At 62.6% G+C, this 230686-nt stretch carries 200 protein-coding genes and 1 other RNA gene (2 of these 201 cut by a window edge); 100 read left to right on the top strand and 101 right to left on the bottom strand.

Annotated elements, in window-relative coordinates; genetic code table 11:
- The 6 genes from ACSQ3G_RS11315 to ACSQ3G_RS11290 form a co-directional block, all read right to left on the bottom strand.
- Positions 1 to 103, bottom strand: partial view of a TRAP transporter small permease gene (locus ACSQ3G_RS11315; protein WP_105400653.1) — the beginning only. 419 nt of this gene lie to the left of the window's left edge; only the first 103 of its 522 coding nucleotides appear in the window; its start codon is at positions 101 to 103; its stop codon lies beyond the left edge, outside the window.
- 84 nt (positions 104 to 187) lie between these two features.
- A complete protein-coding gene (locus ACSQ3G_RS11310; RefSeq protein WP_105400654.1) occupies positions 188 to 1159 on the bottom strand; it encodes a TRAP transporter substrate-binding protein in 972 nt (323 codons plus the stop codon).
- Between the two features lie 82 nt (positions 1160 to 1241).
- Positions 1242 to 2108, bottom strand: a complete 867-nt coding sequence (locus ACSQ3G_RS11305) for an amidohydrolase family protein (RefSeq protein WP_436110101.1) — start codon at positions 2106 to 2108, stop codon at positions 1242 to 1244.
- Entirely contained in the window at positions 2108 to 3244 is a 1137-nt protein-coding gene (locus ACSQ3G_RS11300; RefSeq protein ID WP_436110100.1) for a mandelate racemase/muconate lactonizing enzyme family protein, read from the bottom strand. Before ACSQ3G_RS11300 ends, ACSQ3G_RS11305 begins: the two co-directional genes overlap by 1 nt.
- A 3-nt stretch (positions 3245 to 3247) precedes the next feature.
- Entirely contained in the window at positions 3248 to 4153 is a 906-nt protein-coding gene (gene kdgD, locus ACSQ3G_RS11295; protein WP_105434959.1) for a 5-dehydro-4-deoxyglucarate dehydratase, read from the bottom strand.
- 77 nt (positions 4154 to 4230) lie between these two features.
- On the bottom strand, positions 4231 to 4983 hold the full coding sequence (locus ACSQ3G_RS11290; protein WP_105400657.1) for a FadR/GntR family transcriptional regulator: 753 nt from the start codon (positions 4981 to 4983) through the stop codon (positions 4231 to 4233).
- A 204-nt stretch (positions 4984 to 5187) separates the two neighbouring features.
- Here ACSQ3G_RS11290 and ACSQ3G_RS11285 point away from each other — a divergent pair, with 204 nt between their 5' ends.
- Together ACSQ3G_RS11285 and ACSQ3G_RS11280 are read left to right on the top strand one after the other, a co-directional pair.
- Positions 5188 to 5982 carry an NAD-dependent epimerase/dehydratase family protein gene (locus tag ACSQ3G_RS11285; protein ID WP_436110099.1) on the top strand — a complete coding sequence of 265 codons (795 nt, stop codon included), beginning with the start codon at positions 5188 to 5190 and terminating at the stop codon, positions 5980 to 5982.
- A gap of 100 nt (positions 5983 to 6082) precedes the next feature.
- Positions 6083 to 7054 carry a S1C family serine protease gene (locus ACSQ3G_RS11280; RefSeq protein WP_436110098.1) on the top strand — a complete coding sequence of 324 codons (972 nt, stop codon included), beginning with the start codon at positions 6083 to 6085 and terminating at the stop codon, positions 7052 to 7054.
- Between the two features lie 37 nt (positions 7055 to 7091).
- Here ACSQ3G_RS11280 and ACSQ3G_RS11275 read toward each other — a convergent pair whose 3' ends face one another.
- The 7 genes from ACSQ3G_RS11275 to ACSQ3G_RS11245 form a co-directional block, all read right to left on the bottom strand.
- A complete protein-coding gene (locus ACSQ3G_RS11275; RefSeq protein ID WP_436110097.1) occupies positions 7092 to 7832 on the bottom strand; it encodes a tyrosine-protein phosphatase in 741 nt (246 codons plus the stop codon).
- Position 7833: 1 nt separating this feature from the next.
- A complete protein-coding gene (locus tag ACSQ3G_RS11270; RefSeq protein ID WP_436110096.1) occupies positions 7834 to 8697 on the bottom strand; it encodes a carbohydrate ABC transporter permease in 864 nt (287 codons plus the stop codon).
- Entirely contained in the window at positions 8687 to 9637 is a 951-nt protein-coding gene (locus ACSQ3G_RS11265) for a carbohydrate ABC transporter permease (protein WP_436110095.1), read from the bottom strand. Before ACSQ3G_RS11265 ends, ACSQ3G_RS11270 begins: the two co-directional genes overlap by 11 nt.
- An 81-nt stretch (positions 9638 to 9718) precedes the next feature.
- Entirely contained in the window at positions 9719 to 11026 is a 1308-nt protein-coding gene (locus ACSQ3G_RS11260) for an ABC transporter substrate-binding protein (RefSeq protein WP_436110094.1), read from the bottom strand.
- Positions 11027 to 11047: 21 nt separating this feature from the next.
- Positions 11048 to 11890, bottom strand: coding sequence for a metallophosphoesterase family protein (locus ACSQ3G_RS11255; RefSeq protein WP_436110093.1), 843 nt, complete (start codon positions 11888 to 11890; stop codon positions 11048 to 11050).
- Between the two features lie 95 nt (positions 11891 to 11985).
- Positions 11986 to 12585 carry a TetR family transcriptional regulator gene (locus tag ACSQ3G_RS11250; protein ID WP_436110092.1) on the bottom strand — a complete coding sequence of 200 codons (600 nt, stop codon included), beginning with the start codon at positions 12583 to 12585 and terminating at the stop codon, positions 11986 to 11988.
- A gap of 102 nt (positions 12586 to 12687) precedes the next feature.
- Positions 12688 to 13005 carry a hypothetical protein gene (locus tag ACSQ3G_RS11245; RefSeq protein WP_046633313.1) on the bottom strand — a complete coding sequence of 106 codons (318 nt, stop codon included), beginning with the start codon at positions 13003 to 13005 and terminating at the stop codon, positions 12688 to 12690.
- Between the two features lie 213 nt (positions 13006 to 13218).
- Between ACSQ3G_RS11245 and ACSQ3G_RS11240 the strand changes: the two genes are divergently transcribed.
- Positions 13219 to 13803 (top strand): DUF922 domain-containing Zn-dependent protease, encoded by a 585-nt coding sequence (locus ACSQ3G_RS11240; protein WP_436110091.1) that lies wholly within the window; start codon positions 13219 to 13221, stop codon positions 13801 to 13803.
- A gap of 51 nt (positions 13804 to 13854) precedes the next feature.
- On the opposite strand, the gene ACSQ3G_RS11235 is transcribed toward ACSQ3G_RS11240, so the two are convergent.
- Positions 13855 to 14760: a DMT family transporter gene (locus ACSQ3G_RS11235; RefSeq protein ID WP_436110090.1), complete on the bottom strand. Its 906-nt coding sequence runs from the start codon at positions 14758 to 14760 to the stop codon at positions 13855 to 13857.
- A gap of 102 nt (positions 14761 to 14862) precedes the next feature.
- Between ACSQ3G_RS11235 and ACSQ3G_RS11230 the strand changes: the two genes are divergently transcribed.
- Entirely contained in the window at positions 14863 to 15792 is a 930-nt protein-coding gene (locus ACSQ3G_RS11230; RefSeq protein WP_436110089.1) for a LysR substrate-binding domain-containing protein, read from the top strand.
- 69 nt (positions 15793 to 15861) lie between these two features.
- Here ACSQ3G_RS11230 and ACSQ3G_RS11225 read toward each other — a convergent pair whose 3' ends face one another.
- From ACSQ3G_RS11225 to ACSQ3G_RS11205, 5 genes are all read right to left on the bottom strand, one after another.
- Positions 15862 to 16746 carry a polysaccharide deacetylase family protein gene (locus ACSQ3G_RS11225; protein ID WP_436110088.1) on the bottom strand — a complete coding sequence of 295 codons (885 nt, stop codon included), beginning with the start codon at positions 16744 to 16746 and terminating at the stop codon, positions 15862 to 15864.
- 16 nt (positions 16747 to 16762) lie between these two features.
- Positions 16763 to 18478 (bottom strand): dipeptide ABC transporter ATP-binding protein, encoded by a 1716-nt coding sequence (locus ACSQ3G_RS11220; protein ID WP_436110087.1) that lies wholly within the window; start codon positions 18476 to 18478, stop codon positions 16763 to 16765.
- Positions 18475 to 19350: an ABC transporter permease gene (locus ACSQ3G_RS11215; RefSeq protein ID WP_105438390.1), complete on the bottom strand. Its 876-nt coding sequence runs from the start codon at positions 19348 to 19350 to the stop codon at positions 18475 to 18477. The genes ACSQ3G_RS11220 and ACSQ3G_RS11215 overlap by 4 nt, the downstream gene beginning before the upstream one ends.
- Positions 19350 to 20321 (bottom strand): ABC transporter permease, encoded by a 972-nt coding sequence (locus ACSQ3G_RS11210; protein WP_436110086.1) that lies wholly within the window; start codon positions 20319 to 20321, stop codon positions 19350 to 19352. The genes ACSQ3G_RS11215 and ACSQ3G_RS11210 overlap by 1 nt, the downstream gene beginning before the upstream one ends.
- Positions 20322 to 20397: 76 nt before the next feature.
- Positions 20398 to 21099, bottom strand: coding sequence for a creatininase family protein (locus ACSQ3G_RS11205; protein WP_436110085.1), 702 nt, complete (start codon positions 21097 to 21099; stop codon positions 20398 to 20400).
- A 211-nt stretch (positions 21100 to 21310) separates the two neighbouring features.
- Between ACSQ3G_RS11205 and ACSQ3G_RS11200 the strand changes: the two genes are divergently transcribed.
- The 3 genes from ACSQ3G_RS11200 (at position 21311) to ACSQ3G_RS11190 (ending at position 24489) form a co-directional block, all read left to right on the top strand.
- The gene (locus ACSQ3G_RS11200) at positions 21311 to 21865 is read left to right on the top strand and encodes a MarR family winged helix-turn-helix transcriptional regulator (protein WP_436110084.1); all 555 of its coding nucleotides are present in this window, start codon (positions 21311 to 21313) and stop codon (positions 21863 to 21865) included.
- The gene (locus ACSQ3G_RS11195) at positions 21862 to 23454 is read left to right on the top strand and encodes an ABC transporter substrate-binding protein (RefSeq protein WP_436110083.1); all 1593 of its coding nucleotides are present in this window, start codon (positions 21862 to 21864) and stop codon (positions 23452 to 23454) included. The genes ACSQ3G_RS11200 and ACSQ3G_RS11195 overlap by 4 nt, the downstream gene beginning before the upstream one ends.
- Positions 23455 to 23538: 84 nt before the next feature.
- Entirely contained in the window at positions 23539 to 24489 is a 951-nt protein-coding gene (locus tag ACSQ3G_RS11190; protein ID WP_436110082.1) for an isoaspartyl peptidase/L-asparaginase family protein, read from the top strand.
- A gap of 72 nt (positions 24490 to 24561) precedes the next feature.
- Here the strand turns inward: ACSQ3G_RS11190 and hppD are convergent, their stop codons facing one another.
- Positions 24562 to 25677 (bottom strand): 4-hydroxyphenylpyruvate dioxygenase, encoded by a 1116-nt coding sequence (gene hppD, locus ACSQ3G_RS11185; RefSeq protein WP_436110081.1) that lies wholly within the window; start codon positions 25675 to 25677, stop codon positions 24562 to 24564.
- A 124-nt stretch (positions 25678 to 25801) separates the two neighbouring features.
- On the opposite strand from hppD, the gene ACSQ3G_RS11180 reads away from it, so the two are divergent.
- Positions 25802 to 26281 carry an Lrp/AsnC family transcriptional regulator gene (locus ACSQ3G_RS11180; protein ID WP_436110080.1) on the top strand — a complete coding sequence of 160 codons (480 nt, stop codon included), beginning with the start codon at positions 25802 to 25804 and terminating at the stop codon, positions 26279 to 26281.
- Here the strand turns inward: ACSQ3G_RS11180 and ACSQ3G_RS11175 are convergent.
- Complete coding sequence (locus tag ACSQ3G_RS11175) at positions 26260 to 26754, bottom strand: MarR family winged helix-turn-helix transcriptional regulator (RefSeq protein ID WP_436110079.1); 495 nt, start codon at positions 26752 to 26754, stop codon at positions 26260 to 26262. The genes ACSQ3G_RS11180 and ACSQ3G_RS11175 overlap by 22 nt on opposite strands.
- A gap of 79 nt (positions 26755 to 26833) precedes the next feature.
- Between ACSQ3G_RS11175 and hmgA the strand changes: the two genes are divergently transcribed.
- The 3 genes from hmgA to maiA all read left to right on the top strand — a co-directional run bounded on the left by hmgA (position 26834) and on the right by maiA (position 29951).
- Positions 26834 to 28198, top strand: coding sequence for a homogentisate 1,2-dioxygenase (hmgA, locus tag ACSQ3G_RS11170; protein ID WP_436110078.1), 1365 nt, complete (start codon positions 26834 to 26836; stop codon positions 28196 to 28198).
- 86 nt (positions 28199 to 28284) lie between these two features.
- The gene (locus tag ACSQ3G_RS11165; protein WP_250810385.1) at positions 28285 to 29304 is read left to right on the top strand and encodes a fumarylacetoacetate hydrolase family protein; all 1020 of its coding nucleotides are present in this window, start codon (positions 28285 to 28287) and stop codon (positions 29302 to 29304) included.
- A complete protein-coding gene (maiA, locus tag ACSQ3G_RS11160) occupies positions 29301 to 29951 on the top strand; it encodes a maleylacetoacetate isomerase (RefSeq protein ID WP_436110077.1) in 651 nt (216 codons plus the stop codon). Before ACSQ3G_RS11165 ends, maiA begins: the two co-directional genes overlap by 4 nt.
- Here the strand turns inward: maiA and ACSQ3G_RS11155 are convergent.
- The gene (locus ACSQ3G_RS11155) at positions 29948 to 30586 is read right to left on the bottom strand and encodes a TetR/AcrR family transcriptional regulator (RefSeq protein ID WP_436110076.1); all 639 of its coding nucleotides are present in this window, start codon (positions 30584 to 30586) and stop codon (positions 29948 to 29950) included. The two genes, maiA and ACSQ3G_RS11155, sit on opposite strands and share 4 nt — an antisense overlap.
- Before the next feature lie 295 nt (positions 30587 to 30881).
- On the opposite strand from ACSQ3G_RS11155, the gene ACSQ3G_RS11150 reads away from it, so the two are divergent.
- From ACSQ3G_RS11150 to ACSQ3G_RS11130, 5 genes are all read left to right on the top strand, one after another.
- Positions 30882 to 31445 carry a TRAP transporter small permease gene (locus ACSQ3G_RS11150; protein WP_105415463.1) on the top strand — a complete coding sequence of 188 codons (564 nt, stop codon included), beginning with the start codon at positions 30882 to 30884 and terminating at the stop codon, positions 31443 to 31445.
- 10 nt (positions 31446 to 31455) lie between these two features.
- Positions 31456 to 32736: a TRAP transporter large permease gene (locus ACSQ3G_RS11145; RefSeq protein ID WP_436110075.1), complete on the top strand. Its 1281-nt coding sequence runs from the start codon at positions 31456 to 31458 to the stop codon at positions 32734 to 32736.
- A 74-nt stretch (positions 32737 to 32810) separates the two neighbouring features.
- Positions 32811 to 33824 carry a TRAP transporter substrate-binding protein gene (locus tag ACSQ3G_RS11140; protein WP_436110074.1) on the top strand — a complete coding sequence of 338 codons (1014 nt, stop codon included), beginning with the start codon at positions 32811 to 32813 and terminating at the stop codon, positions 33822 to 33824.
- A 62-nt stretch (positions 33825 to 33886) separates the two neighbouring features.
- Entirely contained in the window at positions 33887 to 34747 is an 861-nt protein-coding gene (locus ACSQ3G_RS11135) for a shikimate dehydrogenase (protein WP_436110073.1), read from the top strand.
- A 167-nt stretch (positions 34748 to 34914) separates the two neighbouring features.
- A complete protein-coding gene (locus ACSQ3G_RS11130) occupies positions 34915 to 36063 on the top strand; it encodes a M20 family metallopeptidase (protein WP_436110072.1) in 1149 nt (382 codons plus the stop codon).
- A gap of 6 nt (positions 36064 to 36069) precedes the next feature.
- On the opposite strand, the gene ACSQ3G_RS11125 is transcribed toward ACSQ3G_RS11130, so the two are convergent.
- The 5 genes from ACSQ3G_RS11125 to ytfQ all read right to left on the bottom strand — a co-directional run bounded on the left by ACSQ3G_RS11125 (position 36070) and on the right by ytfQ (position 41436).
- The gene (locus ACSQ3G_RS11125) at positions 36070 to 36813 is read right to left on the bottom strand and encodes a FadR/GntR family transcriptional regulator (protein ID WP_105400685.1); all 744 of its coding nucleotides are present in this window, start codon (positions 36811 to 36813) and stop codon (positions 36070 to 36072) included.
- On the bottom strand, positions 36814 to 37800 hold the full coding sequence (gene yjfF / locus ACSQ3G_RS11120; RefSeq protein ID WP_105400686.1) for a galactofuranose ABC transporter, permease protein YjfF: 987 nt from the start codon (positions 37798 to 37800) through the stop codon (positions 36814 to 36816).
- Positions 37797 to 38846 carry an ABC transporter permease gene (locus ACSQ3G_RS11115; protein WP_436110071.1) on the bottom strand — a complete coding sequence of 350 codons (1050 nt, stop codon included), beginning with the start codon at positions 38844 to 38846 and terminating at the stop codon, positions 37797 to 37799. Before ACSQ3G_RS11115 ends, yjfF begins: the two co-directional genes overlap by 4 nt.
- Positions 38843 to 40369 carry a sugar ABC transporter ATP-binding protein gene (locus ACSQ3G_RS11110; protein ID WP_436110070.1) on the bottom strand — a complete coding sequence of 509 codons (1527 nt, stop codon included), beginning with the start codon at positions 40367 to 40369 and terminating at the stop codon, positions 38843 to 38845. The genes ACSQ3G_RS11115 and ACSQ3G_RS11110 overlap by 4 nt, the downstream gene beginning before the upstream one ends.
- A gap of 107 nt (positions 40370 to 40476) precedes the next feature.
- The gene (gene ytfQ, locus ACSQ3G_RS11105; RefSeq protein ID WP_046667494.1) at positions 40477 to 41436 is read right to left on the bottom strand and encodes a galactofuranose ABC transporter, galactofuranose-binding protein YtfQ; all 960 of its coding nucleotides are present in this window, start codon (positions 41434 to 41436) and stop codon (positions 40477 to 40479) included.
- A 328-nt stretch (positions 41437 to 41764) separates the two neighbouring features.
- Between ytfQ and araD1 the strand changes: the two genes are divergently transcribed.
- The 6 genes from araD1 to mmsB all read left to right on the top strand — a co-directional run bounded on the left by araD1 (position 41765) and on the right by mmsB (position 49492).
- Positions 41765 to 42757 (top strand): AraD1 family protein, encoded by a 993-nt coding sequence (gene araD1 / locus ACSQ3G_RS11100; protein ID WP_436110069.1) that lies wholly within the window; start codon positions 41765 to 41767, stop codon positions 42755 to 42757.
- 7 nt (positions 42758 to 42764) lie between these two features.
- Positions 42765 to 43691 (top strand): Gfo/Idh/MocA family protein, encoded by a 927-nt coding sequence (locus ACSQ3G_RS11095; protein WP_436110068.1) that lies wholly within the window; start codon positions 42765 to 42767, stop codon positions 43689 to 43691.
- Between the two features lie 2 nt (positions 43692 to 43693).
- Positions 43694 to 45538 (top strand): IlvD/Edd family dehydratase, encoded by a 1845-nt coding sequence (locus ACSQ3G_RS11090; protein ID WP_105438526.1) that lies wholly within the window; start codon positions 43694 to 43696, stop codon positions 45536 to 45538.
- A gap of 117 nt (positions 45539 to 45655) precedes the next feature.
- Positions 45656 to 46687 (top strand): multiple monosaccharide ABC transporter substrate-binding protein, encoded by a 1032-nt coding sequence (chvE, locus tag ACSQ3G_RS11085; RefSeq protein ID WP_245282809.1) that lies wholly within the window; start codon positions 45656 to 45658, stop codon positions 46685 to 46687.
- Between the two features lie 55 nt (positions 46688 to 46742).
- Positions 46743 to 48302, top strand: a complete 1560-nt coding sequence (mmsA, locus tag ACSQ3G_RS11080) for a multiple monosaccharide ABC transporter ATP-binding protein (RefSeq protein ID WP_436110067.1) — start codon at positions 46743 to 46745, stop codon at positions 48300 to 48302.
- Positions 48302 to 49492 carry a multiple monosaccharide ABC transporter permease gene (mmsB, locus tag ACSQ3G_RS11075; protein WP_105400691.1) on the top strand — a complete coding sequence of 397 codons (1191 nt, stop codon included), beginning with the start codon at positions 48302 to 48304 and terminating at the stop codon, positions 49490 to 49492. The genes mmsA and mmsB overlap by 1 nt, the downstream gene beginning before the upstream one ends.
- Before the next feature lie 137 nt (positions 49493 to 49629).
- Here the strand turns inward: mmsB and ACSQ3G_RS11070 are convergent, their stop codons facing one another.
- Positions 49630 to 51528 (bottom strand): ABC transporter ATP-binding protein, encoded by a 1899-nt coding sequence (locus tag ACSQ3G_RS11070; protein ID WP_436110066.1) that lies wholly within the window; start codon positions 51526 to 51528, stop codon positions 49630 to 49632.
- A 10-nt stretch (positions 51529 to 51538) separates the two neighbouring features.
- Positions 51539 to 53392, bottom strand: coding sequence for an ABC transporter ATP-binding protein (locus ACSQ3G_RS11065; RefSeq protein ID WP_436110065.1), 1854 nt, complete (start codon positions 53390 to 53392; stop codon positions 51539 to 51541).
- Between the two features lie 342 nt (positions 53393 to 53734).
- Between ACSQ3G_RS11065 and ACSQ3G_RS11060 the strand changes: the two genes are divergently transcribed.
- A complete protein-coding gene (locus tag ACSQ3G_RS11060) occupies positions 53735 to 55291 on the top strand; it encodes a VOC family protein (RefSeq protein ID WP_436110064.1) in 1557 nt (518 codons plus the stop codon).
- Here the strand turns inward: ACSQ3G_RS11060 and ACSQ3G_RS11055 are convergent, their stop codons facing one another.
- The 7 genes from ACSQ3G_RS11055 to ACSQ3G_RS11025 form a co-directional block, all read right to left on the bottom strand.
- Positions 55292 to 56383: a pyridoxal-phosphate-dependent aminotransferase family protein gene (locus ACSQ3G_RS11055; protein WP_436110063.1), complete on the bottom strand. Its 1092-nt coding sequence runs from the start codon at positions 56381 to 56383 to the stop codon at positions 55292 to 55294.
- Positions 56373 to 57170, bottom strand: coding sequence for an ABC transporter ATP-binding protein (locus tag ACSQ3G_RS11050; RefSeq protein WP_436110062.1), 798 nt, complete (start codon positions 57168 to 57170; stop codon positions 56373 to 56375). The genes ACSQ3G_RS11055 and ACSQ3G_RS11050 overlap by 11 nt, the downstream gene beginning before the upstream one ends.
- Positions 57167 to 57949 (bottom strand): ABC transporter ATP-binding protein, encoded by a 783-nt coding sequence (locus ACSQ3G_RS11045; protein ID WP_436110061.1) that lies wholly within the window; start codon positions 57947 to 57949, stop codon positions 57167 to 57169. Before ACSQ3G_RS11045 ends, ACSQ3G_RS11050 begins: the two co-directional genes overlap by 4 nt.
- Positions 57946 to 58776 carry an ABC transporter permease gene (locus ACSQ3G_RS11040; RefSeq protein WP_436110060.1) on the bottom strand — a complete coding sequence of 277 codons (831 nt, stop codon included), beginning with the start codon at positions 58774 to 58776 and terminating at the stop codon, positions 57946 to 57948. The genes ACSQ3G_RS11045 and ACSQ3G_RS11040 overlap by 4 nt, the downstream gene beginning before the upstream one ends.
- Positions 58773 to 59762 carry an ABC transporter permease gene (locus tag ACSQ3G_RS11035; protein ID WP_436110059.1) on the bottom strand — a complete coding sequence of 330 codons (990 nt, stop codon included), beginning with the start codon at positions 59760 to 59762 and terminating at the stop codon, positions 58773 to 58775. Before ACSQ3G_RS11035 ends, ACSQ3G_RS11040 begins: the two co-directional genes overlap by 4 nt.
- Positions 59763 to 59802: 40 nt before the next feature.
- On the bottom strand, positions 59803 to 61407 hold the full coding sequence (locus ACSQ3G_RS11030; RefSeq protein ID WP_436110058.1) for an ABC transporter substrate-binding protein: 1605 nt from the start codon (positions 61405 to 61407) through the stop codon (positions 59803 to 59805).
- 147 nt (positions 61408 to 61554) lie between these two features.
- On the bottom strand, positions 61555 to 62127 hold the full coding sequence (locus ACSQ3G_RS11025) for a TetR/AcrR family transcriptional regulator (RefSeq protein WP_436110057.1): 573 nt from the start codon (positions 62125 to 62127) through the stop codon (positions 61555 to 61557).
- An 89-nt stretch (positions 62128 to 62216) separates the two neighbouring features.
- On the opposite strand from ACSQ3G_RS11025, the gene fabF reads away from it, so the two are divergent.
- Entirely contained in the window at positions 62217 to 63506 is a 1290-nt protein-coding gene (gene fabF, locus ACSQ3G_RS11020) for a beta-ketoacyl-ACP synthase II (protein WP_436110056.1), read from the top strand.
- An 11-nt stretch (positions 63507 to 63517) separates the two neighbouring features.
- A complete protein-coding gene (locus tag ACSQ3G_RS11015; RefSeq protein WP_436110055.1) occupies positions 63518 to 64696 on the top strand; it encodes a thiolase family protein in 1179 nt (392 codons plus the stop codon).
- Positions 64697 to 64780: 84 nt separating this feature from the next.
- Here the strand turns inward: ACSQ3G_RS11015 and ACSQ3G_RS11010 are convergent, their stop codons facing one another.
- The 7 genes from ACSQ3G_RS11010 to ACSQ3G_RS10980 all read right to left on the bottom strand — a co-directional run bounded on the left by ACSQ3G_RS11010 (position 64781) and on the right by ACSQ3G_RS10980 (position 71863).
- Entirely contained in the window at positions 64781 to 65800 is a 1020-nt protein-coding gene (locus tag ACSQ3G_RS11010) for an ABC transporter substrate-binding protein (protein WP_436110054.1), read from the bottom strand.
- A 35-nt stretch (positions 65801 to 65835) separates the two neighbouring features.
- Positions 65836 to 66249, bottom strand: a complete 414-nt coding sequence (locus tag ACSQ3G_RS11005) for a Rieske (2Fe-2S) protein (RefSeq protein WP_105424228.1) — start codon at positions 66247 to 66249, stop codon at positions 65836 to 65838.
- Between the two features lie 2 nt (positions 66250 to 66251).
- A complete protein-coding gene (locus ACSQ3G_RS11000; protein WP_436110053.1) occupies positions 66252 to 67358 on the bottom strand; it encodes an amidohydrolase family protein in 1107 nt (368 codons plus the stop codon).
- A complete protein-coding gene (locus ACSQ3G_RS10995) occupies positions 67355 to 68479 on the bottom strand; it encodes an amidohydrolase family protein (protein WP_436110052.1) in 1125 nt (374 codons plus the stop codon). Before ACSQ3G_RS10995 ends, ACSQ3G_RS11000 begins: the two co-directional genes overlap by 4 nt.
- A gap of 16 nt (positions 68480 to 68495) precedes the next feature.
- Positions 68496 to 69635 (bottom strand): amidohydrolase family protein, encoded by a 1140-nt coding sequence (locus tag ACSQ3G_RS10990; protein ID WP_436110051.1) that lies wholly within the window; start codon positions 69633 to 69635, stop codon positions 68496 to 68498.
- A gap of 3 nt (positions 69636 to 69638) precedes the next feature.
- On the bottom strand, positions 69639 to 70718 hold the full coding sequence (locus tag ACSQ3G_RS10985) for an amidohydrolase family protein (protein ID WP_436110050.1): 1080 nt from the start codon (positions 70716 to 70718) through the stop codon (positions 69639 to 69641).
- A 239-nt stretch (positions 70719 to 70957) separates the two neighbouring features.
- Positions 70958 to 71863, bottom strand: coding sequence for a LysR family transcriptional regulator (locus ACSQ3G_RS10980; RefSeq protein ID WP_046633401.1), 906 nt, complete (start codon positions 71861 to 71863; stop codon positions 70958 to 70960).
- 515 nt (positions 71864 to 72378) lie between these two features.
- Between ACSQ3G_RS10980 and ACSQ3G_RS10975 the strand changes: the two genes are divergently transcribed.
- The 6 genes from ACSQ3G_RS10975 to tnpA all read left to right on the top strand — a co-directional run bounded on the left by ACSQ3G_RS10975 (position 72379) and on the right by tnpA (position 79882).
- On the top strand, positions 72379 to 73458 hold the full coding sequence (locus ACSQ3G_RS10975) for an ABC transporter substrate-binding protein (RefSeq protein WP_436110049.1): 1080 nt from the start codon (positions 72379 to 72381) through the stop codon (positions 73456 to 73458).
- Between the two features lie 74 nt (positions 73459 to 73532).
- A complete protein-coding gene (locus tag ACSQ3G_RS10970; RefSeq protein ID WP_436110048.1) occupies positions 73533 to 75299 on the top strand; it encodes an ABC transporter permease in 1767 nt (588 codons plus the stop codon).
- Positions 75300 to 75386: 87 nt separating this feature from the next.
- Entirely contained in the window at positions 75387 to 76481 is a 1095-nt protein-coding gene (locus tag ACSQ3G_RS10965; protein WP_436110047.1) for an ABC transporter ATP-binding protein, read from the top strand.
- A gap of 159 nt (positions 76482 to 76640) precedes the next feature.
- Entirely contained in the window at positions 76641 to 77456 is an 816-nt protein-coding gene (locus ACSQ3G_RS10960) for a GntR family transcriptional regulator (RefSeq protein ID WP_105415526.1), read from the top strand.
- A 417-nt stretch (positions 77457 to 77873) separates the two neighbouring features.
- Positions 77874 to 79280 (top strand): vanillate/3-O-methylgallate O-demethylase, encoded by a 1407-nt coding sequence (ligM, locus tag ACSQ3G_RS10955; protein ID WP_038543673.1) that lies wholly within the window; start codon positions 77874 to 77876, stop codon positions 79278 to 79280.
- Positions 79281 to 79447: 167 nt separating this feature from the next.
- Positions 79448 to 79882, top strand: coding sequence for an IS200/IS605 family transposase (gene tnpA / locus ACSQ3G_RS10950; protein WP_436109907.1), 435 nt, complete (start codon positions 79448 to 79450; stop codon positions 79880 to 79882).
- Positions 79883 to 79988: 106 nt separating this feature from the next.
- On the opposite strand, the gene ACSQ3G_RS10945 is transcribed toward tnpA, so the two are convergent.
- Positions 79989 to 81377 (bottom strand): FAD-binding oxidoreductase, encoded by a 1389-nt coding sequence (locus ACSQ3G_RS10945; protein ID WP_436110046.1) that lies wholly within the window; start codon positions 81375 to 81377, stop codon positions 79989 to 79991.
- A 713-nt stretch (positions 81378 to 82090) separates the two neighbouring features.
- On the opposite strand from ACSQ3G_RS10945, the gene ACSQ3G_RS10940 reads away from it, so the two are divergent.
- From ACSQ3G_RS10940 to ACSQ3G_RS10925, 4 genes are all read left to right on the top strand, one after another.
- Entirely contained in the window at positions 82091 to 83110 is a 1020-nt protein-coding gene (locus ACSQ3G_RS10940) for a TRAP transporter substrate-binding protein (RefSeq protein WP_046625833.1), read from the top strand.
- 74 nt (positions 83111 to 83184) lie between these two features.
- A complete protein-coding gene (locus ACSQ3G_RS10935) occupies positions 83185 to 83685 on the top strand; it encodes a TRAP transporter small permease (protein ID WP_436110045.1) in 501 nt (166 codons plus the stop codon).
- On the top strand, positions 83682 to 84977 hold the full coding sequence (locus tag ACSQ3G_RS10930) for a TRAP transporter large permease (RefSeq protein WP_436110044.1): 1296 nt from the start codon (positions 83682 to 83684) through the stop codon (positions 84975 to 84977). The genes ACSQ3G_RS10935 and ACSQ3G_RS10930 overlap by 4 nt, the downstream gene beginning before the upstream one ends.
- Before the next feature lie 5 nt (positions 84978 to 84982).
- Positions 84983 to 85441: a DUF3237 domain-containing protein gene (locus tag ACSQ3G_RS10925; RefSeq protein WP_105415538.1), complete on the top strand. Its 459-nt coding sequence runs from the start codon at positions 84983 to 84985 to the stop codon at positions 85439 to 85441.
- Between the two features lie 74 nt (positions 85442 to 85515).
- Here the strand turns inward: ACSQ3G_RS10925 and mdlC are convergent, their stop codons facing one another.
- Entirely contained in the window at positions 85516 to 88599 is a 3084-nt protein-coding gene (gene mdlC / locus ACSQ3G_RS10920) for a benzoylformate decarboxylase (protein WP_436110043.1), read from the bottom strand.
- A gap of 137 nt (positions 88600 to 88736) precedes the next feature.
- Between mdlC and ACSQ3G_RS10915 the strand changes: the two genes are divergently transcribed.
- Complete coding sequence (locus tag ACSQ3G_RS10915) at positions 88737 to 89636, top strand: LysR family transcriptional regulator (RefSeq protein ID WP_436110042.1); 900 nt, start codon at positions 88737 to 88739, stop codon at positions 89634 to 89636.
- Between the two features lie 20 nt (positions 89637 to 89656).
- Here ACSQ3G_RS10915 and ACSQ3G_RS10910 read toward each other — a convergent pair whose 3' ends face one another.
- The 11 genes from ACSQ3G_RS10910 to ACSQ3G_RS10860 form a co-directional block, all read right to left on the bottom strand.
- Positions 89657 to 89842, bottom strand: coding sequence for a hypothetical protein (locus ACSQ3G_RS10910; protein ID WP_436110041.1), 186 nt, complete (start codon positions 89840 to 89842; stop codon positions 89657 to 89659).
- A 100-nt stretch (positions 89843 to 89942) separates the two neighbouring features.
- Positions 89943 to 91781: an allophanate hydrolase gene (atzF, locus tag ACSQ3G_RS10905; RefSeq protein WP_436110040.1), complete on the bottom strand. Its 1839-nt coding sequence runs from the start codon at positions 91779 to 91781 to the stop codon at positions 89943 to 89945.
- Positions 91778 to 92131, bottom strand: coding sequence for a cupin domain-containing protein (locus ACSQ3G_RS10900; protein WP_436110039.1), 354 nt, complete (start codon positions 92129 to 92131; stop codon positions 91778 to 91780). The genes atzF and ACSQ3G_RS10900 overlap by 4 nt, the downstream gene beginning before the upstream one ends.
- Entirely contained in the window at positions 92124 to 92807 is a 684-nt protein-coding gene (locus ACSQ3G_RS10895) for a cysteine hydrolase family protein (RefSeq protein ID WP_436111704.1), read from the bottom strand. Before ACSQ3G_RS10895 ends, ACSQ3G_RS10900 begins: the two co-directional genes overlap by 8 nt.
- A gap of 11 nt (positions 92808 to 92818) precedes the next feature.
- Positions 92819 to 94369, bottom strand: coding sequence for an ABC transporter ATP-binding protein (locus ACSQ3G_RS10890; RefSeq protein ID WP_436110038.1), 1551 nt, complete (start codon positions 94367 to 94369; stop codon positions 92819 to 92821).
- Position 94370: 1 nt separating this feature from the next.
- On the bottom strand, positions 94371 to 95426 hold the full coding sequence (gene atzD, locus ACSQ3G_RS10885; protein ID WP_436110037.1) for a cyanuric acid amidohydrolase: 1056 nt from the start codon (positions 95424 to 95426) through the stop codon (positions 94371 to 94373).
- A complete protein-coding gene (gene biuH / locus ACSQ3G_RS10880) occupies positions 95426 to 96127 on the bottom strand; it encodes a biuret amidohydrolase (protein ID WP_436111703.1) in 702 nt (233 codons plus the stop codon). The genes atzD and biuH overlap by 1 nt, the downstream gene beginning before the upstream one ends.
- An 11-nt stretch (positions 96128 to 96138) precedes the next feature.
- On the bottom strand, positions 96139 to 97155 hold the full coding sequence (locus tag ACSQ3G_RS10875) for a formamidase (RefSeq protein WP_436110036.1): 1017 nt from the start codon (positions 97153 to 97155) through the stop codon (positions 96139 to 96141).
- 12 nt (positions 97156 to 97167) lie between these two features.
- Positions 97168 to 98094, bottom strand: coding sequence for an ABC transporter permease (locus tag ACSQ3G_RS10870; protein ID WP_436110035.1), 927 nt, complete (start codon positions 98092 to 98094; stop codon positions 97168 to 97170).
- Positions 98094 to 99224 (bottom strand): ABC transporter permease, encoded by a 1131-nt coding sequence (locus tag ACSQ3G_RS10865; protein WP_436110034.1) that lies wholly within the window; start codon positions 99222 to 99224, stop codon positions 98094 to 98096. The genes ACSQ3G_RS10870 and ACSQ3G_RS10865 overlap by 1 nt, the downstream gene beginning before the upstream one ends.
- Positions 99225 to 99247: 23 nt before the next feature.
- The gene (locus tag ACSQ3G_RS10860; RefSeq protein ID WP_436110033.1) at positions 99248 to 100375 is read right to left on the bottom strand and encodes a BMP family ABC transporter substrate-binding protein; all 1128 of its coding nucleotides are present in this window, start codon (positions 100373 to 100375) and stop codon (positions 99248 to 99250) included.
- Positions 100376 to 100715: 340 nt separating this feature from the next.
- Here ACSQ3G_RS10860 and ACSQ3G_RS10855 point away from each other — a divergent pair, with 340 nt between their 5' ends.
- Complete coding sequence (locus ACSQ3G_RS10855) at positions 100716 to 101390, top strand: GntR family transcriptional regulator (protein ID WP_105400728.1); 675 nt, start codon at positions 100716 to 100718, stop codon at positions 101388 to 101390.
- Positions 101391 to 101960: 570 nt separating this feature from the next.
- On the opposite strand, the gene ACSQ3G_RS10850 is transcribed toward ACSQ3G_RS10855, so the two are convergent.
- Together ACSQ3G_RS10850 and ACSQ3G_RS10845 are read right to left on the bottom strand one after the other, a co-directional pair.
- A complete protein-coding gene (locus ACSQ3G_RS10850) occupies positions 101961 to 103397 on the bottom strand; it encodes a M81 family metallopeptidase (protein WP_436110032.1) in 1437 nt (478 codons plus the stop codon).
- A gap of 8 nt (positions 103398 to 103405) precedes the next feature.
- Positions 103406 to 104548, bottom strand: coding sequence for an ROK family protein (locus ACSQ3G_RS10845; protein WP_436110031.1), 1143 nt, complete (start codon positions 104546 to 104548; stop codon positions 103406 to 103408).
- 135 nt (positions 104549 to 104683) lie between these two features.
- Here ACSQ3G_RS10845 and ACSQ3G_RS10840 point away from each other — a divergent pair, with 135 nt between their 5' ends.
- The 5 genes from ACSQ3G_RS10840 (at position 104684) to ACSQ3G_RS10820 (ending at position 109893) form a co-directional block, all read left to right on the top strand.
- The gene (locus ACSQ3G_RS10840; protein ID WP_436110030.1) at positions 104684 to 106219 is read left to right on the top strand and encodes an ABC transporter substrate-binding protein; all 1536 of its coding nucleotides are present in this window, start codon (positions 104684 to 104686) and stop codon (positions 106217 to 106219) included.
- 89 nt (positions 106220 to 106308) lie between these two features.
- Complete coding sequence (locus tag ACSQ3G_RS10835; RefSeq protein ID WP_436110029.1) at positions 106309 to 107229, top strand: ABC transporter permease; 921 nt, start codon at positions 106309 to 106311, stop codon at positions 107227 to 107229.
- On the top strand, positions 107229 to 108095 hold the full coding sequence (locus ACSQ3G_RS10830; RefSeq protein WP_436110028.1) for an ABC transporter permease: 867 nt from the start codon (positions 107229 to 107231) through the stop codon (positions 108093 to 108095). The genes ACSQ3G_RS10835 and ACSQ3G_RS10830 overlap by 1 nt, the downstream gene beginning before the upstream one ends.
- The gene (locus ACSQ3G_RS10825) at positions 108092 to 109096 is read left to right on the top strand and encodes an ROK family protein (protein WP_436110027.1); all 1005 of its coding nucleotides are present in this window, start codon (positions 108092 to 108094) and stop codon (positions 109094 to 109096) included. The genes ACSQ3G_RS10830 and ACSQ3G_RS10825 overlap by 4 nt, the downstream gene beginning before the upstream one ends.
- Before the next feature lie 59 nt (positions 109097 to 109155).
- The gene (locus tag ACSQ3G_RS10820) at positions 109156 to 109893 is read left to right on the top strand and encodes a copper homeostasis protein CutC (RefSeq protein ID WP_436111702.1); all 738 of its coding nucleotides are present in this window, start codon (positions 109156 to 109158) and stop codon (positions 109891 to 109893) included.
- A gap of 173 nt (positions 109894 to 110066) precedes the next feature.
- On the opposite strand, the gene ACSQ3G_RS10815 is transcribed toward ACSQ3G_RS10820, so the two are convergent.
- The 5 genes from ACSQ3G_RS10815 to ACSQ3G_RS10795 form a co-directional block, all read right to left on the bottom strand.
- Complete coding sequence (locus tag ACSQ3G_RS10815; protein WP_436110026.1) at positions 110067 to 110717, bottom strand: helix-turn-helix domain-containing protein; 651 nt, start codon at positions 110715 to 110717, stop codon at positions 110067 to 110069.
- A 117-nt stretch (positions 110718 to 110834) separates the two neighbouring features.
- Positions 110835 to 111185 (bottom strand): response regulator transcription factor, encoded by a 351-nt coding sequence (locus ACSQ3G_RS10810; RefSeq protein ID WP_172723832.1) that lies wholly within the window; start codon positions 111183 to 111185, stop codon positions 110835 to 110837.
- A 115-nt stretch (positions 111186 to 111300) separates the two neighbouring features.
- Complete coding sequence (gene fixJ / locus ACSQ3G_RS10805) at positions 111301 to 111921, bottom strand: response regulator FixJ (protein ID WP_046667538.1); 621 nt, start codon at positions 111919 to 111921, stop codon at positions 111301 to 111303.
- The gene (locus tag ACSQ3G_RS10800) at positions 111908 to 113425 is read right to left on the bottom strand and encodes a PAS domain S-box protein (RefSeq protein ID WP_436110025.1); all 1518 of its coding nucleotides are present in this window, start codon (positions 113423 to 113425) and stop codon (positions 111908 to 111910) included. The genes fixJ and ACSQ3G_RS10800 overlap by 14 nt, the downstream gene beginning before the upstream one ends.
- Before the next feature lie 252 nt (positions 113426 to 113677).
- Positions 113678 to 114658, bottom strand: coding sequence for a Bug family tripartite tricarboxylate transporter substrate binding protein (locus tag ACSQ3G_RS10795; protein ID WP_436110024.1), 981 nt, complete (start codon positions 114656 to 114658; stop codon positions 113678 to 113680).
- Between the two features lie 157 nt (positions 114659 to 114815).
- Between ACSQ3G_RS10795 and ACSQ3G_RS10790 the strand changes: the two genes are divergently transcribed.
- From ACSQ3G_RS10790 to ACSQ3G_RS10780, 3 genes are all read left to right on the top strand, one after another.
- Positions 114816 to 116357, top strand: coding sequence for a UbiD family decarboxylase (locus ACSQ3G_RS10790; protein ID WP_436110023.1), 1542 nt, complete (start codon positions 114816 to 114818; stop codon positions 116355 to 116357).
- Positions 116358 to 116574: 217 nt separating this feature from the next.
- Positions 116575 to 118758, top strand: a complete 2184-nt coding sequence (locus tag ACSQ3G_RS10785; protein ID WP_436110022.1) for a putative bifunctional diguanylate cyclase/phosphodiesterase — start codon at positions 116575 to 116577, stop codon at positions 118756 to 118758.
- 174 nt (positions 118759 to 118932) lie between these two features.
- Entirely contained in the window at positions 118933 to 121890 is a 2958-nt protein-coding gene (locus ACSQ3G_RS10780) for a hybrid sensor histidine kinase/response regulator (RefSeq protein WP_436110021.1), read from the top strand.
- Between the two features lie 26 nt (positions 121891 to 121916).
- On the opposite strand, the gene ACSQ3G_RS10775 is transcribed toward ACSQ3G_RS10780, so the two are convergent.
- Complete coding sequence (locus ACSQ3G_RS10775; protein WP_436110020.1) at positions 121917 to 122402, bottom strand: MgtC/SapB family protein; 486 nt, start codon at positions 122400 to 122402, stop codon at positions 121917 to 121919.
- Between the two features lie 94 nt (positions 122403 to 122496).
- A complete protein-coding gene (locus ACSQ3G_RS10770) occupies positions 122497 to 123753 on the bottom strand; it encodes an AGE family epimerase/isomerase (protein ID WP_436110019.1) in 1257 nt (418 codons plus the stop codon).
- 169 nt (positions 123754 to 123922) lie between these two features.
- On the opposite strand from ACSQ3G_RS10770, the gene metH reads away from it, so the two are divergent.
- Positions 123923 to 127696 (top strand): methionine synthase, encoded by a 3774-nt coding sequence (gene metH / locus ACSQ3G_RS10765; protein WP_436110018.1) that lies wholly within the window; start codon positions 123923 to 123925, stop codon positions 127694 to 127696.
- 85 nt (positions 127697 to 127781) lie between these two features.
- Here metH and ACSQ3G_RS10760 read toward each other — a convergent pair whose 3' ends face one another.
- The 5 genes from ACSQ3G_RS10760 to ACSQ3G_RS10740 all read right to left on the bottom strand — a co-directional run bounded on the left by ACSQ3G_RS10760 (position 127782) and on the right by ACSQ3G_RS10740 (position 132726).
- Positions 127782 to 128843: an ABC transporter ATP-binding protein gene (locus ACSQ3G_RS10760; protein WP_046633449.1), complete on the bottom strand. Its 1062-nt coding sequence runs from the start codon at positions 128841 to 128843 to the stop codon at positions 127782 to 127784.
- Positions 128844 to 128852: 9 nt separating this feature from the next.
- Complete coding sequence (locus ACSQ3G_RS10755; protein WP_436110017.1) at positions 128853 to 129641, bottom strand: ABC transporter permease; 789 nt, start codon at positions 129639 to 129641, stop codon at positions 128853 to 128855.
- Positions 129638 to 130513, bottom strand: coding sequence for an ABC transporter permease (locus tag ACSQ3G_RS10750; protein ID WP_046608687.1), 876 nt, complete (start codon positions 130511 to 130513; stop codon positions 129638 to 129640). Before ACSQ3G_RS10750 ends, ACSQ3G_RS10755 begins: the two co-directional genes overlap by 4 nt.
- 72 nt (positions 130514 to 130585) lie before the next feature.
- Positions 130586 to 131692 carry an ABC transporter substrate-binding protein gene (locus ACSQ3G_RS10745; RefSeq protein WP_436110016.1) on the bottom strand — a complete coding sequence of 369 codons (1107 nt, stop codon included), beginning with the start codon at positions 131690 to 131692 and terminating at the stop codon, positions 130586 to 130588.
- A gap of 143 nt (positions 131693 to 131835) precedes the next feature.
- Positions 131836 to 132726: a MurR/RpiR family transcriptional regulator gene (locus ACSQ3G_RS10740; protein WP_436110015.1), complete on the bottom strand. Its 891-nt coding sequence runs from the start codon at positions 132724 to 132726 to the stop codon at positions 131836 to 131838.
- A 170-nt stretch (positions 132727 to 132896) separates the two neighbouring features.
- On the opposite strand from ACSQ3G_RS10740, the gene ACSQ3G_RS10735 reads away from it, so the two are divergent.
- The 8 genes from ACSQ3G_RS10735 to ACSQ3G_RS10700 all read left to right on the top strand — a co-directional run bounded on the left by ACSQ3G_RS10735 (position 132897) and on the right by ACSQ3G_RS10700 (position 141228).
- Positions 132897 to 133673: an N-formylglutamate amidohydrolase gene (locus tag ACSQ3G_RS10735; RefSeq protein WP_436110014.1), complete on the top strand. Its 777-nt coding sequence runs from the start codon at positions 132897 to 132899 to the stop codon at positions 133671 to 133673.
- A 101-nt stretch (positions 133674 to 133774) separates the two neighbouring features.
- The gene (locus ACSQ3G_RS10730; RefSeq protein WP_436110013.1) at positions 133775 to 135325 is read left to right on the top strand and encodes an amino acid permease; all 1551 of its coding nucleotides are present in this window, start codon (positions 133775 to 133777) and stop codon (positions 135323 to 135325) included.
- Positions 135326 to 135412: 87 nt separating this feature from the next.
- Positions 135413 to 136783: a glutamine synthetase family protein gene (locus ACSQ3G_RS10725; protein WP_436110012.1), complete on the top strand. Its 1371-nt coding sequence runs from the start codon at positions 135413 to 135415 to the stop codon at positions 136781 to 136783.
- Between the two features lie 82 nt (positions 136784 to 136865).
- Complete coding sequence (locus ACSQ3G_RS10720) at positions 136866 to 137336, top strand: helix-turn-helix domain-containing protein (protein WP_436110011.1); 471 nt, start codon at positions 136866 to 136868, stop codon at positions 137334 to 137336.
- Positions 137329 to 137745, top strand: a complete 417-nt coding sequence (locus ACSQ3G_RS10715; RefSeq protein ID WP_436110010.1) for a type II toxin-antitoxin system VapC family toxin — start codon at positions 137329 to 137331, stop codon at positions 137743 to 137745. The genes ACSQ3G_RS10720 and ACSQ3G_RS10715 overlap by 8 nt, the downstream gene beginning before the upstream one ends.
- Positions 137746 to 137764: 19 nt before the next feature.
- Positions 137765 to 139150 (top strand): aldehyde dehydrogenase family protein, encoded by a 1386-nt coding sequence (locus ACSQ3G_RS10710; protein WP_436110009.1) that lies wholly within the window; start codon positions 137765 to 137767, stop codon positions 139148 to 139150.
- Positions 139147 to 140292, top strand: coding sequence for an iron-containing alcohol dehydrogenase (locus ACSQ3G_RS10705; protein WP_436110008.1), 1146 nt, complete (start codon positions 139147 to 139149; stop codon positions 140290 to 140292). The genes ACSQ3G_RS10710 and ACSQ3G_RS10705 overlap by 4 nt, the downstream gene beginning before the upstream one ends.
- Before the next feature lie 219 nt (positions 140293 to 140511).
- Positions 140512 to 141228, top strand: coding sequence for an AAA family ATPase (locus ACSQ3G_RS10700; RefSeq protein WP_105424270.1), 717 nt, complete (start codon positions 140512 to 140514; stop codon positions 141226 to 141228).
- Between the two features lie 35 nt (positions 141229 to 141263).
- Here ACSQ3G_RS10700 and ACSQ3G_RS10695 read toward each other — a convergent pair whose 3' ends face one another.
- Positions 141264 to 141887: a ClpX C4-type zinc finger protein gene (locus ACSQ3G_RS10695; protein ID WP_436110007.1), complete on the bottom strand. Its 624-nt coding sequence runs from the start codon at positions 141885 to 141887 to the stop codon at positions 141264 to 141266.
- 105 nt (positions 141888 to 141992) lie between these two features.
- Complete coding sequence (locus ACSQ3G_RS10690) at positions 141993 to 143387, bottom strand: L,D-transpeptidase (RefSeq protein ID WP_436110006.1); 1395 nt, start codon at positions 143385 to 143387, stop codon at positions 141993 to 141995.
- 193 nt (positions 143388 to 143580) lie between these two features.
- Here ACSQ3G_RS10690 and ACSQ3G_RS10685 point away from each other — a divergent pair, with 193 nt between their 5' ends.
- The 3 genes from ACSQ3G_RS10685 (at position 143581) to ACSQ3G_RS10675 (ending at position 145261) form a co-directional block, all read left to right on the top strand.
- Entirely contained in the window at positions 143581 to 144420 is an 840-nt protein-coding gene (locus ACSQ3G_RS10685; protein ID WP_436110005.1) for a DUF4432 family protein, read from the top strand.
- An 89-nt stretch (positions 144421 to 144509) separates the two neighbouring features.
- Positions 144510 to 144848, top strand: a complete 339-nt coding sequence (locus ACSQ3G_RS10680; protein ID WP_046633474.1) for a protein tyrosine phosphatase family protein — start codon at positions 144510 to 144512, stop codon at positions 144846 to 144848.
- Between the two features lie 71 nt (positions 144849 to 144919).
- Positions 144920 to 145261 (top strand): RidA family protein, encoded by a 342-nt coding sequence (locus ACSQ3G_RS10675; RefSeq protein WP_436110004.1) that lies wholly within the window; start codon positions 144920 to 144922, stop codon positions 145259 to 145261.
- A gap of 61 nt (positions 145262 to 145322) precedes the next feature.
- Here the strand turns inward: ACSQ3G_RS10675 and ACSQ3G_RS10670 are convergent, their stop codons facing one another.
- The 4 genes from ACSQ3G_RS10670 to ACSQ3G_RS10655 all read right to left on the bottom strand — a co-directional run bounded on the left by ACSQ3G_RS10670 (position 145323) and on the right by ACSQ3G_RS10655 (position 150201).
- Complete coding sequence (locus tag ACSQ3G_RS10670) at positions 145323 to 146984, bottom strand: thiamine pyrophosphate-binding protein (RefSeq protein ID WP_436110003.1); 1662 nt, start codon at positions 146982 to 146984, stop codon at positions 145323 to 145325.
- The gene (gene caiB / locus ACSQ3G_RS10665; RefSeq protein ID WP_436110002.1) at positions 146981 to 148183 is read right to left on the bottom strand and encodes a succinate--glutarate CoA-transferase; all 1203 of its coding nucleotides are present in this window, start codon (positions 148181 to 148183) and stop codon (positions 146981 to 146983) included. Before caiB ends, ACSQ3G_RS10670 begins: the two co-directional genes overlap by 4 nt.
- A 1-nt stretch (position 148184) precedes the next feature.
- Positions 148185 to 149147: a DMT family transporter gene (locus ACSQ3G_RS10660; protein ID WP_436110001.1), complete on the bottom strand. Its 963-nt coding sequence runs from the start codon at positions 149145 to 149147 to the stop codon at positions 148185 to 148187.
- A gap of 115 nt (positions 149148 to 149262) precedes the next feature.
- Positions 149263 to 150201 carry an alpha/beta fold hydrolase gene (locus ACSQ3G_RS10655; RefSeq protein WP_436110000.1) on the bottom strand — a complete coding sequence of 313 codons (939 nt, stop codon included), beginning with the start codon at positions 150199 to 150201 and terminating at the stop codon, positions 149263 to 149265.
- Between the two features lie 91 nt (positions 150202 to 150292).
- On the opposite strand from ACSQ3G_RS10655, the gene ettA reads away from it, so the two are divergent.
- The 4 genes from ettA (at position 150293) to metF (ending at position 156513) form a co-directional block, all read left to right on the top strand.
- Positions 150293 to 151942, top strand: a complete 1650-nt coding sequence (ettA, locus tag ACSQ3G_RS10650; protein ID WP_105424279.1) for an energy-dependent translational throttle protein EttA — start codon at positions 150293 to 150295, stop codon at positions 151940 to 151942.
- 222 nt (positions 151943 to 152164) lie between these two features.
- Positions 152165 to 154462, top strand: a complete 2298-nt coding sequence (locus tag ACSQ3G_RS10645) for a methyl-accepting chemotaxis protein (protein ID WP_436111701.1) — start codon at positions 152165 to 152167, stop codon at positions 154460 to 154462.
- Between the two features lie 151 nt (positions 154463 to 154613).
- Entirely contained in the window at positions 154614 to 155612 is a 999-nt protein-coding gene (locus ACSQ3G_RS10640; RefSeq protein ID WP_105424280.1) for an ArsR/SmtB family transcription factor, read from the top strand.
- Positions 155613 to 155625: 13 nt separating this feature from the next.
- Positions 155626 to 156513: a methylenetetrahydrofolate reductase [NAD(P)H] gene (gene metF / locus ACSQ3G_RS10635; RefSeq protein WP_436109999.1), complete on the top strand. Its 888-nt coding sequence runs from the start codon at positions 155626 to 155628 to the stop codon at positions 156511 to 156513.
- Between the two features lie 417 nt (positions 156514 to 156930).
- Here the strand turns inward: metF and ACSQ3G_RS10630 are convergent, their stop codons facing one another.
- The 5 genes from ACSQ3G_RS10630 to ACSQ3G_RS10610 all read right to left on the bottom strand — a co-directional run bounded on the left by ACSQ3G_RS10630 (position 156931) and on the right by ACSQ3G_RS10610 (position 162138).
- Positions 156931 to 157860, bottom strand: a complete 930-nt coding sequence (locus tag ACSQ3G_RS10630; protein ID WP_436109998.1) for a DMT family transporter — start codon at positions 157858 to 157860, stop codon at positions 156931 to 156933.
- Between the two features lie 86 nt (positions 157861 to 157946).
- On the bottom strand, positions 157947 to 159149 hold the full coding sequence (locus tag ACSQ3G_RS10625) for a lytic murein transglycosylase (RefSeq protein WP_436109997.1): 1203 nt from the start codon (positions 159147 to 159149) through the stop codon (positions 157947 to 157949).
- 142 nt (positions 159150 to 159291) lie between these two features.
- Complete coding sequence (locus ACSQ3G_RS10620) at positions 159292 to 160077, bottom strand: glycoside hydrolase family 25 protein (protein ID WP_105438515.1); 786 nt, start codon at positions 160075 to 160077, stop codon at positions 159292 to 159294.
- Between the two features lie 145 nt (positions 160078 to 160222).
- Positions 160223 to 160879, bottom strand: a complete 657-nt coding sequence (locus ACSQ3G_RS10615) for a class I SAM-dependent methyltransferase (protein WP_436109996.1) — start codon at positions 160877 to 160879, stop codon at positions 160223 to 160225.
- A gap of 11 nt (positions 160880 to 160890) precedes the next feature.
- Positions 160891 to 162138, bottom strand: coding sequence for a BtaA family protein (locus ACSQ3G_RS10610; RefSeq protein WP_436109995.1), 1248 nt, complete (start codon positions 162136 to 162138; stop codon positions 160891 to 160893).
- Between the two features lie 166 nt (positions 162139 to 162304).
- Between ACSQ3G_RS10610 and ACSQ3G_RS10605 the strand changes: the two genes are divergently transcribed.
- Positions 162305 to 163657, top strand: a complete 1353-nt coding sequence (locus ACSQ3G_RS10605) for a serine hydrolase domain-containing protein (protein WP_436109994.1) — start codon at positions 162305 to 162307, stop codon at positions 163655 to 163657.
- A 41-nt stretch (positions 163658 to 163698) separates the two neighbouring features.
- Here the strand turns inward: ACSQ3G_RS10605 and ACSQ3G_RS10600 are convergent, their stop codons facing one another.
- The 3 genes from ACSQ3G_RS10600 to ACSQ3G_RS10590 form a co-directional block, all read right to left on the bottom strand.
- Complete coding sequence (locus tag ACSQ3G_RS10600) at positions 163699 to 164814, bottom strand: transglycosylase SLT domain-containing protein (RefSeq protein ID WP_436109993.1); 1116 nt, start codon at positions 164812 to 164814, stop codon at positions 163699 to 163701.
- 101 nt (positions 164815 to 164915) lie between these two features.
- On the bottom strand, positions 164916 to 165551 hold the full coding sequence (locus tag ACSQ3G_RS10595) for a LysE family translocator (RefSeq protein WP_436109992.1): 636 nt from the start codon (positions 165549 to 165551) through the stop codon (positions 164916 to 164918).
- A gap of 50 nt (positions 165552 to 165601) precedes the next feature.
- Positions 165602 to 166813, bottom strand: coding sequence for a pyrophosphate--fructose-6-phosphate 1-phosphotransferase (locus ACSQ3G_RS10590; protein ID WP_436109991.1), 1212 nt, complete (start codon positions 166811 to 166813; stop codon positions 165602 to 165604).
- A 327-nt stretch (positions 166814 to 167140) separates the two neighbouring features.
- Between ACSQ3G_RS10590 and ACSQ3G_RS10585 the strand changes: the two genes are divergently transcribed.
- The 25 genes from ACSQ3G_RS10585 (at position 167141) to recN (ending at position 195867) form a co-directional block, all read left to right on the top strand.
- The gene (locus tag ACSQ3G_RS10585; protein WP_436109990.1) at positions 167141 to 167890 is read left to right on the top strand and encodes a TerB family tellurite resistance protein; all 750 of its coding nucleotides are present in this window, start codon (positions 167141 to 167143) and stop codon (positions 167888 to 167890) included.
- Positions 167887 to 168648, top strand: a complete 762-nt coding sequence (locus ACSQ3G_RS10580) for an N-acetylmuramoyl-L-alanine amidase (RefSeq protein ID WP_436109989.1) — start codon at positions 167887 to 167889, stop codon at positions 168646 to 168648. Before ACSQ3G_RS10585 ends, ACSQ3G_RS10580 begins: the two co-directional genes overlap by 4 nt.
- A gap of 243 nt (positions 168649 to 168891) precedes the next feature.
- Positions 168892 to 169488 (top strand): lytic transglycosylase domain-containing protein, encoded by a 597-nt coding sequence (locus tag ACSQ3G_RS10575; RefSeq protein WP_436109988.1) that lies wholly within the window; start codon positions 168892 to 168894, stop codon positions 169486 to 169488.
- Positions 169489 to 169555: 67 nt separating this feature from the next.
- Positions 169556 to 170767 carry an NAD(P)/FAD-dependent oxidoreductase gene (locus tag ACSQ3G_RS10570; RefSeq protein WP_436109987.1) on the top strand — a complete coding sequence of 404 codons (1212 nt, stop codon included), beginning with the start codon at positions 169556 to 169558 and terminating at the stop codon, positions 170765 to 170767.
- A 50-nt stretch (positions 170768 to 170817) separates the two neighbouring features.
- An RNA gene (rnpB, locus tag ACSQ3G_RS10565) (RNase P RNA component class A) lies at positions 170818 to 171252 on the top strand.
- Between the two features lie 449 nt (positions 171253 to 171701).
- Positions 171702 to 172136 (top strand): division/cell wall cluster transcriptional repressor MraZ, encoded by a 435-nt coding sequence (gene mraZ, locus ACSQ3G_RS10560; protein ID WP_245440363.1) that lies wholly within the window; start codon positions 171702 to 171704, stop codon positions 172134 to 172136.
- 14 nt (positions 172137 to 172150) lie between these two features.
- Positions 172151 to 173176, top strand: coding sequence for a 16S rRNA (cytosine(1402)-N(4))-methyltransferase RsmH (rsmH, locus tag ACSQ3G_RS10555; RefSeq protein WP_436109986.1), 1026 nt, complete (start codon positions 172151 to 172153; stop codon positions 173174 to 173176).
- Between the two features lie 3 nt (positions 173177 to 173179).
- Positions 173180 to 173641, top strand: a complete 462-nt coding sequence (gene ftsL / locus ACSQ3G_RS10550) for a cell division protein FtsL (protein WP_105400772.1) — start codon at positions 173180 to 173182, stop codon at positions 173639 to 173641.
- On the top strand, positions 173641 to 175383 hold the full coding sequence (locus ACSQ3G_RS10545; RefSeq protein WP_436109985.1) for a peptidoglycan D,D-transpeptidase FtsI family protein: 1743 nt from the start codon (positions 173641 to 173643) through the stop codon (positions 175381 to 175383). The genes ftsL and ACSQ3G_RS10545 overlap by 1 nt, the downstream gene beginning before the upstream one ends.
- A gap of 59 nt (positions 175384 to 175442) precedes the next feature.
- Positions 175443 to 176903 carry a UDP-N-acetylmuramoyl-L-alanyl-D-glutamate--2,6-diaminopimelate ligase gene (locus tag ACSQ3G_RS10540; RefSeq protein WP_436109984.1) on the top strand — a complete coding sequence of 487 codons (1461 nt, stop codon included), beginning with the start codon at positions 175443 to 175445 and terminating at the stop codon, positions 176901 to 176903.
- A complete protein-coding gene (locus ACSQ3G_RS10535; protein WP_436109983.1) occupies positions 176900 to 178330 on the top strand; it encodes a UDP-N-acetylmuramoylalanyl-D-glutamyl-2,6-diaminopimelate--D-alanyl-D-alanine ligase in 1431 nt (476 codons plus the stop codon). Before ACSQ3G_RS10540 ends, ACSQ3G_RS10535 begins: the two co-directional genes overlap by 4 nt.
- A 30-nt stretch (positions 178331 to 178360) precedes the next feature.
- On the top strand, positions 178361 to 179464 hold the full coding sequence (mraY, locus tag ACSQ3G_RS10530) for a phospho-N-acetylmuramoyl-pentapeptide-transferase (RefSeq protein WP_046633517.1): 1104 nt from the start codon (positions 178361 to 178363) through the stop codon (positions 179462 to 179464).
- A gap of 7 nt (positions 179465 to 179471) precedes the next feature.
- Positions 179472 to 180869, top strand: a complete 1398-nt coding sequence (gene murD, locus ACSQ3G_RS10525; RefSeq protein WP_436109982.1) for a UDP-N-acetylmuramoyl-L-alanine--D-glutamate ligase — start codon at positions 179472 to 179474, stop codon at positions 180867 to 180869.
- A gap of 25 nt (positions 180870 to 180894) precedes the next feature.
- Positions 180895 to 182049 (top strand): putative lipid II flippase FtsW, encoded by a 1155-nt coding sequence (gene ftsW, locus ACSQ3G_RS10520; protein WP_436109981.1) that lies wholly within the window; start codon positions 180895 to 180897, stop codon positions 182047 to 182049.
- 7 nt (positions 182050 to 182056) lie between these two features.
- A complete protein-coding gene (murG, locus tag ACSQ3G_RS10515) occupies positions 182057 to 183181 on the top strand; it encodes an undecaprenyldiphospho-muramoylpentapeptide beta-N-acetylglucosaminyltransferase (protein WP_436109980.1) in 1125 nt (374 codons plus the stop codon).
- Positions 183178 to 184587, top strand: a complete 1410-nt coding sequence (murC, locus tag ACSQ3G_RS10510; protein ID WP_436109979.1) for a UDP-N-acetylmuramate--L-alanine ligase — start codon at positions 183178 to 183180, stop codon at positions 184585 to 184587. Before murG ends, murC begins: the two co-directional genes overlap by 4 nt.
- A 3-nt stretch (positions 184588 to 184590) precedes the next feature.
- Positions 184591 to 185565: a UDP-N-acetylmuramate dehydrogenase gene (gene murB / locus ACSQ3G_RS10505; protein WP_436109978.1), complete on the top strand. Its 975-nt coding sequence runs from the start codon at positions 184591 to 184593 to the stop codon at positions 185563 to 185565.
- 248 nt (positions 185566 to 185813) lie between these two features.
- Positions 185814 to 186515, top strand: coding sequence for an aquaporin Z (gene aqpZ, locus ACSQ3G_RS10500; protein WP_436109977.1), 702 nt, complete (start codon positions 185814 to 185816; stop codon positions 186513 to 186515).
- Positions 186516 to 186848: 333 nt separating this feature from the next.
- On the top strand, positions 186849 to 187775 hold the full coding sequence (locus ACSQ3G_RS10495; protein WP_436109976.1) for a D-alanine--D-alanine ligase: 927 nt from the start codon (positions 186849 to 186851) through the stop codon (positions 187773 to 187775).
- The gene (locus ACSQ3G_RS10490; protein WP_436109975.1) at positions 187763 to 188695 is read left to right on the top strand and encodes a cell division protein FtsQ/DivIB; all 933 of its coding nucleotides are present in this window, start codon (positions 187763 to 187765) and stop codon (positions 188693 to 188695) included. Before ACSQ3G_RS10495 ends, ACSQ3G_RS10490 begins: the two co-directional genes overlap by 13 nt.
- Entirely contained in the window at positions 188692 to 190023 is a 1332-nt protein-coding gene (gene ftsA / locus ACSQ3G_RS10485) for a cell division protein FtsA (RefSeq protein WP_046633535.1), read from the top strand. The genes ACSQ3G_RS10490 and ftsA overlap by 4 nt, the downstream gene beginning before the upstream one ends.
- Positions 190024 to 190110: 87 nt before the next feature.
- Entirely contained in the window at positions 190111 to 191886 is a 1776-nt protein-coding gene (ftsZ, locus tag ACSQ3G_RS10480) for a cell division protein FtsZ (protein ID WP_436109974.1), read from the top strand.
- Between the two features lie 255 nt (positions 191887 to 192141).
- Positions 192142 to 193098, top strand: a complete 957-nt coding sequence (lpxC, locus tag ACSQ3G_RS10475; protein ID WP_436109973.1) for a UDP-3-O-acyl-N-acetylglucosamine deacetylase — start codon at positions 192142 to 192144, stop codon at positions 193096 to 193098.
- 218 nt (positions 193099 to 193316) lie between these two features.
- Complete coding sequence (locus ACSQ3G_RS10470; RefSeq protein ID WP_037087402.1) at positions 193317 to 194183, top strand: outer membrane protein assembly factor BamD; 867 nt, start codon at positions 193317 to 193319, stop codon at positions 194181 to 194183.
- Between the two features lie 10 nt (positions 194184 to 194193).
- Positions 194194 to 195867, top strand: coding sequence for a DNA repair protein RecN (gene recN / locus ACSQ3G_RS10465; protein WP_436109972.1), 1674 nt, complete (start codon positions 194194 to 194196; stop codon positions 195865 to 195867).
- Between the two features lie 66 nt (positions 195868 to 195933).
- Here the strand turns inward: recN and ACSQ3G_RS10460 are convergent, their stop codons facing one another.
- The gene (locus ACSQ3G_RS10460) at positions 195934 to 196272 is read right to left on the bottom strand and encodes an HVO_A0114 family putative DNA-binding protein (protein ID WP_105424298.1); all 339 of its coding nucleotides are present in this window, start codon (positions 196270 to 196272) and stop codon (positions 195934 to 195936) included.
- Positions 196259 to 196597 carry a toxin-antitoxin system TumE family protein gene (locus ACSQ3G_RS10455; protein ID WP_436109971.1) on the bottom strand — a complete coding sequence of 113 codons (339 nt, stop codon included), beginning with the start codon at positions 196595 to 196597 and terminating at the stop codon, positions 196259 to 196261. The genes ACSQ3G_RS10460 and ACSQ3G_RS10455 overlap by 14 nt, the downstream gene beginning before the upstream one ends.
- Positions 196598 to 196702: 105 nt before the next feature.
- On the opposite strand from ACSQ3G_RS10455, the gene ligA reads away from it, so the two are divergent.
- Positions 196703 to 198859: an NAD-dependent DNA ligase LigA gene (gene ligA, locus ACSQ3G_RS10450; protein ID WP_436109970.1), complete on the top strand. Its 2157-nt coding sequence runs from the start codon at positions 196703 to 196705 to the stop codon at positions 198857 to 198859.
- Positions 198860 to 198882: 23 nt separating this feature from the next.
- On the opposite strand, the gene ACSQ3G_RS10445 is transcribed toward ligA, so the two are convergent.
- Positions 198883 to 199416 (bottom strand): GNAT family N-acetyltransferase, encoded by a 534-nt coding sequence (locus tag ACSQ3G_RS10445; RefSeq protein WP_436111700.1) that lies wholly within the window; start codon positions 199414 to 199416, stop codon positions 198883 to 198885.
- Between the two features lie 286 nt (positions 199417 to 199702).
- Between ACSQ3G_RS10445 and ACSQ3G_RS10440 the strand changes: the two genes are divergently transcribed.
- Complete coding sequence (locus ACSQ3G_RS10440; protein ID WP_105400787.1) at positions 199703 to 200293, top strand: 3'-5' exonuclease; 591 nt, start codon at positions 199703 to 199705, stop codon at positions 200291 to 200293.
- A 92-nt stretch (positions 200294 to 200385) separates the two neighbouring features.
- Positions 200386 to 200883 (top strand): CreA family protein, encoded by a 498-nt coding sequence (locus ACSQ3G_RS10435; RefSeq protein WP_436111699.1) that lies wholly within the window; start codon positions 200386 to 200388, stop codon positions 200881 to 200883.
- A 5-nt stretch (positions 200884 to 200888) separates the two neighbouring features.
- Here ACSQ3G_RS10435 and ACSQ3G_RS10430 read toward each other — a convergent pair whose 3' ends face one another.
- From ACSQ3G_RS10430 to ACSQ3G_RS10410, 5 genes are all read right to left on the bottom strand, one after another.
- Entirely contained in the window at positions 200889 to 202589 is a 1701-nt protein-coding gene (locus tag ACSQ3G_RS10430; RefSeq protein WP_436111698.1) for an FAD-binding dehydrogenase, read from the bottom strand.
- 106 nt (positions 202590 to 202695) lie between these two features.
- The gene (locus tag ACSQ3G_RS10425) at positions 202696 to 203025 is read right to left on the bottom strand and encodes a hypothetical protein (protein WP_436109969.1); all 330 of its coding nucleotides are present in this window, start codon (positions 203023 to 203025) and stop codon (positions 202696 to 202698) included.
- Between the two features lie 214 nt (positions 203026 to 203239).
- On the bottom strand, positions 203240 to 203563 hold the full coding sequence (locus ACSQ3G_RS10420) for a hypothetical protein (protein WP_436109968.1): 324 nt from the start codon (positions 203561 to 203563) through the stop codon (positions 203240 to 203242).
- A 203-nt stretch (positions 203564 to 203766) separates the two neighbouring features.
- Positions 203767 to 204234 (bottom strand): chemotaxis protein CheW, encoded by a 468-nt coding sequence (locus ACSQ3G_RS10415; RefSeq protein WP_046607492.1) that lies wholly within the window; start codon positions 204232 to 204234, stop codon positions 203767 to 203769.
- Between the two features lies 1 nt (position 204235).
- On the bottom strand, positions 204236 to 206200 hold the full coding sequence (locus ACSQ3G_RS10410) for a methyl-accepting chemotaxis protein (protein ID WP_436109967.1): 1965 nt from the start codon (positions 206198 to 206200) through the stop codon (positions 204236 to 204238).
- A gap of 281 nt (positions 206201 to 206481) precedes the next feature.
- On the opposite strand from ACSQ3G_RS10410, the gene ACSQ3G_RS10405 reads away from it, so the two are divergent.
- From ACSQ3G_RS10405 to ACSQ3G_RS10395, 3 genes are all read left to right on the top strand, one after another.
- Positions 206482 to 206637: a hypothetical protein gene (locus tag ACSQ3G_RS10405; RefSeq protein WP_172745754.1), complete on the top strand. Its 156-nt coding sequence runs from the start codon at positions 206482 to 206484 to the stop codon at positions 206635 to 206637.
- Positions 206638 to 206757: 120 nt separating this feature from the next.
- Complete coding sequence (locus ACSQ3G_RS10400) at positions 206758 to 207357, top strand: SCO family protein (protein WP_046667597.1); 600 nt, start codon at positions 206758 to 206760, stop codon at positions 207355 to 207357.
- Between the two features lie 77 nt (positions 207358 to 207434).
- Positions 207435 to 208313: a 50S ribosomal protein L11 methyltransferase gene (locus tag ACSQ3G_RS10395; RefSeq protein ID WP_436109966.1), complete on the top strand. Its 879-nt coding sequence runs from the start codon at positions 207435 to 207437 to the stop codon at positions 208311 to 208313.
- A gap of 210 nt (positions 208314 to 208523) precedes the next feature.
- Here the strand turns inward: ACSQ3G_RS10395 and ACSQ3G_RS10390 are convergent, their stop codons facing one another.
- Positions 208524 to 208697: a hypothetical protein gene (locus tag ACSQ3G_RS10390; protein WP_037087476.1), complete on the bottom strand. Its 174-nt coding sequence runs from the start codon at positions 208695 to 208697 to the stop codon at positions 208524 to 208526.
- Between the two features lie 253 nt (positions 208698 to 208950).
- Between ACSQ3G_RS10390 and ACSQ3G_RS10385 the strand changes: the two genes are divergently transcribed.
- Entirely contained in the window at positions 208951 to 210783 is a 1833-nt protein-coding gene (locus ACSQ3G_RS10385) for an aminopeptidase P family protein (RefSeq protein WP_436109965.1), read from the top strand.
- Positions 210784 to 210798: 15 nt separating this feature from the next.
- Here ACSQ3G_RS10385 and ACSQ3G_RS10380 read toward each other — a convergent pair whose 3' ends face one another.
- From ACSQ3G_RS10380 to pncA, 3 genes are all read right to left on the bottom strand, one after another.
- Positions 210799 to 211113, bottom strand: coding sequence for an AzlD family protein (locus ACSQ3G_RS10380; RefSeq protein ID WP_105400796.1), 315 nt, complete (start codon positions 211111 to 211113; stop codon positions 210799 to 210801).
- Between the two features lies 1 nt (position 211114).
- Positions 211115 to 211834 (bottom strand): AzlC family ABC transporter permease, encoded by a 720-nt coding sequence (locus ACSQ3G_RS10375; protein ID WP_105415681.1) that lies wholly within the window; start codon positions 211832 to 211834, stop codon positions 211115 to 211117.
- A gap of 119 nt (positions 211835 to 211953) precedes the next feature.
- On the bottom strand, positions 211954 to 212580 hold the full coding sequence (gene pncA, locus ACSQ3G_RS10370; protein WP_436109964.1) for a bifunctional nicotinamidase/pyrazinamidase: 627 nt from the start codon (positions 212578 to 212580) through the stop codon (positions 211954 to 211956).
- 764 nt (positions 212581 to 213344) lie between these two features.
- On the opposite strand from pncA, the gene ACSQ3G_RS10365 reads away from it, so the two are divergent.
- On the top strand, positions 213345 to 214718 hold the full coding sequence (locus ACSQ3G_RS10365; protein ID WP_436109963.1) for a DUF2778 domain-containing protein: 1374 nt from the start codon (positions 213345 to 213347) through the stop codon (positions 214716 to 214718).
- Between the two features lie 27 nt (positions 214719 to 214745).
- Here the strand turns inward: ACSQ3G_RS10365 and ACSQ3G_RS10360 are convergent, their stop codons facing one another.
- The 4 genes from ACSQ3G_RS10360 to ACSQ3G_RS10345 all read right to left on the bottom strand — a co-directional run bounded on the left by ACSQ3G_RS10360 (position 214746) and on the right by ACSQ3G_RS10345 (position 220271).
- Positions 214746 to 215891, bottom strand: a complete 1146-nt coding sequence (locus tag ACSQ3G_RS10360; RefSeq protein WP_436109962.1) for an amidohydrolase — start codon at positions 215889 to 215891, stop codon at positions 214746 to 214748.
- Between the two features lie 85 nt (positions 215892 to 215976).
- Entirely contained in the window at positions 215977 to 216978 is a 1002-nt protein-coding gene (locus ACSQ3G_RS10355) for a zinc-dependent alcohol dehydrogenase family protein (protein ID WP_436109961.1), read from the bottom strand.
- A gap of 216 nt (positions 216979 to 217194) precedes the next feature.
- Positions 217195 to 217794, bottom strand: coding sequence for an AAA family ATPase (locus tag ACSQ3G_RS10350; protein WP_436109960.1), 600 nt, complete (start codon positions 217792 to 217794; stop codon positions 217195 to 217197).
- The gene (locus ACSQ3G_RS10345) at positions 217791 to 220271 is read right to left on the bottom strand and encodes an ATP-dependent helicase (RefSeq protein WP_436109959.1); all 2481 of its coding nucleotides are present in this window, start codon (positions 220269 to 220271) and stop codon (positions 217791 to 217793) included. The genes ACSQ3G_RS10350 and ACSQ3G_RS10345 overlap by 4 nt, the downstream gene beginning before the upstream one ends.
- A gap of 277 nt (positions 220272 to 220548) precedes the next feature.
- Here ACSQ3G_RS10345 and ACSQ3G_RS10340 point away from each other — a divergent pair, with 277 nt between their 5' ends.
- Both ACSQ3G_RS10340 and ACSQ3G_RS10335 read left to right on the top strand, forming a co-directional pair.
- Positions 220549 to 221805 carry an efflux RND transporter periplasmic adaptor subunit gene (locus ACSQ3G_RS10340; protein WP_436109958.1) on the top strand — a complete coding sequence of 419 codons (1257 nt, stop codon included), beginning with the start codon at positions 220549 to 220551 and terminating at the stop codon, positions 221803 to 221805.
- The gene (locus ACSQ3G_RS10335) at positions 221802 to 225005 is read left to right on the top strand and encodes an efflux RND transporter permease subunit (protein WP_436109957.1); all 3204 of its coding nucleotides are present in this window, start codon (positions 221802 to 221804) and stop codon (positions 225003 to 225005) included. Before ACSQ3G_RS10340 ends, ACSQ3G_RS10335 begins: the two co-directional genes overlap by 4 nt.
- 89 nt (positions 225006 to 225094) lie before the next feature.
- Here the strand turns inward: ACSQ3G_RS10335 and ACSQ3G_RS10330 are convergent, their stop codons facing one another.
- On the bottom strand, positions 225095 to 225931 hold the full coding sequence (locus tag ACSQ3G_RS10330; protein ID WP_436109956.1) for an NAD(P)-dependent oxidoreductase: 837 nt from the start codon (positions 225929 to 225931) through the stop codon (positions 225095 to 225097).
- A 355-nt stretch (positions 225932 to 226286) separates the two neighbouring features.
- Between ACSQ3G_RS10330 and ACSQ3G_RS10325 the strand changes: the two genes are divergently transcribed.
- The 3 genes from ACSQ3G_RS10325 to ACSQ3G_RS10315 form a co-directional block, all read left to right on the top strand.
- Positions 226287 to 226490 (top strand): hypothetical protein, encoded by a 204-nt coding sequence (locus tag ACSQ3G_RS10325; protein WP_436109955.1) that lies wholly within the window; start codon positions 226287 to 226289, stop codon positions 226488 to 226490.
- Positions 226491 to 226670: 180 nt separating this feature from the next.
- On the top strand, positions 226671 to 228086 hold the full coding sequence (locus ACSQ3G_RS10320) for an FAD-binding oxidoreductase (protein ID WP_436109954.1): 1416 nt from the start codon (positions 226671 to 226673) through the stop codon (positions 228084 to 228086).
- Between the two features lie 76 nt (positions 228087 to 228162).
- Positions 228163 to 230686: the 5' portion of an AsmA family protein gene (locus tag ACSQ3G_RS10315; protein ID WP_436109953.1), read on the top strand. Its footprint extends 1178 nt past the window's final position; the window shows 2524 of its 3702 coding nt (coding positions 1-2524); it begins with the start codon at positions 228163 to 228165; its stop codon lies off the right edge, out of view.

Here is a 230686-nt window from a genome sequence, read left to right as displayed (position 1 = left end):
CGACGATGAGGGTCATGGCGATCATGCCGATGCCGGAGATATAAAGTGATATGCGGCTAAGCCCGCCCAGGTAGGGCTTTATGGCCAGCATGAAGTTTCTCATGATCCTGTCCTCTTCGCGGCAGCAAGGCTGCCGGATATGCAAGAAAAAACCGGCCCTCTTGGCGAGGGCCGGTCTCCGGTCGGCTTACTTGACGGCCTGAATCTGTTCCAGCAGGGCCTTCTGCTTCGGATCGGTGACGAACTTGTCGTAGACCGGCTTCATGACGGCCGAGAACTCATCCTTGTTGACCTTGATGACGTTGGATCCACCGGCACGAACCTTGGCTTCCGAGGACTTTTCGCGGGCGGTCCAGAGTTCGCGCATCTTGACGACCGAGTCCTTGGCGGCCTGGCGGAAGATCTTCTGGTCTTCCGGAGTCAGCTTGTCCCAGGAGATCTTCGACATGACCAGGATTTCCGGGTTCAGGGAATGTTCGGTCAGCGTGTAGTTCTTGGCGATCTCGTAGTGGCGGGCCGATTCATAGGAAGGCCAGTTGTTTTCCGCGCCGTCGACCACACCGGTTTCGAGCGAGGAGTAGACTTCGCCCATCGGCATCGGCGTCGGGTTGGCGCCGAAGGCCTGCATCATGGCGATCCAGAGGTCCGACTGCTGGACGCGGATCTTCATGCCCTTCAGGTCGGCAAGCTTGGTGATCGGCTTCTTGGTCGTGTAGAAGGAGCGTGCGCCGGAGTCGTAATAGGCAAGACCGACCAGGCCATGCGGTTCGAATGCCTTGAGGATTTCATCGCCGATCGGGCCGTCGACGACCTTGTGCATGTGCTCGGTCGAGCGGAACAGGAAGGGCAGGCCGAGAACGGTGGTCTGCGGCACGAGGTTGTTGAACGGCGCAGCATTGACGCGGTTCATATCGATGACGCCGAAACGGGTCTGCTCGATCGTGTCCTTTTCACCGCCAAGGACCGAGTTGTTCATCACCTGGATCTTGATGCGGCCGTTGGTGCGCTGGGAGACCAGCTCGCCCATGTATTTGACGGCATCGACGGTCGGATAACCGTCCGGATGGATGTCGGCGGAACGCAGGGTAACCTGTGCATTGGCGGCTGTCGCGCCGAGCGCGAGGCCGAAGGCAAGGCCGAGCAGTTTCGTGAGTTTCATGTTGTCCTCCTCTGTGTGAGCGCCGGAGCCTCCACGCCCCGGTCGTTGAATTTATCAGTCTTCCTCAGGCCTCCCGTGCCGTTTATCGGGCGGGCAGGCCGTAAAGTTCTTCGGGGTTTTTCACGAGTGCGAGCTCGCGTGCCGCATCGTCCGACAACCAGCCGAGCACGGTATCGGTCAACGCCGCGTCGTCCGGATAATCGGCTTGTTCGCGGGCGAGGTTATGCGGCCAGTTGGTGCCCCAGACGATGCGTTCCGGTGCATATCTGGCAATTTCCCGGGCGACCGCGGCGACATCGGCATAGTCCGGACCGCCGGCCTTCGAGGATTCGTAGACGCCGGCGAACTTGAACCAGCACTTGCCGCCGTCGATGAGGCGCTTGACGGCATCGACCTGCGGGCTATCGCGCGTGACGCCGGTGAAGAACTTGCCGTGGTGATCGAAGACCCAGCGGGACTTCAGGTTCTTCAGGCGCTCTTCGTGATCGAGAATGTTGCTGCCGTCGAACTGGACGGCGACCATCCAGTTGCGGGACGCAGCCTTGGCGTCGACGGCTTCGAGTTCCGACAGGTTCACCGCGCCGCCCGGCAGGTCCATGATGCGGGCGCCGACATTGCCGGCTGCTAGGAGGTTATCCAGTTCGGCTTCCGACGTGGTGCTATCGATCACGCAGACGCCACGGGCAACCGAACCGAATTCCGCAAGGCAGGCGTTGAGATTGGAATTGTCGCGCTGCTGGGCATTGCCCTGGGTGACGATGACCCGATCGATGCCGATCCAGCGCATGAACTGGAGATACTGGGCCGGTGTCGGCAAATCTCCAGCCGGAAGGCCCGGGCCGCCGGGCAGAGAGGGAAAACCCGGCAGATAAGCATGCATCTGGGTGTCGATCGCGCCCTTGGGCAGTTTGGTCTTGGGGGGCGTGCCGGAAAGGGTGCGGACGAGCATCAGATGTCTCCCATGCGGAATTCTTTGAGCGCATCGCGGTTGATCTCGATGCCGAGGCCTGGGCCGTTCGGGATCTGCACCACGCCGCGCTCGTGTTCGATCGGGGTTTTGATCACCGCCTGACGGAACGGGTTGTGGGTACGGTCGAATTCGAGGATCGGTTCGATCGGATTGACCCGAACCGGGCTCGGGATCATCGCCGCCATGAACTGCAGGGCGGCCGCAATATGCACGCCGGTGCCCCAGACATGCGGCACGAGGCGGATGCCGTGAAGGGCTGCCATGTCGGCAACGCGCTTGGCTTCGGTAAAGCCGCCGACGCCGGCAAGGTCGGGCTGCAGGATATCGACGGCGCGGGTTTCCACCGGCTCGCGCATGCCCCAGCGGCTGTGCCAGGTTTCGCCGCCGGCGACCGGGATCGGCTGACGGGCGCGGATTTCGCGATAGGCAGCGAGTTGTTCCGGTACGACCGGTTCCTCGAACCAGTCAATGTTGAGTTCAGCAGCCGCCTGGCCGAACTTGATCGCCTCGATAGCGTCGTAACCATGGTTGGCGTCGACCATCAGCCGCATGTCGGGGCCGACGGCGTCGCGCACCGCACGGACGACCCGCAGATCCTCCTCGACGCCGAAGCCGATCTTGATCTTGCTGGCGTGAAAACCCTGTTGCCAATAACCGGCGACGTCGGTCGCATTGTCCTCGACGCGATCGACGCCGTCGCGCTTGAAGCTGCCGGTCGCATAGGCCTTGACGCTTTCGCGAAAACGGCCGCCGAGCAGGATCGAGACCGGCACGCCGAAATGCTTGCCCTTGATATCCCAAAGCGCGATGTCGATGCCGGACAGTGCCGTGACGGCGAGGCCGCGCTGGCCCTGGTCGCGCAGGGCGTTATAGAGCCGCGCCCAGATCTTTTCGGTTTCGAGCGGATTTTCGCCGACCAGCCAGTTCGCGTAGGCAGCGACCACGGCTGCATTCGGCCGGGCCGGGCCGAGGCATTCGCCCCAGCCGATCGTGCCGTCGTCGCACTCGATCTCGACGAGCACATGGGCGCGGCGATCGAAGCGCATCGAGGCGCTTTCGAAGGCGACGTCGAGCCTGTGTTCGAGGAGATGGGTGCGGACGGAAGCGATCTTCATGGATTAGCGCTTCCAGGGGCCGATGAGCTTCAGGAGCATCTCTTCTTCTTGCGCCGTCAGGTCGTCGAGCGGCGGGCGCACCTTGCCGGCGTCGAAACCCTGCAGGCGCACACCGGCCTTGATGGCCGAGACGGCATAACCCTTGCGGCGATTGCGGATGGCCATGAAGGGATAGAAGAAGTCCTTGAGGATTTCCTCGCAGCGGGCACGGTTGCCTGCGCGCAGCGACTTGTAGAAGTCGACCGCAAGACCCGGCACGAAGTTGAAGACCGCCGACGAATAAGTGGTGAAGCCGGCGCCGAGATAGGCTTCGGCGAAAAGTTCGGCGGTCGGCATGCCACCGAGATACATCAGCCGGTCGCCCATGGTGGCGGTGATCTGCCGGACAAGCCCGATATCGCCGCTGCCGTCCTTGAAGCCGATCAGGTTCGGGCACTCGTCGCAGAGGCGCTGCAGAGTATCGACCGACAGGATCGAGTTGTCGCGGTTATAAACCATGACGCCGATGCCGACCGATTGGCAGATGCGCTTCACATGCTGATAAAGACCTTCCTGCGGCGCATCGATCATGTAATGCGGCAGCAGCAGGATGCCATCGGCGCCGGCCTTTTCGACCGCGCGGGCCATTTCTACGCCGACATGGGTGCCGAAACCGCAGCCGGAGACGATCGCCGTCTTGCCGGCGGCTTCCTTGGCGGCCGACACGATGCCGGGAACTTCATTGGGGGACAGCGAGAAGAATTCGCCCGTGCCGCCGGCGGCAAACAGGACCGGTGCGTCGAAGCCCGACAGCCATTCCACATGGCGGCGATAGCTTTCCGGCTGAAACTCGCCTTCCGCGTCGAAATGGGTGACGGGAAAGGACAGCAGGCCGGCACCAAGTGCAACCTTGATTTCTTCAGGCGTCATCATTCAGAAAATTCCTTTGTAAGCGTCTCCTCCAGACAAAAATTGTCGTACAGGTCGCCTCGACTTGTGTCAACAAGTCATCTTACAGATTCGCGCAACTCCCGGAGGAGGGTGCGATAGCGCAGCTGCGCGCCCCGCAGATGCCGGCGCATCGCGTCGCGGGCGCGTTCCTCGTCGCCGTCGGAAATCGCCACGACGATGGCGTTGTGCTCCTCGTCGAGCAGCTTGATATAGGCAGCCTGATCAGCCTCCGAATCGTCCGGGCGCAGGGCTGCGCGGGGGATCAGGCTGCGGCCGATCATGGTCAGGAATTCGCGGAAACGCGGATTGTTGGTGGCTTCGGCAATCGCCAGATGCAGCGCGAAATCCGCCTCGCTGGTTGGCTTTGCAGCCTCGAGACAGGCACGGACCGCATAATGGCGGTCGAGAATGACTTCTTCCTGTGCGGGGGAGCGGCGAAGTGCGGCAAGTCCCGCGGCCTCGACTTCCACCGCGGTTCTGAGCTCCAGGAGCTCGATCATCGAGGATACGCGGGCAAGATCGATATTCGAAAGGGACAGCATCACCGGCTGCACGTTGCGCGAAGGCTCCAGCACGAAGACGCCTGCGCCCTGACGCGCTTCCACCAACCGGTCGGCGCGCAGCGATGCGATCGCCTCGCGCACGACGGTGCGGCTGACGCCATGCGCCTCGGTCAGCTGCGCTTCGCTCGGCAGGCGTGAGCCCGGCGGAAACTGTCCTGCCGCAATCGCCTGGCGCAGCGTTTCTCCGAGGCGGGAAACAAGCGTCCTCGATCCCTTGCCGGTATCGAGTCTGGTTTCAACGCTCATTCGTTCCTCCCTGCGCAGCGGCGCATCACAATATCGCGTCAACCCATATGTCAAGTCGAGCGCCACTCCGAACCGCTCCAACTTATTGACCAGGTTTCGTCAACATGTATGATAAGTATCGACGCTTGTCACGAATAAGTTGGCCGACAGACCGGCCATCACTGGATTGCCGCGGCCAATGCGCCGCTTTCGGAGGATGATTTCTTGAAAAGACTTTTGATCACCGGTGCCGGCGGCGGCCTCGGACGCGCCATGCGCTCGCGTCTCGCCGGTTTTGCCGAAACGCTTCGCCTCTCCGATATCGTCGATCTCGGCCCCGCCGGCCCCAATGAGGAAACGGTCGTCTGCGACCTCGGAGATGCCGACGCGGTCATGAAGCTGGTCGAAGGCTGCGACGGTATCCTGCATCTCGGCGGGGTTTCGGTCGAGGACAAGTTTTCGAAGATACTCAACGCCAACCTGCTCGGCCTCTACAATCTCTATGAAGCCGCCCGCGCACATGGCCAGCCGCGCATCCTGTTCGCCAGCTCTAACCATGTCGTCGGTTTCTACCGCCAGGACGAGCATATCGACATCAAGGCTCCGATGAAGCCGGACGGTCTCTACGGCGTTTCGAAATGCTTCGGCGAGGCTCTGGCGCGCATGTATTTCGAGAAATTCGGCCAGGAAACGGCGCTCGTCAGGATCGGCAGCTGCTTCGAAAAGCCGATCAACCACCGCATGCTGTCCGGCTGGATGTCTTATGACGACTTCGTGTCGCTGATCGACTGCGTCTTCCGTGCGCCGATGCTCGGCTGCCCGATCATCTGGGGCATTTCCGACAACGACAGCAAGTGGTGGGACAATTCCCACGCGTCCTATCTCGGCTGGAAGCCCAAGGACAATGCCGAACGCTTCCGCGCCGAGCTCGATGCCAAGGGACGTCCGGAACCGGCATCCCCGGCCGCTGTTTACCAGGGCGGCATGTTCACCCAGGACCCGATCTTCGCGGAGGACTGAACCCGCACGGCGGGTTCTTGTTTCCGCCTTTTAGGCCCACCACATGAGCTTCTTCTACAACCTTCCCTTTTCCGTGAAGGTGTTTTCCGGAGTTCTTGTGATGGGATTTATCGATATCAATCCTCCCGTCCCCGAGGATGGCGTGCTTCTCGACGCCTATTCGGAGGCGGTCGCCGGCGCGGTCGACCGCGTCGGTCCCGCCGTCAGCCGCATCGAGCGGCTCGGCGGCGTTGCTGGCCAAGGCGGCCACGGATCGGGCTTTGCGATTTCGCCAGACGGCCTGATCATCACCAACCACCACGTCGTTTCCGACGCCAAGACCGTCCGTGTCCGCAGCGCCAACGGAGCGGTCAGGCAGGGCGTTGTTCTCGGCCGCGATGCCGACACGGATATCGCGCTGGTGCGTGCCGACATGGACGTGCAGGCCTGGGCACGGCTCGGCGATTCCCAGAAACTGCGGCGTGGCCATATCGCCATCGCGATCGGCAACCCGCTCGGTTTCGACTGGTCGGTGACATCAGGCGTCGTCTCGGCTTTGGGTCGCTCGATGCGGTCGTCGACAGGGCGGTTGATCGACGACGTCGTGCAGACCGATGCGGCGCTCAATCCGGGCAATTCCGGCGGCCCGCTGGTGTCGGCGTCGGGCGAGGTGGTCGGCGTCAATACGGCGGTCATCCGCGGCGCGCAGGGCATTGCCTTTGCGGTTGCCTCCAACACGGCCAATTTCGTGGTCTCTGAGATCCTGCGTTTCGGCCATGTGCGGCGTGCCTTCATCGGCATCGTCGTCGATACGACCGCGCTGCCGCGCCGCGTCGCGGTGAAGGCCGGCATGTTGCAGGAGACGACGGTGCGCATTCGCCGCATCGATCCCGGCAGCCCGGCCGACCGCGCTGGTTTGAAGGAAGGCGATTTCATCCTGGCCATCGACGGCCAGCCCGTCGGTGGCGCCGATGATCTGATCCGTCTGCTGGACGGGACCCGGATCGGCAAGGAGACGCCGATCTCCGTCTACGACCTCGACTCGCTGATCGTCGACCGCGTGCTGGTTCCAGCAGCACGGCCGCAGAGCTGAGCATGCTGTTTCTCTTCAGGTCCTCGTCCTCGAGGTCCTAAGCCAGCCGGTTGCGAAGTCTTTCCCGTGCGGTTTCATCGAGGCCGAGCGAAGAGAGATAAGCCCCGATACCGTCGTGGCGATAGCGGATATGGTCCAGCGCTTGCCGCATGCTGCGCGGCTCAGAGGCAAGAACGATGTCCACCAGCTCGGGCGCCGTGCCGCGGCCGAGGGCTCGGTCCCTGAGGCGCGCGATCAGCGGCCCGGAGATGGTCGCCGTCAGGGCGTAATCCTCGACAATGGTCGTCTCATCGACGCCGGCATTGGCAAGCAGCAGCGCCGAGATCACGCCGGTGCGGTCCTTGCCGGCGCTGCAATGGAAGAGCACCGCTCCGTCCGGCGCGTCGGCAATGATCTTCAGGACTTCGGCAATCGCCAGCCGGCAGTCGTCGATCGCCTGGCAATAACGGTCGCCCATGTCGAAGCTCACCACCGCATTGGCCATCATTTCGACCGGCGCGAGCGCCGAAAACAGCGGCGTGTTGTGGTAGCGCACCTTGGCATGGCCGGTGAAGGGATTGGCTTCGGCGGCGATCTCGTGGGCGTTGCGCAGGTCGATGACGGTACGCAGTCCGTTCTCCAGCAAGGTTTCGATGTCGGCCGCGCTCAGGCGACGCAATGCGTCGCCGCGCAGGATCGAGCGCCAACGGGTGAGACCGCCATGTGCGGTCTGATAGCCGCCGAGGTCGCGGACATTGTGGGCGCCTTCCAGCGCGATCAGGCGTTCGTAAGCTAACATCTCAGCGGATTCCGGATTTCATGAAGGATTCGATGACGTGGCGCTGCAGGACCAGGTAGATGATCAGGATCGGCAGGCTGGCGAGTGCGGCGGCCGCCATCAGCGGTCCCCAGAGATTGCCCTCCTGGGTCATGAACATCTGCAGGCCGATCTGGACGACCGAATTCTCCGGCTTGCGCGAGAGCAGCAGCGGCCAGAAATACTCGTTCCAGGCGGAGATGAAGGCGATGATCGACAGGGAGGCGATCGGCGCGCCCATGTTCGGCACCACGATCTGCCAGAGGATCTTCCAGCTTCCGGCTCCGTCGATGCGCGCCGCTTCGAGGATCTCGGTCGGGAAGGAGCGCATCGCGTTATAGAGGAGCAGGATCGCGAAGGCATGCGCCGCGTTCGGCACGATCAGACCGGTCAGCGTGTCCAGGAGGCCGAGCCGCGAGGCGAGCACGTAGTTCGGGATCATCGTGACCTGGAAAGGCACCAGCCAGGAGAGCGCGATAAGGCCGTGGATAACGCCGGAAAGGCGCATGCGCCAGCGCACCAGCGCATAGGCCGCAAACAGGCCGGTCACGACCTGCAGAAGGGCGGTCGCTGCGGATACGATCGTGGTGTTGACCAGCATGCCGATCATCGGAATGCGGGTCAGCACGAAGACATAGTTCTCGAGTGAGGGGTTGCTGGGCCACAGCGAGGTGGAGAAGATCTCGTTTTCCGGCCGAAGCGAGGTGACGATCATCCAGTAGATCGGAAAGATCGACAGGAAAGACAGGAGGATCATCACCGCATGCACCGCAAGCCGGCGGGCGCCACCGGACTTGGCACCCTTAGACGCGAGTGAGGCGAGATCGGGTGAAACGTCAGTTGTCATAGATCGCAAACCTCTTGGTCAGCCACATGCATCCCGCCGCGATGACCGCAAAACCGGCAAAGGCGATCATGCCGGCCGCCGAGCTCCAGCCCGCCGACATGGTCTGGAAACCGTATTCCCAGAGCAGGTAGAAGATGTTGGTGGTCGATTTCAGCGGGCCGCCATTGGTGAGCACGTTGATATAGGCAAAGCTCCACTGAGCCCCGAACAGGATCGTCATCATCGACAGAAGCAGGATGGTCGGCGAAAGCAGCGGCAGGCGGATATCGCGGATGATCCCCCAGCGGCTGGCGCCGTCGATACGCGCCGCCTCGATATAGGAGGGATTGATGCCGGCATTGGCGGCGGAAAACAGGAGGGTGGAAAAGCCGATCAGCTTCCAGCCGGTGATCCAGGTGAGCGTTGCCAGCGCGTATTTCGGATCGGTGAGGAAGCCGATGCGGCCGAGACCGATCGTCTCCAGGCCAAGCGTGATCAGCCCCTGGTCCTCGTTGAGCAGCCAGCGCCAGAGGATGGCGGCGACCACGGGCGCGACGATCATTGGCACGAAGATCAACGCACGATAGATCGTCCGGGCGCGGCCTTCGAGGTCCTGGGTCCAGATCGCCACGAAGAGCGGAATGATCACCGACATCGGGAAGAGGCCGAGAATGTAGAAAAGCGTGTTCCAGAGGGCGGCGCGCATCTCGGGCAGGGCGAACAGGCGCTGGTAGTTGGTGAGGCCGACATAGCGCTGCGGCGCGGTCGGCAGCATGTTCCACTGGTAGAAGGAGAGCTGGAAGGCCTCGACCAGCGGCACATAGGTCCACATCATCAGGAGGCATAGCGCCGGCGCGAGATAGAGCCAGGGCTGCACGGTGAATGTGCCGCGCTGGCGGGCAGCCGTGGGCGCGCGGGCAAGTATAAGCGGTCTTGCGAGATCGGCCTGGATATCGGTCATGGAGTTTTCCCCGAAAGGACCCCGAGGGGCAACGACGCCGGACGGGAAAGCGAGACCCGCCCGGCATCTCCTCGTGATCGGTTACGGCATCAGGTCCTGGCCCTGATCCTGGGCGGCCTTGAGGGTGGCGATCGGATCGCCCTTGCCGAACACGGCTTCCCGCACCGAGTCCATCATCATCTTCTCGACCTGGCGATAGTTCGGGCCGGGGAAGGCGACGTTGGCGGTGAGGCGGTTCAGCTGTTCCAGGTTGGCGCGGAACATCGGGTTTTCCTTGACCCACGGGCCGAGGTAGTTCGGGTCGTCGACGATATCGAGACGCAGCGGCAGGTAGCCGATCTTGCTGGTGATGATCGTGTAGGCTTCCTTGCTCGTCAGGTATTTGAGGAGCTCGTAGGCCGCACGCTGCTTGGCTGGATCCTTGCTGAAGACGAAGAGGGCGCTGCCGGAATTGGTCGGGGCTGTCGGCTTTTCGCCGAAGGACGGCATCGGGGCGATGCGCAGGTCGAACTTGCCCTGGGCGGCCTTCTTATATGAGCCAAGCACCGCAGTCGTATAGACGAACATGCCGAGATTGCCCGCTGCAAAAGTGTCGGAACCGCTGGCCGGATCGATCCTGGCATGAGCCCCGCTATCGACCATGTCGCGCAGCATCTTGACGGCCTCGGCGGCATTCTTGTCCGCGTAAGTGAGCTTGTTGCCGTCGCGCACCTTGCCGCCGTTCGACATGACGATCGCCTGGTAGACGAAGGTGCCGTCGCTCGGGCCGTAGGCGCCGGGGAAGAAGCCGTTCTTGCCGGTCTTTTCCTTGATCGCCTTGCCGGCGATGTTGACGTCGGCCCAGGTCTTCGGCGGGTTGTTCGGGTCCAGACCTGCCTGCTTGAAGAGGTCGCCGTTGTAATAGAGGACAGGCGTCGAGAAGGTGTAGGCGAGACCGTAGGTCTTGCCGTCGACCTTGCCGAGTTCGAGACCCTTGGGGATCATGCCGGCGAGATGCTCTTTCAGTTCCGCCGGCTTCACCATGTCCTCGAGCGCATTGCCGCCGAGGTCGCTGGCGACGAAGATCAGGTCGCGGAAGGTCAGCTGGGCGACGTCCGGCTGCTTGCCGGCGACGATATCGGCCTGGACGCGGTTGATGATCTCGTTCGACGGAACGGCGATCGTCTCGACCTTCACGTTCGGGAATTTCTTCTCGAAACCAGCGATTAACTCTTTGGTGGCCTCGGAGCCTATGCCTGCGGAGGCTAGGTTGTAGTTGTAGAAGCTGATCGTGACCGGCTTATCGACCGTGGCGGGCATTTCGGCGAAGGCGCCGACCGGGAGGCCAAGAGGAAACATCGAGGCGGCGGTGAGTGTTGCCATCAGCTTGAGCGTGGTTCTGCGCAGCATTTGCGTGTCTCCGGGTGAGGGTTATTCAGCAGCGACGGGCATTGCCCGGGCCATCAGAAGTTCCAGCGGATAGGTATTGAGTTCGGCGCGGTCGGACGGCAGCGGAACGAAGGCCATGGTGAGGCCGGACGGGCGGATGGTGCCGATCCCGAAGGAGGCGCCGCGCACCATGCGCAGGATGTCCGTGCGCAGGATATCGGTCGCGGCGTGCTGGCCGGTGCCGACGACGACCGGGATGCCATGCCAGACCGAGACGCGGTCGTGATGGATATGGCCGCTGATGATGCCGATGATGTTGCGGCCCTTCAGCAGTTCGCGGAAACGCTCCGACTGCGGGAAGTGGATCGTCCGCCAATGGGCGGCATCCGCTTCCTCGCCGAGCGCCGGCGGGTGGTGGACGACGATCAGCTTCGGCAGGTCGGGATGGCTGTCGAGCGTCGAGGCGAGCCAATCGAACTGTTCGGGATCGATCGTGCCGCCGATCAGGCCGGGTGTCGTCGAGTCGATGGTGACGATGTGGATGCCGTCGATGATCGTGTCGTGGTCGTAGGGTGCATCCGGATCATGCGCCTCGATGCCCATGCCCTCGTAGAAGCCGGGGCGGGTGTCGTGATTGCCGAGCGCGTAGATGATCGGAACATCGACCCTGGCGTCGATGATCTCCTTCAGCCGGCGAAAACTTTCCGCATCGCCGCGATTGGTGAGATCGCCGCTGGCGATGACGAATTGCGGCTTCGGCGTCACGGTCGCGACGAGATCGAGTACCTGATGCAGCGTCTCGGTCGTGTCGCTGTGCAGATGGCTGTCGTCGGCGGTGCCGATGTGCAGATCGGTCAGATGGATGAATGTCGTTTCGCGTCGCACCGGATGCCTCCATGGATGACGGTTTCGTCAGGAGGACCGTTAGAAGGGGTTTGTTTCCTGCTCGTGACGGATTTCGAATGCCGTTCGAAACCGTTTCAGCGGCGGAACATCGGCGCGATCACCTCGACCATGCGGGCGATGACGATGTCCGGATCATCGAGGTCGATGCCGTAATTGGTCAGCACTTCGGTGCGCGACCGGGAGCGGGTGACCTGCGAGCGGATGCCGAGCGCGCAATTGAGCCGCCAGCCGATACCGACCTCGTCGAGCCAGGGCGCGATCCGCTTCAGATGCGGGACGAAAGCCCGGTGATGTTCGACATCGTCGATGATGCGGCGGTAGTGCGGCGCGCGCTCCCGGTGGGTCTTCGCCATCGAAGTGAAATGCGACAGGACCGGATAGCTGGAGGTCGGGTCGAGGCTCCAGCGGATCGAGGGACCGACCAAAGCTGCGATGACTTCATCGAGATCGGGCGGATCGGGCGCCCGTCGGTCGACGGCTTTGCGGAGCAGGCTCAACCGTTCCGCATTGAGCCGCCGATAGACACGCTCTGCGACCGCTGCCACAAGTTCTTCCTGGGAGCCGAAATGGTAGCTGATGGCGGAAGGGGTCGCATGCGCCTCGATGGCGATCCGCCGGGCGGTCAGATCCTCGAAAGCCTCGGCTTCGCAAAGCAGATGCTCGCATGCATCCATGAGCCTCATGGCTGTGAGATTGGCGCGGCCGTGCATGAACTCACCCTCGACAACCGCAGTCTAGGCAGATTTTGTGTAGGGCGGATGACAGCAGGCGGCCGACTAGGCCAGGTCCGCGCGGGCCGTTTCCTTGTCGAGCGGCCGGGCGAAAGGCACGGGCCAGCTGTCCCTTTCGTCATCTCCATCCTCGCCATCCCGGAACTCGTCCATGCGGTGCTTGATGGCCAGCGCATAGATCGTATCCAGAATGTTCCGGTCACGCAGGTGCGGGTCGCTCAACCCGAGCAGGGCTGCCCTGACGATCTTCTTGCTCGACGTCTTCGGGCAACGTTTGGTGACAAATTTAAACAATGCCTCGTCGGTCAGACCTTCCATGGCGCCGTCGACCAGCGCCTCGTAGACCTTTCGCTTTTCTCCCATTGAACTCTCCAGCACCAAATCAGAACGTCTTGTCACGCAACTGTCATCATTCATTTCGAGGGAAATATGGCAAGGGGCTGGAACCAAAGTTGTAATGTATAGCGTTCACTGAAACATATCTGGCCAGTTGAAACTGCGGCGTCGTCTCCCTAGTTTCGCGGCGATCGAAGCGGGAGGGAACGGGTGAGGATAGGTGCAGGAATTCTCCGGGCGATGATTTGTCTCGTCCTGGTGCCGATAAATGTATCGGCGCAGAGCCAATGGCAGCCGGTGGAGCAGATCCAGACCTATCCCGTCACCGGCGATTCCGGCGTCGATCTCTACGCGTCCATCGGACAGCGCGGCCCCAAGATCGGCAAGGAAGTGCGCGCCATCGCCCACACCAATTTCAAGCTGACCTGGACCCGCGATTACCGGCCGCAGCCTGATGGTGCCTGCACGCTCGTTTCGGCGCGGCCGAAGCTGATCATCACCTACACGTTGCCCAAGCCTGCATCGGCGCTTGCTCCCGACCTGAAGAAGAAATGGGATGTCTTCATCGCCGGCGTCTACAAGCACGAACTGGTCCACGGGGTGATCATCACCGACATGGTGAAGGAGATCGAGCGGGCGAGCGTGGGTCTCAGCGTCGCCAACGACCCGAAATGCACGAAAATCAGGACGGAACTGACGGCCAAGCTCGGCGAGATTTCGAAGGCGCAGCAGAAGCGCAGCAACGATTATGACCGGATGGAGATGAGCGAGGGCGGCAATGTCCACCAGCTCATTCTCCAATTCGTGAACGGCGCCGGTAAATAGGGCGCCACTCGCATTGCTTCATCCGCAGTCTACCGGATCGCGGCGGCTCACCTATCTCCTGCGCATGACGTTGACGACGAGCACGCCGACGATCGCCATGATGCCGCCGATCGCGCCGATCAGCGTGGGCACTTCGCCGAGCCAGAGGAAACCGATCAGGGTTGCGGTCGGAGGAACGCCGTAAAGGAAATTGGAGGCTCGGGCTGCCGACAGGCGCTTCAGGGCTATCGCCCAGGTGACGTAACCGATCGCAGTCGGGAAGAGCACCAGATAGGCGATGCCCCAGTTCACCTCGGCAGGGGCGGCGGCGAGCGCCTGCAGGGTTGGCGGGACAGCTGGCAGCAGCGGAATGGAGCCGATCAGCATCAGCCAGGCCGTGACGGCCAATGCGGGCATACGGCCGAGGATAGGCTTCTGCAGCACGCTGGCAATCGCGGAGCAGAGGGCGGCGCCGAGGATGAGGATCGCATTCGGATCGAGATCGAAGCCATCCTCGCCGGAGGCTGCGATCAGGGCCACGCCGGCAAAGGAGATCGCCGTTCCGACCCATCCCCAGCGGCCGAACCGCTCGCCGAGCGCGAAGATGGCGATGAGTGCGGTGAAGACCGGCATGGTGTTGATGATGAAGCTCGCCGGGCCTGCCGCGACCGTCCGTTCGCCCATGTTGAGGAGAACGGCATAGGCGGCGATGAAGAGCACTGCCGCGACGACGAGGCGGAGGATATCGCCCTTGGCCGGAAGAGCCGGCCGGGCAATTGCGAGATAGACGACCGCGATCAAGGCGGCCGGAACATATCGTGCCGTGGCGAGCTCGATCGGCGTCAGCGGCCCGAGCGCGATACGGATCACGGCGAAGGACGAGGCCCAGAAAACGATAGTCACCAGGATCGCCAGGAAGGCGATCACATCGAATCCCTGTTTTTCATCCGTTCCCGTGCTCATGGCGACCGTGCTCATCTCTTTCTCCCTCAAACTTGAAGTCTGGCAAAACTTGAAGTCAGGATTTAGCGCCTCTCATCCATGCTTGAAAAGCAACGCAATCGATGATCATATGTGCGTATGGTTCACAGCTCACAGACTTTGCCGCCACTTGATACGCTCGAGACCTTCGCGCGGGCCGCGCGTCTCGGATCGTTTTCCGCAGCGGCGGAAGAGGGCGGCGTCACCCATGGTGCCGTCTCCCGGCAGATATCCCGGCTGGAGCGCTGGATGGGCGTGCGGCTTTTCTCCCGCGAGGCCCGCGGCGTAACGCTGACACCGGAAGGCACACGGTTTTTCGCCCGCGCGGAGGAAGCGTTGGCCCTGCTCGGGGATACGGACGAGCGGTGGCTGCCCCGCCGAAACAAGGAGGTCGTCCGGCTTTCGGTGACGCCATCGGTCGCCTCGCTCTGGCTGTTTTCGCGCATGCCGAAGCTGGAGGCCAGCGATATCCACCTGGAAGTGATACTGGAACATCGGCTGGCGGACTTCAGCGAGGGCATCGACCTGGCGATCCGTTGCGGCAAGGGGCCATGGGCCGGCGTGCGCAGCCTGCCGCTCTGGCAGGAGAAACTCGTGCCGATCGCCGCTCCGGCGGTGGCCGAACGTCTCGGCGGCCGCACCGATGCAAAATCACTGCTCGAATTGCCGATCCTGCACGATTCCAATGTCGAGGCCTGGCGGCGCTGGCTGGCCGTCGAGAGTGTCGATTACGTGCCGCGCGGGCAGGACCGGCGGTTCGAGGATTATAACCTGGTGATCGACGCCTGCGCGCATGGCCTCGGCATCGCGCTCGCCCGGCCCCCGCTTGCGGACGCGTCGCTTGCCTCCGGCCGGGTCGTCGCCGTGTCCGACAGGAGCATCGATCACCATGTCGCCTTCCACCTGATCCGCCCGAACGACGCGATGAAAGCTTCTGCCGCCGAGTTTGCCCGGCGCTTCCTGCAGGAGGCCGGGTTCGACGAGACGCCGATCGCAGCCTTCATCGCGCCGGGACGGGGAAAGGGATAAACCTAGGCACCTACCGCATGCACTGAATACCGCCGATATCGGTAACCAGCTCAGCCTGGGCTGGAGGGCTCACACCCCGCCATTTTCCCTGGCGAAGCGGGCGATATCGGCATGGGTGGCGAACCAGACGCCCTCGTGGCCCTGGATGTGCCTGATCAGATCTTCCAGCACGAAGATGCGCGAGCGGTAACCGGACACATGCGGGTGCATGGTCAGTAGGAACAGCCCGCCTTCGATATAGGCGCGGTCGAATTCGCGCTTGAAGATATCGAGCACGGAGGTCGGCGGCGTGTAGGGGCGGAGCGCGGTAAAGCGGTTCATGTTGAAATAGACCGCATCGTCGCGGATCCATTCGACGGGCAGTTCGACCATGCCCGTCGGCTCGCCGTCCTCGACCAGTTCATAAGGGTCGTCATCGGCCATCAGCGAGGAATCGTAGATGAGCCCGAGTTCGCGCTCGATCTTCAGGGTCTCGTAGGAGAAATCCCAGGAGGGCGTGCGCATGCCGACCGGCCGGATACCGGTGACCTTTTCGAGCGTGTCGGCGGCGCGGAAATGCAGTTCCCGTTCCTTGTCGGCCGGAACCTTGGTGTTCACCTCGTGGATCCAGCCGTGCAGGCCGATTTCGTGGCCTTCGGCGATGACGCGGCGCTGTTCGTCCGGATAAAGGAGGGCTGCGACCGCGGGCACGAAAAAGGTCGCCGGAACGGCAGCATTCTTCAGCGCTTCGAGGATGCGCGGCACCCCCATGCGGTTGCCGTATTGCCCCTGAGACATGCGGCCGATCGATTCACCGCCGTCGCGCAGCTCGTTTGTCTCGTGGTCGCTGTCGAAGGAGAGGGCGACTGCACAGCGCGCGCCATCCTTCCAGGCTTTCGGCTTCAGCGAGCGGCCGGCGCGCACCTTGTTGACCTTGCCGCGCCAGGTTGCCTCGTCCCACTCCCAGGGTTCCATATCCCGTTCTCCCTTTTTATTCGGCCGCCTCCGGCAGGACCGGCACGGCCGCAAGCAGCCGCTTGGTATAGTCGTGCTGCGGATCGGCATAGATCGTCGAGGCCACGCCTTCCTCGACGATTTTGCCGCGATACATGATCGCGACGCGGTCGCAGAGATGCCGGACCACCGACAGATCGTGGCTGATGAAGAGCAGCGAAAGGTCGAGTTCGGCGCGCAGGCGGATCAACAGGTTGATGATCTGCGCCTGGATCGACACGTCGAGCGAGGCGACCGGCTCGTCGCAGACGACCACATCCGGCTGCATGGCGAGCGCGCGGGCGATCGCGATGCGCTGGCGCTGACCTCCGGAGAACTGGTGCGGGAAACGGTTGGCGAAGGTGGGATCAAGCCCGACGGCCGCCAGCCATTCCTTGACATAGACGGGGGCTTCGGCTCGGGTCACCAGCTTGTGGGCCAGCGGACCTTCGGCGATGATGTCGCCGATCCGCATGCGGCCGTTCAGCGAGGCGAATGGATCCTGGAAAATCGTCTGGATGCGAGTGGTGATTTTTCGCGCATTGCGGCCGTCGCTCATGACCGGTTTGCCGTTGAGGCGGATCGTTCCGGAGGTTGGAATCGTGATGCCTGCCGCCATGCGGCCGAGCGTCGATTTTCCGGAACCGGATTCACCGACAAGGCCGAGCACTTCGCCGCGCTTCAGCGTGATCGACACGCCGTCGACCGCCTGGACGACCGGCATCGGCTGGGAAATGCCGGACTTGATCGCCAGGTTCCTGAACAGGCCCGCCGGTTTTTCGAAGCGCTTCATTGCGTTGTCGATGACCAGATAAGGGCTGCCGAGCGGCGGCAGGTTCAATGTCGCCGACTTGCGCGGCGGCGGTGCCGCATCCGCGATGCCGCTGCCGCGCAGCAGCAGTTGGCCAGGCTTGGCGCGTGAGGGCAACGCATCGAGCAGCGCCTTGGTATAGTCGTGCTGCGGGCGGGTGAGCACGCCGAGCGCCGGGCCGATCTCGACGATCTTGCCGTATCTCATCACCGCGACGCGGTCCGCGATCGACGAGACGATCGCCAGATCATGGCTGATCCAGATCAGCGCGGTGCCGAGTTCGGCTACCAGTTCCTTCATCTCGGCGAGGATTTCCGCCTGGATCGAGACGTCGAGCGCCGTCGTCGGTTCGTCGCAGATGATCAGTTTCGGCCGGTGCAGCAGGGCGATGGCGATCGCCACGCGCTGGCGCATGCCACCGGAAAACTGATGCGGGAAGAAATCCACCTTGCGTTCCGGCTCGCTGATGCGGACTTGGGCGAGCGCCTTGATCGCTCTTTCCCGTGCGTCCGATGCGCTGATTTTTTCATGGGCTTCGAGCGCGAGCCTGATCTGGGTGCCAATACTCAGGACTGGGTTCAAGGTCATCATCGGGTCCTGGAAGACCATCGAAATGGTCTTGCCGCGGATGGCGCGCAGTTCATGCGCGGGCAAGCCGATCAGCTCGTGGCCTTCGAGCCTGATCGAACCCTCGACGATGCGGCCGGGTTCGTCGATCAGGCCTATGATTGAGAAGCCGGTGATCGACTTGCCGGAGCCGGATTCTCCGACCAGGCCGAGCACCTCGCCGGGCGCCAGCGAAAACGAGACCCCGTCGACCGCCTTGATCTCGCCGCGTCCGCTCGGGAACCAGGTCCTGAGGTTGGTGACTTCGAGAAGCGGAGCACTCGTCGTTTCGGTCATCGGCGGAGCCTCGGATTGAGCTGGTCGCGGATTTGGTCGCCGACGAGGTTGAGCGAGACGATGAACAGGATCAGCGCGACGCCCGGATAGATCGAGATCCAGTAGCGGCCCGAGAGCAGGTACTGGAAACCGTTGGCGATCAGCATGCCGAGCGACGGTTCGGTCGGCGGCAGGCCGACGCCCAGGAAGGAGAGGGTGGCTTCGAGCGAAATGGCGCTTGCCACCTGCACCGTCGCGACGACGATCAGCGGCGGCAGCGAGTTTGGCAGGATGTGCTTGACGACGACGCGCCAGGGCGACAGTGGGATGGAGAGCGCCGCCTCGACATAATCCTTCTGCCTTTCGGCCGATGCCGCGCCGTGGGCGGTGCGAGCGAAATAGGCGTACTGGGCGAAGATCAGCGCCATGATCAGCTGATAACGCCCCTGGCCGAGAAGGGCCGCGATGACGAAGGCGAGCAGGATTGCCGGGAAGGAAAGCTGCAGGTCGACGATACGCATCGCAAGGCTCTCAAAACGGCCGCCGATATAGGCGGCCGAGCAGCCGACGACCGCGCCGATGACGAAGGCGACGCCGCCAGCGATCACGCCCATCTGCAGGGAGATGCGAAGCCCGTAGATGATTGCCGACAGGAGGTCGCGGCCTTGCGAGTCCGTGCCGAGCCAATGGGTGTAACCGCCGGTGCCGACATAACCGGGCGCGCGGCGCGCATCGCGCAGTACCAGGCTGGTCAGGTCATAGGGGTCCTGTGGGGTGACCAGCGGCGCCACGATCGCGGTCAGGACGATCAGCAGGACGACGATCGCGGCGCCCGTCGCGACCTTGTTGCGGAAGAATTCCTCGAGGAAACGGCCAAGCAGAGTATCGCGCATCAGGCACGGCCCTTTCGCAGGCGCGGATCAAGCAGCGCATAGGTCAGATCGACGATCAGGTTGATGACGATGAACAGAAAGGCGACGAGCATCAGGTAAGCGACCATGACCGGCCGGTCGAGCGAGGTGATGCTGTCGATGATCAGCTTGCCGAGGCCGGGCCAGGAAAAGATGGTTTCGGTGACGACCGCAAAGGCGAGGGTCGAGCCGAGCTCCAGACCGAAGACGGTGACGAGCGGAATGGAGATCAGGCGAAGCACGTGCCGGCTCAGCACCGTGAATTCAGAGAGGCCGGCGGCACGGGCGAATTTCACCGTGTCGCTCAGCATCAGTTCGCGGGTGCCGGCGCGGGCGAGGCGGATCATCAAGGAGAACTTGAAGAGTGCCAGGTTCAGTGCTGGCAGTACCAGATGCGAGAGGCCGTCGCCGGTGAGGAAGCTGAAATCGACGCCGAAGAGGCTCACCGTCTCGCCGCGTCCGCCGGCCGGCATGCAGCCGCATTGCACGGCGAACACCATGATCAGCATCAGGCCGAACCAGAAGGTCGGCACGGAGAAGCCGAGGATCGAGATCGCCATGATGGCACGGGAAATCAGGCTATGCGGCCGGTAGCCGGCATACATACCGATCGGGATGCCGACGAGGCTGGCAAAAAGAACGGCCGCCAGCGTCAGTTCCAGCGTCGCCGGCAGGCGGGTGAGGATCAGTTCGCTCACCGGCATGCTGTAGACCAGCGAGCGGCCGAAATCGCCTTCGATCAGCCGGCCGAGAAAAGCGAAATATTGCCGCCACAGTGGCTGGTCCAGCCCATACTGGGCGATCACCGCAGCGCGAATGTCCTGCGTCGCATCCGGCGAGATCAGCACGTCGATGGGATTGCCGACGGCATAGACGCCGCAGAAGACGAGCGCCGACATCGCGATGACCACGATCGCCGCCTGCCACAGGCGTTGCAAGACGAAACCTAACATATGTTCCCCTGTTCTTGTCCCCCAGTCCCGTCTTCTGCGGGTTTCGTAGGGTGAGGCTCCGAAGGATGCCTCGCCGTCAGTGCCAGTCGTTTTCGAGAAGGTCGCGAGTTTCGGCGACCGCCACATCCCAGATTGCCAGCATGTCCTCATCGGGGCGCTGGTAGAGGCCGTGATAGTTTCCGTCCCCGAGGAGTTTCCGCTTGCGGCCCGCATCGACCTGGGCAAGGCCGGCGAAATCCACTTTCGGCTTGGCGGTTGTCGGCTGGCGCTGGTCTTTCGTACGGGTCCAGGGGAAGTTTTCCATCCAGGAGGCGTGCGAGGCGGCTGGATCGATCTCCTGAACCTTCGCCCAGGTTTTTGGCGCTCGCCACCAGTCGTGAAACTTTACCGAACTGTCCGGATGGGCATTCAGCCATTCGGAGATGACGGCTGTCGCCGGCGTATTGCCGCCGTGGCCGTTGACGATCAGGATGCGGCGGAAGCCGGAACGGTGGATGCTATCCATCAAGTCGCGGATCACGCCGATATAGGTGGAGAGCGTCAACGTCAGCGTGCCGGGAAAGGTCGCAAACGACGAGGCGAGGCCATAGGGCACGACAGGGAAAACCGGGATGCCGAGCGGCTCGGCCGCGTCGAGCGAGATCTTTTCGGCAAGGATCATGTCGGTCGCGAGGCTCAGATAGGCGTGCTGCTCGACGCTGCCGATCGGGAGCACGCAACGGTCGTCTTCGGCCGCCCGTTCCTCCACCTGCATCCAGTTCATATCCGCGATCTTCATGAAATCTCCATGCGATGCGCGTGACGCGCAAAAACTAATCAGAATCTCGCACAAAAGCACAAAAATTGTGCCTTGACAGGCGCTGGGCCGATCAAATGCAAAGTTCCATACGGAACTAAAAAAAGAGATTGACAGCCAAATAAGCTACCGTCAAGTTCCATACGGAACAAAATCCGGGCCCGGATTTCTGCGGGAGCTGACGCCATTGCAAATGGAAATCTCATCCTTCGATGCGCTCCTCAGGCAGGGTGGCAAGGCCGCGGCCGGCAGTCATGGCGTCGATGATCTGGTTTCCGTGAAGCTGTGGCAGAACCCCTGCTGGCTTTCGTTCCGCATCAATTTCCTGGCGTTGCAGTTCAACGAGCCGATCTATCGCTGGATCGAAAAAGAGTATGGGCTGGCCCGGCCGGAATTCGTTGTTCTCTATTCGCTCGGCCTTTCGAACGGCCTGACGGCGAGCGCCATCAGCAGCTCCTCGGGTTTCCCGAAGAATACGATGAGCCGGGCGATCCAGAAGCTGATCGACAAGAACATCATCCGGCGCGAGGTCGACGCGGCGGATCTTCGAAGCTTCGTCCTGTTCATCACGAACGAAGGAAAACGCATCGTCGACCAAGCCATGCAGCCGATGGTGGAGCGCGAAAAGGTCATGCTGTCGGGGCTGACGCCTGCCGAAAAGCTGATGCTCTCCGAGCTGCTGGCGAAAGTCGTCGTGGACTCACCCAACTGGCCCCCAATGATAAATATAGAGGAGAACGAAGAATGACTATTCTCAAGACATTCCGCACAGCGGCTCTCGCCGCCGTACTGCTCGGCAGCGTTTCGGGTGCTGCACTTGCCGCCGACCTGATGATCGGCGTGCGCGCCGGCCCGTTATCGGTCGATCCGCATTTCACCGCCGCCGGCACCCACGCCGAAGCGGTCAAGCATATCTACGACTCGCTGGTGAAATCCGGCAACAACCTCGAACTCGAGCCTGGGCTTGCGACCAGCTGGACCGCCATCGATAATACGACCTGGGAGTTCAAGCTCCGCCCGGGCGTCAAATTCCACGACGGCTCCGACTTCACCGCCGAGGACGTGAAGTTCTCGATCGAGCGCATCCCGGCAGTCACCGGCCCGAACCCGACCACCATTTATGTGCGCCGCGTCCGAGGCGTCGAGATCGTCGATCCGTTGACGATCCGCATCAAGACCGATGGTGCCGCGCCGAACCTGCCCAACGACTTCATCCGCCTGTTCGTCGTGTCGCATACGGCTGCCAAGGACTTTTCCGCCAATGCCGACAAGGCTTCGGAGGGTTTCAATTCCGGCAAGGCGGCGATCGGCACAGGTCCCTACAAGTTCGTCTCCTGGACGCCGAAGGAACAGCTCGTGTTGCAGAAGTTCGACGGCTACTGGGGCACAAAGGAGCCTTGGGACAAGGTGACCCGCAAGGAGATCCCCAACGATGCGGCCCGCGTCGCACAGCTGAAGGCCGGCCAGGTCGACCTGATCTCGCGTATCCCGGCCTCCGACGTGCCGACGCTGGAGAAGGATACCAAGCTCACTGTCGTGCGCCAGAATAGCGTCTACCTCTTCAATATCGCCTTCGACTTCCGTGAGAAGCCGCCGCAGGTGAGCGCCAAGGACGGCTCGCCGCTGCCGAAGAACCCCTTCCAGGATCCCAAGGTGCGCGAAGCCTTCGATCTGGCGATCGACCGCGAAACGATCACCGAGATCGCCATGGAGGGCATGGGCACCGTCCAGTCGCAGCTCGTGACGCCGAATATCTTCGGCTGGAACCCGGCCGTCAAATCCACGAAGGCCGATCCGGCAAAGGCCAAGAAGCTGCTTGCCGAAGCCGGATATCCGAATGGCTTCAAGGTGACCTTCTCCTTCACCAACGACCGCCTGCCGGGCGATAAGGATGTGGGCACGACGATCGCACAGATGCTGACCGCAGTCGGCATCCAGGTGGAAGCGAACTCTCAGCCGGGCGCCGTGTTCTTCCCGGCCAACACGCGCGGAGACTACTCGATGACCATGTCGGGCTGGGGCACGCTGACGGGTGAATCGAACTACACGCTGTCGTCGCTTGCCCACAGCAACGACCCGGCGACCAAGCTTGGCGCCTTCAACCTGCGCGGTTATGTCAACAAGACGATGGACAAGCTGATCGAAGATGCCGCCGTCGAGATGGACCCCAAGAAGCGTGAAAAGTTCCTGATGGATGCCAATGCCCTGGTTTCGACCGATCGGCCCTATCTGGCGATCGCCTCGACCGTCTCGGCCTGGGGCATGAAGAAGGGCATCACCATCGTTCCCCGTTCCGACGAGGACACGCTGGCAATGAACATCCGCCCGGCGAAATAAGCCATCCCACCCTGTGAGCTACCGGCCGGGCATCTCGCCCGGCCGTTTTTCCGAAAACTTCAAGTTCGGACGGGAGAAGGACCGATGGGAAAGATTGCGCTGGCGATCCACGGCGGCTGCGGCGTCATGGCAAAGCTCGACCTGAGCGACGAGGAGTGGGCGGCTGCGCGTGTCGATCTCGGACGGGCGCTGAAAGCCGGCTGGGAAGTCCTGACGGCAGGCGGTGCAGCACTCGACGCGGTGCAGGCGGCCGTGGTTGTCATGGAGGATTCTCCGCATTTCAACGCCGGTTACGGCGCGGCCCTCAACACCAACGGCAAACACGAGCTCGACGCTTCGATCATGGACGGGCGCACGCTCGAAGCCGGCGCGGTGACGCTGGTTCGGCGTATCCGCAATCCGATCAAGGCGGCCCGCAAGATCATGGAAGACGGCGATGCGATCCTGCTTGGCGGCGATGCGGCAGACGATTTCGCCCGCAAGGCGGGGCTCGATATGGTCGAGCCGGACTATTTCACCACCGAACGCCGCATCAAGGCACTGGCGGCGATGAAGGCGCATGCGGCGGCGGGCACAGCGGCGAAAGCCAGCGAGTCTGAAAAGCACGGCACGGTCGGTGCCGTGGCGCTTGACGGCGCCGGGCATCTGGCGGCGGCGACCTCGACCGGCGGCTACAACAACAAGCCGGAAGGTCGCATCGGGGACACGCCGATCATCGGGGCCGGAACCTATGCACGGGACGGGGCCTGCGCCGTTTCCGGCACCGGCAAGGGCGAATATTTCATGCGTTATGCCGTCGGCCATGAAGTGGCGGCCCGCGTCTCCTATCTCGGCGAGAGCCTTGAGAAGGCCGCCGCAAAGGTCATCCAGGAGGACCTGAAGCAGCATGATATCGGCGCTGGGCTGGTGGCGGTCGGCGCCGACGGCTCGATCACCGCGCCTTACAACACGGACGGCATGTTCCGCGGCTGGGTGACGCCGGAAGGCAAATTCCACGTCGCCACCCATGGCGAGGTTTTCCCGATCAATCCTTGAACCGGCAGAGCTTCCGGCACGAAAAGCCCGGCGGAATGACCGCCGGACCTCGCGCCCTCCGGAGCCGCTCTTTTATTCGGCGGCTTGCTGCGGTTTCAGGACGCCGCGGCGGATCTGGTCTTCCTCGATGGACTCGAAGAGGGCGCGGAAATTGCCTTCGCCAAATCCTTCGTCGCCCTTGCGCTGGATGAACTCGAAAAAGATCGGGCCGATCACCGTTTTCGAGAAGATCTGCAGCAGGATCTTGGTCGTGCCGCCATCGACCACGCCTTCGCCATCGATGAGGATGCCGTGTTTCTTCATGCGGTCGATCGGTTCGTTGTGGTCGTGCACGCGGGCGCCGGACTTTTCATAATAGGTGTCCGGCGGGCCGGGCATGAATTTGAGCCCGTTTTCGGCGAGCTTGTCGGTCGCTTCGTAAATGCCGTCTGTGCCGACCGCGATGTGCTGGATGCCTTCGCCCTTGTACTTCTTCAGGAATTCCTCGATCTGGCTGGTCTCGTCCTTGGACTCGTTCAGCGGGATGCGGATCTTGCCGCAGGGCGAGGTGATCGCCCGGCTCACCAGGCCGGTGATGCGGCCGTCGATGTTGAAGAAGTGGATCTGCTTGAAATTGAAGAGCTCGCGGTAGAAGTCCCACCACTTGTCCATGTTGCCGCGATAGACATTGTGGGTCAGGTGGTCGAGGTAATAGAAACCGACGCCTTCGGGCCTGGGGTTGCGCTCGCCCAGCCACTCGAATTCGGCCTCATAGGCCGACCCCTTCTCGCCGTAGGTCTCGATGAAATAGAGAAGCGAACCGCCGATGCCGACGATGGCCGGCACGTCGAGCGTCTTGTCCTTGCCCTCATAAGGCGTCGCACCCTTGGCGACCGCGTGGTCAAAGGCGTGTTTGGCATCGACGACGCGCCAGGCCATGGCCGGCGCACACGGGCCGTGCTCGTCGACGAAGCGCATGGCATGGCTGCCCGGCTCGGCATTGACGATGTAATTGATGTCGCCCTGGCGCCAGACGGTGATGTTCTTCGTCCTGTGCTTCGCCACCGGCCTGTAGCCCATGCTGGTGAACAGCTCTTCGAGCTTCTGCGGCTCCGGATGGGCGAATTCGACGAATTCGAAACCGTCGGTGCCGGCCGGGTTGTCAGTGGTGATCTCAGAAACCGGTGCGTCGTGCGGGAAAGGACCCATGGCAAACTCCTCCTGTCATTCGATCATCATGATGATGCAGGAGAGGCGCATTGTGCTTGCAATATTGGCGAGGTTCTGCTCGATTTGTGCATGAAACGTGCGGATTTGAGGAGTTGCATGCACGATGGACGCGCTGGACGGATATGACCTGAAGATCTTGAACCATCTGCAGACCGACGGGCGGCTGACCAATAACGAATTGTCGGAACTCGTCGCGCTCTCCCCGTCACAATGTTCGCGCCGCCGGGCGCGGCTCGAGGGCGAGGGGTTCATTCAGACCTATCGGGCACATCTCAACCGCCAGAAACTCGGCCTCGACCTCCTGGTCGTGATCGCCGTGACGCTCGCTACCCATAACCGCGACAACGCCAAGCGGTTCGCACGTCTTGTCGAGGACCTGCCGGAAGTGCTGGAGTGTTTCTCGCTGACCGGCGAGATGGACTATCACCTGAAGGTGGTGACACGCGATCTCGCGGGCCTATCCCATTTCGTCAACGACATACTGTTGCCGCATGAGAGCGTGCAGCATGTCAAAACATCGATTGTTCTCAGCGTGTTGAAGGATTTTGGTGGGATTCCGATTCAAAAGCCTGCCAAGGCTTGAATATCGTCCGGCTCCGGCAGGGTTCCTTTGCCCGAGCGGCGGATGACCTGCTCGATTGCCGCTAGACCGGTCGACAAAGCCTCGATGCCGCTCCCGCCGACTTCCGCCTCCAGTTCAGTCTGATAGCGGCGGGCGAGCTCGATCAACTCCCGATAGGCTTGCTGCCCGGCGGGGGTCAGTTCCAGGTGTTCGAGACGCCGGTCCGCTTCGTCCTGACTGCGCTTCAGCCAGCGGCGTTGTTCGAGCGCGAAGACGGCACGGCTGACCTTGGTCTTGTGCATGGAGGAATGCCCGCCGACGGCTTTCGAGGTCATGCGGCCCGAACTGCCGAGTGCCGCAAGCGTGCGCCATTCCGGCCGGGTCAGTCCGTATTTCGCCTTGTAATGCGCGGCGAAGCGCAGGCCGACGAATTCGGCGGCGCGGTTGAGCCTGTAGGGGAGGAACTGTTCGAGTTCGAAACTATCGGTCGTCATGGCGTTGATCGGGCGTTGATGGTTACAAAAATAATGGTTACGTTTGCAACCATATCGTCATCATGGGAGGAAACAAGCCATGCTGGACAAGATCGATCCGAACGCCACGCAGTTTACCGGGGCGAATGCCGAAACGCTCGGCTATATGCCGGGTTTCGGCAACGATTTCGAAACCGAGAGCCTACCCGGCGCATTGCCGCAGGGGCAGAACAGCCCGCAGAGATGCAATTACGGGCTTTATGCGGAACAGCTCTCCGGTTCGCCTTTCACCGCGCCGCGCGGCACCAACGAGCGTTCCTGGCTCTATCGCATCCGACCGAGCGTGCGCCACACCGGCCGGTTCAGGAAGATCGACTATCCACTGTGGAAGACCGCGCCCCACGTTGCCCAACATTCGCTGGCGCTCGGCCAGCTTCGCTGGAGCCCTGTGCCGGCGCCGACGGAACAGCTGAACTTCCTCGAAGGCATCCGCACTATGACGACTGCGGGCGACGCGCTCTCCCAGTCGGGCATGGCGGCGCATGTCTATGTCTTCAACACCGACATGGTGGACGATTATTTCTTCAATGCCGACGGCGAAATGATGATCGTGCCGGAGACGGGGTCGATCCGGGTTTTCACCGAACTTGGCAAGATGGATCTGGAGCCTTCGGAGATCTGCATCATCCCGCGCGGAACCATGTTCAAGGTGACCCGGCTCGGCGAGGAAAAAGTCTGGCGCGGGTATATCTGCGAGAACTACGGCGCCAAGTTCACCCTGCCGGATCGCGGGCCGATCGGCGCCAACTGCCTTGCCAATCCGCGCGATTTCAAGACGCCGGTGGCGGCCTACGAGGACAAGGAGACGCCCTGCCGGGTGCAGGTGAAATGGTGCGGCTCGTTCCATGTCACCGAGATCGGCCATTCGCCGCTCGACGTGGTTGCCTGGCACGGCAATTACGCGCCGTACAAATACGACCTGCGCACCTTTTCGCCGGTCGGCGCCATTCTTTTCGACCACCCCGATCCGTCGATCTTCACGGTTCTGACCGCACCCTCGGGAGAGGAGGGAACGGCCAATGTCGATTTCGTGATTTTCCCGCCGCGCTGGCTGGTGGCGGAGCATACGTTCCGTCCGCCCTGGTATCACCGCAACATCATGAGCGAGTTCATGGGCCTGATCTACGGCCGCTACGATGCCAAGGAGGAGGGCTTCGTGCCAGGCGGCATGAGCCTGCACAACATGATGCTGCCGCACGGGCCGGATTTCACCGGCTTCGAGAAGGCCTCGAACGGCGAGCTGAAACCCGTCAAGCTCGAAAACACCATGGCCTTCATGTTCGAAACCCGTTTCCCGCAGCAGCTCACCAAATTCGCGGCGGATCTGGAGACGTTGCAGGACAATTACGTGGATTGCTGGTCAGGCCTCGAGCGAAAGTTCGACGGTACGCCGGGGATCAAGTGAGGCGGCGCGACATAACGGTTGCCTTCTTGCGCGATCTCCACACATTCTGGGAGCAATACCAACGATAAAACGGGAAACACTCATTCATGAAGCTCGCGACACTGAAGGATTCCACCCGCGACGGCCGCCTGGTCGTCGTCTCGAAAGACCTGACCAAGTGCTCGGAGGTCGGCCATATCGCCCGCACCCTCCAGGCCGCGCTCGACGACTGGGCCTATGTCGGTCCGCGGCTTGAACGGGTCGCGGAGGGTATCGAGACCGGTGCGCAGCCGACCATCCGTTTCCACGAACATGACGCCGCATCGCCGCTGCCGCGTGCCTACCAGTGGGCGGACGGATCGGCTTACGTCAATCACGTCGAGCTGGTGCGCCGGGCGCGCGATGCGGACATGCCGGAGAGCTTCTGGACCGACCCACTGATCTACCAGGGCGGGTCCGACAGTTTCCTCGGGCCTCGCGATCCGATCCTGCTCGAAAACGAAGCCTGGGGCGCCGATATGGAGGGCGAGGTAGCGGTGATACTAGGCGACGTGCCCATGGGGGCGTCCGTGGATGAGGCGCGGGAGGCGATCCGCCTCGTGCTTCTCGTCAACGACGTATCCTTGCGCGGGCTGATCCCATCCGAACTCGCAAAGGGTTTCGGCTTCTTCCAGTCGAAACCGTCCTCCGCTTTTTCTCCGGTCGCGGTCACGCCCGATGAGCTGGGTTCGGCCTGGGATGGCGGCAAGCTTTCCCTGCCGCTCAAGGTCGATCTGAACGGCAAGCCGTTCGGCCGGGCCAATGCCGGCGTCGACATGACCTTCGATTTCCCGCAGCTGATCGCCCATGCGGCAAAGACGCGGCCGCTGATTGCCGGCACGATCATCGGTTCGGGCACGGTCTCCAACAAGCTCGACGGAGGTCCCGGCAAGCCGGTGGCCGATGGCGGAGCCGGTTATTCCTGCATTGCGGAAATCCGCACCATCGAGACGATCAACTTCGGCGTTCCGAAGACGCCTTTCCTGCACTTTGGAGATACGGTGCGGATCGAAATGAAGGACGACAAGGGTCATTCGATCTTCGGTGCGATCGAGCAGACCGTGACGAGATACGAGAAGGCAGGATGAGCGATACGGTCCTCTACGACTACTGGCGGTCCTCGGCGAGTTATCGGCTGAGGATCGCCCTCAACATGGCGGCCGAAACATTCCGCATGGTTCCGGTCGACATCCTCGCCAAGGAGCACAGTTCGCAGGAACATCTCGCCCGCAACCCGCAGGGGCTGGTGCCGGTGGTGGAAATCGACGGCCACAGTTTCACCCAATCGCTGGCGGTGATCGAATATCTCGACGAGACGCGCGGCGGCGCCTTCCTGCCGGGCGATTCCGTCGGGCGGCAGCGGGTGAGGGCGCTTTCCTACGTCATCGCCATGGAAATCCATCCGGTCTGCAACACGCACGTTGTCGGCCATGTTTTATCGCTGACCGGCGGTGGCGACGACGCCCGGCTGGCCTGGATGCAGAAGTTCATCGGGGAAGGGCTTGCTGCCTTCGAGATACTGCTTAATTCCCCTTCGACCGGCACATTCTGTCACGGCGACCGGCCGGGGATGGCGGATATCTGCCTCGTGCCGCAGGTCTACAATGCACGGCGGTGGAGCGTCGATCTTTCGGCCTGCCCGAAACTTGTCGAGATCGCCGACCGCTGCGCCGAACTGAAACCGTTTGCCAACGCCCATCCCGACAGAGCCCTTCCCGACAAGGCGGCTCGCTAAGTCTTCAGGTAGCTGATCACCGCGTCAGCGATCATGTCCTTGTGGCGCTCCATGGTCGCCGGTTCTGAAAGGTCGCGGCGGAAGATCGTTCCGAACGTATAACGGTTGGAGACGCGGAAGAAGCAGAAGGCACTGATCAGCATGTGAATGTCGATCGGATCGGCTTTCCGGGCAAATACACCGGCCGCGACGCCGCGATCAAGGATCGCCGCAATGGTCTCGATGACCGAGACGTTCAGGTCGCGGATCGCCTCGGACCGCAGCATATGTGCGGCGTGGTGGATGTTCTCGATGCTGACCAGCCGGACGAATTCCGGATTGGCCTCGTCATGTTCGAAGGTTGTCGAGATCAGCACCCGCAGCGCCTGTTCCGGAGGCAGGTTGGAAAGCTGCAGGTCCTCTTCCAGCGTGCGGATCTTGCGATAGGCCCGCTCGAGAACGGCGAGATAGAGCCCCTCTTTGCTGCCGAAATAATAATAGATCATCCGCTTCGAGGTGCGGGTCTTCTCCGCGATCGCATCGACGCGGCCGCCGGCAAGGCCATGGGTCGTGAATTCCTCCGTCGCCACATCCAGAATGTCTTCCTGGGTGCGCTGCGGATCGTTTTTCCTGCCGTTTTCGCGTTTCGCCGCCATCCCCGAATCCGCCTTCACCGTTTCGTCCGCCATGCTCACAGAAACAGGCCTTGTGGACAACCGATTGTCCACATCGAATTTTCGCATTTGTTCCAAAGTCATAATGGGCCTGTGTGAGGCTTTCAATAGATGGTGCTTGACATACGCACTAGTTCGTACATTTTATCCGGATTGCCGGTCGATCCCTGAGGAGGCGGTCCCGGCGGAGGTTATCTTGTCAAAGGACCGAGTGGACAGCCGTATCAGCGGTGGCCCTTGTCGACATCCGGTGACGGAAGCCTTGGGAGGACCGGAAGTGACACGAATAATCGATTTCTATTTCTTCGCGCTGAAGGTCGTCATCGCCCTGCTTCTGGCAGGCATGGTGGTGCTTGTCTTCGGCAATGTCGTGCTGCGTTATGCCTTCAACCAAGGGATCACCGTCTCGGAAGAGCTGTCGCGGGTCTTCTTCATCTGGCTGACGTTTCTCGGTGGCGTCGTTGCGATGCGCGAACACGGCCACCTCGGTGTCGATTCGCTTCTGAAGCGGCTGCCGCCGACAAGTGCCAGGATCGCCGTGCTAATGGGGCAGGGGCTGATGCTCGTCGCCACATGGCTGTTGATCAGCGGAAGCTGGACGCAGACGCTGATCAACCTGCCCGCCACCATGCCGGCAACCGGCATTTCGATGGGCTGGTTCTACGGGGCCGGCCTTGCCTTCGGGGTTCCGACCTTCCTCATCATCCTCTGGGACGCCTTCCAGGTGGCCACCGGCCGCATCGATATCGCGACTGCCCAACTGGTGCGCGACAGCGAGGAGGAAGTGGCTCTCGACCATCATCCGGAAGCCGCGGTTGCCGCCGGCGTCACCAAGGTCTGAGGAGAAACCGATGACGCTCACTATTTTCCTCGGCGCCCTTCTCGGCCCCATGGCACTCGGCGTGCCGATCGCCTTTGCGCTCATCCTCAGCGGCGTGGCGCTGATGATGTACATGGACATTTTCGACGCCCAGATCGTCGCACAGAACGTGCTGAACGGCGCCGACAGCTTTCCGCTGATGGCGGTTCCCTTCTTCCTGCTGGCCGGCGAGGTGATGAATACCGGCGGCCTGTCGAAGCGCATCGTCAATCTCGCCATGGCCCTGGTCGGCCACGTGCGCGGCGGTCTCGGCTTCGTGGCGATCTTCGCCGCCTGCGTGTTGTCGAGCCTTTCGGGTTCGGCGGTGGCGGACGCCGCCGCGCTCGGCGCGCTTCTTTATCCGATGATGATCAAATCGGGCCATGATCCGGCGCGGACCGGCGGACTGCTGGCATCGGCTTCGGTCATCGGGCCGATCATCCCGCCTTCGATCGGCTTCATCCTCTATGGCGTCATCGGCGGCGTCTCGATCACCAAGCTCTTCCTCGCCGGCATCGTTCCCGGCCTGCTGATCGCGCTGGCGCTCTGCATCACCTGGCTGATCGTCGCCCGCAAGGAGCAGTTCGAACTGCCTCCGAGACAGAGCCGCGAGGTGCGCGTCAAGGCGCTCGTCGACAGCATCTGGGCGCTGATGCTGCCGGTCATCATCATCGTCGGACTGAAGTTCGGCGTGTTCACGCCGACCGAAGCCGGCGTCGTCGCCGCCGTCTATTCGCTGTTCGTCTCGATGGTCGTTTATCGCGAGCTTGCGCCGTCCGACCTCTTCAACGTCTTCGTGGCGGCAGCGAAGATTACCGCCGTCGTGATGTTCCTGGTCGCCTGTGCTGCGGTTTCGGCCTGGCTGATCACGGTTGCCGACGTGCCGGGCGATCTCGTCGCTCTGCTGGAGCCGCTGATGGACAACCAGACGCTGCTGCTGCTTGCGATCATGGTGCTGATCGTCCTGGTCGGTACCGCGATGGACATGACGCCGACCATTCTGGTGATGACGCCGGTGCTGATGCCGATCATCAAGCAGGCGGGCATCGATCCGGTCTATTTCGGCGTGCTCTTTATCATCAACAACTCGATCGGCCTGATCACGCCACCGGTGGGCACTGTGCTCAACGTCATCTGCGGCGTCTCCAAGCTGTCGATGGAAGACCTGATGAAGGGCGTGATGCCCTTCCTGATCGCCGAACTGATCGTTCTCTTCCTTCTCGTCCTCTTCCCGCAACTGGTGACCGTGCCGGTCGCCTGGTTCGGGCGCTGAGGCCGGGAAGCTTCTGCCAACCTAGTGCATATCAACCGGCCGTGGGGGACCCCGGCCACCAGTGGGAGGAAAGCATGTTCAACAAGATGATGAAACTGGCGCTCGGGATCGCCTTGCCGGTGATGCTGTTTGCCGGCACGGCATCCGCCGAAGTCCGCGCGCATACGCTGAAGTTCGCGGCTGCCAACAACAAGGGCCATCCGCAGGTCACGGGCATGGAAAAATTCGCCGAGATAGTCAAGGCGAAGAGCGGCGGCAAGATCGACGTCAAGCTGTTTCCGGGCGGCGTGCTCGGCGGCGACGTGCAGACCGTCTCCGCGCTGCAGGGCGGCGTGGTCGAGATGCTGGTGCTGAATGCCGGCATCCTGTCGAGCAACGTCAAGGCGTTCGGCGCCGTCGACCTGCCGTTCCTGTTCAACAGCGGGGAAGAAGCGGACAAGGTGATGGACGGCGCCTTCGGCAAGAGCCTTTCCGAAAAGCTGCCGGCGACCGGCCTCGTCGGTCTCGCCTATTGGGAACTCGGCTTCCGTAACCTCACCAATAATCGCCGCGCGGTCACCAAGCTCGAAGATATCAAGGGCCTGAAGATCCGCACGCTGCAGTCGCCGATCCCGATCGAGCTGTTCAACAGCCTCGGCGCCAACGCGGTGCCGCTCCCTTATACGGAACTCTACACCGCGCTTGAAACCGGAACGGTCGACGGCCAGGAAAATCCGTTTGCCAACATCATCAACGCCAAGTTCTACGAAGTGCAGAAGTACCTGACGGTCACCCGTCACCAGTACAATCCGCAGATCGTGCTGGTCAGCAAGAAGTTCTGGGACGGCCTCAACGACGAGGAGAAGGGCATTCTCCAGTCGGCCGCGACCGAAGCCCGCGACTTCCAGCGCAAGGTTTCCCGCGAAGCGGACGCCAAGGCGCTCGACGAGATCAAGAAGACCGGCATGCAGGTCACCGAACTCAACGCCGCCGAAACCCAGAAGATCCGCGATGCCGTGAAGCCGCTGATCGACAAGTTCAGCGCCGATGTGGGGGCCGATACTGTTTCGCTGCTCTTCAAGGAACTGGACGCCGTCCGCAAGAAGTAACATCCGCGCCGGCCCGTCTTCCCGGCGGGCCGGCTCTTCCACCGAAACGAGGCGCGATACCCATGGCCGAGACATTGCTGAAACCCTTGAAGGCCGGGCTGATCGGCGCCGGCATCCAGGCGTCGCTGACGCCGGCCATGCATATGAAGGAAGGCGCAGCCCAAGGCTTTCGCTACGAATATGAGCTGATCGATCTTAATCTGCTCGGCCTGACGCCCAGCAGCCTGCCTGATCTCCTCGATGACGCGGAAGCACGCGGGCTGATTGGCCTCAACATCACGCACCCCTGCAAGCAACTGGTCATTCCCTATCTCGACGACCTCTCCGATGAGGCGAGGGCGCTCGGCGCCGTCAACACGGTGGTGCTGAAGGATGGCAAGCGTTTTGGCCACAATACCGACTGGTGGGGTTTCGCCGAAAGTTTCCGGCGCGGTCTGCCGGGCGCCGATCTGAGCGCGGCGGTTCAGATCGGCGCCGGTGGCGCAGGCGTTGCGACGGCCTACGCGATCCTGTCCCTCGGTCTCAAGACACTCACGGTGTTCGATCGCGAGCCTGATCGGGCCGAGCAGCTTGCCCAAACGATGTCGGTGCTCTTTCCAGACGTCTCGATACAAGCATCATCGGATATCGTTTCGGCGATGCAGGACGTCTCGGGCATCATCCATGCAACGCCGACCGGCATGGCGAAATACCCGGGCCTGCCGCTGCCGCCGGAACTTCTCCAGCCGCATCACTGGGTCGCGGAGATCGTCTATTTCCCGCTAGAGACCGAGCTGCTGAGCGTTGCCAGGCAACGCGGCTGCCAGGTGCTGAACGGCGGCGGCATGGCCGTCTTCCAGGCAGTCGGCGCCTTTCAGCTGTTCACCGGCCGGGAGCCGGATGCCGCCCGCATGCTCCAGCATTTCGAGGCACTGACAGTCTGACGGAAAATCTTCCGGCCCTGCTCGTCACATAGTGCCCATCTGCGGCGCCTGCGATTTTTGCCGGTCATCTCGGCAGTGGGTCTGGCGATCCTGGCTTGGCCGACTATAGTGGCCGGGCCGCACTTCTGCGGCATCATCCCCGCCGAAGAACGCCCAGGGTTATTGCCATGACGCTTGCCATTTCCGCCAAAGACATCGACGACAAGGCTCTTATCGACGAGTTGAAGCAGTGGGTCGAGATCGAGACGCCGACGCCGAATGCTGCGGCTGTCAACATATTGGCGGATCGGGTCGAGGCGATCGGCAAGGCGGCCGATCTGGAGACGGAGCGGGTGCCGGGCACGCTCGGTTTCGGTGACATCCTGGCGATCCGCTCGCCGCGCCCGGCCGGCAGTAACGAAAAGACCGTTTTGATACTGGCGCATCTCGATACCGTGCATGCGGTGGGCGTGATCGACAACCAGTTGCCGCTGCGTCAGGAGGGGGACAAACTCTATGGCCCGGGCATCTACGACATGAAGTCCGGCGCGCTGATGGCGCTCGAGGCGATGAAGCTCGCCGTCAGGCACGGCAGCAGGATGCCGATCGACCTGATTTTCGTGCCCGACGAGGAGATGGGAAGCCTGTCGTCCCGCGCCTTCATGGAAGAGGCGGCGAAGAATGCAGGTTATGCGCTGGTGGTGGAACCCGCCCGCGACGGCGGCAAGATCGTCGTCGCCCGCAAAGGGGTCGCAATGTACGATGTCACTGTGCGGGGGCATGCCTCGCACGCCGGTACAAGGCCACAGGATGGTCGCAGTGCCATTCGCGCCGCCGCCCGGCTGGTTCTGGAGCTTGAGGCGCTCAACGATACCGAACGTGGCGTTACCGTCACGGTCGGCACGATCCAGGGTGGGACGGGCCGCAACACTGTACCGGCGGAATGCCGTCTGCAGGTTGACGTTCGTGTTCCCGACGATGTGATCGCCAGGGAGATCACCGGCAAGATCGAGGCGATGAAGCCTGTCGATCCGGATATCGCCTTTGAAATCGACGGCCAGATGAACCGTCCACCCTTTGCGCAGTCGGATGAAGGCAGGCGCCTTTTCGATGTTGCCGCAGAGATCGCCGACGGTCTTGGCATCGCGCTGGAAGGAATGACGACGGGCGGCGGCTCGGACGGCAATTTCACGGCAGCGCTCGGCGTGCCGACGCTCGACGGGCTCGGTGCAGACGGGGCCGGCGCCCATACGTTCAACGAGCATATCTTCGTCAGCAGCGTTGCGCCGCGCACCGCCCTGCTCGCCAACCTGATGATCTCGCTCGAAGCGAGATAACCTGTCTCAGGCCGGCAGGGTCACTTCGAACGAGTTGGCGATGCGGACCTTGCCGACCTCAATGACGTGCCGCATGGCGGAGATCGCCCTGTCAGGATCACGCGAGGCGACCGCATGGGCGATCCTCAGATGGTTGGTGGCGACCTCGTCGATCTTTTCCGGCGAGGCGGCCGGCGAGGAGAGCTGGAAGGAAATGGCAAGCGCCGCCTCGATGAGTGCGCTCGCCGAGCGCATGAACGGATTGCCCGACATGCGGGCGATGGCGAGGTGGAATTCGAGGTCCACCTTGGCGATGGTTTCCGGGGTATGGGAGAGATCGTCGAATTTCGCGGCGATCGCGTAGAGCGCAACGATGTCGTCGCTGGAGGCGCGCAGCGCTGCTGCTGCTGCCGCTGCCGGTTCCAGCGCCATGCGCATTTCGGCGAGATGCTCGATGAATTCGAAATCCAGCCCGGATTCGAAACGCCAGCCGAGCACGTCCGAGTCGAAGAAGTTCCAGCTGGCCTTGTCGAGCACGCGCGTGCCGACCTTGGCCTTGGCTTCGACCAGCCTTTTGGCGGCGAGCGTCTTCATGGATTCGCGCAACACCGTGCGGGACACGCCGAAACGGGCCGAAAGCTCGGTGTCGCCGGGCAGCAGGGAGCCTTCCGGGATCTTGCCGGAAACGATCCCCCGGCCGAGCTCCGCCACCACATGCGCGTGGTTGCTGCGGCGCTTTCGCCCACTGATCGTCGTTTCCAGAAGTCCCACTCAGATCTCCTTCAGCCGGCTCTCGGCCAGTCGCCGGTTTGAATACCAGATGATTCCGCGCTGCAATACAATGAAGACGAAGAGCAGGATGCCAATGACGATTTTCGTCCACCACGACGACAGCGTGCCGTCGAAGACGATGTAGGTCTGGATCAAGCCCTGGATCAGAATACCGATGAACGTTCCCGCGACCAGGCCGACGCCGCCGGTCAGCAACGTGCCGCCGATGACGACGGCCGCGATCGCGTCGAGTTCGACGCCGACCGTCGCCAGCGAATAACCTGACGAGGTATAGAGTGTGTAGGCAATGCCGGCGAGGCCCGAGAGGAAGCCGGACAGCGCATAGATGCCGACCGTCGTGGAGCCGACCGGGACACCCATCAGCTCGGCCGACTGCTCGCTTCCGCCGATCGCATAGACATTGGCGCCAAAGCGGGTGCGAGCCGCGACGAAGGCGCCGACGACGAACACCAGCAGCATCAGCATGGCAAGCATGGTCAGACGGCCGCCGCCCGGGAAGCGGAAGTAGAAGCCCTGGATCGTGTCGATCATCTCGTGGCTGATCGGCACGGATTCCGTCGAGATCAGGTAGGCAGCACCGCGGGCCAGAAACATGCCCGCGAGAGTGACGACGAAGGGCGGAATGCCGAGATAGCGGATCATCGCTCCCATCAGGCTGCCGAAAAGGGTCGAGATGACCAGGACGGCCGCAAAGGCGATCAGCGGGTGAACGCCGAGGGAGCCGACCAGGACGGCGACGAAAACGCTGGTAAAGGCGATCACCGAGCCGATCGACAGATCGATGCCGCCCGACAGGATGACGAAGGTCATGCCGACCGCGGCGATGCCGAGAAAGGCGTTGTCGGTCAGAAGGTTGCCGATGACGCGCATCGACAGCATGTTCGGAAACTGCAGTACGCAGAGGGCATAGGCGATCACGAAGATGCCGAGCGTGGTGACGAAGGGCAGGTTGCGGGTATGGATCATCGAACCGTTCCTTCCGCCTTGTGGGATGTCTCTCGGGATGCGGTCTCGCCCTTGCGCCGCGAAGCCTTGACGAAGCCGAACAGCGCCATGATCGCCGGCGACTGCAGGGTCAGGACGACGATGATGATGCCGGCCTTGATGATCAGGTTGAATTCCGGTGGGAAACCCGAGACCAGGATGCCCGTGTTGATCGACTGGATGATCAGCGCGCCGATCAGCGATGCGGTGATGGAGAAACGCCCGCCGTTCAGAGACGTGCCGCCTATGACCACGGCGAGAATGGCGTCGAGCTCAAGCCAGAGACCGGCATTGTTTGCATCGGCGCCGCGGATATCTGCGGTGACGATCAGGCCGGCGATGGCGGCGCAGATGCCGGAGATCGCATAGACGAAGAACAGCAGGAAACGGGCGCGCACGCCGGCAAGCGTCGCGGCGCGGCGGTTTATGCCGGTCGCCTCGATCAGGAAGCCGAGTGCGGAGCGGCGCACCAGCAGGCCGATGATCAATGCGGCGCAGACCCAGATAAGGATCGGGATCGGAATGCCGCCGAGCGAACCGGAGCCGAGCGCTGCGAAGCTGTCATTGTTGAAGGTGAGGATGACGCCTTCGGTGATCAGCTGGGCGATGCCGCGGCCGGCCACCATCAGGATCAGCGTGGCGATGATCGGCTGGATGTCGAGCAGGGCGACCAGCACGCCGTTCCACAGGCCGCAGAGGAGGCCGACGCCGAGCGAGATCAGGATCACGACCGGCAGCGGATAATCGTGTGCGATCAGCGTCGCGGCCACCGCGCCGCAGATGGCGATCACGGCGCCGATCGATAGATCGATGCCGCGAGTGGCGATGACCAGCGTCATGCCGATGGTCAGCAGCGCGACGGGGGCGGCGCGCACCAGGATGTCGATCAGGCTGCCGTAGAGCCGGCCGTTCTGGAACGAAACGTTGAGGAAGCCGGGTGCGACTGCCGTGATAAGGGCAAGGATGACCGCAAGCGCGATGATCTGGGGTGCCAGCCGTTTCAGCCGGCGGGTGAAGCGGTCCATCATGCGGCCTCCGTGTGAGCCGGCGCTGCGATCGCCTGCATGATGTTGTCGGCCGTCACTTGGTCGCCCTTGAGCTCGGCGATATGCTTGCGGTCGGAAAGCACGACGACACGGTGGGCGATGGCGGTCAGTTCCTCCAGTTCCGAGGAGATGACCACCAGCGACATGCCATCGGCGCAGAGTTTTTCGATCATTTTCAGGATTTCCGCATGCGCGCCGATATCGATGCCGCGGGTCGGTTCGTCGAGGATCAGCAGACGGGGTCCGGTCGCCAGCCAGCGGGCGAGGATCGCCTTCTGCTGGTTGCCGCCGGAGAGGAATTTCATCTGCCTGTTGGCATCGGCCGGCCGGATATCCAGCGATTTGATGAAGCTTTCGGCAAGGGCTGCCTTCTCCCGCGAGGAGATCGGTTTTGCCCAGCCCTGGCGGGCCTGCACCGCAAGCGCGATATTATCCGCGACGGAAAAATCGCCGATAATTCCGTCCGTCTTGCGTTCTTCCGGGCAGAAGCCGAAGCCGTTGGCAATCGCTGCTTCCGGAGAGGAGAGGGCGACTTGCTGGTTGTCGACGGTCGCAGTGCCGCTGTCGGCACGGTCGATGCCGAACAGCAGGAAGGCGGTCTCGGTGCGGCCGGAACCGAGCAGACCCGCAACGCCGACCACTTCGCCGGGCCGGATATCCAGATCGAAAGGCGCGACGCTGCCGCGCTTGCCGTAGCCTGAGAAGCGGATCGGTGCTTCGGCCGTCGAGGCTATGGTTTCTTCCTGGGCCTGATGCTCGCGGGTGATGTGCTGCAACTCGCGGCCGAGCATCATCGAGATCAGCTCCAGCCGCGGCAGTTCGGCGAGCTTGCGGGTGCCGACGAGCCGGCCGTTGCGCAAGACCGTGACACGGTCGGCGACCGCATAAACCTGGTTGAGGAAATGAGTGATGATGATGATGCCGAGGCCTTCCTCGCGCAGCCGGCGCAGGACGACAAACAACATCTCTACCTCGTGAGCGTCGAGGCTGGCGGTCGGCTCGTCGAGCACCAGGACCTTGCCGGACAAATCGACGGCGCGGGCGATGGCGACAAGCTGGCGGACGGCAACGGAATAGGACGAGAGCAGGGCGTCGACATCGATATCGAGGCCGTAGCGTTCGAGCAATGCTTTGGACCGGCGGCGCATTTCGCGGCGGTCGATCAGGCCGAAACGGCGCGGCTGGCGGCCGAGGAAGAGGTTTTCAGCGACTGTCAGGTTTTCGAGGAGATTGACCTCCTGGTAGACGGTGCCGATGCCGAGGCCTTGCGCCTCCGCGACGCTGGCCGGCGTCACTTCCGCGCCGTCGAGGCGCATGGTGCCGTGATCGCGGCTGTAGACCCCGGTCAGGATCTTGATCAGGGTCGATTTACCGGCGCCGTTTTCGCCGAGCAGCGCATGGATTTCGCCGCGCTCGAGCGTGAAGTCGACGGCGTCGAGCGCTGTGATGCCGAGGAAGGCCTTGCCGATGCCCCGGGCTTCCAAAAGTGAGTTTGTATCCGACATGCCTAAAGTCCCGCGTCTATCGAAGAACCGGAGCGGCGAGATGCACCGCTCCGGTTGCTGAGTTGCCCGGCTCTAAGGGGTATGAGGTGGAGCCGGGCGGCGGGAGGTCAGTAACCGAGACCCTTCTTGGCTTCGTAGACCTTCATCGGGTCATCTTTGGCGGTGTAGAGCTTCGATTCCGTCTGGATCCACTTCGGCGGAGCCTTCTTGTCCTTGAGATAGGCATTGAGGGCTTCGAAGGCGGGGCCGGCCATGTTCGGCGTCAGCTCGACCGTCGCATTGGCTTCGCCCTTGGCCATCGCCTGGAAGATATCCGGCACGGCGTCGATCGAGACGACCTTGATGTCGGTACCGGGCTTCAAGCCGGCTTCCTTGATCGCCTGGATGGCGCCGACGGCCATGTCGTCGTTATGGGCATAGACCGCGCAGATATCCTTGCCGCCGCCTTCAGCCTTGATGAAGCTTTCCATGACTTCCTTGCCCTTGGTGCGGGTGAAGTCGCCGGTCTGCGAGCGGGCAATCTTGATGTTGGAATGGCCCGCGAGCGCCTGTTCGAAACCCTTCTTGCGGTTAATGGCCGGCGAAGAACCGGTGGTGCCCTGAAGTTCCACGACCTTGCAGGTCTTGGAGCCGATTTCCTTGACCAGCCAGTCGCCGGCGACCTTGCCTTCGAACACCTGGTCGGACGTAACGGCCGTCAGGTAGAGGTCCTTCGGTGCGTCGATGTCGCGGTCGAGCAGGATGACCGGGATTTTCTCTTCCTTGGCTTCCTTGAGAACCGCATCCCAGCCGGTGGCGACCACCGGTGCGATGAAGATCGCGTCGACCTTTTGGGCGATGAAGCCACGGATCGCCTTGATCTGGTTTTCCTGCTTCTGCTGCGCATCGGCGAACTTCAGGGTAACGCCGCGTTTTTCGGCTTCCTGCTTGGTGACCGTGGTTTCGGCGGCGCGCCAGCCGGATTCGGATCCGATCTGCGAGAAACCGACTGTAAGGGACGCGGCGGAAACGCCGGATGCCAACGATAGGGTAAGAGCGGCTACAGCTGCCGCGAGAGCTCTTTTCATCCTAAATCCTCCCAGAGATGATAAAGCGAACTGACGGCCCAAGGATTGGCATATAATATTACTTTTTCAAGCGCTATTTTTGAAAAAATTTCAAGAAAGGCGGCATCCTGCCACTTTCGAGGGCAACAATCGATTGAATCCCTGGGATAAATGGCATTCTTAAAAAGATCTGGATTGCCGGAAGCGGTTTTCCTCCTCCTTGACAAGCCCGATGCCAATCCAATAGTCGTATTAATGACTACATCGGGCCTGATGGTTCTGATGGGAGGAGTGGCATGGCGACAGGAGACGTCATGTTGGTATTGGAAGCATTTGGGTGATTAAATCGATGTTGCGGGTTCTTCAGGTCTTGGATGGCGCTGGTGCGTCTATTGTTGTCGCGTGGGATGGCGAAGGTGCTGCCAGGGCGGTGAACGGCGTTTCGTCAACCTATGACCTCGCCCGCCAAGCGATTGCCGCCGGCCAGACATTGGCTCAGCGGATCGAAGCGGCTGGTCTCGGCGATATCGTCGATCTTGAAAAGGCCACGGGCGAGGGGCGCCTTGGCCTGCCGATCACCCATCCGGACCCGGCACATTTCATCGTCGCCGGCACCGGTTTGACGCATCTCGGCTCGGCCGACGGTCGCGACAAGATGCACAAGGCGGCACAGGCGGCGGAAAAGCCGACCGATTCGATGCGCATGTTCCTGATGGGCGTCGAAGGCGGCAAGCCGAAACCCGGCGAGGCCGGCGTGCAGCCGGAATGGTTCTACAAGGGCAACGGCTCGCAGCTTCGCGCCACCGGCAGCGATCTGGTGTCGCCGGCCTTCGCGCTCGATGGCGGCGAGGAACCGGAACTGGCGGGCATCTATCTCATCGGTCCGGACGGTACGCCCTTCCGGCTGGGCTTCTGTCTCGCCAACGAATTTTCCGACCACGTAACCGAGAAGGGCAACTATCTCTGGCTCGCCCATTCCAAGCTGCGCCAAGCGGCACTCGGCGCGGAACTTCTGGTCGGCGACCTGCCGGATCACGTGGAAGGCACGTCACTCGTGCGGCGCGGCGACGAGGTGATCTTCGAAAAGCCGTTCCTCTCGGGCGAGGCGAACATGTCGCACACGATCGCCAACCTCGAACATCATAATTTCAAATACGATATCTTCCGCCAGCCGGGCGATCTGCATGTCCATTTCTTCGGAACGGCGACGCTGTCGTTTTCCGAGGGGATCAAGACGGAGCCGGGCGACGTTTTCGAGATTTCTGCGGCTCCTTTCAAACTGCCGCTCGTCAACCGGCTGACTGTCGCGGCGGATGCGCCCGTGACGATCAAGAAGCTCTGAGGCGGCCATGGCTCCCATCCGCGTCGCCATCGTCGGGCTTGGAAAGATCGCAAGGGATCAGCATCTCGGCGCGATCGAAGCAACCGACGGCATCGAACTCGTGGCCGTCGCCAGCCGTCACGCCAAGCTCGACGACATCGCCTGTTTCCATGAGATCGGCGATCTGCTCGCTTCGGACGTCAAGTTCGACGCTGTTTCTCTCTGTACGCCGCCCGTCGGGCGCTTCGAGCAGGCAAAGGCGGCACTCGATGCCGGCAAGCATGTGATGCTCGAAAAGCCGCCGGGTGCGACGCTTTCGGAAGTCTACGCGCTGGAAAAGCTCGCCAAGGAAAAAGGCGTCTCGCTGTTTTCGACTTGGCATTCGCGCGCCGCTGCGGCTGTCGAGCCGGCGCGGGCGCTGCTTGCCAAACGCAGGATTCGCAGCGTTGCGGTGGAGTGGAAGGAAGATGTCCGCCATTGGCATCCCGGTCAGGCCTGGATCTGGGAGCCGGGTGGCCTCGGCGTCTTCGATCCCGGCATCAACGCGCTGTCGATCGTCACGCGCATCCTGCCGGAAAGCTTTCACCTCACCCGTTCCGAACTGACCTTCCCGGGCAACCGGGCGGCCCCGATCGCGGCAAGCCTTTCTTTCGAGACCGATGGCGGAGTTCCGGTCTCGGCCGAGTTCGACTGGCGCCAGACCGGGCCACAGACCTGGGATATCCGCGTCGAGACCGACGAGGGGCCGATCGTTCTGACCCATGGCGGCAGCCGCCTTTTCGTCGATGGCAAAAGCGCGATCGTCGAGGAAGACAAGGAATACCGCAATCTCTATCGTGATTTCGTGACGCTGGTGGCAGAAAGCCGCAGCGATACCGATTTCTCGCCGCTGGTGCATGTCGCCGATGCCTTTATGCTGGGCCGGCGCATTCAAACAGACGTATTTGAGGACTGATGATGACCAATTCGGAAAACGTAACTTCGAACGAGATCGCTGAAACCGACAAGGGGCGCCAGGCGGCCAGAAAGCTCCGCTCTCGCGCGTGGTTCGACAACCCGTCGAATGTGGACATGACGGCGCTCTATCTCGAGCGCTACATGAATTTCGGTCTCAGCCAGGCTGAACTGCAGTCCGACCGGCCGATCATCGGCATCGCCCAGACGGGCTCCGATCTTTCGCCTTGCAATCGGCATCATCTGGAATTGGCGCATCGTCTGCGCGAGGGTATCCGCGAGGCAGGCGGCATCGCCATCGAGTTCCCGGTCCATCCCATCCAGGAAACGGGCAAGCGCCCGACCGCCGGCCTTGACCGCAACCTTGCCTATCTCGGCCTTGTGGAAGTGCTTTACGGTTATCCGCTCGATGGCGTCGTGCTGACGATCGGCTGCGACAAGACCACGCCGGCCTGTCTGATGGCGGCGGCCACCGTCAACATTCCGGCGATCGCGCTGTCGGTCGGTCCGATGCTGAACGGCTGGTTCCGTGGCGAGCGCACCGGCTCCGGCACCATCGTCTGGAAGGCTCGCGAGCTGCTGGCCAAGGGCGAGATCGACTATGCGGGCTTCGTAAAGCTCGTCGCCTCCTCGGCGCCGTCCACCGGTTATTGCAACACGATGGGCACGGCGACGACGATGAATTCGCTCGCGGAAGCGCTCGGCATGCAGCTTCCGGGCTCTGCCGCGATCCCGGCGCCCTATCGCGACCGGCAGGAGGTCTCCTATCTGACCGGCCTTCGCATCGTCGAAATGGTCAAGGAAGACCTGAAGCCTTCCGAGATCCTGACCAAGGAAGCCTTCATCAACGCCATCCGCGTCAATTCGGCGATCGGCGGTTCGACCAACGCGCCGATCCATCTGAACGCGCTTGCCCGTCATATCGGCGTGGAGCTCACCGTCGACGACTGGCAGACCTACGGCGAGGAAGTGCCGCTGCTCGTCAACCTGCAGCCGGCCGGCGAATATCTCGGTGAGGACTATTATCATGCAGGCGGCGTGCCTGCAGTCGTCAACCAGCTGATGACCCAGGGCCTCATCCATGAGGACGCCATGACGGTCAACGGCAAGACGATCGGCGAGAACTGCCGTGGCGCCATCATCGAAGACGAGAAGGTCATCCGCCGCTACGACGAGCCTTTGAAGGCCCATGCCGGCTTCCGGGTGCTGCGCGGCAACCTCTTCTCTTCGGCGATCATGAAGACCAGCGTCATCTCGCCGGAATTCCGTCAGCGTTATCTCTCCAACCCGAACGATCCGGAAGCCTTCGAAGGCAGGGCGGTCGTGTTCGACGGGCCGGAAGATTATCATCACCGGATCGACGATCCGTCGCTCGAAATCGACGCGCATACGGTCCTGTTCATGCGCGGCGCCGGCCCGATCGGGTATCCGGGCGCTGCCGAAGTCGTCAACATGCGCGCGCCGGACTATCTCCTGAAGCAGGGCATCTCGTCGCTCGCCTGCATCGGCGACGGCCGCCAGTCGGGAACGTCGGGCAGCCCGTCGATCCTCAATGCCTCGCCGGAAGCAGCAGCCGGTGGTGGTCTCGCCATCCTGCGGACCGGCGACCGTGTGCGCATCGATGTTGGTCGCGGCACCGCGGACATCCTGATTTCCGACGAGGAGATGGCGGAGCGCCGCAAGGCACTCGAAGCGGCGGGGGGCTACCAGTACCCGAAGCATCAGACGCCCTGGCAGGAAATCCAGCGCAACTATGTCGGACAGCTCGAAACCGGCGCAGTGCTGGAGCCGGCCGTCAAATACCAGCGGATTGCCCAGACCAACGGCATCCCGCGCGACAATCACTGACCGTTTCGGTCCCCAGGGTGGCGGGGACCGCCCTTAGACAAGATTGGCGGCTCGAAGGGAGCCGCTCCAAAGGAGGAGTAATCCATGCGAATGTTCAAATATCTCGCGACCGCGGCCATGTTGGCCGGTCTGGTCGTCGCGGCTCCGGCCAGCGCACAGGAAAAGGGTCTCGTCGGCGTCGCCATGCCGACCAAGTCTTCCGCCCGCTGGATCGCGGACGGCGACAACATGGTCAAGGTCCTGAAAGAGCGCGGTTACAAGACCGACCTTCAGTACGCTGAAGACGATATCCCGAACCAGCTCGCGCAGATCGAAAACATGATCACCAAGGGCGCCAAGGTTCTCGTCATCGCCTCGATCGACGGCACGACGCTTTCCGACGTGCTGCAGCAGGCCGCCGACCAGAAGATCAAGGTCATCGCCTATGACCGCCTGATCCGCGATACCCCGAACGTCAGCTACTACGCCACCTTCGACAATTTCCAGGTCGGCGTTCAGCAGGCTACTTCGCTGGTGAAGGGCCTCAAGGCCGACACTGAAAAGGGCCCGTTCAACATCGAACTCTTCGGCGGTTCGCCGGACGACAATAACGCCTTCTTCTTCTACAACGGCGCAATGAGCGTGCTTCAGCCGCTGATCGACAAGGGCGTGCTGAAGGTCGGCAGCGGCCAGGTCGGCATGGACAAGGTCGCGACGCTGCGCTGGGACCCGGCAACCGCCCAGTCCCGCATGGACGCAATCCTTTCGTCGACCTATTCCGGCAAGAAGCTGGACGGCGTTCTGTCTCCCTATGACGGCATCTCGATCGGTATCCTGTCGTCGCTGAAGGGCGTCGGTTACGGTTCCGGCGGTCAGGCGATGCCGATCGTTACCGGCCAGGACGCAGAAGTCCCGTCCGTCAAGTCGATCATTGCCGGCGAGCAGTCTTCGACGATCTTCAAGGACACGCGCGATCTTGCCAAGGTCACCGTCGACATGGTCGATGCTGCGATGAGCGGCAAGGAGCCTGTTGTCAACGACACCAAGACCTATGACAACGGCAAGAAGGTCGTTCCGTCATACCTCCTGAAGCCGGTCGTGGTTGACAAGACCAACTGGAAGCAGGTTCTGGTGGATGGCGGTTACTACAAAGAATCGCAGCTTAAGTAAGCCTTTTAATCCGCGCGGTGGTATTCTGCCGCGCGGACCTTTTTTCGGAGTGATCATGCTCGATCCCGTTCAGCTTGCCGACAAGCCACCCATCCTCGAGATGCGGGCGATTTCGAAGAGCTTTGGCGCCGTAAAGGCGCTTTCCGATGTCAGCTTCGCCGTTCAGGAGGGTGAGATCCATGCCCTCGTCGGTGAAAACGGCGCTGGCAAATCAACCCTCATGAAAGTGCTTTCCGGCGTTTATCCGCACGGTTCCTACGAGGGTTCCATCTTTTTCGGGGGTGAGGAGCGGCATTTCCGCGACATCAACGATTCCGAAAAGCTCGGCATCATCATCATCCATCAGGAACTGGCACTCATTCCGTTGATGTCGATCGCGGAAAACATCTTCCTGACCAATCCGCCGGCGAGCCGCGGGGTGATCGACCGGAGCGAACGGCACAAGCGCACCCAGGCACTGCTTGCGAAGGTGGGGCTTACAGAACAGCCGGACACGCTGATCACCAATATCGGCGTCGGCAAGCAGCAGCTGGTCGAAATCGCCAAAGCGCTGTCCAAGGACGTGCGGCTGCTGATCCTCGACGAGCCGACCGCGTCGCTCAACGAGACCGACAGTGCCGCGCTTTTGGAACTGCTCAAGGAATTCCGTCGCAACGGCATTACCTCGATCATGATCTCGCACAAGCTCAACGAGATTTCCGAGGTCGCCGACCGCATCACGGTGCTGCGCGACGGCCGCACCGTCGGCACGCTGGACTGCCATGCCGGTCCCGTCGACGAAGACGAGATCGTGCGACGCATGGTCGACCGCGACCTGGAAAGCCGCTATCCGAAGCGCGAACCAAAGATCGGCGACGTTATCTTCGAAGTCGAGAACTGGTCCGCCTATCATCCGATGCACTCGGACCGGCAGGTGGTGAAGAACGTCTCGCTGAAGGTGCGGTCAGGCGAGGTCGTGGGCATTTCCGGCCTGATGGGCGCCGGGCGCACCGAATTCGCCATGAGCCTGTTTGGCCGGTCCTGGGGGCGCCACGTCACCGGCACCGCCAAGCTGCACGGCAAGGAACTCGACCTTTCCGACGTCCACAAGGCGATCAAGGCCGGCCTTGCCTATGTGACCGAGGACCGCAAGCAGCTCGGGCTGGTTCTCTCGGAGGATATCCGCAAGAACGTCTCGCTCGCCAATCTCGGCGGCGTTTCTTCCCGCGGCGTCATCGACGACATCGCAGAGATGAAAGTGGCGCAGGAATTCCGTGGCCGGATGCGCATCCGCAGCCACAACGTCTATCAGGAGACCGGCAAGCTATCCGGCGGCAACCAGCAGAAGGTGGTATTGTCGAAATGGCTGTTCACCGGTCCCGACGTGCTCATTCTCGATGAGCCGACGCGCGGTATCGATGTCGGCGCGAAATATGAAATCTACACAATCATCAACGAACTCGCCGATGCGGGCAAGGCGGTGATCGTCATCTCGTCGGAAATGCCTGAGCTGATCGGCATCTGCGACCGTATCGTGGTGATGCACGAAGGTGCGTTTGTCGGCGAAGTGGCCGGCGAGGAAGCCACGCAGGAAAATATCATGCGCGCCATCATGCGGCGCAAAGGGAGAGAATAATGAGTACTCCGCAGGAAACGATATCGGCGCCTCAGAGCGTGGGCGGTTTTCTGAAGGACAATCTGCGCGATTTCGGCATGCTGATCTCGCTGGTCGTGATCGTCATCTTCTTCCAGATCGCCACGGACGGCGTGCTCCTGAGGCCGCTCAACGTCACCAACATCGTGTTGCAGAACTCCTATATCGTCATCATGGCACTTGGCATGCTGATGGTGATCGTCACCGGCCATATCGACCTGTCGGTCGGTTCGGTCGCGGGCTTCATCGGCGGTTTTGCCGGGTTGCTGATGGTTCAGTGGGGCCTGAATTTCGCCGTCGTCATCGTCATCAGCCTTGCCGTCGGCGGCTTGATCGGGGCGACTCAGGGCTATTTCGTCGCCTATTTCAAGATACCGTCCTTCATCGTCACACTGGCAGGCATGCTGGTCTTCCGCGGACTGATGATCGCCATCCTCGGGAGCCAGGCAATCGGTCCTTTCCCGCCGATTTTCCAGAAGCTTTCGTCCGGTTACGTCGTCGAGCTGATCTCGTCGACCGGCGGCCTCTACATCACCTCGTTCCTGCTCGGGCTGGTGCTTGCGGTCATCCTCATCGTGCAGAATTTCGCAAGCCGCAAGCGGCGCGTTTCGCATGGCGTCGAGACGGAGCCGTTCGGCTTCTTCGTGGCCAAGAACCTGCTGATTCTGGCGGGCGTCGGTTACATCGCCTTCCTGATCTCGTCGCATCGCGGCATGCCGAACGTGCTGATCATCATGGCGGTGCTGATCGCAGCCTATAGCTTCCTCACCACCCGCACGGTGATCGGCAGGCAGATCTATGCGGTCGGCGGCAACGCCCGCGCAGCCGAGCTTTCCGGCATCAAGACGACGCGGCTGGTGTTCCTCACCTTCGTGAACATGGGCGTGCTTGCGGCTCTCGGTGGCCTCGTCGTCGCCGCACGACTGAACAGCGCTACGCCGAAGGCCGGTACCGGCTTCGAACTGGACGTCATCGCGGCCTGCTTCATTGGTGGCGCATCCGCCTATGGCGGCGTCGGCAAGGTGACGGGCGCTGTCATCGGCGCCTTCCTGATGGGCGTGATGAACAACGGCATGTCGATCCTCGGCATCGGTATCGACTACCAGCAGGTGATCAAGGGCCTGGTTCTGCTCGGCGCCGTCTGCGTCGACGTCTACAACCAGCGCCGCTGAGGCTTAGACCTTACTTCAAGATTGCCAGAAGAAACTAGAAAGCCCGGATGCGTCAGACGCCTCCGGGCTTTTTTGCGGTTGGCCCTGTAAACCGCGACGGCTTTCAGGGGCGATGAGTGGAGCGGTCCAGACCGGCTTCAGGTCGCCTGCTCGGTCACGGCCTCTTCGATGACATCCTCCGGGATATCGTCGAAGGACGAGTAGTTGAGGTTGTAGAGCTTCGAATAGAGCTTCTTGTTCTTCATCAGCTCGCGGTGATTGCCGCTCTCGATCAGCTCGCCGTTCTGCAGCACGATGATACGGTCCGCCTCTCGGATGGTCGCAAGGCGATGGGCGATGACGAGCCCGGTGCGGCCTTCGAGCAGCTTTACGAGCGCCTTCTGGATCAGCATTTCGGTATAGCTGTCGATATTGGCGGTCGCCTCGTCGAGCACCAGAATTTTCGCGTCCGCCACAAGCGCGCGGGCAAAGCTCAGAAGCTGGCGCTGGCCGAGCGAGAGATTGCCGCCGCGTTGGCCAAGGATGCTTTCGTAACCCTCCGGCATGCGCATGATGAAGTCGTGGGCGCCGACCGCCTTGGCCGCCTCTATCACCTGTTCGCTGGTCGCGTCCGTCTTGTGGTAGCGGATGTTCTCGAACACCGTGCCGGTGAACAGGAACGGCTCCTGCAGCACCATGGCGATCTGCCGCCCGAGCGATTCCTGCGTCAGGTCGCGTACGTCGTGACCGCCGACCAGGACCTGGCCCTGCTGCACGTCATAGAAACGATGGATCAACGACATGCAGCTCGACTTGCCCGAGCCCGTCGGGCCGACCAGCGCGACCGTTTCGCCCGGGTTCACCTTGAAGCTCACCTGTTTCAGGACAGGGTGCTTGGGATTGTAGCCGAAGACCACGTCCTTGAATTCGACCGAGCCGTCCATGTCCGCTGTGAGGACCTTGGCGTTCGGCGCATCCCGGACGTCGACCGGCACGTCCAGCACTTCGGTCAGGCGCTGGCCCGATGCCATGGCGCGCTGCATCACCGAATATTGCAGCGTCAGCGAGCGGATCGGGTCGAAGAAGCGCTGGATGTAGAACAGGAAGGCGACCATGACGCCGACGTCGAGCGCCTGGTTGAGCACGCGGGCACCGCCGACCACGACGACCAGCGCCATCGCAAGGCCAGTCAGCGAGTCGACGATCGGCACCATCACCTGGGCGTATTTCGCCGCGTTCAGATGCGTGTTGAGGTTGGCGCGGGCCTTGTCGTCATAGAGCATGAAGTTGACGCTCTGGCGGTCCATGCTCTGGACGGCGCGCACGCCGTGGATGGCTTCGGCAAGCGCACCGTTGGCGATCGAGTTGGTTTCGTGCGCGGCCATGAACGATTTTCGCGCCCGTGGCAGCCAGAACAGGCGCACGACGAAGAGGACGGGCAGGGCGCAGAGCGTCAGCAGGCCGAGCTTGAAATCGAGCGTCAGCATCACGAAGACGATGCCGAACAGCAGAGTGATATCGCCGACCGAGAGAACCGAGGTTTCGAGGAATTCCTGCATGGAATTGACGTCGCCCTGCAGGCGCGACATCAGGCGGCCGACTTCCGTCTTGTCCATCCAGGAGAGCGAGACGCGCTGCAGATGGGTGAACATTGCCCGGCGGATATCGAAGAGCACGTCTTCGGCCACACCCCCGACCAGCGTTTCCTGCGCATAGCTGGCACCGAAATTGATAATGATCGCCACCAGGAAGGCAACGATCGACCAGATCAATATCGATTGGCTGTCTGCGCCCGCCTGCATGCCGTGGTCGATCGCGTAACGGATGATCAGCGGGATCAGGAGCTGCATGGCCGTGAACGTCAGCACCGCAAGCACGGCCCAATAGATCTTGGTGCGGTAGGGCCGCACGAAACCCCAGATGCGCCTGACGATGTTGCTGTCGAAGACCTTGCCGAAGATTTCCTCTTCGATGCGGTGCGAGCCGACTACCGCGCGGGGCGGGCGCCTGCCGTCGTCACGAACGTCGGAGCGTTCGGTTTCCAGTTCCTCGGCCATATATCCTCCCTCAGGCGCTGAGCGCGTCGTCGCCCGGACGTACCTGCAGATCGTAAAGCGCCTTATAGCGGCCGCCGAGCGCCAGCAGCTCGTCATGCGTTCCGCTTTCGACAATGCGGCCTTCTTCCATGAACAGGATCCGGTCGGCATGCATCAGCGAGCTCAGGCGATGGGCGACGATGATCGTCACCCGGTCGGCTGCATATCTGCGCATCGCGGTGCGGATGCGCTGTTCGGTGCCGGCATCGATTGCCGCCGTCGAGTCATCGAACACCATCACGGCCGGGCGCAGCATAAGCGCACGGGCGATCGACAGGCGCTGCCGCTGGCCGCCGGAGAGCGATACGCCGCGTTCGCCGACGACCGTGCCGTAACCGGTCGGCAGGCCGAGCACGTAATTGTGGAGCTGGGCGCTTTCGCTGGCGCGCTCGATGCGGCCTTCCTTGGCCCAAGGGTCGCCATAGGCGATGTTGTTCTCGATCGTCGTCGTGAACAGAAAACTGTCTTGCTGGACCACGGCCACCGACCGGCGCAGCGACTGCAGCGTGGCGCGGCGGATGTCCTGGCCGTCGATGGTGATCCTGCCGCCCGTCGCATCGTAGAAACGCGGGATCAGGTGAGCCATGGTCGATTTGCCGCTGCCGGGCGGGCCGACGATGCCGATCGTCTCGCCGCGCTTCGCCTCGAAGGACACGCCGGTCAGGACCTGATGTTTCTCGGCGCCCGGATAGGCGAAATCGACATTCTCGAACCGCAGCGTGCCGTCGGTGACCTTCAGCTCCTTGGCGTCATTCTCGTCCTTGATGGCGATATCGAGGTCGAGCAGTTCGAACAGGCGTGCACCGCAGGTGGAGGCGCGGGCAAAGGCGTTGACCATCAGGCCGAGCTGGCGCACCGGCATCTGCAGGATGGTCATGAAGGTGAGGAAGGAGGTGAGTGTGCCGACGGTCATCTCGCCGGCCATTACCTTGGTGCCGCCGACCCAGAGAACGAGGCCCATGGAGGCGAAGAAGGAGAGCGTCATGGCGCTGGTATTGGCGACGCGGATGCCGACGCGCTGATGCGCCAGCGACACCGCGCTCTTCGATGCCGTGTCGAACTTTTCGAGCTCGTGGTCCTGTGCGGCGAAGGCACGCACGACGCGGATGCCGCCGAGGTTTTCCTCCATCACGCGGGTCAGAACCGAAAGCCGTTCCTGGAGGTCGAGCCAGGTGGCGCGCAGCCGGAGCTGCGTCACCGACGACCGCCAGCCGACGAACGGCACGAAGCTCAGGGCCAGCAGTCCGAGCACCACGTCGGTCGACAGCAGAAGATAGGCGCCGATGCCGATCAGCACGGTCAGCAGGACCATGCGCACCAGCGCGGTCGAAAAATACATGCGCACGCCTTCGAGGTCGAGCAGCCCGACGGTGATCAGGTCGCCCGAATGCATGCTGTCGTGGAAGCTGAAGGAGAGCCGCTGGATCTTCTCGTAACAGGCAAGCCGGAGGCGATAGCCCATATGGTGGCCGACCGCCTCGCTGTAGTAGTTCTGGAACAGGGTGAAAACGCCGCGGAGCACGCTGGCGCCGAGCAGCAGCAGGGCGGTCGTCAGCAGCGCATCCTGGGCCGCCTGGCCGGCATCGCCCCCGGTCAGCGCCACCTGCGTGTGGTCCACCGCCTGGCCAAGCAGCCGCGGGATCATCAGCTGGAAGGCGCAGGCGATCAGGGTTGCGCCGATCGCGAAGCTCGATTGCCACGGATGACGGAAGGCCATGACGGTAATGCGGGTCAGTATCGAGAAGCCTTTGCCCCAACCTGCCGCATTCACCAGCGCCAACGAAGCCGACGGCTTCGCGGCGCGAACTGTTGCATCGCTGCTCACGGGTTTATTCCAAAATGAACTACAGAGCCGGAAAAATATCCGGAAAGACGGCCATTATGAGATGAAGATTCGGGACCTCGATCTAGCCTGCATAATGGTGCTGAATCAGTCAACCGATTTGGACCAAAAACCGAGCCCGCTGTGGTGAATTTTTGACCTGTGTGGCGCCTGAATTTTCAGCAACGAGCCTGCCGGTATTCCAATGCCTGAGCATGCGGATGAGGGAGGGAAATGCCCATCAGGATGTTGACCGCGGTTTCTTTTGTCGCCGTGCATATCGCAAGGTCGGTTCCGGGCTGATATCGTCGCGCCGTAACTCACGAGAAAAGGTTCGGCTTTCGCATGACCAGCGGCCTGCATCACATCACCGCCATCACCCGCAAGATCCAGGCGAATGTCGATTTCTACACGGGCTTTCTCGGCCTGCGGCTCGTCAAGAGGACGGCAGGCTTCGAGGATGCCCGCCAGCTTCACCTGTTCTACGGCGATGGTGCGGCGACACCCGGTTCGCTGGTGACCTTCCTCGCCTGGGAGGATGGCTCGCTTGGACGCGTCGGGCATGGTGCGCCGAGCGAGATCAGTTTTGCAATTGCGCCCGAGGCAATCGGTTTCTGGCTGACGCGCGCGCTGCAGTTCAACGTCAAGCTTTCCGGCCCGGCCCAGGAGTTTGGAGAACCGGTGCTGCGGCTGACCGACCCCGACGGCATCATCGTCAAGCTCGTCGGCGTGGAGGAGACGACGCCCTGGGTCTGGTGGAGCGGTGGCGGCATAAGCGAGGTGGATGCGATCCGCAAGCTCCATGGCGCGACGATCCTTTCCGAAAAGCCGGAGCAGACCGCTACGTTTCTGACGCGGCACATGGGGCTTCGGCTCGGGCCGAAAGAGGGCAATATCCAGCGGCTGGTGTCGGATGCGCGAGATATCGTCGATGTCCGCGATGCGGGCGGTTTCTGGACTGCCGCGCCCGGCACCGGCACGATCGACCATATCGCGTTTCGCGCCGTCGATCTGCCTCAGGTCGAGGCGGTGCATGCGAAATTGCTGGTGGAGGACGCCGGCGAGATGAACATGCATGACCGGCATTATTTCCACTCGCTCTACGTCCGCGAGCCGTCCGGCACGCTGATCGAACTGGCGACGGACGGGCCGGGTTTCATGGCGGACGAGCCGATTGAAACGCTGGGGTCCGAGTTGTTTATCCCGACGCATTTCAAGGAAGACCACGATGTCCTGCGGGTCATGCTGCCGCAGTTCGGCCTGCCGGGGGAGGAGCGCATCATTTATCGCGACCTGCCTTTCGTGCACCGCATCCACATGCCGGAGAGCTGGGATGGTTCGACGCTGGTGCTGCTGCACGGCAGCGGCGGCAATGAGACGACCATGCTGCCCTTCGGACGTAAGGCGGCTCCGAACGCCATGCTGATCGGGGTGCGCGGGCGATCGACGGACGAGGGGCATCCGCGATATTTTCGTCGTTTCACGGAGACGACGTTCGATCAGAAGGAGATCGTCTCGGAAGCGGAGGCCTTCGTCGCCTTCGTGGAGGAACTGGGCCCAGCCTATGGCGTCGATCCGGCGCGGACGGCCTTTGCCGGCTGGTCCAACGGCGGCAACATGATCGGCGCGGTGATGCAGCTTCATCCGGAGTTGATCCGCAAAGCTGTCCTGCTGCGGTCGATGAACTGCCTGGAAGATCGGCCGGCAGTCGATCTTTCCGGCACGCATGTCCTGTCGCTCAGCGCGACCGACGATTTTTACGGTTCGCTGGCCCGGGAACTCGAAGAGCGGCTTCTCGCTGACGGAGCGGAACTTACCGCCAGGACGCTCGATGCCAACCACGGGATCGGCACCGAGGACGAGATGATCGCCCACGACTGGCTGGTGGAAAAAGGCTTCTGATCAATCGCCGTAATGCAGGGCGATGGCGTCGACGGCGGCGGATATGTCTGCTTTGAACCCCCGCCGCCGAAGCGCCATGCCATAGGCCGTCAGGTTGCCAAGCACGATATCGAAACGGGCGCGCTGGCCGGTGTGGTTGAGCCGGATCAGCCGTTCGGCGCCGGGGCCGACGCCGGCGGAAAGCTCGATGCCGCGCGGGGCGACGGAGAGCACGGCGGCTGGATCGGCTGCGGCCGGAAGCCTGGCCGCCGTCACCAGGTTCGAACCATGCAAGGCATCGACCCAGAGTTCGCCGCCCATGGCAGCGAGTGCCGCACGGGTCGCGCGAGCTGCGCGGACATGCCGGGCGACGATCGCATCGATGCCCTCCGCCTCGGCGCGATCGAGGGCGGCTTCGAGCGCGAAAAATTCCAGCGGGGCGGTGGTGCCTGATAACGCGCCGCGGCCGGTTTCGAGCCAGGCTTTCTGGTCGATAAGCGAGAGAATGGAATCCCTTGGCGCCCCTTGTTTAGAAATCAGTTTCCAGGCGGCCGGGCTGACGGAGAGCGCCGAAACCCCGGCTGGTCCCGCCAGCGCCTTCTGCGGACCGATGACGGCGACGTCGATGCCGAGCTCGTCGATGCTAAGCGCATGACCGCCGATCGAAGCGACCGCATCCACCACCGTGACGATGCCGCGCGAGCGGGCGAGCGCGACGATCTCCTCCAGCGGGTTGCGGATGCCGCTTGCCGATTCCGCATGGACGAGGGCCAGAACCTTGATGTCCGGATGTGCATTCAGCGCCGCCTCGACCGCTTCCAGCCTGATCGGACGGGCGGGCTCTGCGGCGAGATCGACGACCTCGGCGCCGCCGCGCCGGAGCCAGGTGCCGAACCATCCGCCATACATGCTGGTGACGATGTTGATCGCCTTCAGGCCGGGTCGGGCGAGGCTGAGGGCGGCCGCTTCCAGCGCGACGACGGCCTCCGCCTGGATCAGCAGGACGTCGTTTCGGGTCTTCAGGATTTTGGCGATCCGGTCGGCGATAGCAGCGTAACGCGCGGTGGGGAAAGAGGGGGCGTCGTTCAGCGGGTTCCAGCGGTCAAACGTCATGGGATGGTCCTTCCGTTGGTTCCGTCAAAAGGCGCGGCACGGCGTTGATCAGCGCCTTAGCTGCAGGCGATTGCGGATTTTCGATCACCTGCCGCATCGGTCCGGTCTCGACCAGTCGCCCCGCATCCATGACGGCGATCCGGTGCGAGACGGCGCGCAGGACGGCGAGATCGTGCGAGACGAAAAGATAGCTGATGCCGCGCTCTTCTTGTAGCTCGACCAGCAGTTCGAGGATCTTGCCGCGGATCGAGACGTCCAGCGCCGATACCGCCTCGTCGAGCACGATCAGCGATGGTTTTGTGGCGATGGCACGGGCAATGGCGATACGCTGTCGCTGGCCGCCGGAAATGTCGCGGATCGATCGCTCGGCATAACTTGCCGGCAGGCCGACGCGGTCGAGAAGCGCTGCGATTTCTTGTCCGCGCTCGGCTTTCGGCACGATGGCGTGGATGCGCAATGGATCATCCAGGACCGAGGCGACGGTCGCGCGCGGATTGAAGGCGCCGAGCACATCCTGAAACACCATCTGCATCCTGGCGCGGCGATGGCGGAGATTGGCGCCGGACAGCGAGAGCCAGTCGTCGCCCTCAAATCGGATGGCGCCGGCATCGGCCGGCAGCAGTCGCATCAGGATGCGGGCGAGGGTGGATTTTCCGCTGCCCGAGGCGCCGACGAGGCCCAGCGTCTCACCGGGTCCCAGCGTCAACGAGACATCGCTGACCGCCGCAACCTCGCGGCCGCCGGAGGAGAAACGCTTCGAGAGATTTTCAATCGCGAGCAGCGTCACAGCGCGGCCTCCCGAATGAGCGGAGGTGTCGCGAGATCGCGATGGCTGGCGATCAGGGTTTTCGTGTAGGCTTCTCTGGGGGACGAGAGAACAAGTCCGGTCAGGCCCGATTCCACCAGCCTCCCGTCCTTGAAGATTGCCACCCGGTTCGCAAACCCAGAAGCCAGCGCGATGTCATGGGTGATGAAGATCAGCGTCATGCCGGCCTCGCGAACCAGTTCGTCGAGGAGCGAGACGATCTCGGCCTGCACGACCATGTCGAGCGCACTGGTCGCCTCGTCGGCGATCAGGATGCCGGGCTTGGCGGAAAGGGCGGCGGCAATCGCGACGCGCTGGCGCTGGCCGCCGGAAAGCTGGTGCGGAAAGGCTTTCATCGCCTTGTCCGGCTCCGGAATGCGGACTCGCTCCAGCATTTTTAGCGCATGGGCATAGGCCTCTGTCCAGGACAGGCGGAGATGTCGGCGGGCGCTTTCGGCCACCTGTTCACCGACGCTGAGTACCGGGTTGAGGCTGGAGGATGGGTCCTGGAAAACGAAGCCGAGATCGCGGCCGGGCAAAGGCGGCTCGCCAGAAGACCATCGGATTTCGCCTGCCGGTTTCGCACCCGGCGGCAACAGCCCCGCCAGGGCTCGCGCGAGCGTGCTTTTACCGGAACCGCTTTCGCCGATGATCGCCAGCCGCTCGCCGGCGACGATGTCGAGGTCGAGCTGATCCAGCGCCGGCAGCGTCTGGCTGCGATAGGTGACCGAGAGGTTGCTGATTTCGCAAAGCGTGCTCATGGCTCCAGCCTCCGGCCGCCAAGCGCCTTGGTCAGGCCTTCGCTGAAGAGGTAGACGCCGACGACGGTCACCACCAGCGCGATGCCCGGGAAGATCGATAGCGACGGCGAGGAGCGCAGGATATTGCGGCCTTCGGCGATCATCGAGCCCCAGGTGACGACGTTCGGATCGCCGAGGCCGAGGAAGGAAAGGGCGGCTTCGGTGAGGATCGCCGCCGCGACGATGATCGCTGACAGAGCCAGCACCGGCGGCAGGGCGTTCGGTAATATCTCCCGGAAGGCGATTTCGGCCGGATGCATGCCGATCACCCGAGCGGAGGCAACATAATCCCTCTCGCGGATGGAAAGCACCTGCGCCCGCGTCAGCCGCGCCGGATCGGCCCAGGCGCCGAGCGCGATCGCCAGAACCACGACCGGCACCGAGGCGCCGATGACGCTGACGAAGGCGAGCGCCAGCAGGAAGCTCGGGACGATCTGGAAGGCATCGACGACGCGCATCAGCCCTTCGTCGACCAGGCCGCCGGCGAAGCCGGCCGTCAACCCGACGCAGAGGCCGATGGCAATCGCCGCCAGCGCCGCGGCAAGGCCGACCGCCAGCGACGTGCGGGTTCCGTGGATTATGCCGGCCAGCACGTCGCGGCCGAGCCGGTCGGTGCCGAGCGGAAAGGCGGGGTCAGTAAAGGGCGGCAGCAGCGCTCGGCCGGCGATGCGCAGCGGATCACCCGGCGACAGCGCCGGCGCAAACAGGGCCACGAGCACCAGAGCCACAAGGATGCCGAGCCCGATCGCGCCTTCCGGCGTCCGGATGAGATCGCGAAGGAGCCTCATGAATTGGGCTCCGAGGCACCGACGCGAGGGTCTAGAGCTGCATAAACGAGATCGACGAGGAGATTGACGCAGATGACCAGCACGGCGCTGACAACGATGATGCCCATCAGCAGCGGCGCATCGCGGCCGCTGACGGCCTCCTGCGCCAGCCGGCCGAAACCAGGTATGGCAAAGATGCTCTCGATGACGACGCTGCCGCCGAGCATGGCGGCCGATTGCAGGCCGAGCATGGTGACGAGCGGCAGCATCGCATTGCGCGCTACATGGCGCAGCACGATGCGGCTGCGGGACAGCCCCTTGGAGCGGGCGAAAAGCACGAAATCCAGCGTCCATGCCTCCGCCATGCCGGAGCGCATCACCCGCAGGAACAGCGCCATGTAGATCAGCGCCAGCGCGCCGACCGGCAGGATGAGATGCCTGGCGATATCTGCGGCGCGGGCAAGGCCCACCTTGCCGGAGGCGATGGTCTCGATGCCCGAGGTCGGCAGCCAGCGGAGCTGCACCGCAAAGACGATGCTGAGCACCAGTCCGAGCCAGAAGCTCGGGATCGCGTAAAGAATGAGGGAACAGGTGGAAAGCACTCTGTCCATTGCACTTTCAGGCTTTGCGCCGGCGATGATGCCGAACGCGGAACCGAGCCCGAAGGAAAGCGCCGTGGCGCTGCCCATCAGCAGCAGCGTGTTTGGCAGGCGCTCAAGAATGAGGTCGAGAACCGGCCGCCCGAAGGCGACCGACCAGCCGAGATCGAGCCTTACAAGCGAGGAGAAATAGAGCCAGAGCCGGGCGAGCATCGACTGGTCGAGGCCGTAGGCCCGGCGCAACGACTGGGCGACCGTCGCGTCGCCGCCGCCGATCGACAGGAGATAGGCATCCACCGCATCGCCGGAGGCGGATTCGAGCAGGAGGAAGGTCAGGACGACGACGATCAGCAGCACCGGAATGCTGCTGATCGCGCGACGTCGGATCAATCGAAGGGCTCGGTTCACGCCGGAAAGCGCCTCTTTATCGGATAGTTCGTCAAGCCTATCACGATTTCAGCGCGGTATCCGACCAGTTGGACACGGCCCAGCGGGGATTGTTGGAGACGTTCTGCACCGTGTCGCGCGCCACCGTGATGAAGCCCCATTCGGCGACGTTGATCAGCGGCAGGTCGGTGGCGACAATCTTCTGGAACTGCTTGTAGAGTTCCGTGCGGGCTGCGGTATCGACCGTTTCCGCCGCCTTGGCAATGATGCCGTCGAGCTCCTTGTTCTCGTAGCCGCCCTGGTTGGAGAAGGGCACGCCGGCCGGGATGCCGGACCGGACGAGGATGGTCGTCGAGATCGCCGGGTCACCGCGGAAGACCGGCGGGCCGATGGCGAGATCGAAATCGTGATCCGTGTAGACCGCCTTCTGGTGGGCCGCCGAATCCGCATTGATGAGCTGTGCATCGATGCCGACTGCCGCGAGCGCCTGGCGCAGGTAGTCGCCGAACTGCTTGGTCTCGTTGAAATAGGGCGCCGGGCGCAGTTTCAGCGAGAAGCGGGTGCCATTGGCGCCCTTCTTGTAACCGGCTTCGTCGAGCAGAGCGTTCGCCTTGGCGGTGTCGAAAGCGTAGGTCGGCACGCTGGCATCATAGAATTCCGGCGCATTCTTCGGCACCGGGCCGGTGGAGGCAGCGGCGTAACCGAGGAAGATCGTGTCGACGACGAATTTCTTGTCGATCGCATGGGCGATCGCCTGGCGCACCTTGACGTCACCGAGCTCCTTGCGGCGATGGTTGATCTCGACCACGAGCTGGTAGGTTAGCGCCTCATAGCCCTTGGAGATGACCTTGATGCCCGGCACCTTGGAGATGCGGGCGAGATCGGTGAGCGGCACGGCCGAGAACGCTGCAAGCTGGATTTCCTCCGCTTCCAGTGCGGCACCTGCGCCGGCGCGATCCGGCAGGACTCGGAAGATGATCTCGTCGAGCTTCGGCTCGCCCTTGCCCCAGTAGTCAGCGTTCCTGGTCAGGCGGTAATATTCGCCCGGCTTGTATTCCGTAAGCTTGAACGGGCCGGTGCCGACCAGCTTCACATTGGCCGGGTTGGTGGCGATGTCGGTGCCTTCATAGAGATGTTTCGGCACGACGCTGCTGACCACGGGCAAGGCGTTGCGGATGAGCTGCAGCGGTGTCGGTTTGGAGAACTTGAAGACCGCGGTTGTCGCGTCCGGTGTCTCGACCGCTTCGAGATTGGCGAAGACGAGGCGGCCTAGGTTCTGCAGCGGCTTCCAGATGCTGAGCGCCGAATAGGCGACGTCGGCGGAGGTGAACGGCTTGCCGTCATGCCATTCGACGCCCTCGCGCAGCTTGAAGGTGACCGACTTGCCATCGGCCGAGCCTTCCCAGGACGTGGCGAGGCGCGGCGCCAAGCCGTCCTTGCCGTCGAAGGAGGCTTCGGCGAGCGGCTCGACCACCTTGCTCGCGATGAAGAACACGCCGTTCGAGGCGACGATCGCCGGGTTGAGGTTTTTAGGTTCGGAATCAGCGGCGACGACCAGCCGGCTGCCGGTGCCTTGCGCAAGGGCGAAAGTCGGCAAAGCCGTCGAGGCGAGCAGTGTGCCGCCTGCCTGCAAAAGGGTCCGTCGGGATAGGGTGGCGATCGTCATTGCTCTCTCCTGCATCCAGCCATTTTTCAGCATATTGCCAGCGAAATGTGTGGTCGCACAGGCAGGAAATTCCTCTCTCGGGCATTCGGGAACAAATTCTTGGGCGCGGAGGGGTGGAAGGTGAATTTTCCATTGCGCCATAAAGGCTTAGTGCCGGGTCTCCAGCTTGTCGCGAAGGGTGGCGAGGATCTCTTCCGCGAGCGGCGCATCGCCGACCGCGCGAGCGAGCGTCATCCCGCCGACCATCTGAGACAGGATGACGATCGACTTGCGGCGCCGATCCTCGTCGCCATCGCCATCAACGATCTCCTCCAGCAGCTGGAGGTGGTTTTCGATGCCTTCGGCGAACACGGATTGCACCGCTTCGCCCTGCCGAGAGGCGTCGGCGCAGAGAGAGGCGAGAGTGCAGCCCTTGGCTTTGAAGATCAGGTTCGGCCGGGACAGATACATGCTTGCGATCGCCTTGAGGGCCTTTTCGCGGGTATGTCCGATGGTCTCCCGCCAGGCGGCTGCGTTGAGCGCAAGCGCCTGGCGCGTCGCCTCGGCTGCCAGATCCACCTTGGATTTGAACTGGCCGTAAAATCCCCCATGCGTCAGGCCCGCCGCCTTCATCAGGTCGGCGATGCCGATGCCGTCAAAGCCGTATTCGCGGAACAGTTCGCCCGCTTTCAACACCACGCGGGCGCGGTTTTCCTCGGCTTCCTGGCGGCTCACCTTCATCGTCTTCTCCTTCGAATACCTTGACTCTTATATTTGGATCGTCATTTAAAGGAGATAAATGATGATCAAAATTTAAATCGAGGTGAAACATGCCGGCAAGACCGAGCGACAGAATAGTGATCACCGGCATGGGCATGGTCTCGCCGCTTGCCAGCGGCGTGGAAGCTACCTGGAAACGCCTGATCGAGGGCCGTTCCGGCCTGCGCAGGCTGTCCGACGAGGTGGTGCCGGATATCGACGCCAAGGTCGGCGGCGTGGTGCCCGGCATCGAGGAGGACGAGTTCGGTTTCAATATCGACCTTGCGGTGCCGCACAAGGAGCGCAAGAAGATGGACCGCTTCATCGCATTTGCGCTCGAAGCCTCGCGGCAGGCGCTGGACCAGTCCGGCTGGGTCGCCGATACCGACGACAAGCAGGACCGCACCGCGACGATTATCGCCTCCGGCATCGGCGGGTTCCATTCGATCGCCGAGGCGGTGCGCACGGTGGACGCCCGCGGCGCCGGCCGGCTTTCGCCCTTCACTGTCCCGTCCTTCCTCGTCAATCTTGCGGCCGGCCATGTCTCCATTCGTTACGGTTTCAAGGGGCCGATCGGCGCGCCGGTGACGGCCTGCGCAGCAAGCGTCCAGGCGATCGGCGACGGCGTGCGGATGATCAGGAGCGGCGAAGTCGATGTTGCGCTCTGCGGCGGCACCGAAGCCTGCATCAACCGCGTGGCACTTGGCGGATTTGCGGCGGCACGTGGTCTCTCCACAGCCTTCAACGATACGCCTGAAAAGGCGTCGCGGCCGTTCGATGCCGCACGCGACGGTTTCGTCATGGGCGAGGGGGCCGGCATCGTCGTCGTCGAAACGCTCGAACACGCGCTTGCGCGCGGCGCGACCCCGCTTGTCGAAGTGGTCGGTTACGGCACCAGTGCCGATGCCTATCACCTGACCGCCGGTCCGGCCGATGGTTCCGGGGCGAAAAGGGCGGTCCAGCGAGCACTGCAGATGGCAGGCCTTCAACCCGATGCGATCGGTTATCTCAACGCGCATGCCACATCGACACCGGTGGGTGACGCGGGCGAGCTCGCGGCCATCAAATCGGTTTTCGGCACCAGCAACGGCCCGGCGATCTCCTCGACCAAGTCGGCGACCGGCCATCTGCTCGGTGCGGCCGGCGGGCTTGAGGCAATCATCACCGCACTGGCGCTGCGAGACGGCATCTTGCCGCCAACGCTCAATCTCGAAGATCCCGATCCGCTCGCCGAAGGGCTCGATCTCATCGGCCCGCAGGCCCGTCACGCCGAGGTTGAATATGCGCTGTCCAACGGTTTCGGCTTCGGCGGCGTCAATGCCAGCGTCATCCTGCGCCGCTTCGACGAAAACGCAATCTAGGGAGAACCGCCATGACCGAAGTTGTCATCGTCCAGCCGGTGCGTACCGCGATCGGCAAATATAACGGCTCACTCGCCGGCATACCGGCCGTCGATCTTGGTGCTGCGGTGATCCGCGAGACGATCGCGCGCTCCGGCCTTGACGCTTCCAAGGTGGCCTCGGTCACCATGGGTAACGTCGTCCAGGCCGGCAACAAAATGAACCCGGCGCGGCAGGCGGCGATCCATGGCGGCCTGCCGGTCTCGGTGCCGGCAGTCACGGTCAACCGCGTCTGCGGTTCGGGTGCCGAGGCGATCGCCAGTGCTGCCAAGGACATCTGGCTCGGCCATGCCAGGGCAGCCATTGCCGGCGGCATGGAGAACATGGACCGCGCGCCCTACCTGATGAGCGGCGGCCGCTGGGGTTATCGCATGGGCCATGCGGAAATTTTCGACAGCATGCTGCTCGACGGCCTTCACGATGCGTTTTCGGACCGACATTCCGGCTGGCATACCGAAGACATGATCACATCGCAGCAGATCAGCCGTGCGGACCAGGATCGCTGGGCGGCGCGTTCGCAACAGCGGTTCAGCGCCGCGCAGGCGGAAGGCAGGTTTGCAGCCGAGATCGTTGGCATCGACCTTCCGGTGAAGGGCGGCGTGAAAAGTTTTGCCGCCGACGAAACGCCGAGGCCGGATACCACGATAGAGGCGCTTGCCAAGCTCAAGCCGGCCTTCCGCGACGAGGGCACGATCACCGCCGGCAATGCGCCGGGCCTCAACAGCGGCGCGGCGGCGATGATCGTCGCCGACCGGGCGTTTGCCGAAGGTAGGGGCCTGCGCCCGATGGCGCGGCTGGTGTCCTATGGCGTTGCCGCCGTCGAACCCGGCATGTTCGCGCTCGCGCCGATCCCGGCCGTCAATGAGGCGCTGGAGCGTGCCGGCTGGGCGGTCGGCGATATCGAGCGGATCGAGATCAACGAGGCCTATGCGGCGGTGCCGCTCGCGGTCCTTAAAGGGCTCGGCCTGCCGGAGGATATCGCCAATGTCGAAGGCGGGGCGGTGGCGCACGGCCATCCGATCGGCGCGACCGGCGCGATCCTGACGACGCGGCTTCTCCATTCGATGCAGCGCGACGGCCTGAAGCGCGGTGTGGTGACGCTCTGCATCGGCGGCGGCCAGGGCATCGCGCTGGCGCTCGAAATGCTGTGATAGGAGCAGCAAAAAGCGCGGCGAGAGGGATTGCCGCGCTTTCCGTCTATCCAGGCAGAGAGGACCTTAGGGTCTTGGAGACCCTTACGGATAGATTTTCTTGGCCAGATCCATCATCGGGCCGTATTCGTTCATCTCGCGGGTGCCGAGCAGCTTGGCGCCGGCGAAGCGCTTGGATTCCGGGTCGAGCTGGTCTTCGACACCCTTGGCAACCGGCAGCATCCAGGCCTTGGCGTAGGTGACCTGCGATTCCATGTCGAGGAAGTGGTTGATGAACAGTTTTGACGCGTTCGGATGCGGTGCGTTCTTCATCATCGCGAAATGGATCGACACGTAGGGCACCCCTTCCGGCGGCACGATCACCTTGATCGGCAGGCCCTTCAGGTCGTTGGCGAATGCGAACATCTGCGGAATGTAGACCGGATATTCGCCCCGGGCGACACGCTTGGCGTCATTGCGCAGGTCGCGGCTGAAGACCGGCTTGTTCCCGGCGAGCTTCTCGTTGAATGCTTGGCCGAGGGCCTTGTGGAAGACGACGAACATCGTGCCGCCGGAACCGAGCGGGCGCATGTCGTCGGAGAGGATCTTGCCCTTCCATTTCGGGTCGGCAAGGTCCTTCCAGCTCTTCGGTTCGTCTTCCGGCTTGACCAGGCTGGTGTTGACCAGGATGCCGTAGGCCTGCAGGAAACCCGGCACGTGGGTGTCGGTGATCTCCTTCCTCATGTCCTCGCGGATATTGGCGACGTTGGGGATGGTGCCGAGCGGCTGTACGAGGGTGCCCTGGGTGACGCCGGTCTCGATCGAGTTCGCCGAATGCATCTGGATATCGGCGATGAAACGGCCGGCGGCCTGTTCGGCGCGCAGGCGCTCGGTCAGTTCGCTGGCGCGCAGATCGAGCGACTCGACCTTGATGCCGTATTTCTTCTGAAAGCTTTCGACGACGGCGAGAAAGTTCGGGGCGCCGAGCTGCGAATTGTAGACGGTGACGGTGCCTTCCTTCTTGGCGGCTTCCACCACCTTGTTCCAGTCGGCATCCTGCGCAAGCGCTGGGCTACAGAGCATCGCGCCGAGCATGAGCGCGGCCAATTTGGTGATGAGCGACATTTTTCCTCCCGAGATATTCGCTTGTGAAAAGGTTTTCAGATCTCGACGATCACGTAGTCCTCGTCGATGGAGACCGGAAAGGTTTCGGCCTGGTAGGGACCTTCGCTAAGCGCCCCGCCCTTGGCGACGGACACGTCGAAGCTCTTGACGCGGGTGCGCGCCGGATCGCACCAGGACTTGCCGGTGCGGATGTCGAATTCCCAGCCGTGCCAGGGGCAGCGGACGAGTTCGCCATGGCGCGTCATGCGGTATTTGCCGGGCTCGTCCGACTCGGCGAGGCCTACGACCTGGCCGCGGCAGAGATCGGCGCCCTCGTGCGGGCAGCGATTGGCAATGGCGAAAAACTCGCCCTTGACGTTGAAGAGGGCGATGTCGCGGCCGGCGACCTTCACCAGCTTGGACTTGCCGACTTCGAGTTCATCGACCTTGGCGATTACGTGACGGGCCATGCTCAGTTCAATCCATAGAAGTTGATAGCGTTTCCGGCGAAGATCGCCGCTTTTTCGGCCGCCGACAGCGGCACCTTGAAGGCGTAGCGGGGATCGTCGAAATCCCAGTGCGGATAATCGGTCGAGAACATCAGCCGGTCGGTGCCGATCCAATTCAGCGTGTCCGTGAGGTTCTTGGCGGGGTTCGGCTCTTCCATCGGCTGGGTGGTGAACCAGATGTTGTTCTTCAGATATTCCGAGGGCGGCCGCTTCACATGCGGGACCTCGTCGCGCATCGCATCCCAGGCCTTGTCCATGCGCCAGCCGAAGGCAGGCACCCAGGAGAAGCCGCCTTCGACGAAGGAAATCTTCAGGTCCGGAAAATGCTCGAAGACGCCCTCGAAGATCAGGCTAGATATCACCGACTGCATGGTCTGCACCTGGCTGTGGTGCTCCTCGATGTAATAGGAAGGCCAGCCGGCGCCGGTCGCCTGATGCCCGCCGACGCCGCCGACATGCAGGGAGATCGGCAGACGGTGACTGACCGCCGCTTCGAAGATCGGCCAGTGGCGGCGTTTTCCGAGCGGCTCGATCGAGCGCGGCGGCAGCAGGACCTGCACGAAGCGCTTATCGGAGGCGCGGCGGTTGATCTCGGCGACGGCGCTTTGCGGGTCCTCCTGGGTGGCGATGATCGAGCCGCGCAGGCGCGGTTCCGGCTCCAGGAATTTGCCGACCTGCCAGTCGTTGATGGCGGTGGCGATGGCGGTGGCGAAATCCGGATGGCGCTGGCCGCTGGCGTTGAAGCGCAGCGGCACGAGCACGCCGATATCGATGCCGAGCCCGTCGAGATGCTGCTCGCGCAGGAAGGGGAGGTCGGAACCCGGGGGACCACCTGCCGGCGGCCAGCTGTCTACGCGCGAGACTTCCGGTACCATGCGCGGATGGGACAGGGCTTCGGACAGTCCCTGGCGGGTATGGCCGCCATAAGTTGCCAGGTGATCCCGCCAGCGCTGCGATAGGTAGGGATGGATCTCCGCCGGCGTCTTCATCGACGGATGGATGTCGCAGTCGATCAGATTGTACTTGGTCTTTGCCTCGACCGGGCGTTCCAGCGTTTGGGTTTCGGTCATCGTGCGGCCTCCTTCTCAAAATCCGCAGCGATCCGCGGATAGGTGGCGAGCGGGTTGTCGATCAGGATTTTTTTCGCCAGCGTTTCGCCGAACCTGGCCGAGAGCGCATTGACGCCTTCGAACTGCGCATGCGGATAGTCGGTCGAAAACAGCAGAAGATCGTCGCAGTCGATGTGTTCGAGCGTACGGGCCAGCGCATCCGTTTCCAGCGGCGCTTCGACCGGCTGCATCGTGAAGCGGACATGCCGCTTGACGATGTCGCTCGGCTGTTCGGTGACCCAGGGCGTCTCGGCGCGCACGCCGCGCCAGGTCTTGTCGGCCCGCCAGAAGAACGACGGCAGCCAGGTGAAGCCGCTTTCGGCAAACACCACCTTGAGGTCCGGCACCTTGTGGAAGACGCCTTCGGCGATGAGGCTTAGGAGCTGGCTTTCGAAGATCGAGCCTTGAGCCACATAGGCCTCGACGAAGAAACTCGGCCAGCCGGTGGCGGTCGGCGCGTGACGGTTGCTGCCGCCGGCATGAATACAGAGCGGCAGCCTGTTGCTGGCGGCGGCCTCATAGATCGGCCAGTAACGGCGCCGCCCGAGCGGCTCGTCGTTCTGGGCAAGGATTATCACCTGCACGAAACGCGGGTCCGCCGCGCGTTTCTCGATCTCGGCGACCGCGAGGTCTGCGTTCTGGGCCGAGACGATGATCGAACCGCGCAGGCGCGGCTCCTTGTCGAGCCATTCCCGCGCCAACCACTCGTTGATGGCGCCACAGAGTGCTGCGGCCATGTCGTCGGAATGCATGATCATCGAGCCGTGCAGCACGTTGCAGATCGCCAGCCGCGTTCCGAACGGGTCGAGCGCCTGGGCGCGGACGGCCTCCAGCGTATCGCCGGCAAAGCCGGTTGCCGCCTTCCAGTCAGGACGGACATTGATCGGCGCTCGCGGCGGCGATGCGGTCATTGCCAGGCTCATCCGGTCGACGCCGCGCATGACAAAGGTCTCGCGCCAGTAGTCGTCGAGATAGGGCAGCAGCGTCGCGGTCGCCGGCGAGGCCGGATGCAGGTCGCAGTCGATGCCGCCGATGGTCGACAATCCAGGTTCGTTGCCCAGCGATCTCACCATTTCATTCATGTGAGTACTCCCATGTTCAGGGCAGGCGGTAGACGCGCTTTGCGTTGTCGCGAAAGATCTGAGCGCGCTCCGTCGGCGACAGCGGCACTTTGAAGGCGTAGCGCGGATCGTCGAAATCCCAATGCGGATAATCGGTCGAGAACATCAGCTTGTCGGTGCCGACCCAGCGCAGCGTGTCGAGCAGGTGGCGGTTGTTTTCCGGCTCCTCGATCGGCTGGGTGGTGAACCAGACGTTCTCGCGGATATATTCGGACGGCGGCCGTTTCACATGCGGCACCTCGGAACGCATCCGTTCCCACTGCTTGTCGAGCCGCCACATCAGCGGTGCCGCCCAGGCGAAGCCGCCTTCGACGACGATCAGCTTCAGCTTGGGGAACCGTTCGAAGACGCCCTCGAAGACCATGCTGGTAACGACGCTCTGCAGGCTGTGCGAAAAGGCGTAGTGCTCCTCGATATAGAAATTCAGCCAGCCGGCGCCGCTATTCGCATGTTGGCCATAGGCTGCCGAATGCATGCCGATCGGCATGTCGTAATGTTCGGCAGCCTCGTAGATCGGCCAGTAGCGGCGACGTCCCGCCGGCTCGATGGTACGCGGCGGAATGGCGATCTGGGCGAAACTCCGGTCGCCGATACGCGCCTCGATTTCGGCAAGCGCCGCCGGCACGTCTTCCTGGGTGACGGAGATCGAGGCTTTCAGGCGCGGGTCCGGGCCTGTCCATTTGTCGAGCTGCCAGTCGTTGACGGCAGCGCACATCGCAGCGCCGAGCTCCTGGTTCAGCGTCGAGGAACCGGCCGCCAAGGGTTGCAGGATGCCGTATTCGATGCCGAGCGGGTCGAGCAACTGCTCCTGCAGATAGGCAAGGTCGGAGGCCGGCGGTCCGCCGTTCGGCGGCCAGGCGTCGCGGCGCATGCCGTTGCCGGGCGTCATGCGCGGGTAAGGCAGGGTGCCGACCACCGGATTGGCACTGCGCTGGCCATAGTCGGCCAGATGGTCGCGCCAGCGGACGGGCAGGAATTTCGCGAGTTCGGCGGGCGAACCGAAGGCGGGGTGGATGTCGCAATCGACGATCCCGAGCTTGGTTTCGGCCCCCTTGTCTTTTTCCAGAGTGGGGTCCTTTTCCAGAGTGGTGTCCTTGTCCAGAACGGCCTGGTTCATGGCTTAGTCCTCCAGTCGCGAATAGGTGGCGAGCGCGTTCTCCCGAACCAGCCGGTCGATCAGCCGTTCCGGAAAACCGGGGGGAATCGCAGCCTCGCCTTCGAATTGCGCATGCGGATAGTCGGTCGAGAACAGCAGCATGTCGTCGCAATCGAGATGCTCGATGATGCGTTCCAGCTCGGCCGGGTCGCGCGGCGCATCGAAGGGCTGGGTGGTCATGCGGATCTGGCGGCGCACGAGGGCCGACGGCGGTTCCTTGACCCAGGGAATCTCGATGCGGGCGCCGCGCCAGTCCTTGCTCATCCGCCACATCTGGCCGGGCAACCAGGAGACGCCGGACTCGATCAGCACGATCTTCATGTCGGGGAACTTGCCGAGCACGCCTTCGGAAACGAAACTGCCGACCTGGGCTGCAAAACCCTGGACCTGATGGGCGTAATCCTCGGCGAGATAGGAGAGGAAACCACTCTGGCTCGGCGCGTGGCGGTAGGCGCTGCCGGCATGCACGCCGAGCGCAAAACCATGGCGCTGGGCGGCCTCGTAGACCGGCCAGTAGATGCGGCGGCCGAGCGGCATCTCGCCCATGCAGAGCGTCAGCACCTGCACGAAACGCTTGTCATCGGCGAAGCGCTCGATCTCCTCGACAGCGGCTTCCGGGTTCTGCATCGGCAGGACGAGGGAGGCGCGCAGGCGCGGGTCGCGATCCAGCCATTCCGTCTTCAGCCAGTCGTTGGTGGCGCGGCAGACGGCGGTGGCGAGATAGGGGTCGTAGATCGCATGCACGGCGGTGACGCAGTTGAGGATCGCGTATTTGAGACCGTAGGGATCGAGCAGGTTTTTCCGCAGCTTTTCAACGCCCTTGCCCTCCGTCGCCTTCCAGTCCTCCCGGAAGAACGGCTTGGTGCGGGTCGGGAAATTGGTGAGCTCGAGACGGTCGACATCGCGCGTCGTGACGATCTCGCGCCAGTAATCGTCGAAATAGGGAAGAAGATCCTCTCGCCCCGGCGCGTCCGGATGAACGTCACAATCGATCGCGCCCAATTGCGAAAGCACAGGGCGCTGCTGGGTCACAGCAGTATCCACCGCTTAAAGCCTCCCTTGTCTGTCGGTCCGGCCGCTCGTTTCGCGGCGGACCTGAACCTCACTCCCGGGCGGCGCGTCGACAGGCGACGGCCAACCTCGCATCAGCGATGCGTTTCCTCGATTTGGGAGGGTAAGCGGCACGGGGAGCCAAGAGAATATGCTTTTTCATCGTAGCGGCTTTCTCGATTCGAGAAAGCCAATCGGCTTTCAGTTTTTCTCCTGGAGCAAAGGCGTGGCGCTCAAGCTGCTCGATCACCCGGAACGAGAGCCGCGTGCATATGAATGCGCAGCCATTCCATCAGCGCCCGCACGGTCGGTTTGCGCGCCTGGGTCTGGGGGATGAGCGCCTTCAGCCAGAGTTCCGCCACGGGATAGTCCGGCAGGAGCTCGATCAGCTTGCCGGTCCGGATCGATTCTTCCGCCACGTAATTCGCCACCATGGCGACGCCACGGCCTCGCAGCGCCAGGTCGTGCAGGATCTGGGTATCGTTGGCGCTGAAGGAGGAGCGCACCTCGACATCGATCGGTCCGCCGGGGCTGCGGAAGGACCAGGTCGAACCCGTCGCGTGGAACGTCAGGCAGATGTGATTGACCAGATCGCGCGGGTGTTTCGGCAGGCCGCGGTTTTCGAGATAGTCCGGAGCTGCGCAGAGTTTTCGCGGATAGGGGCAGAGCGGTTCGTCGACGACGTTGGAATAGGAGGCGGGCAGGGCGCCGAGCGCGATGTCGTACCCTTCTTCCGCCGGATTGACGGAGCGGTCGACCAGCGCAAGATCCATGGTGACGTTCGGGTTCTCCTGCTGGAAGTCGCTCAGGATGCGGGCGAGGAAGGCGATCGTCACCGTCGTCGGCGCCTTTATCCTCAAATGTCCCTCGATCCGCTGGGCGACGGCCGCCGCTCCGCTGATCGCATCGTCGATCTCCTTGACCAGGGATTGGTAGCGGGGCAGGTAGCGCTCACCGATCTCCGTCAGGATGATCTGGCGGGTCGAGCGGACGAAGAGTTTCACCCGCATCTGGTCTTCCAGCCGGCTGATGCGTTTGGTCACGACCGAGGGTGCGACGCCGAGATGACGGCCCGCCGCCGAAAAGCTGCCGGACCGGGCAACCGCCAGAAACGTGCGGATATTGATAAGCGTATCCAATGTCTTAGGTCTCCCATGCCGCCTTGTCGGGCAGCCCTCCGCATAAACGGTAACACACTTCATCTTTCTATTTTCGAGAAAAGTGAATGTAAAAAAATGGTGCTTTTCCCCTGCACGGGAAAAGGTCAATCTAACAGAAGAGGGAATTCCGGTGCCGGGTGGGCATCGCCGCGACCGGCAGGGAGAGCCGGCGCAGATCGGAGTTCAGATAAAGGGAGTTTGCAGTTGGCCAAGGCCAATCCTGTCCGAACCGAAGGCTTGAATGCTCCGCATCATGCGGTGCTTATCAGGGACCTTGTCAATTGCAGGATGCGCGCCAGATCGTTTCTGGAACGCCGCTGAGCGGTCGGGATTGAGCCGGGGTTTTGGGCCTGGTTGCAGCTGTTCGGGAAAACGCCACCGCTTGCGGTGAAAAGGGAGATCGCGGCCGGTGGCCGCAGAAATTTTGAGCGTCGAGTGCCGGGATCGGGTCCCGGGCGCGATGCCCGATCGTCGGTTCCAGGGAGGAGAGACACGTGACGACAAACACATCCATGACTTCGATCATTCAGAAGGCTTCGGCCATTCAAAAATGGTCGCGCCGGTTTTTCATGGCGGCTGCGGGCAGCCTTGCCATCTCGGCGGCGGCCGGCCTGCCTGCCTTCGCGCAGGACGCCGAGTGGCAGAAGGTGATCGACGCGGGCAAGAAGGAGGGCTCGCTCGTCCTCTATACCGCGCTTGTCGGCCAGCCGAGCACCAAGCAGATCGCCGAGGCCTTCACCAAGCAATACGGGATTTCCGTCGAAGTGCTGGAAGCGCGCGCCTCCGAGATTCGCGAGCGCGTCCGGGTCGAGCAGGCCGCGGGCCGCTTTGCCGCCGACGTGATGTTCACCAGCGAAGGGCAGACCATGCTCTACGACAAGGAGGACAAGTCCGTCGATCCGCTGCCGGCGACCCCGAATTCGCAAAAGATCGGCGACAAGTTCAAGCTCAAGGTGCCGATGGCCTCGGTCATGACCATTCCCTACGGGATCATGATCAATACAGGCCTCGTGAAACCAGCCGACGAGCCGAAGAGCTGGAAAGACGTTGCCGATCCCAAGTGGCAGGGCAAGATCCTGTCCGACGATCCGCGCGCGATCGGTGCCGGATACCTCTGGTTCTTCTCGACCTATGACAAGATCGGCGAAGACTATGTGAAGAAGGTCGCGAGCCAGAAGCTCGTCTTCACCCGCGACCAGCGCGAGTCGCAGCGCCGCACCGCACGTGGCGAATATTCGATCTACATGCCGGTCATCATGACCGATTTCTCGGATTTGAAGGGGCTGCCGGTCAAGTTCATCATTCCGGAGGAGGGCGTTCCTTACGTTCTTTACGGCACCGTCATGCTCAAGAAGGCTCCGCACCCGAACGCCGCCAAGCTCTATCTCGATTTCATGCAGGGCCCGGTCGTGCAGAAAATCTATGCGAGCCTCGGCTACGGTCCAGTCCTTCCCGGCATGACCGAAGGCCTGCCGGCGGACGTCAAGGCGATTTCCGAAGCCAAGCTTTACGGCACCACGGACACGACCCGCCAGAACGAGATGCTGGCCAAGTCCAAGGACATCTTCAAGTAAGCCTCCCAGGCCGCTGCCGGTCCGATGTTCGGGCCGGCGGTGCCGTTTTTCATACCCGGAGCCGCGAGGATCCCATGACGATTATCCACAATCGCCCCCTAGACGACATCGCCGAAACTGCGCCGACGATTGCCGGCAATGCTTTCACGCGCGCCTTTTCGGGCGGATCGCTGTGGCGTCTGATCGGCATGCTGGTGCTGATCCTGATCCTCGGCTTCCTGACGATCTATCCGCTCGCCATGCTGCTTTATGGCAGCCTGCATTCCACACCGCCCGGCATGGCCGGCGAGTTCAATCTGAACGGCTATCGTTCGATCATGACCACCCAGAACCTCATCGTTCTGGCCAACACGATCGGCATATCGCTTGCGAAAACCATACCGTCGCTGACGATCGCGGTGTTTCTCGCTTGGATCGTCGCGCGCACCGACACGCCCTTCCGGGGCACGCTGGAAGTGCTGATCACGCTGCCGTTCTTCATTCCTCCGATCCTGACCGCCATGGCCTGGGGCATGCTCGCCAACCCGCAGGTGGGCGTCATCAACATGGTCTGGCGCTGGCTGACCGGTGGTACCGATCCGCTCGTCAACATCTATTCCTATGGCGGCGTCATCTGGCACATGTGCCAATATTCGATCCCGTTCCTCTTCCTGTTCATGGTCGACGCCTTCCGGGCGATGGATCCGTCGCTCGAGGAATCGAGCCGCATGTGCGGCGCCTCGCGCTGGACGACTTTTCGCAAGATCACCCTGCTCCTGATGCTGCCGGTGCTGACGAGCTCCTTCATGCTGAGCTTCATCAAGGGCATCGAGACCTTCGAGTCGGCGCTGTTCTTCGGTCTGCCCGCAGGCATCAAGGTGATCACCACCGACATCTACGAGTCGATCAACCACCGCGCGACGCCCGACTACCAGTACGCGACGTCGCTTTCCTTCGCGATCATGGGGCTGATGTTCCTGCTCGTCATCTGGCAGTGGTGGATGCTGCGCGGCAAGAGTTTCCAGACCGTCACCGGCAAGGGGTTTCGCCCGAGCGTCATGGAACTCGGCCCCTGGCGCTGGGTGACCTTCGCCTTCTGCGTGCTGTTCTTCTTCGTCACGGTGGTGTTGCCGATCGGGCAGCTGATGCTCGGCTCGTTCTTCCGTTTCTTCGGCTTCTACACCTATGACATGCTGACCCTGGAGCATTACAGATCCGTCTTCGCCAACAGCGAATTCTGGCGGGCGGTCCGCAATACGATGATGCTCGGCCTGCTCGGCGCCACCGCGACCATGGCGCTCGGCGCGATCGTTGCCTACATCTCGGTGCGCACCCGCTGGCGCGGCCGCAACCTGATCGACGGCATGGCCTGGCTTCCCTGGATGATGCCGGGCATGGTTCTCGGCGTCGGTTTCCTCTGGGCGTTCGCGATGCTGCCGGGGCCGATCCCGATCTACGGCACCGTCTGGGCGCTGCTGCTTGCCTATATCGCGCTCGGCACCCCGGTTTCCGTGCGGGTGATGACCGGCGCCTATCACCAGCTTTCCTATGACCTGGAGGAATGCTCGCGCGTTCACGGCGCAAGCTGGTTCCAGACCATGTGGCGGATCATGGTGGCGCTTGCCTGGCCGGCCTTCGCCGTCGGCTGGGTGCTGACCTTCTTCGGCATCATGCGCGAGCTGTCGGCGTCGATCCTTCTCTATTCGGTCGGATCGGAAACGCTGGCGGTCGTGCTGATGAAACTCTGGGCTAACGGCAATGCCGAGCAGGTGAGCGTCATCGGCCTGATGATGATGCTTCTGGTCATCGTATTCCGCTGGGTCCAGCTCAGCTTCATCAAGGCCCGCATCAGCAAGCTTTAGGCTTCAGGCCCGGCGGCTGCGGCCGCCGGCCGATTTTTGGTTGTCGTTTAAGCGGATCCTGGCATCCGCTCCGAAAGGAAGAGAAATATGGCTTCGGTGACGCTCGAAAACGTGAGCCGCATGTATGGCGCGATAACTGCCGTGGACAACGTGAACCTGAAGATCAAGAGCGGCGAATTCGTCACGCTGCTCGGGCCGTCGGGCTGCGGCAAGACGACGACGCTGCGCATGGTGGCGGGTCTCGAGAAGAATACCGGTGGCCGCATCGCGATCGGCGACAATGTCGTGTCGGATTCGGAGAAGGGCTATTTCGTGCCCTCCGAACGCCGCCGCCTCGGCATGGTCTTCCAGTCCTATGCGATCTGGCCGCATATGACGGTGTTCGACAACGTCGCCTATCCGTTGCGCATCCGCCGTCGGCCGGAGAAGGAAATCAACGATCGCGTCATGAACGCACTGCGTCTCGTCGAGATGGAGCAATATGCCGAGCGTCCGTCGCCGGCGCTCTCCGGCGGCCAGCAGCAACGCGTGGCGATCGCCCGTGCGCTCGTGTTCGAGCCGGAAGTGCTGCTGCTCGACGAGCCGCTTTCCAACCTCGACGCGCGCCTGCGCACCCAGATGGGCGACGATTTCCGCGCCCTGCAGCAGCGCCTGAAGATCACCGCGCTTTACGTCACCCACGACCAGGCGGAAGCCATGGCGCTGTCCGACCGCGTCGTCGTCATGCATGGCGGCAAGATTCTGCAGGTCGGCGCGCCGGAGGAAATCTACCGCCGGCCGGAAAACCGCCAGGTCGCCGCCTTCTTCGGAACGCCGAACCTGCTGAACGCGACGGTCAAGGACTGCCGCCCGAATGGCGGGCAATATTACAAGCTCTCGGTCGAAGGCCAGGGCTGGTCCGGCGACTGTCATGCGGCAACCGAAATGCCGAAGGGTGCGGATGTTACGGTGATGGTTCGGCCGGAAAACCTGCATGTCCGCGACGCGGGCCAGGTGAACGGTGATCTTTCGTGGTCAGGCGAGGTTTCGCAAGCGATCTTCCGCGGCTCGCACCGCTCGATCATGGTGAAAACCCCGGCGCAGACGCTGCATGTCGAGGCCTCGTCGCTTTCCAATGTCGATATAGGCCGTCCGGTCACGGTCGCCGCACCCGTGGAGGCTGCCTGGGCGGTGCGGAACTGATTGTTCTGGGCTCCCCGGGCCATCCGGCTCGGGTTCGGGCCACAGATATGGAAAACTTGCGTTTTGTCGCAGATATTCAATATTGAAGCGATGTTCCGGGCCGCCCTTCTCTGGCCCGGCGCAATCAGCATTTCGATATGGCGCAGGTGAGGCCCAAGCATGACCACAGGCACCCGAACTCAGAATCCTCCCGGGCCTGAGAAGCAGGAGACCCGCCAGCAGCACGTGATCGACAAGCTGAGGACCTGGGCGAGCGACGGCACGATCGATCCCCGCAAGAAACTCTCCGAATCCGGGCTTGCCGAGGCGCTTGGAGTGTCGCGTACGCCGATCCGGCACGCGTTGGCCGTGCTCGTCGAAGAAGGCGTGCTGCAGCGGGTCGGCGCCCGCGGCTATCGTGTCCGAGCCTACAAGGTTGCCGACGTGATCGAGGCGATCGAACTGCGCTCGATGATCGAAGGTTATGCCGCCAAGAAGATCGCCAGCGAAGGCCCGTCGCCGACGCTCTTGGCCGAACTCAAGGATTGCCTGCGGGAAGGTGACGATATCTTCGAGAACGGCGGCATCGACGATCCGGTCAACGAGGAACGTTATGCAGCGATGAACCTGCGTTTCCACACGTTGATCATCGAGGCCGGCGGGGGAAACCTGCTGCACCAGCTCACCAGCCTGTTCGACCGCGTGCCCTTCGGCGCACCGGATTCGATCCGCTTCGACAACATCACCCGCAAGGAGCGGGCGCAGCATCTTCACTACGCCCACTGGCAGCACCATCACATGGTATCGGCGCTGATCGCCCGCGACGGCGCCCGCGCCGAAAGCCTCTTCCGCGAGCATGGGGAAGGGGTGAAGATCAGCCTCGGCATCAGCAAGGGGCTTTTCGCGATCGACGGCTCGCGCATCCTGCCGATCTTCGACCTCGACAGCCCGGCCGGTCATATCAATGGCCCGATGCAGGACGAAAACGAAGACTAGGGGCGTTGGCAGGTGCTAGGGCGAGATCCATTTTGGGATCCCAAAACGCCAATTTTGTTCGCGGATAGCGGCAATCCGGATCCCGTTGGTTTTTCTGCACTGCATCAATTATCACCATATATTATGCAAACAGCGCAATTCTAATGGGCCGTTGTGGCACTTTTGGTGGCGATGCCAAAATCTGGTATTGTATCCCAAAAATGATTGCTCTATGAATTGCTTCGACCGGGAGGAGGCCTCGATTTCCGCCGAGCCGTCGAGGCGAGGTTCGAGAACCGGGCTGTTGGGAGGAGATGGCGGGAGGAGACCGCTGACCCTCAATTGCATGAGACATCTTGAGACGATGCATATCGTATCCCGAACCGGCTTTGCCGGCGGGGCGGCGTGCAGGAGAGCAACCGAGGGAAGGTTAAGAAAATGCCGAAGAATCTGACCCAGATCCTGAAAGAAAAGGGCAATACTGTCGAGATGCTGCGCAATTCGCGCATCGGCATGTATATCTATCCGGTCGTCGCACCGGAGTTTTCGAACTGGCGCACCGAGCAGATGGCCTGGCGCCATTCGGCGGTCCTGTTCGACCAGTCCCACCACATGGACGAACTGATCGTCGAAGGCCCGGACGCGTCCAGGTTCCTGGAAAGCCTGGCGATCAACAGCTTTGCCAATTTCGGCGTCGACCGCGCCAAGCATTACGTTCCGGTAACACCTGCTGGACACGTCATCGGCGACATGATCATCTTCCGCGAGCGTGACGACAAGTTCGTGCTCGTCGGCCGCGCGCCGACCGCCAACTGGCTGCGCTACAACGCTTCGCTGGGCAAGCATGACGTCAAGCTCACCCACGACCCGCGTTCGCCTTCGCGCCCGGACGGCAAGGAAGTCAATCGCGTTCACTACCGCTTCCAGATCCAGGGTCCGGACGCTCCGAAGATCTTTGAAAAGATGAATGGCGGCCCGATCCCCGACATCAAGTTCTTCCATGTCGACTGGATCAATATCGGCTCCAAGAAGGTCCAGGCCCTGCGCCACGGCATGGCCGGCGCTCCCGGGCTCGAAGTCTGGGGACCTTATGCCGAAAAGGACGAAGTCCGCGAGATCATCGTCAAGGCCGCCAAGGATGCCGGCGTCGATCTCTACCTCGTCGGTGCGCGCGCCTATTCCACCAACACGCTGGAATCCGGCTGGATTCCGTCGCCGCTGCCGGGCATCTACACCGGCGCAGAACTGCAGGGTTATCGCGACTGGCTGACGGAAGACAGCTATGAGGCGACCGGCTCGATCGGCGGCAGCCTCGTCTCCGACAATATCGAAGACTATTACGTCAATCCCTACGAGCTCGGTTACGGCATCTACATCAAGTTCGACCACGACTTCGTCGGCCGCGAGGCGCTGGAAAAGATGAAGGGTCAGCCGCAGCGCAAGAAGGTCACCTTCGAGTGGAACGCGGAAGACGTGATGAAGGTCATCGCCTCGAACTTCGTGCCCGGCGGCGAAGCCTACAAATGGATCGACCTGCCGCAGCCCAACTATGCGTCTTCGAGCGCCGACAGGATCATGCATGGCGACAAGGTCGTCGGCATGTCGATGTTCAACGGCTACAGCTACAACGAACGCTGCATGCTGTCGCTCGGCGTCGTCGACGCGGATGTCCAGGAAGGCGACGTCCTGACGCTGATCTGGGGCGAACCGAATGGCGGAACCGGCAAGACCTCGATCGAAAAGGGCCACAAGCAGGCCGAAATCCGCGTCCGCGTCTCGCCAACCCCCTATGCCGCCGAAGCCCGCGAAAACTATGCCGAAAGCTGGCGCACCAAGAAGGTCTGATTGTCCTCCCAGGATGTTGCATGAGAACGGCGCTTTCGGGCGCCGTTTTTCGTTGTAAGCAAGATAAACCTCCACCTTCGGTGGAGGACTGGACGAGTTCTACATAGTGATTGAGAGACCTCCGTGCTTGGACCGCTAGGCTGGCCGAGACACAGAACGGAGGTTCTATGGAAGAACGATCGCAATCACACGCGACATGGGACTGCAAATACCATGTGGTCTTCGCGAGTAAGTACCGAACGAAACGACTTTACGGGGACTTGCGCCGTGAGTTGGGTGACCTTTTGCACAGGCTTGCTCAGCAGAAGGAATGCCGGATCGAGGAAGGGCACCTGATGCCCGACCATGTACATATGCTGATATCGATCCCGCCGAAATATTCGGTCTCGCACATCGTCGGCTTCTTGAAGGGCAAGACGGCTCTTTACGTTGCCAACAAGTATGCCCGCAAGCGGCGCTACAAAGGCTATCACTTTTGGGCGCGAGGGTACTTCGTCTCGACCACTGGCTATGATGAGCAGGTCGTCAGACGGTATATCCGTAACCAGGAAAAGGTCGACAAAGCTTCCGACTTTGCCGACCTCTTTAACCGTAGCTACTAACCTATAGCAAAACCACTTCTAGTGGTTCAAGCGCAGCGTTTCAAACCTCCACCTCTGGTGGAGGTCATGACTTTTGGGGCGACGGGAGGGACAGTTGCCCCTGTTTTTAGCCTGCATCCCCCATCTTGCCCGGGTTCATGATCCCCAGGGGATCGAGTGCTGCCTTGATCTTCTTCATCACGTCCACCGCCTTGCCGTGTTCGCGGCGCATGAATTTGAGCTTGGCGATGCCGATGCCGTGTTCGCCGCTGGCCGTGCCGCCGACGGCGAGCGCCCGTTCGACGACGCGGTCGGCCATCTCGTCGGCTTCCTTAAGATGCTCCGGATTGTTCGGATCGATCAGGTAGGCGGTGTGGAAATTGCCGTCGCCGACATGGCCGATGATCTGGCCCGTCAGCGCGGAGGCGTCGATGTCGGCGCGCGCTGCGACGATGCTCTCTGCCAGCCTGGAGATCGGCACGCAGATATCGCCGGTATAGAGATCGAAGCCCGGAATGATCGCCTTGGTCGCCCAGAAAAGGTCGTGGCGGGCCTGCCAGAGTTTTGCCCGCTCGTCGGCATCGGCCGTCCAGCGGAAGGAGATCGCATTGTGGCCCCTGGTGATCTCTTCGACGAGCTTCGCTTGTTCCTCGACCCAGGCGGACGTGCCGTGGAATTCGAAAAACAGCGTCGGGGCGACCGGCATGTCCAGCTTGGAATAGTTATTGACGCTGGCGATCGCCACTTCGTCCAGAAACTCCACGCGAGCGACCGGAATGCCATATTGCACTGCCTCGATCACCGCTTCGACGGCATTGGCGACAGTCGGGAAAGGACAGAAGGCAACCGACACGGCTTCCGGAATGGGATGCAGGCGGACGGTGAGTTCGGTAATCACGCCGAGCGTGCCTTCGGAGCCGACGAAGAGATGCGTCAGGTCGTAGCCCGACGAGGATTTTCTGGCCCGCGAGCCGGTCTGGATCGCCTCGCCGTCTGGTGTCACCACCCGGAGAGCCAGCACGTTTTCGCGCATCGTGCCGTAGCGGACCGAAGTGGTGCCGCTGCCGCGCGTCGACGCCATGCCGCCGATCGAGGCGTCGGCACCCGGATCGACAGAGAACATTAGGCCGGTTTCGCGCAGGTCCACGTTGAGCTGCTTGCGGGTGACGCCGGGCTGGACAACGGCCAGCAGGTCCTCGGGCCGGATTTCGAGGATCCTGTTCATCTCGCGGGTATCGAGCGAGATGCCGCCGCGGATCGGGATCGTATGGCCTTCCATCGAGGACCCCGCACCGAAGGGCACGACCGGTACGCCATGCGCAGCACAGGCAGAAACGATCGCCCGGACCTCTTCTTCGGTGCGCGGAAAGGCGACGGCATCGGGCAGGTGAGGGGTGAGCCGCGACGTGTCATGGCTATGATGCTCCCGGACGGAAGCCGAGGTCACCAGCCTGTCGCCGAGAATGCCTTTGAGTTTCGCAATCGTCTGACCGACCGGCGTGACGAGATCATCCATTTTTTCTTCCTCCCTGATGCCGCAATGATGACTTGAATAATCGTGCCCCTCGATCCGGTACGGATCCAAAGCAACCAGGGCCGAAAATCCTGGCGCGTCCCGGCGTTTCCGCGAACGGTTTTGGACGCCGATACCGTATCCCAACCGATCGGCCGGCAGCTTCTACCGGCCGAACATTCCCTCCTTCAGATCAGGGTCTCCCAGCCCCGCCTTGTTACCCCATTCTTCCTGCCGTGTATGCATGAAGTGCTGTCGCGACATTCTAGACGGTTTGAACCGCGGTTGAAGTGCCTATCGGAAAAATCTCAGGAGCCCTGACTTTTTGTATCCCAAAGCGAAATGGAAGCTTGTCGTTTCAGCCTGGATGTGTTGAAATTCGAACGTTCGGGTAGGCGATGTCGGGAGGACGGCGTCACCTTGGGAGACCGGGCATGGGAGGAAATCGATGTATACACAGATGGCCGGGACAGTTGCATCTGCCACAGACATGGCAGGTTCGGTTTCGGCTGCCGAGATGACGAGGGGCCGCGCCGCTGCCGACCTTTCGCCGGCCGTTTTTATGGGCGCCGCAATTGCGGCTCGTCACGGAATTTCCAACGACTTTGTCGATCCAGCCGGGGCTTGAACTTTCCTGGTGGGTTGACCGCGATATTCGCTGGCCGGAGCGGGGAGGGAGCCCCGCCGGTCTCTGATCTCAAAGGGAGGAGAAACACATGAAACTGAAGGCATTGCTCGCTTCGGCCTGCCTCGCGGCGCTGACTGCACCCGCTCACGCCGCCGATGTGGAACTGACGTTGTCGCACTGGGTACCCGCCACCCATGCGCTGCAGCCGGGCGGGATGGAGCCTTGGGCGAAATCGATCAAGGAAGCGTCCGGCGGGCGCATCAACATCACCATATACCCCGCCTCTCAGCTCGGCGCCGCACCCGATCATTACGACATGGCGCGCGACGGTATCGTCGATATCGGCTTCATCAATCCGGGTTATCAGCCGGGGCGTTTCCCGATCATCGCGGCGGGCGAAATTCCCTTCCTGATCGCCAATGCCAAGGGCGGGTCGCGGGCGCTCGACGAATGGTATGGGCAGTACGCCCAGAAGGAAATGAAGGACGTCTACGTCTGCATGGTGCATCTGCATGACCCGGGAACGTTGCACGGCGTCAAGGGACCGATCCAGGTTCCTGCCGACCTGAAGGGCAAGAACATCCGCCCGGCGCACGCGACCATGGCCCGCATGGTGAGCTCGCTCGGCGCCGCATCGGTGCAGGTGCCGGCGGGCGAAATGCGCGAACTGATCTCCAAGGGAGGTGCCGACATGACCGCCTCGCCCTGGAACTCGATCTATACGTTCGGTCTGCAGGACGTGACCAAGCATCATCTCGACCTGCCGTTCTATGCCACGACCTTTGCCTTCGTGATGAACAAGGCCAAGATCGACGGGCTTTCCGCCGCCGACCGCAAGGTGATCGATGATCACTGCACGCCCGAATGGGCCGAGAAGATGGCCAGCAAATGGGCCGATGCGGAAGCGGCCGGGCGCCAGAAGATGATCGATGCGGGCGGCCACACCCTCTACAAGCCGACCCCGGACGAGGTGGGCCTCTGGAAAAAGGCGACAGGTTCGCTGCAGGGCGAATGGGAGACTGCAGCCACCAAAGCCGGCATAGACGCGAAGGCAGCCTGGGCGAGCCTGCAGGAGACGCTCAAGAAATACGGCGCCGACGTGAAATAGCGCGTGCGGGACCATTCGCAGGCGGGTGCTGTCGCGGCGCCCGCCCTTTTTCATCCGTTCATCGAGTGCTGTCCATGAACCGCTATCTGGAACGCTTCAGCGACGTGGTCGATCTTGTGGCAGGCATCCTGCTGGGGCTGTGTACCATCCTGATCGTCGCTTCCACCGTTGGCCGCTATGTCCTGGCCTGGCCGATCCCCGACTCCTTCGATATTTCGCGCTATCTGATCGGCGCCTGCATCATGTGGGGCCTGGCGTCGCTCGGTTATCGCGGCGGGCACATCGCGGTCGACCTGCTCTACGAGCCGATGGGGACCCGGGGGCGCCGCGTTCTCAATTTCATCGCCTGGGCGCTGCTCCTCGTCTTCACGGCCATGCTCGCCTACATGATGTTCTTCCGCCTCGCCAGCGCCTATCGGAGCAATGAAGCGACGTTCGATCTGCGCATCCCGGTCTGGCCATTGATCGGACTGATCTGGCTCGGCTGCGCATCGGCCGTCGTCACCACCGCGATCTCGCCTTTCGTTCGGCGCGAACCTGAAGGTATCGATCCGCTTGAGGGCCATGGCGTATGAATACCGCTGATCTCGTCGCTGTCGGCGGCTTTGTCGCCATGTTCGTGCTCATGGGCCTGCGCGTTCCGCTCGGCGTTTCGATGGGGCTGGTCGGCATATTCGGCTTTGCCGCCATGCGCGGCATGTCGCCGGCGCTCAACCTGCTGACGACATCGCCGATCCGCGTCATTACCGACTTCAACCTGACGCTCGTGCCGTTCTTCATCCTGATGGGGGCCTTTGCCACCAATTCCGGCATGTCGCGGGAACTGTTCAGGACGGGCAATGCCTGGCTCGGACAGTTCCGGGGAGGGCTCGCCCTCTCCACGATCGGCGCCTGCGCCGGATTTGCGGCGATCTGCGGCAGTTCGATTGCGACCGCCGCGACAATGACCCGGATCGCGCTGCCCGAGATGCGCAAGGCGAAATACGCCGATGCCACCTCGACCGGCGTTATCGCCGCGGGCGGCACGCTTGGCATTCTGATCCCGCCTTCGGTGATCATGGTCGTCTACGCCTTTCTGACGGAGACGGATGTCGCGCAGCTGCTGATGGCCGGCATAATCCCCGGCATCATGGCGACCTTCATGTACATGGCGACCGTGCTGATCGCCCATGGCAAGCGGTTGCCGCCTGGAAAGCCGTTCGAACTAAGGGAAGCTCTCGCATCGCTTCGGGACGTCTGGGCCGTCATGCTTCTTTTCATTTCCGTCATCGGGGTCATCTATCTCGGCATCGCCACCGCAACGGAAGCGGCGGCGGTCGGGGCCCTGATGACCATGGTCATCGGCTTGTTGCGCGGCCGGCTAAACTACCGGTCCATCATGGCGAGCCTCGTGGAGTCGCTCCGGACGTCGGTTTCGCTGTTCAGCGTGCTGATCGGCGCCATCCTGTTCGGCTATTTCCTGGCGATCACCCAGTCGCCGCAGAAGCTGACAGCACTGCTGGTCGGAATGGATCTCGGGCCCTATGGGACGCTGACGCTGATCCTGGTCATTTTCCTCATTGCCGGGGCTTTGATGGACGAGATGGCGATGATCATCCTGCTCGTGCCGATCGTGTTCCCGGTCATCAGCCATCTCGGCTTCGACCCCGTCTGGTTCGGCATCATCATCGTCGTCGCCTGCCAGCTCGGCATGATCATGCCGCCCGTCGGCATCAATGTCTTCGTCATCAACTCGATTGCCAAGGACGTGAAGATCACCACGATCTACGGCGGCGTCATGCCGTTCATTCTCAACGATATCATCCGGCTTTTCCTGCTGGTGGCGTTCCCTGTGATTTCGCTCTGGCTGCCGCAAACGATGAGATAACGCACATGATGGCACCAAGCCTCAGACAGCTTTGCGAAATCCGCGCCGAACTCGGCACGCCGATCGAGAAGGGCGGCGGCCCGGGCGGCCGCTGGCGGATCATCCCGATCATCGGCGGCGTGGTCGAAGGGGAGCGCCTTTCCGGGCGTGTCCTCAATCTCGGCGCGGACTGGCAGAGCGTCTACGATGCCGGTTACGCGGAACTCGACACCCGTTACGTGATCGAGACCCATGACGGGGCGATGATCGACATCCGCAATTTCGGTTTCCGGCACGGGCCGCCGGACGTGCTGGCAAGGCTGGCGGCGGGCGAGACGGTCGATCCGGCGCTCTATTATATGCGCACGAGCCCGCGCCTGCAGACCGGTGATCCGAGATACACCTGGCTCAACCACACCATGTTCATCGGCACCGGCGAGCGTTTGGCAAATGCCGTCAGGATCGGCGTTTTCGAAGTGCTCTGATCCACCAGACATTTCGAAACAAGAAGGCCGCCGGATCATGAACCCGGCGGCCTTTCTGTTTGGACTCTATGGTCTCAGGCCATGTGGATCGTCTTGACCTCGAAGTAGTTTTCGAGGCCTTCGGGACCACCCTCGCGGCCGATGCCGGACTGCTTGAACCCGCCGAACGGGTGGTGGATGTCGACGATCATGCCGTTGACCGTCACGCTGCCGGTCCGCATGCGGCGGGCAAAGGCATAACCACGCTCCGGATCGGAGCTGAAGACCGCGCCGGACAGGCCGTATGTCGTGTCATTGGCGATCTTTGCCGCTTCGTCATCGTCCTTGTAGCTGATGATGGAGACGACCGGGCCGAAGATTTCTTCCTGAGCGATCTTCATGTCCATCGTCACGTCGGTGAAGACGGTCGGTTCGATGAAGTAACCGCGGTCGAGGCCCTTCGGGCGCCCGCCGCCGCAGGCAACCGTCGCACCGCCTGCACGGCCGGCAGCAATGTAACCTTCGACGCGGGCAAGCTGGCGGGCCATGGTGAGCGGCCCCATCTGGGTGGTCGGATCGGCCGGGTCGCCGACCTTGATGTTCTTCACCGCGCCGACATAGAGGTCGATGAATTCCTGTTTGCGGGATTCCGGCACCAGGATGCGGGTCAGCGAGAAGCAGACCTGGCCGGTGATCGGCATGGAATAGACCATCAGCGCCGGCAGGGCCTTGGTGAAGTCGGCGTCGTCGAGAAGCACGGCGGCGGACTTGCCGCCGAGTTCGAGGCTGACGCGTGCGAGGCGGTCGGCGCAGGCGGCGGCGATGGTCTTGCCGGCAATGGTCGAGCCGGTGAACGACACCTTGTCGATGCCCGTGTGGCGGACGAGGTAGTCGCCGCCTTCGCGGCCGGCCGGAACGAGGTTGAAAACGCCTTTGGGCAGCCCGGCCTTTTCGATGCATTCGGCCAGAAGATAGGCGTCCAGCGGGGTTTCCGGCGAGGGCTTGGCGACAATCGTGCAGCCGGCGGCAAGCGCTGCCGAGACCTTGTAGTTCAGCAGTACCATCGGCGCATTCCACGGGGTGATCGCGGCGCAGACGCCAACCGGCTCGCGCACGACACGGACTTCGCCGCCATCGGCGCGCTTGCGCTGATCGACGAACTCGTCGTTCTCGATCAGGCCTGCATAATAGTTGTAGAGGCCGGGGTTCTGGCCGACGAGCTTCTTGGTCAGGAAGATCGGCGCACCGACCTGGGTGGTCCAGGCATTGGCGATCTCGTCGAGGCGGGCGGTCAGTAGGTCGGCGACCTTGCGCAGGTAACCGGCGCGTTCCTTGAATGTCATGCGCGGCCAGGGGCCATTGTCGAAGGCGTCGCGGGCGGCGGCAACGGCCTTGTCGATATCGGCGTTGCTGGCTTCGGGATAGCTCATCAGCACTTCTTCGGTCACTGGCGAGATGACGTCGAGCTTGTTGGTGCCGAGCGGGGCAACCCATTCACCGCCGATGAAGAACTTTTCGGGGGTTTTCAGGACCTGTTCGTTTCTGACCGCGACATTCATTTCAGTCTCCTCCTCGGATAGAATGATTTCCAAAAGCCGCGGCCCCTTCATCTTGAGAAGGTCCCGCAGGCATGACGACAGTTCGTCGCCCTTTTCGCAGCGAACGGCCTTGCAGCCCTGCGCCTCGGCGATTTGCACGAAATCCATGTGGCCGATATCGACGCCGTCGATGCCGCCGGAGCCGCTCCGCTCGGCAATCGCCTTCAGCACCTTGTAGCCGCCGTTGTTGAGGATGACGATCATCAGATCGGCATCGTATTCGACGGCAGACCAGATCGACTGGATGGAATAGAGGCTCGATCCGTCGCCGATGACGGCGATGACCGGCTGTTCCGGCCTGGTCAGGGCGGCGCCGACCGAGCCGGGCAGGGCATACCCGAGCCCGCCGCTGGCTGTCGCGAAAAAGCCGCCGGGCCGTTCGATGGGCAAGAAGTCGTGCAGCGCGTCACGGCCGCTTGGGGCTTCCTCGAAGACGATGCTATCAGGCGAGCGGACGTCGGCGAGCGTCTGGTAGAAGAATTCCTGGGTGATGCCCTTCGGCGTTTTCAGGCGCGGAATTGTCCTAGCCGGGCCGCCGGTACGCGGCGCACGGCAGCGCAGGCGGTAGACGAGGCTTTCGGTGGCAGCGCGCAGGTTGGAGACCATGGCGTTGCCGACGATGGCGCTCGCCGCCTGAGCTGGATCGTCGGTGATCAGCCAGAGTTCGGCGCCCGCCGGGATATCCGGGCCGGAGCCGGCGAAATGGTAGGTGAAGGCCGGCGCGCCGAGCACCAGAACGAGGTCTGCGCCATGCAGGCAGTTCGCGAGCTTCGGCTGGAAGGCCGGCAGGAAACCGGCAAACAGCGGATGGCGTTCCGGAAAACTGCAGCGGGACGAAAGCGGGCTCACCCAGACTTTTGCCTGCAGGATTTCCGCCAGCCGCACCGTGGCATCCCAGGCGTTGTCGAGGTCGACACCGGGGCCAACGACCAGCACCGGCTCGCGGGCGTCGTTCAGCCGGTGGGCGAGATCGTCGATTGCCGAGGCGGGGGCGCTGATCACCGTTTCCACGTCGCGGATGGCGATCGGGGCCGCCTGCACCTGCCAGTCGCTCAACGGAACCGACACCATGACCGGGCCGCGTGGCGCCTGCATCGCCATATAGTAGGCGCGGGCGATCGCTGCCGGCACGTCTTCGGCGCGGGCCGGTTCGCAGGCCCATTTCACATAGGGCTTCGGAAACTCGGTCGGGCTTTCGGCGAACAGGAACGGGTCGTGGGGCAGCAGTTCGCGGCTCTGCTGGCCGGTGGTGATGATCAGCGGCGCGCGGTTTCGGTAGGCCGTGTAGATATTGCCGAGCGCGTGGCCGAGGCCGGCGGCCGAATGCAGGTTGACGAAGGCCGGCTTGCGGGTCGTCTGCGCATAGGCGTCTGCCATGGCGACGACGATCGATTCCTGCAGGCCGAGCACATAGGAAAAATCGTCCGGCACGTTGACGAACATCGGCAGTTCGGTCGAGCCCGGATTGCCGAAGATGCGGTCGATGCCCTTCTGCCTCAGAAAGTCGAAAACCGCTTCGCTTACCGTCTGTCCACGCAGCTTCGTGCTGCCGGACAGGAAATCCAGCGACATCTTGTTCATAGCTTCGAGGCCTCCTCCCGGCCTTCAGGGTTCCCACCCTGAGCGCATATCTTGTCGTGGGAAGTGTCGCAGATAGCGCCCTCTCTTGGAATTGAAGAATTTCCAATAATCCATTACATCAAGGCATGACTTTGGATGTGCGATCGGCCCAAATCGTTCTGGAATGCGCGCGGCGCGGCAGCCTCGGCGCGGCGGCGACCGCTTTGAACATGACGCAGCCCGCGATCACCCGCATGCTGAAGCGGCTGGAGGACAGCTACGGCGTTCCCCTCTTCGAGCGCACCACTCGCGGTGTGGTGCCGACGGTGTTCGGCGATGCGCTGCTTCCCTATGCCAAGCTGGTCGTTTCCGAGATCGGCAACGCGAGCGACGTGATCCAGCAAATGCGGGGTGCCAGCCGCGGTGTGGTTCGGATCGGCGGGGTCGCCAGCGTCGTCGGCGGCTTCATCATCGCCGTGATCGGCGAGATGCGCAAACAGCATCCGGAAGTGCAGTACCAGGTCATCGAGGATCTGGAGGACCGGGTGCTGGAAGGGCTGAAGGGCGGAACGATCGATATCGCGATTTCGCCGGAGCCCTATCTGGACGACGATATCATCATGGCGACGCCTGATATCATGCACGACACGGTGTCGGTTTTTGCAAGGTCCGATCATCCGATCATCAGCCGAGAGCATGTAGCGCTTGCCGAGGCGGCGGGCTTCGACTGGGCCATGCCTCCACCAGGCACACCGACCGTCAGGGAGTGGCAGCGGCGGTTCCATGACAATGCGCTGGAGCCGAACGCGCCGTCGATCGTCTCCCGCTCGGTGCCGGTTCTGAAAGCCGCTGTTCTCTCGGAAGCGATGTTCTGCTGGATGCCGCTGCCCCTGGTGCGCGAGGAGGTGGAACGGGGCGACATGGCACGCGTCAACGTGCCCGAGCTCGACTGGCAGCGGACGTTCCGCGTCTACCGCCGCAAGAAGGGCCTGATGACGCCGCCGACGGTCAATCTGCTGCAATGCATCCGCCGCATCAGCGAGACCTGGTCGATGTAAAGGGCAGGGCGGTTTGCGCTCTACTTCTGCTTGGTACCGGCGCTCTTGCCGTCCGAGCTCTTCGACCTTTCCTCGAAACGGTCGGCGCCCTTGGCGAGGTCCGATCCCTTCTGAGCTTCGACCTTCTTTTCTTCCTTGCGGGTGCTCTGCTTCAGACCGCGTGCGGATTCCCGACCCTTTTCGGTCGGAGCCTGTTCGATACCCATGATTTCTCCTCCAGCGCCTGATTGGCGCAGCAGTCGAACGGGCGGCGCGTGAAGGCGTTCCCGCACATGCGCATCTTTTCCGGATCTGCGTCCCGTGTGATCAGCCGACGTTGCCGACCCGCGGCAGCGACGCGAACTCCTTGAGGTAGGCCCGCCAGCCGCCATAGGCGGTGATGTCGAGCGCGCCCTGAAGCGCGAACGGTTCGGCCAGAAACCCCTTGGCCGAAGTGCCGTCCGACAACGTGACGGTGCCGATGCCGAGCGGGGGAGGGATCGCGGCGACGAACAGGCCGAAGCCCGCCGGCGTCAGTTTCCAGACCTCGACCTCGATCTCGCCGCCTTCGCCTTCGGCGACGCGGACCATGCCGGGTTTCGGCGGCACCGTGCCGGCCAGCGCATAAAGCCTGTAGGCGGCGGAGGTTTTCGCGACCCGGGAGAAGGTGCCGTCGAGATCGGTAAGCTGATGGTTGAGCGGCATGCCGGATAGGTGCGCACCGACCACGATGACGTCGATCAGGTCGTCGCTGGCGATTGCGACAAACGTTTCGGATGGCGCCGGAAGCGGCCAGCCGGTGGCGCCGAGCGAAAGGCCGCTCGCCTGGTGAAGGTCGCGGGCGACGGACGCGGTGAGACCGTCGCGGCCGAAAGGGGCAAGCAGCGTGACACTTGCCGGCAGGCCGTCGGCACGGGTGCCGGTCGGCACGGCGATGCCGCACATGTCGAGCAGATTGACGAAATTCGTATAGGTGCCGAGCCGCGAGTTTTCCCGGATCGGCTCGGCATCCAGGTCGGCACGGGTGTAGTGGGTCGGCGCGGTCGGCACGCAGAAGAGATCGACGGATGCGATCAGAGGCGCCAGCGTCTTCTTCAGGGCCTGCAGTGCATATAGACCCTTGAAGGCGTCGGCCGCGGAGAGCGATTTGGCGCCGCCGTAGATTTTTCGCGTCACCGGGTGGAAACTCTCTTCCTTCGTGTCGAAGAACGGCTTTACCGCGGCATAACGCTCGGCCACCCAGGCGCCTTCGTAGAGCAGATTGGCGACCCTGTAGAAATCGCCGAACGGCACCTCGATGATGCGATGTCCGAGCCTTGCGAGCATCGATACGGCATCGCCATAAGCCGCCTCCATGACCGTATCGCCGAAGAATTGCAGGTCTGCCCTGGCGGGCACGCCAATCGTCAGCACCGGCGCTGCCGAGCCGAAGCCGGTTGCCGGAACCACTTTCGAATAGGCGTCCGTTTCATCGTATTTCGCGGCGACGGAGAAGACCTTCCAAGCGTCGTCCGCGGTCAGCGCGAAGATCGAGACGCAGTCGAGCGTGCGGCAGGCGGGAATGACGCCTGTAGTCGACAGCGCGCCGACGCTCGGCTTCAGCCCGACAATGTTATTCAGCCCGGCCGGGATGCGGCCGGAACCGGCGGTATCGGTTCCGAGCGCGAAGCTGACAATGCCTTGTGCGGTCGCGACCGCCGACCCGGAAGATGAGCCGCCCGGCACGAGCCTCGCGTCGATGGCATTTTTGGGGATCGGGTAGGGCGAACGGACACCGACCAGACCGGTCGCGAACTGGTCGAGATTGGTCTTGCCGATGACGATCGCCCCGGCTGCCTTGAGCAGGCCGACCACGGTCGCGTCCTTCTCGGGCATGTAGGCATAGTCCGGGCAGGCGGCGGTGGTCGGCATGCCGGCGACGTCGATATTGTCCTTCACCGCGAAGGGAATGCCGAAGAGCGGTTTCGCCGGATCAAAGGCGCCAAGGTTTGCGGCTTCCGCCAGCACCGTCTCCCTGTCGGCCAGGTGAATGAAGATGCCGGGATCATCGACCTCGGCGATCCGCGCGAAAACCGCTTCGACGATCTGCGCGACACTGCCGCCATCCTGGTAGAATGCGTGAAGCGAGGCGATGTCGAAGGCGGGCGTCTGTTCCGGCAAGCTCATGCCATTTCCTCTTCCAGTATTGTCACCGGCCGGTCCCACTGGATCAGCACGACGCAGCCGGTATCGCTCCAGACGGAGTGTTCGGTGCCGGGCGCATTGACGATATAGCTGCCGCGGCCGTAGTCGCCGGCCTCGTCGGATTGCACGCCCTCGAGCACCAGGATGGTTTCGAGGCCTTCATGGCGATGGCGGGGAACCCCGGCGCCGGCCTCGTATTTCAACAGCGCCACGCCCGGCTGGTCGCCATCAAAGGGGCGGATCCAGTGGATCGTGACCTCGTCGCGGAAGGGCTCGAATTCCAAGTCTTTCCATCCACCTAGCGTCAGAAGTTCGCGGGTTGATTCAGGCATTGGTCATCCCCTTTGGCGCGATCCCGTCCAAAATGTCGTCCACATGAGCGGTCCAGCCGACGATCGCGCCCTGGGCGCGGATCATGGCGATGGCGGCGGCCTTGAACTCGGGAAAATAGCTCTCGGTCGCCTCTTCGGCGAGCAGGCATTCGTAGCCGCGGTCGTTCGCCTCGCGCATCGTCGTCTGGACGCAGACTTCCGTCGTCACACCGGCAAAGACGAGCTGGCTGATGCCTTTCGCCTTCAGCACGTCGCCAAGCTCGGTGGCGTAGAAGGCGCCCTTGCCGGGCTTTTCGATCACCAACTCGCCATCGATCGGCGCAAGTTCGGAAATGATCGCCGTGCCCGGTTCGCCTGAAATCAGAACCCGACCCATCGGGCCGAGATCGCCGATCCGGAGCGTTGGATTGCCGCGGTCGCGCTTGGCGGGCGGCAGGTCGGAAAGGTCCGGCTTGTGGCATTCCATCGTGTGAATGACCGGCAGGCCGGCATCGCGAAACCCCTGGATGAGGCGTTTGACGTCCGGCACGATTTTGGTGATGCGGCCGACATCGTTGCCGAGGCTGGCGCCAAAACCGCCAGGCTCGGCGAAGTCGCGCTGCATGTCGATGACGATAAGCGCCAGCGTTTCCGGTTTCGCCGGGAAGGCGAAGGGTTCTGCCTTGATCTCGATTATCCCCTCGGCCATCAGTGATGCCCCGCCATATGGGCGCCGATGACGCCGATATCGGCGGCGCGGATCGGGGTTTCGTAGACCAGCTTGCCTTCCGAAATGACCATGATGCGGTCGGACATTTCCAGCAGTTCGTCGAGGTCTTCCGAGAGCAGCAGCACGGCGGTGCCTGAGTTGCGGGCCCGCATGATGCGGGCGCGGATTTCGGCGACTGCTGAGAAATCCAGGCCGAAGCATGGGTTGGAGACGATCAGCAGATCGACGTCGCCGGTCAGTTCGCGGGCCAGCACCGCGCGCTGCACGTTGCCGCCGGACAGGGCGGCGATCGGTGACGACGAGGAGGCGGTCTTCACCTTGAAATCCGAGATCAGCGCGGAGGCGCGCTTCTTCATCTCGCCCTTGTTCAGCCAGATCGCATCCTTGCCGTCACCCTTCAGGTCGAAGGTGCGGAAGGCAAGGTTTTCGCTGACCGTCATTTTTGGCGCGCAGGCGTTCTGGAGGGGTTCTTCCGGGATGAAGCGGACATTGTTCCTGCGGGTTTCTGGGCGGGTCGCGCCATAGGCCTCGCCGTTGACGGTCACCGTGCCTCGGTCGGTCGGGCGCTGGCCGGCGAGGATTTCGGTCAGCTCCTTCTGGCCGTTACCGGAAATGCCGGCAATGCCGACGATCTCGCCGGAACGGACAAAAAGATTGTCGATCTCGATAGTCTTCAGCCCGGAACGGTCCGGCGCCTTGACCTGTTCGACCTTCAGCACCGATTTCGCGGCTTCCGGCACTGGCAGGCGGCTGTCGAGTTCGGCGAGCTTGACGTCGCCGATCATCATGCCCGCCATATCGGAGGTGGAGAGTTCACTCACCTTGCCGGTGCCGACCAGCTTGCCGCGGCGCAGGATCGACACCGCATCGGCAAACTTCGTCACCTCGTGGAACTTGTGGCTGATCATCAGCACGGTCAGTTCGCCGCGCTCGGTCATGCCGCGCACGATGCCGAGCATTTCGTCGGCTTCGGCCGGCGTCAGCACCGAAGTCGGTTCGTCGAGCACGAGGAAGGAACGGCCGAGATAGAGCTGCTTGACGATTTCCAGCTTCTGCTTCTCGCCGGCCGCCAGTTCGCTCACCGGCCGTTCGAGCGGAATCTGGAAGGGCATGCGCTCCATGAAGGCGGCAAGGTCCTTGCGTTCCTTCGCCCAGTTGATCACCGAGGGCACGGAGGTGCGGCTGATCACCAGGTTTTCGGCGCCGGTCAGCGAGGGGACGAGCGTGAAATGCTGGTAGACCATGCCGAGCCCGTAGGTCGCGGCATCCTTGGGCGAGGCGACCGAGACTTCACGGCTGTCGACCGAGAGCGAGCCCGCAGTCGCGTGGTAGAAGCCCATGATGCATTTGACGAGCGTCGACTTGCCGGCGCCGTTTTCGCCGAGCAGAGCATGGAACGAACCGGCGGGCACGCTGATCGAGACGTTGTCGAGCGCGGTGAAGGAACCGAAGCGCATGGTCATGCCGAGCGTTTCGATGCCGACCGCCTTGCCGGCCTGCGGGAGTGGGGTATCGCGAACGATGCTCACTTCAAGTCTCCTTTTCGACGATAATAGCGACGGGGCCGCCGCCGGGTGGTCCCTGATGCTCGGCGCCGCCCGAGACGTAGAGGTCGGTCATGCCGAAAACGCCCGCGAGAACGCCGCCGACGAAAGCGCGGGCGTGGCGCGTGCCGGAAATGTCGGAATCGTCCAGCATCGTATGGCGCTTGCCGCCGATCTTGCCGGAAGGGTCCGGCTCGGCCTTGGCGAGAACCGCTGCAAGGCGGCTGTTTTCCGGCAAGCGTTCACGCGCCCGGCGGACTGAACGTGCGTCGATCGCGTTTTCCATGACCGCATGATCGATCGCGAACGGGCCGGACCACCGGGAGCTCATGCCGAGGACAATGATCTCGTGGTCGATCAGTTCGACACCGGCCGATGTCGAGGCACAATTCGAGAAGAGGGCAAAACGGATACCGATATCGGCATCGGCGATTTCCGCTTCGTCGACCTCGCCGAGCGCCACCGCGACGCCGAGCGCGGAGGCGCCGCGCGACAGGCCCATCGACTTCAGCGTGTCGCGGGTCGCGACGGTGGCGCCCGCGGCCTCCGCCTCGGAGATCCGGCGCGACGTCAGCAGCGGGCATTTGATCTGGACGAAATGCACATCCGTCGGGTCGTCGATACCGGCATCCCGCATTGCCGCCCTGACCCCGTCGGCGACGAGCAGAACCTGTTGCCGGCGTCCGAGATGATGGGTGGGCAGAACGGGCGTGCGGGAGGCACCGATTGCGAGCGCTCGTTCGCCGGGCGCTTCCACAGTCTCGCGGGTGAAGATCGTCCAGTGCGGCGAAAGCGCGCCTTCGGTTCCACCCGACATGACGGTCAAAACCCCATCGACACCATGCCTGTGGAACAGGTCCTCGAAGCTGCGGGTCGCATATCCACGGCTGAAATCGTTGACGCAGCCGTTGCCTTCGGTCTTGCCGAGCACCGCCACGACGTTCTTCGCCGCAAGGCCGCCCGCAAACAGCGCCTCGACGCCGGCGACATCGTCCGGGCCGTCGGCGGGTATGCGATAGACGTGGGCACGCAGCGAAGGCATCAGGGCAGGGCCTTCACGAGTGCTTCGGAATTGGAGACGGCACCGAAGACGCCACCCTGCATCTTGACCATCTTGATGGCAGCGAGGTGATTTCCGTAGTCGGTGGCGCCGCAGCAATCCTCGAGCATCAGGCATTCGAAGCCGCGGTCGTTCGCCTCGCGCATCGTCGTCGAGACGCAGACATCGGTGGTGATGCCGGTCAGCACGATGTTTTCGATGCGCTTCTGGTTGAGGATGAGTTCCAGGTCGGTGGCGCAGAAGGAGCCCTTGCCCGGCTTGTCGATGATGACTTCGCCTTCGATCGGATAGAGTTCCGGGATGATGTCCCAGCCGGGTTCGCCGCGGGTGAGGATGCGCCCGCAGGGACCTGGATCGCCAATGCCCGCGCCGATGCGCTGCGAGCGCCAGCGTTTGTTGGCCGGCAGGTCGGCGAGGTCCGGGCGATGGCCTTCGCGGGTATGGATGATGTGGTAGCCTTTTGCGCGCATGGCGGCGAGGACGCGTTTGATCGGTTCGATCGGCGCCTGCACCAGGGCTAAATCGTAACCCATGTGGTCGACATAGCCGCCCTTGCCGCAGAAATCGGTCTGCATGTCGATGATGATGAGGGCGGTGTTCTGAGGTCTCAGGTCGCCGTTATAGGGCCAGGCATAGGGATCGGCGTCGATATAATGCCCTTTGGTTTCAACCATCGCGTCCATCATTGTCTCTCCTATTCGCCAGCCAGCTTGAACGTCTCGCCATAAGACCGCACGGGTTTGTCGAAGCCGCAGGACGTGCCGTCGGTGACCTTCACCGCGTCCTCCCAGGGCAGCCTGTATTTTCCGGCGATCAGATCGTGCATGTAGGTGTAGGGCGCATCGCCGGCTCCGCCTGCGACCGCGACGTAACCGCGATGGCCGAACTGGTAGATGTTGTTCTCGACGCCCCAGCCGAGCCGCGCCTCGCGCACCAGATCGGGGCGCACTTCGGCGGTGATGATCTCGTTGACGCGGCCGGACATGCCGTGGGCGATGATCGTGCCGTCGAAATTGCAGACCATGCCTTCGCCCATCGAATCGAACGTGCCGTCAGAGCCGCACATGCAGACGCTCGCCGTCACCATCAGGTTGCAGAAGGCGTTCGACTGGTTGGTGAATTTCCAGCTTTCGCGGATCGGCGCGGTGTAACCGGCGGTGCGGATCATGATCTCGGCACCCTTGTAGGCGCATTCGCGGGCCATTTCCGGGAACATGCCGTCATGGCAGATAATCAGCGCGAGTTTTGCGCCCTTCGGCCCGTCGATGACCGGAATGCCGAAATCGCCAGGCTCCCAGGGCTCGACCGGCACCCAGGGGTGCATCTTGCGGTAATAGAGCTTCAGGTCGCCGTTATCGTCGATGACGATGCCGGAATTGTAGGGCATGCCGCCGGGGTTGAGCTCCATGATCGAGAAGCAGCCCCAGATGCTGTTTTCCTTGCAGGCCTTCCGGAACGCTGCAACTTCCGGGCCGTCCAGCGTGCACATGATCTCCGGATTGATGTCCATCGAAAGGCCGTGCAGCGCGTATTCGGGAAAGACGACGAGATCCATGCCAGGCTGGTTGCGCCGGGCCTTGGCGACGAGATCGACGATCACCTGTGTCTGCCGGGCGAGATCCGCCCTGGTGACAGTCACCGGAAGCTGGAGCTGGACGAGGCCGATACCGACGCCGTGCTCCGATTTGTTGAGGCCGCCCAATCCATTCATGACCGATCTCCCTTATTTCGTCAGCGACAACGCGCCTGGCGCACCGGCAAGCGAGCGGGTGGGCGACGAGGTCGCGATCAGGATGATGAGGGTGAGCACGTAGGGTGCCGCGTAGAACAGGTAATAGCCCTGCGTGACGCCGACCGACTGCAGGGCGGGGCCAAGAGCGCCGGCGCCGCCGAAGAGCAGCGCGGCGAGGAAGCAGCCGATAGGGTTCCAGCGGGCGAAGATCACCAGCGCCACCGCCATCAGGCCCTGGCCGGAGGAAATGCCTTCGTTCCAGGAGCCTGGATAAAAGAGCGACAGGTAGGCGCCGCCGATCGCTGCGAGCGATCCGCCGGCGGCAGTCGCCAGAAGCCGCACCCGGTCTGGGCTGATGCCCATGGCGCGGGCCGCATCGGTGCTGTCGCCGACGACGCGTAAGGTGAGGCCGATGCGGGTGTTCTTGAACGCCCACCACAGGAACAGCGCGAGTGCGGCGCCGATGAAGAACAGCACGTTGATGTTGAGCGCTGCCTGAACCTGCGGCACCGCCGACCAGCTGCCGAGCGGGATGGAGGGCAGTTTCGGCGCCACCGGCTGGATGAAGGATTTTCCGAGGAAGAAGGCGAGGCCCAGGCCGAACTGCATCATCGCAATGCCGATGGCGATATCGTTGACCTTGGGCCATTTGCAGATCCAGCCGTGGATCGTGCCGAACATGGCGCCGGTCGCCATCGCCGCCAGCACGCCCAAGGTCGGCGAACCGGTCATCACAGCCACCGCATAGGCGGTCATAGCGCCGAAAACGAGCGTGCCTTCGAGCCCGAGATTGATGCGGCCGGAACGCTCGGTGATCGTCTCCCCGAGCGAGACGAAGATGAAGGGGGTGGAGACGCGGATGGCGCCTGCGAAGATCGCCAGCGGCACGCCCCAGAGGCCGATACCTGTGTCGTCCATCAGAGGCTCCTTTTCCAGAGGTCGGGATTGAAGATCTTGAAGCGGCCGTAAAAGGTCTCGCAGAAGAGGATGACGATGAACAGCGTGCCCTGGAGCACGAGCACGGTCGCATCGGGCAAGCCCATCCGCCGCTGGATCAGGCCGCCCGACGCGGCGATGCCGCCGAGCAGGATGGCGACCGGGATGATCGCCAGCGGATTGTGGCGTGCCAGGAAGGCGACGAGGATGCCGGTATAACCGTAACCGGCGGCGAGCGAGGCGTTGGCGCTGCCCTGAACCGCCGCGACCTCGATCATGCCCGCCAGACCCGCGAAACCGCCGGCAATCGCGGTGAAGCCGACGATCAGCTTGCCGACAGGCAGGCCTTGGATCTGCGCGGCGCGGACGTTGCCGCCGGCGATGCGGGCGGCGAAGCCGAAGCTGGTGATCTCGATCAGTACCCAGGAGAGGATGCAGGCGACAACGCCGATGACGAGGCCCCAATGGACGTCCATGCCGGGGATCTGGCCGAGCATGTATTCCTTTGGCAGGGGTTTGGTGGAGGGCTTGTTCAGACTGGCCGGGTCACGCAGCAGCCCTTCGACGAACTGGTTCATCAGGGCAATCGCGATATAGGCCAGAAGCAGCGAGGAGATCGTCTCGTTGACGCCGCGATAGTGGCGCAGGAAACCGGCAAAGCCGATCCAGATGCCGCCGACGACCATGGCGGCAAAGCCCATGAAGACGAAGAGCACGATCGGCGGCACGATGCCGACGAAGGGCATGGCGCTGGCCGCCGCCGCGACGCCGCCGAGGACGACCGCGCCCTCCGCGCCGATGATGACTAGGCCGAGCCGCGCCGGCAGTGCGACGCAGAGTGCGGTCAGCAGAAGAGGAGCGGCGCGGGACAGGCTGTTCTGGATCGAGAACCAGCTTCCGAAACCGCCCGTGTACATGAGCTGGAAGAGGGTGATCGGCGACTTGCCGATCGCCAGGATGAAGAGGGAGAAAAGCGCCAGGCCGATCAGGATCGCCACGAGCCCGATCGCCACGGGTTCCGCCCGTCGTGCCAGCCATTCGAGGAGGGGGCGCAGCGAAGCTCCGCTCCCCGTTGCTATCGATAGTCCCGGATCGTTCGCTTCGACGGTCATCGCGCTTCTCCTCCACCTCGAGATCAGGACGTGGACCCGACGACGCCCTCGACCAGGTAACCCATGCTCTCGAGTTCGATCGCATCCTCGGCAAACGACTTGCCGGCGGTGACGACAACATTGCCCTTGTTGTCCTTGATCGGGCCCTTGAAGACCGAGAACTTGCCGGTCATGATTTCGGCAAGCGTCGCCTCGAACTTCTTGCGACCCTCGGCGGAAACGGCGGGTCCGAGCGGGCTCATCTTGACGAAGCCGTCCTTCAGGCCGCCGCGGACGAAATTGCCGAGCTTGCCGCCGCTCTGGGCCGCCTTGATGAAGTTGGTATAGACATTGCCCCAGGCCCATTCGGCACCAGTCAGGTATTTGTCCTTGGCGAGCGCGCTCTGGTCGGCATGGTAACCGCAGACGAAGGCGCCGCGGCGGGCGGCGGTCTCGACGACAACCTTCGGGCTGTCCACATGGCAGGTGATGACGTCGGCGCCCTGGTCGACCAGCGCGTTGGTGGCCTCGGCTTCCTTGACGGCGAGCGACCATTCGCCGGTGAAGATCACCTGGCAGGTGATCGTCGGATCAACCGAACGGGCGCCGAGCAGGAAGGAATTGATGTTCTGGACCACCTGCGGAATGGGCTTGGCGGCGACGAAGCCGATCTTCTTGCTCTTCGACGCATAACCGGCGGCAATGCCGTTCAGATACTGGCCCTGGCCGATATAGCCGAAATAGGAGCCGGTATTCATCGGGTTCTTGCCCTCGGTCCAGAGGCCGCCGCAATGGCGGAATTGCACTTTTGGGTATTTCGCGGCCATCGCCAGCATATGGGGGTCGAAATAACCGAAGGAGGTCGGGAACAGCAGGGTGGCGCCGTCGAGGTTGATCATCGACTCCATGGTCTTCTGGACATCGACGGTTTCCGGAACGTTTTCCTCTTCGACCAGCGTGATGCCCGGCATCTTCTTGATGACGGCCGCGCCCTCGGCGTGCGCCTGGTTGTAGCCATAGTCGTCCTTCGGGCCGACATAGATGAAGCCGACGGTCAGCGCCGTCTGCGCCATGACCTGCGAGCCGATCAGGCCGGGGACGGCACCAGCAGCCAGGCCGGCGGCGGAAGCCTGGAGGAAATTGCGGCGGTTCATGGGAAGGAGTTTGGTCATCGGCATGCTCCTTGCGGCTCTGGGCCGGTTTCGAACGGGTACAGTAAAGTGCATGCAATGTGCGTGCCAGAACTCAAGCCATTGTTACTAAACAGAAATTTTACACACCGAAAACTCTACAATGAAAAGTGCATACAGATTCATCGCATTTTCGCTTAAGAAATAATCAATAGTCATTATTTGTTCAGCAATCCGCCGGAAGGGCAATACGGCAATCGCCGGTGATGCCTTTTCGACATCGGAAAGCTGAAAGTTACCGTGACGTTGGCGCCGTTATTTGACTTATGGAGTCCAGAACGGCATCTGTATGCAAATTGTGAGGTTTAAACAGAATCGTCCCGTGAAGCAGGCCAGGCGCAGAGAAGTCATCCGTACCGGAACCACCGTCGAACAGATGGTGCGGGCGATTGCCGACATGATCGTCACGGGCGCTCTCCTGCCGGGCGAGAAGCTCGACGAGATCTCGCTCGCGTCGCGTTTCGAGGTTTCCCGCACGCCGGTGCGCGAGGCCCTGCGCGAACTCGGCGCCATGGGGCTTGTGGGCCGCGAGCCGAACCGCAGCGCCGTCGTCACCAACGTCACCGAGACCCATCTTCACTCGATGTTCGAGGCGATGGCCGAGCTCGAAGGTATTTGCGCGCGGCTCTCGGCGGAACGGATGACGGTGGACGAACGGCGGGCGCTGGAGCTCGACCACCGCGGCTCGATGCGGCTGGTGCATTCAGGCGCGGAAGAGGAATACGCGGCGCACAATACCGAATTCCATACAAGGCTTTATCGCGGCGCCCATAACGACCACGTCTTCGAAATGGTGACCCAGACGCGGGCGCGGCTCGCACCTTTCCGTCGGGCGCAGTTCCGCCTGCCGGGACGCCTTGCGAAATCCTACGAGGAGCACGACCAGATCGTCATGGCGATCATGCGCGCCGACGCAGTCGCGGCGGGGCAGGCCGCCTATTCGCATGTGGCGATCGTCAGCGACGCCAGCGCGGTGTTTGCGACCGCCGGGGAGTAGACGGCCGTCGACGTCACCACCTCTTTTCCAGACAGCACTTTTGGCCGCGCGGATGAAAATCCGGCGGTTGCGTTCTGCGGGAGTGGGGCAGGCGGGGTATTTCGGAGTATTGGGTATTCAGGCTTTCCGCCTGCCCCGGCCGTTTTGCGGTTCCGGGGATTGTCAGGCCCCTTAAGCCGCTTCCTCGACCGTCACCGGAAACCGGACCTTGCGAGCCGGATGATGCGGCCGGTTCGCGAACCCGGTTTCCCATCCGATGACGGCAGGATTATGCGGGTCGTTGCGGGACGCGGGGACGGACGGGGAAGGGAAAGCGGGTAAGTGTCTGAACGACGGTGAGAAATTTTTCGGGGATGCTGAAAGCGTCCCCGTCCGATTCAAACTGCCCCTCATCCGCCTGCCGGCACCTTCTCCCCGCAGGCGGGGCGAAGGAGATATGCCGTGGCCTCTCCGTTCCTCTCTAGCGGTGTCGTGGGGCATGTCCCCTCTCCCCGCGCGCGGGGAGAGGGTTAGGGTGAGGGGCTAACGCGCCGGCATACGCCTCACGCAACGGGAGACATCACGCCAAATTCACTTCGACCGCGCCGAAACAAACACCTGCGGTTCGTAGGCAAAATCCTTGTCGAAAGGATAGGTCGGCCTGAGCTTGTGATGGCGTTCCAGGCGTTCGACGAACTGGTCGACGACGCCGGGTGACAGGGCCATCAGGTTCGGATTGGCGATCGGCGCCAGTTCCGGGGAGAGATAGCCCGACTTCACGACGATGATCTTGGCGCCGTTCGGATCGAGGCCGAGGCGGGTGAAATCGGCGATGTAGTGGTAGGGGCGGCGCTTGGCGGAGAGGACCAGTTCTATGCCGCCGATCGCCACGACCGCCTGCCGGTCGGCAAGGTCTGTGGTCTCGTGGAGGAACTGCACCTTCACTTTTGCCTGGACCGGCTTGCTGCCGATCGTATCCAGCGAGGCGCCGATCGTAAGGTCGAGCTCGGCGCCGACGCCAGCGGCATAGCAGGCCTCGGTTGCCGCCTTGTCGGCAATGCCGGCGAAGACAACGCCGGTCGCCTTCTTGTCGATCAGGTCGGCCAGCACCTCGGCGCGATCACCGACGCCGCCGCCGGTCGGGTTGTCGCCGGATTCGGCAAGCACCACCGGAGCCGTCTTCGATGAGATGGCCTTGTCGACGCATTCCTGGATCGAACTGGTCTCGCAGCCGAACACGAATTTTTCGCGCGCATCCCAATACGCTTTTGCGACACGCTTGGCCTCGCGCTCGAGGACCGCGCGGTTGGTGCCGGTCATGATCGCGGCGGCGGTGGCGCGCGGTTCGTCGGCCCAGACGTAACCGACCATCAGCGAGGCATCCCAGACGCCGTCGATCGCATCGATTTCCGGCATCATCTCGTAGAGGCTTTTCGCGGGCTCATCGACCGTCGAGGTGCGCTCGCCGGGCAATACGACCGGGATCGGTGCCCAGAGAAGGACCGGCTTGACGCCGGTCTTCAGACTTTCCACCAGCATCTTTACCGAGCGGCGCATGGTTTCTTCCACATCGATATGCGGCGCGGTGCGGTAGGTGGAATACATGTCGAGCGCATCGATGATCCGCTGGCTGACATTGCCATGCAGGTCGTAGCTGGCGGAAACCGTGCAGTCCGGGCCGACCAAGTCGCGGGCGGCGGTGATCCAGTCGCCCTCGGCATCCTCCATGCCTTGAACATACATGGCGCCGTGCATGGCCAGATAGAGACCGTCCAGCGGCAGCAACGGCTTCAGGCGATCGAGGAATTCGGCCTTGAAGCGCTCGTAGGTGGAGCGGGAGACCGGGCCGCCGGCAATGGCGCGGCAATGGATGGTCGGCAGAAATTCGGCGTCGTAATCCTTGAGGAAGGCGAAATAGGGCGCTGCCGTCAGCTCCTCGCCGCGCACGACGCGAAAATCCTTTTCCTCGTTGAGAACCGGATTGTAGGTGCTGCATTCGATATGGATGCCGCCGACAGCGATACGCATGGGAAACCTCAGTTGGAGTTGGGGCCGATCAGGAAATTATGGGCTGCGATGCTGGCGGCACCGCGCGCCCAGACATCGCCATCGACACGCTTGATGCGGATCGGCGTCTGGCCGGCGTAACGCGGCAGCACGTTGGTTTCGATGGCCTGGTTGACCACCGTGCCGAACAGGCCGTCGAACGAGCCTTCGACATGGGTGATCAGGATCAGGCCTGGGTCGTTGATCTGGATGAGGTTGGCGATCGCCAGCCCCAGGGCGGAGCCGGCGCGGTGCAGGATGCGGATCGCGGCGGCATTGCCGGTCGAGGCCTCGTTCTCGATGTCGGAAAGCGAGACGCATTCGAGCCCCTCGGCGCGCGACATTTCCTTGATCGCCTTCATGGAGGAGACGGTGTCGAGGCAGCCGCGCTTGCCGCAGCGACAGGGGGAACCGCCGGGCTCGATGGTGCAATGGGCGATTTCGCCGGCGCCGCCGTGATTGCCGCGATAGAGTTTGCCGTCGATGAAATGGGCACAGCCGATGCCATCGCCGAGCGAGACGACGCTGAAACTCTGGATTTCGCGGGCGCTGCCGAACAGCTTTTCGCTGACGGCGACCGCCTTTGCGTCGTTCTCGATGAAGGTTTCGACGCCGGAGCGTTCGCGGATGATCTTTGCGAGTGGCACGTCCTGCCAGCCAAGCAGGGTGGACTGCACGCAATTGGCCTGGGATTCATCGACGAAGCCCGACAGCGCGACGCCGATGCCCGAGAGTTTTTCCCGGGCGTCCGGATGGGCTTCGAGAAGGCTCGGCAGGCCCTCGGTGATCGCTTCGGCGATGACATGCGGATCGCGCGACAACGGCATCGACTGGCGGGCGATGATCTTGCCGTTGAGATCGCTGAGGATCATCGGCGCCGGGTCTTCGAGCAGCGAGATGCCGACGAAGAAGGCGCATTCCGGATGCAGGTCGAGCCGCACCGACGGGCGGCCCTGGCCGTAGACCGTCTCCGTCTCGTGCAGCACGCCGAGGTCGATCAGGTCGCGGGCAATGCCGCTCATTGCCGCTTTGCTGAGGCCTAGCAGGTTCGCCATCTCGGTCCGGCTGAGCGGGCCGGACTCGCTGATGACGCGCACAAGCTGGCGCTGGGAGGAGGTAAGCAGAGCGTTCAAGGCAGCTGTTTTCTGTTTGTGAAGGTGGGTTGACACTAAGTTCAGAAAATGAACAAATCAACGCCAATAAATTATAAAAATGATCTAAGGCGGCAACGACCGCCCTCGTGTCAACAAAACCAAGGGTGAACGACCATGACCATGTTCCTGAAAAGTCGCCATTTCACGCTCGCCTGCGCGGTTGCGGGCAGCCTCGTGTTTCCTGTCGCGGCGAGTGCCGCGACGCTCAACGTGATGCAGACAGAAGCCCCGCGCTCCATGGATCCGGGCGACCAGACCGCGACCTATACCGCAGCCCTGCTCGACCCGATGTACGAAGGTCTCGTCAAGCGCGATCCCGATCTGTCGCTGAAGCCCGCGCTCGCCACCGAATGGTCGGCCGACGCGTCCGGTCTCGTCTGGACCTTCAAGCTGCGTCCGGGCGTAAAATTCCATGACGGCACTGCCTTCGATGCCGACGCCGTGGTCAAGAATTTTGCCCGCCACCTCGATACCAAGCGCGGCCTTGCCGCCAGCGGCCGGTTGCGCACCTTTCTCGAAGGCGTCACCGCCGTCGATCCGACGACCGTTCAGTTCAAGCTGAAGACGCAGTATCCGGCCTTCCTCGCGCTCCTCACGACCGGTCCCTGCCTGATGGTCAGCCCGACCGCGGATGCCGCCGGCACGGTCGGTTCCAAGGCGGTCGGCACCGGTCCCTACAAGTTGCAGGAATACAAGTCCGGCGAATACGTGCTGCAGGCCAAGAACACCGACTGGTGGGGCGGCACGCCGAAGGGCGAGGACCAGATCAAGTGGAGCTGGACCGGCGAGCCTTCCGTCATGAACATGGCCCTGCAGACCGGCGATGCCGACGTCATCAACCCATTCCCGGCCGCGTTTGCCGCACAGGTCAAGGCAAACCCCGAGATGAAGCTCTCGACGACCGACGGGTCGGCTGTGTTCTGGGTCTCGCTCAACACCAAGCTGAAGCCGCTCGACGACGTCCGCGTCCGCCAGGCGCTGAACTATGCGACCGACCGGGAAGGCCTCGTCAAGGCGTTCATGAACGGCTATGCGACGCCGGCCAACTCGCCGCTCGCCCCGGTCACCCCCGGTTACGACAAGTCGCTGAACCCATATCCGTACAATATCGAGAAGGCCAAGCAACTCCTGAAGGAAGCCGGTTACCCGGATGGCTTTGCCATGTCGACCATCGTGCAGGAGCAGGAATCGCGCATCGGCGAACTGCTGCAGGCGATGTGGGCTAAGGCCGGCGTCAAGCTGGACGTGCGCAAGATGGAGGGCGGCGTCTGGTCGAAGGCGGCCTTCCAGGATCCGGCCGGCAAGGAGAAGGACAATATCGGTTCGTCGATCGCCTCCTGGTCCTCCGGCGTCAACGGCGCCGATCTGCAGTTCCGTCCGCTCTACTACTCGAAGAGCGCGTCGCCGGCCGGCGCGAACCTCGGCTTCTTTTCTGACGCCAAGCTCGACGAGTTGATCGACAAGGCCGCCTCGACGCTCGACGAAAAGGCGCGCAACGCCATCTATGTCGACGCCCAGAGACAAGTGAACGAGCAGGCTCCGCATGTTCTGCTCTATACCAAGCAGGACCTGTTTGCGACGCGCGCCAGCGTCAAGGGCACGTGGGTCATTCCGGGCGGCCTGATCGTCGTCAAAGACGCCAAGAAGTAATATGCATAATGCGGGGCGGATGGAGAAATCCGTCCGCCGTTTCCTTTTATGAAACATGGGGCCGAAATAACGGGCTCCAGGGCAGGCGGATGAAAGCCTATATCCTCAAGAAATTGCTGGCTCTGCCGTTGATCCTGGTCGGCGTTTCGCTGCTGGTCTTCGTGGCGATCCGCGCGCTGCCGGGCGATCCGGCCCGGCTGATGGCCGGACCGGAAGCGACGCAGGAGGCGGTCGACAACATGACCGTCCGGCTCGGCCTCGACCGCAGCCTGCCGGCGCAATACGCCTCGTTTGCCTATGGGGCGGTGAGGGGTGATCTCGGTACGTCTATCAAGTCCAAACTGCCGGTCGTCGCTGAAATCGGTGAACGCCTGCCGTTCACGATCGGGCTGGCGATCACCGCCTATCTGATCGCGATCGGCATCGGCGTGCCGGCCGGGATGATCGCGGCAATCTACCGGCATGGCTGGCCGGACCAGTTCGTGATGATTCTTGCGATTGCCGGCGCCTCGATCGCCAATTTCTGGCTGGCGCTGATGGCGATGAATACGTTTTCCGTGCAGCTCGGCTGGCTGCCGCTCTTGGGCGCCAGTTCGTGGAAAAGCTTCATCCTGCCGTCGATCACGCTTGCGGTACTGCCGACGGCCGTCATCGCCCGCATGACGCGCTCCAGCATGATCGAGGTGATGAGCCAGGATTATATCCGCACGGCTTATGCCAAGGGCGTGGCGCCCAGCAAGATCTACTGGAGCCATGCGCTGCGCAACGCGCTGCTGCCGATCATCACCATTGTCGGCCTGAATTTCGGCAGCCTGATGGGCGGTGCGGTGGTCACCGAATCCGTCTTCAACTGGCCGGGTATCGGACGGTTTCTGGTCGATGCGGTGCGCTACCGGGATTATCCGGTCATCCAGGGCGTGACGCTGGTGGCGGTCACCGGCGTGGTGATGATGAACTTTCTCGCCGAGCTGCTGATCGCCGTCCTCAACCCGAAGATAAGGTTCGACTGATGGCGTCCGTTGACACCGATATCGCGTCGCGGCGCCCGGCCGTTCTCCGGGGACTGCGCTGGATGGCGACCCATCGCAGCATCACGCTGGGTAGCCTGTTGATCGGCATCATCGTGCTCGCCGCGATCTTCGCGCCGTTGATTGCACCCGCCGACCCTTACATGCAGGATCTGCTGGCGACCATGGAGCCGCCGTCGCTGGCGCATCCATTCGGCACCGATGACAACGGTCGCGACATCTTCGCCCGGGTCATCTTCGGGGCGCGCATCTCGTTGCTTGAAGTGGTCCTGGCCGTAGGGCTGGCGGTGCTGGTCGGCGTGCCGCTCGGCATCCTGTCGGGCATGAGCGGCCGTTATGTCGACCAGGCGATCATGTGGACGATGGACATCCTGTTTGCCTTTCCGGGCATCGTGCTCGCCATCCTGATCGTCAGCGTGCTCGGCACCAGCCTGATCAACCTTTTGATCGCCATTGCCATTTTCTCCGTGCCGGTCTACGCCCGGCTCAGCCGAAACCTGACGCTGGGCCTGAAGCGCATGGATTATGTCGAAGCCGCCGTCTCGCTCGGCATCTCGCGCCGCCGGATCATGAGCCATTACATCCTGCGCAACGCGATCGGGCCGATCATCGTGCAGTCGACGCTGACCGCCGGCACGGTCATCCTGTCGGCCGCAAGCCTGTCGTTCCTCGGCCTCGGCGCCCAGCCGCCGCTTCCCGAGTGGGGCGCTATGATGAGCGACGGCCGCAACTATCTTGGCCTCAACATCTGGATGTCGCTGTTTCCGGGGCTGGCGATCATGATCACCGTGCTCGGCTTCAACATTCTCGGCGACGGTCTTCGCGACCTTCTGGATCCGCGCAAATGAGCATCGCCGCCACACCCCGCACGACGGGCCGGATCGGGCCGGGCAGACCGGTCTTCTGCGTCGATATCGGCGGGTCGTTCATGAAATTTGCGGTCTCGCCGGCGCCGGGTGCGCTTGTTCCGCTGGAGAAGGTGGCGACGCCTGCCGCCAATTGGGACGATCTTGCGGCCTCCCTCGCGACGCTTATCGAGCGCAATTCGCAGGCGGGCGATCCGGCTTCGCCGCTGGCGCTGTCGATTGCCGGCCTCATCGATCCTCGGACCGGGGTTGCCACCTCAGCCAATATTCCCTGCATTACCGGCAGACGGATCGGCGACGAACTCTCACTCATCCTCGGACGGCCGGTGCTGGCCGCAAACGATGCGGACTGCCTGACGCTCGCCGAGGCCAACGAGGGGGTAGGGCGAGGCCATGCGGTCGTCTTCTGCGCCATCATGGGCACCGGCATCGGCGGGGGGCTCGCGATCGACGGGCGGCTGGTTCGCGGGGCCGGCGGGGTCACCGGGGAGTGGGGTCACGGCCCGATCCTCAACACTACGGTCGAGATCGATGGCGAGACGCTGCATATCCCGCGCTTTTCCTGCGGCTGCGGCCAGTCCGGCTGCGTCGACACGATCGGCGGGGCGCGCGGCATCGAGCGGCTGCATCATTTCCTGCATGGCTGCGAGGAGACGAGTTATCGAATCCTCGAGGATTGGCAGGCGGACGAGGCGAAGGCGGCAAGGACCGTCGCCGTCTATCTCGAACTGATCGCCGATCCGCTGGCGCTGTCGGTCAATGTCACCGGCGCCTCGATCGTGCCGGTCGGCGGCGGGCTTGCCTCGGTCACGCCGCTCATCGATGCGCTGGACCGGGCGGTGCGCAAGCGTATCCTCAATCGCTTCAATCACCCGCTGGTGACACCAGCGCTCCGTCAGGAGGATGGCGGGCTGGTCGGTGCCGCCGTGCTCGGCCATCAAAGCGCCGGCTACGGTCGCGAGAGTGCCGTTCAAGGTCATTAAAGCGCTTTTCAGCGGCGCCTGCTATTACACGAGAGTGCCGGTCATCAAGGAGACTGATCCTGTCCATCCTGCTTGAAGTCTGCGTCGATAGTCCCGAAGGTCTGGCGGCCGCCATCGCCGGCGGCGCAAACCGCATCGAACTCTGCGCGGCACTCGATGTCGGCGGGCTGACGCCGCCGCCGGGCATGATCGCGCTTGCCGCCAAGGCGCCGATCCCGGTCTATGCGATCATCCGGCCCCGCGCCGGCAGCTTCGTCTACGATGCCGACAACGAGGCAGCGATGATGGCCGATATCGATGCGGTTCGGGCGGGGGGCCTTGCCGGCGTCGTGATCGGCGCGAGCCGGCCGGACATGACCCTCGACATGGGCTTGCTCAAGCGGCTGATGGCGCATTCACAAGGCCTCGGGGTGACACTTCACCGCGCTTTCGATCTGGTGCCGGATCCGTTCGAGGCCTTGGAACAGGCGGTCGCGCTCGGCGTCGAACGCATCCTGACCTCCGGCCTCAAGGTCAGAGGGCTGGACGGGACCGAGATGTTGAAGATGCTGGTGGAGCGGGCGGGGGACCGAATGTCGATCATGCCCGGCGGCGGCATCAATCTCGCGACCGTCGAACGGGTGGTGCGCGAAACCGGCGTGCACGAGGTCCACAGCTCCTGCCGCCGGCCCGTCGGAAGCACGGACGAACGCGCCGTTGCCTTCGGGTTCCAGGCGCCTGTTTCCTATGAGACGAGCAGCGAGATCGTCCGGCAGATGCGCAGTTTGCTCGACGAATTGGAAGTGGCGCGGGACTGATTCTCAATCGTCTTCTGATCGGCAGGCACGACTTTGCGGCAGGTCGCCGGGGGACGATGACCTGCCGCTTAGCAGTGAGGAGGATGTTACGAAATTGAGGAGATATGCACTTCCATGGTCAGCGGACGGCCGCCACCGTCCGCTCATGCACTGCTATGCACTTTCGTTCACTGTCATGCGCAGAGGCTGCGGAGTGCTTCGTGCTTTTTGATCTCGATGCAACGAATGCTCCGCAGTTTGATAAGGCCGGCCGTCCGGAGTTTTGCGAAAACGCGCGACACCGTTTCGATCGTCAGGCCTAAATAGTCGGCTATATCAAGCCGGGTCATGGGTATGTCGAAATATTCGAGCCCGCCCTGGCGTTCCGCCATGTCGACGAGGAAGCCGGCGATCCGTTCCACCGCCGTCTGGCGGCTGATCATCATGATATGTTCCTGGGCGCGCAGCATGCCGCGCAGCGCCAGAGAAAGCAGTTCCGGCAAGGCCTGGTCGTTGGCGGCCCGGTTGATGGCGCGCAAGCCCGTCGGGGCGATGGCTTCGGCGAAGAAACTATGGGTCCGGTCGGCCTCGAACCCGAAGGTTTCCCCAGCCAGATGGAAGGCGATGACCTGCCTTCTTCCGTCCGACAACAGGCGGTGGATCCGCACGGCACCGAATTCGACGTGATAGAATGTTCCTGCCTTGTCGCCGGGGGCGTAGATTTCGGCGCCGGCATTGAAGGTCGTCACAGAATTGGCCCGGAAGAGACCCGCGGTCTGGGGTGCGATCACGATCTGGCTCTTGGTGAGCTCCAACTTCGTGGCATGAGCGGCTGCGGTGTGCATGTTCACGTCTCCCCTTGCTGTAGTCTCAAGATGACAGAAGACGTGCAGGGGAAAAATTGGGTTGTATCACTAGGGGGATTTACGTAGGGGCGGGCGGCAGGACAGCTTCGATCCGGCTCAGGCCGTGAGCGCAAGGTTCTTGACGAGACCCAGAAGATCGGCGCCGTTGAACGGCTTGGCGAGGCTCAGGACCGGGCCGATCTCGCCTTCGATGGGTGGAGACATGCCGTCGGTGAGCAGGATCACCGCCTGGCCCGACTGGAGCAGGCGCTGCAGGATATCGCTCGAGGAGCGCAGCACCTGGTCGTCGATGATCATGCAAAGCGTTGGGCCGAGGATGGCGGCGCTCTTGCGCCAGGATTCATGGGCCTCGACCCGGTAGCCCTCTACCTCGAGTGCGAATGTCAACGACTGCCTGAGACCGAGATCGGGCGCGATGACGACTATGCTTCTCGCTTGTGATAACACCAAACTTCCCGCGCGGGTGGGGGCAGCCGGAGAGCCGCTCAAATCAGATATCTAGGGCCTGCCTGGGGAGTGGCGCTTTGCGATAGATCAAGAAATTCCAATATTTTTCCGCCGTTCAATTGGGGCCGAAGCCGGCGGCGATCGCCATGCGAACGAGTTGCGGCAGGCTTTTCGCCTTCATCTTGGCCATCACGTTGGCGCGGTGCACCTCGACGGTGCGGGGGCTTATGTCGAGATCATAGGCGATCGACTTGTTCGGCAGGCCGGCAACCACGGCCGCCAGCACCTGCCTCTCCCGGTCGCTCAGGCTTTCAAGCCGCGTCTGAACCTCGGCCAGGTCGTCCGTATCGAGCATTTTATCCGACAGCAGCTCGGCCGCCCGCTGGATCGCCTCGATGATGACCGTGTCGCCGAACGGTTTTTCGATGAAGTCGACGGCGCCTGCCTTCATCGCCTCCACTGCCATCGGCACGTCGCCGTGGCCGGTGATGACGATCGAAGGAATGCCGGTCCGGCTGGTTGTCAGCTTGCGGATCAGCTCGACGCCGGTCATGTCCGGCATCCTGAGGTCGGTGACCAGAACGCCGTTTCGCACGCTCGGCGCGAACTGCAGGAAGGACGAGGCGGTTTCATGCATGCGCACGGCAAAGCCGTTCATGGTCAGCATGAAGGCAAGGGACTTTCTGACCGGCTCCTCGTCGTCGACGATATGGATCGTGTAGTCACCCGTCTGCATTCTCGCGTTCCTCCTTGTCGATCGGGAGTGTGAAACGGAACGTCGCTCCTCCGGCCTCATTGCGCGTCACCGTCATCTCGCCGCCATGCGCTTCGACGATGCGCTTGGAAATCGAAAGCCCTATCCCCATGCCGCCGGCCTTGGTGGTGACGAAGGGTTTGAAAAGCTGCCCGGCGATCTCTTCGGGAATGCCGGGGCCGGTATCCTGGACGATCACCTGGATCATGTCTTCGTCCTCCTGCAGGGTGCGGATGACCAGTTCCCGCCGCGGGCTGTCGCGCATCGCCTCGATGGCGTTGCGCATCAGGTTGGTGAGCACCTGCTGGACCTGAATGCGATCGACGGTGACCATTTCCGGTCCTTGCGCGAATTCGAAAATCGCCCGGACACCTTTTTCACGCGAGCCGACCAGCGCCAGGGCTCCGGCTTCTTCTACCAGGCGCCGGATGTTCTCCGGTGCCTTTTCAGTTTCGCCCTTGGTCACGAATTCCCGGAGGTGCTTGATGATCCGGCCTGCCCTGAGCGACTGATGCGCCGTTTCTTCCAGAGCTTCGCGCATGCGCACCGCCACGGCTTCGTCCATGTCGCGCAGAAGGCGTGCGCAACCGTGCACATAGTTGGCGATCGCCGAGAGCGGCTGGTTCAGTTCGTGGGCGAGGGTGGATGCCATTTCACCCATTTCATTGAGGCGGGCGAGCCGTGCGAGCTCTCCCTGGATCTCCTGCAGGCGTGCGGCCGATTCCTCGCGTTCGGTCAGGTCGCGCACGAAGCCGGTGAAGAAGGTTTCCCCGCCGGTATGGGTCTCGCCGACAGCAAGCTTCATCGGGAAGGTCGAGCCGTCCTTGCGGCGCCCGACGACCACGCGGTCCATGCCGATGATCCGCTTCTCGCCGGTCCTCAGATACCTTTCCATGTAACCGTCGTGTTCGCGGCGGTAGGGTTCCGGCATCAGCATGCGCAGGTTCTGGCCGACCACCTCTTCTTCGCTGTAGCCGAACTGGCGGATTGCAGCGGCGTTGAAGGAGACGATCGTCCCGTCCCTTGTGCTGACGATGCTGGCATCGAGAACGGTGTCGAGGACGGAGCGAAGATGGGCTTCGCGGGAATCAGCCCTGGCCTGGGCTTTTCCGATCGCCTTTCGGGCGGAGTGAAGGATTTCGCCGAGCAGCGCGATCACCACGCCAATGGCGCTCAGCATGGCCATTTCCGAAAAAACAGCTCCTCGCGGCGTCAACTCCTTGATGATGTAGCCTGCCAGAACGGAAAGGGCCACCGCGAAAAGCGAGGCCCGCAGGCCACCGATAAGGGCGGCGACCAGGATCGGCGGAATGAAGAACGTGAAAGGCGCCCTTTCGTCGAGGACGCCATGCAGCGAAATGCGCAGCCCGAACGCGATCAGCACGCCGACGGTCGCAATGACATAAACCTCGGCGGGGGAAAACCGACGGCTCAAGAAAGACTGAATATAGTCATCCTTCTTTTCGGCGAACGTCTTGGAAGCCATGATGCCTACCCGAAGCCGATCGTCTGCAGGAGGAACCCCATTCCTGTGTGCATCTGAAACCTGACAGCCTATCCTCGAATTCGTTCTAGCATGCGCGCGGATGCGGCGTCCAACGGCCGAAGCGGTTGTAGCTTAAAAAGCATATACTTTTGCGCGTTTATTTGTGCCGACGTGCGGGCGGGTGCCTGCACGAATGAAAGCAGCGACGGTGCGCCGCTTCCGCCTATGCAACGAACCGCGAGGCCGAAGGGTTCACTGCTGCGGGATATTGGCAACCTTGACATAGCCGGCCCAGGCCGCGACCTCCTTCTTGAGGTACTCCTGACCCTCTTCCGGCGTCGAGACGAACACGTCGCCGCCCTGGTCGGTCACGAACTTCCTGACCTCTTCCTGGCCGAGGACCTGCCTGGTCCAGCCATTGATCCTGTTGACGATATCCTTCGGGGTCGCCGAGGGAACCATCATCGCGAACCAGCCGACCTGGTCCATCGGATAACCGGCTTCGGTCATGGTCGGAACGTCGGGAGCGCCCGGAATGCGTTTCGCGGAGCTGACGGCCAGCAGGCGGTAGCGGCCTTCGCGGAGCTGCGACAGGGAGAAGACCGGATCCTGGGCGGCAAAGGCCATGGCACCGCTCATGATGTCGTTCACGGAATCGGCGCTGCTCTTATAGGCGACCTCGACCGTTTCGAGGCCGGCTTCCTGTTTGTAGATGGCTGCCAGCACCTTGCCCGACGTGTTGTTGACGGCATAGCTCGCGTTCGAGCCTTCCTTCTTCAGGTATTCGGTCAGTTCCTTCATGGCCCTGATCGGGCTCGATACCGGAACGGCGATCATGTGCGGCTGCTTGTTGACGGTGGCCGCGACCTGCAGGTCCTTCACCACGTCGAAGGGCGGCGTCTTGAACATGTGCATGTTGCCGGCAACGGCGCTGCCGGTGTGGAAGAAGATCGTGTAGCCGTCCGGCTTGGAGCGCGTGACGTACTGTCCGGCAATGTTGCCGCCGGCGCCGGGTTTGTTTTCGACGATGATGGTGGCGCCCGAGACCTTGGCGATCTTCTCGGCGAAAAAGCGGACGATAACGTCGGCGCCGCTGCCGGCCGGGAACGCGCAGATCATGCTGATGGTCTGATTTGGATAATCCGTCTGGGCCGCGGCCGGCGAAAGACCGAGGGCGCTACCGGCAACGGCGACCGATGCGGCAAGCATGAAACGACGAGTGACAGTCTGCATGAATTCCTCCCATGGATGACCAGGTCTCGCAGTCGACGCCGGTCGGCCACACCTCCCCGATGCGACCTGATACAACATTGTATAATTATATTTGATTTAATCAACTGTTCTGGCTAAAAACCGTCCTACGCAGAAACGCGTTTTCGGGAGAGGAAGAATGACCGCCAATACGACAACTCAATCCGCCGCCGCGCTTGATCTCGACCGTTTCCGGTTGAAAAATTTCGTCGAGGGCCTGAGCGCCGACGAGCTCGAGATCCGCGAGGAGAAGGTCGATCTGGCCGATGTCGCGGCGATCCTTCAGAACAACCCGAAGGCCGTCTGGTTCAAAAATGCAGGTCCCGAAGGCCAGCAGCTGATCGGCAACGTGGTCGGCAGCCGTTCGCGTCTTGCCAAGGCTTTCGGCGTGCCCGCCGGCGACGTGGCGCTCGAGATGCGCCGCCGCCTGTCGCTGAAGCCGGAACTGGTGAAGCTTTCCGGTGACGAAGCGCCCGTGCAGCAGGTCGTGCTGTCCGGCACTGACGCCGACCTCCTCAAGCTGCCGGTCCACGTGCAGCACGCGCTCGATGGCGCGCCCTACATTTCCGCGACGATCGACTATACGATCGACCCGAAGGACGGCCGCTACAATTGCGGCATGCGCCGGCTGATGCTGCGCGGCCCGCAGGAAGCGGGTGTCGACCTGATTGCGCCGAGCGACCTGCGCGTCATGTACATGGCCGCTTCCGAGCGGGGCGAGCGGCTGAACGTTGCCTATGTGGTCGGCTGCCATCCGATCGACATGGTGTCCGCCACCATGAAGGAGCCGGTCGACGAACTGGAACTGATCTCCTCCCTGCGCGGGGCGCCGCTGCCGGTCGTCAAATGCGTCACCAGCGACATCATGGTCCCGGCCGACGCGGAAATGGTCATCGAAGGCTATTTCGACGAGCGCGGTTACGTGGAGAAGGAAGGGCCCTACGGCGAATATCTCGGCTATTACGGCGTCGTGAAAACCAATCCGGTCTTCCATGTCACCGCCATCACTCACCGCAGGGACGCGCTGTTCCAGACCGCGACCATCAGCGGCAATCGCATGGACTTCACCGATACCTCCAACCTTGAAGCGCTGCGTATGGAGATGAACGTCTGGAAGACGCTCCGCGACGTCGTGCGCCAGCCGGTCGCCGTCTATGCGCCGGTCGCCGCCGGCGGCTCGATGAGCATGCGCTTCTCCATCCGCCAGACCTATCCGGGCGAGGCCCGTTCGGCACTCTATGCGGTTCTCGGCGCCGTCGGCGTCAAGAACGTCTTCGTCGTCGATCCGGATATCGACATCTTCGACGACAGCCAGATGGAATGGGCGTTCGGTACCCGCTTCCAGGCCGACCGGGATCTGGTGATCGCCACCGGCGTTCGGCTGTCGCCGCTCGATCCGTCGCTTCACGGCTCCCGCTCCGGCGCCAAGGCCGGCTACGACCTGACCTGGCCGATGCAGCATGCCCAGAGCTGGGAGCTCGTCACGCCGCAGGCTCCGTCCTATCCGGGCAGGCGTTTTCCGTCGCTCGAAGCGGCTTTGAAGGATGGCGCCAAGCATTTCGAGGAGTTGATGGCCGCCGTCGGCAGCCGCGATGGCCGCGAGGTCGTCCGCGAACTCGACACCTTCCGCTCCAAGGGACTGGAGCGCGACGAGCGCGGCCGTTACTATCTTCTCCGATAGGATGATCCATTTCGGGACATTGTGCCTTACCGAAGCAGCCTTCCGGATGTAAATCCGGGAGGTTTTTCATTTTAAGTCGAGAAAGCTCTCTTACATCGGGCCGAACGGGGGAGGACCCCGTCAAACACCATTCATTTCTTGGGGGCGCCCCGTTATGCTTTCTCTAATGGATGGATTTCTATGGTAGTCCTACTACCCGCCCTCCTCTGGAGCAGAGATGTCTTACGCCGACAGCATCGATATTGCGGAGCGCAGACGGCTCGACGCTCTGGCGAACTATCGCATCGCGGGCTCCGGGCCTGAAAACCGTTTCGACCGAATCTGCCGTTTTGCCTCCGAGCTTTTTTCCACGCGCATGGCTTTCGTGACGCTGATCGAAGAGGATCGGCAATGGTTCAAGGCCTGTTCGGGTCTCGATATCGAGGAGACCCACCGATCCGAAACCTTTTGTGATCACACGATCCGCACGGACGATGTCCTTGTCGTCTCCGATGCGCGACTGGATGCGCGATTCTCCGGCCTGCCGATCGTCTCCGGCGAACCATTCATCCGGTTTTATGCCGGTGCGCCGCTGATCTCGCCGGACGGTTTCCGGCTCGGAGCGCTGTGCATTGCCGATACGCATGTGCGAGAAAGTTTCTCCGAGCGGGAAAGGCGAACGCTCGCCGGCCTTGCCGCCATGGTCATGGAGCACATGGAATTGCGTCGCGAGGGCATACCGCAGGCGACGGCTGCCAACTTTGCGGATGCCACCGATCTCTCGCTGATTACCGTCGATCCCACCGGCCGCGTCGAGTTCGTCAACCAGGCGGCGCTCGATATGTTCGGCTTCAGCCGGGAGGAGATGGTCGGCGGCTCGCTCGACCTGATCGTGCCCGAACGTTTCCGCGCCGCTCACAACGCCGGTCTCGCGCGCGTGGCCGCGGGCGGCAGTTCCATGCTCAAGGGCAAGACCGTCGAGATTTCGGCATGCCGCAAGGATGGCACGGAGTTTCCGATCGAGATGGCGCTTTCGATCTGGCACGATCAGCGCGGCGTCGGCGTGGGCGCCATCATCAAGGACATATCCGAACGCCGCGACCGCGACGTCCGGCTCCTGAGGCTGGCAAGCCAGGATACGCTCACCGGCTTGTGCAACCGGCCTCGTTTCGAGGATCTTCTGCGCGAGGAACTGGCGCGCAACCGGCCGCTCGCCGTGCTGCTCTTCGACCTCGACGGGTTCAAGGACGTCAACGATCGGCTGGGGCACGGCGTCGGCGATTCCCTGCTGCAGGCGATCGGTGTCAGATTGCCGGCCGTCCTCGACCGCAACGTCACGGTCTCCCGGTTCGGCGGCGACGAGTTTGCCATTCTCATTCCCGGAACCGGGGATCCCCTCGTCGCCCAGAAAACTGCAAATGCGGTCATCGAGGCTTTCAAGATACCGTTCGAGGTTGCCGGGCACACGTTCCGCGTCGGGGCGAGCGTCGGCTTTTCGCTTGCGCCGAACCATGGTTCCGATTGCGAGGAGCTCATCGCCAGTGCCGACTTCGCGCTCTACCGGGCCAAGCAGGCCGGCGGCCGGGTTGTGCGCATGTTCGAACAGTCGATGCGCAACGAGACCCTGGCAAAGCGAATGCTGCGGGACGAACTGCTGCGGGCGCTGAACAAGAACGAGTTGGTGCTGCACTACCAACCGCAGGTGACGCTCGACACCGGCGAGGTATTCGGCGTCGAGGCGCTCATCCGCTGGCAGCATCCGGAGCGCGGGCTCCTGTCGCCGGCGGCCTTTCTCCCGGCTCTGGAGCAGAGTTCGATCGCGCTCGACGTGGGCTTCTGGGTGCTGGACGAGGCGGGCCGCCAGATGGCTGCCTGGGATGCGGCCGGGTATCCGCCGATCAAGATGGGCGTCAATCTGTTTCCCGCGCAGGTCCGGGCCGGCGATCTGGCGCGCAGCGTCATCGACCTGATTGCGCGCTATGCCCTCGATCCGAGGCTCCTGGAGATCGAGATCACCGAAACGGTCACGCTCAACGACGACGATCAGTCGCTCGAGTCTATTCAGGCGCTGAGCGAACTCGGCGTCGGCATTGCTTTCGACGATTTCGGCACCGGCTATGCTTCGCTCGGTTCGCTGCAGCGCTATCCGCTGACGACGCTCAAGATCGACATGGGGTTCGTGCGCGATCTCCTGACCAAACCGCGCGATGCCGCCATTACCCGGGCGCTGATCGCGCTCAGCAGGGAACTGGGGTTGAAGACGATTGCCGAAGGCATCGAGACCGAGGAGCAGGAGGCCGCACTTCGCCTGATGGGCTGTGAGGCGGGGCAGGGCTATCGTTACGGCAAGGCGATGCCGGCCGACGAGGTCGCCCGGCTTTTCGTCCAACCGGTGGAAAGGCAGCGGATCCGGATCAAGTAATCCGCCTTGATCCCGCACAGGGCGGTGCCGGAACCGCGAGCAAAATCGGGGCTTTAGACGTCTTTTAGCGTATCGCGATAATCCCGCGGGAGATTTCCTGAACCCTCCTGATTTCAATTGTCAATATTAGCGGAAGCCTTATAACCTGTGATGCATTGGCATCAGGGACGGCGCATGTTCAGACTGACGGAGCTTTCCGAAATCGATCTGAATCAGTTGTTTAATCTCTCACCCAATCCCTATGTCATACTCGACCGGGAATTGCGGCTTGTCGGAATGAACGACGCTTATCTGGCGGTGACGGGGCGCAGCCGTGAAGAGCTTGTCGACCGTACCATGTTCGATGCGTTTCCAAGCGAACCGGATTCTGTCCCGGGCCGGCTGCTGCGCCAGTCCTTCGCCAAGGTCCTCTCCACCGCCGAGGTGGATCACCTGCCGCTCATCCCCTATCCGATCCCAGGTCCCGATGGAGAGCTCGAGGATCGTTACTGGAGCGCAACCCATACGCCGATCAAGGACGAGGCGGGGCGGCTGATCTTTATCCTGCAGCATACGGTGGACGTGACCGAACTTCACCTGCTGCGCAGCCGATCCGCGGGCGATGGCGTCCTCAAGGTCCATATGGATCTGATGCGCCGGGCCGATGCGGTCCAGGGGCAGAATGCCGCGCTCGGCGAGGAGCGGGAATATCTGCGCATGCTGTTCGAGCAGGCGCCCGGCTTCATGGCCGTGCTGCGCGGCCCGGAGCATGTTTTCTCGATCGTCAACAGGTCGTACCGGACGATCGTCGGCCGCGAGGACCTGATCGGCAAGACGGTGCGCGAGGCTCTGCCGGATGTCGCCAGCCAGGGTGTCTACGAGCTTCTCGACGAGGTCTACCGGACCGGCACGCCCTATAGCGCCTATGGCGCGCGCGTCGTTTTCCAGTCCCCCGAAAGCGCTGAGCCGGAAGAGCGCTTTCTCGATTTCGTCTATCAGCCGATCCGCGATCACGACGGGATGGTCAGCGGCATTTTCGTGCAGGGCCAGGACGTTACGGAGCTTCGCCGTGCCCAGGAGGCGGCCCGCGAAAACGAGGACCGTTTCAGGACGCTTGCCCAGTCCTTGCCGACACATGTGTGGACGGCAACGCCGGATGGCCGGATGCAATGGTGCAACGACCAGATCTTCACCTATAGCGGCCTGGAGTCCTTCTATTTCGACAGGGAACGGCGCTCCGAGATGCTCCATCCGGACGATTCGCCCCGGATTGCCGCCGCCTGGGGCGAGGCCTTGCGCACCGGAAGCCGGCTGGAGACGGAAATCCGCCTTCTCCGCCACGACGGCGTCTATCGCTGGTTCATCAGCCGCGCGGTGCCGATCAAGAATGCCGAGGGCGAGATCACCCTCTGGGTTGCCACCAATACCGATATCGATGAGCAGAAGAAGACAGAATCGGAGCTTTCCAGCCTCGCCGAAACCCTCGGCCACCGCGTCGAGGAAAGAACTATCGAGCTCGAGCAGACGCAGGAGGTGCTTCGCCAAAGCCAGAAGATGGAGGCGATCGGCAATCTCGCCGGCGGCATCGCCCACGACTTCAACAATCTCCTGCAGGTGATCACCGGCAATCTTCAGCTTCTCGGCCGGGAATTTGCGGGCAACGAAGTGGCCGAAAGGCGGTTGAACAGCGCGCTTGCAGGGGCTTCGCGCGGCGCCCGGCTTGCCTCGCAGCTTCTCGCCTTCGGCCGCCGCCAGCCGCTTTCGCCGAAGGTGATCAATCTGAGCCGCCTGATCCGCGAGATGGACCATCTCCTGAGGCGCAGCCTCGGCGAAGCGATCGAGATCGACACGATCGTCGGCGGCGGGCTGTGGAACACGCTTGTCGATCCGAGCAATGTCGAGAATGCGCTCCTCAACCTCGCGATCAACGCGCGCGATGCGATGAACGGGCAGGGCAAGCTGACGATCGAACTCGGCAATGCCTACCTCGACGACGAATATGCGAGCCACACGTTCGACATCGAGGCCGGCCAATACGTGATGCTCGCGGTCACCGATACCGGTACGGGCATGACGGCCGACATTCTCGGCAAGGTCTTCGACCCCTTCTTCACCACCAAGCCGGAGGGCAAGGGGACAGGTCTCGGACTGTCGATGGTCTACGGTTTCGTCAAACAGTCCGGCGGCCATATCCGGATCTACAGCGAGCCGGGAAACGGCACCACCGTGCGGATATATCTTCCGCGATCGATGGAGGACGAGGATGTGGTCGCCGAAAATACCGGTGGCGCTGCCCTCGGCGGAAACGAGACGATCCTGGTCGTCGAGGACGATGAAGCGGTGCGGGAAATCACCGTCAGCCTGCTTGCCGAACTGGGGTACCGGGTCCTGCGGGCCAAGGATGCCGACAGCGGGCTTGCGATCATCGAAAGCGGCGTGCCGATCGACTGCCTGTTCACGGACGTGGTGATGCCGGGGCGGCTGAAGAGCAGCGATCTCGCCAAAAGGGCTAAGGAGCGGCTGCCGCATCTCGGCGTCCTGTTCACCTCGGGCTACACCGAAAATTCGATCGTCCATGGCGGGCGGCTCGACCCAGGCGTCAATCTCTTGAGCAAGCCCTATACGCGGGAGGCGCTCGCCCGAAAAATCCGCCAGGTGATCGAGCAGAATCGGCAGACTCCACGGCCGCGCTTACCGGAAAGTCCTTCCGAGGCAAGTTTGGCCGATGCAAGTTCGGCCGAGGCAGCTTCGGCCAAACCTGCCGTCGAACAAACGTCGGCGCCGGATCTGCCGATCTCCGTTCTGCTGGTGGAAGACGAGGCGCTGATCCGCATCTCGACCGCCGATTTCCTGCAGGATGCAGGCATGACCGTAATCGAGGCCGGATCGGCTTCCGAAGCGCTTGCCGCGGCGGGCAGCGATCCGATCGACATTCTCGTCACCGACGTCCATCTGCCGGAAATGAGCGGCTTGCAGCTCGCCTTGAAATTGCGCGAAACGCTGGCCGATCTGCCGGTGATCTTCGCCACCGGCGACCGCAACGTGCCGGGATCGGAGACGCTCGGCAATACCGCGTTGATTACCAAGCCCTATGACTACGAGCTGTTGACGACCCGCATCCGGGCAATGGTGACGCCGCGCTCGAGCGGGTGATCCGCATTATCTCCGATGCCTTGCCGCTATTCATCTTTCAAGCCCGCGGCCACTTCGGTCTTGCGCAGCAGCCAGAGGACGATGATGCCGGCGCCGGTCGCCGTCACTGCGACGATCCACATGCCGAGGCCAACGCAAAGGCCGATCGCGCCCGACAGCCACATGCTGGCGCCGGTCGTCAGGCCTTTTACATCGCCACGCATCTGGAAGATGACGCCGGCGGCGAGGAAGGCGATCCCGGCGGTAACGGCCTCGATAAGACGGATCGGGTCGATCTGGACCGTATCGGGGTGGTTTCCGAATTCATGCATGATCTGCAGGCCGGCGAGGGTGAACACGGCGGATGCGAGGCCGATCAGCATGTTGGTGCGCAGGCCGGCGGAATTGTTGCGGAACTCGCGTTCCAGGCCGATCAGGCCGCAGAGGAGTGTTGCGCCGACCAGCCTCACCAGAAGCACTTCGATCGCAACGGGCGCCTCGTGCGAAAACTCTTCCGCGAGAACGTTGAGCATGGTTCACGATATCCCGATGTTACAACTCGGTGACACGGGAAACTGACGCAGGCATGGATAGTTCCGTCACCACGGGGTGACGTGACGGCATGCCTCAGATACGCCCCTCGGCCTCGGCGATGACCTTCGTCAGGCTGCCGTTTGCCGGAAAGAGCGGAATGAGGCAGGCCTGCAGGGCGTGATAGATATCGCCCTTGCCGGGGAAGAGGGTGTGGGCCGGGACGAGATCCTCGGTCAGTTCCTCGTGCCAGCCGCCGTTCTTGTGATCTATGAAACGATTGGCGATCGTGCCCCAGATCCGCCGGTAGCTGTCCTCGTAGAAATCGTCGGCCGACAGGTGCTCATTGAGGAAATGCGCGGCACCGGCTGCCTCGCACATCGGCCACCAGAGCTTGTTGGTCTTGGCGGGCTTGTCGTTCCAGTCGAGCGTGTAGAAGAAGCCGCCCTTCTCTTTGTCCCAGCCGAGTGACATGGACTGGATAAACAGCGATTTCGCCGCATCCGGCATCCAGCCGTGCTTTTTGTCCCCGAGCGTCCAGAGCTGCAGCAGGAGGCGCGACCATTCCAGCCAGTGGCCGGGCGTGGTGCCGGCGGGGCGGAACATCTCGTCGGGATGGTAATAGTCCTTGTCGATCGTCCATTCCGGATCGAAATGTTCGGCGACCCGGAAACCGACGCTGCCGGCGGAGCGGCGGATGACGAGGTCGGCGATGCTTTCCGCCTTGTCGAGATAGGCCTTCTCGCCGGTCGCTTCGAAAGCGGCCATCAGCGCTTCGGTGAGGTGCATGTTGGAATTCTGGCCGCGATAGCTGCCGCCGTCGATCGGCGACCAGTCGCGGGCGAATTCCTCCGCGATCGCGCCGTGGCGCGGTTCCCAGAACCTAGTTTCCAGGACCTCGCTTATGTCGGCGAGCATCTGGTCGGCGAGAGGATGGCCGGCGACCTTTGCCGAGGAGGCGGCGAGCAGCACGAAGGCGTGGCCGTAACCCTGCTTGGCGGAATCGGCAGCGCCGTCATCGTTGACCTGCCAGAAATAACCGCCATATTCGCTATCGCGATGGCGCTCCCAGAGAGTGCGCATGCCGTGGTCGATGATATCGCCGGAGCCTGGCCGGCCGAGCAGGTAGCCGATCGAGAAACAATGGACCATACGCGCCGAGGCATGGATGCCCCGCGTCGGATTGGCGCCGCCGAGGGCCAAGCCCTGGTCGTCGAGATCGAAGAAGCCGCCCTTTGGGTTCATCGCCCGGTACTGGAAAAAATCGAAGAGCCCGTCGGCCTCGTTCAGGAGCCAGCGACGATGATAGGGAAGGCTCGCCCACTTGGCTTCTGTCTGACCGGTGTCGCTCATGAAAACCTCGGAATCGCTATGGCGGGGCATTAGGATCAGAACGCCTATAACGCCCGGCCGGTTTCATGTCATCGACTATTCTATATCGCACGACACACCGGTTATATATTGACATAAACATATCTTTATGCGGTTATTGCGGTATCCGGAAATGATGAAGGGCAGTGCCATGTTCGACGAACTCTTTGGTCCCGAAGCCGCCGCGCGCGATGGCGCGGAGATTCTCTCGGCACTCAAGGCCGCGGCTCGTGAGCGCATCCTCATCCTCGACGGTGCGATGGGCACCGAAATCCAGGGCCTGGGTTTTGACGAAGGCCATTTCCGCGGCGAGCGATTTGCCGGATGCGCCTGCCACCAGCAGGGCAACAACGACCTTCTGATTCTCTCGCAGCCGCAGGCGGTCGAGGAAATCCATTATCGCTACGCCAAGGCCGGCGCCGATATCATCGAGACCAATACGTTCTCCTCGACCCGCATCGCCCAGGCCGACTATCAGATGGAGAACGCCGTCTACGACCTGAACCGTGACGGCGCGCGGCTGGCCCGGCGGGCGGCGTTGAGGGCACAGAAGGAAGACGGCCGCCGCCGTTTTGTTGCCGGCGCCATCGGCCCAACCAACCGTACGGCCTCGATCTCGCCCGACGTCAACAATCCCGGTTACCGGGCGGTGACATTCGACGATCTCAGGCTTGCCTATGGCGAACAGCTCGACGGGCTGATCGACGGCGGCGCGGATATCATCCTGATCGAGACGATCTTCGATACGCTCAACGCCAAGGCCGCGATCTTCGCCTGCGCTGAGCGTTTCGAGGCGAAGGGCATCCGCCTGCCGGTGATGATCTCCGGCACGATCACCGACCTTTCCGGCCGCACGCTGTCCGGCCAGACGCCGTCGGCCTTCTGGTCCTCCATCCGTCATTCGAAGCCTTTCACGGTCGGCCTCAACTGCGCGCTCGGCGCCGATGCGATGCGGCCGCACCTGCAGGAACTCTCGGGCGTCGCCGACACCTTCATCTCCGCCTATCCGAATGCCGGCCTGCCGAATTCGTTCGGCGGTTATGACGAATCGCCTGATGACATGGCCCGCCAGATCGAAGGGTTTGCGGCGGAAGGCCTGGTCAACGTCGTCGGCGGCTGCTGCGGATCGACGCCGGAGCATATCCGCGCGATTGCCGAGGCGGTCGCGCCTCACAAGCCGCGCGAAGTGCCGGAACACCGGCCGTTCATGTCGCTTGCGGGCCTCGAACCCTTCGAGTTCACCAAGGACGTGCCGTTCGTCAATGTCGGCGAGCGCACTAATGTCACCGGCTCGGCCAAATTCCGCAAGCTGATCACCGCCGGGGATTTTACCGCGGCGCTGGCGATTGCCCGCGACCAGGTGGAAAACGGCGCCTCGGTCATCGACATCAACATGGACGAAGGCCTGATCGATTCGCAGCGGGCGATGGTCGAGTTCGTCAACCTGATCGCTGCCGAGCCGGATATCGCCCGGGTGCCGATCATGCTCGACTCGTCGAAGTTCGAGATCATGGAAGCCGGCCTGAAATGCGTGCAGGGCAAGCCGGTCGTCAATTCGATCTCGATGAAGGAGGGCGAGGAGAAGTTCATCGCCCAGGCCAAGCTGCTGCGCAACTATGGCGCGGCCGTCGTGGTCATGGCCTTCGACGAACAGGGCCAGGCCGATACCTACGAGCGCAAGGTGGCGATCTGCGAACGCGCCTATAAGCTTTTGACCGAAGAGGCGGATTTCCCGCCGGAAGACATCATCTTCGACCCGAACATCTTTGCGGTCGCGACGGGTATCGAGGAGCATAACAGCTACGGTCTCGCCTTCATCCAGGCGACGAAGACCATCCGCGAGCGCATGCCGCTCGTGCATATTTCAGGCGGCGTCTCCAACCTGTCCTTCTCGTTCCGCGGCAACGAGCCGGTGCGGGAGGCGATGCATGCCGTGTTCCTCTACCACGCCATCCAGGCGGGCATGGACATGGGCATCGTCAATGCCGGCCAGCTGGCGATCTACGAGAACATCGATCCGGACCTGCGAGAGGCCTGCGAGGACGTCGTCCTCAACCGCCGCGACGACGCGACCGAACGGATGCTCGATATCGCCGAACGTTACCGTGGGACCGGGGCCAAGGAAGCCAAGGAGAGAGATCTCGCCTGGCGCGAATGGCCGGTGGAGAAGCGCCTTTCGCATGCGCTGGTCAACGGCATCAACGAGTTCATCGAGGGCGATACCGAGGAGGCGCGCCAGAATGCGGAGCGGCCTCTGCATGTGATCGAGGGCCCGCTGATGGCCGGCATGAACGTGGTCGGCGACCTGTTCGGCTCGGGCAAGATGTTCCTGCCGCAGGTGGTGAAATCCGCCCGCGTCATGAAGCAGGCCGTCGCCGTGCTTCTGCCCTATATGGAAGAGGAAAAGCGCCTCAATGGCGGCGACCAGAAAAAATCGGCCGGCAAGGTGCTGATGGCGACCGTCAAGGGCGACGTCCACGACATCGGCAAGAACATCGTCGGGGTCGTGCTCGCCTGCAACAATTACGAGATCATCGATCTCGGCGTGATGGTGCCGGCGACCAAGATCCTGGAAACGGCGATTGCCGAGAAGGTCGATATCATCGGGCTTTCCGGCCTGATCACTCCGTCGCTCGACGAGATGGCGCATGTGGCTTCGGAAATGGAGCGCCAGGGTTTCGACATTCCGCTTCTTATCGGCGGCGCGACGACCAGCCGCGTGCATACCGCGGTCAAGATCCACCCGCGCTACAATCGCGGCCAGGCGATCTACGTGACGGATGCCAGCCGCGCGGTCGGCGTCGTGTCCGCGCTTCTGTCCGAGGACGGAAAATCGAACTATATCAGCACGGTACAGGCGGAATATGCCAAGGTTGCCGCCGCACATGCTCGCTCGGAGGCGGAAAAGACACGTCTCCCGATCGCGCGTGCGCGGGCCAATGCCGAAAAGATCGATTGGTCTTCCTATCAGCCCAAGAAGCCGCAGTTCACCGGCACGAAGGTGTTCGAGACCTACGATCTGGCGGAACTGGCGAAATACATCGACTGGACCCCGTTCTTCCAGACATGGGAACTGAAGGGCCGTTTCCCGGCGATCCTCGAAGACGAGAAGCAGGGCGAGGCGGCACGCCAGCTTTATACGGACGCCCAGGCGATGCTCGACAAGATCATTACGGAAAAATGGTTCCGGCCGCGGGCGGTGATCGGCTTCTGGCCGGCCAATACGGTGGGAGACGATATTCGCGTCTACACGGATGAAAGCCGCAACGAGGAACTCGCGACCTTCTTCACGCTGCGACAGCAGCTTTCAAAGCGGGATGGCCGCCCGAACGTGGCGTTGTCGGACTTCGTCGCACCCGTCGCGACCGGCCTGGAAGACTATGTCGGCGGTTTCGTCGTCACGGCCGGCATCGAGGAAGTGGCGATCGCCGAGCGGTTCGAACGGGCGAACGACGATTATTCCTCGATCCTCGTCAAGGCGCTTGCCGACCGCTTCGCGGAAGCCTTCGCCGAATGCATGCACGAGCAGGTCCGCAAGGAATTCTGGGGTTATGCGGCCGACGAGACGTTCTCGGCGGAAGAGCTGATCACCGAGGCCTATCACGGCATCCGCCCGGCGCCTGGTTATCCGGCCCAGCCCGACCATACGGAAAAGGCGACGCTGTTCCGGCTGCTCGACGCGGAAGAGGCGACCGGCGTCGTCTTGACGGAAAGCTACGCGATGTGGCCCGGCTCGTCGGTCTCCGGCCTCTATATCGGCCATCCGGCATCCTATTATTTCGGCGTCGCCAAGATCGAGCGCGACCAGGTCGAGGACTATGCCAAGCGCAAGGGAATGTCGGTCGAGGAAGTGGAGCGCTGGCTCGGGCCGGTCCTCAACTACGTGCCGACGTCCGGCCAGGATGCGGTCGACGACGCGGCCTGAGGAGGCCGCCGCCAGATACGGCTCAAATGCAAAACGGCATCCGCGAGGATGCCGTTTTCGTCTGCGGCCCGTCCGTCCTCCGCGATCAGTCTCGGATGATCAGGAAGTCGTGGGCGTTGAAGCGCAGCGTCAGGGTTTCGCCCGACTGCGGCAGGACCGCATCCGGCGAATTGAACATGTCGAAGGAAATCTGGTTTCCGCCGACATCGAGCTTGGTGCGGATGACCGAGCCCAGGAAATGCGAGGAGAGGACCTGGCCGGTGAGCGACGTGTCGCCCTTGGCATTTTCCAGGAGCGAACCAGCTTCCGGGCGCAGCGCGATCGACAGCTTCTCGCCGCCCTTCAGCGCGCCGATCGATTCCCTCAGCCTGATGGTGTTTTCGCCGACCTTGACGGTGTTGGCCGCCGGATCGACGACGGTCGCCTCGATGATGTTGAGCGTGCCGACGAAGGAGGCGACGAAACGGGTGGTCGGACGATTGTAGATTTCCGACGGCGTGCCGATCTGGTCGGCGCGACCGGCATTCATGACGACGACGCGGTCGGAGATCGACAGGGCCTCTTCCTGGTCGTGCGTCACGAAGACGGTGGTGATGCCGAGCTGGCGCTGGATTTCACGGATCTCCTCGCGCAATGAAACACGGATCTTGGCGTCGAGCGCCGACAACGGCTCGTCGAGCAGCAGCACCTGCGGCTTTGGCGCAAGCGCGCGGGCGAGCGCCACGCGCTGCTGCTGGCCGCCGGACATCTGGTAGGGATAACGGTCGGCCAGATGGTCGAGGCTGATCAGCTTCAGCATCTCCTTGACGCGTGTTTCGATCTCCGTCTTGGACTTGCCGGCGACCTTCAAACCGAAGGCGACGTTGTCGAATACGTTCATGTTCGGAAACAGCGCATAGGCCTGGAATACCATGCCGATATTGCGCTGGTTGGTCTTCAGCGCGTTCTGGTTCCGGCCGTTGATCGAGATCGCACCGTCGCTCGGGCTTTCGAACCCGGCGATCATCCGCAACACGGTCGTCTTGCCGCAGCCCGAGGGTCCGAGAAAGGAGACGAACTCGCCCTTCTCGATGGACATGTTGAAGTCCTTGACGACCTGCGTCGGGCCGAAACTCTTCTTGATACTTTCGAGAACGAGGAACGACATCAAAATTCCTTAAGGCCTGGCCGGCGACAATTTGCCGAAGCGGGAAACGAGCTGGATCAGACCCATCGAGAGCCAGGTGATCGCAAACGCAATGACCGCCAGCGCCGAAGGCTCGTAAGCCTTGTTCGCGCCGACGAGCTGGAGATAGGGACCGAAGGCCGGACGGTTGAGAAGGGCCGCCATGGTGAATTCGCCCATGACGATCGCAAACGTGATGAAGGCGCCCGAGAGCACGCCCGACATGACGTTCGGGAAAATGCAACGGAACATGATCGTCGGCCATTTGGCGCCGAGAATTTCCGCCGCCTCCGTCAGCGTCCGCACGTCGATGGTCCGCATCGCGGTATCGACCGATCGGTACATGTAGGGAAGTGCCAGGGTTACGTAGGAGAAGGTCAGCAGGATGTTGGTGCCCTGCGTCGAGCCGGTGAACGGGATCCAGGACGAGGAATTGTAGAGACGCAGGTAACCGAACACGATGACGATCGCCGGAATGACGAGCGGCAGGAGCGTGATGAATTCGACGACCGGCCGCATCTGCGGCAGGCGCAGCCGGACCCAATAGGCGGTCGGCACGATGAGGAACATGCCGACGACGATCGTCACCAGCGCCATCAGCATCGAGAAGCCGAAGGTGGCGCGGAATTGAGCGTCCGTAAACACCGACTGGTAGGCATCGAAAGAATAGGCGCCGCGCCGCATGCGCAGCGAGAACTCGAACGTGCCGATCAGCGGCACGAAGAAATAGATGGCGCCGATGGCAATCGCGATCCAGGCGAAGATTTTGTGCGCCTTCATTTCTGCCACCGTTCGGCGCGGCTGCGCAGCCAGATATAGAGGATGTTGGAAATACCGGTGATGACGATCATGCCGAGGGCCAGGGCATAACCCAGATTGGGATTATGCAGCACGTCGCCACGGATCTGGGCATAGAGCAGGATCGGCACGATGTTGAGCGAGGCACCGGTCAGCGCAAAGGCGGTCGCAATCGCACCGAAGGCGTTGGCGAAAAGGAGGAGCGTGGCGCCCATCAGGCTCGGCCAGAGGATCGGCAGCACGACCATGCGCCAGTATTGCCACGTGGATGCGCCAAGGATTTCGGACGCCTCGCGCCACTCCTTCTTCAATCCGTCCAGCGCCGGCGTCAGGATCAGTACCATCAGCGGGATCTGGAAGAACATGTAGGTGATCGTCAGGCCGAAGAAGGAGAGGAGGTTGAACCCCGTCGAATAGAGATTGAAGCCGAACCAGTCCCGCATGAAGATCGTGACCAACCCGGTCCGGCCAAGCGTCGCCAGGAAGGCGAAGGCGAGCGGCACGCCGGCGAAGTTCGAGGCGACGCCTGAAAAGGTCAGCAGGCTGGAGCGGATCCAGGACGGCACGCCGCCGAGCACGACTGCCCAGGCGAGGAAAAAGCCGATCAACGCGCCACCCAGCGCCGAGGCGACGGAGACCCGGATGCTGATCCAGTAGGCGCTCAGGATGGAAGGCGAAAAGAGATCGACAATGTTCTGAAACGTGAATTCGCCGGCCGGATTGAAGAAGGCGCCGACGATCAAATAGAGCGTCGGAACAATCAGGAAGGCGAGTGCGAATACCATGAACGGCACGATGCCGAGCCAGTCGATGACTGTCCGGCGATCGATGAATGACGTGGAAGCGGTGGTCATGAATGCTGGCCATCCAGGGAGAACGGGAAAGCTCCCGCGCCGGGGCGGCGCGGGAGCTCAGTCTTGTTCCGATTACTTTGCGACGTTGGCGCCGACTACGCTATCCCATTTCTTGGTAATGGTTTCCTTGGCGGCAGCCTGCTGGCCGAGCGTCGGGAATACGGCCTTCTCATAGGCCGCTGCCGGGGGCAGGGCGTCGAGCAGGTTCTTCGGAATCTTGTTGTTCTTGGCAAGATCGTTGAAGCGGATCGGGTGGCAATATCCCTTCAGCCAGCCGAGCTGACCTTCGTCGGAATAGAGGTATTCCATCCACAGCTTCGCAGCGTTCGGATGCGGAGCGAAGGCGGAGATCGCCTGGACATAGACGCCTGCAACGACGCCGCTTGCCGGAACCACGACTTCGAAGGGCGGGTTGCCCTTCAGGCTCTGGCCCCAGGACAGGGCATTATAGTCCCAGGCGATGATGATCGGCGTGGTGCCCTGCGCGAACGGCGCGGCCTTGCCGGTCACCGGAACGAAGTTGCCCTTCTTGTTGAGTTCGGCGAAGAACTTCAGGCCTTCGTCGCCGGCCTTGGCGGAGTCGCCCTTGGCGCCGGAAAGGCCGGCAGCGAAAACGCCCTGGACGGCCTGGTTGGCGCTGCGCGGGTCGCCGGCGAGCGCGACGGCATTGGCGTAGTCGGACTTCAGGAGATCAGGCCAGTCCTTCGGCGACGTCTTGACGAGGTCCTTGTTCACCAGGAAGGCCAGGACGCCGTAATAGTCGCCGTACCAGTAGCCGTCTGCATCCTTGGCGTCGGCCGGGATCGAATCCCAGGTGGAGACCTTGTAGGGCTGGATCAGGCCTTCAGTCTTGGCGGACGGGCCGAACGACAGGCCGACGTCGATGACGTCGGGAGCTTGCGGGCCCTTGTTGCCCTTGTTGGCCTTGATCGCTTCGATTTCGTCACCCGAACCGGCATCCGGGTTGAGTTCGTTGACTTCGAGGCCGTACTTCGCCTTGAAGCCCGCGATGACGTCGCCGTAACCGCACCAGCTATGGGGCAGGGCGATCGTGGTCAGCGTGCCTTCCTTCTTGGCGGCTGCGATCAGCTCGGCGCTCGGCTCGGCGGCTGCGATGGCGGTGGAGGCGATGACGATGGCGGTCGTCAGGGAAAGAAGACGTTGGGTCTTGTTGAGCAAGGTATCCTCCTAGGGGTTCAGGTAGTCCGGATCGTTTCGGCGCGACTCGTAGAGCCAGTTCATGTATCGTATGTGACAGCCCGGAGGATGAGTATTTGCTCATAAACCCCCGGATTGCCGGCATATTTCTTTGAGCCCGACAATCAGTCGGGACGGCTCTGGCGGCCCGGCCGGCGGAACAGCATCGTCCGCTCGAAAAGACCTTCCAGAGAGTTCATGCGTTCGCGGGTCTCCTCCCAGGTCGCGCTCTGGACCGCCTCGATCAGCGCCTCGACCACGAAGAGAGTAATGACGGAGCTGTCCCAGGCCGACGGTGCCTCGATCCGCACCTTGAAGGTATGCTGCGCATGTTTGGCAACGGGCGAGGCCCAGACGTCGGTCAGCAAGATGATGACGACGCCGTTGGCTCGTGCGGCCTCCGCCAGCGTCGCCATCTCCTGCTCGTAGCGGCGGATGTCGAAGATCACCAACACGTCTCCGGCGCTCATGTTGAGAACATGCTGCGGCCAGGAACTGGAATTGGTGGAGATCAAGGTCGTCCTGGGACGGATGACCTGCATATGGGTGAAGAAGTATTCGGCCAGCGCCCCCGTGATGCGGCCGCCGACGAAATAGATGCTGCGGTCGCGATCACGCAGAAGTGCAGCCGCGCCCTCAAAGGTCGTGGTGTCGAGAGCCGAAAGCGTATCGCGCAGATTGGCGGTTATCGCGTCGGCGAAGCGGTTGAGGATATGCGTGCCCGGCGCATTGGACGCCCACCGGTCATGCTTGGAGATCGGGTTGGAGATCGTTGCCTCCAGCTCGTGGTGCAGATGCGACTGGAATTCCGGATAACCCTTGTAGCCGAGCTTTTGCACCATGCGCGCGACCGTTGGCGTCGAAACGCCCGCGTTCTCCGCGATGACAGTGATGCTGCCGAGCCCTGACACCGGATAGTTCTCCAATAGGCTGTCCGCCAACTGTTTTTCCGCGCGCGTCAGGCTGTCGTAGCGAACACGAATGACATCCGATACGGTGCGTGCAGTTGGTGGCACTAAAGCTGTTCCCTCCGGTCTTCGCCGGTTGTCGAAAGATTAACAATCGTTTCTGCAGAGAAGTCAACGGTGCGTTTGAAGAGAAATTTTCAGAATCACGTTGACGGCGGCCGGAAAGTGAAGAATTCTCTTCTTAATCCAATTTAAACGATTTTTCCCGGAACGCGTTCATGCTGGTCCAGTCGGAATTCTTCTCGGAGGCGGATGGCGAGCCCGTTGCCGTGGACAATGCAGCCGGCCGGGGAGGGGTGCTTCTCGTCTGCGAGCATGCCTCGAGACGCCTGCCGGAACGCTATGGCGACCTCGGGCTCTCGAAGGATGCGCTTGCCTCGCATATCGCCTGGGATCCGGGTGCACTTGCCGTTTCGCGACTGATGTCGAAGAGCCTCGACGCGACGCTGATCCACCAGCGGTTTTCTCGGCTCCTCTACGACTGCAACCGGCCGCCGGATTCGCCTGCCGCCATGCGTGACGTGTCCGAGATCTTCCGGATCCCCGGCAACGAGAACCTGTCGGAGGCAGAGAAATCGCGCCGGACCACGGCACTCTACCTGCCGTTCCACGGCCGCATCCGCGAAGAGATCGCGGCACGGCGGGCGAGGGGGCTGCAGACGGTGCTCGTCACCATTCACAGCTTTACGCCGGTCTATTTCGGCAAGGAGCGGCCCGTCGAGATCGGCGTGCTTCACGATACAGACAGTCGGCTTGCCGACCGGATGCTGCAGGCCGCATCCGACACGCATCTCTATCGCGTCGAGCGCAACGAGCCTTACGGGCCGGCGGACGGCGTAACCCATACACTGGAAGTCCACGCCCTGCCGGCGGGGCTTCTCAACGTCATGATCGAAATCAGGAACGATCTCATAACAGACGAAACCGGCCAGGGGGTCGTGGCCGATTTCTTGACAGGATTGCTGCGGGAAAGCCTCGCAGACATCCAAAGATAAGACCCGGGGAGCAGCAGCTCGCATGCCCGCGGTCGATCGCCGCGGGAAGAACAAACCGGATGGCCGCGATGGCGCGGTCTTTCTGCCAACAGGGGGAAGTCATGTCCGATTATACCGAAGGCGACAAAAAGCAGGATACCCATATCCTGCATTCCATGGGCTATGCGCAGGAACTCGAGCGTCGCATGAGCTCGTTTTCCAATTTCGCAATTTCGTTTTCCATCATTTGCATTCTCTCCGGCGGCATCAACTCGCTGGGCCAGGCGACTGCCGGCGCCGGCGGCGCGGCGATCGGTATCGGCTGGCCGCTCGGCTGCCTGATTTCCGGGATCTTCGCGCTCGGGCTCGCGCAGATCGGCTCGGCCTATCCGACGGCGGGCGGCCTCTATCACTGGGGATCGATCCTCGGCAACCGCTTTACCGGATGGCTTTCCGCCTGGCTCAACCTGCTCGGCCTCGTCACCGTGCTCGGCGCCATCAATGTCGGGACGTTCTATTTCTTCTTCGGCGCCTTCGGGCCGACTTTCGGCATCGAGGATACGCTGACGCACCGCGTGGTTTTCGTTGCCGTCATCACCGGGCTGCAGGCCGGCATCAATCATTTCGGCATAGGTCTGACCGCGAAACTCACCGACTTTTCCGGCTATCTGATCTTTGCGACCGCGATTCTCCTGACGATCGCATGCCTTGTCGCAGCCCCCGGCTTCGATTTCGCGCGGCTCTTCACCTTCGCCAACTATACCGGCACGGAGGGGGCGGCGCTCGTCTGGCCGACGAGCGTTTCCGGTTTGATGGCATTCCTTCTCGGCCTGCTCCTGCCGATCTACACGATCACCGGTTATGATGCCTCGGCCCACACATCCGAGGAAACCGTCAAGGCGGCGGAATCCGTGCCGCGCGGCATGGTCTCGGCCGTCCTGTGGTCCGCCCTGTTCGGCTACATCATGCTGTGCGCGTTCGTACTGATGATCCCCAACATGGACGATGCGGCCAAGCAGGGTTGGAACGTGTTCTTCTGGGCGATGGACGCGCAGATGAACCCGGCCGTGAAGAGCATCCTGTATTTCCTGATCTTCATCTCGCAGCTGCTTTGCGGACTGGCTACCGTCACCTCGCTATCGCGGATGATCTTCGCCTTCTCGCGCGACAAGGGCCTGCCTGCGTCGTCGGTGCTCGCCAAGGTCAGCCCAAAACACCGTTCGCCCGTCGCGGCGATCTGGACCGGCTCCATCCTCGCCGTCCTGTTCGTCTGGTTTACCTCGGCGATCACCATTGCCGGCACGCCGGCCTATTCGATCGTCGTCTCCTGCACGGTCATCTTCCTGTTCCTGTCCTTCGTCCTGCCGATCGCGCTCGGGCTGTTCACGATCGGCACGGCGAAATGGCCGAAAATGGGACCCTGGAACATGGGTATTCCGGTCTACAGGCTGGTTGCAGTCCTGGCGATCATCTCGATGATCGTCATCTTCTTCATCGGCATTCAGCCGCCGAACGACTGGGCGCTCGAAATCACCGTCGGCTTCCTGGTGCTGACCGGAATCGTCTGGTTCGCCTTCGAGAACCGGCGCTTCATGGGACCGCCGATCGGCGATGCCATCGCCAAGCGGCAGGCCGAGATCGCTGCGGCGGAAGCGGCTGTCGGAGAAAAGTAAGCGCGACCGGGCTGACGCCCCTATGATCCCGCCGCCACGACACTCGAGAGGTTGTGGCGGTTCACCCTTTTGAAACGGATGTGAGGCATGACCCCGATTTACTCCTTCGACGATCTGAAACGCGATGTCGCCGACGGCCGCATCGATACGATCATCGCCGCCCAGGTGGACATGCAGGGCCGCCTGATGGGCAAGCGGTTCCAGGCGGAATATTTCGTCGAGAGCGCCTATCAGGAAACGCATAGCTGCAACTACCTGCTTGCGACCGATATCGAGATGGAGACCATTTCCGGCTACAAGGCGACCAGCTGGGAGCAGGGTTACGGCGACTATACGATGAAGCCGGATCTCGCGACGCTCAGAAAACTGCCCTGGCTCGAAGGCACCGCGCTGGTCCTCTGCGACGTGCTCGACCACCACACCCATGCGGACGTGCCGCATTCGCCGCGGGCGGTCCTCAAGAGACAGGTCCAGCGTCTCGCAGACATGGGCATGTCCGCCTTCATGGCGACGGAACTCGAATTTTTCCTGTTCGACCAGACCTACGACCAGGCCCGCGAAAGCGGCTACCGCAATCTCAAGCTGGCGAGCGGCTACAACGAAGACTACCACATCTTCCAGACTACCAAGGAAGAAGAAGTGATGCGGGCGATCCGCACCGGCCTGCAGGGCGCCGGCATTCCGGTCGAGAATTCCAAGGGCGAGGCTTCGGCCGGCCAGGAGGAAATCAACGTCCGTTACGCCGATGCGCTGACCATGGCCGACCGGCACGTGATCATCAAGAATGCGGCCAAGGAGATCGCCTGGGGCAAGGGCAAGGCTATCACCTTCCTCGCCAAGTGGAATTATTCGGCCGCCGGCAGCTCGTCGCACATCCACCAGTCCCTGTGGAGCGCCGACGGCAAGACGCCGCTGTTCTTCGACAAGGACAACGAGCACGGCATGTCGGAACTGATGAAACACTATATCGCCGGGCTGCTCGCCCACGCGAGCGAGATCACTTATTTCCTGGCACCCTACATCAATTCCTACAAGCGCTTCATGGCCGGCACGTTCGCGCCGACCAAGGCCGTCTGGTCGAAGGACAACCGCACCGCGGGCTACCGTCTCTGCGGCGAGGCGTCCAAAGGAATCCGCATCGAATGCCGCGTCGGCGGTTCCGATCTCAACCCGTATCTCGCCATGGCGGCACTGATTGCGGCGGGCATCGACGGGATCGAGAAGAAGATGACGCTGGAGCCCGCCTTCGTCGGCGACGCCTATGGTGGCAGGGGTATCCGTGAAATCCCGAAGACCTTGCGCGAGGCGATCGATCTGATGGACGGTTCGGAACTGCTGCGCTCGGCCTTCGGTAGCGACGTCATCGACCACTATGTCCGCGCCGGCCAGTGGGAACAGGAGGAATACGATCGCCGCGTGACGGACTGGGAAGTGGCACGCGGTTTCGAGAGGGCTTGAGATAATCGCAACGTCAGGGTTTTCGTTGTAGTTTTTGTCGCATTTTGCTAATGGTTTTGGCACGTTTTGCGAGGACTTGGCCATGAGCAAGATCGACAGCAAGTGGTTCTACGAAAAGCTTGAACAGCAGGGCGCATCGTTGCGCGATATGGCCCGTTTCATGTCGCTGGATCCGAGCGCCATTTCGAGGATGCTGAAGGGTGAACGCAATATGAGTGCTGAGGAGCAGGATCAGATCGCCGCTTTTCTCGATGTTCGTCTTGAGGAAGTCGCATCCCATAGACGTGGTGAGCCGGCCGGCCTCGGAGAGAAACAGCAGGAAGTTTACCTGCACGATCCGGGCCTGACGGTTTCCAATCCTGGCGTGAAGATGTTCACAGAGGCCGACATCATTCACAAGGACGGTAAGCGCTGGATGGAAGGTCCTGATGGTGAATTGCTTGAGTTGCATCCGGCTTACGGCAGCATGAAGGGGACAATAACTATACCGGACGATCTCGATCTGACTGCGCCCGCGGATCCTGATTGGGGTAAAGTCTACGAGGATGATTGATCTCTATCTCCTGGATACATGTGCGATTTTATGGATCGTGAAAGGTTCGCCACTCAGTCAAAATGCCAATGTAGCCTTGAGCCGAAGCCGGGCAGGCCACGGTGCTCTGCATGTTTCTTCGATGTCAGCATGGGAAATTGGAATGCTCGTCAGCAAAGGCCGATTGCCCACAACCAAAAGTGCGACGATATGGTTTCGGGATGCTGTCGACACAATAGGTGCCGAAGTTATCGATGTATCGTTGCCGGCGTTGATCGAGTCGTCCTTTCTGCCACTTCCTATCCATAACGATCCCACCGACCGTATCCTGATCGCGACCGCCCGGGAGCATGACCTGACCATCATCACGCGCGATCGCGCGATCCTTTCCTACGGGATTGCGGGGCATGTCCGCACACTCGAATGCTGAATTTCTGGAGCCTATATCAATGACAATGATCCAATGTATCTCGCCGGTCGACGGTTCGGTCTATGCCGAGCGTCCGGCCATGTCGGCGGAAGCGGCCGCCGAAGCTATCGGGCGCGCACGGCATGCGCAGAAGGCGTGGGCGAAGCGGCCGCTCGAGGAGCGTGTCCAGCTCGTGCTGAAAGGCGTCGCGCGCCTTAACGAGATGGTCGAGGAAGTGGTGCCCGAGCTTGCCTGGATGATGGGCCGGCCGGTACGCTACGGCGGCGAGTTCAAGGGGTTCAACGAGCGCTCCAATTACGTCGCCTCGATCGCCGCCGATGCGCTCGCTCCGCTGCGCGTCGAGGACAGCGCCACGTTCGAACGTCGCATCGAACGGGAGCCGCATGGGGTCGTGTTCGTCATCGCGCCGTGGAATTATCCCTATATGACGGCGATCAACACCGTCGCTCCGGCGCTGATGGCCGGCAACGCGGTCGTCATCAAACATGCCTCGCAAACGCTGCTGGTCGGTGAGCGCATGGTGCGCGCCTTTGTCGAGGCCGGCGTTCCGGAAGACGTCTTCCAGAATATCTTCCTCGACCACGCGACGTCGGCGAAGCTGATTTCCGAGGGCATGTTCAACTTCATCAATTTTACGGGCTCGGTCGAGGGCGGACGGTCGATCGAGCGGGCCGCCGCCGGCACATTTACCGGCATCGGCCTCGAACTCGGCGGCAAGGATCCCGGTTATGTGATGGACGACGCCGATCTCGACGCCGCCGTCGATACGCTGATGGATGGCGCGACCTATAATTCCGGCCAGTGCTGCTGCGGCATCGAGCGCATCTATGTGCACGAATCGCTTTACGATTCCTTCGTTGAGAAGTCGGTCGCCTGGGTGTCGAACTACAAGCTCGGCAACCCGCTCGACAAGGAAACGACGCTCGGGCCGATGGCCAACAAGCGCTTCGCCAAGGTGGTGCGTCAGCAGATCGCCGACGCGGTGGCGAGCGGCGCCAGGGCGCTGGTCGATCCGAAGCTTTTCCCGGCCGACGACGGTGGCGCCTATCTTGCGCCGCAAGTATTGGTTGACGTCGATCATTCCATGGAGATCATGCGGGAAGAGACGTTCGGCCCGGCCGTCGGCATCATGAAGGTGAAGAGTGACGACGAGGCGATCGGTTACATGAACGACAGCCGCTACGGACTGACGGCGTCGCTGTGGACGCCGGATGTCGACCGGGCCAACCGGATCGGCAGCCAGCTCGAAACCGGCACGGTGTTCATGAACCGCGCCGACTATCTCGATCCGGCGCTTGTCTGGACCGGCGTCAAGGAAACCGGGCGAGGCGGTTCGCTCTCCGTCCTCGGTTTCCACAACCTGACCCGCCCGAAATCCTACCACCTGAAGAAGGTCACGAAATGAATATCGTCGCGAACTGGAGCTATCCGACCGCCGTCAAGCTGGGCCGCGGACGGATCAAGGAACTGGCGGACGCCTGCAAGACGCTCGGCCTCAGCAGGCCGCTTCTGGTCACCGACCGGGGACTGGCCTCGATGGCGATCACCGGCCATGCGCTCGACGTGCTCGAAGAGGCTGGCCTCGGCCGGGCGATCTTTGCCGACGTCGATCCGAACCCGAACGAGAACAACCTCGAAGCCGGCATCAAGGCCTACAATGACGGCGGCCATGACGGCGTCGTTGCCTTCGGCGGTGGTTCGGGCCTCGATCTCGGCAAGCTGATCGCCTTCATGGCCGGCCAGACGCGGCCGGTCTGGGATTTCGAGGATATCGGCGACTGGTGGACCCGCGCCGACGCCTCGAAGATCGCGCCGATCGTCGCTGTGCCGACCACCGCAGGAACCGGTTCGGAAGTCGGCCGGGCAGGGGTGCTCACCAATTCCGCCACCCATGTCAAGAAGATCATCTTCCACCCGAAACTGCTGCCGGGCGTCGTGATCTGCGATCCGGAACTGACGATGGGCATGCCGAAGGCGATCACCGTCGGCACCGGCATGGATGCCTTTGCCCATTGCCTGGAAGCCTATTCCTCGCCCTTCTACCACCCGATGTCCGGCGGGATCGCGCTCGAAGGCATGCGGCTCGTCAAGGAGTTCCTGCCGCGCGCCTATAGGGACGGGGCGGATCTCGAAGCACGCACCAACATGATGTCGGCCGCAGCCATGGGGGCGGTCGCCTTCCAGAAGGGGCTCGGCGCCATCCACTCGCTGTCGCATCCGATCGGCGCGGTCTACAACACCCACCACGGCATGACCAATGCGGTCGTCATGCCGCCGGTGCTGCGCTTCAATCGGCCGGCGATCGAGGAGAAGATCGCCCGCGCCGCGGCCTATCTCGGCATTGCCGGCGGGTTCGACGGGTTCTACGATTATGTCCTGTCGTTGCGCTCGGAACTCGGCGTGCCCGAAAATCTCACGGCGATGGGGATCAAGCCCGACCGAATCGATGAGCTGACGGCCATGGCGATGGAGGACCCCAGCTGCGGCGGCAACCCCGTCACCATGACGATGGAGAATACCAAGGCGCTTTTCCTCGCCTGCTTTTAAGACTTCCAAACCACAGGAAGACCGGCGTCAACGAAGCCCGGAGGCCAAAACCTTCGGGCTTTTCCGCATTTTACAGCCAAAAGCTAAATCTCCTGAGTGATATTAATGGTGGCTAAATTTGCAATTCGTTAACCATGTTTGGAAAGGATGTGCTTATGACACCATGCTTCCCGGTGTCCTCGTGAGCGATGTGGCTCAAGACTTGTTCGAGGACCGAAAATGCCAGTAATTTCCTTTGCCAATGCCAAGGGTGGAGCCGGAAAAACGACCGCGGCGCTCCTGCTCGCCACCGAACTTGCCCATCAGGGTTTTCGCGTCACCGTCATCGATGCCGATCCGCAGCGCTGGATCAGCCAATGGTTCGAGACCTCTCGCGCGGTGCGCAACATTGAGGTGGTATCGGAAGTCACACTCGCATCGCTGCAGTGTCACCTGCGGGAAATGGCATCGCGCACCGACTATTTCATCATCGACCTCGCCGGCGCCCGTGATGCGCTGGTCACCACGGCGATCGGCCTTTCCGATCACGTGATGATCCCCGTCCAGGGTTCGGCCATGGACGCGAAGGGTGCGGCGCAGATCCTCGACTTGCTGTCCTACATGAAGGAGAAGGCCGGTCTGGTGATCCCGCATTCGGTGGTGCTGACGCGGGTGACGTCCATGGTCACCACCAAGGCGCTGTTGACCATCAAGGGCCTTCTGGCTGCCCGCGGCGTGCATGTCCTCGATACGCCGATCGGCGAACGCATCGCCTTCAAGGAACTCTTCGAGACCGGCGGCACGCTCCACACGCTCGATCAGGCCAAGGTCAGCAATCTCGACAAGGCGAAGGAAAACGCCCGGTCCTATGCGCAGGAAGTCATGCGGCTCATGCCCGTCAAGATCACCCGGTCCGTCGCGTCGCGCCTCTTCGGATTGAGCCGCTACGCGGCCTGATCACCATTGGACTTCTGTTCATTCCAAGACGTGGATTAAGAGGCGGTTGGTTCGAAAGAGCCGACCGCCTTTGCATATGCGCTGGCCGCTTGGGTAGCTGCGGCTGCGGTTCCGATCAGTGCAGGCTCTTCCAGATTGGCCGGAACGCTGCGCGCGGCGACGAACCGGTCGCGCATCTGACGCCAGTTCTGCTGGGCGAGGCTGCTGATTTCATTCGGCTGCATTCCGGATGTCGTCAGGATCTCGACTGTTAGCAGGTCGAATCGATCTTGCGAATGCATATAGCTCCAGCCGATCAGTCTGCTTTGCGGAAGCGACGCGACGAGGACGTGCAGCATCTGCTCGAGCGCGATACGTTCGGGAGCACCCAGCAGGACTTCGTCATGGGCGAGCGGTATCGCGATCGTCTTTTCATGATCTTTTTCGGCATGGCGACGGAAATTAGACAGGCCGGAATTTTCAAGCATGACCTGATTGCAGACGAAGATGCAACGATTGCAGATCGCCGTGGCTGCCGGACCGGCAATGATCATCTCGACAGTGCGGCGGTTTTCACCACAAAAGGAGCAGACAGCTCTATCGTCGCCGCGTCCGAAGAGGAGGGACAGGGCGCCTTTGAGTCTCGTTGGGAAGTTCATTCCATCCACCGCCGTGTACATTTTTCTCGCGGAAAACTAGGGCTTCTTTTGGCTGAAGCCAGATTGCCAGGCAAACAAAAAGCCGTCGGCAGCGGGTGCCGACGGCTGATAGGTTGTGCCGGGATCTTACTCGGTGAATTCTACCGTCGTGCCTGGCTTGACCATCTTGGCAAGTTCCCTTGCGTCCCAGTTGGTCAGGCGGACGCAGCCGTGGCTGTTGGTCTTGCCGATCTTGGAAGGTTCCGGCGTGCCGTGGATGCCGTATGTGGGCTTCGAGAGGGCGATCCACACCGTACCGACCGGGCCGTTCGGGCCCGGCGGGATCTGCAGGATCTGGTCGTTATTGCCCTGCTTGAAATTGATCTTCGGATTGTAGGTGTAACCGGGATCGAGCGCGATACGTTCGACCGTGTGGGTTCCGGTCGGCGAAGGCGTGTCGGTGGAGCCGATGGTGGCCGGATAGGCGGCGACCAGGCGCCCGTCCGCGCCGTAGGCGAAGACCTGTTTCCTGGCCTTGTCGGCGAGAATGCGGGTGACCTGACCGGCCTTCGGCTGGCCGGGATTGATCACCTTGATGGTCGAGCCGGGGATGGTGAAATCGACGCCGGGATTGAGCGCCTTCAGATAGTTCTCGTCCATGTGGAACTGTTCGGCGAGCTTCTCCGTCACGGACATATAGGACATGGCCGGCAGCTGCGACTTGTGGGCATAGTCTTCCGGGATCGACGCGACATAGGGACCGGCGGCATCGGCCGGGGTGATCGTGTAGTCGACGATCGGCAGGCCGCCCGAATAGGTCAGCCGCTGCATGATGTCTTCGGAATTGTTCGGATCGAGCGTCTCACCGGTCATTTCCTGCCAGGCGGCGATCGCCTTGTTGACGTTGTCGCCGAGATGGCCGTCGATCACGCCGGGCGAGATGCCTTCGCGGTCCAGGAAGACCTGAAGTGCTGCGATCTGGACCTGCGGCTTCTTGGTGACGGTAATGATCGGCTTCTGCGGCAGAAGCGTTTCCGCCGGCCGCTGGTCCGGTTCGATCGAAGCCTCCTGCGGATAGCCCAAATCGTCGTCGGGGAGGGCCTGGTCATCCAGTGGCATGCGGCTGACCGAGCCTGGCCCTGGGATGCCGCCGGTAACGGCGCCTGGTTCGCCCGGCCGATACTCGCGGTAGTCGCGATAACCGCCTGCACCCTGCTGGTAACCGCCCGAATCGCGCAGCGACCGGTAACCGCCCGGCACCGGCGGATATTCCTGCCTCTGGTTGGGGCGATAGGTTTCCCCGCGGATTTCGGTCGCGACGACATTGCCGAAATGGTCGATGAGGACCCGGCGCCCCATGCCGTCGCGGCTGATAATGACGTCACGGCGATCCGGTTCATAGTCCAGGATCGAACCATCGGGAGCAACGAGCATCGTTTCCGAGGGATAGCGGCCGTAGCGGTTCTGCGCCTCGGCGGAGGGAATTCCCTGTGCCGCGGTCAAGATCGCCAGACTTGCGCATGCAAAAAATAGCCGCTTCACGATGTCACCGACTTCCTTGTTTCCTACTTAAACGTAATCGGGAAATCGGACATTGGTTCCCGCCCGTTCGCCTGTCGCCACAGACAAGTTAAATTTGACCGTAGTGTGGAAAAAGTGAATTCGTCATGAACACACCGTTAAATTCACTTCACGATCGGTTAGAAGTTTTGACGAAACCGTGAAGGGAATGATTATGAAGGCTTTTTCCGCCGCCAACGGACCGAGGATTTTCCTGGACCAGAGCTCCGTTCTCGATATCGGAGGCTGTTTTGTCGGCGATGTGGACCTTGCTCCGGGCCGGGCCATTCCGGACGACGGAGATCCGCGAATCGATCATTCGCTCGAAGGCTTTCTCTTCACCTGCGGGCCGGACCATATTCGTCACCCCGAGGCGATCGAAGGCGCCTCTGACGGCCGGAAATTTCCGCTGCACGGATCCTTCTCCTCCCACCCCGCCGAAATCCTGTTCTGGGATGCGCAGGGGCCGGATGCGGAGTGCCGTGCCCGCGTGCCGCTGACCCTTGCGACCGGCGAGACGGCCCTCCTCGAACGCCATTGGCGGATCGACGGGGCGACGGGCGAGGTGAGTCTCTCGGACAAGGTTACCAATACCGGCTCGAAGCCGTTCGCGCGGGTGCATATGTACCACATGAATATCGGCGCCTGGCTGTTCGACGACCGGGTCCGGCTGAGTGGCGCGATGCTCGACAACGGCGGCTTCCCCTGGACCTTTGGCGGTGAGACAGGCGGCATATTCTGCGTCCCGGCGGCCGTCGAGGGCGAGCAGTGGGCCGAAGTTGCGCTCGGTCCGATCGCAGCGATCGGCGGACTGACGCTGAAGGTGAAATTCAGGACCGATACGCTTGCGCATCTGCAGGTCTGGCGGAACCAGAAGGCGCCGGCGCATGTGCTTGGGATAGAGCCGGTTTCACATCGCCTGGCAAGCCGCCAGGAACTGGCGGCAAACGGGGAACTCGGCTTCGTCAAACCCGGCGAAAGCGTCGAATACGGACTGCGCTTCTGCTTTGCCTGAGACCTGCCGTCCGGCGGCCGTCGCCCGATTGACGCCCGGGCGGCACCGTCGTAATGCTGGCGCCTCAATCAGAACGGAGGGCTCAAGCCATGGATATCCGCCAGATCAACGACGAGTATTCCGTCACCGGCCAGATCACCGTCGAGGACCTCGATCAGATCAAGGCCATGGGGTTCAAGTCGGTCGTCTGCCATCGTCCAGACGACGAAGAGCCGGGCCAGCCGCATTTCGCCGAGATCGAAGCTCGCGCCAAGGAACTTGGTCTCGACATCAGCCACATCCCAGTCGGCCGCATGGGCGTCGATGAGCAGGGCGTCAAGGCGATGGTCGATGCGCTCGACGAATTCCCGCGCCCTATGCTCGGCTTCTGCCGGTCCGGCGCCCGTTCGACGGCGATCTACGAAAAGAGCCAGCATCTGCGCGGCTGAAGATTTTCCGCGGCCTCGTGCCTTTTGCGCGGGGTCTTTTCCCGAAGCTCAATTTTTTTGAGGAGAATTCCATGAGCATCCAGCGCATCGAGCCGGCCGCCCGCATGAGCGCCGCCGTCGTCCACGGCAACACCGTCTATCTGGCCGGCCAGGTCGGCGAAGGCGAGAGTGTCACCGACCAGTGCAAGGACGCGCTTGCCGAAGTCGACCGTCTGCTGGCAGCCGTCGGTTCCAACAAGTCGAAGATCCTGCAGACGATCATCTATCTCTCCGACATCGCCTATTTCGGCGAAATGAACGCTGTCTGGGAAGCCTGGATCGACCCGGCCAACCCGCCGGCCCGCGCCACCAGCGAAGCCAAGCTCGCTGCACCGAAGTACAAGGTCGAGTTCATCGTTACGGCTGCGATCTGATCGCTGCGATATTGATTCAAAAAACCGGCCTATCGCTCTGATAGGCCGGCTTTTTCTATTTTCAGGCCTTTTCGCGGATCTGGGTCAGCGTCCTCGCTGGCGTGATCGCTTCCGGATCGAGCCTGACCTCGATGATCGAGGGTTTGCCGCTGGCGCGCGCTCGCTCATAGGCAGGGCCGAACTCTTCCGTCTTCTCGACCAGCTCCCCGTGTCCGCCGAAGGCCTTGGCATAGGCGACGAAATCCGGGTTGACGAGGTCGGTGGCGCTGACGCGGCCCGGATATTCACGCTCCTGATGCATGCGGATCGTGCCGTAGATGCCGTTGTTGACCAGCACAGTGATGATCGGCAGTCCATAGCGGACAGCGGTGATGAATTCCTGGCCATGCATCATGAAGCAGCCGTCGCCGGCAAAGCAGACGACTTCACGTTCGGGAAACAGCTGTTTTGCGGCAACCGCGGCTGGCAGGCCGTAGCCCATCGAGCCGGAGGTCGGGGCGGACTGGGTGTTGTATTTGCGGAAGCGGTGGAAACGGTGCAGCCAGGTGGCGTAATTGCCGGCGCCATTGGTGAAGATCGCGTCGTCGGGCACGTTCTCCTCGATCCACTGCATGATCGGCCCCATCCTGACCGGGCCGGGCCCGGCCTCCGGCGGCGTCGACCACTTGAGGTAGGAGTCGTGCAGCGCCGATTTACGTTCGGCCCAGAGAGGGGCGGCCGGCGGGTCGAGTTCCTTCAGGGCGGCGACGAATTCCGCAGGGGCGGCGCAGATCGGAAGGTCAGGCCGGTACATGCGGCCGAGTTCTTCCGGATCCGGGAAGACATGGACGAGCTTCTGCTTCGGGTAGGGGATATCGATCAGCGTATAGCTGGAGGAGGGCATTTCCGACATGCGGCTGCCGATCAGCACCAGCAGGTCGGCCTCCTTGACCGCCTTGGCGAGCGCCGGATTGATGCCGATGCCGACATCGCCCGCATAGGATGGGTGCAGGTGATCGAAGAGCATCTGGCGGCGGAAGGAGCAGCCTACGGGCACCTTGAAGCGGCTGGCGAAATCCTGGAAATCGGCAACCGCCTGCTCGCTCCAGCGGGTGCCGCCGAGGATGAACATCGGACGCTCGGCATTCTTCAGCATGGTTTCGAATGCGGCGATCTGGCTTTTGCCGGGATGGCTTTCGACCGGCATGTAGGCACGGGCTTCGGGCGCCTCGACCTCTTCGACCAGCATGTCTTCCGGCAGCGTCAGCACGACCGGACCGGGGCGGCCGGAGGTGGCGACGGCAAAGGCGCGGGTGACGAATTCCGGAATGCGGCGGGCGTCGTCGATCTCGCCGACCCATTTGGCGAATTCGGTGAAGGCGCGGCGGTATTCGACCTCCTGGAAGGCCTCGCGCTCCTTCATCTCGCGGCCGATCTGGCCGACGAAAAGGATCATCGGAATGGAGTCCTGCCTGGCGATGTGCAGGCCGGCCGACGCGTTGGTGGCGCCGGGGCCGCGGGTGACCATGCAGATGCCCGGTTCGCCGCTGAGGCGCCCCCAGCTGTCGGCCATCATCGCGGCACCGCCTTCCTGGCGGCAGACGAGGATCTCGATCCCGCTTTCATACAGCGCGTCGAGTACGGCGAGATAACTTTCCCCGGGCACGCAGGAGATGCGCTTGACGCCGTTCGCCTTCAGCGCCTCGACGATGAGCTGCCCTCCGGTCTTCATGACGGTGTTCATTTTTCTCTCCCCTCTTTTTCGATTTGATCGAGTTGCGCCAGCACGTCTGCGGTATGTTCGCCGAGCGCCGGGCTCGGTCGGTGATAGACAAGCGGCGTTTCCGACAGCACGATCGGGCTGCGCACGCCCGGGATGACGGTGCCGTCGGCCGCTTCGAGGTCGATTCGCAGCCCGCGCTCCTTGACCTGCGGATCGTCGAACATTTCGGCAATCGAATTGATCGGGCCGGCCGGCACCGCATTGTCGCCGCAGGCGGCGAGCAGCTCGGCCTTCTTCCATTTCGACGTCTCCGCAAGGATCAGCCGGCGCACTTCGACGCGGTTGGCGACGCGCGCCTTGTTGGTGGCGAAACGCTCGTCATCGGCCATCCCATCGATGCCGAGGATGCGGCAGAGGCGGCGGAACTGGCCGTCATTGCCGACGGCGAGAATGAGGTAACCGTCTTCGGTGGCCAGGACCTCGTAGGGGCTGATGTTCGGATGGGCATTGCCAAGCCGCACCGGTGCCTCGCCGGAAACCAGGTAGTTCATGTTCTGGTTGGCGAGGATGCCGGCCTGGACGTCGAGCAGGGCCATGTCGACATGCTGGCCTTCGCCGGTCTTCATCGCATGGATCAGCGCGCCCTGGATGGCGGTCACCGCATAGATGCCGGTGAAGATGTCGGCGATCGCGACGCCCGCCTTCATCGGCTGGCCATCCGGCTCGCCGGTGATCGACATGAAGCCCGACATGCCCTGGACGATGTAATCGTAGCCGGCGAGATTGGCGTAGGGGCCGTTCTGGCCGAAACCGGTGATCGAGCAATAGATCAGCTTCGGATTGATCTTTTTCAGGCTCTCGTAGTCGAGCCCGTATTTGACGAGGCCGCCGAGCTTGAAGTTCTCGATCAGCACGTCGGCGGTCGCGGCCAGCCGACGGACGATGTCCTGGCCTTCCTCCGTCTTGAGGTCGACGGCGATCGAGCGTTTGCCGCGGTTAGTGGAGTGGTAGTAGGCGGCCGACAGGTTTTCACCGTCCTTGCCTTCGACGAAGGGAGGACCCCAGGCGCGAGTGTCGTCGCCACCATCGGGATTTTCCACCTTGATGACGTCGGCACCCATATCCGCCAGCATCTGGCCGGCCCAGGGACCGGCAAGCACACGGGCGAGTTCAATGACGCGGATGCCGGTAAGCGGCGGTTTTTTGGGTGTCTGGGTCATGTCACGGGGTCACGGTTGATTTGGCGGCGCTGGTTACCGGCTTCATGGAGGCAACGCGGCGTTCCCGCCAGATGATGTAGAGGCCGGAGCCGATGATGATCGAAATGCCGAGCCATTTGACCGGATCGGGGAAGTCGCCGAAGACCAGCCAGCCGAACAGGGTTGCCGAAACGATCTCGAAATATTGCAGCGGCGCGATCACGGATGCCGGCGCGGCGCGATAGGCATAGACGGCAAGGATGCCCGACAGGGCCGCGAAGGCGCCGACGCCCGCGAGCCACAGCAGGGTCGTCCAGTCCGGTATGGAGGGCGCCAGGAAGGCGATGCCGGTCCGGTCGCCTACGAGGAGCAATATGGCCGAGATCGGAATTCCCCACAGCGCCATCTGGAACTGCATCGACCAGGGATCTTCACGATGCGCCAGCGCCCGGGTCAGGATCGCGAAGATCGCCACGCAGAAGGCGGTGACGATCGGCAGTAGCGCCACGAAGCCGATTTCCTGGAAGCTCGGGCGGATGACGATCATGGCGCCGACGAAGCCGGCCGCGCAGGCGGTATAACGCCGCCAGCCGATGGTCTCCTTGAGGAAGATGCTGGAAAGCACCGTCAGGATGATCGGCTCGACGAAGAAGATGGCGATCGCATCGGCCACTTCCATGACCGCAAGCGTCGCCACGAAGCAGACCATGGAGACCGTGATGAGGCTCGCGCGGATCGCATGGAAGACGCTGAGCCGCCAGGAGAACGTCCGCCAGTATCCATTCCAGAGCACGATCGGCAGCATGCAGAGTGCCTGGAAAACGAAGCGGGCGGCAGTGATGAAGGTGGGCGATGCGGTATCGGTGGCAAGCTTGGAAAAGATGTCGATAAAGGGCGCGATCAGCATCGCGACGATCATCAGGCCGAGGCCGTTGACGATCCGGTTCGGGGCTGATGCGACAAGGCTTGCGGGCGACGAATTCATGGATTTCCTATAGCCGGGACCGGTTCCGGAAGCACTTGATTAAATGTCATGAACTCATTCCGTTTGATATGCGGGGCCGTTTGATATGCAGGGCCGTTTTATATGGACTGTCGATTCAGATCGCCGGCGCCGGGACGGGCAGGGCGGTGCGGGCCCAGGCGGCGAATTCGGCGGTGGCGCGGGCCCGCACCGTATCGTTCAGCGTTTCGTGGCGGGTGCCCGGCCAGATCTTGGTGGTGACGTCGGAAAAGCCGTTGCGCTTCAAATGCTCGGACAGCCACAGGATTTCGCGGCCGCCATTGGTCGCCGGGTCCTCGGCGCCGCCGATCAGGTGGATAGGCAGAGTTTTCGCCAGCCGATCAACGAGTTTCGGCGCGCGAAAAGTGAGCTCGAAAAGATCGAGCCACAGCGAGACGCTGGCATCGAAACCGCACAAGGGATCGGCGATATAGGCGTCGACGACATCCCGGTCATGGCTCAGCCAGTCGAATTCCGTACGGTGGCCGGGAATAGACTTGCCCCAAGCTCCGAATGTGAGTTTCGGCAGAAGCCCGCTTGGAACATCCGAACCTTTCAGGGCCTTTTCGATGCGCAGGATCACCTGCGCGGCGCGGCCAGCCGGGCCTGGATGGAAATTGGAATTCCAGACCGCGACGGCATTAAAGCTGTCGGGATGGTCGACGGCGGCATTGAGCGCGATCAGGCCGCCCATGGAATGGCCGAAGAGCAGGACCGGCAGGCCGGGATGGGCATGTGCCGCCATGTCGCGCATGGCTTTGACGTCCGCGAGCACCAGGCCGACGCCGTCGCGCCGGGCGAAACGGCCGATCGGCGCATCCGGCGCGGTCGTCTCGCCGTGGCCGCGATGGTCGAAGGCATAGACGTGGAAGCCGTGGCCGGCCATCGCCTCGGCGAAAGCCCGGTAGCGCCTGGAATGCTCGGCAAGCCCGTGCGAGATCAGCAGGATCGCAAGCCCCGGTTCTGCCGCCGGCTGGTAATGATAGGCAAGGTTTGCACCCGTCGGGCTCTTAAACCGCCTCGTTTCGTCGAACATCCTCGCTCCCTCGACCGTTCGCGCATTGCTCCCGGCCACCAATTCGCCTACATAGCGGCAAACCGAAATTCCCCCCGGAGCACTTTTATCCATGGCACGTCAGTTCATCTATCACATGTCGGGACTCAACAAGTCCTACGGCGCCAAGAAAATCCTTGAGAACGTCAATCTGTCTTTCTACCCGGATGCCAAGATCGGTATCCTCGGCCCGAACGGCGCCGGTAAGTCGACCGTGCTGCGCATCATCGCCGGCCAGGACAAGGAATATACCGGCGAAGCCTGGCTCGCAGAAGGCGCGACCGTCGGCTATCTCGAACAGGAACCGCATCTCGACGAGTCCAAGACGGTTTTCGAGAACGTCATGGAAGGCGTTGCCAAGAAAACGGCCGTCCTCGACCGCTACAACGAACTGATGATGAACTATTCCGACGAGACCGCCGACGAGGGCGCCAAGCTCCAGGACGTCATCGACAGCCAGAACCTGTGGGATCTGGAAAGCCAGGTCGAGATGGCGATGGAAGCGCTGCGCTGCCCGCCGCGCGATTCGGAAGTCACCAGCCTGTCGGGCGGTGAACGCCGCCGCGTCGCGCTCTGCCGTCTCCTGCTGTCGCAGCCGGATCTGCTGCTGCTCGACGAACCGACCAACCATCTGGACGCCGAAACCATCGCCTGGCTTGAAAAGCACCTGCGCGACTATCCGGGCGCCGTGATGATGATCACCCACGATCGCTACTTCCTCGACAACGTCACCGGCTGGATCCTCGAGCTCGACCGCGGCCGCGGCATTCCCTACGAAGGCAATTACTCGGCCTACCTGCTCGCCAAGGCCAAGCGCATGCTGCAGGAAAACCGCGAAGAAGCCGGCCGCCAGAAGGCGATCAGCCGCGAACAGGAATGGATCGCATCCAGCCCGAAGGCGCGTCAGGCCAAGTCCAAGGCGCGTATCAAGTCCTACGAACAGCTGGTCGACGCCGCCGAAAAGCAGCGTCCCGGCGACGCGCAGATCATCATCCCGGTCAGCGAGCGCCTCGGCCAGGTGGTCATCGAGATGGAAGGCATCACCAAGGGCTTTGAAGGCCGCACGCTGATCAACGACCTGTCGATCAAGCTGCCGCCGGGCGGCATCGTCGGCATCATCGGCCCGAACGGCGCCGGCAAGACCACGCTGTTCCGGATGATCACCGGCCAGGAAACCCCGGACGCGGGTTCGATCCGGGTCGGCGAGACTGTCCACCTCGGTTACGTCGACCAGAGCCGCGATGCGCTGGACGGCAACAAGACCGTCTGGGAAGAAATCTCGGGCGGCGCCGAAATCATCAAGCTCGGTAAGTTCGACATGAACTCCCGTGCCTATTGCGGCGCCTTCAACTTCAAGGGCGGCGATCAGCAGCAGAAGGTCGGCAACCTCTCGGGTGGTCAGCGCAACCGCGTTCACCTTGCCAAGATGCTGAAGGCCGGCGGCAACGTTCTGCTCCTCGACGAACCGACCAACGACCTCGACACGGAAACGCTGGGTGCGCTCGAAAGCGCGCTGGAAAACTTTGCCGGCTGCGCCATCATCATCAGCCACGATCGCATGTTCCTCGACCGCCTGGCGACGCATATCCTTGCCTTCGAAGGCGACGGCCATGTGGAATGGTTCGAAGGCAACTTCGAGGACTATGAGCAGGACAAGGTCCGCCGACTCGGCCCCGACGCCCTCAACCCGGGCAGTCAGGCTCACAAGCGTCTGACGCGTTAATCTTTTTTAGCTTCACCTAATTCAAAACCCCGGCTCTGCCGGGGTTTTCGTTTTATGCAAGATTAATAAAGGCTAAAATTCGAACCCCCAAAATTATAGGTATTTTTGACGTAGCCCGATAAAGACAATTGCAAAGATTGCCAGCGCATTTTCGCCCAGGGAGACCATGTCCGCGTGGGTCTTGACGCTGTCATGATGACGGCCCGCTTCAAAGGGTTTTTCATGCTGCGTTTGATCGAACGTCTGCCTTTCCGTACATCGTTGACGCTTCTTGCTTCTGTTCCACTCCTGGCCGTGATTGGGCTCGGCGCGTTCGTCACGTTGAATAGCTACGGCGCTTATCAAAAGCTCTCCGGCGCGGCGGCCCTTGAACGTCTGGCTGGGGCGAGTGGACGGCTGATGCTTGCCTTGCCGGTTGAAAGTGCCGCTTCGCCCGATCAGCGCAGCCAGATGCGCCAGAAAACCGATGAGGCCTACAAGGCAATCGTTGCGGGCTACAACGAAGTGGTCAGTGCCGGCTATGCGGACACGCTCTTGACCGACATCAAGCGCACTCTCGACGAACGATACGCCAAGATTTCGGAGTTCCGCGGCAAGGTGGACGCCGGACCCATCGATGCGATGGTGCCGCTTCTCTATCTGCAGCCGCTTTCCGCGTCCTCCATCCAGCTGACCGCGCGAACCGGCAATATCATTGAGGATCGCGATCTCCAGCAGGGAGTAACCGGCTACGGCGCCCTGCTGCAGTATAATGAAGGTTTTCTCGTTCTTAACCGGATCGGTATGCAATACACCAAGAACGGTACGCTTTCACTTGAAGAGTTTGCTCGCTTCGGTGCTGCAACGACCCAGATCCGAATCTACGGTCAGCTCGTGCGCGAGTTCGTAAATCCTGCGATTGTTTCCCAGCTGGACACGTTCATGCAGTCGGCCCCAGGTCGAGTGGTTCAGCAAAAGATCGAGGAAATGGCGAAGAATACAGCCTTCACGCCTGCTCCTGCCGATCTGGACAACTGGACCAGGGCAATGGCATCGCGTCGCGACTTCGTTGGTCAGTTGTTGGTTGAAACCGCAGCGAGCGTCCACGCGCAAGCCACGTCCAAGCTTGGCAATTCCTACAATTCGTTGGTGACGTCGCTGACGCTGCTTGGCGCATTTGTCATCGCCGCCATTGCCTTGTCAGTCGTGATCGCTCGCCAGCTATCCAAATCAATTCGTCGGGTCGGCGACCGGATGGCAAGCCTTGCCTCCGGCAATACCGAGGAGGCGATTCCCTACGCCGACCGCAAGGACGAGATCGGCGCCATGGCCCGTTCGGTCGAGGTTTTCCGCGAAGCCGCTATCCGCAATCTTCAACTGGAAGCCGATGCGGAGGCCACCCGTCGTCGCTCCGAAGCCGAGCGCATCGAAATGCAGCGCCAGAGCGAGGCGGATGCGGAGGCGAAGCTGACCCAGGCTACCGGTGCGCTCGCCGCCAACCTTCGCCGCCTTGCCGCCGGCGATATGCTCTGCGAGGTGAACGAAGCTTTGGCGCCGCAGTTCGAAGGCCTGCGCCACGACTTCAATACCTCTGTCCGCCAGCTGCGCGACGCACTGCTCAGCGTCGGCAATTCGGTTTCCACCGTCACCAGCGGTTCGAGAGAAATCTCCGACGCATCCGACAACCTGTCCAAGCGCACCGAACAACAGGCCGCCTCGTTGGAAGAAACGGCGGCGGCACTCGAGGAGATCACCGCCAACGTCGTTTCGACCTCGAAGCGCACCGGCGAGGCTCGCGACGTCGTCCGCGACGCACGGACCCGTGCGGACCATTCGGGCCAGGTCGTCCGCAACGCGGTTGCTGCTATGGAGCGGATCGAGAAGTCGTCCAGCCAGATCTCCAACATCATCGGCGTGATCGACGAGATCGCCTTCCAGACCAACCTGCTGGCGCTGAACGCCGGCGTGGAAGCGGCGCGTGCCGGTGAAGCCGGCAAGGGTTTTGCGGTCGTCGCCCAGGAAGTCCGCGAACTCGCCCAACGCTCGGCAAACGCCGCCAAGGAAATCAAGTCGCTGATCTCCAACTCGGCGGTTGCCGTCAGCGAAGGCGTCAAGCTCGTCAGCGAGACGGGCGAGGGGCTCAACGTCATCGAGCAACTGGTTCAGACCGTCAACGGTCACATGGATGCGATCGCAATCGCGGCACAGGAACAGTCGGTCGGCTTGGCCCAGGTCAACACCGCCGTCAACCACATGGACCAGTCGACCCAGCAGAATGCAGCAATGGTCGAAGAGATGAACGCCGCGGGCGCCGGCCTTGCCCAGGAGAGCGGCAAGCTCAGCGATCTCCTCTCGCACTTCCAGCTCGGCGGCAGCGCCTCGGGCCAGCTTCGCGAGACGGCGAGCCGCATGCGCGCGCCGGCGGCTCCGGCCTCGCGCCCGGTTGCCGCTGCACCGAGCCGTCCGATGCCGGCGCGCGCTCCGATTTCCCGCGGAAATACCGCCCTCGCGCAATCCGCCGACGAGTGGGAAGAATTCTGATCTTCCTGGTACAAACAGACCTTGAGAGGGCGGCTTCGGCCGCCTTCTGCGTTTCAGGCGACCTCGTCGGATCCATCAGTTGCCGCTTGCATAGAACGGCAAAACGATATAAACATATCTTTATATCTTGATTGCGTAAGGATGCGGCTGAATGGGATTGGCGCTCGACACCCTGGTGGACGTACTGAAAACAGCCGGCGAGCCGACGCGCTTCCGCCTGCTTGCGCTTCTCGCTGCCGGGGATCTCACCGTCACCGATCTTACCGAAATCCTGGGCCAGTCGCAGCCGCGCATTTCGCGGCATCTGAAGCTGCTTGCCGAAGAGGCGCTGATCGATCGCTATCAGGAAGGCGCCTGGGCTTATTTCCGGCTGAAGCAGGAAGGCAAGGCGGCAACGCTGGTGAGGACGCTGCTTGCCGCCTCCTCGGAGGAGGATCCGGTGCTGCTGAGGGACAGCGAGCGGCTGACGACGGTCAAGCGCCTGCGTGCCGAACGCGCCCAGGCCTATTTCACGCGCAACGCATCCGAATGGGACGAGCTTCGCCGCCTGCATATCAGCGACGCGGCAGTCGAATCGGCGCTGCTCAAGCTGATCGGCCCGACGCCTGTCGACGCGCTTCTCGATCTCGGCACCGGCACCGGCTGGATCCTCCAGCTTCTGTCCAACATCTACCGTCGCGCCGTCGGCATCGACGCAAGCCGGGACATGCTCTCGGTCGCCCGGTCCAATCTCGACAAGGCCGGTATCGTCAAGGCGTCCGTCCGGCATGGCGACATTCTCAACCTGCCGCTCGAAGGCCAGGATTTCGACCTGATCACCGTTCACCAGGTGCTGCACTTCCTCGACCAGCCGGAACTGGCGATCGCCGAGGCAGCCCGCGTGCTGCGTCCGGGCGGCCGCCTGCTGATCGTCGATCTCGCACCGCATACGCTCGAATACCTGCGCAACGACCATGCCCATGTGCGTCTCGGCTTCTCCCATCAGGTGATGGCGGAGTGGCTCGAGAAGGTGGGCCTCGAAGTCGAGCAGGCGATCGATCTTGGTTCCGGCAAGGAAGGCGGGCTCACGGCCACTGTCTGGCTCGCCCGCGACCGCCGCCTGCTGATCGCCGCCCATCATGCATCCGCCCAATCGCAAACCGTCCTTTAAGGGAGCTGAACCAATGACCGCCGATAGCGAAACTTTCAGCGTTTCCTTCGAATTCTTTCCGCCGAAGTCGGAAGAGATGGAGGGCCAGCTCTGGGATACGGTCGATGAACTGGCGCTCTGGGATCCGAGGTTCGTTTCGGTCACCTATGGTGCGGGCGGTTCGACCAAGGCGCCGACGATCAACACGGTGCGCCGCCTGGTCGGCGAGACCTCTCTTGCGACCGCCGCACATCTGACCTGCGTCGATGCCACGCGCGAAGAGACGCATTCCGTCGTCGGCGAGTACCGCGCCGCCGGCATCCGCCATATCGTTGCCCTGCGCGGCGATCCGGCGAGCGGTGTCGGCACCGATTATCGCCCGCATCCGCAGGGTTATGCGAATGCAGCGGAGCTGGTGCGCGGCCTGACGGAACTTGGCGGCTTCGACATTTCCGTCTCCGCCTATCCCGAAAAACATCCGGAAAGCGCCGATCTCGGCGCAGACATCGAAATGCTGAAGCGCAAGGCGGATGCCGGCGCTGCCCGGGCACTGACCCAGTTCTTCTTCGACAACGACGTTTTTGAACGGTACCTCGAAAAGGTCCGCGCCGCCGGCATCGCAATCCCGATCGTGCCGGGCATCATGCCGATCCAGAACCTGACCCAGCTCAAGCGTTTCGCCGGCCGCTGCGGTTCCTCGGTTCCGTCTTTCCTGGATGCCCGTTTCGAAGGGTTGGACGACAAGCCCGAGGATCGCGCCAGCGTGGCTGCCGACATCGCCGCCGAACAGATCGAGGATCTGATCCACCGCGGCCTTGGCGACTTCCACATCTACACGATGAACCGGGCACCGCTCGTCTCCGCCGTCCTTCAGCGGCTTGGCCGCCGGCAGATCCGCACGCCGCGCATCGCCGCTGCCTGAGCGCAATGAAAAAAACGCATGCTCCTACGAAAGGAGCATGCGTTTTCACCGGAAGTGCTGATTATCAAACGGTCTTGGATGCGATATCTTGAACTGGTAGTGGAACTGGTGGCGCTCAAATGAAGAGCATGGATGCCACAAACACAAACGCTGCACTGACTACCAAGACATTGAGAGAGTATGTACGTCCCATGTCTGCCTCCTTGCGTTGACGGGCAGACTTTATGTCGGTTTTGTGCCGGTTGGGAAGCGTATTTCTATGCTGCAGCGCCGTCCGCCTGTTCACCTTATCCCTGCACGGATCTCGTAAGTCGCTGATTTTTATCGGTAAAGCATCCGTTAATCTTAATTTCCGCAGAGTTAAAAAGCCGTGTACGGCTGTTAACTTCTGACATATTCCGTGATGGTTTCGACCCGTTACGACGCGCCAGACGGCGAATTGCTGCGCCTGCGAAGGAGCCTTCCGTCGAGCAGGACCAGGCCGAAACCGATCAGCAGCATGCCGATGAGGTCGGTCGCCTCCAGTCTTTCGCCGAGGAAAAGCGCGCCGAGAAGGATCGCGCTCGGAGGCACGACGAGCGTAACCAGAGAGGCATTCGTCGCGCCGGCCATCCCAAGGATACGGAAATAGAGGAGATAGGCGAAGGCGGTCGACAGGAGCGCCAGGGCGAGGATTGCAAGGATGGCATGTGTCGACGGGGCGGGCAGCGCCCAGGGCTGGTCGGCGAGCAGCGACACGGGCAGCATCATCAGGCTGGAGGCCGTGAGTTGTCCGGTGGCGCTGACCGGCGCTGGCAGGCCGCGGAAACGTTTGCCGTAGGTGCCGGCCACTCCGTAGGAGATTGCCGCAAGGATCGGCAGGATCAGCGCCCAGAGCGGCGCGGACGCCGCCGCCGTGACGCCTGGACCGATCAGCACGGCTGTCCCGGCAAGACCCGCAAGGCAGCCGGCGATTTTTGCGGGTGTCAGTTTTTCGTCGGCGGTCCAGCGATTGGCGATCAGCACCGTCCAGATCGGCGTGGTCGCGTTGAGGATCGAAGCGAGACCGGCGCCGATCTCGGTCTGGCCGAAGAAGATCAGCGTATGGGGAAGGGCGTTGTTGATGAAGCCCATGACCAGGAAGGACCGCCAGTGGGTTCTAAGCGTCGCATAAAGCCCGAACCGGCCGTGCAGATAGATGTGCAGCGCCGCTGCTGCCAGGAACAGGCGCAGGAAGACGAGGGTGAAGGGCGGCACTTCCAAGACTGCGACGCGCGCGAAGAAGAACGAACCGCCCCAGATCAATCCGAGCAGCAGGATCAGGGCCCAGGCGGTGGCGCTGGGCTTCGGAATAGCGGCGGTTGTCATGCAAAATCCCCCTCACGGTCAAGGTCAGGGGATATCCCTTTGTTCCGCGAACCGCCACCCGATTTCGGTCGGGCGGCGATTGTATTTCAGAGCGCGGAGAGCAGGGTCTGGGTCGGCCAGCCGTCGGCTGGCTGGCCAAGGCGTGCCTGTTCCTTCTGGACGGCCTGGCGCGTGCCCGACCCCAGGATGCCGTCGACCTTGCCGATATTGTGGCCGAGCGCTTCCAGCTTGGTCTGCAGCGCCTTCATGCTGGTGTCGTCCAGGCCCTGGTCCGGCGTGCCCTTCAGATAGGTCGGAGCACCCGAAAGCCGGGTCGCGAAATAGGCGGCCGAGGTCGTGTAGATGAACGACTGGTTCCATTCCAGATAGATGCTGAAGTTCGGATAGGTCAGGAAAGCTGGTCCCTTGCGACCCTGCGGAAGGATCAGGGCTGCGGGCAGGTTGCCGAAATTGGTCGCGCCGTCACGCGGGGTGACGCCGAGCTTGAACCATTCGCTGGCCGGGATCTCGTTGCCGAGGCCGGACTTGTCCCAGGGGAGGTTCTCCGGCAGCGTCACTTCCTGGATCCACGGCTGGCCAGGTTTGAAGCCCATGCTCTGGATGAATTTTGCGGCCGTGAGGATAGCGTCCGGGGAACTGGCCTTGACGTTGATATGGCCATCGCCGTCACCATCGACGCCGTGCGCGATAATATCCTCGGGGAGCATCTGCACCTGGCCGATCTCGCCGGCCCATGCGCCCGTGTTGGTGGAAGGATTGAGGTCCCCGTGCTGGACCATCTCGATCAGGGCGATCAGCTGCGGGCGGAAAAGCTGCGGGCGGCGGCAGTCGTGCGCGAGCGTCACCAGTGCGTTACGGGTGTTGAAATCGCCCTGCACGGCACCGAAATCGGTCTCCATCCCCCAGAAGGCGGTGATGACGCCGGGCGCCACGCCGAATTCCTTCTCTGCGCGGGCGAAGACCTCCGCATACTGCTTGATTTTTTGGCGGCCGATGTCGAGGCGCGCCTGGCTGACGGTGCGCTGCGAAAATTCGAGGAAGGTCTGGCGGAAGACGCCTTGAGCCCGGTCGCGAGACAGAACCTTCTGATCGATCTGGGCACCGGCGAGCGCTTCGTCTACCGCGCTTGCCGAGGCGCCCTTGGAAGTGGCTTCCGCCTTGACGCCGTCGAGGAAAGCGCCGAGATCGCCGCCGCAGGCGATAGCCGGGGCCTGGGCGAGGGCGGTGGAGGCAAGGCAACTGGTGATGACGGAGGCAAGGGCGAGGCGGCGGGCAAAGCGAGCGGACATTCGGCGTTCCTAGAATCTGAGTAAGCGCCGTCCGATCTCGGAAAATTTTGTGACCGAAACGTGGACGGCAGCCGTGTTGGCGCAGTTTTTATCGCAACTGCTCACACATTGCCAGACACCTGTTTCGTCGGGTGAACGGGGTTTACTTCGAGACCGCCGCAACCCAGTTGTGCCAGTTCTTGGAGGTGCCCGCAAAGACGTTGATATCCATCTCGCCCTTGATGCCCGGCACGACGCCCGTCGAGGTATACTGCCAGAAAGCCCAGCGGCGATCGGGGTAGATCTTGGTCGGATGCTGCGCCACGGCGCGGAGCCAGAAGTGGTGGTTGCTGAAGGCGCCGACCAGATTGTCTCGGTGGAAATCCACCGACGTATAGATGATCGGCCGCTTGCCGTAGTAGGCCTCGAGACGATCCATGAAGCGCTGCATGGAGGCGCGCACGGTCTCGGGATCGGGGCGGGTCTTGCAGGTCGGCGAGGACTGGTTCCATTCCATGTCGAGGACCGGCGGCAGCTTCACCGCGTCCCTGGGCACGTTGTTGATGAACCAGTCGGCCTGTTCGTCGGCTGTCGAGCAGAAATAATAGAAGTGGTAGGGGGCATAAGGAATGCCGGCCGATGCGGCGCCCCGCCAGTTCAGTTCGAACGTCGAGTCGATGCGATCCTTGCCTTCCGTCGCCTTGATGAAGACGAAGGCGATGCCGGATTTTTTCACGGCGGGCCAGTCGATATCGGTGCCGTTCCACTTGGAGACGTCGATGCCGTGGACCTCGTGGAGCCCAGGGTGCGTTTTGCCGAAATCCTGCGGGTCACTGTCCTTGAACCGCATCTTCTTGACCGATGACGTTTCCATCAGGTCATAGCTTGAGGATGTGCATCCCGTGGCAAGGAGCGCGGTGGCAAGGAGGGCCAGAAGGAGCCGAGGCATGAACATCCCGTGTGGTGTCGACGTGGAAGCCTCTTGCCCCGTTCGACGCAAAACAGGGAGGCATGAACTCCATATTCACCATAACGTCGTAAAAAATCGGTTAGGGCAAGAGGATTTCATGCCGGAGATGCGGGAGCCTAACGCTTCAGCCGCGGCGGCGGATGACGGCATGCCAGGCATAACCCCGGCCGATCTCCTCGAAGATCATGTCGGCATCGGCGGCCGCCAGCTTGCTTTCCAGCACTTCGTGCAGGTTTGGCCGCGGCGTGACGTGGAAGCGCATGAGCCAGGCCTTCAGGAACCGCCCGAACCAGCTTGGCAGCCGTTCCTGCTGGCCGAAATCGACGATGTGGAGGGAGCCATGCGGCGCCAAGGCCGCAAGCGCGGCATCGATCGCCTTTTCCCAGTCGGGAATCATCGACAAGGCGTAGGAAATCAGGATGCGATCGAAGCCGGCCGCACCGAACTCTTCCGCTTTGAAATTGGTGGCGTCGGCGACGCGAAATTCCGGGATGATCGGCTTGCCGCGGAAATTGGACCGGGCGCTTTCCAGCATCTCGGCGGAGATATCGAGGCCGTAGAGCCTGGCCGCCGGATACTGCCGGTGGGCGAGGGCGAGGTTCCGGCCCGTGCCGCAGCCGACTTCGAGCAGCGAGGCATTCGGCGGGACATTCAATCCCGCAATCGCCCGGTCGCGGCCGAAGAGGTAATATTTGCGGGTGATGTCGTAGATATGGCGCTGATACCGGTACATCCGGTCCATGCGCTCGGCGTGGCCAGTCGGCAGGGAGTTACTCGCCATATCCGTCGCCATCAGGCTTTTTTCACATAGATGTGGAAACCGCCGTAAATTGCCGACCGGTCTTCCAGGTTGAGTTCGTTGGAGCGTTCTTCCAGATAGGACCACTGGTCGAAAAGGGCCGGGGAAAGGCGACCGTCGAGCACGCTCTTTTCGGCCGCCGTGCGGAAGATCACGCGGGCGCCGGGCGCGGCCGTGCGGCTGATTTCCGACCAGACGTCGTTCAACTGCTCGTCCGTCATCCAATCCTGTGCGTCGAGCAGGACGTAGCGATCGACCGAACCGGCGGACTTCTGGGCCAGCAGTTCCGTGAAGCTGGCATGGTGGACCGTGACACGCTCGGCATTGTCGCGGATGGCGCGGTAGTTTTCAGCCTTGAGGTAGGTCGGCAGCGTGCCCTCCTCCGGCTTCGGATACCGTCGCATAAAGGCCTGCCAGGCGAAATAGTTGTCGCGCAGCGGGAAATGGCAGGCGAGCTTTTCAAGGCGCTGGCGCAGGACTGGCGCGATCGATCCGTCCGAGGCGAGACTCGCCAGCTCGTCATATTGCTGCGGCGGAATGCCGAGGCCGAACAGCGAGCTCTTGCGGCTGGTGATCCAGCGGATCAGCGGCCTGTCGAACAGCGGAGCGATGCGGTCGTCGAAGAACTGGCGCTGCTCGCGCAACGACTTGGCATCGGCCATTTCGGTGAGGTCGATGCCATGCAGGCGAGCGATCAGGTGACCGGCGCCGATGAAGCGGCCGAGCAGGCCGGTCTTGTAGATATTGCGGTCGAACACTTCGATCCGCCGGCGGCCGGCGAGCGTGCGCTTGTCCCAGTAGGCGCGGGTCGCGGCATCGAGATTCGGCGCGATGAACGCGTCGTAGCTCTTGCTGTTGGTGCGGATGCCGTCCATGCCGAAGTGGCGCACGACATCGCCATGGCCTGGCAGGTGGCGGAAGGCGGCGAGCTTCAGGCGGTTCAGCGCGACGTGATGCGGGTTGAGGTCGACGACGTCGATCTTCTTCGGCGAGCGGGACAGATAGGCGAGCATGTTGCAGCCGCCGGAACCGATGGTGACGATCGAATGCTCGCCGGAAAGCTCCATGGCTGTCATGTCGACTTCCGGGTCTTCCCAGATCTGCGGATAGACGAGACCGGAGAACAGGAGGCCGAAAAGCCTTTCTGAGAAACCCTGCCGGGACAGAGCTTTATGCTGCAGAAGTGCGTCCTTCAGCTTCTGGTTTTTCCGAAAACCGGCTTCCTGTGCAATATCCGCCATGGTCGAGTCCCGCTTTGTCCAGAGTTTCAGCGCGTGTAAACCTGTCATGCTACAGATTGATGACGCAGCCTGTGGCCAGTCCCCCGATCGGCCCCACGCGGCCGAACACCCCCTTCCTTGGCGTCGAGAATCCTGATTGCATGCGGCCCTTGAAATGGAGGCAGGCATGCGGTTGTTGGTGCGGTTCCTAAAAATCCTCTGCGGCGTCATCGTCGTCGGCCTGATCGGGCTCGGAATCTGGCTCTATACATCGCCGCCGGAACTGCTGAGGGTCGGAAGCGGCTATTCGGCCAAGATGGTCTGCTCGAACGTCTTTATTGCCGGCCGCGACAGCAGCGAGGTCCTCGCTGTCGACGTGCAGGCTCCGGGTCACCCGCTTCTGAAATTGATGCGGGTCTCCGTCGATCGAACGGAAAAGCGGGTTCATGCCGCGCTGCTCGGCATTTTTGCCGGCAATGACGCGGTCTATCGCAAAGGGCTCGGCTGCGCCGTCGTCCCCGATGGGGCGCCGGCTGTTGCCGTCGGCGTTTCGGTGCCTGCCGTTACGTCAGTCGATCCATCCACGCTTTGGCCGGAAGGTGGAAAAGTGGAATCCGATCCGTCGGTTGCGCGGCTTCTCTCAGACATGGGCCTTGCCGGTCCGGGCCTTCGGGCGGTGGTCGTGGTCAAGCGGGGACGGATCGTCGGCGAGACCTATTCGACCGGCTTTTCCAAGGATACGCCGCTGCTCGGCTGGTCGATGACCAAGACCGTGAATGCTGCGATTCTCGGCACGCTCATTCGAGACGGAAAGCTTTCGCTGGACGACAAGGGCCTGTTCCCGCAATGGCAGGGCAACCAGCGCGGCGATATCCGGATTGCCGACCTGGCCGCCATGGAAAGCGGGCTCGCCTTCAACGAGAACTACGGCACGGTCGCCGATGTCACCCGCATGCTCTATCTCGAGCCGGACATGGCGAACTTCGCGGCCGACCAGCCGCTGGAGGCCGACCCCGGCACGCGGTTCGGTTATTCTTCCGGCACGGCCGTGATGCTCTCGAAGATCTGGATGGACCGGATCGGCGACAGAACTGCCGCGCTGTCCTATCCCCGCAACGCGCTGTTCGGCCCGCTCGGCATGCAAAGCGCCGTCATGGAGACCGATGCGGCAGGCACCTTCGTCGGCAGCTCGTATATGTATGCGACCGCGCGCGACTGGGCCCGGATCGGGCTGCTGCTTGCGCGGGACGGTGTGTGGAACGGCAACCGGATCCTGCCGCAAGGTTTCGTCACCCTGATGCACCAGGCCAACGCCACGTCGAACGGCCGTTATTCCAAAATGCAGACGTGGCTGCCGGGCAAGAATAATCCAGACATTCCGGCGGATGCGTTTTTCCTGCAGGGGCATGATGGGCAGACCATCACGGTCATTCCGTCGCTCGATCTGGTGGTGGTGCGGCTCGGGCTGACGCCGAGCTGGAACCGTTACGATCCGTCCCGGCTGGTCGCCGAGGTGGTGAAAGCAACAACGGCGCCCTGAGGCGCCGCTGCACATATTCGGTCAAGGCACTTTCAGCCCGGCTATTTCTCGAGGACGTCCAGCATGTTCTTGCGTTTGGCGTCGTAATAATAACCGCGCGCGTAGAGCTTGATGGCATTGTCGTTTCTGTTGTCGGCGACAAGCCAGGCGCCGCGCAGGTATTTGATCGCGTATTTGAGATTGGTCTCGGCATCGAGCAGGCCGGCCGGCGGGCCTTCGTAGCCCATGGACTTGGCGGTTGAATACTTGATCTGCATGAGGCCCCAGTAGCCGTTCTTGTGATAGGCCTTGGGATCGTACTTGCTTTCCCGATGCACGACGCGGTGCACGAGCGATTCCGGCACGCCGTACATGCCGGCATAACGCTTGATGAGCTTGCTCAATTCCGCCGGCGCACCGGTGGCCGTGGACGGCATCGGCTCGCCGGGAGCCGGCGGGAATTCCATGGCGGACAAGGCGGCAACGGCTCGCGGCTGTGCTGCATAGGCAAGCGTCGCAGTGTCCGGGCGTGGGGTCGGGACGACGGTCTGCAGCGCGACCATGTCCGGTGTCAGTTCCCGTTCGTCCAGGGCGATCGCCGAAGCTGCCGCCGGCTGGATCTTGCCTTCGCTGACCGCCGGTGCGATCGGCGGCGACACGAGGCGTCCACCCTTCGGCGCCGCAAGGCTCGCCGGCTGGGTCGAAGCGAGAATTGTCGATGTGGTGCGAGCAACGGGCGGCGGCATCATCGCCGGGCCGGGCGCGGGGGCGAAAGCGACGAGCGGCGCCATGGTGGGCGATGCCATTGCGGCGGATTGAACGGACATCGCATCGGCGGCGGCGGGCACCGGCACGGGAAGTCTTGCGGTCTTGGCGAGTGCCACGGTCGGCTGCGTGCCGACGGTCTGGGCGGCCGAGGCGACCTGAACACCCGGAGGGGTCATCTGGCCTGCAGTCTGGGCCTGCCCGTTTACCGGGAGATCGGAGTTGTACTGGATAGTCGTCTGGCCATCCGCGGAGGCCGTCTGGACAGGTCCGGTCGTCTGGCCGCTGGTCGGGACAACCGTCTGTGTCGCTGCAAGCTTCTGCTCGCGTTCAACGCTCGAACATCCGGCCAGAACCGAAGAAACGGCGCACGCCACAGCCGTCCCGCGGCCGAGGAATCGGATTATCGCCATTGGGTCGCTTTCATGAAAAATGGTTACCCCAGTCCGCCCAAACGCCACCAAAAGAGTGTTTTGATTAACCTATTGGGCAGCGTCCGACAAGATGGCGAGCGTCAGGCGGCGATCCGGCGATAGCCGGCTGTGACCGCGCGCCGCGAAATGAAGCGCGTCTGGGGCTTGCGTGAGGCGGAGTTGAAGTTGGCGGGCCGCCGTCGGCGGTTGAGCACGCGGCGCGGAAAAAGCACGTGAATTCCGGCTCCAAGCGCAGCACAGACAAGGAAAGTCGCCTGCATTTCGAGAAGCTGGGGCAGGAGGGAGCGGTCGGGATCGACGAACTGGGCGAGTACGGCTGCAAGAACGACGGCATAACGCGCCCGGAAGGCGGATTTACCGAACAGGCATCCGAAGATTCGCGCTGCCCGACATTCGGGAAGATTGTCGTTATCGGCAATCGGACCGGAGATTCGCGGGTCCTGGTAGGACCAGATCACATAGAGCATCAGATAACCGAGCCCTGCCCAGGAGATCACGTCGATGAGCTTGGGAAGATAGACGGCGATCAGGGCCATGGGGATCATCGCCACGATCAGGGCCGCCGACATTCCCACGGCAAGCCCCGGGACCGTCGCGATCGCCGTGCGGCGACCGCGCTGGAGAGAGAAGCTGGCAGTCAGACAAGCGATAGGGCTCGGAAGGAGGGCGAGAAAGATCGCGGTCGCAGCAAAAGCGAGCCAGATGTCAGCCGTCATTCCATTTCCTCCCGGACGCCTGTTGAGCGGCGCCCGCTAGTTTTCTTGTCTCAAGCCGTTTCGAAGGGCTGGCCGATATGGTCCATCACTTCGCCGAACCATTTTGCAGTCAGATCGAAATGTTTTCCACCCTTGATTCTGGGAAATTCGATCGTGCGCAGTTTTCCGCCCTGATCCTCGTCGTGGCCGGTCACGCCCGAGACCTTATTCAGCGCGCTTTCGACGGCGAGATCGACCATCCCCTGGATGAGCCGCAGGTCGTTACCGTTTGCCGGCGCCGAGCGGGCGAAATAGCCGGATTTCTGTACCATCGAACGGTCGGCGCCGATCAGCGCCGCGAACTGCTTCTGGAACCAGCCGCCAACATTGATCGTGTCGATCTTAACATGGCCGAACGCGTCGCGCTTGATCGATTCGCCTGCCGCTTCCCGTTCGGCGACGATCGTATCGAGACCGGCACCTTCCGACACGAACAAGGTTACGAAACCGCGCTTGTCCATGACGTCCTTGAGGCGTGCGGCCTCCTTTTCGAGGTCGAAGGCCATCTCCGGCAGGTAGACACCGTCGATGTTCTTCATCGCGCTGTTCATCATGAAGCCCTCGACATATTCGTTGCCTTTGGTCTTCTGAATATAGGCCCGTGCAGTCGCGGCGGTAAGCCAGCCGCAGTGACGTCCCATCACTTCGTGAATCACAAATGTGCGAGGAGCGGCACTCTGCTCGTTCGAAACGTTGTCGAAGAAAGAGGCGCCGACTTCGGCAGCCGTCCAGGCGCCGAGCGACTGGCGGATCGGCACGATATCGTTGTCGACGGTCTTCGGCAGGCCGACGACGGTCAGGTCGTAGCCATTGGCGCCGAGATAGGCTGCGAGGTCGGCGGCCGTTGTGTTGGTGTCGTCGCCGCCAATCGTGTGGAGGATGGTGATCCCATCGGCCGCCAACCGCTCGGCGGCGACGCGAAGCGGGTTCTCACCTTCCTTGACGAGGCCGCGCTTGACGCAGTCTCCGGCATTGGTGAGCTTGACGCGGCTATTGCCGATCGGCGAGCCGCCGTAGCGGTGCAGCAGATGGGCTTTTTCGCGCATGTCGGTGGTGATTTCGATGCGGTCGCCGAGCAGGACGCCCTGATAACCGGAACGGTAGGCGACCATCTCGATATCCGGCGCGACGTCGTTGTAGCGCTCGATCAGGCCGCCAACGGCGGAAGACAGGCAAGGCGCCAGGCCCCCTGCGGTCAGCATTGCTACTTTCTGTTTGGCCATCGATCCTCCTTGACGCGCATGCTCGCGTACAGTTCAAAACCGCTGGAATGGATGCGACAGAGACAGGCCCCTGTAAAGTGAATTTCTCAAGAAAAACCGCAGCTTCGACTTCTTGGCACAGGAGAGCCTAATATAATCGATTCAACTGCCGCGGCGCCTCGATCGCGCTTGTGGAAAAAGAGATTCAGAGGCTTCGCAATTGTCCCGAAGTGCCAGGTCACCTGTCTGTGAGCGCCGGTGATTGTTCGGAAAACATGAACATAGTTTAATCTAAGACGGGCCGCCGGTCGCCTTGCAATCCCAATTATAATCTGGTCCACTGCACTCATGATCTGGGATTTTGCCTGCCTTCACCTTTCCTCCCTTTGGGAACGGCTTCTCGGCGCCATGGGCGACGCGGCCGGGAACGCGCTCGGCCGTGTCATCGAGGTGATCCGCACGACGTTCGAGGGTGATCCGGAAACACGCCGGCAGGTGTCTTTCTCGGTCGCAATCATCGCGCTGTCGGCCAAGATGGCGAAGGCTGACGGTATCGTCAGTGAGGCCGAGGTCAAGGCCTTTCAGCAGATATTCGATTTTCCCGACGAGGAAGCCCGCAACGTCGCGCGCCTCTATAATCTCGCGCGCCAGGACGTCGCGGGTTACGAAGCCTATGCGACGAAGCTCGCGGGTTTGTGCAGCCCAGGCGCGGGCAAGGCTGCAAACTGCCCGATGCTGGAAAACGTCGTCGACGGGCTGTTTCATATCGCCAAGGCGGACGGCCTGGTGCACGAGGCGGAGCTTGCCTTCCTTTTCCGCATCGCCGAAATCTTCCGCATCGACGAGGGGCATTTCCGCCGCATCATGGCGCGGCACGTGCATCTCGACGGACGGGACCCCTATCTTGTGCTCGGCGTTTCGCCGGAAGACGATTTCGCAAAGATCCGCAAGCAGTACCGCTCGCTGGTGTCCGAACATCATCCGGACCGTCTGATCGCCCGCGGCGTTCCGGCTTCGCTGCATGCCGCCGCCAATGAGCGCATGGCCGCGCTCAACGCCGCCTATGCGGCGATTGCGAAAGAGCGCCGCGCCGCATGATGCCGTTTTACGCCGACTATGCCGGCGCGACGGTAAGGCCTTCCCCCAATCACGGCGAGCGCGCTGGCGGGCGCAGGCCCGACATGATCATCCTGCATTACACGGGCATGCCGAGCGGCAACCAGGCGCTCTCCTGGCTCTGCAACGAGGAGAGCCAGGTTTCGAGCCACTATTTCGTCCATGAGGACGGGGGCGTGGTGCAACTCGTGCCGGAGGACCGCCGTGCCTGGCATGCCGGCAAGAGCTCCTGGGCCGGCGAGGCCGACATCAATTCCTGTTCGATCGGCATAGAGATCGCCAACCCAGGCCATCCCGGTGGCCTGCCGGACTATCCGTCCGCGCAGATCCAAGCCGTCGTCGAATTGTGTCACGATTGCGGCCAAAGGTGGCAAATCCGACCGGAAAGGGTGCTTGGACATTCCGATGTCGCCCCTATCCGCAAGGTCGATCCGGGCGAAAAATTCCCCTGGGAAAAGCTGTACCTTGACGGGATAGGTCATTGGATCGATCCAGCACAAATCAGCGGCGGACGGTTTTTCCAGTTCGGCGAGAGCGGCCAGCCTATCGAGGCATTGCAGTCGATGCTGTCGCTTTATGGCTACGGAATTGAAATCACGGGCACTTTCTGCGAGCGCACGAAGGGCGTGGTCGAGGCGTTCCAGCGTCATTTCAGGCCGCAGTTGGTCGACGGGATCGCCGATTTTTCGACGATCGACACACTTCATCGGCTGCTCAAGTCCTTGCCAAAATTCAATTAATGCGGGCGCCGCACCGGTCGTTCGGGACCGCGTCGAAATCGCAAAATTTTGCAGTGCCACATCATCTCCTTATTAGCCCGGTCTAAAGGACCCGCTAACGGCAGCCGCCATGTTGGACGGGGGTTGCAGAGATAAACGACCAGGAATCGTGAAAACATCGCGCCGTCAATCCGGCGACGCGCTGAGAGGGTGTTTGCGTAACGACACCTGCGGTTCCTGTTGGTCCGGAGACACTTCACCTACATGAATATTATGATTGTTGCTGCCGCGGCGGGCCTTGCCATGCTGGTCGCGGGAACCGAACTCGTGCGTGCTGAGGACGACGCCGTCACCACCTACACCAAGGCGCTCGTCATTCCATGGGAAACGCGCGAAACCGGTTTTGCCGCGCCCACCGACGAAGCCAGGCGCCTGGTTCGGCAGCTTCATTATACCCAGCTGATCTCGAAATATGCGGACGAATACGATGTTCCTGAAGAGCTTGCGCTGGCGGTGGTGCAGATCGAGAGCAACTTCCGCCCGACCGTCAAGGGCAGTGCAGGCGAGATCGGGCTGATGCAGATCAAGCCGGCGACGGCGAGGCTGATGGGTTACCGCGGGCCGGACTACGGCCTCTACGATCCCGAGACCAATATCCGCTACGGTATGAAATACCTGGCCGGCGCGCACGAACTCGGCGGCGGCAAGATCTGCGGCACCATTCTCAAATACAATGCCGGCCACGGTGCCAAGCGGATGAACCCGGTTTCGAAGCGCTATTGCAACCGGGTGCAGGCGGTGATCGAGACCGCCGAACAGTCGGCCGAACAGACTGCGTCGCTTTCGCCTGTGGCATTTTGATTCCGAAAACGGCTAGAAGTGCTTCTGACAGAAGACATTTCGGCCGGTGGAATCGAAAGGCGAGGGCATGACGGAACGGTTCAGATTTATCGTGATCGGGAGGGGCATGATGGGCGCTGCGGCAGCCCGCTACCTCTCGAAATGGACCGACGGTATTGCGTTGGTCGGTCCCGGTGAGCCGGCGGACTACGGGCGCCATGAAGGCGTCTTTGCCAGCCACTACGACGAGGCGCGCATCACCCGGACGATCGATCCCGATCCCGTGTGGGCGCGCCTCGCCAACCGTTCGATCGAACGTTACGGCGAGATCGCCCGCGAAAGCGGCGTGGATTTCTATAGCGAATCGGGCTGCCTGCTGGTCGGCCCTAAGCGCGGCGAGGGACCTTCCTATGTCGCGAACGTGCTCGATGCGGCAGACAAGCTCGGCGTTTCGACCGAGACGCTGTCGGATCTCGATCTTGCCGATCGGTTCGGTTTCTTCTCGTTCCCGAAGGCGAGCGAGGGGGTCTGGGAGCCCAGGAATGCCGGGCACATCAATCCGCGCCGGTTGGTGAAGGCCCAGGCTCTGATCGCCGAACGCCAGGGCACGGCAATCATTCCCGAAACGGTTTCCTCGGTGCGCCAGGAGGGCGATCAGGTCACCGTCACGACCAGCGAGGGCAACAGTTATGTTGCTGAAAAAGTGCTGGTCGCAGCCGGAGGTTTCTCGATCAACGAACGGCTGCTCGGCGCACGCCTCGACCTGAGCGTCTATGCCCGCACCGTCGCCTTCTTCGAGGTCGACGAGGCCACCATGGACATCTGGGGCAGGGTGCCTTCGCTGATCTGGAAATGGCGCGAGGGCGAGGACGGCATCTATCTCCTTCCGCCGGTGCGGTATCCCGACGGCAGGATCTATCTGAAGATCGGCGGCGATCCGGACGATCTGCTGCTGCCGACCGAGCCGGACATCCGCGCCTGGTTCCGCTCGGGCGGGCGGGAAAGCACCAGGGCGCGGCTTGCCGAGATCATGACGCGGCTGATGCCGGAACTCGATCTCTCGCGCTCGTCGATGGCGGCCTGCGTCACCTCGTTCACGCCGACCGGATATCCGGCAATCGCCATGACGCAAGCCTCCCGAATCGGCATCCTCAGCGGCGGCTGCGGGGCGGCGGCCAAGAGTTCCGACGAGATCGGCCGGCTCGGCGCCGAGCTGATCTTCCATGGGAAAATCCGGGATGAAGTCTATTCGACGGATTTCCGGGCGGATTATCTCCTAAGCCGATTATCTCCGGCCTGATTACTTCTCGCCTATGGCTTTCGCTCTCCATCTCGGTTATGGACCGCCTGCCAGTTGGCCGGGCAGCCGCGCTTTACCAATGCCGAAAGGCGGTAAGGTGAGGAAAGTCCGGGCTCCACGGAAACACGGTGCCGGATAACGTCCGGCGGGGGCGACCCTAGGGAAAGTGCCACAGAAAGGAAACCGCCCCGCTTGCTGTACCGCTTTAAACAAAGCGGCAGAGCTGGCGGGGTAAGGGTGAAAGGGTGGGGTAAGAGCCCACCGCGCTTCTGGTAACAGCGGCGGCAAGGTAAACCCCACCGGGAGCAAGACCGAATAGGGATGACACGGGCCGCGTGAAAGCGTGGCTACAGCCTGTTTCCGGGCCAGTCATCCGGGTGGGTTGCGTGAGGCGACATGCAAATGTCGTCCCAGATGAATGGCTGCCACGTTCCGGTGCTTGCACCGGGGCCATACAGAACCCGGCTTACAGGCCAACTGGCGTTTACCTCCTCTCGCCGTCGCGATTCTGTCTGCGCCCTTGGCGAGGGAGAGACGTCCTGCGGCCGCTTTTTGCGGTGCACCGTTTATATCAGGAGTTTCGAAAGCTCCTTTGTTTGTCGGAGCTTAACAAGTGTCCACAATTCACTTGTCGGACACTGCCGAGGCGGTTTCTTCACTCCCTCCGATAACCTTTTGTTAAACTTAACAGCTTATAAATAAATCCCATCTGGGAGTGGCTAGCGGGGCTTCTCCCATTGACGCCCATATGGTCCCATGGTATCCCAAAATCGCACTGCACAAGGGCGAATGAGCGCCCGCCAACCCCTGAGTTTCGGTCGTCCTACGGCCGGGCGGTTATCCGCCCATCCGGGCGGCGAAGCTGTGTTTGGTGTTGTGTCAACGGGTGGACGGGCTTCCGTCCTGAACCATAACGGAGCGGATGTTTGGCGTGATGAGCCGCTTCCTGTCGAATGCGACGAACAGGATCGATGCGAAGGGACGGGTCTCCGTTCCGGCGAGTTTTCGTTCGGTTCTTTCGGAGCGCGGGATCCAGGAGCTTTATTGCCTCCAGGATTTCACCTATCCGGCGATCAGCGTCGGCGGGCCGGATTTGCTCGATCGTTACGAGCGGCAGATCGCTTCCGTCGATCCGTTTTCGCCGGAAGCGAACCGGATGTCGCTGCTCGTACACGGTGGCGGCGTCTTCATGAGGCTCGATGCGGAGGGCCGGCTGATGGTCACGGATTTCATCCGCGACTTCACGGGAATCAGCTCGGATGTTACCTTCGTTGGGCGCTCGGATCATTTTCAACTTTGGCAGCCGCAGGCGTTCCACGAGGCGCAGGCGGCGGCGAGAGAGGGGCGCTTCGGTTCGCGTCCCGCGTAAGACAGGGGAACGGAATGGCGGCGAATCCAGGCGACGGAACAACCGAGCCCGAAGGCGGACCGGTTCGTCACATTCCGGTTCTTCTGAAAGAAGTTCTGGAGGCGCTCGAGCCTCGGGCTGGCAAGGTCATTCTCGACGGTACGTTCGGGGCGGGCGGTTATACATCCGCCATTCTTGCCGCCGATGCCGAAGTGATCGCGCTCGATCGCGACCCGAATGCGATTGCCGCCGGCAAGGCGCTTGCCGATGCCCATAAGGGTCGCCTCCACCTCGTTCAATCGCAGTTCTCCAGCCTTGCCGACCACGCGCCGGAAGGCGGGCTCGATGGCATCGTGCTCGATATCGGCGTCTCCTCGATGCAAATCGACGAGGCCGATCGCGGCTTTTCCTTCCAGCGAAATGGGCCGCTCGACATGCGCATGTCGGCGAGCGGCGTCTCGGCCGCGGATGTCGTCAATCGCGCCAAGGTCGGCGATCTCACGCGTATCTTCGGTTTCCTCGGTGAGGAAAAGCATTCGGGCCGTATCGCCCGCGCCATCGAGAAGCGTCGCCTGACTGAACCCTTCACCACGACGCGCGAACTCGCCAACCTCATCGAGACGGTCAACCCGCGCAAGGCCAAGGACAAGATCCATCCGGCAACCCGCGTCTTCCAGGCGCTGCGTGTCTTCGTCAACGACGAGCTCGGCGAGCTCGCTCAGGCGCTGTTTGCGGCCGAGCGGGTGCTGAAGCCCGGCGGCCGGCTGGTCGTCGTCACCTTCCATTCGCTGGAAGACCGGATCGTCAAGCAGTTCTTCGCCGATCGTTCCGGCAAGGCTTCCGGTTCGCGCCATCTACCGATGGTCGTGGCAAAGCCTGCGATCTTCGAGCCGCTCGGCAAGTCGATGATCTCGGCGAGCGACGAGGAGGCTGAACTCAATCCGCGCGCCCGTTCCGCCAAGCTTCGCGCCGGGGTGCGGACGGAAGCTCCGCCGCGATCGGCCGACATGTCCATTTTCGATCTGCCCGATCTCGCCAGCCTTGCAAAGATGGGAGCCTGATACATGCTGCGTAGCTTCGATCTTGTCCTGATCGGCGTGATGACGGCAGCGGCCGTCGTCACCTATTCGATCAAGCACCGCGCCGACGAAAAACTCAGCGAAGTTCGCCGGCTGGAGTCGGAAATCAAGCTGGAGAAAGACACGATCGATCTCCTGAAGGCGGACTGGGCCCTGCTGACCCAGCCGAACCGCCTGCACCGGCTGATCAACGTCTACAGTTCCGAGCTGGCACTGGCTCCCACGGAGACGACGCAGCTTGCGATGCCGAAGGAACTGCCGATGCCCAAGGCCCGGCTTCCGCAGCCCGAGACCACGATCGAGGACATCATCGCCGGAAAGAACAGCGAGGTTGCCGCCGCGCTGAAGGGGGTTGCCGCCGCCAAGGCCAAGCCCGCCGCGAAAATCCCCGTGCCGCAGCGGCGCGGTCCCATCGAAGTCATTTCCACAGGATCGGTGAAACGCTGATGTCTTTCCTGTCCCGCATCATGATCGTCAAGAGCCGCGCGCATTTCTCCTCCGGCAGCCGTGGCCGCGGCTCCGAGAAGGCCTCCTTCGAGGGGACCCGCAAGCGCAAGTCCGCCCAGGCGAAAAACCGCGTCGGCCTGCTGATCGCCGGTTTCACGGTCTTCTACTGCGTCGTCGGCGGCCGGCTGATGCAATATGGCGTGGCGCAGCCGCTGACGACATCGAGCATCCTGCCGGCGGACCGCCTTCTGGCGTCGCGCCCCGACCTCGTCGACCGCAATGGCGCGGTTCTGGCGACCGACATCCGCACCGTTTCGCTGTTTGCCGAGCCCAACAAGATCGTCGATGCCGACGAGGTGATCGAGAAACTCTCGACGGTTCTGAACGACCTCGACGTCAAGGGCACCTATTCGAAGCTGACCTCGAACTCGCGTTTCCAGTGGCTGCGCCGCCAGCTGACCCCGAAGCAGCAGAGCCAGATCCTGGCGCTCGGCATTCCGGGCATCGGTTTCCGGCCCGAGAAGCGCCGTTTCTATCCGGGCGGACCGACCGCCGCGCATGTCGTCGGTTATGTCAATATCGACAACCGCGGCGTTGCCGGCATGGAGCGTTACGTCGACAATCAGGGGCTTGCCGATCTCGCGGCCGTCGGCATGACTTCCAGCCAGCCGCTGGAGCCGGTCAAGCTGTCCATCGACCTGCGTGTCCAGTCGATCGTCCGCGACGTCGTGTCCGAGGCGATCAGCAAGTACCGGTCCATCGGCGCCGGCGCGGTCGTTCTCGATGTCCATACCGGCGAAATCGTCGCCATGGCGTCCGCGCCCGATTTCGATCCCAACAACCCGGCCGAAGGCGGCGAGGAGGGTTGGTTCAACCGCATGTCGAATGGCACGTTCGAAATGGGCTCGACCTTCAAGTCCTTCACGATTGCCATGGGCCTCGATTCCGGCAAGGTGAACCTTCAGAGCACGTTCGACGCCCGGTTCCCGATCCGCATCGGCGGCTTCACCATCAAGGATTTCCACGGCAAGGGTCGCGTGCTGAGCGTACCAGAAATCTTCCAGTACTCGTCGAATATCGGCACGGCCAAGATTGCCGATACGGTCGGCATCGAAGGCCACAAGGATTTCCTGACCAAGCTCGGCCTGCTGACCAAAATGCACACGGAGCTTCCGGAAGTCGCCTCTCCGAGCCAGCCGCGCGAATGGAAGAAGATCAATTCGGTCACCATTTCCTTCGGACACGGTGTCTCGACGACGCCGTTGCAGACGGCGGTTGCCGGTGCGGCGCTCGTCAACGGCGGAAAATATATCCCGCCGACCTTCCTGCCGCGCAACCGAGCAGAAGCCGACAAGGTCGCTACCCAGGTGCTCAAGCCCTCGACCAGCAAGGACATGCGCTTCCTGTTCGAATGGAACGGCGCCAACGGATCGGGCAGGAATGCGCGCGTCGCGGGCTTCAACGTCGGCGGGAAGACGGGCACGGCAGACAAGGTCGTCAACGGGCGTTACGCCCATGACAAGAACTTCAACGCCTTCCTTGCCGCCTTCCCGATGGATAATCCGCAATACGTCGTCTTGACGTTCTGCGACGAACCCAAGACCGACAAGGGCAACGGCGCGGCTCTTGCCGCAACGTCCGCCGCGCCGATGGTCAAGGAGATCATCACCCGCGCCGCGCCGATTCTGGGTGTAAAGCCGAAATTCGGCAATGACGGTTCTGCCCTGCTTGTGTCTTATTGAGCGATAACAACTTGAGCGGACGATTCGAGGGGACGACGCTCAGAATGGACGATCAACCGATGAAATTGCGAGAACTCGCCGGACAGGATTTCCCGGAAATAGCCGACCTGATGGCCGGGCCTGCAGGCGATCTCGAGGTGACCGGGCTTACTTCCGACAGCCGGAAGGTAACCCCGGGCATGCTCTTTGCGGCACTCGCAGGCACCAAGGCGGACGGTTCGAGCTATATCGGCGATGCCGCCGCCCGCGGCGCGGCCGCGGCGATTGCAGGGCATTCGGCGGAAGCGGGCATTCCGGTTCTTGCCGTCTCCAATCCGCGCCGGCTCCTGGCACTGGCGGCCGCCCGTTTCTACCATGCGCAGCCGGAAACCATGGTTGCCGTCACCGGCACCGCCGGCAAGACCTCCGTTGCCTCGTTCACCCGCCAGATCTGGGCGCATGCCGGCCATGCCGCGGCACAGATCGGCACGACCGGCGTCGTCTCGCCCACCCGCAACGACTACGGAACGCTGACCACGCCGGATCCGGTCGACTTGCAGCAGCTGCTGGCGGAACTGGCTGCCGAAGGCGTTACCCATGCCGCCATGGAGGCTTCCAGCCATGGCCTCGACCAGAGCCGGATCGACGGCGTGCGTCTTTCCGCCGCCGGCTTCACCAATCTCGGCCGTGACCACATGGACTACCATCCGACGATCGAAAGCTACATGGCCACAAAGATGCGGCTCTTCGATACGCTGATGCCGAAAGGCTCGCCGGCCGTCATCTTCGCCGACGACGCCTGGTCGGAAGAGGCGATACGAGTGGCGACGGCTGCCGATCTCGAAGTCCGCACCGTCGGCCGAAAGGGCGATTATCTGTGCCTCAAGCGCGTCGAGCATTTCCGGCACAAGCAGATGGCCGAGATCCACATCGGCGACCAGATTTTCGAAGTCGATATTCCGCTTGCCGGTGATTTCCAGGTGGCGAACGCGCTGGTCGCGGCAGGACTTGCGATGTCGACCGGGGTTCCGGCCGCGGTCGCCATGGCCGCGCTCGAAAAGTTGGTGGGCGCCTCGGGTCGTCTCGAACTGATCGGCCAGACAAAAGCCGGCGCGCTCGCCTATGTGGATTATGCCCACAAGCCGGACGCGCTGGAAAACGTGCTGACCTCCGTGCGCCCGTTCACGACCGGCCGGGTCATCGTGGTGTTCGGCTGCGGCGGCGACCGCGACAAGGGCAAGCGGCCGATCATGGGCGACGTGGCGACGCGGCTTGCAGATATCGTCATCGTCACCGACGACAATCCGCGCTCCGAAGTTCCCGAGGTGATCCGTTCCGAAATCATGGCGGCGGCTCCGGGCGCGATCGAGATCGGCGACCGGGCCAAGGCGATCCGCCAGGCAGTCAATATGCTGCGGGCCGGCGATACGCTGATCGTCGCGGGCAAGGGCCATGAACACGGCCAGACGATCGGCACGACGGTCCTGCCGTTTTCCGATCACGTCGAAGTCCGCAAGGCACTGGAGGAGATGAAATCGTGAGCTGGCTATGGACCTCCGAGGATTTGACGTCTGCCATGGGCGGCCGGCCGATCGGTGTGCTTCCGGCGGGCATCACCGGCATTTCGATCGACAGCCGTTCCATCGGCCAGGACGAGGCTTTTTTCGCCATCAAGGGCGATCGCGTCGACGGCCATGACTATGCGAGCCTCGCAGTCGCCAACGGTGCGACGCTGATCGTCGTCAACGAGGCGAAACTGCCCGCGCTCGGCAAATTGACGGTGCCGATGATCGTGGTGGAGGACGTTCTCGCCGCTCTTGGCAAATTGGCGCTTGCGGCGCGCGACCGCAGCAGGGCCCGTATCGTCGCCGTGACCGGTTCGGTCGGCAAGACCACCACCAAGGAGATGCTGCGCCACGCGCTTGCGCCTTCCGGAAAGGTGCATGCCGCCGTCGCGTCCTTCAACAATCACTGGGGCGTGCCGCTGACACTCGCCCGCATGCCGGCAGATACCGATTTCGGGGTCTTCGAGATCGGCATGAACCATCCCGACGAAATCCGCCCCCTGGTCAAGATGGTGCGCCCGCATGTGGCGATCATCACCACGATCGCCGCCGCCCATCTCGGCCATTTCAAGAACCTCGAGGAGATTGCAGCCGCCAAGGCCGAGATTTTCGAAGGCCTGGAGCCTGGCGGTTCGGCGGTCCTCAACCGCGACATCAAGCAGTTCGGCTTTCTGCAGAAAAAGGCGCAGGAGGCGGGCGTCTCCCACGTCCACACCTTCGGCCAGCACGCCAAGGCGGACTTCCGGCTGGCGGATTTCGAAGGCAACGGGGAAAACTCGGTCGTCTGGGCGGTGCTGAACGGCGAGACCTCGGAAGTCCATATCGGTGCTCCCGGCCGCCATATTGCCGAGAATGCGATGGCAGTCCTCGGCGCCTGCCTGCTGGTCGGCGCGGACATGGCCGGTGCCATGGCGGCGCTTGCGGGGCTGAAGCCGGTCAAGGGCAGGGGCGAGCGCCACCGCCTCGGCATTGGCGAAGGCCATCTGACCCTCATCGACGAGAGCTACAACGCCAACCCTGCCTCGATGCGGGCGGGGATCGCACTCCTGGCGGCGGCGACGCCGGAACTGACCGGCCGGCGGATCGCGGTCCTCGGCGACATGCTGGAAATGGGCGAGTTTTCCGCCAAGGTGCACGAGGAGCTGGCAGGTCCGCTGCTCGCCGCCGGTATCGAACATGTCTGGCTGGCGGGTGCGGAAATGGTAGCGCTACGCGACGCGCTGCCCGACAGCGTCGACGTGCAATATTACGAAAAAACCGCGGATCTTGCCGATTTTGTGGTGCGCTCGGTGATCCCCGGCGACGTGGTGATGGTGAAATCCTCGCTTGGCATCGGTTTCGGCAAGATCGTGGCCGCGCTTATTGACAACTACCCGGCATTCTCCGACACGGAACGCCACTAATTGAGACGCGGCTTCTAGAAAGGGCGCTGAATGCTGATCTGGCTTGTGGAACTGGCGGACAAAGTCCAATTTTTCAACCTGTTCCGGTACATCACCTTCAGGACGGGCGCTGCGCTCTTTACGTCTGCGCTGATCGTCTTCCTGTTCGGGCCGATGATCATCGCATCGCTTCGCCTGCGCCAGGGTAAGGGCCAGCCGATCCGTGCCGACGGGCCGCAGACCCATTTCAAGAAGGCCGGCACGCCGACCATGGGCGGGCTGATGATTCTCGCCGGCATCGTCGGCGGCTCGCTGCTCTGGGCCGACCTTTCCAACGTCTATGTGGTGGCGACCCTCCTCGTCACGCTGGGTTTCGGCGCGATCGGCTTCTATGACGACTATCTCAAGGTCACCAAGCAGACCGACAAGGGCTTTTCCGGCAAGGCCCGACTCGGCATCGAGTTCGTGATCGCCGGCATCGCGGTCTTCTTCATGATGCGGGTGGCGCTCGCCACCGGCCAGTCGAGCAATCCGACGCTCGGCACCTCCGTCGCCTTCCCCTTCTTCAAGGACCTGTTCATCAATCTCGGCGTCTTTTTCGTGCTGTTTGGCGGTTTCGTCATCGTGGCTGCCGGCAATGCGGTGAACCTGACGGACGGGCTCGATGGGCTCGCCATCGTGCCTGTGATGATCGCTGCGGCGTCCTTCGGCGTCATTGCCTATCTCGCCGGCAACGCGGTATTTGCGGGATACCTGCAGATCAATTTCGTGCCCGGCACCGGCGAGCTCGCCGTCATTCTCGGAGCAGTGATCGGGGCGGGGCTAGGGTTCCTCTGGTTCAACGCGCCGCCGGCCGCCATCTTCATGGGCGATACGGGATCGCTGGCGCTCGGCGGCCTGATCGGCTCGGTCGCGGTTGCCACCAAGCACGAGATCGTCATGGCGATCGTCGGTGGCCTGTTCGTCATGGAGACGCTGTCGGTGATCATCCAGGTCGGCTTCTTCAAGATGACCGGCCGGCGCGTCTTCCTGATGGCGCCGATCCACCACCATTTCGAAAAACTCGGCTGGACGGAAAGCCAAGTGGTGATCCGCTTCTGGATCATCGCCGTCGGCCTTGCCATGCTCGGCCTTTCGACGCTCAAGCTGCGGTGACACGGCGATGATCGCGGTCACCACATTCAAGGACAAGCCGGTCGCGTTGTTCGGCCTCGGCGGTTCGGGACTGGCCACGGCCAGGGCCTTGGTTGCCGGCGGTGCGAAGGTGGTCGCCTGGGACGACAATCCCGACAGCGTTGCCAAGGCGACCGCCGAGGGGATCGCGACCGCCGATCTGCGCGGCATCGACTGGTCTGTTCAAGCCGCCTTCGTGCTGTCGCCGGGCGTGCCGCTCACCCATCCGAAACCGCATTGGAGCGTCGACCTTGCCCGGTCCGCCGGCGTCGAGATCATCGGCGATGTCGAGCTTTTCGTGCGCGAGCGCCGGGCGCATGCGCCGGATTGCCCGTTCATCGCCATTACCGGCACCAACGGCAAATCGACGACCACGGCGCTGATCGCCCATATCCTCACGTCGAGCGGCCGCGATACCCAGCTCGGCGGCAATATCGGCACCGCGATCCTGACGCTCGATCCGCCGAAGGTGGAGCGTTATTTCGTCGTCGAATGCTCGTCCTACCAGATCGATCTGGCGCCGACGCTCAACCCGACCGCCGGCATCCTGCTCAACCTGACGCCTGATCATCTCGACCGCCACGGCACCATGCAGCACTATGCCGACGTCAAGGAACGGCTTGTTGCCGGCAGCGGCACCGCCGTGATCGGCGTCGACGATTCGTTCTGCGCCCTGATTGCCGACCGCGTCGAGCGGGCCGGTGTCGCGGTCAAGCGGATTTCCAAGCGGGTCGTCGTTGCCGACGGTCTTTATGCCGAGGGCAGCCGGATCATCGAGGCGCATGGCGGTGCGACGTCGCTGCTCGTCGATCTCGACGGCATCGAGACCCTCAAGGGCAGCCACAACGCCCAGAACGCGGCGGCGGCCATCGCCGCGTGCCTCGCGGTCGGCGTGTCGAAGGACGAGATTCGTGCGGGACTGAAATCCTTCCCCGGCCTGAAGCACCGGATGCAGCCGGTTGGCCGCCGGGGCCGGGTGGTGTTCGTCAACGATTCGAAGGCGACCAATGCGGATGCCGCAGCGCCGGCGCTCTCCAGCTACGACCGGATCTACTGGATTGCCGGTGGCCTGCCGAAGGAGGGCGGCATAGTCAGCCTCGCTCCACTCTTCCCGCGTATCGTCAAGGCCTATCTGATCGGAGAAGCCGGACCGGTATTCGCGGCGACGCTTGGCGAGGCGGTGCCCTACGAGATTTCGGGCACGCTCGAAAAGGCGGTCGCGCATGCCGCGGCGGATGCAGGAGCCGACACGACACCGTCCGCGGTGATGTTGTCGCCGGCCTGCGCCAGCTTCGATCAGTTCAAGAATTTCGAGGTTCGCGGCGATGCCTTTGTCGGCCATGTCGCGGATCTCGACGGCGTCACGATGTTGGTCGATTTAGATTGATCGAGACGGAAAAGGGGAACGACAGATGGTAAGCCGCGCAGACCGTGGGCCGCTCGCAGACTGGTTCTGGACGATCGACCGTTTCTTCCTCGTCGCCTTCGTGTTGCTGATGGGCGTCGGTTTCATGCTCTCCTTCGCCGCCTCGCCCGCGGTCGCCGAACGTATCGGCCTCAGCAGTTTCCACTTCGTCGAGCGCCACGCGCTGTTCCTGCTGCCGTCGCTGGTGGTGATGGTCGGCCTGTCCTTCCTGACGCCGCGGCAGGTGCGGCGAACCGCGATCGTCCTTTTGATCATCTCGCTGACGTTGATGGTGCTGGCGCTGTTCTTCGGCGTCGAGGTAAAGGGATCACGGCGCTGGATCGGCGTCGGCATGTTCTCCATCCAGCCATCGGAATTCATGAAGCCCGCCTTCGTGGTCGTCTGCGCCTGGCTGTTTGCCGAGCACGCGCGGCAGCCGGAAATCCCCGGTAATCTCTTCGCCATCATCCTGTTCGGCATCGTCGCGGCACTGCTCGTCGCCCAGCCCGACCTCGGACAGACCATTTTGACCAGCGTCGTCTGGGGCGGGATGTTCTTCATGGCCGGCATGCCCTGGCTGTGGATCGTCATGCTCGGCGGCGTCGGTGCCGGTGGCATCGTCACCGCCTATTACATGCTGCCGCACGTGACCGCCCGCTTCGACAAGTTCCTGACCGGCGAGGGCGATCGTTTCCAGATCGAGACCGCGCACGAAGCGATCCTGCAGGGCGGCTGGTTCGGGCAGGGGCCGGGCGAGGGCATCGTCAAGCGCATCCTGCCGGACAGCCACACGGACTTCGTGTTCTCCGTTGCAGCCGAAGAATTCGGCATTATCTTCTGTATGGCACTTGTGGCGATCTTCGCCTTCATCGTGCTGCGCGGCCTGAACCACGCCTTCAAGGAGCGCAACGACTTCAACCGGTTCGCGGTCGCTGGCCTCGTGCTGCAGATCGGCATGCAGTCGCTCATCAATATCGGCGTCAATCTCGAACTCATGCCGGCCAAGGGCATGACGCTCCCCTTGATCTCCTATGGCGGCTCCTCGATGATCGCGATCTGCATCACTGCAGGCTTCATCCTGGCGCTGACCCGCCATCGTCCGGAGAAGCGAGCGCAAGAGCGGAGCCTGTTCCGGGTCGCCCAGGGCGTACCCGCGGAGTAAAAGTCCAATGACCAAGGGCATCATATTGCTTGCCGCCGGGGGAACCGGCGGTCATGTGTTTCCGGCGGAAGCGCTGGGACACGAATTGAAGGCGCGCGGTTATTCCGTGCATCTCGTCACCGACAGCCGGGCCGAGCGTTATGCCGGCACGTTTCCCGCCGACGAAATCCATGTCGTTCCGTCCGCCACGTTCGGATCCAAGAACCCGATCGCGCTCGCCCGCACCGGCTGGAAGCTGTGGACGGGCCTGCGGGCTGCCCGCCGCCTGATCGCCCGTCTGAAGCCGCTCGCCGTCGTCGGTTTCGGCGGCTACCCGACCGTGCCGCCGCTGATGGCTTCGACCGCCATGGGCGTGCCGACGATGATCCATGAACAGAACGCCGTGATGGGCCGCGCCAACAAGGCGCTGGCCGCCAAGGTCCAGGCGATCGCCGGCGGTTTCCTGCCGGAGGGCAGCGGCCCCTATGCGGACAAGACCGTCACGACCGGCAATCCGGTGCGTCCGGCCGTGCTTGCGGCCTCCAATATTCCCTATGTCGCCTCTCGCGGCGACGATCCATTCCGGCTGGTCGTGTTCGGCGGCAGCCAGGGCGCGCAGTTCTTCTCGTCGGCCGTGCCGACGGCGCTCAGCCTGCTCGACCAGACCGAGCGCGATCGTGTCGTCGTTACCCAGCAGGCGCGTCCGGAAGACAAGGATCGGGTCAGCTCCTGCTTTGCAAAGCTCAAGGCACCCGCCGACATCTCGTCGTTCTTCTCGGACATGGCCGAACGGCTGGCGACGGCACATCTGGTCATCTGCCGCTCCGGTGCCTCGACGGTGTCGGAAATTGCGGTGATCGGCCGGCCGGCCATTCTCGTGCCTTACCCGCATGCTCTGGATCATGACCAGGCGGCCAATGCCGCGGCGCTGGTGGCGACCGGCGGTGCGAAAGTCGTGCCGCAGTCGGAGCTTTCTCCGGAAAAGCTCGCCTCGATCATTTCGGGTGCGATGAAGGATCCGGATAAGCTCGAAAGAATGGCAGCGGCTGCCAAGTCCGCCGGCCGGCCGAATGCAACCGGCCAGCTTGCGGATCTGGTCGTGGCGATCGCGGAGCGGAAATCGATTTCGGAATTCAAGGGAGTGCGTGCATGAAGATGCCGAAGGCCATAGGGCTCGTTCATTTCATCGGCATCGGCGGTATCGGCATGAGCGGTATCGCCGAGGTGCTGCATAATCTCGGCCACAAGGTCCAGGGATCCGACCAGGCCGACGGCGCCAATGTCCAGCGCCTGCGTGACAAGGGCATCCCGGTCTTCGTCGGCCACCAGGCCGCGAATATCGGCGATTCCGAGGTGGTGGTCGTCTCGACCGCGATCAAGAAGAACAATCCGGAGCTGATGGCCGCGCGCGAAAAATCGCTGCCGATCGTCCGCCGCGCCGAAATGCTCGCCGAGCTGATGCGCTTCCGCAATGCGATCGCCATCGGCGGCACACATGGCAAGACCACTACGACCTCGATGGTCGCCGCGCTGCTGGAGGCAGGCAACCTCGACCCGACCGTCATCAACGGCGGCATCATCAACGCCTACGGCACCAATGCCCGCATGGGCGCGGGCGAGTGGATGGTGGTCGAGGCCGACGAATCGGACGGCACCTTCCTGAAGCTGCCCGCCGATGTCGCCGTCGTCACCAATATCGATCCCGAACATCTCGACCATTACGGCAATTTCGACGCGGTGCGCGCCGCCTTCCGGCAGTTCGTCGAGAACGTGCCGTTCTACGGGTTCGGCGTGCTCTGCCTGGATCATCCGGAAGTGCAGGCGCTGGTCGGCCGCATCGAAGACCGCAAGATCGTCACCTATGGCGAAAACCCGCAGGCGGATGCGCGTTTCTCGAATGTCCGCATGGAAGGCACCAAGTCGATATTCGACGTGGAAATTCGCCGTCGCCGCACAGGCCGGGTGTTCCAGTTCAAAGATCTCGCGCTGCCGATGCCCGGGCGCCACAATATTTCCAACGCCACCGCCGCGATCGCCGTCGCCAACCGGCTCGGCATCTCGGAAGAGGATATCCGCAAGGGGCTCGCCAATTTCAGTGGCGTCAAGCGGCGCTTTACCCTGACGGGGACCTGGAACGGCGTTTCGATCTTCGACGACTACGGTCACCATCCGGTGGAGATCAAGGCCGTGCTGCGGGCAGCCCGCGAATCGTGCCAGGGCCGCATCATCGCGGTGCACCAGCCGCATCGTTACACGCGTCTGTCGAGCCTCTTCGAGGATTTTGCCAATTGCTTCAACGATGCCGACAGCATCATCCTGGCGCCGGTCTACGCCGCCGGCGAGGAACCGATCGAAGGTGCCAATTCTGAAACGCTGATTTCGCGCATCCGTTCGGGTGGCCATCGCGACGCAAGATACATGGCATCGCCGACAGAACTCGCTTCGATTGTATCGGGCATTGCGAAGCCGGGTGATTTCGTGGTTCTTCTGGGAGCGGGCAATATCACACAGTGGGCCGCGGCGTTGCCGAAGGAACTGGAAAGCATATCGGGACAGTAGGAAATGAAACAGGTGAACGGGGAAAAGCTTCTGGCGTCGTTGGGGGATGACGTCAACAAACTGCGCGGAAGGCTGACGCCGGACGCGCCGATGGATCGCGTTACCTGGTTCCAGGCCGGCGGGCTCGCCGAACTGATGTTCCAGCCCCATGACGTCGACGATCTCGTGACTTTCCTGCAGATCCTGCCGGAAGAGGTGCCGCTGACGGTGGTCGGCGTCGGTTCGAACCTGCTCGTCCGCGACGGAGGCATTCCCGGCGTCGTTCTGCGCCTCTCGGCCAAGGGTTTCGGCGGGGTCGATCTCGTCGGCGACAACCGTATCAAGGCCGGCGCGATCTGCCCCGACAAGCACATTGCCGCAATGGCGATGGACAACGGCATCGGCGGTTTTGCCTTCTATTACGGCATCCCCGGCTCGATCGGCGGCGCTCTGCGCATGAATGCCGGCGCCAATGGCGGCGAGACGGCCGGGCGCGTCATCGAAGTGCATGCCGTCGACCGCAAGGGCGGCACGCATGTCTTCTCGACTGCCGAGATGGGCTACAGCTATCGCCATTCCTCGGTCCCGGCGGACATGATCTTTACCCACGCGGTCTTCGAAGGGTATCCCGAGGAGCGGGCAAAGATCCGCGCCGAGATGGATGCCGTGCGTCAGCATCGCGAGACGGTGCAGCCGATCAAGGAAAAGACCGGCGGCTCGACCTTCAAGAACCCGGAAGGCCATTCCGCGTGGAAGCTGATCGACGAGGCCGGCTGCCGCGGGCTGGTCAGCGGCGGAGCACAGATGTCGTCGCTGCATTGCAACTTCATGATCAATATTGGTTATGCCAGCGGCTACGACCTCGAATATCTCGGCGAAACCATTCGCCAGCGAGTGTTCGAACATTCCGACATCAAGCTCGAATGGGAAATCAAGCGCCTCGGCATCTTCATGCCCGGCCGCGAGGTGAGACCCTTTCATGGCATGACAAGCGAATGACGGTACTCGACCGGGGTGAGGCAAAGGCCCCCGGTTGGCGGGTTATCTTGTAAATTTAAGACGTTGCAGCGGTCATCTCGTGTTTTGATTCAGTTGGATAGCGCCGGTGACGCCGGCGCAACCTTGGATGTTTCACGAGTTGCTTATTCATTGAGCATTCATGAGAATATATTGCATAATATCCTTGTTTGAATGAGAGTCGCGCCTGGACCGGCAGGGTGCCGGGGGCACGAGCAGGGGGATATCCAATGTTTAAAAAATTAGCGGCCGAGTTTTTCGGCACTTTCTGGCTTGTCTTCGGTGGATGCGGCAGCGCGGTTCTGGCTGCTGCATTTCCGGATCTCGGCATCGGCTTCGTCGGCGTAGCGCTCGCGTTCGGCCTGACGGTGCTGACCATGGCTTATGCGGTCGGGGGTATTTCCGGCGGGCACTTCAACCCGGCGGTATCGGTGGGACTGACGGTGGCGGGCAGGTTCCCGGCGTCGAGCCTCCTGCCTTATATCGTCGCTCAGGTGGTCGGGGCGGTCGTTGCGGCCCTGGTTCTCTATCTCATCGCCTCCGGCAAGGCTGGTTTCCAGCTCGGCGGCTTCGCGTCCAACGGCTATGGCGAGCATTCGCCCGGCGGTTATTCATTGACCTCCGCGCTGTTGATAGAACTGGTTCTCACCGGTTTCTTCATCTTCATCATTCTGGGCGCGACCGGACCAAAGGCGCCGGCCGGGTTTGCTCCGATCGCGATCGGTCTTGGGCTGACGCTGATCCATCTGATCTCGATCCCGGTCACCAATACATCCGTCAACCCGGCACGTTCGACCGGCGTCGCGCTGATTGTCGGGGACTGGGCTGTCGCACAGCTTTGGCTTTTCTGGGTTGCCCCGATCGTAGGTGCCATCCTCGGCGCGCTGGCGTGGAAGCTGGTGGACGATTCGGAAGAGCGGGCCGCGGCCTGATCTTTTCTTCCCGGTAAGAGAGCCCGCGAAGCCGCACGCTTCGCGGGCTTTTCCGTGCCTCGAACTTTCAGGAATCGCCGTCCGATTCGAGAGGCTCGATCGTCCTTTTATTGCCGTTCCGAATGTTGCCGCAAACTGGGCGTTAACATCCAACGATTCGATTTTTCCTTTGTTTTCATGCTTTTGGCTACCCGGGTTAATCAAGGTAAACGGTTTGTTAACTATATTCGGGCACTAATGCAGGCATGCCTAACGTCCGGCGAGAATCGTCAGAGAACAGGTTGGCGCAAGCGCCGTACTAGAGAGTGTAGTCCTTTTTGGCGGGAGTGATTGATGAGCGACAAGCACGTGGCTGTTTTGATGGGAGGATTTTCCTCCGAGCGGCCTGTCAGCCTGTCCTCGGGCACTGCCTGTGCGGATGCTCTCGAAGGTGAAGGCTATCGCGTCACCCGCGTCGATGTCGGCCGGGATGTCGCGGCCGTTCTCTCGGAGCTTCGGCCAGACGTTGCCTTCAATGCCTTGCACGGGCCTTTCGGTGAGGACGGAACGATCCAGGGCATTCTCGAATACCTCGAAATTCCCTACACCCATTCCGGTGTGCTCGCCTCGGCGCTCGCTATGGACAAACATCAGGCCAAGCACGTCGCCAAGGCATCCGGCATTCCCGTCGCCGAAGCCAAGGCCATGAGCCGCTTCGATATCGGTAACGCCCATCCGATAAAGCCCCCCTATGTGGTGAAGCCGGTTCGTGAAGGGTCGTCCTTCGGTGTCGTGATCGTCCAGGAAAATCAGTCGCATCCGCCGCAGATCATCGGTTCGTCCGAATGGCGTTACGGCGATCGCGTTCTGGTCGAGCGCTATATCTATGGCCGCGAACTGACCTGCGGCGTGATGGGCGAGGTGGCGCTTGGCGTCACCGAAGTGGTGCCTCTCAGCCACGCCTTTTACGATTACGATGCGAAATATGCGGAGGGTGGTTCGAAACACGTCATCCCGGCGCAAATTTCACCGAATGTTTACCAAAAGATTCAAACACTAGCGCTCAAGGCGCATCAGGCGATGGGCTGCCGTGGCGTCAGTCGCTCCGACTTTCGCTACGACGACCGCTTCTCCGAGAACGGCGAGGTTATCTGGCTGGAAATCAACACGCAGCCGGGCATGACCCCGACATCACTGGTGCCCGAAATGGCCGGCCATGCCGGTCACTCATTTGGTGAACTCGTCCGTTGGATGGTGGAGGACGCTACGTGTTTGCGTTGATCGGCAGAAAAGCGGGTGGACCGCGAGGCCGTTCTCAGGCTCATTATCTCGGTGCCGAAGAGCGCCGGGTTCTTCCGCGCCCGCTTCGCCGGGTGTTCCGTTTCTGCGCCAGCCTCGCCACCGGCCGCATCCACATCCCGTCCCATACCGGAACCCTGTCCGCTCTCGGCTTCTTCGCCGCGATCGGTCTCTACGGCATGTCGCTCGGCGGTCATGGCCAGGCGGTCGCGCAGGCGACCACGGCGGCTGTCGGCTTTGCGATCGAGGATGTGCGCGTCTCGGGCAATGACCAGACGTCCGAAATCGACATCCTGCAGCTTCTCGGCCTCGACGGGACGACCTCGCTTGTCGCTCTCGACATCGATTCCGCCCGCCGCAAGCTCTCGGCGCTTCCCTGGGTCCAGTATGCGGAAGTTCGCAAGATCTATCCGAAGACGATCGAGGTGATGCTGAAGGAGCGTCAGGCCTTCGGAATCTGGCAGCACGGCGCCGAACTGTCGCTGATCGAAAAGAACGGCAGCGTGATCGCGCCGCTGCGTGACAACAAGTTCGCCTCGCTGCCGCTCTTCGTCGGTCGCGATGCCGAGACGGCCGCATCCTCCTTCGAGGACGCCATGGCCGGCTGGCCGGAGCTGAAAAATCGTGTGAAGGCCTATGTCCGCATTGCCGGTCGCCGCTGGGATCTGCATCTCGACAACGGCGTCGTGCTGAAGCTGCCGGAAGCCAACGTCGCCAAGGCGCTGCGCGTGCTCGCACGGCTCGAAAAGGAGCAGGGCTTGCTGGAGCGCGATGTCGCCGGTGTCGACCTGAGGCTTGAGGATCGTACCACCATTCAGCTCACTCCCGGTGCCATGGATCGCCGCAAAGAGGCGCTCGATGCGCGGACAAAGGCCTTGAAGAAACTGGGAGAGCAGTCTTGAGCGTATTCGGTTCTTCCCATTTCGGTCTGCCGCGCATGAAGCCGCTGTCTTCCAAGCGCAGCCACGTCGTTTCCGTCCTCGATATCGGCTCAACCAAGGTGGTCTGCATGATCGCCCGGCTGACGCCGCGCCAGGAAAGTCAGGTTCTGCCCGGCCGCACCCACAATATCGAGATCATCGGCATCGGCCACCAGCGCTCGCGCGGTGTGAAGTCCGGCGTGATCGGCGATCTCGATGCCGCGGAAAGCGTCGTTCGCCTCGCGGTCGATGCCGCCGAGCGTATGGCGGGGCTTACCGTCGACAGCCTGATCGTCAATGTCTCCGCCGGCCGCATCACCAGCGACGTCTATACGGCGACGATCGATCTCGGCGGCCAGGAAGTGGAAGAGGCCGATCTCAAGAAGGTGCTGGTTGCGGCAAGCCAGCAGTCGCTGCGCCAAGATCGCGCCATCCTGCACTCGCTTCCAACCGGTTTCTCGCTCGACGGCGAACGCGGCATCCGCGATCCGCTGGCGATGTTCGGCGACACACTTGGCGTCGACATGCACGTCGTGGCCGCTGAGCGCGCCACGCTGAAGAACCTCGAACTCTGCGTCAACCGTGCGCATCTCTCGGTCGAAGGCATGGTTGCAACGCCTTATGCGAGCGGCCTTGCGGCCCTCGTCGACGACGAAGTCGAACTCGGCTGCGCCGCGATCGACATGGGCGGCGGCACGACGACGATCTCGGTCTTTGCCGAGGGCAAGCTCGTCCATACGGATGCGATCAGCCTTGGCGGTCATCACGTGACCACCGACCTTGCCCGCGGGCTTTCCACCCGCATCGAGGATGCGGAACGCATGAAGGTCGTGCACGGTTCGGCGCTCGCCAACGGTGGCGACGAGCGGGATGTGATCTCCGTTCCGCCGATCGGCGAGGACGATCGCGATCAGCCGACCCAGGTGCCGCGTTCGCTGGTCACCCGCATCGTGCAGGCGCGCATCGAAGAGACGCTCGAGCTCATCCGCGACCGCATCCAGAAGTCGGGTTTCAGCCCGATCGTCGGCAAGCGCGTCGTGCTGACGGGTGGTGCCAGCCAGCTTACCGGCCTTTCGGAAACGGCGCGCCGGATCCTCGCGCGCAATGTCCGCATCGGCCGTCCGATGGGCGTCTCCGGCCTGCCGACGGCAGCCAAGGGACCGGCCTTTTCGACGGCAGTCGGGCTGATGATCTATCCGCAGGTCGCGGATCTCGAAACACACGCTTCGCAGAGCGGCCTGATGGCCACGCTGGGAAGCGGCAATGGCAGGCTGGCCCGCGTGGGCCAGTGGTTAAAGGAAAGTTTTTGATGCGAGGGGCTTCGGCCCGCGTATCGGAGAAGAGTTGCAATGAATTGGCCGGCGGCGATGCGGCCAGCAAAAGAAGGAACTGGTGCAATGACCATCAAGCTGCAAAAGCCTGATATCACCGAGTTGAAGCCTCGGATTACCGTGTTTGGCGTCGGTGGCGGCGGCGGTAACGCCGTCAACAACATGATCACAGCCGGCCTCGAAGGCGTCGATTTTGTCGTCGCCAATACCGATGCCCAGGCGCTGACCATGACCAAGGCCGAACGCATCATCCAGATGGGCGCTCGGGTCACCGAAGGTCTCGGCGCCGGTTCGCAGCCGGAAGTCGGCCGCGCCGCCGCGGAAGAATGCCTCGACGAGATCGTCGATCACCTGCATGGCACGCACATGTGCTTCGTCACTGCCGGCATGGGCGGTGGCACCGGCACGGGTGCCGCGCCGGTCGTCGCGCAGGCCGCCCGCTCCAAGGGCATCCTGACCGTCGGCGTCGTCACCAAGCCGTTCCATTTCGAAGGCCAGCGCCGCATGCGGCTTGCTGAATCCGGCATCCAGGAACTGCAGAAGTCTGTCGACACGCTGATCGTCATTCCGAACCAGAACCTCTTCCGCATCGCCAATGACAAGACGACATTCGCCGACGCGTTCGCGATGGCCGACCAGGTTCTCTATTCTGGCGTCGCCTGCATCACCGACCTGATGGTCAAGGAAGGCCTGATCAATCTCGACTTCGCCGACGTCCGCTCGGTGATGCGCGAGATGGGTCGCGCGATGATGGGTACCGGCGAAGCATCCGGTCCGGGCCGCGCCATGCAGGCCGCAGAAGCCGCGATCGCCAATCCGCTGCTCGACGAGACCTCGATGAAGGGCGCTCAGGGGCTGTTGATCTCTATCACCGGCGGCCGTGACCTGACGCTGTTCGAAGTCGACGAAGCTGCGACCCGCATTCGCGAAGAAGTCGATCCGGATGCGAACATCATCCTCGGTGCGACCTTCGACGAAGCGCTCGAAGGCCTGATCCGCGTATCGGTGGTGGCGACTGGTATCGATCGCGCCGCCGGCGCCGTCGACATCCGCGCCGCCGAAATGCGCGCCGCTGCCAAGCCGATCATCCGTCCGTCGGCTGCCATTGCTCCGGCGCCTGTTGCTGCTCAGCCGGCTCCGGTCATGCAGGCAGCCCCGGCTCCGAAGCCGGTCGTCGATCCGATCGCCGAGACGATCCGCATGGCGGAAGCCGAAATGGAACGCGAACTCGCAATCGCTGAACCGCAGCATCAGCATGCGGCACCTCAGCCGGTCGCTCCGCAGCCGGTCATGCATCAGCAGGAAGAGTTCCGTCCGCAAAGCCGCATCTTCGCAGCTGCTCCGGCCGAAGCACCGGCCCCGGTCATGAGCCGCCCGGTTCCGGCCCCGCAGCCGGCCCCGGTTCATCATCACGCGCAGCAACCCGCTCCGGCGATGAGCCAGCCGGCTCCGCGCCCGGCGCAGCCGGTCTACCGCGAGCCGATGTCGCAGGTGGTCGAACCGGTTCGCATGCCGAAGGTCGAGGATTTCCCGCCGGTCGTGAAGGCCGAAATGGATCGTCGCGCTCAGCCGGTGAGCCATGTGCAGGAAGAACGCGGCCCGATGGGTCTCCTGAAGCGGATCACCAACTCGCTTGGCCGCCGCGAAGAGGAAGAGCCTGCTCACATCGAGCCGGCCGCACCGGCTCCGGCCCCGCAGCAGCGTCGTCCGCTGTCGGCCGAAGCAAGCCTCTATGCGCCGCGCCGCGGCAATCTCGACGATCATGGACGTGCGGTTCCGCAGGCCCATCACGAGGAAGACCAGCTCGAAATTCCGGCCTTCCTGCGCCGCCAGTCGAACTGAGTTAAAGACGGTCACGAAACGTGAAGAAGGCCCGGATCACGCATCCGGGCCTTCGCTCGTTTTATCAATCAAGACGTAGAGTTAACAACGTAACAATCCGAAATGAACAGTGATTTGGATTGTGCCGGATGGCTGCGTATGAAAGACGCTAAGACACGCCGACAGAGATCGACCGATTCAGGCGATCGGTCCGGCAGGCGTTAAGAATATCGGATCCTTTTGCTTTACGGATCCGGCGAAAAGAAGGCAGCAGGAATGACTATCGGACTGTTCGGTTTCCAGACCACCATCGCCTCCCCGGTAACCCTGAAGGGCATTGGCGTTCATTCCGGAGCCCCCGTCAGCCTTACTTTTCAGCCTGCCGAAGCTGGCACCGGCGTGATCTTCACGCGTCTTCTGGACGACGGCAGCTCGGTCGAATATCGGGCCGTTTCCTCCCAGGTCGGCAATACCGATCTCTGCACCGTTCTCGGCACTTCGCTTTCCCGCTCCGTCGCAACGATCGAACATGTGATGGCGGCGCTCTACGCGCTCGGCGTCGACAATATCATGGTCGAAGTCGACAGCGGCGAGATGCCGATCATGGACGGCAGCTCCTATCCGTTCATCGAAGCGATCGAGCAGGCCGGCATCGTCAATCTCGGCATCAAGCGCCGCTACATCCGTGTCCTGAAGCCGGTCCGCATCGACTCCGGCGCTTCGTGGTCCGAGTTCCGCCCCTATGACGGCACCCGTTTCGAAGTCGAGATCGATTTCTCTTCGCCGCTGATCGGCCGCCAGATCTGGAAGGGCGACCTGACCGCCGAGACCTTCAAGCAGGAACTCTCCCGTGCCCGCACCTTCGGCTTCATGCGCGATGTGGAGCGTCTCTGGGCCGCCGGTTATGCACTCGGTTCCTCGCTCGAAAATTCGGTCGTCATCTCCGACGATGACACGATCGTCAATGTCGAGGGCCTTCGTTACAAGGACGAATTCGTCCGCCACAAGACGCTCGATGCCGTCGGCGACCTGGCGCTTGCCGGCGCCCAGTTCATCGGCTGCTACCGCTCCTATCGCGGCGGCCACAAGATGAATGCCAATGCGCTGAAGGCGCTGATGAGCGACCCGACGGCTTACGAGGTCGTCGAGGCTCCGTCGTCGCGTGCGGCCCGCGTGCGGGCAGGGGAGTTCGTACCGGTCAACGTGCCGGAACTTGCATCCTGGTTTGCCTGATAAAGTTGACCCAGTCGACTCGGCCGCTTCTCCGGAAGCGGCCTTTTTCTTTTTGAGGGACAGGGTTCCGATTTCACCTTGAATTGCCGTATTGCGGCGGCGTGCCACAAAAATGCATTAATGCCACAGCATTGCGTTGCTCTCCCTTTGCTTTTATGGCTAGAACGGCCTGCTTGGGCAGCGGGCTTTTCAGGCGCGGGACGATCAGGAATTCTCGAATGAACCATGTAAGGTCTGTTGGAATGCGTAAGACGGCAAGAGTAGCGCTTATGTCGCTGGTGCTGGCCGGCGCCGGCTTTGGCATGACCGCCTGCCAGTCGGATCCAGATATCGACATCACCAAGCTCGGTCTCGAAACGGATGCGCCGGAGACGCTCTACAACCAGGGTCTCGCCAACATGAAGGCCGGCAACCTTGCCGAAGCGGGCCGCAAGTTCGATTCGATCGACCGCCAGAATCCCTTTACCGAATGGGGCCGCAAGGCGCTCGTCATGAGCACATTCACCAAGTACCGGCTCGGCCGCAACGACGAGGCGGTGGCCACCGGCAACCGCTACATGAGCCAGTATCCGCAATCGCAGGATTCAGCCTATGTCCAGTATCTCGTCGGCCTCGCTTACTCCAAGCAGATCGCCGACGTGACGCAGGACCAGCGCGCTGCCGTGCGCACCATCGATGCGATGAACAAGGTCGTGACCAATTACCCGACCTCGGAATATGTCGAGGATGCGCAGGCGAAGATCCGCTTTGCGCGCGACCAGCTCGCCGGCAAGGAAATGCAGATCGGCCGTTATTATCTGGAGCGCAAGGAATATCTTGCTGCGATCCAGCGCTTCCGCAACGTGGTCGAGCAGTATCCCAACACCAATCAGGTGGAAGAGGCGCTGGCACGCCTGACCGAGGCCTACTATGCGATGGGCATCACAGAAGAGGCGCAGACCGCTGCCGCTGTCCTCGGGCGCAATTATCCCGACAGCCAGTGGTATGCCGATTCCTTCAAGCTGCTGAAGGGCAACGGCGTCGAACCGCGCGAGAATCGCGGTTCGTGGATTTCCCGCGCCGGGGCCAAGCTGATCGGCGCTTAAGGTCTGAGACATGCTGATCCAGTTATCGATCCGCGATATCGTTCTGATCGAGCGGCTGGATCTTGCCTTCGAGACCGGCCTTTCGGTGCTGACCGGCGAAACCGGCGCCGGCAAATCGATTCTTCTCGACAGTCTTTCGCTGGCGCTCGGCGGCCGTGGTGACGGCGACCTGGTGCGCCATGGCGAGGACAAGGGCCAGGTGACGGCCGTCTTCGACGTAGCCGGCAGCCACGGTGCCCGAAAACTCCTGCGCGACAACGGCATCGACGACGACGGCGATCTGATCTTCCGCCGCATCCAGTCGGCCGATGGGCGCACACGCGCCTCGATCAACGACCAGCCGGTCAGCGTGCAGCTGATGCGCCAGGCCGGCCAGCTTCTGGTCGAGATCCACGGACAGCACGACGACCGGGCGCTGATCGACACCGACGCGCACCGCACGCTGCTCGACGCCTTCACGGGCTTAAGCGACGAGGTGCTGCAGCTTTCCGCCCTTTATCGCTCCTGGAAGGACGCGGATCGGGCCTTCAAGACCCATCGCGCCAAGGTCGAGGCCGCGGCCCGCGAAGCCGATTATATCCGTGCCTCGGTGGAAGAGCTGCAAGCGCTGTCGCCGCGTGATGGTGAAGAGGACGAACTTGCCGAACAGCGCTCGCGCATGCAGAAGTCCGAACGCATCGCCGGCGACATTTCCGAAGCCTCCGAATTCCTCAATGGCAATGCATCGCCCGTGCCGCTGATCGCCTCGCTGGTGCGGCGCCTGGAGCGCAAGAGCCATGAGGCGCCGGGCCTGCTCGAAGAGACTGTCGAGCTTCTCGACCAGGCGCTCAACTACCTCTCCAATGCCCAGATGGAAGTCGAGGCGGCGCTGAGGCGCACGGAATTCGATCCGCGCGAACTGGAGCGGGTCGAGGAGCGGCTGTTTGCACTCCGGGCCGCCGGCCGCAAATATTCGATCCCGGTCGCCGACCTGCCGGCGCTTGCCGAAAAGATGATATCGGACCTTGCCGATCTCGATGCCGGCGAGGAGAAGCTCGCCGAGCTGGAAAAGCTGACCGCCGCTGCCAAGGCCGCCTACGATCAGGCCGCCGCCATCCTGTCAGAGAAGCGCCGGCACGGCGCCGAAGCGCTGGCCGAAGCCGTGATGGCCGAGCTGCCGGCGCTGAAGCTCGAACGGGCCCGTTTCATGGTCGATGTGGCGAGCGATCCGGAGGCGGCGAGCGCCGAAGGCATCGATACCATCGAGTTCCACGTCCAGACCAATCCCGGCACGCGTCCCGGCCCGATCATGAAGGTCGCTTCGGGCGGCGAGCTATCGCGTTTCCTCCTGGCGCTCAAGGTGGCGCTCGCCGATCGCGGCTCGGCTCCGACACTGGTCTTCGACGAAATCGATACCGGGGTCGGCGGTGCCGTCGCCGATGCGATCGGCCAGCGGCTGAAACGGCTGTCGGACAAGGTGCAGGTGCTGTCCGTCACCCATGCACCGCAGGTGGCCGCGCGTGCCGCAACGCATCTGCTGATCTCCAAGGGGCCGGCCGGCGAGGGCACCGACAAGATCGCCACCCGCGTCGCCACCATGGAGCCGGAACACCGCACCGAAGAGATCGCCCGCATGCTCGCCGGCGCATCGGTGACCGACGAGGCGAGGGCGGCGGCCAAGCGGCTGCTGGCGGGCAACGGCTGACCGGAATGTAATCCCGTCGGCGTACCGACCTCCCGCTGCTTTCCAATGAAAAAGCGCGTCCGGGGTTTAAGCTGCCTTCGAGATATCCGAGATGTCGATATGGACGTCGGCATAGGGAAAGATGACGCCGTCTTCAGCCCTATCGAGAAGCCCGATCTTAATCAGTGCTGCAATGTCGGCATGAACGGGGCGGAAGTCGCGTTTTACGAGCCGGGACACTTCCCGCATCGTCATGCCGCCCTTGTCTTTCATGGCCGCCAAAATCGCAACCCGGTTGGGGGTCAGGGCTGTGTGCAGGGCTTCCCATGTCGGAAAGCTGTAGATCGGCTCTCCGAGATGTCGGCCGGCTTCGAAGTCGGCGATGATGTCATCTTGCGATGCAATATTGATTCTAAGAGTTTTCATCGGCCTCCATCCTTTCGACTTCTGTGAAGAAATCCCGCAACAAAGTCGATACGTTTCGAAACGAATACGGTGCCTCGACGGCACCGATATGCCTGTGATCTCCCTTTCCAGCCTCGTTGTCGTATCGCATGACGCAAACGTCATCGACCACATAGGCCAGCCGATATTTGTAATTGTGTGCGCTGCCTTTGAGCGGTGCCGGCACTTCGAAAACAGAGAGATCCACGAATGATCGTAGCGTGCGTTCCTGCCGTCTTTTCAACAGGAGTTTTGCGTTTGCCATGATGACCTCAATAGCATCAACTGGTGATGACTTCAATAGCATCACCAGTCTCCAACGTTTCTTGGCGCCTTGCGATGGGTGATCCTCTTCCCCTTGGGGAAATTTGCGCTACAAAACGACTCCTCGCTACCCGAGGAGTAGACCCGCATGCCCGCCGAACAGACGCCCGTCGAAAACCTGACCGAAGAACAGGCCGCAGCCGAACTGGCCTATCTGGCGGCGGAGATTGCCCGCAATGACGAGCTTTATCACGGCCATGACGCGCCTCAGATTTCGGATGCCGATTACGACGCGCTGAAACGGCGCAACGACGCGATCGAAAAGCGGTTCCCGCAGCTTATCCGCGCCGACAGCCCATCGATCCGAGTCGGCGCGGCGCCGTTGCCGACGTTTGCGGCGATCACCCATTCGCGACCGATGCTGTCGCTCGACAACACCTTCTCGGACGATGACGTGCGCGACTTCGTCTCTTCCGTCTACCGTTTCCTCGGCCAGCTGCCGGACGGCTCGATCGCGTTTACCGCCGAGCCGAAGATCGATGGGCTTTCCATGTCGATCCGCTACGAGAACGGCCGGCTGGTGAATGCCGCGACCCGCGGCGACGGTACGACCGGCGAGAACGTCACCGAGAACATCAAGACCATCAAGGAAATCCCCAATCGCCTGCCCGCGGGCGCGCCCGATGTCGTCGAGGTGCGCGGCGAGGTCTATATGACGAAAAGCGACTTCCTGGCACTTAACGAGAAGATGGCGGCGGAAGGCAGGCAGACCTATGTCAACCCGCGCAACACGGCCGCCGGCTCGCTGCGCCAGCTCGACGCCAAGGTGACCGCCAGCCGCAACCTGAAATTCTTCGCCTATGCCTGGGGCGAGATGTCCGAAATGCCGGCCGACACCCAGATGGGCATGGTCGACAAGTTCAGGGAATGGGGGTTTCCGGTCAATCCGTTGATGAAACGCCTGCATGCGGTCGAGGACATCATCACCCATTACAAGGATATCGGCCTCAAGCGCCCGGATCTCGACTACGAGATCGACGGCGTCGTCTACAAGGTGGACAGGCTTGATCTGCAGGCCCGGCTCGGCTTTCGCTCGCGGTCTCCGCGTTGGGCGACGGCGCATAAATTCCCGGCGGAACAGGCCTTTACCCATGTGGAACGGATCGACATCCAGGTCGGACGCACAGGCGCGCTGACGCCGGTCGCGCGGCTGACGCCGGTCACCGTCGGCGGCGTGGTCGTCACCAATGCGACGCTCCACAACGAGGACTATATCAAGGGCCTCGGCAATTCCGGCGAACCGATCCGGGAGCCCGACCACGATATCCGCGTCGGCGACACCGTCATCGTCCAGCGGGCGGGGGACGTCATCCCGCAGGTGCTCGACGTGGTGATGGAGAAACGTCCTCAGGAAGCGGTGCCTTACGAATTCCCGAAGCGCTGCCCGGTCTGCGACAGCCATGCGGTGCGTGAGCGCAACGAAAAGACCGGCAAGCTCGATTCGGTCACCCGCTGCACCGGCGGTTTCGTCTGCCGGGCGCAGGCGACCGAGCACCTCAAACATTTCGTGTCACGCAATGCCTTCGATATCGAAGGCCTCGGATCGAAGCAGATCGATTTCTTCTTCGAGGCCGAAGACGACGCGCTGAAGATCCGCACCGCGCCGGATATTTTTACGCTGAAGAGACGGCAGGAGGGATCGACGCTTACCAAGCTCGAAAATATCGAGGGTTTCGGCAAGGTCAGCGTCAAGAAACTGTTCGACGCGATCGACGAGCGGCGCGAGATCGCGCTGCACCGCTTCATCTACGCGCTCGGCATCCGCCACGTGGGCGAGACTACCGCCAAGCTGCTTGCGCGCGCCTACGGCACTTATGAGGCGTTTGCGAAGGCCATGGACGACGCGGCCGACCTTTCCGGCGACGCCTGGGACGATTTGAACAATATCGAGGGCATCGGCGAGGTGATGGCGCGCGCCATCGTCGAGTTCTTCAAGGAGCCGCGCAATGTCGAGGTCATCACCCGGCTTCGCGATGAGGTGACGCCGCAGGCCGCCGAACAGCCGGTCGCCTCGAACAGCCCGGTCGCCGGCAAGACCGTGGTCTTTACGGGCTCGCTCGAAAAATTCACCCGCGACGAGGCCAAGGCGAGGGCGGAAAGTCTTGGCGCCAAGGTGGCCGGGTCGGTCTCCAAGAAGACCGACTATGTTGTCGCAGGCCCGGGCGCCGGCTCCAAGCTCGACAAGGCGAGGGAGCTCGGCGTCCCGGTGATGGACGAGGACGAATGGCTGGCCTTTATCGCGTGAGGGCCTTCATCCGGTGATGAAGGTCACCCCCTGAGCCGCGCCATCGAATAGGCATCGACATATTCGCCGTTGCGGAAGGCGAATTGTTTGAGACGCCCTTCGACCTCGAAGCCGAATTTCCGGTAGAGCGCGATGGCTGCCTCGTTGTCCGTGTAGACGGTCAGTTCGAGCCGGCGGATATCCAGCCAGTCGTCTGCCACCTGTACCATCTCGCCGAGCAAGGCGGTGCCCACACCGCGTCCGACAAAATCGTCGTGCACGCCCATGCCGATGCCAGCCGCGTGGCTCCGACGGCCCTGAAATCGGTCGATGCCGCCGTTGCCGACGATCTGGCCCTCGTAGGTGGCCACCAGCGCGATGCTTCCAGGCGTCGGGTTCTCGACCCATTTGCGGGTCTCTTCCAGGCGTGCGTGGGGCAGACGCAGGGTTCCGTAGCGATAACCGGGCATGTTGGCCAACGCGTTGACGGCCTCGGCGTCCGTCGCGCGCAAGGCACGAATCTCAAGACCCTTCAGCCTGGACGGTCGGGGTGGTTTCTCCTGGATCTCTTCGGCTATCTTCATGCCTTGCTCTCCTTGGTCTTCGCCGAGGCAGAGCGGAAACACCGAACCCTGCCATATTCGGCAGGGTTGGTGGACGGATGACCGGCTAACGCGCCAAGACCGCCACGCACCCTGCGGGGTGAATGGTCACGGTAAGATGCATGTGGGTGGCGAAACGGGTCATGGCGGCCAAGGTCTCAAACAAGCGCCGAGGCGTCAAGAGGGGTGAAAGCGCTGGCCGTCTTTGCCGAATCGAATTCCCGCCTGTAGAAGTTCTCCGACATTCATCCGGAACTCGCCCTTGAAAACCATCGCCATCGATTTCGAAACCGCCAACGAGCAACGCGGCAGTGCCTGCTCGGTCGGGCTTGCCTGGCTGGAGGGCGACGAGGTGGTGCGGGTGGAGGAGCGGCTGATCCGCCCGAGGGACATGCGGTTTTCCTCCTTCAACGTCGCGATCCACGGCATTCGGCCGGAACATGTCGAGGATGCCGGTGAATTTCCCGAGGTGATGGACGAGTTCGCCGACGATTTTCGCGGCGCGACGATGATCGCTCATAACGCGGCCTTCGATTTCAGCGTCTGGCGGGCCTGCCTCGATGCCTACCGGCAGAGTTATCCAGACCTGTCCTATCTCTGCAGCGTGAAGATGTCGCAGAAGGTCTGGCCGCATCTCGGCTCGCACAAGCTCAATGTCCTTGCGCAGCATCTCGGCCTTCGGTTCGCGCATCACAATGCGGCCGAGGACGCGGCCGTCTGCGCGCGGGCAACGATTGCGATCGCCAAATCGCTTGCCGTGCCACATGTCCGCGACATTCCGGCGATGATCGGCATGAAGGTCGGGCGGCTGTTTTCCGGCGGCTACGCGCCCTGCACCTGTCGGCTCAAATAAGAGTTCCCGAGCATCCGCTTGTTTCCGTCCCGGCAATCCTTATCTCAGATCACGGATCGTTTACCGGAGCTGAAGTCCCCATGACGCAACCAATGAGCCGCCTTGCCTGCCTTGCATCCGCCGCAGCCTTTTCGCTCGGCGTGCTTGTCCTTCCCGCTTCTGCCGAAGTGGTCGGTGAGGTCGGCGTCGACTGGATCGGCAACGACATTATCGTCGAGGCGGTCGCCGACCCGCAGGTGAAGGGTGTCACCTGCCACGTGACCTATTTCGAGCGCGGCATCATCGACCGGCTGAAGAACGGCAACTGGTTCGAGGATCCGTCCAACAATTCGATCGCCTGCCGCCAGACAGGCCCGATCGAGATCGGCAACATCGATCTTTCCAAGGATGGCGACGAGGTGTTTCGCGAAGGCATGTCGCTGATCTGGAAGTCGCTGGTCGTCAACCGCATCTACGACAAGGCCAACGACACGCTGATCTATCTCGTCCACACGCGCGAACTCACCGACGGCTCGGCGAAGATGGCGATCTCGACCATTCCGCTCTATAACCAGAACGTCGCCTGGAAGAACGGCAAGCCAAAACCGTAATCCGGTCAGCCAAGGGCGGCTGCGGCCGCCCGGCCGGCATTGCGGCCGGAAAACAGGCATCCGCCGAGAAAGGTGCCTTCGAGCGCCCGATAGCCGTGCATGCCGCCACCGCCGAAACCGGCGGCCTCGCCGACGGCATAAAGCCCCGGGATCGCTTCTCCGTTCTCGCCGAGCACGCGGGCCGAGAGGTCCGTCTCGATCCCTCCAAGCGTCTTGCGAGTCAGGATATTCAGTCTCACCGCGATCAGCGGCCCGTGCGCCGGATCGAGAATACGGTGCGGTTTTGCGGTCCGCACCAACTTTTCGCCAAGCGAGCGGCGGGCGTTGTGGATGCCCATGATCTGCGCATCCTTGGCAAAGGGATTGGCCACCTGGCCGTCGCGGGCCAATATCTCGCGCTCCATTTGTGCGACGTCCAGAAGATTGCTGCCGACAAGCCGGTTCATGCCGGCCACGAGCTCGCCAAGGCTCTCGGCGATCACGAAATCCTCGCCATGTTCCTTGAAGGCCTCGACCGGCCCGGTCGCCTTCTTGCCGATCGCCCGTTTCGCCGTCAGCTTCCAGTCGCGGCCGGTGAGGTCCGGGTTCTGTTCGGAGCCGGAGAGCGCGAATTCCTTGCGGATGATGCTCTGGTTCAGCACGAACCAGCTGTAGTCGTAGCCGGTCGCCATGAGGTGCTGCAGCGTGCCGAGCGTATCGTAGCCGGGATAAAAAGGGGCAGGCAGGCGCTTGCCCGTCGCGTCGAACCATAAAGAGGAAGGGCCGGGCAGGATCCGGATGCCATGGTTTTGCCAGATCGGGTTCCAGTTCCGCAGGCCCTCGGTATAGTGCCACATGCGGTCGCGGTTGATCACCTGCCCGCCGGCGGACCGCGTTATGCCGATCATCCGTCCGTCCACATGTTTCGGTACGCCCGAGACCATGAAGGCCGGCGGTCGCCCGAGCCTTGCCGGCCACATCTGCCGTACGAGGTCCTGGTTGCCGCCGATGCCGCCCGAAGCGACGATGACGATCGGCGCATTGAGTTCGAAGTCACCGGCCGGTGTCCTGGAGGTTTCCTCGCCACGCAGCGCCGTGCTTGCCGCAAGGACCGTGCCTGCAACCCCTGTCACGGCACTGCCGGTCCTGACCAGATTGTCGACGCGGTGCCGCCAGAGAAAGCGGATCCTGCCGCTTTTCTCCGCCTCGCGCGCCCGTCGCTCGAACGGTTCGACGACACCGGGGCCTGTGCCCCAGGTGGTGTGGAACCGAGGCACGGAATTGCCGTGCGAGGTCGCCGAGCCGCCGCCGCGTTCCGCCCAGCCGACGATCGGAAAGATGCGATGGCCCATCTGCCTGAGCCAGGAGCGTTTTTCGCCGGCGGCGAAAGCCACGTAGGCTTCCGCCCAAAGGCGCGGCCAGTGGTCTTCCTCGCGGTCAAAACCGGCGGTGCCGAGCCAGTCCTGCCAGGCGAGATCGAGCGAATCGCGGATGCCCATCCGCCGCTGCTCGGGAGAATCGACGAGGAACAGCCCGCCGAGCGACCAGAAGGCCTGGCCGCCAAGGTTCTGTTCCGGTTCCTGGTCGAGGATGACGACGGAGCGGCCGGCATCTGCAAGTTCGGTCGCGGCAACGAGGCCCGAAAGGCCCGCACCCACCACGATGGCGTCAACTCTGTCGCTCAAGTGCGCTCCTCCCAAAGCGTGAAGATGCAGGGCATGCTGCATCCTTACGGCGAATACAGTCATGCGGTGTGGCGGGAGTCAATTCAGGCGCGGCACGACAAAAAACAGGCCCGCAAAGCGAGCCTGTTCTCAGTCCTCAAATGGGTGATCAACGAACGTAGACGATCTTGCCGCCGTTGGCCGCGGTTTCGATACCCGCCACGTTCTGTAACTGGACGTTCTTCTCTTCGAGAGCTGCCATCAGGTTGGAATCCGTTTGGATCTGCTCCTGGGCAGCCTCAGCTGCCTGCGGGTTGGGTGTCATCAGCGTCGGCGGGATCTTGTCGTTCGATGATTCGCTATCCGTTGCCTCGGTAATGTAGACCACCGTCACGTCCGACGGGGAGGGGGCCGGCGTGGTCGGGGCGAGGTCCTGGGCGTAAACGCCCCCGATTGAGGAAGCGGATATAAGAGTTGCGAGAGCAATAACCTTCTTCATAACATGTTCCTTTCTCGGTTCTTAGGCGCCAAACACGTGTCTGTTCGGCACCAAGATATAGACGGAACCGGAAAAGTCCGGAGATTGTTCCGGACTTTTCCGAGGTCATCTCCATGCATAACGATCAAGTCTCCATCACATGTGCAGCGGCGGTCCTGGGCGGCCAGAAACGGAGGCCGGGGGAAGAAACCGGCCCCGTTTCATCAACGGCGAATCAGCGGACGTAGACGATCCGGCTGCCGTCGGCGGCGGTGTCGATCGCCACGACGTTGTTGAGTTCGACGTTCTGGCTCAGCAGATCGGCGCGCAGCGAGCGGTCGGTCTTCACCTCGTTCTGGGCCTTCTGGATGGTGGCCTGATCCGGGTGGATGAAGCTATCCGGAACGTCCAGCCGCTTTGCGCTGTCGTCGAGTTCAGGGTTGGTAAAAACGATGGCGACGTCGCCGGCGGGTTTTGCCGTCATGCCCATATCTCGGGCATAGGCGGTTCCCACCGTGGCGGCGGACATCAGCACTGCGAGAGCAAAAGCCTTGTTCATGGTCGTTCTCCTATCTTGGTAAACCAGCCGAGGGGCGCTTGAAGCGTCGGTTGGGCGTTTAGCGACGGGAGAACGTGGACCCGGTTCCCCGGTTCCGTTTAAAATTGTTACAAATAAGCAATGATTACAATAAGTTAATCTCCCGTCACATCTGCGTGTAACGGGAGATCCGGACATAGTTTCGGACGCTTTTGCGCCGCAGATTACGCGGCTTCGCGCGCGAGTTCGTCGGCGATGACGGTGTCGAGGTTCAGGAAGCAGACCATGGTCTTTTCGAGCGCCACGATGCCACGGCAGAAGGCGCGCTGGGCTTCCGGAATGATTTCCGGGGCCGGCTGCAGGTCTTCCCCACGGATGGTCATCATGTCGGATACCTGTTCGACCAGCAGGCCGACCAACTTGCCGGCAATGTCCGTGACGATGATCGCGGAGCGTTCCGACGGTTCGGTCATCTTCATGCCGAGGCGGCAGGCCATGTCGATGACCGGGATCACCGCGCCGCGCAGGTTGATGAGGCCGAGCACGTAAGGCGGGGTGTGCGGCATCGGGGTGACCGGCGCCCAGCCGCGGATTTCGCGGATCGCCATGATATCGATGCAGAATTCCTGGTCTCCGAGATGAAAGGAGACGATTTCGAGGTAGGCGCCGGACTGCTTGATGGCATTACTCATGTCAGAACTCTTCCCATTTGTCTGAGGATCCCACGGCCTTCGGCTTGACGGAGGTGGGGCTGTTGCTGAAGGCTCCCGCGAGCTTGTTCATCAAGTTGAGTGCGGGCGATGGTTTGGGTGGCGTGGAAGCGCTCGCAGCCTCGACGGCGCGAGGGCCATTGCCTCCACGGATCTGGAAATGGCCGATCAACTTGTTCAGGTTTTCGGCATCGCTGGCCAGCGAATGGCTGGCAGCGGTGCTCTGCTCCACCATTGCGGCATTCTGTTGCGTTGCTTGGTCCATCTGGCCGATCGCCATATTGATCTCGGTTAGTCCGGTTGATTGTTCGCGCGCAGAAGTGAAAATCGCGTGAACGTGATCGTTGATTTTCAGCACATCGTCGCCGATCCGGGTCAGGGCGTCGCCTGTGGCCTTCACCAGGTCCACGCCGGTCTTGACCTCGTGGTTCGAACGGGTGACCAGTGCCTTGATGTCCTTGGCTGCACCGGCGGCGCGCCCGGCGAGCTCGCGCACTTCCTGGGCGACGACCGCAAAACCCTTGCCGGCCTCGCCCGCGCGGGCTGCCTCGACCCCGGCATTGAGGGCCAGCAGGTTGGTCTGGAAGGCGATTTCGTCGATGACGTTGATGATCTTGCCGATTTCGGCGGTCGCGTCCTCGATCCGCCCCATGGCGGCCGTGGCGTCGCGAACCACGCCGGAGGACTTTTCGGTATAGTCCTTGGCATCGCTCACCATCTGCGTCGCTTCCTCGGCGCGGCTGGTGGCGTTGCGTACGGTCGCCGTGATTTCTTCGAGGGCTGCGGATGTTTCCTCGAGCGAGGCCGCCTGCTTTTCGGTCCGCTTCGCCAGGTCGTCGGCAGCGGAGCGCATCTGGTTGGCATTGGCGCCGATGGAACTGGAGCTGTTGGCAACCTCGGTCATGATGTGGCGCAGGCGCTCGACGACCCGGTTGAAATCGGTGCGCAGGCGCTCGAGATCTCCGCGGAAAGGGCGATCAAGGGCGGCTGCGAGGTCGCCTTCGGAGAGCCGATTGAGCGCGCTCGCAAGCGAATCGACGGCAAACTGGAGCGCTTGGGCTTCGGCCTTCTGTTCCGATTCGCTCGCCTGCCTCTGGGTCTCGTTCCGGCGGCGTTCGTCGTCCAGGCTGTTCTCCAGGGTCTGGCGCTCGACGGCTGAAAGCCGGAAGATATCGGTGGCGCGCGCCATCTCGCCGATTTCGTCGCCGCGGTCGATGCCGGGCACGGCGGTCTTGTAGTCGCCACCGATGATCCGCTGCATGCTGGCGCGAACGCCGTCGATGCCGCGCCTTATGGCGCCGCCATGAACGCTCTGCAGGATCGCCATGACGACCAATGCGATCAGGCCGCAGCCGAGCTGCACATAGAGCGAGGTCGAGGAAAGCGTGTTCGCCTCCTGGACGCGATTGCTGACAAGCTTTTCGCCTGCGACGGTTGCTGCCTCGAGAGCCGTGTCAAGCCGTTCGCCAGCGCCGTCGATGACGTCGTCGATCTTGTCATAGGCGTCGTCAGGCGCGCCGGTTTCGACCATTTTCCTGAGATCGATCTGGATTGCGCTGGAAACGGCTACGAGATCCGTTTCAAAACCTGCGACGAGGCCCGGATTGCCCATGGCAGTCGCGAGTTTCTTCAGGTCGCCCGAAGAGCTTTTCAACTTGTCGATAGAGTCTGCCATCGCCTTCAGCCGGGCGGGCTCGACGCGTTTGTCGTCGCGGTCGACGATCGTGTCCATCGCTGCCAGGACGAGCTCCAGGTTGGCGATGCGCATGCCGTTGACCGTATCCACATGCTCCCGGATCTCGGTGGCGCGCTGCAGCGCTTCGTCGACCTGGCGGCCCTCGTACCAGCCGACAAACAGCATGGCGCCGATACCGGCAAAGGCGGATCCTGCCAGCGTCCATAGCCGGTGATTGACCGATAGCGTATTGCGAATGGGTTCTGCCGTCATGCTGTTGAAATTCCTCCCGGCACCGGACAAGGTCCGGCAGGCTTTCGGATAGAGATGGAAACAGGGAGCGAGCCGATATCGGCGACGTCATGTCTTTGGGGTGCCTCACGATATCGCGGTCCTCAGTGCGATGCGTGTCGCATCTCACTCCCATTTGCCGCAACGATTCGTGAACCACCTTCGCCTTTATAAGATCTCAGACAGGTATTAATCTTACGCTAAGCTTGTTTGGAGGTTGTGCCGCCTTCCAAGGAGCCGGAAAAGGTTGTAGATTGAATAGCATGGATAGCACCGTCGACAGTTACCGCCTGCCGCTGATCACCGCCGTGAGCCTGCTCTTGCTCGGGCTCGGCGGCATCGCCTTTTACGGCTGGCTCCGGTTCGGCTCATCCATCCTGCTGACGCTCGATGAAACCGGTCTTTCCTGGTGTTTCTGACCACTGCCTTGGCGTTGAGACAAATCAGCGCGATGACTTTCGAAAACGACTTCTTGAATTGCGCGGCCGCCGGCTCGGGTCTATCGCTCCGTCAACCGGGCCTGAGCTGAAGAGATACCGATGAAGAGCTTCCGAATTGTTCTGTGGATCGCCGTCGTTGCGTTGGCGGGCGTGCTGGTGGCGCTGACGCTGACATTGACGCGTTCGAAACAGCAGCTTGCCGAGGGTCCGTTCGGCGTGCCGTTCCAGCTCGTCGCCCAGAATGGCCAGCCAATCACCGAAAAGGCCTTCCAGGACAAGCCGACGGCGCTGTTTTTCGGCTTCACCCATTGCCCGGAAGTCTGCCCCACGACGCTTTTCGAGCTCAACGGCTGGCTGCGCAAGGTTGATCCGGACGGCACCAAGCTCAACGGATATTTCGTCAGCATCGATCCGGAGCGCGACAGTCCTGAACTGCTCGGCCAGTACGTTTCCAATGTCACCGACCGGGTGAAGGGCATTTCCGGCCCGCCGGCCAAGGTCCAGGAGATGGCCAAGGGGTTCAAGGTCTATTTCAAGAAGGTGCCGGTCGACGAAAAGGATCCGAACGGCGACTACACCATGGATCACACGGCGTCGGTATTCCTGCTCGACGATGGCGGCCGCTTCGCCGGCACCATTGCCTACGGCGAAAACCCGGACGTCGCGATCAAGAAGCTCGAAAATCTGATCAAGGGCTGATACGTTTGACGTTGAAGCGGACACAGCTTCTGTGGCAATCCTCTCCGCCACCGATCAATAGCTGAGAGACCGTTTCCTTGAGCGAAATCCGCCTTTACGTCACGTCCACCGAAAAAGGTGCGGCCGAGATCCTCGATATCCTGTCGGAGGTTTTCGGCGAAGAGGATTTCGCCATCGCCACCACCGAGGTCGATGAGAAGAAGGATATCTGGGAAGCCTCCGTCTACATGATGGCGGATGACGAGGAGATGGTGCGCGAGCGTGTCGCCGAAGGTCTCGCCCAGGCCTTTCCCGCTCTGGAAATCCAGAGGGAAGTCATTCCGGATATCGACTGGATCGCCAAATCGCTGGAAGGGCTGAAGCCGGTGAGGGCCGGGCGGTTCATCGTCCATGGGTCGCATGACCGCGACAAGGTCAAGGTCAACGACATCGCCATCGAGATCGATGCGGGCCAGGCCTTCGGCACCGGTCATCACGGCACCACCGCCGGCTGCCTCGAAATGATCGAGGACGTGATGCGCGCGAGACCCGTCCGCAACGCGCTCGATCTCGGAACCGGAAGCGGCGTGCTGGCGCTCGCCGTGCGCAAGCTGCGCAATATCCCGGTTCTGGCGACCGATATCGACCCGGTCGCCGTGCGGGTGGCGCGGGAAAACGTCCGCCGCAACGGCATCGCCACCGGCATCCGCCTGGAGACGGCGCCGGGATTTCATTCGCCGGCGTTTGATCGCGAGGGGCCGTTCGACCTGATCATCGCCAACATTCTCGCGCGGCCGCTGATGAAGATGGCGCCGCAGCTGGCCGCACATCTGGCGCCTGGCGGTTCGGTGATCCTGTCCGGCATCCTGGCCGGACAGCGCTGGAGGGTGCTGGCCGCCTATAGCGGCGTTCACCTGGCCCATGTCCGCACCATATGGCGCAATGGCTGGGTGACGATCCATCTGCGCAGCCGATAACCCGTTTCGCAATGCAGCATTGATTTTCTTGCATGGCTTCTGGTGCAGACAGCAAAAAGGCGACACCAATGGTGCCGCCTTGCGATCAGTTCTGAGACTGATCTACCCGCGAGCGTGAGGGAGGATCTGCTCGAGCGGGCCTCGTATCCTGAAAGCCGGGGCGGGTGAGGGAGGAGAGCCCGCGCCGGTCGTATGGTCAGAATACGTAGCTTAGAATACGTAGCTTTGGGCGCCCTTGCGGCGCAGTTCTTCGCGGCTGGTGCCGAGGCCCTTCAGCGTTTCGTCATCGAGGTTCAGCAAGGCGCCGTTGACGTAACGGGCAACCTGACGCTCGCGAGCTTCGACCACGCGGTTGAAGGCATTGCGGAAGAAAGAGTTGGCCATGGAAGCGATCCTTTTGACACGGGCCTGGTTCGGCGCCCGTTCGATGAAGTGAATATAGCGATTGCTGCACCGCACAGTGAGAGGGCTTCTCTCATTGGTGGTATGCGTTTGCTGCATAGGATGGCCAGATCCGCGCCAGACCAGTTGAGCAGATGCACAATCATCGCTCATCCGGCCCGTCTGGCAATGTCCGTCGAAGATCGGCTAACATGGTCCGACCTCTCGGAATCAGGCAGCCCGGAAAAACAACCTCATGTTCCAGTCCTTCGAAGTGAAGTCCGCCCCGCAGTTCGGCCGCGATCGCGTCAGCGCGCTCAGGGCGAAATTCGCAGATCTCGGCATTGACGGTTTTCTCGTCCCCCGTGCCGACGAATATCAGGGTGAATACGTGCCGGCCTCGGCCGAGCGCCTGTCCTGGCTCACCGGCTTCACCGGATCGGCCGGCATGGCGCTCGTGACGCAACGGGAGGCTATCGTTTTCGTCGACGGACGTTACGTCACCCAGCTTGCCGAACAGGTGGATGGCTCGGTCTTTACCGCCGGCGATCTCGTCAACGAACCGCCGCATGTCTGGCTGCCGCGCCACGGCGCGAAAGGTTTCCGACTCGGCATCGATCCGTGGCTGCATGCGGGGGCGGAAGTACGCCGGCTGGAAAAGGCGCTTGCCGAGATCGGCGGATCGCTGGTGCTGCTCGACGGCAATCCACTCGACGCGATCTGGACCGATAGGCCAGCCGAGCCGCTCGGCGCCGTCTCGATCCAGAAACAGGAGCATGCCGGTACGCTGGCGGGCGAGAAGATTGCCTCGATTGCGAGCCAGGTAAAGGAGAAGGGGGCTGCCGCGGTCGTCATCGCGGATCCGACTTCGGTTGCCTGGATATTCAACATCCGCGGTGACGACGTGCCGCACACGCCCTATCCGTTGTCGCGCGCCATCATTCCGGCGGAGGGCAAGGCCGAGATTTTTCTCGACCAGATGAAGACCGGTATCGAACAGGCCGCCTATCTGGCCCAGATCGCCGTCCAGCGTCCGCCTTCGGAATTCCTCGCGCGGCTTGCTGCCTTCTCGGCGGATGGCGCGAAGATCCTCATCGACCCAGAGCTGACGCCGCTGGCGCTCACCAAGGCTATTACGGCCGCCGGCGGCGAGGTGGTCGAGGCTTCTGATCCGGCAAAACTGCCGCGGGCGTGCAAGAACCGCGAGGAGCTCGACGGTTCGGCCAAGGCGCATCTGCAGGATGGCGCGGCGATGGTCGAATATCTCTGCTGGCTCGACGCCCAGGCGCCCGGCACGATCACCGAGATCGACGCGGTCAAGGCGCTGGAGGCGACCCGCGCCCGCGTCGGACAAAACATGCAGAACCCGCTGAAGGACATTTCCTTCGAGACGATCTCCGGCGCCGGCGAACACGGTGCGGTCATCCACTATAGGGTGACGACCGAGACAAACCGCAAGCTCGAAGCGGGCGAGCTTTTCCTGGTTGATTCGGGGGCGCAATATGTCAACGGCACGACGGACATCACCCGCACGGTCGCGGTCGGCTCTGTTCCGGAGGAGCACAAGCGTTTCTTCACCCTGGTGCTGAAGGGCATGATCGGCATCAGCACGGCGCGCTTTCCGAAGGGCACGCGCGGCTGCGATCTCGATCCGCTCGCCCGCATCGCGCTCTGGAAGGCCGGTGGCGATTATGCGCATGGCACGGGCCACGGCGTCGGCTCATATCTCTCCGTCCATGAGGGGCCGCAGCGGATCTCGCGGCTGGCGACCCAGGAACTGCTTCCCGGCATGATCCTTTCGAACGAGCCCGGTTATTACCGTCCCGGCTCCTTCGGCATCCGCATCGAAAACCTGATTTATGTGACCGGAGCGGAAGAGATCGACGGCGGCGACCAGCCGATGCTCGCCTTCCAGACGCTGACCTGGTGCCCGATCGACCGCCGCCTCGTGCTGCCTGACCTGCTGACCGCCGAGGAGCTCGGCTGGCTGAACGGCTACCACGCGGCCGTGCGCGAAAAGCTGCTGCCGCTGATCGAGGACGACGCGGTCAAGACCTGGCTGGTGAAGGCGACGGAGCCGCTTTCCTGAAGCAGGCGCCTTTAATCAGAAACCCAGGAGGTGGCGGCAGATCATCGCTGCCGCCCAGCCGGCGCCGAGCAGCAGGAGGCCCGGATACCGGACCCCAACCACGAGTGCCGCCAGCATGGCGATCTTGACGTCCCAGCCGCCGTTGAAGAAGGCGGGCGCGACGAGCGTCGTCAGAACCGCTGCCGGCACGGCGTTGAGAGCCTGCTCCATGCGCGGCGGGATCGTCTTCATCCGGGTGATCAGCACATAACCGCCGATACGGGTGAGGAACGTCGCGGCCGCAGCGGCCAATATCAGCAGAGCCATATCCACGGAGATGAGGTCGGTCATGTCAGCTCTCCATCTCGGTGGCGGCGTCGGCCGGCACGGATTCAGTGGAGAGCGGCAGGAAAGCGGCAACGACTACGCCGACCGCGGCACCGATGCTGACATGCCAGGGCGAGCCTACGAAATGATAGCCGAGCACGGAGCCGAGCGCGCTCGCCACCACCACCGGATAGAAGCCCGGCTTGCTGCGAAAGCCGATGACCAGCCCGAGGAAATAAACCGGCAGCAGCACGTCGATCGCAAGCGCACGCGGATCGCCCATCATTCGCCCGAAAAACGCGCCGACGACGCTGAAAAACAGCCAGGGGAAATAGATCGCGGCGCCGAAGCCGATATACCACGGGAAACTGACGCCCCGGCCGCTTTCGCCGCGTTTCACGGCCTCCGCGAATTGCGGGTCGGTCAGCACGAAGAAGGTGAAGAATTTCTGGACCGGCGTGAAATGGGTAATGTATCGGGTCAGCGCCGCCGAATAGAGAATATGGCGGAAATTCACGGCGAAGACGGAGAGCACGATCAGCCACGGCGCCACCTGGTGGCCGAAAAGTTCGATGCCGACGAGCTGGCTGGCGCCGGCATAGACGGTCGCGCTCATCAGCCCGGCTTCCATGACCGAGAGGCCGTTGTCGCTTGCCACGGCGCCGAACAGCATTGCGAAGGGCGCTGCGGACAGGGCAATGATGAGGCCACCCTTTAGACCCTGGTTGAATTCGCTGCGATTCATCGAAGAAATCCTTTTCGCATCGGCTTTAGAGCCCTGCGGGACCTCGCGCAATTCAATTGGGCTGATGGAACGATCGATTCCGCTGAACTATCAGGCCCGGCTGGTCCCGGTGCCGGCGATCAGTCGGCAAGAATATCCTTGCTCGAAACGATGCCGACGCCTTTTGCTCTCATCTCGGCGATGGCGCTCTTCACGCCTTCCGGATCGATGCCGCGGCTGGCGTCCTCGATGAAACGCACTTTTATGCCCGGCAGCATATCCACGGCGTCGAGAGCGGAAAACTTCACGCAATAGTCGGTGGCGAGCCCGCAGAGATCGAGTTCGGTCACCTGCTGGGCTCTGAGATAGCCGGCAAGGCCGGTCGTTGCGGCCTGGTCGTTGTCGCGGAAGGCGGAGTAGCTGTCGACGGCAGGGTTCTCGCCTTTCTGCTGGATATAGTCGATGGCCTCGACGTTAAGGTCCGGGTGGAACTCCGCATCCGGCGTGCCCTGCACGCAATGATCCGGCCACATGACCTGCGGCTGGCCGGACAGCTCGCCCATATCGAACGGCTTCTTGCCCGGATGCCGGGAGGCAAAGCTGCCGTGGTTTTCCGGGTGCCAGTCCTGCGAGGCGACGATGACATCGTAGCCGCCGCCTTCGATCAGCTGGTTTGCGACCGGCACGATCTCGTCGCCGTGCGCCACGGGCAGGTTGCCGCCCGGGCAAAAACCGTTCTGGATATCGATCAGGAGCAGCGCTTTCATCGGTCGTCCTCCGAATCCTGGATTATCGGAGGATGCCAAGGGCGGGCGGCAGGATCAAGGCCGATACGTTTTGCAGTGCAGCAGTCAGCGCTGTTCTGTCGATCTCCATCCTTCCAGGATCGAGGGCCATCCGGCTGTTTTGGGGTGCGGAAAAACTCCCCCGTGAGGGGCATCGTGGTGCGGCGGAACTCAGCCTCTACAACGCTGTCGAGCATTCACAGCGAGCTCAGGATTGGACTGTTCTCGAGTTCGTGGCGACCGGCCATAAGGACCTGATCTACTGTTTTTACCCCGAGATTTCGCCTGCTGCAGAGACCTGTCCGACCACTCTGAAAGGCTTCGGTATACACCTCGGCTGCGGGCGGTCATGGACGTCGTCAAGGCGTTGCTGTCGGAATATGTGTCCGAGGGCCGGCGGCGCGCTGAGAAGGAAATGGTATAAAAATTCTGACAAGCCTTGAAAGACTTGGATTTTGTGGCTAAACAGCAACGGTCGTTGGCTTGACTAGCCTCAATTGGGCACGGGGCGGACACCCCGTTGCCGCAATTCGGTTAAACTTCCGACGGCATGCGCTTTTATGTGCACCACCGAAACCAAATCGGGGCGGCGTAAAGACATTGGTTACCATAATCGTTCATCCTCACATGCAGTCGATAGGCGGCAGTGAGCAAAATCTTCGTTTGCTCAGCGCTCGCCAGGGTTGTGTTGGTGGTCTCGCGGAAGCGATGCCCGCCGGTGTGAGTAACGGTTCGGGTAACGAGTGATGGCGCGTTCGGTCCAGACGTCGGTAAATGGCAGGCAGGCAGGCAAAGTTCCGCAACGCCGCAAAAAATCCCGCTCTCTCCTGGTCAATGTCACGGTCGGTTTCGGCCTGACGGTCGCTGCCCTGATGGGTGCGTCGATGGTTACCATGGCGACCGCGGTGAAGTCGGCTTCCGATGTGAAGTTCGAGACGGCGTTGGCAAAACCGATCGCTCTTGCCGTTCCCGCCGTCGCAACGCGGGAACGCGAGATCGATGTTTCGAAATTCTCCCGCCTTCCGGGCAGTGCGCCTGCCGATCCCAAGGGCAATCGCCTGACTGGCGCCGATGTGGCCGCCCTCGAAGCCCGCAAGCCGGATCTTTCGAACGTCAGCCGGGTGCTGACCGTGGCGATGGCCAAGGCCGCCCGGCATCAGGAACACGAACAGCGGTTCGCCGCGCTCGAAAAAACCCGTCCGGACGCCAATGCCATCCGCGCGGTGCTCGGCCCTGCGATGGAAAGCCTCGTGGTCGTGGCGCCCCGCTCGGCGAGCGGCACCTTGCCGGATATGATTCAGGATGCCGAGACGGTCACCACCGTTGCCGGGCTCAAGGACATGAAGCCGGTCGAGATGGCCGCGCTCGAAGAAACTGCCCTGGAAGAAGACGGTGCCGACGAGAGCGAGATCGCGGCGGTCGAGGCGACCGTTCCGGCAGTGCCTTCCTATGATCTGCCGAAGGCCGGTCCGCTGCCGGTGATCCGTCCGGGTTCCGCCGCCGACAAACCCGCCAAGCCGGCAGCCCTTGCGGCTATCGCCGCTGTCGCGCCGCAAAAGCCCGCCAAGACGGATGACGGCGACGACAAGCCGACCGCGCTCGCCTTTGCCAAGCCCGACAATCCGATGCGCGAGGAGCCGACCCGGCAGTCGGCGCCGGCCTGGCCCGGCATCGGCACGAAAGTGGCCGTCTACGATATTTCCGGCGGTATGGTCTATATGCCGAACGGCTCCAAGCTCGAGGCGCATTCCGGCATCGGCAAAATGCGCGACAACCCGAAATACACGCATGTGACGATGCGTGGCCCGACGCCGCCCGGCACCTACAAGCTGTCGATGCGCGAAAAGCTGTTCCACGGTGTCGCCGCGATCCGCCTGACGCCGGTCGACGGCAAGGCGCCGCAGGGCCGCACAGGCCTGCTCGCCCACAGCTTCCTGCTGCGGGTGCGCGGCGACTCGCACGGCTGCGTCGCCTTTGCCGACTACAACGCATTCCTGAAAGCCTTCCAGCGCGGCGACATCACCCATATGGTGATCGTGCCCAAGTGGGACGGCAAGCGCCCCGGACGGGGCACCGGTGGCGGTTTCATCGCCAACCTGTTCAGCAATAACGACGCCTGATCGGGCGCCGTTTCCTCCGACCCAATTTCAGCCGAGAATATCCCTCGCCACGCGCGTGAAGATCTTCGTGCCGATCGGGATCAGGTCATCGGGAAAATCATAGTTCGGATTGTGCAGGTTCGGCATGTTTTCGCCGGCACCGAGGAAGAACATCGCCGATTTCGACACGGTCGCGAACCGGCCGAAATCCTCCGAGCCGCGCATCGCTTCACCGACATCGTGGGGAACGCCTTCGGCATCCATTGCCGCCCGCAGCAGGGCGGCGGCTTCCGCATGGTTTTCGCAATGGCCGAAGATGTCATGATAGTCCATCTCGTATCCGAGACCGCCGACGGCTGCGACCTCGCGGACCAGATCTTCGGCCTCGGTGGTCAACGCCTGCATCTGGCCGTCGGTCATGGTGCGCAATGTTACCCAGACTTCGGCATGGCCGGGCGCAATCCCGAAGGCAGGTTCGCCGACCGAGGCATGCGTCACCGTTGCCAGCACCATGTCGCCGGCTGCGATCGAGCCCCGGCTGAGGGCCGTCAGCGCCGGCATCAGCGTTGCCACCGCCGGCACCGGCGAGATGCCCGTCTCCGGCATGGAGGCATGCGCCGTGCGCCCCGTCAGAGAAATCCGCAGGCCGCGCGACGCGCAGTTGACGATCCCGTCCTTCAGCCAGGCATGGCCGAGCGGCAGGCCCGGCATGTTGTGCAGCGAAAAACTGTAATCCGGCACCAGTTCCCTGAACTTCTCGTCGGCGACGACCGCTGCGGCGCCGGCGCCGGTCTCTTCGGCCGGCTGGAACATGAGGATGACGCGGCCGCGCTTCGGCCTTTCGCGGCCGAACTGCCGCCCAAGCGCCGCGAGCATGGCCATATGGCCGTCGTGCCCGCACATATGGCCCTTGCCGGGGATTTTCGAGCGATGCTCCGGCGAGCCGACTTCCTCGATCGGCAACGCATCCAGCTCGGCGCGGAACAGAACGGTCGGGCCCGGAAGCCCGCTGTCGTAGACGACCGCGACGCCGGTGCCCCCAAGGCCTGTCACCACCCGGTCGGGCACCGTATCGGCGAGGAACCGCTGCACCTCGGCAGCCGTTGCGATCTCCTCGCCTGATATCTCCGGCATGGAATGCAGCTTGCGCCGCCAGGCGGTGAGTTCGATGACGTCCTGATTGGTGAGAAACATGGCGCTGCTCCCTGATGGCCGGGTCTGGTTTTCGAGGTAACCGGGGCAGGGGTTCTCCGCAAGGAAAACCTCTGCCCTTGGCGTGTCACCACTCGATGCCGATCTTGCCGAAATGGCTGCCGCTCATCTCGTAGCGAAAGGCGTCGGCGAGTTTCTCAAGCGGAAAGATCCTGTCGATCACCGGCCTCACCAGACCCGTATCGAGCGCCCGGACGAAATCCTGCTGCTGGCGGCGGCTGCCGACCAGAATGCCCGACAGCACCGCCTGCTTGCCCATCAGCGCCGCGGTCGGCACCTCGCCGCGCGCGCCGGTCAGCACGCCGATCATGGCGATATGGCCGCCCATCTTCACCGCCTGGATGGATTGCCCGAGCGTCGCCGGACCGCCGACTTCCACCACGTGATCGACGCCGCGGCCGCCGGTCCAGTCGAAAACCTGCTTGCCCCAGTCGGTGTGGTCCTTGTAGTTGACCGTAAACTCGGCGCCGAGCTTTCTCGCCCGCTCCAGCTTGTCGTTGGAGGAGGAGGTGATCGCCACCCGCGCGTCCATGGCTCTCGCGATCTGCAGCGCGTAGATGGAGACGCCGCCCGTGCCGAGCGCCAGCACCGTCTCGCCGGCCTTCAGTCGCCCAAGCTCGGCCAGCGCCCGCCAGGCGGTCAGGCCGGCCGTGGTGATCGTTGCTGCTTCCACATGGCTGAACCCTGTTGGAGCGAGAGTGAAGGCGGCGACCGGCCGTACCGCGTATTCCGTCGCGAACCCGTCGATCCCGTCGCCCGGCGTGCGCGAAAAACCGCCCGGCAGCGGCGGACCATCCTGCCAGTCCGGAAAGAAGCAGGAGACCACATGGTCGCCGGGCTTGAACTCGATCACCCCTTCGCCGACCTCCTCGACCACGCCGGCACCGTCCGCCATCAGCACCCGCCCATCGGTCGGCGTCCTGCCGCTTGCGACGCTCAGGTCATGGAAATTGATCGAGCTCGCATGCAGCGCCACCCGGATTTCGCCCCGGCCCGGTTTGCCGGGATCCGGCAGATCGACGAGCTTCAGGGCATCGAGCCCGCCAGGGGCCGTGACGATGGCTTTCATGAGTTCCTCCCTTAAAATTCAAAGCTCCGGTGCTTGAGGTAGCGGGAGACAGGGAGGCTGACAAGGTTGACTGTCTGCCGGACAATGTGAAGAAGCGTATCGGTCGCTCGGTTTCTCGCAGGCTTCCGCCAAATCCTAAGCCTGGCGCGATGCGGTGAGGTGAGGGAGGGAGGCGACGTTGCGGGAACATGTGGCTGTTCTGGTAGCCAAACAGGTCTAGAGAATCTCAGTCCTGTTTCGTGGTTGCAGCCAGTCTATCCTGGCTAAAACCTCGTCTGTGATCTCGGGAGCGGTGCGTCCGTCGGTATTTATGTAAAGAATATCCTTGCCCGTCTCGGTCGCCATGCGGTTCATCTGCCGGAGAGAACGTCCGAGTTGAGCCTCCATGCTTCCTTCAGTTTCTCGCCGGGCCAATCTGCTGGCAATGTTCTCTTCCGTTGCCATCAGGCGAACGACAGTGAACCTGGCGCCGGGTATCGCCGACGTGATCCACCTTCTGTCGAAATCCAGGTGCATCATGACGCCTGACAGGATCAGGCGCTTGCTCCCCAGCTCCTTGTAAGTCGACCATATCGCCTTGAGGGTGAGGGCACTGACATCGGTCGTGCCCGGAGACAGCCGCTCCAGGTCCTGGCGCGAAGGGCGCGGGAATATCCGGTCCAGTTCGTCGCTTTCGATCGCTGCATGCGCAATACCGGCCTCGGCGAGGCGAGCGGAGATCTCCCAGGAAAGAGTAGACTTGCCGACGCCCGCAGGTCCGGTCAGCAGCAGGATTTCGATCTGGTCGTCAGGCCCTACAGCAACGTCCAAGCTCACACCCGCTCCACAAACCCATCGAGCACCCGCTTCTGACCGGCGCGATCAAACTCGATCGTCAGCTTGTTGCCTTCGATCGCCGAGATATTCCCGTTGCCGAACTTGACGTGGAACACCCGGTCGCCGACCGAAAATTGCGAGGGCTTGTCGGCGACCGATTTGGCCACCAGTTCACCGTCGATGGTGCGGGTGCGCGGGCCGCTTTCGCCGTAGCCGATGCGTTCCACGGCGTGGCCGGAGCGGGTGCCCCAGTTGTCGCGGGTGGCGTCGGTCTTGTTGGCCTGGGCGCGTTTCCAGCCGGGCGTCGAATAATTGTTGGCGAAGGGCTCGGCCTTGTCGAAACGCGACTGGCCGTAACCGCCGCGGCCGCCATAACCGCCGTAATTGCTGTCTGAGGCTGCGACGTCCACATGAGCTGCCGGTAGTTCGTCGAGGAAACGCGACGGCATGGTCGACTGCCACAGGCCGTGGATGCGGCGGTTCGAGACGAACCAGATGTGGCAGCGGTGTTTGGCGCGCGTCAGGCCGACATAGGCGAGGCGGCGTTCCTCTTCCAGCCCTGAACGGCCGCCCTCATCGAGCGCCCGCTGGTGCGGAAACAGGCCTTCCTCCCAGCCGGGCAGGAAGACGGTGTCGAATTCCAGGCCCTTGGCCGAATGCAGCGTCATGATCGAGACGGCATCGAGGTTTTCGTTGTTCTCGGCATCCATGACCAGCGAGACGTGTTCGAGGAAACCGCGCATGCTCTCGAAGGCCTCCATGGAACGCACCAGTTCCTTGAGGTTTTCCAGGCGGCCCGGCGCCTCCGCCGATTTGTCGTTCTGCCACATGGCGGTATAGCCGCTTTCGTCGAGGATCTGCTCGGCAAGCGTGGTGTGCAAAGTGTTTTCGAGCAGGCCCTGCCAGCGGCGGAAGTCGGTCACCACGTCGAACAGCGCCTTGCGGGCCTTCGGCTTCAGTTCGTCGGTCTCGATGAGGTCGGCCGCCGCCTGCAGCATGGGGATGTCGCGGGCGCGGGCATAGTCGTGCAGGTAGCGCACGGTCGTGTCGCCGAGGCCGCGCTTTGGGGTGTTGATGATCCGCTCGAAGGCAAGGTCGTCGGAGGGCTGGCAGACCATGCGGAAATAAGCCATGGCGTCGCGGATCTCGAGCCGCTCGTAGAAGCGCGGACCGCCGATGACCCGGTAGTTGAGGCCCAATGTTACGAACCGGTCTTCGAACTCGCGCATCTGGAACGAGGCGCGCACCAGGATCGCCATGTCGTTGAGCTTATGTTTGCCGCGCTGGAGGTTCTCGATCTCCTCGCCGACGGCGCGCGCTTCCTCTTCCGAATCCCAGGCTGCATGTACCACGACCTTCTCGTCGTCGGGGTCGGAGCGGTCGGTGAACAGCGTCTTGCCGAGGCGGCCCTCGTTATGGGCGATCAGATGGCCGGCGGCACCGAGGATGTGTTCGGTGGAGCGGTAGTTGCGCTCGAGTTTGATCACCTTGGCGCCCAGAAAATCCTTCTCGAAGCGCAGGATGTTGTCGACCTCCGCGCCGCGCCAGCCATAGATCGACTGGTCGTCGTCACCGACGCAGCAGACGTTCTGGGGAACGTCCTTGGGCCGCTGTGCAAGCAGCCGCAGCCACATGTACTGCGCGGTGTTGGTGTCCTGGTACTCGTCGACGAGGATGTAGCGGAACTTGCCGTGATATTCCTTCAGAAGATCCGGGTTCTTGCGGAGGATCGCGATCGGGTGCAGCAGCAGATCGCCGAAATCGCAGGCGTTCAGTGTGCGAAGCCGCGCCTGGTAGGCTGCATAGAGCTCGCGGCCCTTGCCGTTGGCAAATGCACGGGCGTCGCCCTCGGCAATGTCCGGCGGCGTCAGGCCCTTGTTCTTCCAGGTGTCGATCATGCCGGCGAACTGTTTTGCCGGCCAGCGCTTGTCGTCCAGCCCCTCGGCCTGGATCAGCTGCTTGATCAGCCGCACCACGTCGTCGGTGTCGAGAATGGTGAAGTCGGAGCGCAGGCCCGCGAGTTCCGCATGGCGGCGCAGCAGTTTCACGCCGATCGAGTGGAAGGTGCCCATCCAGGGCATGCCCTCGACCGCGCCGCCGACCAGAACGCCGACGCGTTCCTTCATTTCGCGCGCGGCCTTGTTGGTGAAGGTGACGGCAAGGATCTGCGAAGGGAAGGCCCGGCCGGTTGCGAGGATGTGGGCGATGCGGGTGGTCAGCACCCGCGTCTTGCCCGTGCCCGCGCCTGCGAGCACGAGGACAGGGCCGTCGAGCGTCTCGACCGCTTCGCGCTGTTCCGGGTTGAGGCCTGCGAGATAATCGGGCGCCCGGTGCTGGTCGCGGGCCGCCATGGCGCGCGCGGCGATGCCGAGGCCGCCGTTTCCGGCCGGCTGCGCCAGGGCGGGGGCCGGGCCCTTGCGCTGCGCCTGCTCAGGTTCTTCGTCGAAGAACGGAATGTCGTCGAAACTGTTCGTCATGCGGCCAATGTAGTGATTCGGACCTGAAAGACCAGAAAATGTTCTGCTTTCATTCTGACTGTTCACACAAGGCAAGGCCAAATTGTGAAGAGGCCGCCGGTTGCCCACTGCGAAAGCGGCGATTTTAGGAGTATATGTATGCCTCCGATCTAACATATGCGTGAAATTCCGTGAGGTTACATTTTTGTAAGGTTGCCGAACACCCATTGCGTGAGCACCCGCAAAAAAGGATACTCCCGGGCAATATGGCCTCCTGGTGCCGCCATCGGAGAATTGAATGCGGATTTGGAAACAGCTTCTGCTCTGTATCGTAGTCCTGGCCGGAGCGCTCGGCCTGTGGGTCTACCTGGTGCCGAGCGCCGGCGGAACCCTGACAAAGATGGGCATTCCCGGTGAAGTGATTGCCGCCGTCATTCCGAGAACCGCAGCCCAGCCCGCACCCGCTCCAGCGGGTGGTGCAAACGGCAATGCTGCGGCGCGTCCGCAAGGCGAGGGCGGAGCACAAGGCGCTGCGCAGAATGGGCAGCGCGGGGCAGGCGGCCAGGGTGGTGCCCAAGGCGGGGGCCAGGGCGGCAACCGGGCGACCCTCGTCGTCGCCCAGCCGGTGGCGATCGGCACCGTCAACGACCGCCTCTCGGCGATCGGCAGCGGTCAGGCCATCCAGTCGGTCGTCGTCATGCCGCAGGCTTCCGGTACCATCAACGAGATCATGGTGACGTCGGGCCAGAAGGTCACCAAGGGCCAGGTTCTGGCCCGCCTCGATGACGAAGAGCAGACGATCGAGCGCGACAAGGCGCGGGTGGCGCTGGCCAGCGCCCAGGAAAAATCCGCTTCCTACAAGAACCTGCAGTCGTTCTCGCGCCTCGACGTTTTCGATGCGCAGATCGCCGAACAGGCCGCAAAACTCGCACTCTCCACCGCCGAACTCAATCTCAGGCGCCGCGATATCGCCGCCCCGATCGACGGCATTGCCGGCATCGTCGCGGTCAATATCGGCGACAACGTCACCACCCAGACCAATATCGTGACGATCGACGACCGTACGGCCATTCTGGTCGATTTCTGGGCGCCGGAGCGTTTCGCGGTTGCGATCGAGCCGGGCCAGCCGGTCGAGGCGAGCTCGATCGCCCGTCCGGGCCAGGTCTTTTCCGGCAAGGTCGAGGCGATCGACAATCGCATCGATCCGGCAAGCCGTACGATGCGCATCCGCGCCCGGGTCGAAAATCCAGGCGACGTACTGCGCGCCGGCATGGCCTTCAACGTCGGCATGCGCTTTGCCGGCGAACGATATCCGGCGGTCGATCCGCTGGCCATCCAGTGGGACGGCGAAGGTTCGTATGTCTGGCAGGTCAGGGACAACAAGTCCGTCAAGACCCGGGTGCGCGTCGTCCAGCGCAACCCCGATGCGGTCCTCGTGGGCGGCGAGCTCAAAGAGGGCGACAGGATCGTGACCGAAGGTCTGCAGCGTGTGAGGGAAGGGGCTCCGGTCCGGATCTTGGGCGCGCCGGAAACGGCTGAGGTGGCGCGCCAATGAAGATCGAACTCCCAGGCGCTGGCCATGACGACGAGGGGAAGGCCGAGGCGGAGAAATCCGCCCAGAGCTTTACCGCCCTCTTCGTCCGCCGGCCGATCCTTGCCGCGGTTCTGAACACGCTGCTGGTCGTTGCTGGTCTTGCGGCTCTCGCCGGTGTCGAGGTGCGCGAACTTCCCGACGTCGACCAGCCGGTCATCACGGTGCGCACCAATTACGACGGCGCTTCGCCGCAGACGATGGACCAGGAAGTCACCCAGGTCATCGAGGGCGCCGTCGCGCGCGTCTCCGGCCTTAAGGCTCTGTCCTCGCAGTCGCAGTTCGGCTCCAGCCGCGTGACGATGGAGTTTTCCGACAGCGTCGATCTGTCGGAAGCCGCAAACGACGTGCGCGATGCGGTCGGCCGTGTCGTCAACCAGCTGCCGGACGATGCCGACGAACCGCGCATCGTCAAGGCGGACGCCGATTCCGACGCCATCATGCGCCTTGCGGTCACATCGTCGAACATGTCGATGGAAGACCTCACCCAGCTCGTCAACAACGAGGTGGTCGATCGGCTTGCCGCCGTCGAAGGTGTCGCGGACGTCGAACTCTACGGCGATCAGGACAAGGTGTTTCGCGTCGATGTCAACCAGTCCGCCCTGGCCGGCCGCGGCCTGACTGTTGCCGACGTCTCCAATGCGCTGTCGAGTGCGGCGCTCGACGTTCCGGCCGGCTCGCTGAAGAGCACGACCCAGGATATCGTCGTTCGTGCCACCGCCAACCTTACCACGCCCCAGGATTTCGAAAACGTCCTGATCGGCCCGAATGTCCGCGTCCGCGACGTGGCGACCGTGGCACTCGGCCCGGATGACGGCACGACGGTGCTGCGCGCCAACGGCGTGCAGGGCGTCGGCCTCGGCATCATCCGCCAGGCGCAATCGAACACGCTCAACATTTCCGAAGGTGTCAAGGCCGCCGTCGCTGAGATGCAGAAGGCGCTGCCGGAAGGCACCCGCATCGCCATCACCGGCGACGACGCGATCTTCATTCAGGGGGCGCTGCACGAGGTCGAGATCGCGTTGATGCTCTCGGCCGCGGTCGTCGTCGTGGTCATCTACCTCTTCCTGCGCGACTGGCGCGCCACGCTGATCCCAGCGATCACCATGCCGGTGGCGCTGATCGGCACGCTGGTGGCGATCTACCTCGTCGGTTTCTCGATCAACATCCTGACCCTGCTGGCGATCGTGCTCGCGACCGGTCTCGTGGTCGACGACGCGATCGTCGTGCTCGAAAACATCGTCCGGCGCCGAGCGGAAGGCATGGGTCCGCGCGCCGCCGCCGTGCTCGGCACCCAGGAAGTGTTCTTCGCCGTCATCGCGACCACGGCGACGCTTGCCGCCGTCTTCATTCCGCTGTCCTTCCTGCCCGGCCAGATCGGCGGCCTGTTCAAGGAATTCGGCTTCGTGCTCGCCTTCTCGGTGGCCCTGTCCTCGGTTACCGCCTTGACGCTCTGCCCGATGCTCGCGTCGCGCATGCTAACCAAGCCGATGAAGGAGGACCACGGTCTCCTCGGCGCCTTCGGCAACGGGTTCGCAAGGGTCTATGCGTCGTCGCTGCGGTTCTGCCTCAATGCGCCGCTGGTCGTCATCGTCGTGTCGGTGGTCTTCTCGATTGCCGCCTACAATGTCTTCGGCCTGGTCAAGAGCGAGCTGACGCCGCGCGAAGACCGCGCCACGATCATGCTGCGCCTGACGACGCCGCAGGGCGTCAGCCTCGATTATACCCGCGACCAGATGCAGCGCGTCGAAGAGAACCTGAAGTCGCTGCGCGATTCCGGCGAGATCACCAATGTCTTCTCGATCTCGGGTTTCGGCAGCAACACCAATAGCGGCTTCATGGTTCTGACGCTGGCGCCCTGGGGCGAGCGCAGCCGCACGCAGGACCAGATCGCCGCCGACGTCAACGCGGCGGCGCTGAGGGTTCCGGCCCTGCGCGGCTTCACCATGCAGGCGAACAGCCTGAAGATCCGCGGCGCCGGCAACGGCCTGCAGATGGCCTTGGTCGGCAACGACTACGACGTCCTGACCTCGACGGCACTGAAGCTCGTGTCGCATATGGAAAGCGAAGGCGCCCGGTTCTTCGATACGCCGCGTCTTACCAACGAGCCGACCCAGGCGCAGCTTTCGGTCGCGATCGACCGCGAGCGGGCCTCCGACCTCGGCATCGACATCACCGGCCTGTCGACCGCCATGCAGTCGCTGCTCGAGGGCCGCTCGGTCGTCGACGTCTTCGTCAACGGCGATGCGCTGCCGGTCAAGCTCACCTCGACCACAAGGCCGATCGACGACCCCACCGATCTCGAGAACATCTTCCTCAAGACCGGCGACGGCAAGATCGTGCCGATGTCGACGATCGCGACCTTGAAGGAAGGCGCGGTGGCGCCGCAGCTCAACCGCGAGGAACAGCTCGCCTCGGTGTCGATCTCGTCCAACCTGCGCGACGGCGTGGCGCTCGGCGATGCGGTCAGGGAAGTCTCCGCGATCGCCCAGCCGTTCCTGCCGGCGGGCGTCCGCCTGGTCCCAATGGCGGAGGCGAAGACGCTCGGCGAAAACTCCAACGCCATGCTGATGACCTTCGGTTTTGCGATCGCGATCATCTTCCTGGTGCTGGCGGCGCAGTTCGAAAGCGTGCTGTCGTCGATCATCATCATGTCGACCGTGCCGCTCGGTCTTGCCTGCGCCGCCATCGCGCTGGTGCTGACCGGATCGAGCCTCAACGTCTACAGCCAGATCGGTCTCGTGCTGCTGGTCGGCGTCATGGCGAAGAACGGCATCCTGATCGTCGAATTCGCCAATCAGCTGCGGGACCGCGGCACCAGCGTGCGCGAGGCGATCGAGAAGGCCTGCGCCATGCGTCTGCGCCCGGTGATGATGACGATGATCGCCACTGTCATCGGCGGCGTGCCGCTGCTGCTGGCCCAGGGCGCCGGTGCGGAAGCCCGTATCGCGCTCGGCTGGGTCATCGTCGGCGGCCTCGGCTTTGCGGTCATCGTGACGCTGTTCATCACCCCGGTCGCCTATCTTCTGATCGCCGGCTTCGCCAAGCCGCATATGCACGAGGAAGCGCGGTTCCATGAGGAGCTGGCGCATGCCTCGCGCGGCGGGCAGGAGAAGCAGGACAACGAGAAGGAAAAAGAGGAGCAGCTGCTCGCCGCCGAGTAACGGTCGGAGAGAAGACCTGTTCCTTCCATAATCGCTGTCCTCGGACCCGATCCGGGGACAGACAGGATAGCGTCGAGATTTTCGACGACCTACCGGCCGAGCAGGTCGTTGAGCTGGCCGGCAAGCGCGCCGCTGCCGGCCCGGTCGTCGGCCATCTTCTGAAACAATCCCGCCATTCCCTTGAAGATCAGCGAGGCCGGATCGTCTTCACCGAGGAATGCGGCGATTTCCTCCATCTCCGCCACCCAGCGATAGGCTTTCGCATACATGTCTGGAATGGCGCCCGAGAGTTTCCGATCGAGGTCGGGGTTGCTTTCGGCCATCTCCCGCCTGAGGCTCTGGTCGGCACCCGATCCGATGGCGGCGAGAAGCATGGCGGTGCCGAGGCCGGTGACGCCCTTGTTGATGCCCGCATAACACATCTTCAGCGCCGAGGCTGCCCCGACAGCCCCTTCGATCCGGCGGACGTGAAGCCCGTGCCCGGCCAGAACGGCGCTTCTGTCCGCCCCGTCACCGCTGACATAGAGTTTTGGCCCGGCCTTTCCCGGCTGCGGCGGCAGGCCGATGATCGAGCCGTCCAGCACGTTCGCCTGGCCGGGCCTGAAAACGGCTGCAACCTGGCGCATCGTGTCGGGCGAGATCGCGTTGCAATCGATGAATGTCACCGGGGCAGGGCGCTCTCCGATCGCCGCCGACAGACGTTCCGCGACGCCGATCGCCTCGCCGGGCGGGACGATCGATAGAACGATCTCCGCCCCGATGATGTCTTCGAGCGGGGCGGGCTCCATTCCGGCGGCTCTGGCCCGGTCGTGGCTCTCGGGCGAGCGGCCATCCAGATAGGTCAAGACCTTGGCGCCGCCGTCCGCCAACTGCCGGCCGATCCCGCTCCCCATCGCACCCGCGCCGATGATTGCAATTGTCGCCATCGCTGATCTCCTGAAACTTGAAAAGGGCAGGACCTGATCTAGCGCATCGATCGGTGACTTGCAGGTGAACTATTTGGCGCCGAGGAAAAAAGATCTGCCCGTGTGCCGGAATCAGGGAACTCCTGCCTCCACCTCGGTCAACGACGACTTCGGCGATTCGCGTGCGGCTCCTGTAACCCCTGCCGGGATGGAGCTGAAGGACTTACCGACGCGGGAGGCTCATGATGGACATCTCGCTGCGGTGGTCGCTTTCGAGGGTTCTTGTGCCCATGACGTCCATGACCGGCGCCTGTTAAACTTGCGGCAACCTTGTGCATGGCATGGCAATGTTGCCACGCAGCAGAAGGAGAGACGTATGGCGTTGATCGGCTTCAAGAATACCCATAACCAGTCCGTATACATCAATCCCGCCCAGGTGCTTTACGTCACGACCTTCGAAGAGGAAGTCACCATCGTCGCTCTCGCGCTTGCCAGCGCCGGCGGCAAGCCGACGGCCGTATACGTCCGCGGCAATGTCGATCAGGTACAGCAGAGGCTGAGCGTCGCCGTAGCAGGCTAGGTTCCGCGTCCGTCATCCTCATGTCGAGTTCGTCGGGGGCAGCTTTCAGCGCCCCGTCCAACACAAAAATCCGAAATCGCCAAGGCCCGACTCCGCGCGATCGGTCCGCCGCTGTTCCGGCTGGACAAAACCCGACCCGTCGCCTAACCAATCCCTTGAAAAGACAAGAGGAGAGTGATCATGGCGATCAAGGATGTGAAGGCAGGCCTTCGCAACGAAGAGGGCATCTCGACGGTCCTCGGCATCCTCAAGCAATCCTTCGGGGAGCGGTTTCAGACCGGCCAGTCGTTTCGCGAGCAGCATGCCCACACGACGACCTATCTGCCGGCGCAATTGCCGGATGGCGTCGTCTTCGTCGAGAACGCGGGTGACGTCAAAGCCGTGGTCAAGGCCTGCGCCGAACATCGCGTGCCGGTGGTGCCTTTCGGCATCGGCTCCTCGCTCGAAGGTCAGGTGAATGCGCCCTCCGGCGGCATCTCGATCGATTTCAGCCGCATGAACAAGGTGCTTCGGGTCAGCCCGGCCGATCTCGACGTAACCGTGGAGCCCGGCATCACCCGCGAGGAGCTGAACCGCGAGCTTCGCGACACCGGCCTGTTCTTCCCGATCGATCCCGGCGCCAACGCCTCGGTCGGCGGCATGACCGCCACCCGCGCGTCCGGCACCAATGCCGTGCGCTACGGGACGATGAAGGACAATGTCCTGTCGCTGACCGTCGTCACCGCCGACGGCGAGGAAATCCGCACCGCGCAGCGGGCCCGGAAATCCTCGGCCGGCTACGATCTGACCCGCCTCTTCGTCGGTTCGGAAGGCACGCTCGGCGTCATCACCTCTGTGACGTTGAGGCTGCAGGGCATTCCGGAAAAGATCGGCGGCGGCGTCTGCGCCTTCCTGAGCGTCAAGGCCGCCTGCGACGCCGTGATCATGACCATCCAGATGGGCATCCCGGTCGCCCGCATCGAACTGCTGGACGACGTGCAGATGCGCGCCTGCAATGCCTATTCAAAACTCTCCTATCCGGAAAAGCCGACACTCTTCCTGGAATTCCACGGCACCGAGGAAACGGTGGCGCTGCAATCGGCGCAGTTTGCCGAGATCGCCACGGAATGCGGCGGCGACGAATTTCTCTGGACCGCCAATGCCGAGGAGCGGGCAAAGCTCTGGAACGCGCGGCACAATGCCTATTGGGCAAGCCGGGCGCTGGCGCCGGAACTCGACGGCCTTTCGACCGACGTCTGCGTGCCGATCTCGCGGCTTGCCGAATGCGTCGCCGAAACCCAGGCCGATATTGCGGAACAGGGATTGCTTGCACCGATCGTCGGCCATGCGGGCGACGGCAATTTCCACGTCCTGGTGCTTTTCGACGGCAAGGACCCAGCCTCGGTCGACAAGGTCGAAGCGTTCATCGCCCGCCTCAACCACCGGGCACTTTCGATGGACGGAACCTGCACCGGCGAGCATGGCGTCGGCCAGGGCAAGATGTCGTTCCTCGAGGAGGAACTGGGCGGTGCCGTCGAGCTGATGCGGACGATCAAGCGGGGCCTTGATCCGGATAATATCTTCAATCCGGGCAAGATCTTCAGGATTGCCGAATGAGATGCTCCCGCAAGCTTGACTTGCCTGTGAACCCAATGGAACTAGTCTCTTAAGCAAGATCAGGGAGACGGATACCGTGCTCGGACGCATCCTGTTGGCATTCGGCGGATTGGTGGTGGTGGCGCTGTTCACAGCGCTGCTCGCGCCGTTCTTCGTCGACTGGTCGAGCCTGCGCGTCGGCTTCGAGGAGCAGGCAAGCCGCATCCTCGGCAAGAAGGTGACCGTCCACGGCGACGTCGATGCACGTATACTGCCGTTTCCCTCAGTCACCCTGCATGACGTGCGGGTGGGGCCCGATACGGATGGTCAGCCGCTGGTGCAGGTGGCACGGTTTTCGATGGATATGGAGCTGGCGCCGTTCCTCTCGGGCGAGGCGCGTATCTTCGATATGCGCATCGAGGAGCCGAAGGCGCGGATCCGGCTGTTGAAGGACGGCTCGCTCGACTGGATGCGCGGCAGCCGTGCCGCGATCCCGGCCCGCACGGTGGTCATCGAGGACGTGCATATCACCGGCGGCGAGATCAACCTGATCGACGAACAGTCCGGGCAGTCGCGGCAGATCACCGGCCTCGCGGGCGATTTTTCCGCCGGCTCGCTGCGCGGCCCCTGGCGCGGCGAAGGCAATGCGGCGCTCGACGGTCATGAGACGCGGTTCAACCTGGCGAGCGGCACGGCGGATGCCGAGGGCAAGCGTATGCCGATGCGCCTCAGGCTCTGGCCGGATGCGCAGCCCGTCGAGGTCAATCTCGACGGCGAGCTGACCGTCGCCGACAACAAGCCTGCCTATAACGGCAACTTCACCCTCGACTTCCTGCAGGAGGAAGACGAGACCGAGCCGGTGACGCCGCCGCCGCCCGGGCCACGCCTCAAGGGCGGGTTCGAGGTCACCAACGAACGCATCCGCGTTCCGCAATACCGGCTGGAAGTCGGGGCGACCGACAACCCTTACGTCGTAACCGGCGAAGCGACGCTCGATACCGGCGAGAAGCCTGAATTCCTGCTGACAGCAGACGGCCAGCAGATCGACGTCAATCGGCTGGGCGAGGGCGCGCGGGCCAAGACCGGCCGCGATGCCGCCGCTTCGGCGCAGCGCCGTATCAACAATTTCATCCGGCTGGCGGCCTCGATCCCCATTCCGCAGGTGCCCGGCCGCGCCAGCCTCAGGCTACCGGCGATCGTCGCCAACGACACGACCATACGCGATATCAGGCTCGACATCCGGCCCGCCGGGCGCGGCTGGACGGTGGACAACGTGGTCGCCACCCTGCCGGGCCGCACGCAGTTGGAGGCCAAGGGCAGCCTCGTGCTTCGCGACCGGACGTCCTTCGTCGGCGACATGCTGGTCGCCTCCAGCCAGCCGTCCGGGCTTTCCGACTGGCTTTCGGGCCGGGTGGCGCCCGAGCTGCGCCAGCTCCGCTCCGCCGGCTTTTCGGCAAAGGTCAACCTGACGCCGGACCTGCAGCGGTTCGACAACCTCGAACTGGCCGTCGGCCCGGCAACGCTCAAGGGCCGTGTGGAACGCCAGTCCGCCCAGGGGCAGACGCCCAATCTTTCGATGAGCCTTGCCGGCAACGAGATCGATATTGATGCGATGCGGGCGCTCGCCTCGCTGATGACCGGCGACGATGCGGGCCAGGACGTGCTCGACCATCGGGTTGCCGCGACGCTGAAGGCCGACCGGTTCACCGCCCTCGGGGTCGCCGCCAACAATGTCGACACCGCCTTCACCCTGGCCGGCGGCGCGCTGTCGCTGGAGCGCCTGACGATCGGCAATGTCGAAGGCGCCACGGTTTCGGCACGAGGTCGCGTAGAAGGCTCGCTGCTTGCCTATTCGGGCAATGGCAGCCTCACTTTCCGTTCCGCCGATCCGACGGCTTTCCTGACCATGCTGCGCGATCGGCTGCCCGCGCATCCGGCTCTCGCCCGGCTTGCGGAAAACGGCGCCTGGTTCGCCAATACGGATCTCGGTGCCAGCCTGACCGTCGGCGGCGACCTCAACGGCGTGGAGGTCGTCCTCAAGGGCAAGACCAACGGCAGCGCGGTCAATGCCAACCTGAAGCTTCCAGGCCTCTTCGACCTGACGGGCGGCACCGACATGACGCTCGTCGCGTCGCTCGACAATCCCGATCCGATGGTTCTCCTGGGGCAGGCGGGTCTCGATCCCCTGCCTTTCAAGGGGGATGGCGCGGGCGAACTGTTGCTCAACGTCCACCAGGGCCCGGATGCCGCCGCAAAGGCTGCGCTGACATTCACGACCGAAAAGACCTCGCTGGACATCAACGGCGATATCCGGATCGGCAGCGAGGGTTTTGGCGAGGGCAGCGGTCACGTCACGCTCAGAAGCGCGGATCTGGAACCCTATCTGCTGATGAACGGCATCGGCCTGCCGCAGTTCGGCACCGGCATGCCGGTGACACTCGACGCGGATTTCAGCATGACGCCGGAAGCGGTGAAGATCGCTGCCCTCAAGGGTGCGGCGGACGGCAATGCGATCAGCGGCGACATCGCCGTCGACCGCAAGGCGCCGGGCATGCCGGCAACCGGCTCGCTCAGCGTCGACAGCCTCGATCTTGCCTGGCTCGGGGAGGCGATCTACGGGC

This window comes from Neorhizobium tomejilense (genome assembly GCF_964254135.1).
Classification (GTDB): domain Bacteria; phylum Pseudomonadota; class Alphaproteobacteria; order Rhizobiales; family Rhizobiaceae; genus Neorhizobium; species Neorhizobium tomejilense.
This window is presented reverse-complemented; position numbering and strand designations above follow the sequence as displayed.

Excerpts from the sequence above, each read along its gene's own strand:
- ACSQ3G_RS11310 (WP_105400654.1), bottom strand. The coding sequence starts at position 1,159 with ATGAAACTCACGAAACTGCTCGGCCTTGCCTTCGGCCTCGCGCTCGGC.
- ACSQ3G_RS11305 (WP_436110101.1), bottom strand. The coding sequence starts at position 2,108 with ATGCTCGTCCGCACCCTTTCCGGCACGCCCCCCAAGACCAAACTGCCC.
- ACSQ3G_RS11300 (WP_436110100.1), bottom strand. The coding sequence starts at position 3,244 with ATGAAGATCGCTTCCGTCCGCACCCATCTCCTCGAACACAGGCTCGAC.
- kdgD (WP_105434959.1), bottom strand. The coding sequence starts at position 4,153 with ATGACGCCTGAAGAAATCAAGGTTGCACTTGGTGCCGGCCTGCTGTCC.
- ACSQ3G_RS11290 (WP_105400657.1), bottom strand. The coding sequence starts at position 4,983 with ATGAGCGTTGAAACCAGACTCGATACCGGCAAGGGATCGAGGACGCTT.
- ACSQ3G_RS11280 (WP_436110098.1), top strand. The coding sequence starts at position 6,083 with ATGGGATTTATCGATATCAATCCTCCCGTCCCCGAGGATGGCGTGCTT.
- ACSQ3G_RS11275 (WP_436110097.1), bottom strand. The coding sequence starts at position 7,832 with ATGTTAGCTTACGAACGCCTGATCGCGCTGGAAGGCGCCCACAATGTC.
- ACSQ3G_RS11270 (WP_436110096.1), bottom strand. The coding sequence starts at position 8,697 with ATGACAACTGACGTTTCACCCGATCTCGCCTCACTCGCGTCTAAGGGT.
- ACSQ3G_RS11265 (WP_436110095.1), bottom strand. The coding sequence starts at position 9,637 with ATGACCGATATCCAGGCCGATCTCGCAAGACCGCTTATACTTGCCCGC.
- ACSQ3G_RS11260 (WP_436110094.1), bottom strand. The coding sequence starts at position 11,026 with ATGCTGCGCAGAACCACGCTCAAGCTGATGGCAACACTCACCGCCGCC.
- ACSQ3G_RS11250 (WP_436110092.1), bottom strand. The coding sequence starts at position 12,585 with ATGGATGCATGCGAGCATCTGCTTTGCGAAGCCGAGGCTTTCGAGGAT.
- ACSQ3G_RS11245 (WP_046633313.1), bottom strand. The coding sequence starts at position 13,005 with ATGGGAGAAAAGCGAAAGGTCTACGAGGCGCTGGTCGACGGCGCCATG.
- ACSQ3G_RS11240 (WP_436110091.1), top strand. The coding sequence starts at position 13,219 with ATGATTTGTCTCGTCCTGGTGCCGATAAATGTATCGGCGCAGAGCCAA.
- ACSQ3G_RS11235 (WP_436110090.1), bottom strand. The coding sequence starts at position 14,760 with ATGAGCACGGTCGCCATGAGCACGGGAACGGATGAAAAACAGGGATTC.
- ACSQ3G_RS11230 (WP_436110089.1), top strand. The coding sequence starts at position 14,863 with ATGGTTCACAGCTCACAGACTTTGCCGCCACTTGATACGCTCGAGACC.
- ACSQ3G_RS11225 (WP_436110088.1), bottom strand. The coding sequence starts at position 16,746 with ATGGAACCCTGGGAGTGGGACGAGGCAACCTGGCGCGGCAAGGTCAAC.
- ACSQ3G_RS11220 (WP_436110087.1), bottom strand. The coding sequence starts at position 18,478 with ATGACCGAAACGACGAGTGCTCCGCTTCTCGAAGTCACCAACCTCAGG.
- ACSQ3G_RS11215 (WP_105438390.1), bottom strand. The coding sequence starts at position 19,350 with ATGCGCGATACTCTGCTTGGCCGTTTCCTCGAGGAATTCTTCCGCAAC.
- ACSQ3G_RS11210 (WP_436110086.1), bottom strand. The coding sequence starts at position 20,321 with ATGTTAGGTTTCGTCTTGCAACGCCTGTGGCAGGCGGCGATCGTGGTC.
- ACSQ3G_RS11205 (WP_436110085.1), bottom strand. The coding sequence starts at position 21,099 with ATGAAGATCGCGGATATGAACTGGATGCAGGTGGAGGAACGGGCGGCC.
- ACSQ3G_RS11200 (WP_436110084.1), top strand. The coding sequence starts at position 21,311 with ATGGAAATCTCATCCTTCGATGCGCTCCTCAGGCAGGGTGGCAAGGCC.
- ACSQ3G_RS11195 (WP_436110083.1), top strand. The coding sequence starts at position 21,862 with ATGACTATTCTCAAGACATTCCGCACAGCGGCTCTCGCCGCCGTACTG.
- ACSQ3G_RS11190 (WP_436110082.1), top strand. The coding sequence starts at position 23,539 with ATGGGAAAGATTGCGCTGGCGATCCACGGCGGCTGCGGCGTCATGGCA.
- hppD (WP_436110081.1), bottom strand. The coding sequence starts at position 25,677 with ATGGGTCCTTTCCCGCACGACGCACCGGTTTCTGAGATCACCACTGAC.
- ACSQ3G_RS11180 (WP_436110080.1), top strand. The coding sequence starts at position 25,802 with ATGGACGCGCTGGACGGATATGACCTGAAGATCTTGAACCATCTGCAG.
- ACSQ3G_RS11175 (WP_436110079.1), bottom strand. The coding sequence starts at position 26,754 with ATGACGACCGATAGTTTCGAACTCGAACAGTTCCTCCCCTACAGGCTC.
- hmgA (WP_436110078.1), top strand. The coding sequence starts at position 26,834 with ATGCTGGACAAGATCGATCCGAACGCCACGCAGTTTACCGGGGCGAAT.
- ACSQ3G_RS11165 (WP_250810385.1), top strand. The coding sequence starts at position 28,285 with ATGAAGCTCGCGACACTGAAGGATTCCACCCGCGACGGCCGCCTGGTC.
- maiA (WP_436110077.1), top strand. The coding sequence starts at position 29,301 with ATGAGCGATACGGTCCTCTACGACTACTGGCGGTCCTCGGCGAGTTAT.
- ACSQ3G_RS11155 (WP_436110076.1), bottom strand. The coding sequence starts at position 30,586 with ATGGCGGCGAAACGCGAAAACGGCAGGAAAAACGATCCGCAGCGCACC.
- ACSQ3G_RS11145 (WP_436110075.1), top strand. The coding sequence starts at position 31,456 with ATGACGCTCACTATTTTCCTCGGCGCCCTTCTCGGCCCCATGGCACTC.
- ACSQ3G_RS11140 (WP_436110074.1), top strand. The coding sequence starts at position 32,811 with ATGTTCAACAAGATGATGAAACTGGCGCTCGGGATCGCCTTGCCGGTG.
- ACSQ3G_RS11135 (WP_436110073.1), top strand. The coding sequence starts at position 33,887 with ATGGCCGAGACATTGCTGAAACCCTTGAAGGCCGGGCTGATCGGCGCC.
- ACSQ3G_RS11130 (WP_436110072.1), top strand. The coding sequence starts at position 34,915 with ATGACGCTTGCCATTTCCGCCAAAGACATCGACGACAAGGCTCTTATC.
- yjfF (WP_105400686.1), bottom strand. The coding sequence starts at position 37,800 with ATGATCCATACCCGCAACCTGCCCTTCGTCACCACGCTCGGCATCTTC.
- ACSQ3G_RS11115 (WP_436110071.1), bottom strand. The coding sequence starts at position 38,846 with ATGATGGACCGCTTCACCCGCCGGCTGAAACGGCTGGCACCCCAGATC.
- ACSQ3G_RS11110 (WP_436110070.1), bottom strand. The coding sequence starts at position 40,369 with ATGTCGGATACAAACTCACTTTTGGAAGCCCGGGGCATCGGCAAGGCC.
- ytfQ (WP_046667494.1), bottom strand. The coding sequence starts at position 41,436 with ATGAAAAGAGCTCTCGCGGCAGCTGTAGCCGCTCTTACCCTATCGTTG.
- araD1 (WP_436110069.1), top strand. The coding sequence starts at position 41,765 with ATGTTGCGGGTTCTTCAGGTCTTGGATGGCGCTGGTGCGTCTATTGTT.
- ACSQ3G_RS11095 (WP_436110068.1), top strand. The coding sequence starts at position 42,765 with ATGGCTCCCATCCGCGTCGCCATCGTCGGGCTTGGAAAGATCGCAAGG.
- ACSQ3G_RS11090 (WP_105438526.1), top strand. The coding sequence starts at position 43,694 with ATGACCAATTCGGAAAACGTAACTTCGAACGAGATCGCTGAAACCGAC.
- chvE (WP_245282809.1), top strand. The coding sequence starts at position 45,656 with ATGTTGGCCGGTCTGGTCGTCGCGGCTCCGGCCAGCGCACAGGAAAAG.
- mmsA (WP_436110067.1), top strand. The coding sequence starts at position 46,743 with ATGCTCGATCCCGTTCAGCTTGCCGACAAGCCACCCATCCTCGAGATG.
- mmsB (WP_105400691.1), top strand. The coding sequence starts at position 48,302 with ATGAGTACTCCGCAGGAAACGATATCGGCGCCTCAGAGCGTGGGCGGT.
- ACSQ3G_RS11070 (WP_436110066.1), bottom strand. The coding sequence starts at position 51,528 with ATGGCCGAGGAACTGGAAACCGAACGCTCCGACGTTCGTGACGACGGC.
- ACSQ3G_RS11060 (WP_436110064.1), top strand. The coding sequence starts at position 53,735 with ATGACCAGCGGCCTGCATCACATCACCGCCATCACCCGCAAGATCCAG.
- ACSQ3G_RS11055 (WP_436110063.1), bottom strand. The coding sequence starts at position 56,383 with ATGACGTTTGACCGCTGGAACCCGCTGAACGACGCCCCCTCTTTCCCC.
- ACSQ3G_RS11045 (WP_436110061.1), bottom strand. The coding sequence starts at position 57,949 with ATGAGCACGCTTTGCGAAATCAGCAACCTCTCGGTCACCTATCGCAGC.
- ACSQ3G_RS11040 (WP_436110060.1), bottom strand. The coding sequence starts at position 58,776 with ATGAGGCTCCTTCGCGATCTCATCCGGACGCCGGAAGGCGCGATCGGG.
- ACSQ3G_RS11030 (WP_436110058.1), bottom strand. The coding sequence starts at position 61,407 with ATGACGATCGCCACCCTATCCCGACGGACCCTTTTGCAGGCAGGCGGC.
- ACSQ3G_RS11025 (WP_436110057.1), bottom strand. The coding sequence starts at position 62,127 with ATGAAGGTGAGCCGCCAGGAAGCCGAGGAAAACCGCGCCCGCGTGGTG.
- fabF (WP_436110056.1), top strand. The coding sequence starts at position 62,217 with ATGCCGGCAAGACCGAGCGACAGAATAGTGATCACCGGCATGGGCATG.
- ACSQ3G_RS11015 (WP_436110055.1), top strand. The coding sequence starts at position 63,518 with ATGACCGAAGTTGTCATCGTCCAGCCGGTGCGTACCGCGATCGGCAAA.
- ACSQ3G_RS11010 (WP_436110054.1), bottom strand. The coding sequence starts at position 65,800 with ATGTCGCTCATCACCAAATTGGCCGCGCTCATGCTCGGCGCGATGCTC.
- ACSQ3G_RS11005 (WP_105424228.1), bottom strand. The coding sequence starts at position 66,249 with ATGGCCCGTCACGTAATCGCCAAGGTCGATGAACTCGAAGTCGGCAAG.
- ACSQ3G_RS11000 (WP_436110053.1), bottom strand. The coding sequence starts at position 67,358 with ATGACCGAAACCCAAACGCTGGAACGCCCGGTCGAGGCAAAGACCAAG.
- ACSQ3G_RS10995 (WP_436110052.1), bottom strand. The coding sequence starts at position 68,479 with ATGAATGAAATGGTGAGATCGCTGGGCAACGAACCTGGATTGTCGACC.
- ACSQ3G_RS10990 (WP_436110051.1), bottom strand. The coding sequence starts at position 69,635 with ATGAACCAGGCCGTTCTGGACAAGGACACCACTCTGGAAAAGGACCCC.
- ACSQ3G_RS10970 (WP_436110048.1), top strand. The coding sequence starts at position 73,533 with ATGACGATTATCCACAATCGCCCCCTAGACGACATCGCCGAAACTGCG.
- ACSQ3G_RS10965 (WP_436110047.1), top strand. The coding sequence starts at position 75,387 with ATGGCTTCGGTGACGCTCGAAAACGTGAGCCGCATGTATGGCGCGATA.
- ACSQ3G_RS10960 (WP_105415526.1), top strand. The coding sequence starts at position 76,641 with ATGACCACAGGCACCCGAACTCAGAATCCTCCCGGGCCTGAGAAGCAG.
- ligM (WP_038543673.1), top strand. The coding sequence starts at position 77,874 with ATGCCGAAGAATCTGACCCAGATCCTGAAAGAAAAGGGCAATACTGTC.
- tnpA (WP_436109907.1), top strand. The coding sequence starts at position 79,448 with ATGGAAGAACGATCGCAATCACACGCGACATGGGACTGCAAATACCAT.
- ACSQ3G_RS10945 (WP_436110046.1), bottom strand. The coding sequence starts at position 81,377 with ATGGATGATCTCGTCACGCCGGTCGGTCAGACGATTGCGAAACTCAAA.
- ACSQ3G_RS10940 (WP_046625833.1), top strand. The coding sequence starts at position 82,091 with ATGAAACTGAAGGCATTGCTCGCTTCGGCCTGCCTCGCGGCGCTGACT.
- ACSQ3G_RS10935 (WP_436110045.1), top strand. The coding sequence starts at position 83,185 with ATGAACCGCTATCTGGAACGCTTCAGCGACGTGGTCGATCTTGTGGCA.
- ACSQ3G_RS10930 (WP_436110044.1), top strand. The coding sequence starts at position 83,682 with ATGAATACCGCTGATCTCGTCGCTGTCGGCGGCTTTGTCGCCATGTTC.
- ACSQ3G_RS10925 (WP_105415538.1), top strand. The coding sequence starts at position 84,983 with ATGATGGCACCAAGCCTCAGACAGCTTTGCGAAATCCGCGCCGAACTC.
- mdlC (WP_436110043.1), bottom strand. The coding sequence starts at position 88,599 with ATGAACAAGATGTCGCTGGATTTCCTGTCCGGCAGCACGAAGCTGCGT.
- ACSQ3G_RS10910 (WP_436110041.1), bottom strand. The coding sequence starts at position 89,842 with ATGGGTATCGAACAGGCTCCGACCGAAAAGGGTCGGGAATCCGCACGC.
- atzF (WP_436110040.1), bottom strand. The coding sequence starts at position 91,781 with ATGAGCTTGCCGGAACAGACGCCCGCCTTCGACATCGCCTCGCTTCAC.
- ACSQ3G_RS10900 (WP_436110039.1), bottom strand. The coding sequence starts at position 92,131 with ATGCCTGAATCAACCCGCGAACTTCTGACGCTAGGTGGATGGAAAGAC.
- atzD (WP_436110037.1), bottom strand. The coding sequence starts at position 95,426 with ATGCCTTCGCTGCGTGCCCACGTCTATCGCATACCCGCCGACGGCCCG.
- biuH (WP_436111703.1), bottom strand. The coding sequence starts at position 96,127 with ATGGACGCGATGGTTGAAACCAAAGGGCATTATATCGACGCCGATCCC.
- ACSQ3G_RS10875 (WP_436110036.1), bottom strand. The coding sequence starts at position 97,155 with ATGAATGGATTGGGCGGCCTCAACAAATCGGAGCACGGCGTCGGTATC.
- ACSQ3G_RS10870 (WP_436110035.1), bottom strand. The coding sequence starts at position 98,094 with ATGGACGACACAGGTATCGGCCTCTGGGGCGTGCCGCTGGCGATCTTC.
- ACSQ3G_RS10865 (WP_436110034.1), bottom strand. The coding sequence starts at position 99,224 with ATGACCGTCGAAGCGAACGATCCGGGACTATCGATAGCAACGGGGAGC.
- ACSQ3G_RS10860 (WP_436110033.1), bottom strand. The coding sequence starts at position 100,375 with ATGACCAAACTCCTTCCCATGAACCGCCGCAATTTCCTCCAGGCTTCC.
- ACSQ3G_RS10850 (WP_436110032.1), bottom strand. The coding sequence starts at position 103,397 with ATGCGTATCGCTGTCGGCGGCATCCATATCGAATGCAGCACCTACAAT.
- ACSQ3G_RS10840 (WP_436110030.1), top strand. The coding sequence starts at position 104,684 with ATGACCATGTTCCTGAAAAGTCGCCATTTCACGCTCGCCTGCGCGGTT.
- ACSQ3G_RS10835 (WP_436110029.1), top strand. The coding sequence starts at position 106,309 with ATGAAAGCCTATATCCTCAAGAAATTGCTGGCTCTGCCGTTGATCCTG.
- ACSQ3G_RS10830 (WP_436110028.1), top strand. The coding sequence starts at position 107,229 with ATGGCGTCCGTTGACACCGATATCGCGTCGCGGCGCCCGGCCGTTCTC.
- ACSQ3G_RS10825 (WP_436110027.1), top strand. The coding sequence starts at position 108,092 with ATGAGCATCGCCGCCACACCCCGCACGACGGGCCGGATCGGGCCGGGC.
- ACSQ3G_RS10815 (WP_436110026.1), bottom strand. The coding sequence starts at position 110,717 with ATGCACACCGCAGCCGCTCATGCCACGAAGTTGGAGCTCACCAAGAGC.
- fixJ (WP_046667538.1), bottom strand. The coding sequence starts at position 111,921 with ATGCAGACGGGTGACTACACGATCCATATCGTCGACGACGAGGAGCCG.
- ACSQ3G_RS10800 (WP_436110025.1), bottom strand. The coding sequence starts at position 113,425 with ATGGCTTCCAAGACGTTCGCCGAAAAGAAGGATGACTATATTCAGTCT.
- ACSQ3G_RS10795 (WP_436110024.1), bottom strand. The coding sequence starts at position 114,658 with ATGCAGACTGTCACTCGTCGTTTCATGCTTGCCGCATCGGTCGCCGTT.
- ACSQ3G_RS10790 (WP_436110023.1), top strand. The coding sequence starts at position 114,816 with ATGACCGCCAATACGACAACTCAATCCGCCGCCGCGCTTGATCTCGAC.
- ACSQ3G_RS10785 (WP_436110022.1), top strand. The coding sequence starts at position 116,575 with ATGTCTTACGCCGACAGCATCGATATTGCGGAGCGCAGACGGCTCGAC.
- ACSQ3G_RS10780 (WP_436110021.1), top strand. The coding sequence starts at position 118,933 with ATGTTCAGACTGACGGAGCTTTCCGAAATCGATCTGAATCAGTTGTTT.
- ACSQ3G_RS10775 (WP_436110020.1), bottom strand. The coding sequence starts at position 122,402 with ATGCTCAACGTTCTCGCGGAAGAGTTTTCGCACGAGGCGCCCGTTGCG.
- ACSQ3G_RS10770 (WP_436110019.1), bottom strand. The coding sequence starts at position 123,753 with ATGAGCGACACCGGTCAGACAGAAGCCAAGTGGGCGAGCCTTCCCTAT.
- metH (WP_436110018.1), top strand. The coding sequence starts at position 123,923 with ATGTTCGACGAACTCTTTGGTCCCGAAGCCGCCGCGCGCGATGGCGCG.
- ACSQ3G_RS10760 (WP_046633449.1), bottom strand. The coding sequence starts at position 128,843 with ATGTCGTTCCTCGTTCTCGAAAGTATCAAGAAGAGTTTCGGCCCGACG.
- ACSQ3G_RS10755 (WP_436110017.1), bottom strand. The coding sequence starts at position 129,641 with ATGAAGGCGCACAAAATCTTCGCCTGGATCGCGATTGCCATCGGCGCC.
- ACSQ3G_RS10750 (WP_046608687.1), bottom strand. The coding sequence starts at position 130,513 with ATGACCACCGCTTCCACGTCATTCATCGATCGCCGGACAGTCATCGAC.
- ACSQ3G_RS10735 (WP_436110014.1), top strand. The coding sequence starts at position 132,897 with ATGCTGGTCCAGTCGGAATTCTTCTCGGAGGCGGATGGCGAGCCCGTT.
- ACSQ3G_RS10730 (WP_436110013.1), top strand. The coding sequence starts at position 133,775 with ATGTCCGATTATACCGAAGGCGACAAAAAGCAGGATACCCATATCCTG.
- ACSQ3G_RS10725 (WP_436110012.1), top strand. The coding sequence starts at position 135,413 with ATGACCCCGATTTACTCCTTCGACGATCTGAAACGCGATGTCGCCGAC.
- ACSQ3G_RS10720 (WP_436110011.1), top strand. The coding sequence starts at position 136,866 with ATGAGCAAGATCGACAGCAAGTGGTTCTACGAAAAGCTTGAACAGCAG.
- ACSQ3G_RS10715 (WP_436110010.1), top strand. The coding sequence starts at position 137,329 with ATGATTGATCTCTATCTCCTGGATACATGTGCGATTTTATGGATCGTG.
- ACSQ3G_RS10710 (WP_436110009.1), top strand. The coding sequence starts at position 137,765 with ATGACAATGATCCAATGTATCTCGCCGGTCGACGGTTCGGTCTATGCC.
- ACSQ3G_RS10705 (WP_436110008.1), top strand. The coding sequence starts at position 139,147 with ATGAATATCGTCGCGAACTGGAGCTATCCGACCGCCGTCAAGCTGGGC.
- ACSQ3G_RS10700 (WP_105424270.1), top strand. The coding sequence starts at position 140,512 with ATGCCAGTAATTTCCTTTGCCAATGCCAAGGGTGGAGCCGGAAAAACG.
- ACSQ3G_RS10695 (WP_436110007.1), bottom strand. The coding sequence starts at position 141,887 with ATGTACACGGCGGTGGATGGAATGAACTTCCCAACGAGACTCAAAGGC.
- ACSQ3G_RS10685 (WP_436110005.1), top strand. The coding sequence starts at position 143,581 with ATGAAGGCTTTTTCCGCCGCCAACGGACCGAGGATTTTCCTGGACCAG.
- ACSQ3G_RS10680 (WP_046633474.1), top strand. The coding sequence starts at position 144,510 with ATGGATATCCGCCAGATCAACGACGAGTATTCCGTCACCGGCCAGATC.
- ACSQ3G_RS10675 (WP_436110004.1), top strand. The coding sequence starts at position 144,920 with ATGAGCATCCAGCGCATCGAGCCGGCCGCCCGCATGAGCGCCGCCGTC.
- ACSQ3G_RS10670 (WP_436110003.1), bottom strand. The coding sequence starts at position 146,984 with ATGAACACCGTCATGAAGACCGGAGGGCAGCTCATCGTCGAGGCGCTG.
- caiB (WP_436110002.1), bottom strand. The coding sequence starts at position 148,183 with ATGACCCAGACACCCAAAAAACCGCCGCTTACCGGCATCCGCGTCATT.
- ACSQ3G_RS10660 (WP_436110001.1), bottom strand. The coding sequence starts at position 149,147 with ATGAATTCGTCGCCCGCAAGCCTTGTCGCATCAGCCCCGAACCGGATC.
- ACSQ3G_RS10655 (WP_436110000.1), bottom strand. The coding sequence starts at position 150,201 with ATGTTCGACGAAACGAGGCGGTTTAAGAGCCCGACGGGTGCAAACCTT.
- ettA (WP_105424279.1), top strand. The coding sequence starts at position 150,293 with ATGGCACGTCAGTTCATCTATCACATGTCGGGACTCAACAAGTCCTAC.
- ACSQ3G_RS10645 (WP_436111701.1), top strand. The coding sequence starts at position 152,165 with ATGCTGCGTTTGATCGAACGTCTGCCTTTCCGTACATCGTTGACGCTT.
- ACSQ3G_RS10640 (WP_105424280.1), top strand. The coding sequence starts at position 154,614 with ATGGGATTGGCGCTCGACACCCTGGTGGACGTACTGAAAACAGCCGGC.
- metF (WP_436109999.1), top strand. The coding sequence starts at position 155,626 with ATGACCGCCGATAGCGAAACTTTCAGCGTTTCCTTCGAATTCTTTCCG.
- ACSQ3G_RS10630 (WP_436109998.1), bottom strand. The coding sequence starts at position 157,860 with ATGACAACCGCCGCTATTCCGAAGCCCAGCGCCACCGCCTGGGCCCTG.
- ACSQ3G_RS10625 (WP_436109997.1), bottom strand. The coding sequence starts at position 159,149 with ATGTCCGCTCGCTTTGCCCGCCGCCTCGCCCTTGCCTCCGTCATCACC.
- ACSQ3G_RS10620 (WP_105438515.1), bottom strand. The coding sequence starts at position 160,077 with ATGCCTCGGCTCCTTCTGGCCCTCCTTGCCACCGCGCTCCTTGCCACG.
- ACSQ3G_RS10615 (WP_436109996.1), bottom strand. The coding sequence starts at position 160,879 with ATGGCGAGTAACTCCCTGCCGACTGGCCACGCCGAGCGCATGGACCGG.
- ACSQ3G_RS10610 (WP_436109995.1), bottom strand. The coding sequence starts at position 162,138 with ATGGCGGATATTGCACAGGAAGCCGGTTTTCGGAAAAACCAGAAGCTG.
- ACSQ3G_RS10605 (WP_436109994.1), top strand. The coding sequence starts at position 162,305 with ATGCGGTTGTTGGTGCGGTTCCTAAAAATCCTCTGCGGCGTCATCGTC.
- ACSQ3G_RS10600 (WP_436109993.1), bottom strand. The coding sequence starts at position 164,814 with ATGGCGATAATCCGATTCCTCGGCCGCGGGACGGCTGTGGCGTGCGCC.
- ACSQ3G_RS10595 (WP_436109992.1), bottom strand. The coding sequence starts at position 165,551 with ATGACGGCTGACATCTGGCTCGCTTTTGCTGCGACCGCGATCTTTCTC.
- ACSQ3G_RS10590 (WP_436109991.1), bottom strand. The coding sequence starts at position 166,813 with ATGGCCAAACAGAAAGTAGCAATGCTGACCGCAGGGGGCCTGGCGCCT.
- ACSQ3G_RS10585 (WP_436109990.1), top strand. The coding sequence starts at position 167,141 with ATGATCTGGGATTTTGCCTGCCTTCACCTTTCCTCCCTTTGGGAACGG.
- ACSQ3G_RS10580 (WP_436109989.1), top strand. The coding sequence starts at position 167,887 with ATGATGCCGTTTTACGCCGACTATGCCGGCGCGACGGTAAGGCCTTCC.
- ACSQ3G_RS10575 (WP_436109988.1), top strand. The coding sequence starts at position 168,892 with ATGAATATTATGATTGTTGCTGCCGCGGCGGGCCTTGCCATGCTGGTC.
- ACSQ3G_RS10570 (WP_436109987.1), top strand. The coding sequence starts at position 169,556 with ATGACGGAACGGTTCAGATTTATCGTGATCGGGAGGGGCATGATGGGC.
- mraZ (WP_245440363.1), top strand. The coding sequence starts at position 171,702 with ATGAGCCGCTTCCTGTCGAATGCGACGAACAGGATCGATGCGAAGGGA.
- rsmH (WP_436109986.1), top strand. The coding sequence starts at position 172,151 with ATGGCGGCGAATCCAGGCGACGGAACAACCGAGCCCGAAGGCGGACCG.
- ftsL (WP_105400772.1), top strand. The coding sequence starts at position 173,180 with ATGCTGCGTAGCTTCGATCTTGTCCTGATCGGCGTGATGACGGCAGCG.
- ACSQ3G_RS10545 (WP_436109985.1), top strand. The coding sequence starts at position 173,641 with ATGTCTTTCCTGTCCCGCATCATGATCGTCAAGAGCCGCGCGCATTTC.
- ACSQ3G_RS10540 (WP_436109984.1), top strand. The coding sequence starts at position 175,443 with ATGAAATTGCGAGAACTCGCCGGACAGGATTTCCCGGAAATAGCCGAC.
- mraY (WP_046633517.1), top strand. The coding sequence starts at position 178,361 with ATGCTGATCTGGCTTGTGGAACTGGCGGACAAAGTCCAATTTTTCAAC.
- murD (WP_436109982.1), top strand. The coding sequence starts at position 179,472 with ATGATCGCGGTCACCACATTCAAGGACAAGCCGGTCGCGTTGTTCGGC.
- ftsW (WP_436109981.1), top strand. The coding sequence starts at position 180,895 with ATGGTAAGCCGCGCAGACCGTGGGCCGCTCGCAGACTGGTTCTGGACG.
- murG (WP_436109980.1), top strand. The coding sequence starts at position 182,057 with ATGACCAAGGGCATCATATTGCTTGCCGCCGGGGGAACCGGCGGTCAT.
- murC (WP_436109979.1), top strand. The coding sequence starts at position 183,178 with ATGAAGATGCCGAAGGCCATAGGGCTCGTTCATTTCATCGGCATCGGC.
- murB (WP_436109978.1), top strand. The coding sequence starts at position 184,591 with ATGAAACAGGTGAACGGGGAAAAGCTTCTGGCGTCGTTGGGGGATGAC.
- aqpZ (WP_436109977.1), top strand. The coding sequence starts at position 185,814 with ATGTTTAAAAAATTAGCGGCCGAGTTTTTCGGCACTTTCTGGCTTGTC.
- ACSQ3G_RS10495 (WP_436109976.1), top strand. The coding sequence starts at position 186,849 with ATGAGCGACAAGCACGTGGCTGTTTTGATGGGAGGATTTTCCTCCGAG.
- ftsZ (WP_436109974.1), top strand. The coding sequence starts at position 190,111 with ATGACCATCAAGCTGCAAAAGCCTGATATCACCGAGTTGAAGCCTCGG.
- lpxC (WP_436109973.1), top strand. The coding sequence starts at position 192,142 with ATGACTATCGGACTGTTCGGTTTCCAGACCACCATCGCCTCCCCGGTA.
- ACSQ3G_RS10470 (WP_037087402.1), top strand. The coding sequence starts at position 193,317 with ATGAACCATGTAAGGTCTGTTGGAATGCGTAAGACGGCAAGAGTAGCG.
- recN (WP_436109972.1), top strand. The coding sequence starts at position 194,194 with ATGCTGATCCAGTTATCGATCCGCGATATCGTTCTGATCGAGCGGCTG.
- ACSQ3G_RS10460 (WP_105424298.1), bottom strand. The coding sequence starts at position 196,272 with ATGAAAACTCTTAGAATCAATATTGCATCGCAAGATGACATCATCGCC.
- ACSQ3G_RS10455 (WP_436109971.1), bottom strand. The coding sequence starts at position 196,597 with ATGCTATTGAAGTCATCACCAGTTGATGCTATTGAGGTCATCATGGCA.
- ligA (WP_436109970.1), top strand. The coding sequence starts at position 196,703 with ATGCCCGCCGAACAGACGCCCGTCGAAAACCTGACCGAAGAACAGGCC.
- ACSQ3G_RS10435 (WP_436111699.1), top strand. The coding sequence starts at position 200,386 with ATGAGCCGCCTTGCCTGCCTTGCATCCGCCGCAGCCTTTTCGCTCGGC.
- ACSQ3G_RS10430 (WP_436111698.1), bottom strand. The coding sequence starts at position 202,589 with ATGCAGCATGCCCTGCATCTTCACGCTTTGGGAGGAGCGCACTTGAGC.
- ACSQ3G_RS10425 (WP_436109969.1), bottom strand. The coding sequence starts at position 203,025 with ATGAAGAAGGTTATTGCTCTCGCAACTCTTATATCCGCTTCCTCAATC.
- ACSQ3G_RS10420 (WP_436109968.1), bottom strand. The coding sequence starts at position 203,563 with ATGAACAAGGCTTTTGCTCTCGCAGTGCTGATGTCCGCCGCCACGGTG.
- ACSQ3G_RS10415 (WP_046607492.1), bottom strand. The coding sequence starts at position 204,234 with ATGAGTAATGCCATCAAGCAGTCCGGCGCCTACCTCGAAATCGTCTCC.
- ACSQ3G_RS10410 (WP_436109967.1), bottom strand. The coding sequence starts at position 206,200 with ATGACGGCAGAACCCATTCGCAATACGCTATCGGTCAATCACCGGCTA.
- ACSQ3G_RS10405 (WP_172745754.1), top strand. The coding sequence starts at position 206,482 with ATGGATAGCACCGTCGACAGTTACCGCCTGCCGCTGATCACCGCCGTG.
- ACSQ3G_RS10400 (WP_046667597.1), top strand. The coding sequence starts at position 206,758 with ATGAAGAGCTTCCGAATTGTTCTGTGGATCGCCGTCGTTGCGTTGGCG.
- ACSQ3G_RS10390 (WP_037087476.1), bottom strand. The coding sequence starts at position 208,697 with ATGGCCAACTCTTTCTTCCGCAATGCCTTCAACCGCGTGGTCGAAGCT.
- ACSQ3G_RS10385 (WP_436109965.1), top strand. The coding sequence starts at position 208,951 with ATGTTCCAGTCCTTCGAAGTGAAGTCCGCCCCGCAGTTCGGCCGCGAT.
- ACSQ3G_RS10380 (WP_105400796.1), bottom strand. The coding sequence starts at position 211,113 with ATGACCGACCTCATCTCCGTGGATATGGCTCTGCTGATATTGGCCGCT.
- ACSQ3G_RS10375 (WP_105415681.1), bottom strand. The coding sequence starts at position 211,834 with ATGAATCGCAGCGAATTCAACCAGGGTCTAAAGGGTGGCCTCATCATT.
- pncA (WP_436109964.1), bottom strand. The coding sequence starts at position 212,580 with ATGAAAGCGCTGCTCCTGATCGATATCCAGAACGGTTTTTGCCCGGGC.
- ACSQ3G_RS10365 (WP_436109963.1), top strand. The coding sequence starts at position 213,345 with ATGGCGCGTTCGGTCCAGACGTCGGTAAATGGCAGGCAGGCAGGCAAA.
- ACSQ3G_RS10360 (WP_436109962.1), bottom strand. The coding sequence starts at position 215,891 with ATGTTTCTCACCAATCAGGACGTCATCGAACTCACCGCCTGGCGGCGC.
- ACSQ3G_RS10355 (WP_436109961.1), bottom strand. The coding sequence starts at position 216,978 with ATGAAAGCCATCGTCACGGCCCCTGGCGGGCTCGATGCCCTGAAGCTC.
- ACSQ3G_RS10345 (WP_436109959.1), bottom strand. The coding sequence starts at position 220,271 with ATGACGAACAGTTTCGACGACATTCCGTTCTTCGACGAAGAACCTGAG.
- ACSQ3G_RS10340 (WP_436109958.1), top strand. The coding sequence starts at position 220,549 with ATGCGGATTTGGAAACAGCTTCTGCTCTGTATCGTAGTCCTGGCCGGA.
- ACSQ3G_RS10335 (WP_436109957.1), top strand. The coding sequence starts at position 221,802 with ATGAAGATCGAACTCCCAGGCGCTGGCCATGACGACGAGGGGAAGGCC.
- ACSQ3G_RS10330 (WP_436109956.1), bottom strand. The coding sequence starts at position 225,931 with ATGGCGACAATTGCAATCATCGGCGCGGGTGCGATGGGGAGCGGGATC.
- ACSQ3G_RS10325 (WP_436109955.1), top strand. The coding sequence starts at position 226,287 with ATGGCGTTGATCGGCTTCAAGAATACCCATAACCAGTCCGTATACATC.
- ACSQ3G_RS10320 (WP_436109954.1), top strand. The coding sequence starts at position 226,671 with ATGGCGATCAAGGATGTGAAGGCAGGCCTTCGCAACGAAGAGGGCATC.